Origin of the sequence: Minwuia sp. (genome assembly GCF_048007105.1) — a bacterium.
Classification (GTDB): domain Bacteria; phylum Pseudomonadota; class Alphaproteobacteria; order Minwuiales; family Minwuiaceae; genus Minwuia.
This window is the reverse complement of record NZ_CP180352.1, coordinates 446,655-677,340: the sequence shown is the minus strand read 5'-3', so window position 1 is coordinate 677,340 and position 230,686 is coordinate 446,655. Positions and strand designations below refer to the sequence as shown.

Below are 230,686 nucleotides of genomic sequence, written 5' to 3'. Positions count from 1 at the left end.
CCCATCGCCGACAAGCTGCTGGTCGTCGCCGTCATCCTGATGCTGGCGGTCACCGGCGACATTGCCGGCATCCATGTGGTTCCGGCCATCGCCATCCTCTGCCGGGAGATGTTCGTCTCGGGGCTGAGGGAGTTTCTCGCCTTCCGGCGCGTCGAACTGCCGGTGACGAAGCTCGCCAAGTGGAAGACCGCAGCGCAGATGGCGGCGCTGACGGTTCTGCTGCTGCCGTTCCCCGAGGCCGGAATGCCCGGCCTGATCCTGTTCTGGATCGCGGCGGCGCTGGCGCTGCAGACCGGCTGGGCCTATTTCGCCACGGCCATGCCGCATCTCCGCGAGGACGGGCAGTGAAGGTGCTCGGTCTGGCCGGCTGGAGCGGGTCCGGCAAGACGACCCTGATGGTGCGGCTGATCCCGGCGCTGAAGGCGCGGGGGCTGACGGTGTCCACGGTCAAGCATGCCCACCACCGCTTCGACGTGGATACGCCGGGCAAGGATTCCTTCCGTCACCGGGAAGCCGGGGCCGAAGAGGTGCTGGTCGCCTCCGCCCACCGCTTCGCCCTGATGCGGGAACTGCGCGGCGCCCCCGAGCCGGACCTGGCGGACCTGCTGGAGAAGCTCTCGCCCGTCGATCTGGTGCTGGTCGAAGGCTTCAAGCGCGAGGGCCACGCCAAGATCGAGGTCCACCGCGGCGCCAACGGCAAGCCGCCGCTCTACCCCGACGATGACCGCATCATCGCCGTCGCCACGGACATCGATCTCGACACCGGCTGCCTGCCGCGGCTGGACCTGAACGATGTCGAAGCCATATCCGGTTTTGCGGCGGACTTCGCGAGGCGGTCATGAGCCAGATCACCGACGACTGCTTCGCCTTCGGCGGCCCGCTGTTGCGGGCGGACGAGGCGCTGCGGATCATTGCCGAGCGCACCCCGGCGGTGACGGGTCAGGAATTGCGCGCCCTGGCGGAGGCGGCTGGCCACGCGCTGGCCTCCGATATCCGCGCGCGCAGTCCCTCGCCGCCGCACGACAACGCCGCCGTCGACGGCTACGCCTTCCGCGGCGAGGATCTGTCCGCTGACAGCGAGACGGTGCTGACCGTCGCCGGACGGGCCGCGGCCGGTCATCCGCATGTCGAGCCGGTCGCCGGGGGGCAGGCCGTCCGCATCTTTACCGGCGCGCCGATGCCGCGCGGGGCCGACACGGTGGTCATGCAGGAAGACATCCGTCTGGAGGGCGAACGGCTGATCGTCCCGCCGGGGCTGAAGGCCGGGGCGAACCGGCGGAAGCGCGGCGAGGACATCACGGCAGGCCGGACGCTGCTGGCCGCGGGCCGGCGCATCGGACCGGCCGAACTGGCGCTCGCGGCTGCGGGCGGACTGGACCGGCTGCCGGTGCACCGGCGTGCCTCGGTTGCGGTCGTTTCCACCGGCGACGAGATCACGGCGGCCGGATCGCCGCTGGCGCCCGGCTCCGTCTATGACGCCAACGCGCCGATGCTGATGGCGATGCTGGGCCGTCTTGGCGTCGAGGCCCGCCATCTCGGTATCGTCCGCGACGACCGCAAGGCGACGCTGGAGGCGCTCGCCGAGGCCGCCGAGGCCGACCTGGTCATCACCTCCGGCGGCGCGTCCACCGGCGATGAGGACCATGTCCGCGCCGCCGTGGCCGAGCTGGGGGCGGTGCATCTCTGGCGGCTGGCGGTGAAGCCCGGCCGGCCGCTCGCCTTCGGCCATGTCCGCGGCACGGCCTTCGTCGGGCTGCCGGGCAATCCGGTGGCCGTGATGGCCTGCTTCCTGATGTTCGTCCGCCCGCTGATCGACCGGCTGGAGGGCGCCGCGCCTGTCCCGCTCCGGCGCTGGCCGGTCCGCGCCGGCTTCAGCGCGACGTCCAAGCCGGACCGGCTGGAATGGCTGCGCGGCACGCTGTCGGTGAAGGGGGGCGAACTCGTCGCCAACCGCTATCCGAAACAGGGTTCGGGCATCGTTCACTCCCTGACCGACAGCGACGGGCTGATCGAGATCCCCGAGGAGATGACGGCCATCGCCGAGGGCGATAGGTTGGGCTTCATTTCCTTCCGGGAGGCGCTGGCTTGAAACTGCTCTACTTCGCCTGGGTCCGCGAGCGCATCGGCGTGCACGAGGAAGATTACGCCCTGCCCGACGGCGTCGGCACGGTCGCCGGGCTGATCGCGCATCTGGCGGCCCGCGGCGACGGTTACGCCCGCGCCTTCGCCGATCCGGCGCAGATCCGCGCCGCGGTGAACCAGGAGACGGCGCACATGTCGGACGCGGTCGCCGACGGCGACGAGGTGGCCTTCTTTCCGCCGATGACGGGTGGGCGCGGACATGATTGAAAAGCGAAATTCTGTCATGCCCGCTTCATGCGGGCATCCGGTCAGTCAGATACTTGCGGCGAAGCCGCACCGGACCCCCGCACAAGGCGGGGGTGACAACAGGGTGCCGGTTTCGGTCCGGCGATTGGCTCGGATCAGCCGATGACGGTTTCCGTCCAGCGCGAGGATTTCGATCCGGCCGCCGAACAGGCGGCGATGCTGGACGGCCGCGTCGACGTCGGCGGCATCGTCAGCTTCATCGGACTGGTGCGGGATTTTTCCGACGGGCGCGGGGTCGGTGCGCTGACCCTGGAGCATTATCCCGGCATGACCGAGAGGATGCTGGAGAAGATCGAGGCCGAGGCCCGGGACCGTTTCGACGTGCAGGCGACCCGAATCGTCCATCGCTATGGCCGCATGGCGCCGGGCGAGCGGATCGTGCTGGTGCTGGCCGCCTCGGCGCACCGGGGCGAGGCCTTCCGGGCCTGCGAGTTCCTGATCGACTGGCTGAAGACGAAGGCGCCGTTCTGGAAGGTCGAGGACACCGACAGCGGCGCCGAATGGGTCGAGGCGCGCGACAGCGACGACGATGCCACGGCCCGCTGGGAAAACGGGGAATTGGGATGACCGGCAGCGGAGCGAAGGTGCTCGGCCATCATCATGTGCTGGCCGTCGCGGACGTCGCCGAGTCCGCGCGCTGGTGGATCGAGGTGATGGGCTTCGAGCTCTGGATGGCGCCTGACGGCTGGAAGTTCGTCCGCCGCGGCAACTGCGCCATCATGATGGGCGAGTGTCCGGACGCCATTCCGGTGAAGGACCTCGGCGACCATCAGTATTTCGCCTATTTCGAGCTCGACGACGTCGACGCCTACCACGCCGAGATCCGCGATCGCTGCGAGGGCATCCTGTTCGGTCCGCAGGACCAGCCCTGGGGCATGCGGGAGATGCACGTCCGCAGCCCGGAAGGGCACCGCATGATCTTCGCCCACGATCTGGAACGCGCCGGCTGATCAACTGTTACTGTGGCGCCTTGGACCTGATTCAAGGGCCCATGCCTGAACGGACATGGCCGGCGGCAGCCGAAGCGCTCCGGAATGGGTCCCGGGTCAGGCCCGGGACACGGGGTAGACGAACGCCGCCGCTGTTTCTGCTTTCGGAACCCCGTTCACGCCGGGGGCGGGTCTTGATCCGAAGGCCTCCGGATCAGGACGCACACCCAAGCTGTCTTGCCCGCTTCATGCGGGCATCCGGTCAGTCGGATACTTGCGGCGAAGCCGCACCGGACCCCCGCACAAGGCGGGGGTGACAGACAGTGTTCAGAACGTCACCACGCTGCGGATCGATTCGCCGGCATGCATCAGGTCGAAGCCCTCGTTGATCTTCTCGAAGGGCAGGACATGGGTGATCAGATCGTCGATGTTGATCTTGCCGTCCATGTACCAGTCGACGATCTGCGGCACCTGGGTGCGGCCCTTGGCGCCGCCGAAGGCGGTGCCGCGCCAGAGCCGGCCGGTGACCAGCTGGAACGGGCGCGTCGAGATCTCCTGGCCCGCGCCGGCCACGCCGATGATGACGCTCTCGCCCCAGCCCTTGTGGCAGCATTCCAGCGCCTGGCGCATGACCTCGACATTGCCGATGCATTCGAAGCTGTAGTCCGCGCCGCCCTTCGTCAGTTCGACCACGGCGTCGACCACCTTGTCGCGCCCGACCTCGTCCGGGTTGACGAAATGGGTCATGCCGAAATGGCGGCCGATCTTCTCGCGTTCCGGGTTCAGGTCGATGCCGACGATGCGGTCCGCGCCGACCATGCGCAGGCCCTGGATCACGTTCAGGCCGATGCCGCCCAGGCCGAAGACGGCGCAGTTGGTGCCGGGCTCGACCTTGGCCGTGTTGATCACCGCGCCGATGCCGGTGGTGACGCCGCAGCCGATGTAGCAGACCTTCTCGAACGGCGCGTCCTCGCGGATCTTCGCCAGCGCGATCTCCGGCACCACGGTGAAGTTGGAGAAGGTCGACGTGCCCATGTAGTGGAAGATGGTGTCGCCGCCTTTCGAGAACCGGCTGGTGCCGTCGGGCATCAGGCCCTGGCCCTGGGTGACGCGGATCGCCTGGCAGAGATTGGTCTTGCCCGAGAGGCAGTATTCGCACTGGCGGCATTCGGGCGTGTAGAGCGGGATGACGTGATCGCCCTTCTTCAGCGTCGTGACGCCGGGGCCGGTGTCGACCACCACGCCCGCGCCCTCATGGCCCAGAATGGCGGGAAAGATGCCTTCCGGGTCGGCGCCCGAGAGCGTGAATTCGTCGGTGTGGCAGATGCCGGTGGCCTTGATCTCGACCAGCACCTCGCCGGCCTTCGGCCCGTCCAGATTGACCGTGGTGAGCTCCAGCGGCTTGCCCGCCTCGACTGCAACGGCTGCCTTCGTTTCCATATCCCGCTCCCCTCGTCCGGTACCTGTGCTGGGGGGATGCTATGGGCCATGGCCGGACCTGTCCATGTTGGAGGCGGCATGCGGCGTCGCTTTGACTCGGGCGTTCCGTTCTGATAGAACAAAAACAGAACAAATGGAACGAATTGGATGGAGCGGCGGACATGGTCGCGTTTCGGAGTATCGAGAAATCCAGCCTGACCCCGGCGGCGGACGGCCCTGCGGCGGCGATGCTGGACAGTCTGCGCGGCCGGGTCGCGGGGCTGGAGGCCGGCCCAGCGGACGCGGCGCTGGAGGTCATGTCCACCGGTGTCGAGGCGGTTGACCGGGCGCTGCCGTGGGGCGGGCTGCCGGTGCACGGACTGCACGAGATCGCGGGCTGGAAGGAGACGGATCTGGCGCTGGCCTTCGCCGCGCGGCTGCTGGCCCGGGAGGGCGAGACCCGGCCCTTCCTCTGGTGCCAGAGCGCCATGGGCGCGGACGAGCGCGGGCGGCTTTATGGCCCAGGCCTGGCGGCGCGCGGGCTGGACCCGTCGCGGTTCCTCTTCGTCACCGCACGGCGGGAGAAGGAGGCGCTCTGGGCGATGGAGGAGGCGCTGACTTCCGGCGCGGTGGCCGGGGTTGCCGGGGAGATCGAGGCGCTCGGCATGACCGAGACGCGCAGGCTGCAGCTGGCCGCGATGAAGGGCGGCGCGATGGCGCTGGTGCTGCGTGGCCCGGTCGGCGACCGCGCCCCGGCGGCAGCGCTGACGCGGTGGCGGGCGGAGCCTGCGGAAACCGCGCAGCGCGGTTTCCCCTTTCTCTCTCGCTCTGGCGCGTGCGGGGCGGCCTGTCCCGCCAACTGGATGGTGGAACAGGATGCAGAAACGTTTCATCTCGCTCTGGCTCCCGCTCTGGCCGACCGACCGGCTCGGGCGTGACCGGCGGGGCGATCTCCCCGCCGATCCGGCGCTGGCGCTGACCCATGCGGTGCAGGGCGGGGTGCGCATCCAGGCCGCCACCGCCGCCGCACGCCGCGCCGGGATCGAGCCGGGTATGACGCTGGCCGATGCCCGCGCGCTGCTGCCCGGGCTGATCACCGAACCCGCGGACCCGGCGGCGGACGCCGAGGCTCTCGCCACCCTGACCCGCTGGTGCTGGCCGCTACAGCCCCTGGACCGCGGTGGATGGCGCGGACGGGGTGATCGTCGAATCCAGCGGCTGCGACCATCTCTTCGGCGGCGAGGTGGCGCTGCTGGACGACATCCGCAGCCGTCTCGGCCGCGCCGGCATCACGGTCCGCGCCGGGCTGGCCGACACGCCGGCGGCGGCCTGGGCGCTGGCCCGCTTCGGCGGCGACGATCCGGCCGGCCGCATCGCCCCGCCCGGCGGCGCCATGGTGAAGCTGGCGCCGCTGCCCGTGACCGCGCTCCGCCTGGAACCGGAAACGGTGGAGGGGCTGATGCGGCTGGGCGTGAAGCGGATCGGCGAGCTCTACCGCATGCCGCGGCAGAATTTGAGCCGCCGCTTCGGCACCGAAGCGCTCAGGCGTCTCGACAAGGCGCTGGGGCGAAGCGGCGATCCGATCTCGCCCATGCTGCCCAGCCCGGAATTCCGCGTGCGGCTCGATTTCGGCGAACCCATCGGCAAGCCCGAAGATATCGCGCTGGCCGCCGGACGGCTGATCGAGCGGCTGGCCCGCTGGCTGGCGCAGGAACGGCGCGGCGCCGACCGGCTCGACCTCGCCGCCTATCTGGCCGATGGCGGGGTCTCGGTGCTCAGCGTCCGCTGCGCCCGTGCGATGCGCGACGCCGCCCACTGGGAACGCCTGTTCGCGGAGAAGCTGGAGGGGCTGGACCCCGGCTTCGGCATCGACGCCCTGATCCTGGCCGCGCCGCGCACCGCGCCGCTGGCCGCCGTCGAACCCCGCCTGGACCGCCAGCGCGTCAGCCCCGACCAGATCACGCGGCTGGTGGACCGGCTGCGCAACCGTCTCGGCCCGGACAGCGTGGCGGTGCTGAAACCCGCCGACAGCCACATCCCCGAACGCGCCGAGACCCGCGCCCTGCCCGATGCGGCGCTCAGGGTGGAAAGCTGGCCCCGGATCGCGCTGCGGCCGCCGCGGCTGCTGGCCCGGCCCGAACCGGTGGAGGCGGTGGCCGAGACCCCGGACCACCCGCCCCGGCAGTTCCGCTGGCGGCGCATGACACACCGCGTCGCCGCCGCCGAGGGACCGGAGCGGATCGCGCCGGAATGGTGGCGGGAGATGGCTGCACCCGAACGCGAGGCGGCGGCGACCCGCGACTATTTCCGCGTCGAATGCGCCGAGGGGCGCGGCTTCTGGCTCTACCGGGAAGGGCTCTACGGCGCCGATGGCGCGGCCCCCCGCTGGTTCATGCACGGACTGTTTTAGAGCGAAACCCCGTTTGATCGAAGCACGATCAAACGGGGTTTCGCAGCTCGCGCAGGCTTCTGCGTTTCTTGGAACAGCAGTTGATCATTCGATCAAATGCTGTTCCGCCCCAAAAGCGAAGGAGAGAGACGATGGCGACGGTGACGATCCGCAGGCTGGACGATCAGGTAATGGCGCAGCTCAAGCGCCGGGCGCGGCTGCAGGGCCGCTCGCTGGAGGCGGAACTGCGCGAGATCCTGATGGCCGCCGCGGCGCAGGACATGACCCCCGCCGACAAGTGGGCGCTCTTCGAACGCCTCGCCGACGGCCGCGCGGCGGCGTGAACAGCCCTTGCCGCTGACTTGGAAGGCCCTCCCCCTCGGAGGGGGAGGGTTGGGTGGGGGTGGGAGCGGTTCGGAAACCGCCCGCCTGGGTGCGTTGCCCGATACCGGAGCAATGCGGGCTGGGTCGGCCAGGCGGGCGGCTCAGCCCTTGCCGGATATGCCGCAGCCGCGATGCGTGCCGGCCGGACCCGTGATCCCGGGGTGTCCCGGGATCACACCACGCAGCGCGGTTTCGGTTACGCCCCCAGCAGCTTCTCCGCAGTCCAGGCGTGGAAGTCGCGGGTGGTGGCCTCCAGCACCGGGGTGAGCACGCCGCCGTCGAAGGCGGGCGAATGCCGCCCGGCCTGCATGCGCTGGACCGGGTCGATGTCTTCCTCGAAGACGCCGCGCCAGAGCCGCGTGTTGGCCTCGCGCAGGCCGGCGAAGGACGCGCCCGCTGCCGCCTCCTCGGTGAAGTAGCCGATCCGCACCCGCTCCAGCGTCCGTTCCTGCCCCTGCGGGATCAGCAGGATGCCGTACCAGTGGTCGGCATGGATGGCGTAGAGCAGGTTGGGGTAGACGGCGATGTATTCGGCCCGGGTCCGCCAGTAGTCGGACAGCCCCTCCACCTTGGGGAAGCCGCGGTTCTCCGGGTCCAGCGCCGGACTGTAGACCAGGCTGATCTGGCCGGCATGGCCCGCGCCGCCATGAATCAGTTCGTGATCCTCGATCCGCGAATAGCTGTTCAGGCCCGGATGGATCGACGGCAGGTGATAGCTCTCCAGATAGTTCTCGACCGCCAGCTTCCAGTTGCAGTTCACCGTCAGCTCGAAGGTGCTGTCGCCGCCGCCGCCCAGAAAGGCTGCGCCGCCGAAATCGCGCCAGCGCGCCGACATCTCCGCAAAGGCGTCGCCGATCTCGGGCGCCGCGCCGCTCAGATCGGCGAAGACCACGCCGAACCAGACCGCCGAGCGGATCTCGACCAGACCCAGATCGTCGTTCACGACGGCCTCGTGGCGGTCGATGCCGACGCCGCCGGCGTGGGGCGTGCGGTCCAGCGCGCCATCCAGCCTGTAGCACCAGGCGTGATAGGGGCAGCGGATCACCGAACCGGTACGTCCGGGCCTGTCGACGAGTTTCAGCCCACGATGACGGCAGACATTGTGAAAGACCCGCAGCCCGCCCGCCCTGTCGCGGACCATCAGCAGCGGGAGTCCGGCAACGTCGACCGGCATCATCGACCCCTTGCGCGGCACATCGGCCTCGAAGCCGATGGCGATCCAGCCGCCGCGCCAGATGGCGTCGCGCTCGGCGCGGTCGAATCCCGGGTCGACATAGGCCGCGTTGGGCAGCGCCGCGGTCAGGTTGCGCCGTTCGGCGACCCGCCTGAGCTGGCCCGTCAGTTCGTCGGAAAGCACTGCATTCGGAAAACCACTGTCCATGATAGCCACCCCATGAACCCCAGAATGCACCGAGATTAGGGCCGTGGCCCGGCAATCGGTGCGCCGGAAACCGGCAGGGCTTGTTTCACCCGCGACCAGCGATACGCTCGGACCGGAACAGCGACAGGAGGCTGGCATGGCCGAAGGACACAATCTCACCATCAATGGCGACCGGCTCTGGGACAGCCTGATGGAGATGGCGAAGATCGGCGCGACCGAAAAGGGCGGCAATTGCCGGCTGGCGCTGACCGATCTGGACCGGGAGGGCCGCGACCTGTTCGTCCGCTGGTGCGAGGAGGCCGGCTGCTCGATCCGCATCGACCGGATGGGCAACATCTTCGCCCGCCGCCCGGGCCGCGACGACAGCCTCGCCCCGGTGATGACCGGCAGCCATCTCGACACCCAGCCGACCGGCGGACGCTTCGACGGCGTCTACGGGGTGCTGGCCGGGCTGGAAGTGGTGCGCAGCCTCAACGACATGAACATCGAGACCGAACGCCCGGTCGAGGTCGCGGTCTGGACCAACGAGGAAGGCAGCCGTTTCGCGCCGTCGATGATCGCCTCGGCCGTCTTCGCCGGGGTCTACGATCTCGACTTCGGCCTGGCCTGCGCCGACGAGGACGGCAAGACCATCGGCGAGGAACTGGAACGCATCGGCTATGCCGGCGACAGCGACTGCGGCGGGCAGGAAATCCACGCCTTCTTCGAGACCCATATCGAACAGGGCCCGATCCTGGAGGACGAAGGCATCACAATCGGCGTCGTCACCGGCGCGCAGGGCCAGAAATGGTACGAGCTAGAGATCGAGGGACAGGAGAGCCATGCCGGCCCGACGCCGATGCCGGTGCGCCGCGACGCGCTGCTGGGGGCCTCGCGGGTGGTCGAACTGGTCAATCAGATCGGGCTGGCCCATGCGCCGGGCGCCTGCGCCACAGTCGGCATGCTGAACGTCCATCCCAACAGCCGCAACGTGATCCCGGGCCGGGTCTTCATGACCATCGACTTCCGCCATCCGGACCCGACCGCGCTGGCGACCATGGACCAGACCATGCGCGCCGGCGTCGCCGAGATTGCCGAGCGGTCCCGCGTCGAGATCGGCGTGAAGCAGATCATGGATCTGGAGCCGCTGCCCTTCGACGAGGCCTGCGTGGCCTCGGTGCAGAAGGGCGCCGACGACATCGGCTATTCTTCGCGGCGCATCGTCTCCGGCGCGGGGCACGACGCCTGCAACATCGCCCGCGTGGCGCCGACCTCGATGATCTTCATCCCCTGCATCGACGGCATCAGCCACAACGAGGTCGAGGACGCGAAGCCCGAATGGATTCACGCCGGCGGCAACGTTCTGCTCAGGGCGATGCTCGAGAGGGCCGGCTGACGCCTCAGCCGTGCTCGGCCTCGGCCAGTTCAACCGGCACGCCGGGCTGATACTTGGACTGGCGGATACCCAGCGACGTCTTCACGTGGCTGACGTTGGGCGCGGCGGTCAGCTGGGTTGTCAGGAAGTGCTGGTAGGCTTCCCAGTCCTTCGCGACGACCTTCAGGATGAAGTCGATCTCGCCCGCCAGCATGGTGCACTCGCGCACCAGCGGCCAGTTCCGCACCCGCTCCTCGAAGGCCTTCAGGTCGCCCTCGGCCTGATTCTCCAGACCGACCATGGCGAAGACGGTGACACCGAAACCAAGAAGTTCGGGCGCCAGATCGGCGTGATAGCCGCGGATGTAGCCGGCGTCTTCCAGCGCCCGGACCCGGCGCAGGCAGGGCGGCGCAGAGATGCCGACGCGCCGCGCCAGTTCGACATTGGTCATCCGCCCGTCCGTCTGGAGGTCGTCGAGGATGCGCCGGTCGATGTCGTCGAGTTTTACGCGCTGCATGTTATGGAAAGCCCCACCCGTGTCCGGCGCAACATTATTGCGCAGACCGCCAGAGAGCAACCGGGTTTTGTGCAGTGCATCAGCGCGGGTAGCGGAGCCAGTTCCACACCCGCCCCAGCGCCGGCCCCAGCGACCGGCCCCAGTTCCCGACGGTCTCGCCCGCGGCCTTCAGGCGCCGCCGGTCCAGCTTCAGGATCGGCACGTAGAGCGCGGCGGCGAGGCCGACATTGATCAGCCCGGCATAGATCACGTCGAAGAAGTAGTGCGAGCCGTTGAGCATGCGGAGCGAGCCCACGGCGACGCCGAACCAGAGCGCCGCGCGAATCAGCTTCCGGCGTCGCCGGCCGCTGGCGAAAGCGATGGGCAATGCGACCATGGCAAATCCGGCGGCGGCGTCGCCCGACACGAAGGAGCAGTTCCGCTCGCAGCCCTTCGCCGGCAGGATCGGCGGCTGGTAGGCCTTCGTCCCGCCATACTCGACCGTGTGCAGCGGCCGGGGCCGGTCGAACTGGTCCTTCAGGATCAGGTTGGTCACGAGACCCAGGCCGATGCCGAGCACGGCGGCGACATAGATCACCCGCCGGACAGTCAGCCGCACATGCGCCTTCATGCGGGCCGACCGGAACGCCAGCAGCAGCACCAGGGCGATCAGCACCCAGTAGAAGGCGGGCCGCAGCACGTCGTGAAAGGCGTCGCCGACCCAGCTCTCGGTCAGCCAGAAGCTGCCGCCGCCCTCGTAGAACAGGCCCGCGACCCAGGCGTCCAGGGGAAAGAAGATCGCGATCGGCGCCAGCGCCAGCGCCGCCGTGATGCAGATGTCGCGCATCCGCGTCAGACCGTTCACGGGACCGCTCATGCCGGATACGGGCCGACGGCCGCATCGCGGCGGGCGAGATAGCCCTTCAGCCACCAGGCTGTGAAGGCGCCCAGGGCTGCGCCTGCGATGACATCGGAAAGGAAATGCGCGCCCCAGGCCACGCGCCCGATCGCCCCGGCGATGGCCAGGCCGAAGAAGACGAGGCGGAAGCGCGGGAACAGCACCGACAGCGCGAAGGCCGCCGCGAACAGCGTCGTCGCGTGGCCGGACGGATAGGACTGCATGCCCCAGTCGGACTGGAACATCCGCCAGTCGGCGCTCAGCCCTTCGTCGAGATGGGCCGGGCGCGCCCTGCCGAACAACCACTTGAACAGGTTCGAGATGATCCCCGAAACGGCGACCGAGGCGATCAGGTAGGCCTGCCCGCGGACCAGCCAGCGCAGTTTCAGACGGACATCCGGCGAGGCGGCCAGACGCAGCCCCATCAGGCAGGCCAGCATCCAGCAGCTCGCCGTGACCAGGAACCACTTGCTGTCGCCCATGTCCTCGAAGACGCGGAAGAAACCGACCAGCGCACTGCCGGACTGCACCATGGTCTCGGACAGCCAGAGATCGAACCAGGCCGAGCCGACGACCGCCGAGATCAGGATCGCCTCGTAGGCGGCGATCTGCCAGCGCGTCAGGTAGCGGTCCCCGGTCTCCTGAAGCCGCCGCTGCGCCGCCTCCGCAAGGGGATTGCGGCTCATGGCTCCGGCCTGGCGATGTAGAGCGTGATCAGCACCCGCTTGCCTCTGGCATAGTTGAATCCCTCGACCGCTCCCACGGCCAGCACCTTCTGGCCGCTTGCCGCCACCCGGTCAAGGAAGGCCTGAAGCTGGCGCTGCTCCACCGCGGCCACGCCGCAATCGGGGTGTGCGGCCAGATGCTGCGCCGCGCCCGCCCCGCCGGTGAGTTCGGTGCGGGTCTCGGTCAGGAAGACAAGGCTCGGCTCGCTGAACCCGGCGCTGGCCAGGAAGGGGCGCTCGCAGCCGGGCCGCTCGGGCAGGAACTCGGCGATCCGCGGCGAGACGAAGACCGGCGTCAGGCCCGGCAGGAACCGCCCGAAGACGATGCCCGAGAAGATGCCAGCGCACAGCAGGATCGCCACCAGCTGCCATGCGGCGGCGCGGCGGGCCAGCGCCAGCCTCGCGCCGGCGAAAATCGCGGGCAGCAGGATCACGCCGGAGAACCACCAGGGATCGAACAGGTGCTGCCCCAGCCCGATGACCAGCACCGGCATGGCGGCTGCCAGCGCCAGCGTCACCAGCCCCCAGAGCGTGAAGGCGATCCAGCGCCACCAGCGCGCGCCGCCGGGATCGACGTCGTTCAGCGCCGCCACGGCCAGAATCGCCAGCGCCGGATAGGCCGGCAGGACGTAGTGGGCCAGCTTGGTCGGCGTCAGCGCGAAGACGATCCAGGTCAGCAGCGCCCAGCCGAGCAGAAGCAGGACCCGTCCGTCGGCGCGGCTGCGCCAGATCCAGGGCAGGGCGATCAGGCCGAGCAGCGAGAACGGCCAGAAGGTCAGCGTGGCCAGCGCCAGGTAGAGGCCCGGCGGCGCGCCATGGCTTTCCTGCCCGCTGGCGACCTTGGCGACCATGTCCTTGCCGACGGATTCGGCGAAGAAGCCGCCGTCGGAGACGATGGTGATGGCGATGAACCAGGGCGCGGCGACGGCGATGAAGACCAGCACGCCGGTCAGCGGCTTCAGCGCCGCCAGCCAGCCCAGGCTCCGCCGCCGCCAGCTCTCGGCGATGCCCAGCCCGGCGACGGGCAGGAATGGGATCGGTCCCTTGATCAGGAAGCCGAAGCCCAGCGCGGCCCAGAAGCCCCAGGCGTTGGCGCGGCCGTGCCGGCGGTCCTGGATCACCCGCAGCATCAGCGCCAGCGCCGCCAGCGTCGCCGCGAGCAGCATGGCATCGGTCTTCGCGGTCCGCGCCTCGACGTTCAGCAGCACTGACGACGCCATGATCACGCCCGCGCCGAACCCGACGCCCGGATGGAACAGCATGCCGCCGATGGCCGCCGTCAGCAGCACGGCGGCGATGGCGCCAATCAGCGACGGGATGCGGTAGGCCCAGATCGCGTCGACCGCGCCGGTGACGTGGACGGAGACCGCCTGCAGCCAGTAGATGCCCGCAGGCTTCTTGTGCCGCGGCGCGTCCTGCATGCGGATATCGACATAGTCGCCCGACTGGACCATCTGCTTGGTCGCCTGGGCGAAGCGGCTTTCGTCGCGGTCCACGGGCGGGATCGAGGTAAAGCCCGGCAGGAACAGCAGCAGCGCGATGACCGTCAGCAGGCCGTAGCGGAGGGCCGCCGGCCAGGCGCCGATCCGGTCGATGAAGGCGGCGGGCGTCATGGGCGTTCGGATATCCTCAGCCCGCCCGGCGCACAAGCCCGAAGGGATGCGAATGCTTCATTCGGGTCGGATGGTTCGGGTGCGCTTGTCTCACACTTGCTGTCCGCGGGCACGACCCGCGGACCTCAGGGTGAAACCGGGCCGGACGCCAGCGGGTTGCGATCAGAGGCCCCCGGGTCAGGCCCGGGGGCGGCAGATGAGCTACGCGTCGGCTTCGCGCTTGCGGTTGAAGTCGAAGAAGTCGTTGCCCTTGTCGTCGATGACAACGAAGGCCGGGAAGTTCTGCACCTCGATCTTCCAGACCGCTTCCATGCCCAGATGCTCGAAGTCCATGACCTCGACATTGGTGATCTCGTCCTGGCCGACGCGGGCAGCCGCACCGCCGATGGAGCCCAGATAGAAGCCGCCATTGGCCTTGCAGCTTTCGACCACCTGCTTGGAGCGGTTGCCCTTGGCGATCGAGACCATGGAGCCGCCGACGGCCTGGAATTCGGGCACGTAGGGGTCCATACGGGCGGCCGTGGTCGGGCCGAAGGAGCCCGAGGCGCGGCCTTCCGGCGTCTTGGCCGGGCCGGCGTAGTAGATCGGGTGGTTCTTGAAGTAGTCGGGCAGCGGCTGGCCGCTGGCGAGCCGCTTCGACAGCTCGGCATGCACGATGTCGCGCGCCACGACCATGGTGCCCGACAGCAGCACCGGGGTTTCCACCGGCAGCTTCGTCAGGATGTTGCGGATCTCCTGCATCGGCAGGTTCAGGTCGATATTCACCGCGTCGCCGGCGCTGACCTCGGTCTCCGGCAGGTAGACGGACGGGTCGCGGACCAGTTCTTCCATGAAGACGCCGTCGCCGGTGATCTTGGCCTTGGCCTGCCGGTCGGCCGAGCAGGAGACGCCGATGCCGATGGGCAGGGACGCGCCGTGGCGCGGCAGACGGACGACGCGGACGTCATGGCAGAAATACTTGCCGCCGAACTGCGCGCCGATACCCAGACTCTGGGTCAGCTTGTGGATCTCCTGCTCCAGCGCGATGTCGCGGAAGGCGTGGCCGCTCTCGGAGCCCGAGGTCGGCAGGTCGTCGTAATACTTGGTCGACGCCATCTTCACGGTCTTCAGATTCTGCTCCGCCGACATGCCGCCGATGACCACGGCGAGGTGGTAGGGCGGGCAGGCCGCGGTGCCCAGCTTCGGCAACTCGTCGCGGAAGAAGACCATCAGCCGCTCCGGATCCAGCACCCGGCGGGTCTGCTGGAACAGGAAGGTCTTGTTGGCCGAACCGCCGCCCTTGGCGATGAACAGGAACTTGTAGGCGTCGCCGCCCACGGCCTCGATGTCGATCTGCGCCGGCAGGTTGGTGCCGGTGTTCTTCTCCTCGAACATCGAGATCGGGGCCATCTGGCTGTAGCGCAGGTTGCGGCTGGTCCAGGTGCGCTGCACGCCCTCGGACAGCGCCGCGCCGTCATCGCCCTCGACCAGCACGTACTGGCCCTTCTTGCCGGAGACGATGGCGGTGCCGGTGTCCTGGCAGGACGGATATTCCATCGCCGCCGAGATGTTGGCGTTCTTCAGCAGCTCCAGCGCCACGAACTTGTCGTTCGCCGAGGCGTCCGGATCGTCGAGGATCGAGCGGAGTTGCTCCAGATGCGCCTTGCGGAAAAGGTGACTGATATCGCTGAAGGCGGTTTCCGCCAGGTCGGCAATGGCGTCCGGCTGCACGACGGTGAAGTCGCGCCCGCCCAGCTTCTCGCGCTTGACGCCGCCGACGTCGAGCTTGCGGTAGGTGGTCTTGTCTTCGCCGAGCGGAAACAGCGGCTGATAATTGGCCATGATGAAATCCCCCAATTCCCCGTGACACCCCCGCCACTTCGGTCCGCGGCGGCCCTGATCTGGCCATAGCAGACCACATCCGCCGGCGTTTCGCAGCAACCGATTCCGGATCGGCGTCACACGCCGCCGGTTTCCACGCGCGCCGAATTGCACTATTTGTCCGCCGCGGCGGAATGGTCCGCCCGAATGGAGTGAGGACGATGGACGAGACGGTGGAGAAGAAGATCAGGGTCGGCATTCTGGGCGCCAGCGGTTACACCGGCGGCGATCTGGTTCGACTGCTGGTCCGACATCCCTGCACCGAAATCGCGTTCATGACCGCCGACCGCCACTCGGGCAAGCAGATGGACGAGGTCTTCCCGCATCTGTTCGGCCTGGAACTGCCGCCGCTGATCTCGGTCGAGGAGATCGCCTGGAGCGCGGTCGAGGTCGACGTCGTCTTCTGCTGCCTGCCGCACGGCACCACGCAGAACATCGTCAAGCAGATCCTGACCGAGAACGACACCATCCGGGTGGTGGACCTCTCGGCCGATTTCCGGCTGGACGACGTCGACACCTACGCCGAATGGTACGGCCACGAGCACTATGCGACCGACATCCAGCCGATGGCGGTCTACGGCCTGCCGGAATACTACCGCGACCGCGTGGTGAACACGCGGCTGGTGGCCAATCCCGGCTGCTATCCGACGGCGGCGCTGCTCGGCCTGCTGCCGCTGGTCGAGGCCGGTCAGATCGACATCACCGATATCATCGTCGATGCCAAGTCGGGCGTGTCCGGCGCGGGCCGCGGCCTGAAGGAGAACCTGCTGTTCTGTGAGGCCGGCGAGGGCATCGCGCCCTATTCGGTCGCCACGCACCGGCACGCGCCGGAGATCGAACAGGAGGTCTCCAAGCACGCCGGCGGGGCCGAGGCCTATGTGAACTTCACCCCGCACCTGATGCCGATGAACCGGGGCGAGCTCTGCACCTGCTATGTCCGCATGACCGGCGGCGCGACGATCTCCGACCTGCGCAACACCTTCGAGGCGCGGTTCGCGCAGGAGCCCTTCGTCAGCCTGGTGCCGGAAGGCGTGCATCCGGCGACGCGGCATGTGCGCGGCTCGAACTACTGCCTGGTCGGGCTTTTCCGGGACCGTATCCCGGGCCGCGCCATCGTGGTCGCGGTGATCGACAACCTGGTGAAGGGCTCGTCGGGCGAGGCGATCCAGAACATGAACCTCATGTTCGGCCTCTCCGAGATCACGGGCCTGGAGCAGGCGCCGCTCTTCCCCTGATCGTCAGGGCCTGAGCAGTTCGGGCCGGTCGCCGACGTCGCCCATGGCGTGGCGCATGAAGAACTTCTTCAGCGGCTTCACCCGGTTGACGGCGCCGAGCCCGAGGTCGCGCGCGATCTTCACCGGCACGGCGTCATTGGAGAACAGCCGGTTGAGGCCGTCGGTCACCGCCGACAGCACCAGCGAGTCCGTCCGCCGCCACTGCTCGTAGCGCTCCAGCACGGCGTCCGTGCCGGGATCGAGGCCCAGCGGTGCGGCCTCGCCCAGCACCTCGGCCAGCGCGGCCACATCGCGGAGGCCCAGGTTGAAGCCCTGGCCCGCGATGGGATGGATGCCGTGCGCCGCGTCGCCGACCAGCACCATGCGGCGCGCGCGGAAACTCTTCGCCAGCACCAGCGTCAGCGGGTAGCGGAAGCGCGGTCCGACGACCTCGAGCCCGCCCAGAAAACCGCCGACACGGCGCTGGATCTCGGCAACGAAGTCGGCGTCGCCGAGTTCCATGAAGGCCGGCGCCAGATCGCTGCGCTCGGTCCAGACCAGCGACGAGCGGTTGCCGGTCAGGGGCAGGATGGCGAAGGGGCCCGCGGGCAGGAAACGCTCATGGGCTATGGCGTCATGCGGCAGTTCGTGGGCGATGGTGCAGACGATGCCGTCCTGTCCGTAGCGGTGCTCGACCGTATCGATGCCGGCCTCGGCGCGCAGCCGTGACTGGCGTCCGTCGGCCGCGGCGCAGAGTTCGGCGCGGATCACCGTGCCGTCGCTCAGGCTGGCCTCCACCCCCGCCTCGCCGCGCCGGACGCGGCCGACGCTGGCCGGCGCGACCAGCCGCACCAGCGGGTTCGCCGCGATGGCGTCCAGCAGGGCGGTGCGCGTGTAGCGGTTCTCCACCATCTGGCCGAGCGGCTCGTCGCCCAGATCGCGGTGGTCGTAATGCAGGAACAGCGGCGATGCGCCGTCGGAGACGCGGATGTCCTCGATCGGCTGCACATCGCGGATATGCTCGGCCACACCGAGACGCTGCAGCATCCGCCAACTGGCCGCGGCGATGGCCGAGGCGCGCCCGTCGAAAGGCGGCTCCACCATGATCTCCGGGCTTTCCCGGTCGACCACGACGCTGTCGATGCCGTAATGGGCCAGCGCAAGCCCGAGGCTCTGGCCGACCATGCCGCCACCGACGATGAGGACGCGCGTCCGGATTTCTTCCATGCCGCTTTGTCCCGTCCGGCCCGCCGCCGGTCAAGCCCATTGCCTGCGGCATGCGGCAGCGTCCAGAATCGGCGCGGGGAGGAGCGCCGCATGAACATGGCCGAACATCTGTACCGGTCCGCGAAGCTGCATGGCGATCTGCCGGCGGTCGCCGTGGGCGAAAACGTGACCGCCAGCTACCGCGATCTGGCCGGCGGCGCGTCGCGGCTGGCCCGCGGTCTGCGGGATGCGCTCGGCCTCGCGCCCGGTGACCGCGTGGCGCTGATCCAGAAGAACGGGCCGGACTACCTGGAAGGCCTCTACGGTGTCTGGTGGGCCGGGCTGACGGCGGTGCCGGTGAACGCCAAGCTGCACCCGCGCGAGTTCGAATACATCCTCGCCAACTCGAAGGCCCGCGCCGCGCTGGTCTCGCCCGATCTGGCCGAGGCGGTGGCCGATGCCTGCGCCGGACTGGAGAGCCCGCCGGCGGTCATCGTCTGCGGCAGCGCCGATCACCGCCGCCTGCGCGGTGGCGAGGGGATGGCGGCGCCGATTCCGGACGACGGATCGGGACTGGGCTGGATCTTCTACACCTCCGGCACGACGGGTCAGCCCAAGGGCGCGATGCTGAGCCACCGCAACCTGCTGCTGATGACGCTCAACTATTTCGCCGACGTCGATGCGCTGGGCACGGGTGAGGCGCTGATCCATGCCGCGCCGATGTCCCATGGCTCGGGGCTCTACGCCCTGCCGCATGTCGCCCGGGCGTCGGTGAACGTGACGCCCGAATCGGGCGGCTTCGATCCGGCGGAAACGCTCCGGCTGATCGCGCGCTGGCGCGACGCCAGCTTCTTCTTCGCGCCGACCATGGTGCACCGGCTGATCAACGACCCGCGCACCGGCGACGCCGATACCTCGAACCTGAAGACCATCGTCTATGGCGGCGGGCCGATGTATGTCGCCGACATCTCCCGCGCGATGGAGCTGATGGGCCAGAAGTTCGTGCAGATCTACGGCCAGGGCGAGGCGCCGATGACCATCACCGGATTGAGCCGGGAGATGCACCGGATGACGGATCATCCGCGCTATGCCGAGCGGCTGGGCTCGGTCGGCGTCGCCCGCACCGATGTCGAGGTCCGCGTGGTCGACGAGACGGACAATCCCCTGCCGGCCGGCGAGATCGGAGAGGTGGCGGTGCGCGGCCCCGTGGTCATGCAGGGCTATCTCGACCGCCCCGACGCCACCGCCGAGACGCTGAAGGGCGGCTGGCTGCACACCGGCGACATGGGCAGCTTCGATGAGGACGGGTTCCTGACGCTGAAGGACCGCTCCAAGGACATGATCATTTCCGGGGGCACGAACATCTATCCGCGCGAGATCGAGGAAGTGCTGCTGCGTCATCCGCTGGTCGCCGAGGCCTCGGTCGTCGGCCGCCCGCACCCGGACTGGGGCGAGGAGGTCGTGGCCTTCATCGTGGCGGCGGACGCGTCGCCGGAGCCGGGCGAACTCGACCGGCTCTGCCTCGACAACATCGCGCGCTTCAAGCGGCCGAAGGACTACCGCTTCGTCGAGGCGCTGCCGAAGAACAATTACGGGAAGGTGCTGAAGACCGAGCTCAGGAAACTCGTCTGACCCGGATCAGAACTGGATGCGGGTGCCGACGAAGATGAGCGCGTCGCGGGACTGCTCGTCCAGATCCGACAGGTTCTGCTGGTCCCAGAACTGCACGCCGCCGACCAGGTCGATCGAGCGGTTCAGGTTGTAGACGCCGCCGAATTCAAGCGCGTCGGCCACACCCAGAAGGCTCTCCTCGCGGGACTGCAGCGAGCGCATGTACTGCATGCCGACGCGCCAGTTTTGGCCGCCATAGGACAGGTCGAGGCGATAGTCGCGGTATTCGGCCTGGTCGCGCAGACGGCTTTCCCGCCCGAAATCCGCGCCCACGGAGAAACCTCCATAGCCGAGCCGGCCGCCGATCTGCAGAAGGCCGCCATCGTCGCCCGCGGCGTCCGACAGCGAGAGATCGTCGTTCAGAGAGATGCCGCGGCCCAGGCCGCGCGATCCGAGGCCGGAAATGCCGGTGCGGTCCGTGTCGCCGCCGATATTCGTGAACAGCCGGTACTCGACGCCGAAGGCCTCGTCGTCATAGCCCAGCCGCACCTGCGGCAGGTCGCGGCCCGACGGCCCGACATTGTCGGTATCGATGTTCAGGCTCTTGGAGCGCGGGGTGACCGATAGCAGTTCATCGACGGTCAGACCGCCCTGCCGGCCATCCAGAGTCGCCGCCGGCGCCTGCTCGAAGTTCAGACGCAGCTTTCCTTCATCCGCCTGTACTGGCGAAAGGAAAGCCGTTAGAGCCATCAAGGCGGCAGGGATATGCCAGCGAACGTTCATCGTCCCCCAAAGCTTCACGCGCAGACACTACCAAAGCGTTATTAAGTGCGTGTCGCTCGTCAGATCAATGGGAGAATCGAGCCGGTTACGCGGTTGTGTGCACCGGGTCGAAGGGATAGAAACGGGCGCGTCACACCATGTGAGGACCGTTGGATTGACACTTTCTCTTCGATCGCTGGCCGGGCTTCTGACCATATTCCTGTCGCTCTCGGCGCTGGGCGGGTGCAGCTCGCTCAATCCCTTTTCGGATGACGAAGGGGAAACGTCTGCGAATCAATCGGTTACGCCTCCGGCGACGACAGCCGGCCAGGTCGCGGCTCAGTCCGGCGCGCCGGCCAACCCGTTCATGTGGCAGGCGACGCTGGAACATGTCGGCTTCATGCCCTTCCAGAAAGTTGATGATCAGGAGGGCGTCATCGTCACCGACTGGTACATTCCGCCGGGCGCGCCGCTGGAGAGATTCCGGCTCGACGTGGCATTTTCATCACGAGCCCTCCGGGCCGAGGCGATCAGCATCGATGTCTTCCGCCAGGAGCTCAACAGCGCCGGTCAGTGGTTCGATGCGCCGTCGTCGCCCGAGGTCAGCCGCAACATGATCGATTCCATCATCGCCCGGGCGCTCGTGCTACGTCAGGACTCCGGCGCGCTCTGACGCCGGCCCTTCCGCCTGATCCCGCACACCCCCTACCGACCGCAGCTGCCATGACCGATCTGAACGAACGCTACAACCCCGCCGAGGCCGAGCCGAAATGGCAGAAGGCCTGGGACGAGGCCGACTGTTTCCGGGCCGAAACCGATCCGGGCCGGGAGAAATACTACGTCCTGGAGATGTTCCCCTACCCGTCGGGGCGCATCCACATGGGCCATGTCCGCAACTACACGCTGGGCGACGTTGTGGCGCGCTACAAGCGGGCCCGCGGCTTCAACGTGCTGCACCCGATGGGCTGGGACGCCTTCGGTCTGCCGGCCGAGAACGCGGCGCGCGACAAGAAGGTGCATCCGGCCGACTGGACCTACCAGAACATCGCCAACATGAAGGCCGAGCTGAAGTCGATGGGCCTCAGCCTCGACTGGTCCCGAGAGTTCGCGACCTGCGACGCCGGCTACTACCGCCATCAACAGAAGCTGTTCCTCGACTTCCTGGCGAAGGACCTGGTGTACCGCCGGGAGAGCTGGGTCAACTGGGACCCGGTGGACCATACCGTGCTGGCCAACGAGCAGGTGATCGACGGCAAGGGCTGGCGCTCGGGCGCGACGGTCGAGAAGCGCAAGCTGACCCAGTGGTTCTTCCGCATCACCGCCTATGCCGAGGACCTGCTCGCCGAGCTGTCGAAGCCGTCGATGGAGCGCTGGCCGGACCGCGTGCGGGCCATGCAGACCCAGTGGATCGGCCGCTCGACCGGTCTGCGCATGACCTTCGATTTCGCGGGCGAGGGGCCGGCCGAAGGGCTCACCGTCTACACCACGCGGCCCGACACCATCTTCGGCGCCAGCTTCATGGCCGTCTCGGCCGAGCATCCGCTGGCCCAGGCCGTGGCCGAGGGCAATCCGGAAGCCACCGCCTTCATCGAGGAATGCCGCCGCATGGGCACCTCGGAGGAGGAGCTGGAGCGTGCCGAAAAGCGCGGCTACGACACGGGCCTCTCGGTGAAGCACCCCTTTATCGAGGGCAAGACCCTGCCGGTCTACATCGCCAACTTCATCCTGATGGATTACGGCACCGGCGCGATCTTCGGCTGCCCGGCGCACGACCAGCGCGACCTGGACTTCGCCCGCAAGTACGGCCTGCCGGTGACCCCGGTGGTCTGCCCCCGGGACGTCGATCCGGCATCCTTCGAGGTCGGCGCCGAGGCCTATGTCGGCGACGGCCGCATCGTGAATTCTGACTTCCTCGACGGCCTCGGGATCGAGGAAGCCAAGACCGCCATCGCGGAGCGCATGGAAACGGCGGACAAGGGCGCGCGGACGGTCAATTTCCGCCTCCGCGACTGGGGGCTCAGCCGCCAGCGCTACTGGGGCTGCCCGATCCCGGTGATCCACTGCCCGTCCTGCGGCGTGGTGCCGGTGCCCGAGAGCCAGCTGCCCGTCGAACTGCCGATGGACGTCACCTTCGACAAGCCGGGCAACGCGCTGGACCATCACCCGACCTGGAAGAAGGTCGCGTGCCCGTCCTGCGGCGCGGATGCCGAGCGCGAGACGGACACGATGGACACCTTCGTCGATTCGTCCTGGTACTTCGCCCGCTTCGCCAGCGCCGACGCCGGTGACGAGCCGGTGCGCGACCGAGATTTCGACTACTGGCTGCCGGTCGACCAGTATATCGGCGGCATCGAGCACGCGATCCTGCACCTGCTCTATTCGCGCTTCTTCACCCGCGCCATGCGGGCGACCGGCCATGGCGACCTGAACGAGCCCTTCGCGGGCATGTTCACCCAGGGCATGGTGATCCACCGGACTTACCGGCTGGAGAGCGGCGAGTGGCTCTATCCGGTCGATGTGGAGAAGGGGCCCGACGGCAACTGGCGGCAGATCGAGAGCGGCAAGCGCGTGATCGAGGGCAGCCTGGAGAAGATGTCGAAGTCGAAGAACAACACTGTCGATCCGGGCTTCATCATCGACAAGTACGGCGCGGACACCGCGCGATGGTTCATGCTCTCCGACAGCCCGCCGGACCGCGATCTGGAATGGTCCGACGAGGGCGCGAACGGAGCCTGGCGCTTCCTGCAGCGCGCCTGGCGCCTGGTGCGGCAGGCGGCGAACGATCCTGCCGGCGCGCCCGCCGGCGACGGCGAACTGGTGCGGACGGCGCACCGCGCCATCGACGGCTTCACCGGCGATCTGGAGAAGTTCCACTTCAACCGCGGCGTTGCCCGTGTGCATGAACTGGCCAACGCCATCGAGAAGTCGGGCGCGGCGGATCCGGCGGCGCGGCGCTTCGCGGTGGAGGCGATGGTGCGGCTGATGACGCCGATGACGCCCCATTTTGCCGAAGAGGCGTGGGCCATGCTGGGCAAGGACGGCATGGCCGTCGACGCGCCCTGGCCCGAGGCCGATCCGGCGCTGGTGACCGAGGACAGCGTCGACATCGCCATCCAGGTGATGGGCAAGAAGCGGGCGGTCATCAACCTGCCCCGCGACACCGACAAGGCCGAGGTCGAGGCCCGCGCGCTGGCCGAGCCGAACGTGCAGCGCGCCATGGACGGCAAGCCGCCGAAGAAGGTGGTGGTCGTGCCGAACAGGATCGTCAATGTCGTGGTCTAGGCCCTTTGCCGCGCTCGGGCTGGCGCTGGCGCTGCTGGCCGCCGGCTGCGGCTTCGAGCCAGTGCACAAGCCGTCCGGCGGGTTGGCCGAGCGGCTGCAGAACGTCTACGTCGTGCCGATCAAGTCCCACACCGGCCAGGCCGTGCGCAATGCGCTGCTGGACGAGCTGGGCGCGCCGGACCGCAATGCCGATGCCGACTACATCCTGACGCTGTCCGTGAGCGAAGTGCGTGAGAGCCTTGGCATCCAGGCCGACGAGACCGTCTCCCGGATCAACGTCATCATCACCGCCAGTTACGTGCTGACGCTCAACGATATCGAGCGCACGGTGATCGGCCGGGGCAGCGTGACGCGCAGCGCGCCGTTCAACGTCGTCGATGACGAATTTTCGACCCAGACCGCGAGCCGCGACGCCCAGCGTCTGGCCGGCAGGCAGGTCGGGGAGGCCATCCGCCGCCGGGTGTCTGTCCAGCTCAGGCAATGATCCGGCGCGATGGAACCGAAACCCTGGGAAGTCGACGCCTATCTGAGAAAACCTGATCCCGGACACCGCGTCTTCGTCATCCACGGACCCGATACCGGGCTGGTGAAGGAACGCGCCGACCGTCTGGCCGCGCATCATCTGGGCAGGGATTTCGATCCCTTCCAGCTGGTGCGGCTGACGCCGGAGATGCTGGCCGAGGATCCCGCGCGGCTGATGGACGAGACCACCCAGATCGGCATGTTCGGCGGCGAGCGCGTGATCCGCGTGACCGATGCCGGGCATGCCGCGGTCGGCCGTGCCGCGGCAGCGCTGCTGGACGACGCCGAACCGGCCGCTGTGGTCATCTTCGAAGCCGCCGACATGAAACCGGCGAACCCGATCCGCAAATGGGCGGCGAAATCGGACCGGGCGGCGGTGCTGGCCTGCTTCGCCGACAATGAGCAGGACCTCGACCGGCTGGCGGGCGATGCCCTGCGCGAGGCCGGGCTGCAGGCCGACCGCGACGCGCGTTCCATGATCGTCGAGCGCATGGGTCCGGACCGGCAGGCCAACCGGCGCATGCTGGAGACCCTGGTCACCTACAAGCTGGGCACAGACGGCCAGGTGACGGCCGACGATGTCGAGTCCGTTCTGGGCGATCAGTCGGCGGTCGGCTACGACGCGATCGCCTTCGCGGCCTTCGACGGCAACACATCCGATGCGCTGGCGCTTTACGACAAGAGCGTGGCCGAAAACACCGACCCCAACGCCATCGTCGCCTCGCTTCTGCGCCACCTCGACCGCTTCGACGTGGCCGAGGAGAATTTCGCCGCCACCGGCCTAAGGCAGAAGAAGATGCAGGCCGCCTTCCGGGCACAGATGGGCCGCTGGCCCGCGGCGCGGCTCTCGGCCGCCCGGCGGCTCACCGTCGAGGCGCAGATCGACATGCGCGGCCAGCACTACCAGATCGCCGATCTCGTCTGCCGCCACCTGATTCTCAGATTGTCGGCAGCGGCGGGACGGCGCTAGGCGCGCAGCGCCGCCGTCGCCGCGGCATCCACGGACCGGCCGTCCGCGGCGATGGCGACACGGTAGACGTCGCGGGCGGCCTCGGCGCTGACCACGCCGTCGCGGACGTCACGCAGCACTGCGGCAGGATCGCGCCGGGCCGGATCGCCAATGCCGCCGCCACCCGGCGAATGCGCTTCCAGCCGCGCCGGCGGCAGGTCGCGGACACCGTATTGCGGTGCGTCGAAAGTGCCGCCGCCTTCAGGGTAGAGCTCCATGGCTCCGGCCTCACCGGCGCCGCCGCCCGAGATCCCGAATCCGGACGGCGGGCCGATGCCCTCGCCGCGGAAGGAGTAGGTGGCGGGCACCAGCGTCTCAACCTCGTAGTCGATGCCGGTGCCGCCCCGGAACTCGCCGGCGCCGCCGCCGTCGGTGCGGAATTCCTGGCGCAGGATGCGGGCGGGATAGATGCGCTCATAGCCCTCGGCATTGGGCAGGTGCAGCCCACCCAGGCTGATCAGCAGCCCGATCTGGTTCAGCCCGTCCCGGCCCTGCACAGCGCCGCCGCCGGCATTGGCGGCCCAGTTGTACATGACGAAGGGCTCGCTGGCCCCGGCCGAACGGCCGGAGGTGATGTTGTGGATGGTCTTGCCCCAGCCGGCGCAGGCCCGGCCCGGCACCGCCTCGCCCAGCGCGCGCCAGATGGCGTGGACGATCTCGTGGGCGATGAAGACGGTGCACATGGTCATCGGCGCGGGCGGGCGCGGGTTCACCACCGTGCCCTCGGGCGCGACGATCGCGACGGAGCGGAAGGCGCCCTCGTTGCGTGGCATGTCCGGGTCGAAGAAGCTCGCCAGCGCCATGTAGACCGCGGAGTGGGTGTTGGCGATGGACGAGTTCTTGAAGCCCCGCATCTGCGGGTCGGAGCCGGTGAAATCGACGGTCAGGCCGTCGGCCGACTTCTCGATGGCGACGCGGATATGGATGTCGCGCTTCTCGAAGCAGTCATTGTCGGTGATCTCGACCGCCTCGTAGCGGCCGTCCGGGATCTCCCGGCAGGCTTCCCGGAAGCGGCCGTCGGCATAGGCCAGCAAGGCGTCGAAATAGCCCGCGCCAGCCTCCCGTCCCAGGTCGAGCAGCAGCTCTTCCAGACGCTCGGCGCCGATATTCGTCGAGCCGATCATCGCGCGAAGATCGCCGTCCAGCAGTTCCGGCGTACGGCTGTTGAGCAGCAGCAGTTGCCAGAGATCGTCGCGGACCTCGCCCTTCTCGAACAGCTTCAGAACCGGCAGGCGGATCCCCTCGTGGAAGATCTCGGTGGCTTCGGGGTTGTAGGTGCCCGCCGCGCCGCCGCCGATGTCGGACTGGTGGGCGCGGTTGCAGGTCCAGCCGGCCAGCTCTCCCTCGACGAACACGGGCCTTGAGATCACCCAGTCGGGCAGGTGGTTGCCGCCCGCCGCGTAGGGGTCGTTGGAAATGAAGATGTCGCCCGGCTCTATCCGGCCCTTGAAGGCCTTCAGCACGGCCCGCACAGTGAAACCGCCGCCGCCGGTGTGGATCGGGATTCCGTCCGCCTGGCTGATCAGCGTGCCGCCCGCCTCGGCGATGAAGCAGGAGAAGTCGTGGCTCTGGTTGAAGATCGGGCTGCGCGCGGTCCGGGTCATCACGAACCCCATCTGCCGCGAGATGTGGTCCAGCCGGTTCTGCACCAGCGCCAGGGTCACGGGGTCGATGTTCATCGTTCCACCTCCTCTGCCGTGTCCCGGGCTTGACCCGGGACCCATTCCGGAGCGGTTTCGGGAAGAGCGGCGGGGCCATGATCGCTCAGGAATGGGGCCCGGCTCGGGGGCCGGGGCGCGTTCACGCTCATGCCGCACCTCCGATCTCGATCATGTAGTGGCCGTGCCGGTCGACGGTCAGCCGGTCGCCCGCGCCGGCCAGCACGGTGGTGGTCGGCGCCTCGACGATCAGCGGGCCGCCCAGCGTCATGCCGGGGCTCAGATCGGCCGAGCGGTAGACCGGGGTCTCCGCCCAGCCGGACGTGGCATCGATGAAGCAGCGGCGATGCCCGACGGGCGCAGGTGTGCCGGTTGCACGGGCGTCCGGCGCCGCTGGCGGATCGCGGTCGATCAGGCCGGTCGCCACGACGCGGACCGCGGTGATCAGGATGGTGCCGCCGGGCTGGATGTGGCCGAAGCGGCGCTGGTGATCGGCCTCGAAGGCGGCGCGGATGGCGGCACGGTCAAGCCCCGAGACATCCGTCCGGAGCGACCATTGCTGGCCCTTGTAGCGCAGGTCCAGAACCCGCTGCAGATGCTGCTTCTCCGATGCGAAGCCCTCGGCTTCCAGGGCGCGGCGGCCCTCGGTGAGCAGCGGTGCGAAGCCGGCCTCCAGCTCCGCATCGGCAATCGCGTCCAGATCGCCGTCCAGGACCTTCAGCAGATCCAGCCGTACGTCCGACCAGAGCATACCCAGGGCGCAGAAGGCGCCGGCCTCGACCGGCGCGAAGACCCGCGCGCAGCCCAGCGCGCGCGCCACCGCAGCGCCGTGCATCGGCCCCGCGCCGCCGGCGGCGACCAGGGTTAAGCGTTTGGGGTCGTAGCCGCGCTCGACCGACAGCCGCTCGACGGCATGCAGCAGGTTCTGCTCCAGCAGCCGGAGTATGCCGGCCGCCGCGTCCTCGACGGAAATGCCGAGCGGCTTCGCCACATGGGTCTCGATCGCTGCCCGTGCCTTGTCCGCATCCAGCGATACCGCCCCGCCGGCCATCGGGCCGGGCCGGAGCCTGCCCAGAACCAGATGCGCGTCCGTGGCGGTGGGGCGGTCGTTGCCCCGGCCATAGGCGGCGGGGCCGGGATCGGCGCCCGCACCTTCGGGGCCGACGCGCAGCATGCCGCCGCCATCGACGCCGGCCAGCGTGCCGCCGCCCGCGCCAACGGTGTGGATATCGATTGCCGGGGTCGCGAGGTGATAGCCGTCGATCTCCAGCGCGTCCGAGACCGGTGTCTCGCCGTCCGCCATCAGGGTCACGTCGCAGCTGGTGCCGCCGATCTCCATGGCGACCAGATCGTCGAGCCCCGTCAGTTCGCGGTAGAGTTTCAGCGCGCCGACGCCCGCGGCGGGGCCGGACAGCGTCAGATTCACCGGACGTGCTGCAGCCTCGGCCACCGAGACCGCGCCGCCGTTCGACTGCACCAGCAGGATCGAGCCCGGCAGGCCTTCGGCGCGCAGGGCCTCGTCGAGACGGGTCAGGTAGCCGACCACCTTCGGCGCGACATAGGCGTTCATCACCGTGGTCGAGCCGCGCTCGTATTCGCCGACGACAGGGTTCACCTCCGACGACTGCGAGATCCAGCTGCCGCCCCAGGCTTCTTTCAGAACAGCGGCGGCCTGTTCCTCCTGCGCCGGGCCGGCATAGGCGTTGTGCAGGCAGATCGCGACCGACTCGACGCCTTCCCTGTCGAACACCGCCGCGGCGCGGCGGACGCCGTCCACATCCAGCGGCTCGATCTCGTTCCCGTCCTTGTCCAGCCGTCCCTTCACGGGCAGGCGCAGGTAGCGCGGTGCGAGCACCGGCGGATTCGGCGCACGGTGATCCCACTGGTCGGCGCGGAAACCGCGGCGGATTTCCAGCGAATCGCGGAAGCCGTCGGTGACGATCATCCCGGTCACGGCGCCCTTGCGCTCCAGAATGGTGTTGGTGGCGATGGTGGAGCCGTGCACGAACAGCCGGCACTGGCGCAGCAGATCGCCCGGCGTCATGCCCAGTTCGCCGGCCGCCAGGCGGAGCACGTTCAGCACGCCCTCGCTGGGGTCCGAGGGAACCGACGGCGTCTTGAACACGCTCAGCGCGCCGGCCGCGTCAGCGAGCGCCATGTCGGTGAAGGTGCCGCCGACATCGACGCCGATGCGCCAGGGCGGTTCAGGTCTGGTCATGTGTGTCGTTCTCCCCGGCGCGCAGTCTTGCGCAAGCCGTCGGGCGTTGTCATCCCCGGCCGGCGGCGCAGCAGTGCAGAGCGCCCGGATTGGCTCACGCCCGTATTGCTGCCAGACTTGCCGTCGCCACAACGGGGAGAGCCATCGTCATGTTTCCGGATCCTAAATCGCGGTCGGCCAAGCTGACTCAGCGCGCCATGCAGGTGCTGCCCGATGGTGGCAGCCGTTCGACCATCCGCATGACCCCGCATGCGATCTACGTGAAGGAAGGCCATGGCGGGCGGGTGACCGACGTCGACGGCAACACGCTGCTGGACTTCAACAACAACTTCACGTCGCTGATCCACGGCCACGCCCATCCCCGCGTCGTCGAGGCGATCCAGAAGCAGGCGCCGCTGGGAACAGCCTTCTCCTTCGCGACCGAGGCCGAGATCGAACTGGCCGAGATGCTGACGGCGCGGGTCGAGGGCTTCGACATGATCCGCTTCTGCAATTCCGGCTCCGAAGCGGTGATGAACGCGATCAAGGCGGCCCGCGCCTTCACCGGTCGGCCGCGCATCGCCAAGTGCGAGGGCGCCTATCACGGCTCCTACGATTTCGCCGAGGTCAGCCTGGGCAGTGGACCGGATCACTGGGGCGACGAGACCCGGCCCGAAAGCGTGCCCTACAGCCACGGCACGCCCGGCGGCGTGCTGTCGGACGTGATCGTCATCCCGTTCAACGACGTCGCCCGGGCCGAAGCCATCCTGGACGCCCATGCCGACGAACTCGCCGGCGTGGTGTTCGATCCGGTCTCGACCCAGATCGGGCTGCTGCCGCCGTCGCCGGAGTTCCTGGACATGCTGGTGCGGTTCCGGGAGCGGAGCGGCGCGCTGCTGATCTTCGACGAGGTCATCGCCTTCCGGCAGGGCCATGGCGGGTCGCAGACCCTGCTCGGCGTGACGCCGGACCTGACCGCGCTGGGCAAGATCATCGGCGGGGGCCTTCCGGTCGGCGCGGTGGCCGGTTCGCGGGAGGTGATGAGCGTCTTCGAGGTGAGCGGCGCCAAGGCCCGGCTGCCACATGGCGGCACCTTCAACGCCAACCCGCTGACCATCGTCGCGGGCCGGGCGGCCATGACCGACTGGACGCCGGAGGCAGTCGACAACCTGAACGCGAAAGGGGAGCAGTGCCGCGAGGCGTTGCGCGAGGCGATCCGCATCGCCAACGTCCCCGGTCAGGTCACCGGTTCGGGCTCGCTGTTCCGCATTCACGTGCATGGCCGGCAGATGACGACATACCGGGATACCTATCCGACGGCGGCCGAAGCCGAACGCACCCATGCGCTGGCCCATGGCCTGATCGGCGAGGGCGTCTTCACCTCCACCTACGGTCTCGGTTGTCTCTCGACCTCCACGTCCGACGCGGATGTCGCGCGGCTGGCCGACGCCACGGTCACGGTCTACCGCGCCATGCGGGAGAAGGGCCTGTATGACGCGGATTGATCATTACGCTTCGTATTCGGGCCGTACCTGCTAGTATGATCCTCTACCTTGCGCTGTTAACGGGCAGCAGACCCGGCGGTGCAGGGGGACGGCGGGAGGAGGCCGTCTGAGTAGGGGAGAACAAGATGCGATCCGCGATGCGGGAAGAAATCGCGCAACTCAAGCGCGAGCGGATTCTGGAAGAGGCACGGCAACTCTTTTTCGAGAAGGGCTACCAGGGCACCACGCTGGACGCTGTCGCGCGGCAGCTGGAGGTCACCAAGCCCTTCATCTATTCGCATTTCGACAACAAGGCCGCGCTGCTCGGCGAGATTTCCGAGCGCGGCACGCTGAAGTCGCTGGAGGCGATCACCCACGCCCATGAGGCGGATGGCGATCCGGCCCAGCGTCTGGCGCAGGGCATCCGCGAATTCTGCCAGGTGGTCATCGATCATCAGGCCAACATCGCGACCTATTTCCGCGAGGAACAGTATGTGCCGGAGGCTTCCGCCGCGCGCATCAACGCCTGGCGGGCCGAGATCGACCGGAAGATGGCGGCGCTGGTGCGGGAGGGCGTGGAGGCCGGGGACTTCAAGGTGCCCGACATCAACATCGCCACGCTGGCTATCGGCGGCATGGTCTCATGGATGTTCACCTGGTACCGCAGCGGCGGCCGTCTGAGCGACGAGCAGCTCTGCGACTACATGGTCCAGCTCGCCCTCAGCATGCTGGGCGCCGCACCGCCGGCATGACCGTCGCGCCCGCCTATGACTGGATCCGCCATCATGCGGCGTACACGCCGGATGCGCTGGCCGTGGTCGATCTGCACTCGGGCCGCCGCATGGACTACCGCGCCTTCGACCGGCGGGTGGACGCCTGCGCGAACTTCCTGCGCGAGGGGCTGGGCGTCGGTGTCGGCGACCGCGTCGCCATCCTCGCCCACAATTCCTCCGACCACTTCGAGCTGAAATTCGCCTGCCGCCGCATCGGTGCGATCTTCCTGCCGTTGAACTGGCGGCTGGCCCTGCCGGAGCTGGAGTTCATCGCCGGGGATGCCGAGCCGCGCGTGCTGATTGCGGGTGACGGCTTCATGGAGGTGGCGCGCGCCATCCAGAAGTCCGTCGGCACGCCGCATCTGCTCGACTGTTGCGACGGCGCGGACAGCCGCTATGAGCGCGGACTGGCGAAGTCGGTCGGCCGCGCGGCGGTGGAGCCGCAGACCCATGACGACACCTGGGCGCTGGTCTACACCTCGGGCACCACGGGCCGGCCCAAGGGCGCGCGGCTGACCCATGGCCAGGCCGTCTATCATGCCGTGAACTCGTCCATGGCGGTCGAGATCACCCGCAACACGGTGAACCTTGCCGTCCTGCCGCTGTTCCATGTCGGCGGGCTGCATCTGTTCAGCTGCTGCGTCTTCCATTTCGGCGGCGCGGTTCTGGTCATGCGCACCTTCGATCCCGGCGACTTCCTGGGCTATCTCGCCGACGAGGATCTCGGCATCACCCACGCCTTCGGCGTGCCCACGAATTTCCTCTTCGCCAGCCAGCACGAGGACTTCGCGAAGACCGATCTCAGCCGCCTGGTCTGCGTCGGCGTCGGTGGCGCGTCGCCGCCATTGACCCTGCTGGAGACCTATGCCGAGCGCGGCGTGATCGTTCAGAACGGCTGGGGCATGACCGAGACCTGCACGCTCGGCACGATCATCTCGAAGGACCGGGCGCTGGAGAAGATCGGCTCGTCGGGCCAGGCGGTGATGCACACCTCGCTCCGCATCGTCGACCCGGAGGGCAGGGATGTCGGCACCGACGAGACCGGCGAACTGTGGATCAAGGGGCCGACCATTACGCCGGGTTACTGGAACCGGCCCGACGCCAATGAAAGCTCCTTCACCGACGGCTGGTTCCACACCGGCGACGCGGCGCGCATGGACGAGGAAGGCTTCGTCACCATCGTCGACCGCTACAAGGACATGTTCATCTCAGGCGGCGAGAACGTCTATCCGGTCGAGGTCGAGAACGTGATCTATCAGCTCGACGGGATCGCCGAGACCGCGGTCATCGGCGTCGGCGACGACCGCTGGGGCGAGGTCGGGCGCGCCTTCGTGGTGACGAAGGACGGCTCAAACCTGACCGAGGAGGCCATCGTCGGCCACTGCCGGCAGAACCTCGCGGGCTTCAAGGTGCCGAAGTCCGTCCGCTTCCTCGACGAACTCCCCCACAACGCCACCGGCAAGATCCTGAAGCACCAGTTGCCGCGGGATTGAGGACAGGTTTCATTCGATGGCCCGCAGCGGGTGGCTTTCTCCCGCGCATGGGACATGGATGCCGGCAGCCGTCTCCTTTGCAAACCAGTGACGGCTGTTCAGACGAAATCCGTCTTGACGCCGGCCGTCGTATCTATATATCTAGCGATATGGATAATCTGACCGCATCGGACGCCTTCGCCGCGCTGGGGCATGAAAGCCGCCTCGCCATCCTCCGCTTCCTCGTGGAATGCGGCACGGAAGGCGCGGACGCTTCCACCCTGTCGGCGGAACTCGGCATTCCCTGGACCACGCTCAGCCATCATCTGGACCACCTGAAACGGTCCGGCCTGGTGAACGCCGAGAAGCAGGGCCGCCGGGTGGTCCACACGGCCAGCTTCGAATCCGTGAAATCGCTTTCCACCTTCCTGCTGCAGAACTGCTGCATCAGGCAAACCCGGGAGTCCGCCGCATGAGCCGCCGCCTTCACGTCCATGTTTCCGTCGACGACCTGTCGAAGAACGTTGCCTTCTACTCCACCCTGTTCGCGCAGCAGCCGACCGTCCTGAAGGACGATTACGCCAAGTGGATGCTCGACGATCCGTCGGTGAACTTCGCCATCTCCAACCGCTCGGGCAAGGTCGGCATCGACCATCTCGGCTTCCAGGTCGATACCGATGCCGAAGTCGAGGAGATCGAGGCCCGGCTGCACGAGGCCGAGCAGGTCGTCGCCCCGCAGCGGGACGCCAACTGCTGCTACGCCTATGGCAACAAGTCGTGGTCGCAGGATCCGGCCGGGGTGCCGTGGGAGATCTTCCACACGCTGAAGGACATCCCGATCTTCGGCTCCGACCACCAGCCGCTGGACGAGGTCGCCGGCAAGGAGACGCAGAGCGCCGGCGCCTGTTGCGGCTGAGCCGCCGCCGCGCCACATTTGGCGCATGGAGAGCTTCGCCACCATCCGCGCCCGCGCCGCCGAACGCAAGGGCGGCGAGGACGTCATCGAAGGGCTGATGCCGGACACGCTTCCCGATGCGGAGCTGGCCGGCATCCCCGACGACCGCTGGCTGGCCGGGATGACCCGGGCGGTCTTCAATTCCGGTTTCAACTGGAAGGTGATCGAGGCCAAGTGGGACGGCTTCGAGGCCGCCTTTCACGGCTTCGATCCCGGGCGCGTCGCCTTCATGGACGACGACCGGATCGATGCGCTGACGAAGAACCCCGACATCGTCCGCCATGCGGGCAAGATCACGGCGACGCGGGAGAACGCCGTCTTCGTCACCGGCCTGATCCGCGAGCACGGCTCCGCCGGCGCCTTCTTCGCCAACTGGCCGGCAACCGATCAGGTCGGGCTGATGGAGGTGCTGAAGAAGCGCGGCAGCCGCCTGGGCGGCAACACCGGGCAGTATTTCCTGCGCTTCGCCCGCAAGGACAGCTTCGTGCTCGGCGGCGACGTGGTGAAGGCGCTGATCAAGTGGGGTGCGGTGGAGAAGAACCCGACCTCGAAGCGCGACCTCGCCGCCGTGCAGGCCGCCTTCAACACCTGGCAGGCCGAGAGCGGCCGGACGATGGCCCATATCAGCCGCACCCTCGCCATGTCCGTGGGCGAGGAAGACTAGTGCGATGGCACGTGATCTGGACAAATCCTCCGGTCGATCCGAGATCGACGCCTTCCTGAAGAAGGTCGAGGCGGCGCCGAAGCGCGGCTCGGGCGTGCGCGGGCGGCTGATCTTCGCCATGGACGCCACCGCCAGCCGTCAGGCGCAGTGGGACCGGGCGCTGCATATCCAGGCCGAGATGTTCCAGGCGGCGGAGGAACTCGGCGGGCTCGATATCCAGCTGATCTACTATCGCGGCTTCGGCGAATGCCGGGCCAGCAAATGGTACGCGGACCCGGCCGAACTGCGCCGCGCCATGCTGACCGTGCAGTGCCTGGGCGGCCGGCACCCAGATCGGCAAGGTCCTCTCCCGCGCGATGAAGGAAACGAAGGACAAGCCCGTGCAGGCGGTCGTCTTCGTCGGCGACTGCATGGAGGAAGAGGCGGATCTGCTCTGCGACAAGGCCGGACAGCTTGGCCTGCTGAAGACGCCGCTGTTCATGTTCCACGAAGGCGGCGAACCGCTGGCCGCGGGCACCTTCCGCCAGATGGCCAAGCTCTCCGGCGGCGCCTACTGCCCCTTCAACGCCGCCAGCGCCGAAGCGCTGAAGGAACTCCTCCGCGCCGTCGCCGTCTTCGCCGCCGGCGGGCGCAAGGCCCTCGCCGACCGCTCGAAGGGCAGCCGCCAGGTCGCCGGGCTGCTGCAGCAGCTGAAATAGGCAACGCCGCTCTGGGCAGCGGGATCGGGCCTGTGCCGGACCCCGATCCGGTATCCCGCTGCGCGTGAGAGGGCCCCGAGAAACACCGACCCGTCCCGGGACTTGATCCCGGGACTCGGTCACGGTGGTGCAGGACCTTGATCCTCCCTATCCTTGCTCCGGGGATACAAGGGGAGGACCATGATGGCCAGACCGCCGCTGCGTGTGGGCGTCGCTTACGATTTCCGCAATCCGCCGGATTCGGGCATCGCCAACACCGATCTCTATGCCGCCGTGATGGAGCAGGTCGCCTGGCTGGACGGGCTGGGCGTCGATCTCGTCTGGTTCACCGAGCATCACTTTCTGGAAGACGGCTACCTGCCGTCCTGGATTCCGGTCGCCGGCGCGATGGCGGCGCGGACGAAGCATATCCGCATCTCGTCGGACATCTGCCTGATGCCGTTCCAGAACCCGGTCCGGCTGGCCGAGGACCTCGCCGTGCTCGACAACATCTCCAACGGCCGCATGGAGATCGGCATCGGCATGGGCTACGCGCCGCACGAGTTCCGCGGCTTCGGCATCCCGCTTAAACAGCGGCTCTCGCGCACCGAGGAAGGCATCGAGGTGCTGCAGCGCTGCTTCACCGGCGAGACATTCAGCTTCCACGGCAAGCGCTACACCTTCGAGGACGTGAAGATCACGCCGGGCTATGTGCAGCCGGGCGGCCCGCCGATCTGGATCGCCGCCATGTCGGAAGCCGGCGCCCGCCGGGCGGCGCGCTTCGGCGCCAACCTGCTGCCGCAGGGGCCGCGCGATCAGGTGCTGGACCCGTGGCGCGCCGACATGCAGGCCGCCGGGCGCAACCCGGACGAACGGCGGGTCGGCATCATCCGCTCCTGCCTGGTGACCGACGATCCCGCCCGCGACTGGCCCGCCATCAAACAGGCCGAGCGCTACCGGATGGAGGTCTATCTCCGCTTCAACCGCGAATCCGGCGACGGTCTGTCTTCGACGCGCGACGACGAACGCATCCCCCAGACCTGGGTGGTGGGCGACGCCGACCACTGTGTCGCCGAACTGGCCGCCTATGTCCGCGAGCACGGCATCACCGACATCGTCACCTGGGGCGTGCCGCCGGGCATGACCACGGACCAGATGAACCCGCACCTGGAACGCTTCGCCACCGAAGTCGCCCCGCGGTTGAAGGCGGCGGTCGCCTGAGATCGCCGATCCCCTTGCCGCCCCCGCGGGCCGCTGCTACGTAGCGGCTTTCTCAGACCAACAGCGGAAACGGCATGTCACTGGACAGGGAAACGGTCAGGCGCGTGGCCAAGCTCGCGCGGATCCGGGTGGACGAGCATCGTCTCGACGAACTGGCTCCGGAGCTGAACCAGATCATCGGCTTCGTGGAGCAGCTGGACGAGGTACAGACCGAGGGCGTCGAGCCCATGACCTCGGTCGCGAAGCAGAAGCTGCGCTGGCGCGCCGACGAGATCACCGATGGCGGCAGGGCCGCCGAAGTGACCGGCAACGCCCCGGCCTCCGACATGAACTTCTTCGCCGTGCCGAAGGTGGTGGAATGAGCGATCTGACCGAACTGACGCTGGCCGAGGCCCGCGACGGGCTGGCGAAGGGCGACTTCACCTCGGTCGAGCTGACCGAGGCCTACAACGCCGCCGTCGCCGCGGCGCGTCCGCTGAACGCCTTCATCACCGAGACGCCGGAGATGGCCGTCGAGATGGCGAAGGCCTCTGACGCGCGGCGCGCGAAGGGCGAGGCCGGCGCGATGGAAGGCCTGCCGATCGGCATGAAGGACCTGTTCTGCACGAAGGGCGTCCTGACCACAGCCGCGAGCCACATCCTGGACGGCTTCCACCCGCCCTATGAAAGCACGGTCAGCCAGAACCTCTGGGACGCCGGCGCGGTCATGCTGGGCAAGCTGAACCTCGACGAGTTCGCCATGGGCTCGTCCAACGAGACCAGCTACTACGGCACCGCCGTGAACCCCTGGGCGCCGGACGGCGACAACCGCAAATACGTGCCCGGCGGCTCGTCGGGCGGCTCGGCGGCGTCCGTGTCCTCGCATTGCGCCATCGCGGCGACCGGCACCGACACCGGCGGCTCGATCCGCCAGCCCGCCGCCTTCACCGGCATAGTGGGCGTGAAGCCGACCTATGGCCGCTGCTCCCGCTTCGGCATCGTCGCCTTCGCCTCCTCGCTGGACCAGGCCGGGCCGATGACGCGGACCGTGCGCGACGCGGCCATCATGCTGGGCGCGATGGCCGGGTTCGATGCGAAGGATTCGACGTCGGTCGACATGCCGGTGCCGGATTTTGAGGCAGCGCTGACCGGCGACATCCGCGGCCTGAAGATCGGTATTCCCGCCGAGTACCGCATGGACGGCATGCCCGAGGAGATCGAGGCGCTCTGGCACAAGGGCGAGGCGATGCTGAAGGACGCCGGCGCGGAGATCGTGCCGATCAGCCTGCCGCACACCAAATACGCGCTGCCCTGCTACTACATCGTCGCCCCGGCCGAGGCCTCGTCGAACCTGGCCCGCTATGACGGCATGCGCTACGGCCTGCGCATCGACGGCAGCGACCTGACCGACACCTACGAGAAGACCCGCGCCGAGGGCTTCGGCGACGAGGTACAGCGCCGCGTCCTGATCGGCACCTACGTGCTGTCGGCGGGCTATTACGACGCCTATTACCTGAAGGCGCAGAAGGTCAGGACGCTGATCCTGCGCGACTTCGAGCAGGCCTTCGAGAAGGTCGATGCCATCCTGACGCCGACCACGCCCTCGGCCTCCTTCGCGCAGGGCGAGAAGTCGGGCGATCCGATCGCGATGTATCTGAACGACATCTTCACGGTGCCGGCTTCCATGGCCGGCCTGCCCGGCGCGTCGGTGCCGGTGGGGCTCTCGAAGGAAGGCATGCCGCTGGGGCTGCAGATCCTCAGCCCGGCCTTCGACGAGGCGACGCTGTTCCGTGTCGCCGGGGTGCTGGAGAGCGCCGCCGGGTTCGACGCGAAGCCGAAGAAGTGGTGGGTGAAATGAGCACGATCCAGGGCGCCACGGGCGAGTGGGAATACGTCATCGGGCTGGAGATCCACGCCCAGGTGACCTCGAACGCCAAGCTGTTCTCCGGCGCGCCGACCGCCTTCGGCGCCGAGCCCAACAGCCAGGTCAGCTTCGTCGATGCCGGCCTGCCGGGCATGCTGCCGACCATCAACGCCCACTGCGTCGAGCAGGCGGTGAGGACCGGCATGGGGCTGAACGCCGAGATCAACCTGCATTCGGTGTTCGACCGGAAGAACTATTTCTACCCGGACCTGCCGCAGGGCTATCAGATCAGTCAGTTCAAGCAGCCGGTCGTCGGCCGCGGCAAGATCACCATCGAGCTCGGCGACGGCGAGACCAAGGACGTGGGCATCGAGCGGCTGCATCTGGAACAGGACGCCGGCAAGTCGGTGCACGACCAGCATCCGTCCATGTCCTATGTCGACCTGAACCGCTCCGGCGTCGCGCTGATGGAAATCGTCTCCGATCCCGACATGCGCTCGCCGGAAGAGGCCTCGGCCTATGTCGAGAAGATTCGCCAGATCGTGGTCTATCTCGGCACATGCGACGGCGTCATGGCCGAGGGCTCGCTGCGCGCCGACGTGAACGTCTCCGTTCGCAAGCCGGGCGACGGATACGGCACGCGCTGCGAGATCAAGAACGTGAACTCCATGCGCTTCATCCGCCAGGCCATCGAATACGAGGCGCGGCGCCAGATCGACATTCTGGAAGACGGCGGCTCGATCGATCAGGAAACCCGCCTGTTCGATCCGAACAAGGGCGTCACCCGGTCCATGCGGTCCAAGGAAGAGGCGCATGACTACCGCTACTTCCCGGATCCCGACCTGCTGCCGCTGGAACTGGATCCGGAGTGGGTGGAGCGTGTCCGCGCGGCCCTGCCAGAATTGCCGGACGCCAAGAAGGTGCGGTTCATGTCGGAGTACGGCCTGTCGGAATACGACGCGCGGACGCTGACGTCCGAGCGCCCGTCGGCCGACTATTACGAGGCAGTGGCGAAGGGCCGTGACGCAAAGCTGGCGTCGAACTGGGTGACGACGGACCTGTTCGGCTTCCTCAACAGGACCGGCCATGACATCACGGACAGCCCGATCAAGGCCGCGCAGCTGGGTCAGCTGATCGACCGCATCTCCGACAAGACCATCTCCGGCCGCATCGCCAAGGAGGTCTTCGAGATCATGTGCGAGACCGGGCAGGACCCGGACGCCATCATCGAGGAGAAGGGCCTGAAACAGGTCACCGATACCGGCGCCATCGAGGCGGTCGTCGATCAGGTGATCGCCGAGAACCCGGACAAGGTGGCCCAGGTCCAGGGCGGCAAGGAGAAGCTGCTCGGCTGGTTCACCGGCCAGGTGATGAAGGCCTCCGGTGGCAAGGCCAATCCCCAGGCCGTCAACGAGATCCTGAAGGCGAAGATCCTGGGCTGACGCCTGGCCCGTTTTCGCTGCCGTCCCCGGGCCAGATCCGGGGACCTGAGGGCTGAACCGCCGCGGCGTTCGCGGCAAGCCAACCACCTTGCGGAACAGCACCCCCCGGACCCCCGCGTGTCGCTGCGCGCCAGCGGGGGTGACCACTCAGGGTGTCATCCCCGATCGAGCGTCAGCGAGACTCGGGGATCCGGTCAGACCATCCGTCCTGCGCGAAGGCGGCCCCAAACTTGCCGTCCCCGGGCTCGACCCGGGGACCTGTCCTTGCCACAGCCGAGGCGGTTGAATCCTGCAGCCCCCGGGTCAGGCCCGGGGGCTGCAGGTGTTGGACGCTGCCCAACCCTCCCCCTCGGCAGGGGAGGCTCGAGCGGAAGGGTTATGCGCTAGGCTGCGCGGACCTTGCCGAGGAAGTCGTCGACCACACGGCGCAGGTCGGTGGACGAGCTGTTCAGCACATCCGTGCCCTGCAGCACGCCCGACGAGGCGACGCCGGTCTGTTTCGACGCCTGCGACAGCTCGACGATCCGCTGCGAGACCGCCAGGACCGCTTCGGCGGCATCGCGGCTGGAGCCGGAGATGTCACTGATCGCGGCCACCTGCTCCTCGACCGCCGCGGCCACCATGACGTTGGTGGTGTGCAGCTGCTCGATGCGCTGGCGGATCATCTGGATCGCCTCGGCCGAATGGCTGCTGGCGCTGCGGATGCCTTCCACCTGGGCGCGGATCTCGCCGGTCGCCGCGGTGGTCTGGTCGGCCAGTTCCTTGACCTCGGTGGCGACGACCGCGAAGCCCTTGCCCGCCTCGCCGGCGCGCGCGGCCTCGATGGTCGCGTTGAGCGCCAGCAGGTTGGTCTGGGCGGCAATGTCGCTGATCAGGTCGACCACGCTGCCGATTTTCTCGGCGGCCGAGGACAGCGACGTCATGGCCTCGTCGGTCTTGCCGGCCTCCTGCACCGCCTGATCGGCGGCGGTGGCGGCTTCGATGACCTTCTGGCCGACTTCCTGGACGGCGGACGCCAGTTCGGTGGCGGTCGCCGAGACGGCCTGGACGTTCTCGGTGGCGCGCTTGGCGGCTTCGGAGACGTTCTCGGCCTCGACGCTGGCCGATTCGGCCAGGCCCGACATGTCGCCGGCGGTCGAACGCATCGACTGCGCGGCGCTGGCGACGCTCTCGACGACGCCCAGGACACCGGATTCGAATCCGTCGGCCATGTTGTGCATGGCCAGGCGCTTCTCTTCCGCAGCCTGGCGGGCGTCCTCGATCCGCTGCTGCTCCATGCGCCGCATCTCGACGGCGTTGGCGCGGAAGACACGGACGGCGTCGGCCATCCGGCCCAGCTCGTCGCGGTTGCGGTACTTCGGCAGCCGGGCCTCGAGGTCGCCATCGGTCAGCCGGCCCATGACCTGTTCCAGCGCCTTCAGCTGGCGCACGACGCCGTTGCGGACAAGCAGCCAGCCGAGCAGCACCGCCATCAGCAGGGAACCGCCGGCCACGATGCTGAGCACGATGACGTTCAGATCCAGCGTCTGCTGCACGTCGGCGGCGGTGGCGTCGCCGGCGGCGGTCGCGCGGGTCACCATCTGCTCCATCGCACCGGTCAGGAAATTGGCGATGGTCGCCGTCTGAAGCATGGCGGTTTCGGCCTCGTTGACGGCCGACAGTTCGGCAATCCGCAGCGCGGGCACACCGGTGTCGCCCTTGCCGTAGGCGAACAGCTTGCCGGCGGCCTGCACGATCTCGCTGTCCTCGCCGAGGCGGGCCGCGCGGGCGCCTTCCATGACGCCCTCTGCGGCGGCTTCCACATCCTTCAGCGAATACTCGACGCTCGCGGCACTGTCGGCGGATGCAATCTTGAGCATCAGGCCTTCATAGAGGTTGGCCTGCGCGACCATTGTCAGCAGCCCCCGGATGCGGTTGACGTCGTTGATCACCAGATCGGAGACCGTTTCGGAGGTCTTGTAGGCGATGTTGTCGCCGCCGACTTCCAGATCGAAAGTCGCGTCGTCGACGATCTCGGCGGTCGTCGCGATCAACTGTCCGGAGACGGCGTTCATGTCCTGATCGAGCTGCGCGCGCTTCTCGCGGGTGTCCTGCCGGACGGCGAATGAGAAATCGAGCTCCTTGTTGCGGACGTCGAACACGCCGCCCTCGCGGCCGCCGATCTCGACCATGGCCATGGCGGCCTGGCGAAGCTCGTCATTCTGGCCGCCCTCGGGCAGCGAGGCCAGCGCCTTCTTCAGCTCCGCGGCGGCGGCGCCGAAGCGTTCGCGCAGCGGCGGCAGGCCGTCCAGTTCGTCAACCTGCAGCGTCTGGGCGGCGATCAGGCGGAGCTCCGCCGACAGCGCCCGGACCTTCAGGCTGGCAGACACGGTCTGCACCTCGTTGTCCATAAGGCCGCGCACGCCTTCGCGGTTGGCCTCGGTCGCCTTCTCGATGGCGTTGATCATCTCGGTGCGAGCGGCATCGACGGCCGGGTTCAGCAGGTCGATCAGATCGAGATAGGCATAATAGGCATCCGCCATCGCGTTCTTGCGGGCGTCGTAGGCTTTCAGCCGGACCTGAACCTGCCGGTCCAGGATGTCGATCTTGCCTGCCAGATCGTCGGTCAGGCCGGCAGCGTCATCCGCGCCTTCGACGCCGCGTCCGGAAATGAGTGTCACATGCTTCTTGAGCCGGTCGAATTCCTCGTCGATCGCGCTGCGGATGCCCTTGCGCTCGGCGTCGGTCTTCACGACGGCGAGACGAGGGGCGTTGGCGACGATCAGCGCGCCAGACTGCGAGGACAGCAGGGATTCGACCACGACCGGTATCGATTCGCCGGTCAGCCGGGTCAGGGCATTGCCCGCGTCGCGGAACGACAGCACGGCGATGCCGCCGGCCACCAGGGTTGCTGCAGCGATGGCGCCGAACGCCACATAGAGCTTCGGGCCGACGCCGACGCTCCGGAGAAATCCGAAAGCGCCGCCGCGGCTGTTGTTGCCGCCGGCCTCGTCGTCATTGGCTGCCTTGTCACGCTTCTGGTCATCGCCGCGCTTGATGATGCGGCCGATCGCATTGCCCATTCTGCTACTGTCCTGTTCGCTGCGCCGCCGGTCCGAAACCGGCTTTCGACTGTTTCCCCGTTTCCGGGCGGCCGTTCAGGTGGCCGTCCGGTGCCGTCTCCTTCACCGCTTCGTCAGGTTCCGGCGCCGGCAGCGTGCCGGACCGAATCCCGTCAACCTGCGGTTGGGCGAGGCGGGGATTTTTGCGCGAAGGCCTTAAGAAACTGCGAACGGTTGGCAACCGGAACGATTGTGCTGATCCAGTGCGAAAATCGTCAGAGGTAGCAGGGGCTTACAGCTTGACGGTCATTCCGCCGTCGACATAGAGCATGTGCCCGGTCACGTAGGACGCCGCCTCGGAGGCCAGAAAGATGGCCGCGCCGGCGATTTCCTCGGGCCGCGCCCAGCGGCCGACCGGCGTCCGGCTCTCGACCATGGCGGTGAATTCCGCGTCGGCCATCAGCGGCGCGTTGAACTCGGTCCCGAAGTAGCCCGGACCGATGCCGTTGACGTTGATGCCCATCGGCGCGAGTTCCACGGCCAGCGACTTGGTCAGGCCGGCGACCGCATGCTTGGTCGCCGCATAGGAGGAGATGTTGGGCCGGGCGATGGTGCTCATCACCGAGCCGATATTGATGATCCGGCCGTAGCCGCGCTCGGACATGTGCCGCGCGGCCTCTCGGGCCAGCACGTAGAGCGAGATCAGGTTGGTCTCGACCACATGGCGGTAGTCGTCGGTGTTGCTCTCGAGCAGCGGCGCGCGGTGGATGGCGCCGGCATTGTTGACCAGAATGTCCAGACGCCGGCGGTCCCTGATCACCGAATTCACGACCTCGATGCAGGCGGCCTCGTCGGTGACGTCCAGCAGGCGGTAGTCGGCCTTGCCGCCCTTGGCCTCGATCTCGGTGACGAGTTCCTGCAGCGGCTCTTCCGTGCGCGCGGCGACGAAGACGGTCGCGCCGGCGGAGGCCAGCCCCAGCGCCATGGCGCGGCCGAGCCCCTTGCTGCCGCCGGTGACGAGCGCGATGCGGTTATCGAGTCTCAGCTGTCCGAACATGATCCCCTCCCGGAACGAAGGAGAGTCTTATTGCCGCCAGCGGCCGTTCCTGTCCAGAAACCATGTGCCCTGCGGCGAGGTTCCGCGGATCTGTTCGGCATAGACCTGGCCGACCTGTTCCACGCCGACGCCCTGTTCCTTCGCGCGCTGGCGGTAGATGTCCAGCCGCTGCTGGTTGACCTGGTCGACGAAGCCGGCGGCGGCGGGATCCCGCGCGACGGCGAGGCCGTCATAGCGCTCCCCGACCGAGCCGTTGGCGCGCAGCGCATCGAGCGACTGCGCCGAGGCAGCGCCGGCCAGCCCCAGCACCAGGGCCAGGGCAAGAATGATCGTGCGGAACATCAGAAAATCCCCGGATTCTTCGCCACGTCCGTCTTCGCCTTTTCTTCAAGCCGCACGCGCACATCGGCGTCAAGCTTGATGTTCAGGTTGACGGTAATCGGTTCCTGCGGCGCCTGCACCGCGACCGTCGGTGTGCAGGCCGACAGGGCGGCTGCCAGCGCCACGGCCAGGCCGAGTGCCCTTGTTGTTGTTCTTGTTTCTGCCAGCTCGTTCATCTCGATCCATCCGTCTGGGGCGGCGGCCGCCCGGGTCTACGCCTATATGGGGCTTCCTGCTCGCCGCCAGAATGCGTTGCGTTACTGAACCGCATCTGAACCGCCGAAGCCGTGCCTCAGAGCACCAGACGGGCGAAGTCGCGGATGTCGTCGGCCAGCAGGTCCGGCTCCTCCATCGCCGCGAAGTGCCCGCCCTTCGGCATGTCCGTCCAGTGCACGACATTGGCCATGCGCTCGACCCATTGCCGCGGCGGCACGGCGAAGATGTCGCCCGGAAACCGGGCCACGCCGACCGGCGTCTCGATTCGCTGGCCCTCGTCGGGGCCGAAATTCCTGCCCAGCGGGATCGAGCAGTACATCCAGGTCGAGCTGTTGATCGTGCCAGTGAACCAGTAGAGCGCGATGTTGGCCAGCAGCCGGTCCTTCGGGAATCGGCTCTCGATATCGCCATGGGTGTCGCCCCAGGTGCGGAACTTCTCGGCGATCCAGCCGGCAAGGCCCGCGGGCGAATCGGTGAGGCCGTAGGCCAGGGTCTGCGGCTTGGTGCCCTGGATCGCCTGATAGGCGGTTTCGGTGGCCATGGCTGCCTTGCGGCTCTCGATCCAGGCCAGTTCCTCCGCGTCCGGCGCCCGTTCGCCGCTGACATTCGCCGGCCGCATGATCCACATGTTGTGATGCGCGCCGATGCAGACATCGCCGTGATCGGCCGCCAGCCATGACGTGACCAGCGAGCCCCAGTCGCCGCCCTGGGCGATGAAGCGTTCGTGGCCCAGCACGTCGACCATCAGCGTCCGCCACATGCGGGCGACGTCGCGGCAGTCGATCGGCTGCTTCGGTGCGCCGGAAAAGCCGTAGCCCGGCAGGCTCGGCGCGATCACGGTGAAGCCCTCTTCCGGATCGCCGCCGAAGCGGCCGGGATGGGCCAGCTTCTCGATGATCTCCAGGAACTCGACGACCGATCCGGGCCAGCCATGGGTCAGCAGCAACGGGACCGGATTTGCGCCCGAGCCCTTCTCCACCATGAAGTGGATATCGACGCCCTCGATCTCGGTGGTGAAGTTGTCGAAGCGGTTGATCTGCCGTTCCACGGCGCGCCAGTCGAACGCCGTCTCCCAGTACGCGCAGAGTTCCTTCACATAGGCCATGTCGGCGCCATAGGCCCAGCGGTCGGCGGCCGGCTCCTCACGCGGCCAGCGCGTGGCGGCCAGCCGGGCCTTCAGGTCTGCGATTTCGTCGTCGCTGACATGGATTTCGAACGCTTTCATCGCCCTCCCCCCTGGGCCATCATCGACGCAACCATCAGGGGAGGATGATATGGGTTTCTCGGAAATTCTCTACGAAAAGGACGGCCCGGTACTGACCATCAGCCTGAACCGGCCGGAGCAGCTCAACGCCTGGACGCGGGTCATGGAGCGCGAGGTCCACGAGGCCATGACCGAGGCGACGAAGGATGACAGCGTGCGCGCCATCATCCTGACCGGCGCGGGACGCGGCTTCTGCGCCGGGGCGGACATGAACCTGCTCGGGGGCCTGCAGGACGAGGCGGAGAAGGCGAAGAGCCGGATCCAGACCGTCATGCCGGTGAACAATTCCATTCCCGGCGGGCTGCAGCTCAGCCGCGACTACGGCATGCGCTACACCTATTTCCCGACCGTGCCGAAGCCGATCCTTGGCGCGATCAACGGCCCCTGCGCAGGCCTCGGCATGGTCATGGCGCTCTATTGCGACATGCGCTTTGCATCGGATTCGGCGGTCTTCACCACCGCCTTCTCGCGCCGCGGCCTGATCGCCGAGCATGGCATTTCCTGGATGCTTCCGGCGCTGGTGGGCCACGCCAATGCGCTGGACCTGCTGATGTCGGCCCGCAAGGTCCGCGCGGACGAGGCGAAGGAAATGGGTCTGGTCGGCCGCATCATTGAAACTGAAAAGTTCATGGACGAATGCCGCGCCTATGCCGAGGAATTGGCGACCATGGTCTCGCCCCGATCGATGCGGGTGATGAAGGCGCAGGTCTACACCGCCCTGCACCAGAACCTGGAAAGCGCCATCCTGACCGCGAATTCGGAGATGCCCGGCAGCTTCGAATCAGACGACTTCAGGGAGGGCGTCGCCCACTTCGTCGAGAAACGCGCGCCGGCGTTCAGCGGGACATAGCTTCTCCTCCTGCCGTCCCCGGGCCTGACCCGGGGACCTGGGACGGCAACGCCGCGGCGGTTGAACCCCGAGGCCCCCGGGTCAGGCCCGGGGGCTTCAGAGTCTTGCAGTGTGCCCCTGGCTGATGCCATGCAACTGCCGCTGTCCCGGATCCCGGCTCAGGGCCGGGATGACGCCGAGGCGAATCAGTTCGCGGCCAGCTGGCCGACCTTCTTCGCGGGGATCGGGCATTGTGCGCCGGCAGCCACCGGGCCGAGCGGCGTGACGACGGCGCCGTCGCCGGTGATCTCGACCGCGTTGTTGCCGGCCAGCACGCGGAATCCGCCGCCCTCGAGGGGTTCCGGTTCGCCGAACTCGGCGCCGGTGCAACCGAGATCGACGGCGACGAGGAACTGCGCCTCGGTGGACTTCTCGGTCGTCGCCAGCGTCACGTGCCACTGGTTCTTCCAGTCCGGCACGAAGAAGGGATCCGGGTCCTCGGGGAAGGCGTCGGTCTGGCTGGTGGTGAAGTCCGGCGCCGCGAGCACGCGGAAACAGGCCTGGCCCTCGCCCTTTGTGATCTTCAGCCGGCCCGGGGCCTCCTCGATGATCGCTTCCCAGGCATGCAGGTTCCACTCCCAGGTGCGTGGCTCGTCCGAGGCGAGATCGTCATGGATCAGCGCCATGCCGGGCCGGATATGCGCGATGGTGCGCTTCGCCTTCGTCAGCGCGCCCATATAGGCCGCGGTCGCGTCGCCGGTGGCCATGTCATGTCCGCTGCAGCGGGCGAAGTTGGTGATCTTCCCCTGCGCCGCGCGCTCCTGCTCCGGCTGACCCTGCCCGCCGTCGAAGGTGATGGCGTTGTGCGCCTTCGTCTGCATGGTCCAGGCGAGATGGTGCTTCGATTTCCATGTGTCGTAGTAGCCGCTGTCGATGGCGAGCGATTCCCGGCGGCCGTTGATGATGAAGCTGTTCTGGTCGGCGTGGCTGTGGCTGAAGCTGCCATAGGGGCTGGACTTGAACAGGATCGAATAGCGTTCCGGATCGTCCAGCTCCGAATGCATCACCACCCAGCCGATGGACGGGAAGATCGCCGTGTCCGGCAGGTCCGGATGCGAGGCGGCAAGGAAGGGGCGTTCCGGCTGCTCGTAGAGCGGGCCGTAGAGATGCAGGTAGAACTCCTGCCGCTCCGGCTCCCACTGGCTGGCGAAGCGCCGGCTGATCGGTGTGTCGATCCGCTGGCGGTACATCATCGCCACAAGGGCCCAGATGTCGGGAAAGTGGTTCTCGCCGCCGTCGCCGAAGGCGGAGTTCGGCGTGCCCGGCGGCACCAGATAGCTGAAGAAGACGCCGGCCTGCTTCGGCCAGCCCATCTGGGCTGGATCGACGCCGATGGCGTTCCGGATGATGTCCCAGTAGTGCATGTTGTTGACGGCGTCCCAGATGCCGTAGTTCACGCCGTTGCCGAAGCCGCCGTCCTCGCCGCCCCAGGGATTGTTGACGGCCAGATAGATCGGATAGGTGCGGAAGAACCAGTTGCGCGCTCGGGGTGTGTCCTTCGCCATCAGCGAGGCGATGGCGGTCACCGCGCCGGCCTGCCGGAAGCCGTGGCTGTTGTAGGGCTTGAACTCCAGCGCGCGGCGCGGATTCACGACATATTCGTCGAAGGCCGCCTGGGTGCGGTACTCGATCATACGCCGCAGCTCGGCCTCGGTCGCCTCGTCCATGTGCTTGTGGGTGATGTCGTAGACCAGCGCCAGCGCCAGCGCGATCCGGAGGTTCGACAGATCCGAGGAGCGCACGCCGGTCGAATGGTCGGGATCCCACGACGCCAGCACCATCGCCCGGCGCCAGGCTTCCTTCATCTGCGCCTCATCGCGGGTCAGGTGATAGGTGTAGACCGTGGTCCCGAGCTGAACGGTGGCCTTGTTCACGACCTGGGCGATGAACTTCGCGACGCGGATGCGCTCGTAGAAGTCCTCGACCTCGAAGGTGGCGGTCGGCGGTTCCGGGTCCAGTTCGCCATTGATGAAGTTCTCGCCGACGTTCTTCAGCACATCAGCGAAGATCGGCTTCCGCTCGCCCTGGCGCAGGTCGCGGCGAAGCTCGTTGAAGCCCTCCTTGCCGGGGAAGCTGCGGGGGTGCCGCGCCGCCGTCGCGCGCTCCCAGGCCTCCTGCACCGATGGCGCGACGAAGACATGCGCCTTCTCGTGGATCCGGAAGTTGCGCCAGCCGCTCCAGCCCTCCGCGCCGCTGCGGTCGTGCCAGCGGCGGGCGCGCCAGCGCCACGGCCCCTGCGCCAGCGGCGCGTTGAGCTGCAGGTGATTGTATTCGGTGATCCGGTGCACGGTCTCCGTCTGACCGTCCAGCGCTTCGATCTCGACTTCGTAGTTAAGGTCCTCGCCGCCGTAGCGCCAGCGGAAGACCGGCGGGTTCTGGACCACCACGGCTTCGTTGAACGGGTAGACGGGCATCTCCAGCGCCGTCTCGGGCGACAGCCAGTCGCTGACCTCGTTCGTCTCCGGCAGGGTCTCGATATAGTAGAGCCACGGGTCGGGGCGGTCCTCGGCATGTCCCGTCCAGAATGCGGCGCTCATGCAAAACAGGAACAGGCCGAGCGTGATACGTCGCATCATGGGAACTCCGGTTACGTGACGGGGCGCACCATGCAAGAACGGGGCAGGCGGGTCAGCCCTTGCGGACGGCGATCAACGATTTCGTGAAGCCGCCCGAGCGCTCTTCGAGGATCGAGGCATCGGGAAACAGATCCTGCATCCCGCGCCGGGTCAGCAGGCGGAAATCCGGCCGCGTGCCCTTGGGCCAGAACCGGTTGGTGAAGCGGATCGTCGGCACCATCATCCAGCGCGGCATCATGACGATGAACACCGGCAGCCAGGAATGGCTCTCGACGGGGAAGTACTTGTAGGGCGTCTGAACGAAATAGCCCTTCGAGACCCGCCGCAACTCCGACGCGAACTGTCCCTGAAAGCGGTCAGCCATGTCGTTGAAGCGCCTGTCGTCGGTCATCCAGCGCATCTCTTCCTTCGGTCCGGTGACATGTTCGATCACCGAGGAACAGAAGACGATGTCGAAGGCGCCATCGTCGAAGGGCAGGACGTCCTCGTCGCCGGTCAACTGGACGGTGCGGAAGCCCCGCTTCGCCGCCTCGGCCAGATCGCTTTCGGAGATGTCGGCGACGGTCACCGCCGCGGGACCGCCGAGCACCGATGCGATATGCCCGCCGGTGCCGCCGCCCAGATCCAGGATGGTGGTCTCCGGTCCGATCGGGAAACTGTCGCGGAACATCTGGGCCCGCTTCGCGCGCGAACGGCCGGAGAATTTCCTGAACAGTTTCCACAGCATGCGCCGGCCCCGATTGACTTTGTGTCGAACCCGGCTCTAGACCGGCAGACAACTTGCATCCGCCGCCCTGTATATCTTGTGTTGCGGCTTGTGCCTATCGGGGCATCCGGTGCCGGAGGGGAGTACGGTCCAGTTGGGTGACGCGGGCAGAAAGCCTCGGGTGCTGATGGTCGGTCCGTTTCCGCCGACCCGCGGCGGCGTCACCACCTTCATGCTCAACGTCATCGGATCCGGGCTGTCGGACCGCTTCGACTTCGTGCCCCACACCACATCGCGGCCCGCGAAGAAGAACGTCGTCGACAATTACGGTTACGCGGCGATGTTCAAGGGCGGTATCGGGCGGCTGCTGAAGGCCGGCTGGGTGACGCTCTGGCATCTGGTCACCTTCCCCTTCGTTCTGGTCTTCCGCCGTATCGATCTGGTGCAGATCCAGTCCTCGGACTTCCAGACCTTCTGGGAAAGCTGCCTCTACCTGATGATGGCGAAGCTGTTCCGGCGGCCGACCATGCTCCGGCTCGGCGGCGTCTTCGACAAGTTCTACGAAGGCTCGTCGCCCCGGGTGCAGGCGCTGATCCGCCGCGGCGTCGCAGCCCCTGATATCCTGATCGTGCAGTCGGAAAGCTGGCGCAGCTATCTGGCCGGCGTCGGCCGGTCCGGCGATGTGATCGTCCTCTACAATTCCATCCCCGAAGCGACCATCGTGCCGGTCGATGCGCCGCGCAACACGCCGCCGCGGGTCGTCTTCTTCGCCGGATCGGAGTCGGTCCGAAAAGGTGCGCAGGTCGTGATTGCGGCTCTGAAGCACGAAAAAATCGCTGATCTGGCTGTTTCGCTCCGGTTTGTGGCGGTGATCGACCCACTCAAGTCGCAGATCGAGGCCGAAGGTCTGCCGCAGGATATCGAGCTGACGGGCTTCATGGATCATGCGCAGTTCCTCGCCGAACTGCGTCAGGGCGACATCTTCCTGATGCCGTCCTTCGGCGAGGGCTTTCCCAACAGCCTGCTGGAGGCGATGGCCGCGGGCTGCGCCTGCATCGCGACCCCGGTCGGCGCAGTGCCGGAAATCGTCGAGCATGAAGTCGAGGCGCTGGTCATGCAGCCCGGCGACGATGCGGCGCTGGCTGAAATGATCCGGCGGCTGGCGGAAGACGCCGACCTGCGGCTCCGGCTGGTTGCCGCCGCGCAAGAGCGGCTCCGGCGGCAGTTCACGGCGGAACGGGTTCTGGAACGGCTGGAGGCGGGCTACGAGACCCTGCTCGGGAAGCGCGCCGCATGACCGAGGCCCGCTCCCAGGACGGTCTGACACGGCTGATCCGGCGCGTGCGCTGGTACCGAAACCGGTTGGCGGCGATGTCGTCGGGGGAAGTCGCCCACCGCTTCGGCGAGATGGCGCGCCGGCAGGCCTACAAGCTCCGCGTGCCTGGTTCGGTGCGCAACTACGACCCCGGTTCCATGACGCTGCCGGTCTGGCCGGGACTGGCCGAGGGCGCCGGACGGCTGGCCGCCGATCCGGCGCTTATGGAGCGCTGGGCGCGGCACCGGGAGGCGGTCGAGGCCTGTCGCTTCGAGTTTCTCGGCATCGTCTGGCCCGCGCCGCCGGACGGGCGCGGCCTGCCGGACTGGCACATGGACCCGGTGACCGGCGACCGCTGGCCGGCCAGCGCCTACTGCTTCGACATCCCCTACCGCCACGCCGAAGCCTTCGGCGACGTCAAGAATGTCTGGGAGATTTCCCGGCTGCAGTATCTCCAGCCGCTCGCCGCCTACGCGCTGATTGCGGAGGACGCCGCCGCGGCGCGGCTCTGCCTCGATCACCTGCTCGACTGGATCGAGGAGAACCCGCCCTATTGCGGCGTCAACTGGCCGTCGATGATCGAGGCCGCGCTGCGCATCGTCTCCATCCTGGTCGTCTGCAGCCTGCTGGCGGACCATATCGGCGACGCGGAACGGCGCAGGATCCTGCGCTCGCTCTACCAGCATGGCTGGTGGATCGAGCGTTTCCCGTCGCGCTACTCCTCCGCCAACAATCATCTGGTCGCGGAAGCGGCGGCGCTGTTCCTGCTCGGCAGCCTGGCGCCGGATCTGCCGGGCGCGGGACGCTGGCGGAACTACGGCCGCCGGACGCTGGAGCAGCTGGCCGAGGCGCAGATCGCGCCGGACGGCGTGGGCCGCGAACAGTCGCCGGCCTATGCGGCTCTGACGCTGGAATGGCTGCTGCTCTCAGGCGATCTGGGACAACGGCTGGAGAAGCCCTTCGCCAAGGGCTACTGGCAGCGGATTGCGCGGGCCGGCGAGTTCCTGAAGTGGATCACCGACAGCGCCGGCAACCAGCCGCGCATCGGCGACGATGACGACAGCCACGTCCTCGGCAACGGCATGGGTGTCGAGGACACGGTGAACTCGGTGATGAGCTGCATTGCCAGCGCCACGGGCGAGGCTGCCATGGCGCCCCCCGTGCCGGTACCGCATTTCCGCAATGCGCTGTTCCCGGCGCCCCGTCCCGATCCGGCGTGGCCATCCGGGGTCCGGCATTTCACCGACGGCGGCTACACGGTCGACCGCCGGCCGGCGCGCGGCGGCGTGCCCGATCACCTGCTGGTCTTCGATCATGGCGATCTGGGCTATCTGTCGATCGCGGCGCACGGCCATGCCGACACGCTGGCGGTCTGGCTGCATGTCGGGGGGCAGCCGGTGCTGATCGACGCCGGCACCTATCTCTATCATGCCGGCCATGAGTGGCGGGACCACTTCCGCGGCACCGTCGCCCACAACACGCTGACGCTGTCCGGCGAGAACAGTTCGGAAATCTCGGGGCCGTTCAACTGGGCCCGCAAGGCCGCGGCCCGGATCGATGCCCAGTCGGGCGATGCCGACGCCTGGGCGCTGACGGCCAGCCATGACGGCTATCTGGAGGCCCATGGCGTCCGCCACCAGCGCCGGGTGGAACGGATTTCGCCCAACACGTTCCGCATCGCCGACCGGCTGACCGGCGCGCGCGGCGTGCACCGGGTCGAAATCGGGTTTCTGGTATCGCCCCGCTTCGAGGTCGAGGCTGTGGGCACCGGCTTTGCCGTTCGCGGTGACGAGGGTGTGGTGCTGGCGATCCTGCACGAAGGCGGGCTGCCGGGCTGGGTCGAGACCGGCCGCACGCGGCCGGAGCGCGGCTGGCATTCGCCGTCCTTCGGCGTGCGCGAACCGGCACCGCGGATCGTCTTTTCCGGGCAGGTCGCGACCGATCAGGACTGCGTCTTCCGTCTGGTTGTGGGCGGCACGGAATCTGTCACAGGATAGCGCGGCGCCGGCAGGCGCCCTTTAACGAGGGGAAAAATTCATGCGTCTCAGCGTCTTCGGCATGGGCTATGTCGGCAATGTGTCCGCGGCCTGCTTCGCCTCGGACGGCCACATCGTCATCGGCGTGGACCCGAACCAGACCAAGGTTGATCTGATCAACCAGGCCAAGTCGCCGATCGTGGAGCCGGGCCTGGCCGAACTGATGGAGGAGGCGGTCGCGTCGAAGCGGCTGTCGGCGACCACCGACGCGCGGGAAGCCGTCGAGCGGACGCAGCTCTCTCTGGTCTGCGTCGGGACGCCCAGCCAGCAGAATGGCAATCTGGACCTGAAATACCTCGAGAAGGTCTGCGAGGAGATCGGCGCGGTCCTGAAAAACAAGGCCGAGTTCCACATTGTCGTCATCCGCTCGACCATGCTGCCGGGCACCATCCGCGGCACCGTGATCCCGATCCTGGAGAAGGCCTCGGGCAAGAGAGCCGGGGTAGATTTCGGCGTCTGCAACAATCCGGAGTTCCTGCGCGAGGGCTCGGCGGTGCGCGACTTCCGCGAACCGCCCAAGACGGTGATCGGCGAGAGCGACCCGAAATCCGGCGACGCGCTGGCGAGCCTGTACGGCCATCTCGACGCGCCGCTGATCCGCACCGAGATCGAGGTCGCGGAGATGGTGAAATATGCCGACAACGCCTGGCACGCGGTGAAGGTGACCTTCGGCAACGAGATCGGCCTGATCTCCAAGAAGCTGGGCATCGACAGCCACAAGGTCATGGATATCTTCTGCCAGGATACGAAGCTGAACATCTCGCCCTATTACCTGCGCCCCGGCTTCGCCTTCGGCGGCTCCTGCCTGCCCAAGGACCTGCGCGCGATCACCTACAAGGCGCGCGAGCTCGACCTGCCGGTGCACATGCTGAACGCGGTGCTGCCGTCCAATGTCTGGCAGGTGCAGGCCGGCGTCGACATGGTGCTGGCCAAGGGCAAGCGGAAGGTCGGCGTATTGGGTTTCTCCTTCAAGGCGAACACCGACGACCTGCGCGAAAGCCCGCTGGTGGAGGTGATCGAGCGGCTGCTGGGCAAGGGCGTCGACCTGAAGCTCTACGACAAGAACGTCAGCCTCGCCCGGCTGACCGGCGCCAACCGCGACTACATCATGAAGACCATCCCGCACATCTCGAACCTGATGGTCGATTCGGTGCAGGAGGTCATCGATCACGCCGAGGTGCTGGTGATCGGCAATGGCGATCCCGCCTTCCGCCGTGTCCCGGAAATGATGCGCGAGGGCCAGATCCTCGTCGATTTCGTCCGCGTGATGAACGAGAAGAGCGAGAAGGGCCGCTACGACGGCGTCGCGTGGTAGGCAGGCCGCCCGTGCTCATCTAGTCTCCCGCCGGGGAGGACCGAGAGCATGCAGTTCGGATTTACCGAGGAACAGGAAGCGTTTCGCGACACCGCGCACCGCTTCGCCGCCGACAAGCTGAAGCCGCGCTATCAGCAGCGCGAAAAGGACGGCAGGGTCGAGGACGGCCTGCTGAAGGAGATGGGTTCGCTCGGGCTGGTCGGCGCCGACCTGCCGGAGGAGTTCGGCGGGTCCGGGATCGACGGCGTGACGTCGGGCATGCTGATCGAGGAGATCGGCTGGGGCGACCTTTCCGTCTCCTACTATCCGCTGCTGACCTCCCTGCTGGGCGATATCGTCGCCAAGCACGCGACGCCGGAAATGAAGAATGCCTGCGTGCCGCGGCTGACCTCGGGCGACGACATCATCGCGCTGGGCCTGACCGAACCGCGGGGCGGCTCCGATGCGGCCAACCTGGTCACGAAGGCCGAGCGCACCAATGCCGGCTACGTCCTGAACGGCGAGAAGACCTCGATCTCCTGTGCCGCGCAGGCGGACTGGATCATCGCCGTCGCCCGCACCGGGACCGAGGCCGACGGCGCCCGGGGCGTCACCGCCTTCCTGGTGCCGATGAACGCCGAGGGCGTCAGCACATCGACCTTCGACGATGTCGGCTCGACCGCGGTCGGCCGCGGTTCGGTCTTCTTCGATAATGTCCGGGTCTCCGACGACCAGCGCCTCGGCGCCGAGGGCTCGGGCTTCCGCGAGGTGATGGCCGGTTTCGACTATTCCAGGGCGCTGATCGGACTGCAGGTGCTGGGCTGCGCCAAGGCCTCGCTGGAAGAGACCTGGGAGTGGGTGCAGGAACGCCACGCCTTCGGCAACCCGATCGCCAAGTATCAGGGCGTGACCGAGCCTCTGGCGGTCGCCGAGACCAAGATCCGGGCGGCGGAACTGCTCTGCTTCCAGACTCTCTGGCTGCGCGATCAGGGCATGAAGCACACGGCCGAGGCCGCGATGTGCAAGTGGTTCGCCCCGCAGACCGCCTTCGAGACGGTGCACCAGTGCCTGCTGCTGCATGGCCACATGGGCTACGACAAGGGCACCCCGCACCAGCAGCGCCTGCGCGACATCATGGGGCTGCAGATCGGCGACGGCACGGCCCAGATCCAGAAGATGATCATCGCCCGGGAGAAGATCGGCAAGGTCGCCGTGCCCTACGCCTGACGACGATCCGGTGGCAACGGGCCTGATCATACAAAGCCTCCCCCTGGCAGGGGGAGGCCGGCGCGCAGCGACGGGTGGGGGTCGGCCGCGCTGATGGAAGAATGACAGACGCCTGAGCTGCTCCCACCCCCACCCAACCCTCCCCCTCGGAGGGGGAGGGCCTACTGTGAAACGACCATGATCGGGCGCCCGTACGCCCCGGATCCAGCATTTCCCCAGGGTCAAGCCCGAGGACAGAAAAGCGACAACCCCGCGCCTATTTCGTCTCGTGGTCGGCGCGGTTGTAGGGGTCGTCGAGGCGGACGATGTCGTCCTCGCCCAGATAGGTGCCGGACTGGATCTCGATCACTTCCAGATCGACCTTGCCGGGATTTGCCAGGCGATGCGGCGTGCCGATGGGAATGAAGGTCGACTCGTTCTCCGACAGCAACCGGGTCTCGTTGCCGTTGGTGACCTCGGCGGTGCCGGTGACGACCACCCAGTGCTCGGCCCGGTGGTGGTGCAGCTGGAAGGAGAGCTTCGCGCCCGGCTTCACCATCAGCCGCTTCACCTGGAAGCGCGGGCCGCCGTCCAGCGGCTCGTAATAGCCCCAGGGCCGGTAGTGGCGGACATGGCTCTCGTGTTCCTGGCGGCCCGAACTCTTCAGCACCTCCACCACGTCCTTGACGTCCTGCGCCCGGTCGCGATGCGCGATCAGCACGGCGTCGGAGGTCTCGACCACCGTCAGGTCGGAGACACCGATGGCCGCGACGACCGTCTTCTCGGTGTGGATGTAGCTGTTCTTCACGTCCTTCAGGATGACGTCGCCCGCCGTGGCGTTGCCGTCGGCGTCCTTGTCCGCGATTTCCCAGAGCGCGTTCCACGAGCCGATATCGGACCAGCCGAAAGCGCACGGGATGACCGCGGCACGGTCGGTCCGCTCCATCACCGCGAAGTCGATGGACTGCGCCGGGCAGGCGGCGAAGGCTTCCTCGTCAAGCCGGAGGAAGTCGAGATCCGGCTCGGCCCTGTCCAGCGCGGCGGTGACCGACTCGACGATGTCCGGGCGGAAGGCGGCCATCTCGTCCAGCAGCACGCCGGCGCGGGCGACGAACATGCCCGAGTTCCAGCTGTAGCCGCCCGCCGCGATGTAGCCGGTCGCGGTTGCCGCGTCGGGTTTCTCGGTGAACTGGTCGATGTGGAAGGCTTCCGGCTCGATCTCGGCGCCCTGCAGGATGTAGCCGTAGCCGGTATGCGGTTCGGTCGGCTGGATGCCGAAGGTGACGATGTGGCCCTTGTCGGCCAGCGCGATGGCCTGGTCCAGCCGGCGGCGGAATTCGGGTACGTCGCGGATGACGTGATCGGCCGGCAGCAGCACGATGACTGCGTCCTCGCGCTGGCGGCGGCAGAACAGCGCCGCCGCGGCGGCAGCCGGCGCAGTGTTGCGGCCCACGGGTTCCAGCATGATCGACAGCGCGTCCCGGCCGATGGCGCGAAGCTGCTCGGCGATGATGAAGCGGTGGTCGTTGTTGCAGATCACCAGCGGCGGCGCGAAGGCGGTATCGGCGGGCATGCGCAGCGCGGTCGCCTGCAGCATGGTCTCCTCGCCCGACAGCGGCAGCAGCTGCTTGGGGTAGAGGCTGCGCGAGAGCGGCCAGAGCCGCGTGCCCGAGCCGCCCGACAACAGCACCGGAAAGACCCGGGCCTCCGTCTCCGTCATGTCACGACCTCACCGCCGGTTTCGCCTGCCGACCCCCGCCCAAGGTAACCAGTGCGACGCCGACGGTCACCAGCGCCATGCCGGCCACGGCCAGCGGCCCGAAGGTCTCCCCGAACAGCGGCCAGGCGATCAGGGCGGCGACGGCGGGGACGAGGAAGAACAGGCTGGAGACCTGCGAGGCCGCGCCCCTCCGGATCAGCAGCAGCAGCAGCGTCGTCGCGCCGAAGGAGAGCACCACCACCAGCCAGCCGATGGCGAAGATGAACTCGCCCGTCCAGTCGACCTCGCGGGTCTCGAAGGCGAAGGCCAGGACGGTCAGCATCAGGCCGGCCGCGGTGAACTGGATGACATTGCCGGTCCGGATATCGAGCGTGCCGCAATAGCGCTTCTGGTAGAGCGTGCCGATGGTGATGCCGATCAGCGCGATGACCGAGAAGCCCATGCCGAGCGGCGTGCCCAGCCCGAGCTCCAGCTTGCGCCAGACCACCAGCGTCACGCCGGCGATGCCGAGCGCCAGTCCCAGCCACTGCCGGGCGGTCACCTTCTCGTTCAGCACCGGCGCGGCCAGCAGCGCCACCAGCAGGGGCTGGATGGCGACGATCAGGGCGGAGGTGCCGGCCTCGACGCCCAGGCTGATCGAGGTGAAGACGCCGCCCAGATAGACGCCGTGCAGCAGCACGCCGACCACGGCGATGTGCATCCAGTCGATGGCCCGTTTCGGCCAGGGCGCGCGGACGATCAGGCTGAAGGCCAGGAACCCTGCGACCACCATCCAGAAGCGCATGGACAGGAAGGTCAGCGGCTCGACATAGGGCAGGCCGAACTTGGCGCCGATGAAGCCGGTGGACCACAGGAAGACGAACACCACCGGCATGATGATGCCGTAGACGGGGTCGCGTGCGGTGGTGTCGGTCGCGGTGGCCATGGCGCGGGTTTAGCCGGTATTGCCGGGTGGCGGAAGTGCAGTCGCGGCATGACTCACGCCCTTGCGCCGGATGCTACACTCCGCCCGTCGCAACAAGGGGAGGACATGGCGATGGCTTGGGATTTCGAGACCGATCCCGAATTTCAGGACGCGCTGGACTGGATGGACGACTTCGTGAAACGCGAGGTCGAGCCGCTGGATCACGTGCTCGGCAGCGCCTACGACATCGCCGATCCGAAGTTCGTCAAGCTGGTCCTGGCCGCTGCAGGTGCAGGTGCGGGAACGCGGGCTCTGGGCCTGCCATCTCGGTCCCGATCTCGGCGGCCCCGGCTACGGCCAGGTCAAGCTCGCCCTGATGAACGAGATCCTGGGCCGCACCCGCTTCGGCCCGATCACCTTCGGATGTCAGGCCCCGGATACCGGCAATTCCGAGATCCTCGCCCATTTCGGCACGCCCGAGCAGAAGAAGCGCTGGCTGGAGCCGCTGCTGGCCAACGAGATCGTCTCCTGCTTTTCGATGACCGAACCGCAGGGCGGCGCCGATCCGGGCGTCTTCGTCACACGGGCCGAACCGGACGGGGACGACTGGGTGATCAACGGGGAGAAGTGGTTCTCCTCCAACGCGCGCTGGTCCAGCTTCCTGATCGTCATGGCGGTCACCGACCCCGAGAAACCGACGGTCTCGCGCATGTCGATGTTCATCGTGCCGACCGACACGCCGGGCGTGGAGATCGTGCGCAATGTCGGCTTCGCCACCGAGAAGGAAGGCAGCCACGCCTATGTCCGCTACACCGACGTGCGGGTGCCCAAGGATCATCTGCTCGGCCGGCGCGGCGAGGCCTTCAAGGTGGCGCAGGTGCGGCTCGGCGGCGGGCGCATCCACCACGCCATGCGCACGCTGGGCCGCGTGCGGATGATCTTCGACATGATGTGCGAACGCGCCCTCAGCCGCGAGACCAAGGGCGAGAAACTGGCCGACAAGCAGATGACGCAGGAGAAGATCGCCGACGCCTGGATCATGATGGAGCAGTTCCGCCTGTTCGTGCTGCGCACCGCCTGGCGGATCGACCATTATCAGGACTACATGAAGGTCCGGAAGGACATCGCCGCGGTGAAGGCGCAGATGCCGAAGGTGCTGCACGACATCGCCTCCGCGGCGCTCTACCTGCACGGCTCCATCGGAATCTCGTCGGAGATGCCCTTCGCCGATCAGGTGCTGCAGAGCTTCCACATGGGCCTCGCCGACGGACCGTCGGAGGTGCACAAGATCACCGTCGCCCGGCAGTTGCTTCGCGACTACGCGCCGACCAACGAGGTCTTCCCGAGCTATCACCTGCCCCGGCTGAAGGCCGAGGCAGAGGAGAAATTTGCGGATGCGCTGGCCGAACTCGCCGAGGGAGCCTGATTGATGATCCGATCAACAGCGATAGCCGCTCTGATGGCGCTTGCAGTCACAGGCGGCGCGATGGCTCAGGACTCGGTCCCGCTCGATACCGTGGACAAGCGATACAGCTACATGATCGGCCTGCGGCTGGCCGATCAGCTGAAGCAGCAGGGCTTCAGCGACAAGCTCGACATCGAGGCGTTCACGCAGGCGATGAGGGATACATTTGCAGGCCGGCAACCGCGTCTGAGCAGCGAGGAGATGCAGACGACGATCGCGGCGGTCCAGGCACGAATGGCCGATGAGAAGAGCCGTGCAGGCGAGGAGGCGCGGGCCCGGGGGCAGGCCTTCCTGGAACAGAACCGCGGCCAGCCCGGCGTGACCACAAAGGCGTCGGGCCTCCAGTATCTGGTGACCACGAATGGCAGCGGGCCGGTCCCCGGAGGCATCGACACGGTTCGGGTGCACTACGAGGGACGGTTGCTCGACGGCACCGTCTTCGACAGTTCCTACCAGCGCGGCGAGCCGGCCGTGTTCCGGGTGGGCCAGGTCATTCCCGGCTGGCAGGAAGCCCTGCAGATGATGCCCGCGGGCAGCAAGTGGGAGGTCTGGATCCCGTCGGATCTGGCCTATGGCGCGCAGGGCGCCGGTGACGTGATCGGACCCAACGAGGTGCTGAACTTCACCATCGAACTGATCGAGATCGTCCGGAACTAGCCACGGACGATGGCGGTGCGCGAGAGGCCGGCCCTTCCCGGGAGGAAGCGGCCGGCCGCCCGTGTCTCGGGACTACGCGCCGAGGGCGGACTTCACTGCGGCGCGGCCGTCCTTGCCGTCCCAGGTCTTCACGCCCTTCAGCCACTTGTCGAGCATCTCCGGATGCCCCTTCAGCCAGGTCTTCGCGGCGTCGTCGGCTTCCTCGCCGTCGTTCAGGATCGCGCCCATGATCTCGTTCTCCATGGGCAGCGTGAAGGTCAGGTTCTTCAGAAACGCGCCGAGGTTCTTGCACTCGTCGAGATAGCCCGCGCGGACATTGGTGTAGACGGTCGCGCCGCCATAGTCGGGGCCGAACCAGTCGTCGCCGCCCGAGAGATATTCCATCTCGTAATTGGCATTCATCGGATGCGGCGCCCAGCCGAGGAAGACGACGTGCTCGTCGCGTTTCACCGCGCGGCCGACCTGCGCCAGCATGCCCTGCTCGGAGCTCTCGACCACGTCGAAGCCCTTCAGGCCGAAGGCGTCCTTCTCGATCATCTCCAGGATCAGGCGGTTGCCGTCATTGCCCGGCTCGATGCCGTAGATCTTGCCGTCCAGCTGATCGCGGAACTTGGCGATGTCGGCGAAGCTCTTCAGGCCGGCGGCGTATGTGTATTTCGGCACCGCCAGCGTGTATTTCGCGCCTTCCAGATTGACGCCGACGGTCTCGACCGAACCGTCCTCGCGGTAGGGCGCGATGTCGGCCTCCATGGTCGGCATCCAGTTGCCGAGGAAGACGTCGATGTCGCCGTTCTTGAGCGAGGCGTAGGTCACCGGCACGGACAGCACCTTGATGTCGGTCTCGTAGCCCAGCGCCTGCAGCACCGCACTTGTGGCTGCGGTGGTGGCGGTGATGTCGGTCCAGCCGACGTCGGAGAAGGTGACTTCCTTGCACTGGATCGGCTCTTCGTCCGCCCGGCTGCCCGAGGCGAAACCGCCCGCCAGCGCCAGGATGGCCGCGCCAATGGTGGCGCGCATGAAGATGTTGCGCATGTCGCTCTCCCTTGTCGTTCGTTGTTGGCGGCCACGATCCGTGGTGGGGCGGGGAAGGTCAAGCATCCTTGCGCAGCCGTGGCGGGGCGATATATCAGCCGCTCATGAGCATCGATCTGGACATTCCGGGAGAGCGCAGCGCGGCGCGCGTCGTCGTCGCCATGTCGGGCGGCGTGGACTCGTCAGTCACCGCCGCGCTCTGCAAGGAAGCCGGCTACGACGTCGTCGGGATCACGCTGCAGCTCTACGACCATGGTGCGGCCGTCGAGCGCAAGGGCGCCTGCTGTGCGGGGCAGGACATTCTCGACGCCCGCAACGTCGCCGACCGGATCGGCATCCCCCATTACGTGCTCGACTATGAAAGCCGCTTCCGGGACTCGGTCGTCGACGATTTCGCCGACGCCTATCTGCGGGGTGAGACGCCGGTGCCCTGCATCCGCTGCAACCAGACGGTCAAGTTCCGCGACCTGCTGACGACGGCGAGGGATCTGAGCGCCGTGGCGCTGGCGACCGGGCACTATGTGAAGCGCGCGGCAGGTCCGGACGGTGCGGAACTGCACGCCGCCGCCGATGACAGCCGCGACCAGAGCTATTTCCTGTTCGCCACCACGCGCGAGCAGCTCGATTTCCTGCGCTTCCCCCTCGGCGATCTGCCGAAGTCGGAAGTGCGGGCGCATGCCGAGCGGCTCGGCCTGCCGGTGGCGGCCAAGCCCGACAGCCAGGACATCTGCTTCGTGCCCAACGGCGACTACCGCCGCGTGATCGAGAAGCTGCGCCCCGACGCCCGCATCCCCGGCGAGATCGTCGACATGGACGGCCGCGTGCTCGGGATCCATGACGGCGTGCTCGGCTTCACCATCGGCCAGCGCAAGGGCCTCGGCCTGGGCGGTGGGATCGATGGCCGGGGCGAGGACACGCAGCCGCGCTTCGTCGTGCGGCTGGAGCCGGACAGGGCCCGCGTCGTCGTCGGCCCGCGCGAGGCGCTGGCCGTCTCCAGCCTGACGGTGAAAGAACTGAACTGGCTCGGATCCGGCGCGATCCCTGCCGACGGGCTGAGCGTCACGGCGAAGATCCGAAATAACGCCCCCGCGGCTCCGGCAACGCTCTACCCGGCGGCCTCCGGCTTCGCCCACGTACAGTTCGACGCGCCCGAATACGGCGTCTCGGCCGGCCAGGCCTGCGTCTTCTACGACGGCGGCCGTGTGCTCGGCGGCGGCTGGATCGCCGAGGCGCAGAGCGCGGCGGCGTAGGGGAACCTCCCACCCGTCCCGGGACTTGATCCCGGGACCCAGACCGGCGCGGCCACGGCTCTACATCCGCTCGGAACTGGGCAGCGGGATCAAGTCCCGCTGCGGGTGGAAACACTTCTGATATGTCTGAGCCGCGCTGCGTGCCGACCGGGCGGGGATAGGCTCCTGGCACGCATCACCGGCCAGCTTTTGAGGTCCTCGGGCTTGACCCGAGGACCTTGTCCATCCGCTTGCGCCGAGGCCTTCGGATCAAGTCCGAAGGCGGAAAACTGGCTGCCTACACGATCGTCAGTTCCACCGCGCCCAGGGGGCCGAAATCGGCCTTCAGCACGTCGCCGGCCTTCGCCGGATAGACGTCGATGGTGGTGCCGGTGGAGATGTAGTCGCCCGCCTTCAGCCCCTCGCGCGCATAGACCGCGCGGACATTGGCGAGCCAGGTCAGGGGGTTGATCGGGTTGCCCATCACCGCGAAGCCGTTGCCCTCGCGCACCGTCTCGCCATTGCAGGTCAGCAGCACCTCGATCTCGGAGAGGTCGTGGTCGCGCCAGTCCGCGACCGGGGCGCCGTGGACCCAGGCGCCATGGCTGCCATTGTCGGCGATGATGTGCGGCGCGCCGATGGTGGTCCAGTCGTCATAGCGGCTGTCGACGATCTCGATGCAGGGCATGGCGTAGTCGATGGCGTCGGCGACCGAGTCCGGATCGTAGGGCGCGGCCGCGGCCGGCAGGTCGTCCTTCAGGCGGAAACCGATCTCGGCCTCGATCACGGTCATGAACAGGCCGGACGCGGCGAACGTCGCGGGCGAGGCCTGGGCCATCTTCTCGAAGACGCCGCCATAGAAGGGCTCGTCGATGCCGATATGGGCCTGCGCCGTCGGGTTGGTGCAGCCGATCTTCCAGCCGATCTGGCGGCCCAGCTTCTCGCCCAGCAGCTTGCGGTGCACCTTCTGGATGGCGTAGCCGCCCTCCGGGTCCGCCGGGGCCAGCCCCTCGGGCAGCCTCGGAATGCGCGCGGCGTTGCTCCGCGCCTCCATCAGGGCGCGTGCCGCGCCTTCCGCATTGTCCATACACGCATCGCCTTCTCGACTGCTGCATCTTGTGCTAACAAACTCAACGGATGCTCATATATCAAGTCATCCGACCGGCACTAGTAGTAACACTGAATGACGATGGTTTTCATGCAGTTCTCTCCTGCTGGCGCAGTCTTGGCCACTCTCACGACTTTCTCCATAGTCGCAGCGATTTTTTTCGTCGGATGGAAGGCGAGAAGTTTCTCATGGACGTACGTCGGCTATTTTGAAGCAGGTGGAAGGCTTTCATCTGATACGACAGAAAATGCGTTTTGGGGAACTAGTTTTTCATTTGCAAACGGAATAGCATATTTTGCTGTACTTGGTTATTATTTTGGACTGAGTGTGGTTTGGTTTCAAATTCCTTGGGTGCTTTCAATTTTATTATTAGCTTCGTATTTGCCGAAATTAGCTAGAGCTGCAAAAGGGCGCACGCTTCACGGTTACTTGGGGTTTGTATTCGGAAAGAATGTCCGGATATTGACTTCAATGGTCTCAATTTTGGGAATGATACTTATATTTGGCTATGAAATATCGATATCTCTTCAAATAATAGTTTCTGCTATCGGGCAACAAGACGTTTGGTGGCCGTTGGTTGTGCTTTCAGCATTATTGGTGGCGGTCTATTGTGATATTGGGGGGCTGGCTGCGGCAGCTAAGACTGACCGCATACAGAACCGACTGGCGTCACTTGCTCTTTTGTTGATTCTGTTTGGAATGCTAATTCTTAGCAACTCGCACTTGGAGGCAGGAGGGCGAGGAGATGTATTATGGGCGTTCCCAAATTTCGATGAATGGACGAGTTCGTTATTAAGTGTTGGAGATCTTCCGACACCCTTGATAATTGGTGTTGTGACATTTGCCTTGCTCTTTAATTTGGTAGATATGTCAAATTGGCAAGTCATATCGGGCAATAGCGCACTAAATTCCGAAGAATTGAAGAGCGCTCAGTGGGGCATGCGTCGGGCTGCGATGTGGGTGCTAATTTTGCCGGGCTTCATAGGCGCATCTATTGGTTTTATTTGGAGTGGAGTGCCAGTTGAAGATCCAAATATAATCATTGGGCAAGCCATATCGGAGATTTTTCAGCATGTTGGCGCAGTAGCGGGAATTTTCTTAGGATTGATAATAGGAGGATTAATATGCGCAATGTTGTCCACGGCAGATAGCGCGCTTACAGCAGTGGGATATACACTAGCGCTTGATGTGATCGACGTTCCTAATTCCAGGCCGAAGGACGAAAGCGCCCAGCAAAAGGAGGATCGTGAGCGTAGTGTTTTGTCTAGCATTCGAAGGTGTCAGTATGCGTTTGCGATATTTGGAGTGGCAATCTACGTGATAGCTATTTTGTATCTTCCCAATACGGTTCAAACCTTGTTTGTGTTTCAGTTTGTGATCGCTGCCATCGCGTTGGCGATGGCGCCACCGCTCATTTGGGCCATTTTGACAGGAAAAGGACTTTCGGAAGATGACAATACGCCTGAATCAATAAATAGACTAAAGGAAGTAGCATTTTGGGCAGTACTTGGTGGTGTGTTTGCGGGACTCCTTTTATTTATCTACCAGATAACGTCAGGCCCTGATGTTGAGGTATATGGGTGGACCCCGGTTGTTTCCGTGGCGACTTCAGGTGTTATCCTTGGTGTCGGCCTGCTAAAAAAAGCGGTAGAAACTTAAGCTTGGGGAGGGTGAGAATGCGAAACCATCTGTTAATGATTTTGGGGATATTCGCTTCGATTGCAACGCCAGCAGTCGCTGGGATCATAATGGCGGAATTTAATGAAGGCGCTGAGGCAAAGGTGGCTGCTGCCGTTCTTTCAGCAATTATCTTTATTTATTTGCTGTCGTATTTTTTCGAAAAGATTGTCGAAGTTGATGAGTTGGAGCATCTTGTTGACCGCCTAAAAACCAAAATACTTGTTATGTACGGCATGACCGTTGACGCGGGGGCGGTTAAGGAGAGCGGTGTACGGGCTGCGGAGGAGGGGCAAGTCGCGCAGCCCTGCGGTATACGAGTATCAGCTGGAGTGGTATCCAAGGAGCCCTTGGTTAAGACCTTGGTGATTGCCAACGATTGCAAGGCCTTATCAAAAGATAAGATTGAAGGTATGCAAAATACGATGCTCAAAATGTTTGCTAGTGCTTTAGTGTTTGGATGTTTGTATTTTATTTACCGCGACGACAACGCCGAGACACTTGGCCAGGTGGCTGGAAATGGGGGAACCTGGAGTCTAGTCTCAGCGTTCTTTTCTATTTGTGCGTTGGTACTCGGATTGGTTTGGTATCCGCTGTTTGAAATGCGAAAGCGACATCGTAGTTTGCGCGAAGCTGCTAAGGAGTGAAGGATTACAAGATGCTAGATAACTCACGTTTTGAGGCGACATTAATTCGGGCGCATTTGCGTTGTAATCCCGAGCTCAGCGATAGACTTTCAAGCATGATAAAGGACTTCGTAAAGCAGAATAATTTGCCTATATCTGTATCTGCGGTTGAGCGGCTTACGATTGCATCGATCGGCGAATTAAGTGATGACCGTCTTCATGTAATTCACGAAGGCAAATTTGACTGATATGAAAGCTGTTTGCCCAGGGATTTGGTATTTCGATGAATTATTGAGTCTAAACGAGTGTGATCATATATTGAGCGAAGTGGGTCAGTCTGAAAATTGGCAGAAGTCAGAGGCAGGAAGATACCACAACAATAGTTTAATGGAGGCAGAACCAGCCAGTTACAAGGAAGATATTTTTATTTCGCGTTCGTATTCACTGGAAGATTTTGGAATTTTGAATAAATTTCAGAGCATGCTTTCTAGTATCGCAGAAAATACCGGAATTCGAAACTTATTTTGGTCAAATTGCGCGATTTCAAAATATGAAAGCGGGGCTATTCTGCCAAAGCACAAAGATTCAAATATGTATGATACAAGGCGGATATTCACTGCTGTAGTGTTCTTGAACGATAATTTTGATGGGGGAGAGCTACGATTTGAGGGATTAGACGCTCCTTTTGTGCCTCGAGTTGGTGGTGTCGTGGTATTTATTTCTGAAAACTTTCATTCCGTGGAAATGGTTCGGGAAGGCACTCGTTACAGTCTGGTAGTTTTTGCTGAGCATTCTAGGTAGTGTCAGCCTATTCCGCGGCGGCCATCTCGATTGCCTGGTCCGCGGCGCGGCCGGTCAGTTCCTGCAGCCGTTCGAAGGCGAAGGTGAAGGTGCCGACGCCCTGCGTCAACGAGCGGAGCTCGACGATCAGGTCGCCGGCTTCCGACTGCGGCAGGTGGGCGGAGACCTGGTCCCAGCCCGGCCAGCCCGCGCGGGCGTCGAAGCCCAGGATCTGGCCGCGCCGGCCGCTGATCAGATTGTTGATCGAGGCGGTGTATTCGCTGGGCGCCATGATCCGGACGTCCAGGATCGGCTCCAGCAGCACCGGATCGCATTGCGGCAGACCCTCGGCCATGGCCATGCGGCCCGCCGTCTTGAAGGCCTGCTCCGAGCTGTCGACATTGTGGTACTTGCCGTCGGTGAGGACGACCGCGAGGTCGACCACGGGGAAGCCGAGCGGTCCCTTGTCGAGGAACTCCTTCACGCCCGACTCGACTGCCGGGATGTAGTTCTTCGGCACGACGCCGCCGGTGATGGTGTCGGAGAACTGGAAGCCCGATCCGCGCGGCAACGGCTTGATCTCGATGGTCACGTCGCCGAACTGGCCGTGGCCGCCGGACTGCTTCTTGTGACGCGCATGCTGGGTGACGCCCTTGCGGATCGCCTCCTTGTAGGGCACGCGCGGCTTCTCCAGCGTGACCTCGACGCCGTATTTCGACTTCAACCGCGCCGCCGCGATCTTCAGATGCTGGTCGCCCTGTCCCCAGAGCAGCATCTGGTGGGTGACGGGGTCGTGCTCGACGGTGACCGACGGGTCTTCCTCGCGCAGCTTGGCCAGCGCGCCGGACAGCTTCACCTCGTCATTGCGGTTGGGCACGTTGACGGCCTGCGCGAAGACCGGCGGGAAGACGGGCGTCTTGCGCAACTCGACCGCAGTGCCGGACGACAGGACGTCGCCGGTGTTCACGCCTTCCATGCGGCCGAAGACGGCGATCTGGCCGGCCGATGCGCTGGCCGTCTTCTTCGTGTCGTGGCCGTGCATGCGCGAGAGCGAGCCGACGCGCTCGCCGTTCAGCACGTCGCCCTCCTTCACCGAGCCGGACCAGATCCGGGACAGCGAGAGCTTGCCGCCATGCTGGGTGTGGTAGGTCTTCAGCACCTGCGCGACCGTGTCGCCGGAGCCTGCATCCGCGCCGGCCCGTTCGGCGGCTGCGTCATGTCCGGGCGTCTCGTGGCGCAGCGCCTTCAACAGCCGCTGCACGCCGTTGTCGCGTTCCGCCGCGCCCATCAGCACCGAGACGATGTTGCCGGACTGCAGGTTCTCGGTCAGGTCCTTGAAGATCTCCTCGCGGTCGGGCTCGACCTCCTCCAGCAATTCTTCCATCAGGTGATCGTCGAAATCGGCAAGCTGCTCCAGCATGGCGAAGCGGGCCTCGCCCAGCGCGTCGGCGACATCGCCGTCGGCCTCGATCCGTTCCGACGGCCCGGTTTCCCGGTAGACGTAGCTCCGGCCCTGGGCCAGATCGACATAGCCGGTGATGATCTCGTCCTTGACGATGGGCAACTGGCGCAGGATCAGCGGCGTCGTGGAGACCGCCTGCAGGGCGTCGATCACGGCCTGCACCTCGCCGGCGGCGCGGTCGACCTTGTTGACGAAGATGAAGCGCGGCAGGTCGAAATCGTCCAGCAGCTTCAGCCAGGGCTGCAGCGCTGTCGCCTTGGCCGGATCGGCCTCGGCCACCACCACCGCGGCGTCCACGCCGGCCAGCGCATTGGCGGTCTCCTGGATCAGCTCGATGGAGCCGGGGCAGTCGAGAAAGGTGAACTCGTCGCCCAGAAACTCGGTCGTCGCCGCGTTGATCTCGGTCGACATCTGCCGCTCGCGCGCCTCGGCGCTGCTGTCGCCGACCGTGTTGCCCTGGGTAACGCTGCCCTTGCGGTCGATCGCGCCGGTCGCGAACAGGATGCTTTCCAGCAGCGTCGTCTTGCCGCTGAGATAGGGTCCGACCAGCGCGATGTTTCTGGGGCCGTCGGCCTTGCCGTTTGCCATGGTTCCGCTCCTCCCCTGCTTATCGTTTCTCTTCCGGATGCGGTTCCGGGAGAAAATCGTTTCAAGCCTTGCGGCGTTCCGCAAGCCCCGGATCGCCGATGCGTCATGATTTTGTCACTCAGCGACACTTTCCGGCCCCGTGGAATCGGTCTAAGCTTCGGGCGTCCGAAAGACGTCAGTGGGAGAGACCGGCACCCGACACGCCGGCGCCGAAGGAGCAACCGCCCCGGAAACTCTCAGGCAGAAGGACCGCTGACGGACGGACCTCTGGAAAGCAGGCCGGCGGGAAACCGCCGCCTCACCGAAGGGGTAAGGCCGCGGATCCGCATGGCGGGCCGGGCGTAATCTCTCAGGTCCCGCGACAGAGGGGGCGCGAACGTATCCCGTTCCGGGCTGCGGGCGCCCTTCTTGACTGTCGCCGACGCCCGAGGACCAGAGAGCCCGATGACCGGATCCAGCCTGACCACCCCCTTGAACGCGCTGCACCGGGAACTCGGCGCGCGCATGGTCGATTTCGCCGGCTACGACATGCCCGTCCAGTTCGAGGGCATCATGGCCGAGCACACCCACACGCGGACGAAGGCCGGCTTGTTCGACGTGTCCCACATGGGCCAGGCGGTGCTTGAAGGTGACGGGGCGGACGAGGCGCTGGAAGCGCTGGTGCCGTCCAACATGCGGGAACTGAAGCCCGGAAGGCAGCGCTACACCATGCTGCTGAACGCCGATGGCGGCATCATCGACGACCTGATGGTGACCCGGCGCGAGAACGACCTGCTGCTGGTGGTCAACGCCGCCTGCAAGGAAGGCGACATTGCCCACATCCGCGCGAACCTGCCGGCCGGCGTCAGGCTGACGACCCTCGACGACCGCGCGCTGCTGGCCCTGCAGGGGCCGGAGGCCGAGACAGCGTTGGCCGCCCTCGTGCCGGGGGTCGCCGGGATGAAATTCATGGACGCCGCCGGCTTCGACTGGGACGGCACGGACCTCTGGGTCTCCCGCTCGGGCTATACCGGTGAGGACGGCTTCGAGATCTCCGTGCCCACGGACCGGGCCGAGGCCCTCGCGCGAAAGCTGCTTGCCGACGAGCGGGTCAAACCAATCGGTCTGGGTGCGCGCGACTCGCTCCGGCTGGAGGCCGGGCTCTGTCTCTACGGCCATGACATCGACACCACGACATCGCCGGTCGAGGCCGGTCTCGTCTGGGCGATGCAGAAGCGCCGCCGCGAGAATGGCGGCTTTCCCGGCGCGGAACGCATTCTGAAGGAACTGTCGGACGGACCGTCGCGGTACCGCGTCGGCCTGATGCCCGAGGGCCGGGCGCCGGTGCGCGAGGGCGCCGAGCTTGCCGATGCCGACGGCAATCCGATCGGCGTCGTCACCTCCGGCGGCTTCGGCCCCACGGCGGGCCATCCGGTCGCCATGGGCTATGTCGCCGACGGCTTCCAGACCCCTGGCACCGCCATCCAGGCGATGCAGCGCGGCAAGGCGCTGCCCATGACCGTCGCCGAGCTTCCCTTCGTCCAACAGACCTACAAGCGCTGAACCGCAGGAGACCCTGAGAATGGCCGATATCAAGTTCACCAAGGACCACGAATGGATCGTCATGGACGGCGACGAGGCGACCGTGGGCATCAGCAATTATGCCCAGGACCAGTTGGGCGACGTCGTCTATGTCGAGCTTCCCGATCCCGGCGCGAAGCTGACCAGGGGCAAGGAAGCCGCGGTGGTCGAAAGCGTGAAGGCGGCCAGCGAGGTCTACGCCCCGGCCAGTGGCGAGGTCACCGCGCGCAATGACGAGCTGGACGCCAATCCGGCGCTGGTGAACGAGAGCGCAGAGGGTGACGGCTGGTTCTACCGCATGAAGCTGGACGACCGCGCCGAGCTGGACGGTCTGATGGACCGCGAGGCCTATGAGCACTTCGTGGAGGCGCTCGACCAATGAGGTATCTGCCCCAGACACCCGAAAACCGGGCGGCGATGCTGAAGACGATCGGCGTCGGCTCTGTGGACGAGCTGTTCGACGACGTACCGGCCGCGGTGCTGAACGGGCCCGTCGAGGGCCTGCCCGACCACATGAGCGAGATCGCGGTCGAGCGGCACTTCCAGAAGATGGCGCGCGAGAACCTGTCGCCGTCGACGGCCCCGTGCTTTGTCGGCGCCGGCGCCTACCGGCACCACATTCCGGCGACGGTCGACCATCTGATCCAGCGCTCCGAGTTCCTGACCAGCTACACGCCCTATCAGCCCGAGATCAGCCAGGGCACGCTGCAGTATCTCTTCGAGTTCCAGACCCAGGTGGCGCTGCTGACCGGCATGGAGGTCGCCAACGCCTCCATGTATGACGGCGCGACCGCCTGCGCCGAGGCCGTGCTGATGGCGCATCGCGTCACCCGGCGGCCGAAGGCGATCCTGTCGGGCCGCCTGCACCCGCACTACCGCGACGCGACGCTGAACCTGACGCGCTTCACCGACTTCGAGACCGAGGTCCGCGACCCGGCTGTCGGCGGTCACGGCAATCTGGCCGACGCCATCGACGACCGGACCGCCGCGGTCGTGGTTCAGAATCCGGACGTCTTCGGTGAGCTGAAGGATCTGTCCGAACTGGCCGAAGCGGCGCATGCCAAGGGCGCGCTGCTGATCGTCGTCGTCACCGAGATCGTGAGCCTGGGCGCGGTGACCCCGCCTGGCGAGATGGGCGCCGACATCGTCGTGGCCGAGGGCCAGAGCCTGGGCGTGCCACTCAGCTTCGGCGGGCCGCATGTCGGCCTGTTCGCCTGCCGTCAGAAATTCGTGCGCCAGATGCCCGGCCGCCTGGCCGGCGAGACCGTCGACGCCGACGGCCGCCGCTCCTACGTGCTGACGCTCAGCCCGCGCGAGCAGCATATCCGGCGCGAGAAGGCGACCTCGAACATCTGCACCAATGCCGGGCTCTGCGCGCTGGCCTTCTGCATCCACCTGACCCTGCTGGGCGAGGAAGGCATGACCGGGCTGGCCGATCTTAACCACCGGACGGCGGTGCATGCCGCCGGGCGGCTGACCCAGCTGGACGGCGTGGAGCTGATGACCGGGACCTTCTTCAACGAGTTTGCGCTGAAGCTGCCGAAACCGGCGGAGCCCGTCGTCGAGAAGCTGGCGCAGATGGGCATCCTGGGCGGTGTGCCGGCCAGCCGTCTGTTCCCGGGCGAGGCGGCGCTGGAGAACGTGCTGATGATTGCCGCAACCGAAACCGTGACCGAAGAGGATGTCGAGGCGCTGGCCATCGGCCTCCGGGAGGCGCTGGCATGAGCGAGAAGCAGACGATTTCCGGTGCCAGGGGCCTCGACAAGGACGAGCCGCTGATCTTCGAGCAGAACTCCGACGGCCGCAGCGGTGTCGATCTGCCGGAAGGCCCGCAGGCGGAAAGCCGCCTGGGCGGGCTGGCGCGGCGCGGCGCCATCGGCCTGCCGGGTCTGTCGGAGCCGCAGGTGATGCGCCACTTCGTGCGCCTCAGCCGGATGAACTACGCCATCGACTACGGCCTCTATCCGCTGGGTTCGTGCACCATGAAGCACAATCCGCGGCTGAACGAGAAGGTCGCGCGGCTGGCCGGTCTGGGCGATCTGCATCCGATGCAGCCGGTCTCGACGGTGCAGGGCGCGTTGCGGCTGATGTTCGAGCTGTCGGACTGGCTGATGAAGCTGACCAACATGCCCGCCGTGGCGCTGACGCCGGGCGCCGGCGCGCATGGCGAGCTTTGCGGCATGATGGCGATCCGTGCGGCCCTCGACGCCCGCGGCGAAACGCGGCGCCGGGTTCTGGTGCCGGAATCGGCGCACGGGACCAACCCGGCGACTGCGGCCATGTGCGGCTACACCGTCGACCCGATCCCGGCCGACGAGACAGGCCGCGTCGACCTGAAGGCCTTCGAAGCGAAGCTGGGCGACGATGTCGCCGGGCTGATGCTGACCAACCCCAACACCTGCGGCCTGTTCGAGAGCGATATCGTCGAGATCGCCGAGAAGCTGCATGCGGCGGGCGGGTTCTTCTACTGCGATGGCGCGAACTTCAACGCCATCGTCGGCAAGGTGCGCCCCGGCGACCTCGGCATCGACGCCATGCACATCAACCTGCACAAGACCTTCTCCACGCCGCATGGCGGCGGCGGCCCGGGCTCCGGCCCGGTGGTCCTGTCGGAGGCGCTGGCGCCCTATGCGCCTCTGCCGACGGTGGTGAAGACCGATGACGGCTTCGACCTGATCGAGAATGACGGGCCGGAACGTGTCGGGCGGATGAAGGGCTTCCACGGCCAGTTCGGCATGTTCGTCCGCGCGCTCGCCTACATGATGAGCCATGGCAAGGACGGGCTGAAGCAGGTGGCCGAGGATTCGGTGCTGAACGCCAACTACGTGCTGGCGGGGCTGAAGGACGTGCTGCCCCCGGCCTTCGACGGCCACTGCATGCACGAGGCGCTGTTCTCCGACAAGGGGCTGGACGGCACCGGCGTCGACACGATGGGGCTGGCCAAGGCGATGATCGACGAGGGCTATCACCCGATGACGGTCTATTTCCCGCTGGTCGTTCACGGCGCGATGCTGATCGAGCCGACGGAGACCGAGACCAAGGGCACGCTGGACCAGTTCGTCGAGGTCATGCGCGGTCTGGTGGCGAAGGCGAAGGCCGGCGAGACGGCGATGTTCGACGAGGCCCCGGTGCTCACGCCCAGGCGGCGGCTGGACGAGACCCGCGCCGCCCGGAACCCGATCCTGCGCTGGACGCCGCCGGAGGAAACCGCCGAGGCGGCCGACTGGGGAACCGCTCGAAGACCTGCTGTCTGCGGGCCTGACCCGCGGAACTCAGGGCGGAACCCGGCGAGGCCGAGAAAACATGAACCTCAGGCCCCCGGGTCAGGCCCGGGGGCGTCAGGTAGGAGGTAGCCTGACAATAGCTACCCGTCCCGGGACTTGATCCCGGGACCCAGTCGGACGCTGTCATGTATCGCTGCAACGCTGAACTGGGCAGCGGGCCAAGGCCTGTGCCGGACCACGATCCGGTATCCCGCTGCGGGCTGCGTGTCCTGAGCGACGACTGAAGGTTTCATCCGGCGCGCACCTGACCTAAATGTGCGAAACTGACGTAAACAAGACCAACGGAAACGCCCGCTAACGAGGCCTGCAATCATGTCCGACTACACCGCACCCGTGCGCGACATGCGCTTTGTCCTGAACCATGTCTGCGACCTGAAGGCGCTCAGCGAACTGCCCGGCTACGACCATGCCGAACCGGATCTGGTCGACGCCATCCTTGAAGAGGGCGCGAAGTTCGCCGGCGGCGTGCTGGCCCCGCTGAACTGGACCGGCGATCAGGAGGGCGCGAAGCTGGAGAACGGCGTCGTGCGGACCGCGTCGGGCTTCGCCGAGGCCTACAGGCAGTTCGCCGAGGGCGGCTGGAACGGCGTGCCCTTCGAGATGGAGAAGGGTGGCGGCGGCCTGCCCTGGGCCGTGACCATTCCGCTGACCGAGATGTGGAACGCGGCGAACCTCGCCTTCTCGCTTTGCCCGCTGCTGACCCAAGGCGCGATCGACGCGCTGGAGGCGCACGGCTCCGACGAGCTGAAGGACAAGTATCTGGAGCGGCTGATCACCGGCGAGTGGACCGCGACCATGAACCTGACCGAGCCGCAGGCCGGCTCGGATGTCGGGGCGCTGCGCACCAAGGCGGAGCCGCGCGGGGATGGAACCTGGCTGATCAAGGGCCAGAAGATATTCATCACCTTCGGCGAACACGACATGACCGACAACATCATCCATCTGGTGCTGGCCCGCACCCCGGATGCGCCGGCGGGCACAAAGGGCATCAGCCTGTTCCTGGTGCCGAAGTTCTTCGTCAATGACGACGGTTCGCTCGGCGAGCGCAACGATCTCCGCTGCGCCTCGCTGGAGGAGAAGATCGGCATCCATGGCAGCCCGACCTGCGTCATGTCCTATGGCGACAATGACGAATGCGTCGGCTGGATGGTCGGCGAGGAGATGAAGGGCATGCGCGCCATGTTCACGATGATGAACAATGCGCGCCTCTCGGTCGGCACCCAGGGCGTCGCCGTCGCCGACCGCGCCTTCCAGCGCGCCGTCCGCTTCGCCAGGGACCGCGTGCAGGGCAAGCCGATGAAGGCTGGCGGTTCGGGCGCGATCATCGACCATGCCGATGTCCGCCGCATGCTGATGACCATGAAGGCCTGCACCGAGGCGGCCCGGGCCATCTGCATCTACAACGCCGAATGCCTCGACTTCGCGCGGCGGCACCCCGACGAGGAAGTCCGCCGCGTGCGGCAGGGGCTGGCCGAGCTGCTGACCCCGATCTCCAAGGGCTTCGGCACCGATATCGGTGTCGAGATGTCCTCGGTCGGCGTGCAGGTGCATGGCGGCATGGGCTTCGTCGAGGAGACCGGCGCCGGCCAGCACTACCGCGACAGCCGTATCCTGCCGATCTACGAGGGCACCAACGGCATCCAGGCCATGGACCTCGTCGGCCGCAAGCTGTCGATGAATGGCGGGGAGCCGGTCCGCACCCTGCTGACCGACGCCTCCGCCGTGGCCGAGAAGGCCGCAGCCTCCGGCGACGCGTCTGTGAAGGCCATGGCCGCGCCGCTGAAGTCGGCACTGGCCGCGGCGGAAGACGCCGCGAAGACGCTGGGCGGTATGCTGGCGAGCGACATGAACGCCGTCGGCGCAGGCGCGGCTCCGTTCCTGCGGCTGATGGGCCTGACCGCCGGCGGCTACCTGCTGGTCAAGGGCGCGCTCGCCGCGGCCGCGCTGCTGGCGGACGGCGCCGACGACGCGCCCTTCCTGAAGGCCAAGATCGCCACGACGCATTTCTTCGCCACCCAGATCATGCCCCAGGCCGCCTCGCTGGCCGCTGCGGCGACCGCCGGCGCCGAGCCGCTGTATGCGATCGAGGACGATCTGCTGGTGGCCTAGGGAAACCGCGCGTCCGGGGACGAATTGGTCTGCCAGACGCGCGGCACTGCGGTTTCAGAAATGTCCCTGCCGCCCACGGGGACGACAATTGGCTGCAACCGCTCGAGGGTAGCCTCCCCCTGGCAGGGGGAGGCCGGCGCGCAGCGACGGGTGGGGGTCGGCTGCGATGATGGACCAATGGCAGACAACTGCACTACTCCCACCCCCACCCAACCCTCCCCCTCGGAGGGGGAGGGCAGGTCCTTGCGGTTTCGCCTGTCTGCCGTCACCCCGGCTCCCCGCGCAAGTCGGGGACAAGCACCGAGCCTGGGTCTGGTTGCGGCGCTTCCTTCCGGCGAATGAAACTGCGACGAGCCGCCGTCCCGGATCCCGGCTCAAGGCCGGGATGACGCCGGAACCGGTTGGCTGCGGTTGTTCCGATCTGTCGCAGGGCGGTTGGGGATCGGCGGTTCGCGCCCACCTCTTGTTGGTCGAAAACAACAAGGGGAAAGTCCCGATGTATATTTCCGAAGGCATGATCCAGGGCATCGTCGCGCTCGCCGGCGGCATCGCCATCCTGCTGGTCCCGCGCTTGCTCAACTACATCGTCGCGGCCTATCTGATCATCGTCGGCATCACGACGCTGGTGAATTTCACCTGAGGCATTTTTCCGCCTTTGGACCTGACCCGAAGGCTTTGGCGCAAGCGGTGTGACAGGGTCCTGGGGTCAAGCCCGGGGACGGCAGAGCAGGACGCCGATTCAGAGCCTCCCCCCTGGCAGGGGGAGGCCGGCGCGCAGCGACGGGTGGGGGTCGGCGGCGTTGATGGATGAATGGCGGGCGCCTGTGCCGCTCCCACCCCCACCCAACCCTCCCCCTCGCAGGGGGAGGGCAGGCAAGCGCGAACTCCGATCAGTGAACCCGGCTCAGGGCCGGGATGACGGTGTGGCTTTCGGAAGGCCTCAGGCCCTTGCGGGCTGGGCCTTGCCGTCCTTGCTGTCGATGCCGAGCGCCGACAGCGCCGTGGTGACGATCTGCGGGGCGTTGAGGCCGGCGATGTCGTACATCTTCTCCGGCTTGTCCTGGTCGATGAAGATGTCGGGCAGGATCATCGGCCGGACCTTCAGACCCTCGGTCAGGTCGTTCTCGGCCAGGAACTGCAGCACGTGGCTGCCGAAACCGCCGATGGCGCCTTCCTCGATGGTGATCAGCAGCGGGTGTTCGCGGGCCAGCCGGGCGATCAGGTCGGTGTCCAGCGGCTTGGCGAAGCGCGCGTCGGCGACGGTGGCGCTGAGACCCATGCTGGCCAGATCGTCGGCCGCCTTCATCACCTCGGCCATGCGGCCGCCGAAATTCAGGATCGCCAGCGCATTGCCCTCGCGGACGATGCGGCCCTTGCCGATCTCCAGCGGCACACCCTCCTCGGGCATCTCGGTGCCGATGCCCTCGCCGCGCGGATAGCGGAAGGCCGAGGGCCGGTCGTCGATGGCCGCCGCCGTGGCGACCATGTGGACCAGTTCGGCCTCGTCGGAGCAGGCCATGACCACGAAACCCGGCAGGGTCGCCAGATAGGTCACGTCGAAGGAGCCCGCGTGGGTGGGGCCGTCGGCGCCGACAAGGCCGGCGCGGTCGATGGCGAAGCGCACGGGCAGGCGCTGGATGGCGACATCGTGCACCACCTGGTCGTAGCCGCGCTGCAGGAAGGTCGAGTAGATCGTCGCGAAGGGCTTCAGCCCGCCCGCGGCCATGCCGGCGCAGAAGGTCACGGCGTGCTGTTCGGCGATGCCGGTGTCGAAGGTGCGGCTCGGGAAGGCCTTGCCGAAGACGTCGAGGCCAGTGCCCGACGGCATGGCGGCGGTGACGGCGACGATGCGGTCGTCCTTCTCGGCTTCCTTCACCAGCGCGTTGGCGAAGACCTTGGTATAGGCCGGCGCGTTCGGCTTGCCCTTCTGCTGGGTGCCGGTGACAACATCGAACTTGGCGACGCCGTGATACTTGTCCGCCGACTGCTCGGCCGGCAGGTAGCCCTTGCCCTTCTCGGTGACGACATGGACCAGGATCGGGCCGCTCTCGGCGTCGCGGACATTCTCCAGCACCGGCAGCAGGTGCTCGATGTTGTGGCCGTCGACCGGGCCGACGTAATAGAAGCCGAGCTCCTCGAACATGGTGCCGCCGGTGAGCATGCCGCGGGCGAACTCCTCGGCGCGCTGCGCCATCTTGGAGAGCTGCCTCGGGAAGCGCTCGGCCAGCTTCTTGCCGACCTCCCGGATCGAGAGATAGGGCTTGCCCGAGATCAGCCGCGAGAGATAGGCGCTCATCGCGCCGACCGGCGGGGCGATCGACATCTCGTTGTCGTTCAGGATGACGATCATCCGGCTCTTCATGGAGCCGGCATTGTTCATCGCCTCATAGGCCATGCCGGCCGACATGGAGCCGTCGCCGATGACCGAGATCACGCGGTGCGGCTGGCCCAGCATCCGGTGGGCGACGTCGAAGCCGAGGCCGGCGGAAATCGAGGTCGACGAATGCGCCGCACCGAACGGGTCGTAGCGGCTCTCGGCGCGCTTGGTGAAGCCCGACAGGCCACCGCCCTGGCGCAGCGTGCGGATGCGGTCGCGGCGCTCGGTCAGGATCTTGTGCGGATAGCACTGGTGGCCGACGTCGAAGATCAGCTTGTCGTCGGGCGTGTTGAAGACGTAGTGCAGCACCGCCGTCAGCTCGACCACGCCCAGCCCGGCGCCCAGATGGCCGCCGGTCTCGGAGACCGCGGCAATGGTTTCGGTGCGGAGTTCGTCCGCCAGCTGACGCAGCTGGTCGGGCTGCAGCCCGCGCAGCTCGGCGGGGCTGTTGATCGTGTCCAGCAGGGGTGTGTTGGAAGTCTCGGCCACAGCCGGCAACCTCATGTCCGTTCAGAATTCTGCGCCGCGGGTCACGCTACGAGCGGCGATCGATGACGTAGGCCGCTACATCCTTCAATAGAAAGGCCCTTTGGCCGAACAAATCAAGCCGTGCGACGGCGCTGTCTACCAGTTCCCGGGCCCTTTTGCGCGCGCCATCGAGTCCCATCAGCGTGATGAAGGTCTCCTTGCCTGCATCCGCGTCCTTGGCGGTGGCCTTGCCCATCTCTTCGGGGCTGCCCTCGACATCCAGGATGTCGTCGGCGATCTGGAAGGCAAGTCCGACTTCCAGCCCGTAGCCGCGCAGGGCTGCGCGCTCGGTGTCCGTGGCGTGGCCCAGGATGGCCCCGGCCTCACAGGACCAGGCGATCAGCGCGCCGGTCTTCATGTTCTGCAGACGCGTGATCTGATCCAGGCCGTAGGAGGTGGTCTCGGCCTGCAGGTCGATCATCTGACCGCCGACCATGCCCTCCGCGCCGGCGGCGTCGGCCAGCGTGCGCGCCAGTTCCAGGCGGATCAGCGGGTCCCGGTCCGTGGCCGGGTCCAGCAGTGTCTGGAAGGCCTTGGGCTGCAGCGCGTCGCCGGCCAGCACGGCCGTGGCCTCGTCGAACTGCCGGTGATTGGTCGGCTTGCCACGGCGCAGGTCGTCGTCGTCCATGCAGGGCAGGTCGTCATGGATCAGCGAGTAGGTGTGGATCATCTCGATCGCGGCGGCCGCGCGGACCGAATTCTCCCGCGGCACGTGGAACAGGTCGCCCGACGCCATCACCAGGAACGGCCGCAGCCGCTTGCCGCCGGCGAACAGCGAATAGCGCATCGAATTGTAGACGCGGGCCTCCAGAGACTGCGGCAGGGGGACCAGCGCATCCATCGCCGCCTCGACCTCGGCCGACGACCGGGTCAGCGCGTCCTTCAGTTCCGGGGTCATCAGCTGTCGCCGTCGCCGAACGGTTCGGAGCCACGGGGCGCGCCGTCGGGACCGATCACCAGCTTCTCCACCCGGGCCTCGGCCGCCTTCAGCTTCGCCTCGCAATGCTGTTTCAGCTGGGCGCCGCGGGCGTACATGTCGATGGACTTCTCGAGATCGACATCGCCCGATTCCAGCTTGCCCACGATCTGTTCGAGTTCGGCCAGAGCCGCCTCGAAACTCATTTCCCGGATATCCTCGGGGATGTCGCTCATTGCCGCTGAAGCTCCCTGACATGCGCCGCGCTCGCCGTTTGCAGCGCGTCGAGGTCATAACCGCCTTCGAGCACGGATACCACCCTGCCGGCGCAGCATTCATCGGCGATCTTCATCAGCTCGCGCGTGATCCAGGCGTAGTCGTCGTCGGTCAGGTTCAGATGCGCCAGCGGATCGCGCTCATGGGCGTCGAAACCGGCGGAAATGATCAGCAGTTCCGGCTTGAAGGCCGCCAGCGCCGGCAGCAGCGACTCCTCCATGCCGAAGCGGAACTCCTTCGAGCCGGCATCGGGCAGCAGCGGGACGTTGCAGATATTGTTCCGCACCCCGCGTTCGCTGCGCTCCCCGGTGCCGGGATAAAGCGGCCACTGGTGGGTCGAGCCGTAGAACAGATCGCCGTCCTGGCGGAACATGGCCTCGGTGCCGTTGCCGTGGTGGACGTCGAAGTCGATCACCGCAACCCGGCTGATGCCGTGCTTCGCCCGCGCGTGATGCGCGCCGACGGCGACATTGTTGAACAGGCAGAAGCCCATGGGCTGGGTCGGTTCGGCATGGTGTCCGGGCGGTCGCACGGCGCAGAAGGCATTGTCGGCCGCCCCGGCGAAGACCGCATCGATGGCCGCGATCACGGCGCCCGCGGCGCGGCGCGCGGCGTCGCCCGAGCCGGGAGAGACAATTGTGTCGCCGTCCAGCTGCCGCCGGCCTTCGGCGGGCATGGCCTCGAACATGGCGGCGACATGGTCGGCCGGATGGGCCCGGGCGATTTCCTCGTCGCTCGCCAGCGGCGCTTCCGCGCGGATCAGGTCGGGAAAATCCGTCTCGTTGAGCGCGTGGCGCACCGCGCGAAGACGGTCCGGCCGCTCGGGATGGGACGACCCTGTGTCGTGCCACAGGCAGTCCATATGTGTGATCAGCATCGTCGCCAAGGCGGAAAACCCCTGTCCGGCAATCAATTGTTGGCGCGACGGAAAGATGTCTGTTTGCCGAAAGGACAGCAGACGCTACCTTTCCGCGCTGCGCGCCGGTGCTTCAGCATATAAGCCATGATGGGCGCAGCAAGGGAGAGCGGCAGGCACGTGCGTATTCTCATCCAGATCCTGGTCGTCGCCATCCTGGCCGTGGCGGGCATCTTCGCCTTTCAGAACCGGGCGGAACTGCCGCTGATCGGCAAGTACTTCGCGCCGCCGGCCCAGGCGCAGCGCGGCGGCGGTTTCCCGACACCGGTCGACGCCGTGATCTTGCAGCCGGGTGTGCTGGTCGACAGCGTCCGCGTGGTCGGCACCGCGCGGTCCAACCAGTCGGTTGCCATCACCAGCGAGATCGCCGGCCGCATCGCCGACATGAACATCTCCGAGGGCCAGCAGGTCCAGAAGGGCGACGTGCTGGTGCGCTTTGGTTCGGCCGAGATCGCGGCGGACCTGGCCGGCGCGCGTTCGGCGCTGAAGCTGGCGCAGCAGATCTACGAGCGCGGCGAGGCGACCCGGCGCAAGGGCCTGACCACCGAGGCGCGCACCGAGGAACTGGCCCAGGCGGTCGCCACCGCCGAGGCCGAGGTGCGGCAGCTGGAAGTCCGGATCGGCAAGTTCACGCTGCAGGCGCCTTTTTCGGGCCGTCTCGGCTTCAAGCAGGCGAGCCTCGGCGCGCTGGTGCAGCCGGGCGATCCCATCGTCACCCTGGACGACATCTCGGTCATCAAGCTCGATTTCGATGTCCCGGAAACCGCGCTGGCGGCGCTGCATCCGGGCCAGACCGTGCTGGCGCGCTCTTCGGCCTATCCCGACACCCCGATCGAGGGCGTCGTCTCGACCATCGACACCCGCGTCGATCCGGATACCCGCTCGGTCACCGTCCGGGCCGAGATCGACAACGCCGAGGGGCTGCTCCGGCCCGGCATGTATCTGACGGTCGAACTGGTCTACGGGCGAACCGAGAACGCGCTGCTGGCGCCGGAGGAATTGGTGCTGGTGGTCGATGGCGGCGCCTTCGTCTTCGCCGTCGAGGACGGCAAGGCCGTGCGCTCGCCGGTCACGCTCGGCCGCCGGCGGCCGGGACAGGTCGAGATCCTGGACGGTCTGGAGGCCGGTCAGACCGTCATCACCGCGGGCGTGCAGAAGGTCCGGCCCGGCGCCGCCGTGCAGGTCCGCAACGCCCCGAAGGGCGCGGAGAGCTAGACCATGGTCCTGTCCGACACCGCCATCAAGCGGCCCGTCTTCGCGGTGGTCATGTCGCTGGTGCTGATGATCTTCGGCTTCTTCTCCTATGACAGGATGACGGTCCGGGAGTACCCGGACATCGACCCGCCCATCGTCTCGGTCAACACCACATGGCGCGGCGCCAGCGCGGGAATCGTCGAGACCCAGATCACCCAGGTGCTGGAGGACGAACTCGCCGGCATCGGCGGCGTGAAGCGGATCACCTCGACCAGCCGCGAGGGCTCGTCCTCGATCTCGGTGGAGTTCAATCTGACCCGCGATATCGACGCGGCCGCCAATGACGTCCGCGACCGGGTCAGCCGCGCCATCAACAGATTACCGTCGGAAGCCGAGACGCCGACCGTCGCCAAGACCGAATCCGACGCCCGGCCGATGATGTGGATGGTGCTGTCGTCAGACCGTCTGAACGCGCTGCAGCTTTCCGACTACGCCGAACGGCAGATCGTCGACCGTTTCGGCGTCGTGGATGGCGTCAGCCGCGTCCGGCTGGGCGGCGAACGGCGCTACGCGATGCGCGTCTGGCTCAAGAAGAACGAGCTTGCCGCCCGCGATCTGACGGTCAATGACGTCGAGACGGCGATCCGCGCGCAGAACATCGAGGTGCCATCGGGCCGCATCGAATCGAGCATGCGGGAGCTGTCGGTCCGCACCCAGACATCGCTGTCGTCGGTCGACGAGTTCCGCAACATCGTCGTGGCGGAATCGGGCGGATACGCCGTCCGCCTGGGCGAGGTGGCCGATGTCGAACTGGGCGCCGAGGACGAACGGACCGAACTCCGCTCCGACGGCAAGCCCGCCGTGGGCATCGGCGTCATCCGGCAATCCAAGGCCAACACGCTGGAAGTCGCCCGCGGGGTGAAGGCCGAACTCGAACAGGTTCGGGCGGGACTACCGGAAGGCATGACCCTGGAACTGGCCTATGACCAGTCCGTCTTCGTCGAGGTCTCCATCAAGGAAGTCTACACCGCGCTGGCGATCGCGCTGGCGCTGGTGGTTCTGGTGATCTTCATCTTCCTCCGGTCGATCCGCGCGACCGTCATTCCGGCGCTGGCGATTCCGGTTTCCATCCTGGCCGCCTTCATCGTGCTGGGGGCGCTCGACTACTCGGTCAACGTGCTCACCCTGCTGGCGCTGGTGCTCGCCATCGGCCTGGTGGTCGACGACGCCATCGTGGTGCTTGAGAACATCCACCGCCGCATCGAGGAGGGCGAGCCGCCGCTGCTGGCCGCGGTCAACGGCGCGCGCCAGATCGCCTTCGCCGTCATCTCGACGACAATCGTGCTGATCGCGGTCTTCGTGCCGATCTCCTTCCTGGAAGGCAATGTCGGCCGCCTGTTCCGCGAATTCGGCATCGCCGTCGCCACGGCCGTGATGTTCTCCAGCTTCGTCGCCCTGACCCTGACGCCGATGCTGTGCTCGAAGATCCTGAAACCGGCCAGCGAGTCCGGGCCGCTCAACCGCTGGACCGGCAGGCTGCTCGACATGCTGGCCGCAGGCTATCGCTGGGTGCTGGAGAAGACGCTGGCCATCTGGATCGTCATGCTGGCCATCGCCGGCGTGCTGGTGGGTCTGGCCTATGTCTTCTACACCGCACTGCCGGAGGAACTCGCGCCGACCGAGGATCGTGGCGTGATCTTCGTCAGCGCCACGGCGCCCGAGGGCGCGAGCCTCGAGTTCACCGACCGCTATGTCACGGAGGTCGAGCAGCGGCTGATACCGATCGTCGAGCGTGGCGACGGCTCCCGGGTGCTGGTCATTCTCGCCCCGGGCTTCGGCCGGCCGGGCGACGTCAACCGCGCCTTCGGCATCCTGCGCCTGAAGGACTGGTCGGAGCGCGAGGTCAGCCAGCACCAGGTGATCGGCGAACTGTTCCCGCAGATCTACTCGGTGCCGGGCCTGCAGGCCTTCGCCTTCGGCCTGCCGCCGCTCGGCATCCGCAATTTCGACAAGCCCGTGCAGTTCGTCATCGGCGGGCCGGACTACGACACGCTCGAGCGCTGGGCCGAACTTGTGCTCGCGAAGGCCCGGGAGAATCCCGGTCTGCTCAGCCCCGAGATGGACTACGACCAGACGCTGCCGGAACTGCGCGTCTTCATCGACCGCGACCGCGCCGCCGATCTGGGCCTGCGGGTCAGCGACATCGGCCAGACGCTGGAGACGCTGCTCGGCGAACGCCGCGTGACCACCTACGAACAGGGCGGCAAGCAGTACGAGGTCATTCTCAGGGCGCAGAAATCCGACCGCGCCACGCCGCAGGATCTGCGCAACATCTACGTCCGCTCCCAGGATGGCGGTCGGCTGATCCCGCTGGAGAGCGTCGTCAGTCTGACCGAGGGCGCGACGGCCCGCGAACTGGCCCGGACCGACCGGCTGCGGTCGATCACGGTGAAGGCGTCGCTGGCGCCGGGCTACACCCAGGGCGAGGCGCTGGCCTTCCTGGACCAGGTGGCCGCGGAGGAACTGCCGAGCGCCGCCCGCATCACCTATTCCGGCGAGTCGCAGGAGTTCAAGTCCTCCACCGGCGCGCTCTACTTCACCTTCGCGCTGGCGCTGGCCATCGTCTTCCTGGCGCTGGCGGCACAGTTCGAAAGCTTCATCCATCCGGTGACCATCATCGCCGGCGTGCCGCTGGCGGTGACCGGCGCGCTGGCCACCATGCTGGTCTTCGGCATCTCGATGAACGTCTACAGCCAGATCGCCCTGATCATGCTGATCGGGCTGACGGCGAAGAACGCGATCCTGATTGTCGAATTCGCCAACCAGTTGCGCGACGAGGGCCGGGAGATCCGGGCCGCGGTGCTGGAGGCGGCGCAGATCCGCCTGCGTCCGATCCTGATGACGACGATCTCGACCGCGCTCGGCGCGCTGCCGCTGGCCATGGCGACCGGCGCCGGGGCCGAGACGCGCTCGACCCTGGGCATCGTCATCATCGGCGGCATCGCCTTCTCGACCGTCATGTCGCTGTTCATCGTGCCGCTGCTCTATCTGGGCCTGGCGCGTTTCACCAAGCCCATCGGCTTCGTCGAGCGCCGTCTGCAGGCGCAGCGCGAGGAAGTGAAGCGCGACCGTCAGGCCGCCGAAACGGACGAGCCGCCGCAGCCCGTATCCGCCGCCGAATAGACGATCCGGAGTTCCCCGATGCCGACCATCTATCTTGTCCGCCACGGCAAGGCCGCCGCAGCGTTCGATGAGGATCTCGATCCGCCGCTGAACAAGGACGGCACGAAGCAGGCCCTGGAGATGGCCGACACGCTGGGGCCGCTCGGGCCGCTGCCGCTGATCGCCAGCCCGATGCGGCGCTGCCGCGAGACCGCGAGCGCGCTGGAGAATGTCTGGGGCGCGCCGGCCAAGGTCGATCCGCGCGTCTCCGAAGTGCCGTCGCCGACCGATGACCTGAAGGTGCGCCGCGAATGGCTGCGGGGGTTCATGCGCGGCACCTGGTCGGATCCGGCCGCCGGCGACCTGAAGGGCTGGCGCGCCGACCTGATCGCCGCCATCGAGGAGATCGACGAGGACACGGTCATCTCGTCCCACTTCGTCGCCATCAATACTGTCGTCGGCGCCCTGAACGGCGACGAGCGGGTCACCAGCTTCCAGCCGGACAACTGCTCGATCACGCGGCTGGAGAAGAGCGGCGGCGTCTGGAAAGTGGCGGCGCTGGGCCGCGAGGTGGAAACCGACGTCCTCTAGAACGGCCCCGTATCCGGTCAGGATCAGCTCCAGCAACAGCGTCATGCCCGCCCTGCGCGGGCATCCGGGCGATTGTCAGCCTTGCGGCGAAGCCGCTCCGGACCCCCGAGTGGCCCGATGGGCCATCGGGGGTGACCGTGGAGTTCAGACGCTCGGATCGGCCAGCAAGTTGACCTAGTCCGCCGCTTCGGCGTCGGCGTCCTCGATTTCCTTGAGTTTCCGGTAGAGCGTTGAGCGGCCGATATCCAGCCGCCGCGCGACCTCGGACATCTGGCCGTCATAGCGGTCGATGGCGTGCCTGATAACGTCCAGCTCGACGTCGGCCAGCGGGCGAACCTGCCCCTGATCGTCAAGCAGCGGCAGCATGCCCGGACCCATCGTGCCGACGCCGGCCGGCTGTGCGGTCTCTGCCGAGACGGGAGCGGGTGCGGCGCCGGTGATCTGCGGGAAGTCGTTGACTGTCAGCATGTCGCCTTCGGCCAGCACGATGGCGCGGAAGATGGTGTTTTCCAGCTGTCGGACATTGCCCGGCCAGCCATAGCTGTTGAGCAGCGCCATCGCGTCGGGCGTCAGGCCCCGGATCGGCTTGTTTTCGCTGGCGGCGAAGGCGCGGGTGAAATGCTCGATCAGCAGCGGCACATCCTCCCGCCGCTCCCTGAGCGAGGGGATCAGGATCGGATAGACGTTGAGCCGGTAATAGAGATCCTCGCGGAAGGCGCCTTCGCGTACCATGTCGGCCAGATCGCGGTTGGTCGCCGAGATCAGGCGGATATCGACCTTCACCGGCCGGGTCGCGCCGACCGGATCGACCTCGCCCTCCTGCAGCGCCCGGAGCAGCTTCACCTGCATGTCCAGCCGCAGCTCGCCGATCTCGTCGAGGAAGAGCGTGCCGCCGGAGGCTTCCTGGAACTTGCCGGCATTGCGCTGGGTGGCGCCGGTAAAGGCGCCCTTCTCGTGGCCGAACAGGACGCTCTCGACCAGATTTTCAGGGATCGCGCCGCAGTTCACGGTGACGAAGGGCCGGCCGGCGCGCTCGCTGCTGCCCTGGATGGCGCGGGCGACCAGCTCCTTGCCGACGCCGCTCTCGCCCTCGATCAGGATCGGGATGCTGGAGACCGCGGCGCGTTTCGAGAGATCGACCACCGAGGCCATGGCCGGGCTTTCGCCGATCAGGTCGTCGAAGCCGAGTTCGCCGGAAATCTTCCGGGTCAGGCGGGAGATCTCGCCGGTCAGCGTCGAGAGCTTGAGCGAGTTCTCCAGCGTGACGCGGATACGTTCGGGCGAGGCCGGCTTGACCATGAAGTCCGTGGCGCCGGCCCGCATCGCCTTGACCACGGTATCGACGCCGCCATGGGCGGTCAGAACGACAATCGGCAGATCGGGATGCTGCGGGCGCACCCGCTCCAGCACCTGCAGGCCGTCGACCTCCGGCATCACCAGGTCAAGCAGCACCACATCGACGCCGCCGCGGCGCGCGCCGTTGATCTTCTCGATCGCTTCCTCGCCGCCGCCGGCCTTGTCGACACGGAAATCGGCCCTGGAGACGACAGTCTCGAGCAGGCGCAGCTGCGTCGGGTCGTCATCGACGATGAGTACGGTCTTTGCCATGCATTCCCTTGTGCGCGGCGGCCGGTCACTGCCCGCGGTTGTGTCAAGATGAAACATTTCTGTGCGCTGCACAAGGCCTGCGTCACAGCGCCGGAGGATATGCACGCGGACGTGCGGCCAACCGTCTGGCGGGCCGGGCCGCAATGTGTTTCATAGGGCCACCGACAAGATCACCATAGGGTTCGGAATGAGCATCCTTGTCACCGGCGCCGCCGGTTTCATCGGCTATCACGTCGCGCGCCGCCTGCTGGACCGCGGCGAGCAGGTGATCGGTATCGACAGCCTGAACGACTATTACAGCGTACAGCTCAAGAAGGACCGGCTGGCCGAGCTGGAAGGCCGCAACGGATTCACCTTCCGGCAGGTCGATATCGCCGACTTCGAGGCGCTGAAGACGGTGGTCGCGGAGACCGGACCGGTCCGCGGGATCGTGCACCTGGCGGCCCAGGCCGGCGTCCGCTACTCGCTGACCAACCCGCACGCCTATCTGCACGCCAACCTGGCCGGGCATCTGAACATGCTGGAGATCGCCCGCCACGCGGACGGTCTGGAGAACATGGTCTACGCCTCCTCCAGCTCGGTCTATGGCGGCAACACCAAGTTGCCGTTCTCGGTCGAGGACCGGGTGGACAACCCGGTCTCGCTCTACGCGGCGACCAAGAAGTCCGACGAGCTGATGAGCCACGCCTATGCGCATCTGTTCCGGGTGCCGCTCACCGGCCTGCGCTTCTTCACCGTCTACGGTCCGTGGGGCCGGCCGGACATGGCGTTGTGGATCTTCACCGAGCAGATCCTGAAGGGCGAGCCGATCAGCGTCTTCAACCACGGCGACATGAGCCGCGACTTCACCTTCGTCGACGACATCGTCACCGGCGTCGTCGCCTCGCTGGATCATCCGGCGCAGGACGACGGGACGGCGGCCCCCTACAAGGTCTACAATATCGGCAATCACCGGGCCGAACCGCTGCTGCGCATGATCGAGGTGCTCGAGGATGCGCTGGGCATGAAGGCCGAGAAGAAGATGGAACCGATGCAGCCGGGCGACGTTCACGCCACCTATGCCGATATCGAGGCGATCCGCCGGGATGTGGGCTTCGAGCCGACCACACCGATCGATGTCGGCATTCCCCGTTTCGTGGACTGGTACAGGAACTATCATGGCGTCTGACATCGAGGAGCTTGCCAGGCGCGACCCGTCGGAACTCAGCTGGTACGACAAGATCCGGCTGATGGGCAGCACGGCAGAAGGTCAGTTCCGGGCGCTCGGCCTGTCCGTGGAAAGCGCCGGCGATGAGGGCGTGCTGCTGCGGCTGCCCTGGCAGGAGAAGCTGGTCGGCGATCCGGTGCAGCGCATCCTGCATGGCGGCTGCATCACCACGCTGATCGACAGCGCCTGCGGCTATGCGCTGATGGCCTACAGCGGCCAGCTGCCGGACATCGCCACGCTGGACCTGCGTATCGACTATCTGAAGCCGGCCCAGCCGGATATCGACGTGATGGCCTTCGGACAGGTCTACCGGACCACGACGTCCATCGCCTTCCTGAGGGCGCAGGCCTATCAGACCGAAGGCGATCCGATCGCCAACGCCGTCGGCACCTTCATGCTGGGCGCCAACGCACCCAAATACGCCGCGAGGGGGATCACGCAGCGATGAACATCACCGAAGCCGTCGCACAGGCGCGGACAGACGGGGACTACCAGGGCGTCATCGACAGCATCCCCTACATGAAGTTCCTCGGTCTGACCGTGTCGTCGGACGAGAACGGGCCGCTGGTCATGATGCCTGGCAGCGACCACATCATCGGCAATCCGGTGTTGCCGGCGATCCATGGCGGCGTGGTCGGCGCCTTCCTGGAATCGGCGGCCATCGTGCATCTGATCTGGGCGCATGAAAGCCGCTCGGTGCCGAAGATCATCAACCTGACAGTGGAGTATCTGCGTTCGGCGCGTGTGGTGGACACCTACGCCCAGGCGACCATCACCAAGCACGGACGGCGCATCGCCAACATGCGCATCGAGGCCTGGCAGGCCGACCGCGCCAAGCCGGTCGCTGCCGCGCATGCGCACTTCCTGCTGCCCGGCGAGGAGAGCTGAGCCGATGCGGCTGACCGTCAAGCCGCGCCCCGAATGGACGCAGTTTCCCGCTGTCGATCTGGACGCGCTGCAGCGCCTCGAGGATTCGATACCCCATATCCATGCGCTCGGCATCGAGCTGATCGAGGTCGATGGACCCGTCGCGATCTCGCGACTGCCCTATGCCGAACATCTGGTCGGCGATCCGGCGACCGGCATCCTGCATGGCGGCGCGATCACCACCCAGATCGACAATCTGAGCGCCGTCGCCATGCATTCGGGCATCGGCCACGCCGTGCCCTGCGCCACCATCGATCTGCGCGTGGAGTATCTGAAGCCGGCGACGCCGAAGCGCGACGTCTTCGCCCGCTCCGAGCTCCGCCGCATCACCCGGCAGGTCGCCTTCATCACCTCCCGGGCCTACCACGACCCCGACGACCCCATCGCGCTGGCCACCTGTACCTACATGCTGCTGCCGGAAAGGCAGAGTACGCTCAAAGAGGAAACGCCCAGTCATGAATGACATGAGTCAGTTGCCTGCATGGGATCTGACCGACCTCTACAAGGGGACGTCGGACCCGAAGATCGAGGCCGATTTCAAGAGCTGCGACGCTGAGGCCGACACGCTGCGGACGGCGCTGAAGGACCGGGTCGCCGATGCGGACGGCGACGCGCTGGCGCAGGGCATCGCCGACTACGAGACGATCCAGGACCGGATCTACCGGCTGATGGCCTTCTCCTTCCTCAACTACGCCACCGACATGTCGGATGGCGAGCGGACGCGCTTCTTCCAGAAGGTGCAGGAGCGGGTGAACAGGATCACCGCCAAGCTGCTGTTCTTCACTCTGGAGATCAATCACCTGGAAGAGGCGGCGTTGCAGGCGAAGCTGAAAGGCTCGGCGAAGCTGCGCCACTACGGCCCCTGGCTGCGCGAGCTGCGCACCATGAAGGACCATGTCCTCTCGGACGAGCTGGAGCGGCTGTTCCACGAGAAGTCGATCACCGGCGCCAGCGCCTGGACCCGGCTGTTCGACCAGACGATTTCCGGGCTGGTCTTCACCGTCGACGGCAAGGAGATGCCGAGCCAGGACGCGCTGAACCTGCTGCAGCACCGCGACCGCGCCACTCGCGAAACGGCGGCGAAGGAAATCAGCCGCGTGCTGGGCGACAACATCAAGCTGTTCTCGCTGATCATGAACACGCTGATCCGCGACAAGCAGACCGAGGACGAGTGGCGCAAGATCGAGAAGCCCGAATACGGCCGTCACCTGCTGAACCAGGTCGAGCCCGAGGTGGTCAACGCCCTGCGCGACGCCGTCTTCGACAGCTTCCCGCGCCTCTCCCACCGTTACTACAAGATGAAGGCGAAGTGGCTCGGGCTGGAGAAGATGCAGCACCACGACCGCAACGCCCCGCTGCCCGACAATGACGACGCCCAGATCCCCTGGGACACCGCCGTCGACACGGTCCTGAACGCCTATGGCAGCTTCTCCGGCGAGTTGCAGACCGTGGCGAAGAACTTCTTCGACAAGCCCTGGATCGATGCCGCGCCGAAGGCCGGCAAGTCGCCCGGCGCCTTCGCCCACCCGGTCACGCCCTCGGCGCATCCGTATCTGCTGATGAACTATCAGGGCAAGGTCCGGGACGTGATGACCCTGGCGCACGAACTGGGGCACGGCTGCCACCAGATGCTGGCGGCGAAGCAGGGCGCGCTGATGAGTTCGACACCGCTGACCCTGGCCGAGACGGCGAGCGTGTTCGGCGAGATGCTGACCTTCCAGTCCATGCTGGCCAGCGCGGAGAATCCGAACCGGCGGCGGATCATGCTGGCCTCGAAAGTCGAGGACATGATCAACACCGTCGTCCGCCAGACCGCCTTCTACGAGTTCGAGCTGCGCCTGCACCGCAAGCGGCGCGACGGCGAACTCGCGCCGGAGGAGATCGGCCAGATCTGGCTGGACGTGCAGCGCGAGAGCCTGGGTCCGGCCTTCGAGTTCGGCGACGACTACGGCTGCTACTGGTCCTACATCAATCACTTCGTCCACGTGCCGTTCTACGTCTATGCCTACGCCTTCGGCGATTGCCTGGTGAACGCGCTCTACCAGACCTATCAGGAGCAGCCGGACGGCTTCGCGGAGAAGTATCTGGAGATGCTGGCGGCCGGTGGCACGCTGCACCATTCGGAACTGCTCAAGCCCTTCGGCCTTAACGCGGCCGACCCGGCCTTCTGGCAGCGCGGCCTGACGCTGATCGAGGGCTTCATCGACGAGCTTGAGGCCATGTGAGCAGGCGGGCCGGGATGACTGGCTCGGCCAGCCCGTGGTCCTCGCCTGACGCCACACCGGATGCCGGATCGCGGTCCGGCATGACGAAGGAGTTCACATTCTCGGGGAGGGGAATTTGACAGACGCCAATGACGAGCAGCCGGTCCTGACGGAAAAGCGCGGGCAGGTCTTCTGGATCACGATCAACCGGCCGGCGCGGAACAACGCCATCAACGACCACGTCACCGGCGGGATCGCGGCGGGGCTGAAGGCGGCCCAGGCCGATGGGGACATCCGTGCCGTGGTGCTGACCGGGGCGGGGGAGAAGACCTTCTGCGCCGGCGGCGATCTCTCGCCGCAGCCGGACGGCAGCCCGTTCAGGACCGAACCCTCGCGGCCGCAACTGAAGCTGACCGACATGTTCGAGGCCTTCGAGGCCTGCACCCTGCCGATCGTGGCGCGGGTGAACGGCCACGCGCTGGGCGGCGGCTTCGGACTGGTCTGCGCCACCGACCTCGCCGTCGGTGTGAAGGGCGCGCGGCTGGGCACGCCCGAGGTCGGCGTCGGACTCTTCCCCATGACCATACTGCCCTACATGCTGCGGGTGCTGCCGCGCCGGAAGGTGCTGGAGCTCTGCATGCGCGGGACGCCCTGGAGCGCGGAGCGCGCCTTCGAGGAGGGCCTGCTGAACGCCGTCGCCGACGATCACGCCGGCCTCGACGCGGTGCTGGATGAACTGCTGGCGGACATCGTCAAGCGCTCGCCGACCGCGATCCGTCTCGGCAAGACCGCCTTCCACGCTATCCAGGACATGACCATCAAGGAAGCCCAGCAGTACACCCAACTGATGCTGCCGATCATGGCCGGCACCGAGGATGGCAAGGAGGGCTTCGCCGCTTTCCAGCAGAAGCGCAGCCCGGACTGGCCCAACAGATAGCTGCCATGTGATTTGCGAATAATTCGCATTTTCGCTTGGCAAGGGTGAATTCGGAGCGCATGGTGCGATTGATAACCAGTCGCAACAATTGCCGCCCGAACGCCCATGCCGCCCGACAGCCTCGACATGCCCGGTCCCGCCGAGTGCCGCACGGTGCTCTGGAGCATCCGCCGCGCGCTCAGGGCGCAGCCCGGCGACGGGTCGCTGGCCGCCGAGACCGCGGCCGCGTTTCCGGGGCTTCTGGCCGGTGAGGCCGCAAGGTCGGTGCGGCAGGTGGCGGACGCCTTCGGCCGCTACGGCCAGGACTTCCGCAGCCCCGGCGCGCCGGGCCGTTCGCATCTGGAAGACATCGTCCTCGGCGCCTACGCGTCGATGCGACTCGGCGACCGTCAGGAAGCGGCAGAGATCGTCGGCGACCTGACCGGCGGCGACCGGGAACGGCGGTTCCGTCTGGACACTGGCCTTCAGCGGCTCGCCGCCCTGTTCGCCGACGAGAACCGTCGGGAGGCCGGCCGCCATGTGCGCGAATTCGGCGGCCGTCTCGCCGATGCCGGGGAGGGCGTCTCGCTGTCGCCGGCGCTGGACACGGCCTTGCTGTTCGGCTCGCGGGTCTGGGTCGCCGCGCACCGCAGCGGTCATGACGAATGCCGCAGCATGCGCAATGCCCTCGGCGGGCTGGCGGGTCCGGTGCGCTGGGACGCGCTGGATGCGCTGCTGCGTCAGACCACCGAAGGCGCGCGCCGGCCGGTCGAGGTGAACTGCCTCTGCTGCGGCGACATCGGCGCGGATGAACGGCGCCTGCTCGACGGTCTGGCCGCCGCCCGCGCGGGCGAGGCCAGTCCCGGTTCGGCCCTGCTCTGGGACTGGCAGCAGCCGGCCTCGGCGCGGCTCTCGCTCGATCCGTTCACGCAGCTGGCCGCCTCGCTCGGCGGCGCGTCACCGCCGGCCTTCTGCACGCCGCCGCGCGCCAGTCTGCACTGACCGGTTTCAGCCGTCCTCGGTGACGCACCCCGCGATCGGCGCGATGTCGCCCATCCGGCGCAGCAGCACCGGCACCCTGTTGCCCGCATAGCCCTGGCCGGGCGACCAGCCCCGCGGATTGGGCAGGATCGCAGCGATCGCGGCGGCCTCCCGCCGGGACAGCGCCGCCGCCCCCTTGCCGTAATAGCGCTGAGCCGCGGCCTCGAAGCCGAATGTGCCGATGCCGGTCTCGGCGACGTTCAGATAGATCTCCATGATCCGCCGCTTGCCGAGGAACAGCTCGACCGCCGGGGTCCAGACCGCCTCCAGCCCCTTGCGCGCGAAACCGCCGCCCGGCCAGAGGAACAGGTTGCGGGTGAGCTGCATCGAGACCGTGCTGGCCCCGCGCAGGCCCTTGCCGGCCTGCGCATCGTCGATGGCGTCGCCGATGGCGTCCCAGTCGAAGCCGCCATGCTCGCAGAAGCGGTTGTCCTCGGCGGCGAGCACCGACAGCGGCACGTGATCCGGAACCTCGTCGATGGACACCCAGTCCCGGGTCAGCCCGTCGCCCTCGATCCAGCGGATGACCATCAACGGCGTCCCGGGCGGCGGCACGACGGCGTAGACCGCGCTCAGGACCACCGGCAACAGCAACAACGCCACGAGCGTGAACGCCAGGCGGCGGAGCCATGTCGGAAGCACGGTCCGCTTTCGCGGCAATGAAGGTGGGCGGGCCATGGGAACTCTGGATGGCGGCGTTGTCCACTTCCAGATAGGCGAGAGTGGGGGGCTTGTCGAACGGTGGCGCCCTCCGCCTTACGTCTCGGTGATCAGCCGTCGGTAGAGATGCCAGCTTGCATGGCCGAGGACGGGGAAGACCACGATCACGCCGATGAAAGCCGGGGCGATGGCGATCAGCGAGAGTGCGCCGATCAGGGCGCCCCAGCAGAGCATCACCGCGGGGCTCTTCAGCACGGTCTTCACGCTGTTGATCATGGCCGTGACGATGTCGATCTCCTTGTCCAGCAGCAGAGGCATGGAGATCACGGTGATCGAGAACAGGACCGTCGAGATCACCGCCCCGATGACCGTGCCGATCAGCAGGAAGGTGACGCCGGAGCCGGTGGTGAACAGCGCCTCCAGGAACTGCTCCAGCGAGCCGTAGCGGCTGTAGTGCATGGTCACCGCCAGCACGATGCGGACCTGATAGGCCCACATCCAGAAGACGAACAGCACGACGAAGGACATCCAGCCGAACTGCCGGCGCTGCTGGTTGAAGATCACGCCGAAGACGTCGGCGGCGCGGAAGCTCTCGCCGCGCTCCATGCGCCGCGACATGTCGTAGAGACCGGCGGCGAGAAACGGCGCGACCAGCGGAAAGCCGACCGCCACGGCGATCACCATCCAGACCTGATCGAAGACGGTCAGCCCCGCGATCAGGCCGGCGCCGAACAGCGCGTAGACCAGACCGAAAAACAGGCTGAGCATCGGCCGGTTGAGCATGTCGCGCAGCCCCGCACCGAAGGCGGCCCTGACATCGGCGAATGTGGCCGTCGCCACCTCCAGCCGGACCGGTTGTGAATTCTCGACGTGACTGTGTTCCGCTTGCATGGCGCGACGTCCCTGCTGCAGCCGGCGGCCGGCGTTTCCCCAGATTCTTGTGTTGAATGAGTTTACGCCGCGTCCGCGCGGCTGACCAGTTCCCTTGCAGGCACCCGGCCGCCGGTCCGTCAGCCCGACTTCATCTCGATCTGGGTGTTGTAGGCCAGGATGTGCTTTTCCATCCGACGCCGGGCCAGGGCAGCGTCCCCGTCGGCGATCGCGTCGAGGACCCGGCGTTCCGCATTCACGGTGTTCTGCCGGATCTGCTTGTTGGCGAAGCCTTCCGGCCTGGGCGTCAGCAGGTCCGGTCCGATCACCTGATAGATCGAGGCGAGCACGGGATTGTGGCCGGCGCGGGCGAGGGCGAGGTGCCACTGGATGTTGCCGCGCACGAAACGCGGCGAATCGGAGATGCGCTCCAGCCGGTCGAGCAGGTCCCGCATCTCGGCGATGTCCTCGTCGGTGCGGTGCCGCGCGGCCAGGTCGGCCAGGGCCGGCGCGAAGACCTCGATCGTCTCCGCCAGCACCGACGCCGGCACCTGCTGGCCGCGGATGAAGAGATCCAGCGAACGCTTCAGCACGTCCCCGTCCAGCTGAAGCGCGATCCTGCCGCCATTGCGGCCGCGCCGTGTCGACATCAGCCCCTCGGTCTCGAGGACGCGGAAGGCCTCCCGCACCGAACCGCGGCTGAGGCCCGACTTCTCCACGATCTCGCGTTCGTTCAGCACCTGTCCCGGCGGGATCCGGCCGTCGAGGATCTGTTCGCGCAGTTCCTCGGCCAGGGTCTCGAACCCCTTCTTCGCCTGTATCCGTCCGATATCCGCCAAGGCTTTCTCTTCGTTCCGGTTCCGTCTGCATGCCCGCCGCGGGACGGCGATTCCTAGATGTCGCCCAGTTGCCTGCTGAACCGCAAGCCCCGGGTATCCCGTCCGGGCCAAAAGCTACTAAATCTTACTAATATTAAATCATTGGATATTTTATCGCGCCAGCATAAGATTGTCCCGCTGCGTTTGGCATGGGGAGGATGCGATGTCAGCGAGATGCGGGAAATGCGCTCCGGAACCGGCCGGCAGAACAGCGACGGCCCGGGGAAATCGATGACGCGATGGTCGGGACGATGCCTTCGTCACCTGACGTCGGGGCTGGCCATTGCCGCCGAGATCTTCGTGGCGTTGATGATGCTGCACATCGCCTTCGAGGTGACGATGCGGTACGTCTTCGGCATCTCGGTTCCGGGCACGCTGACCTTCGTGTCGAAGTACTATCTGCCCGCGGTCGTCTTCCTGCCGCTCGCCATTGCGGAGCGCCGGAACAACCACATCAGCGTCGAGGTGCTGACCCAGTACATGCCGCGCCCGGCGCAGAAGGGGCTGGAAATCTTCGCCTGGCTGCTGGCGGCCGTCGTCTTCGCCGTTCTCGCCTACCAGACCCTGCTGGACGCCCTGAAGAAGACGCGCTTCGGCGCCTTCGAGCTGGACTTCGGCTACCAGTTCATCACCTGGCCGTCCTATTACATCCTGCCCATCGGGTTCACCGCCGTGGCCCTTGTGTTGCTCTACCGGGCCCTGATCACCGTGCTTCGTGCACCGGACGATCTGGGGTTCGAACAGTCCGACGAGCCGGCGGAGACCGCCGTGCCGAAGAACCGATAGGCTGGCGGATCAATGTCCGGAACGGAAATCGGCCTTGGCGGCATCGCGGTCCTGCTGGCGCTCATCCTGCTCAGGGTGCCGATCGGCATCTCGCTGATCACGGTCTCGTTCGGCGGCATCTGGATGCTGCTCGGGGCGCGTCCGGCATGGGGCATCGTGACCGCCATTCCCTACGACTTCGCCTCCAGCTGGGCGCTGACATCGGTGCCGATGTTCCTGCTGATGGGCTTCTTCTGCTACCAGGCGGGCCTCACCACCGGGCTTTTCGACGCCGCGCGGAAATGGCTGTCGGTGCTGCCTGGCGGGCTGGCCATCGCCTCGATCTTCGGCTCTGCGGGCTTTGCGGCAGTGACCGGCTCGTCCGTGGCCTGCGCGGCGGCCATGGGCAAGATCGCCGTGCCGGAGATGCTGCGCTACAAGTACGACCCGCGGCTTGCCACCGGCACGGTCGCGGCAGCCGGCACGATCGGCGCGCTGATACCGCCGTCGATCATCATGATCATCTACGGCATCTTCGCGCAGGTGCCGATCACCCAGCTCTTTCTCGGCGGCATCGTCGCCGGGTTGCTGACCGCGGTCGGCTATGTGGCCGTGGTGACGTTGGTGTCGCTGATGCGCCCGGAGCTGGCGCCGCCGGTGGAGGAGCGCGTCAGCCTGCCGGAGCGCATTGCCGCGCTGGCCGATGTCTGGCCGGTGCTGCTGCTGATCGCGGGCGTCTTCGGCGGCCTGTTCAGCGGCGTCTTCACCCCGACCGAGGCGGGCGCGGCGGGCGCGCTGCTTTCGGTCATCATCGCCGCCTTCAAGCGGACGCTGACCTGGACCGCCTTCCGCGAGGCGCTCGGCGAGACCGCGCGCACCACGGCGGCGATCTTCGTGATCGCCATCGGCGCCAGCCTTCTGACCCGTTTCCTGACGCTGTCAGGCGCCTCCAAGTTCCTGTCCGCCTACGTGATCTCGCTGGGCGCGGACCCGCTGATGCTCATGCTCGGCATCGCCCTGATGTATCTGGTCCTCGGCATGTTCCTGGAGCCGATCGGCGCCATGCTGCTGACCATTCCTGTGCTGCTGCCGGTCATGGATTTCGACCGGGCTCAGCCTCGTCTGGTTCGGCGTCGTGCTCACCAAGTTCCTGGAGATCGGCATGATCACGCCGCCGATCGGCCTGAACGTCTTCGTCATCAAGGGCGTGGTGGGCGACCTCGTCAGTACCACCAAGATATTCCACGGCGTTCTCTGGTTCCTGCTGGCCGACCTGATCGTGGTCGCGCTGCTGATGGGCTTTCCGGAGATCGTCCTCTACCTGCCCAGCCTCATCGAATAATGCGAAGCCGAACAATCGGACGAACCCTTCAACTTCAACCATCCCGGGAGGAAACGGTATGAAACTCGGACGCATCCTGGCCTCGGCGGCACTGACCGCAGGCCTGGCCGCTGGAACGGCCAACGCCATGGAACTCAAGGTCTCCAGTATCCTCGCGCCGCAGGGCGCGGGCGCTGAGGGCTACAACTACTTCGCCGAGAACGTGGAAAAGGAGACCAACGGCGAGGTCACCGTGCAGGTGCTGCATGGCGGCGTCCTGCTGACGCCGCTGCAGATGCTGTCGGGCCTGCCCGACGGTGTCGGCGATGTCGGCTTCCTGCTGCCGCCCTATTTCCCGGCGGAGTTCCCCGAATTCAACCTGGTCGCCAACATGGCCATCGTCGGCGACGACGCCCTGGCGATGACCGGCGCCATCCATGAATACATCACCAGCTGCGAGCCCTGCCTGACCGAGCATGCGCGTCACGGACATGTCTATCTCGGTTCCTATTCGGCCACGGCCTATTACGGGCAGGGCCGGAAGGCCTACCGCACCGTCGATGACCTGAAGGGCACCAAGATCCGCACCGCCACCGCGGCGCAGGGCCGCTGGGCCGAGCATTTCGGCGCTGTGCGCGTCGCGATCTCGGGCACCGAGGCCTTCGAGGCGATCTCCACCGGCACCATCGACGTGACGCTGGCGGCGCTGGCCGAGTTCTTCAACCTCAACCTCGCCGAGGTGAACACCCATGTGAACATGCTGCCGGTTGGCGTGTTCAACGGCAATTCGCCGTTCAGCTTCGGTGCGCCGCAGTGGTCCGAACTGACCGACAGCCAGCGGGCGGCCGTCCTCAGGGTCGCGCCCTACGGCGTCGCCACCATCGTCACCGGCTATGTCCGTGACGAGGACCGCGCCAAGGAAGTCGCAAAGGAGCGGGGCATCGAACTGGTCGAGCCGTCGGCCGAGCTGAAGGCCGCTTCGGATGCCTACATCGCCACAGACGTCAAACTGGGTCTCGAAGAGGCCGAGCGGACGACCGGTATCGATGACGGCCAGGCCAAGGTCGACCGCTATCTCGCACTGATCGAGAAGTGGAAGAAGCTGACCGCCAATATCGACCGGACCAGTCCGCAGGCGTTCGGCGACCTTCTCTGGAACGAGATCTGGAGCAAGATCGACCCGAAATCCTACGGGTTGTGAGTTCCGGGCCGGGCCGCCCCTTCCCCAACATCCCTGTAGGGGGCGGCCCGGATACCCTTTCAAGCGTTGTTGCGTAACGGGAGGATCGCCTTGAAGCTGGATATTCCGTATCCGAAGACCCGCGAAGACACGGTTCTGCCGGTTCTGCTCGCCCGCCGGGCGGCCGAACATCCGGACCGGACCTTCGCCATTTTCGAGGACGGCAGCGTCTGGACCTATGCCGATGTCCACGCCAAGGCGATCCACGCAGCGCGCGGCCTCGCGGCGCAGGGCGTCAAGCAGGGCGATCATGTCGTCTCGTGGCAACCCACGGGCGGCGACGCCATCCGCACCTGGCTCGGCGTCAACTATCTCGGCGCGGTCTACGTGCCCTTCAACACGGCCTATCGCGGCGGGCTACTGGAACACGTGGTCTGGCTGTCCGACGCACGGTTGGCGGTGGTGCATGCCGACCTTCTGGACCGGCTCGGCGAAGTGGATCGCCATGAACTGCGCACCGTGATCGCCATGGGCGGGCCCGCCCGTCCGGTCGACGGGCTGGAGGTGCTGGACAGCAGCGCCCTGACACCCGGCGACGAGCCCGGACCCGGCGCCGACATGCCGGCGACCGGCAAGCCCATCGAACTCTGGGACCCGCAGAGCCTGATCTTCACATCGGGCACCACGGGGCCATCCAAGGGCGTGCTGTCGTCCTACCGGCAGCTCGCGATCAGTTCTGCGGTCCTCTACTACTGGCTGGACAGCTCGGACCGGATCCTGCTGAACCTGCCGATGTTCCACATCTCCGGCACGTCGCTGACCACCCGCGCCATTCAGGCCGGCGGTTCCATCGCCGTCGTCGAGTCCTTCCGGACCGAGGAATTCTGGGCCCTGGTGAACCGTCTGGGCGTCACCTACTCGCTGCTCATGGGCTCCATCGCGACATTTCTGGCCAAGCGGCCGGTCACCGACGAGGAGCGGGAAACGACCCTGAAATCGGTTCTGATCGCGCCGCTGACCACCGAGGCCATGGCCTTCGCGAAGCGGGTCGGGCTCGACTGGTACACCGTCTTCAACATGTCGGAGATCGCGACGCCGCTCATCTCGGAGCGCAATCCCGAGAAGGTCGGCACCTGCGGCCGCCTGCGCGAAGGCGCCGAGATCCGCATCGTCGACGAACATGACCAGCCGCTGCCGGACGGCACCGTCGGCGAACTGATCGTGCGCGACGAGCATCCATGGGCGCTCAACTCGGGCTATCACAAGAATGCGGAAGCGACGGCGAAGGCCTGGCAGAACGGCTGGTTCCATTCGGGCGACGCGGTCATGCGCGATGCCGACGGCGACTATTTCTATATCGACCGGGTGAAGGATTCGATCCGCCGCCGCGGCGAGAACATCTCTTCCTACGAGGTCGAAACCGAAGTCAGCGCGCATCCGGACGTCGCGGAGACGGCGGCCATTGCCGTGCCCTCCGAGCATGGCGAGGACGAGGTCATGGTTGTCGTCATCCCCGTAGAAGGGCGCAGCCTGGACGCCGCCGAACTGGTGACGTTCCTCGTGCCCCGGATGGCGCACTTCATGGTGCCCCGCTATGTCCGCATCGTCGACGAACTGCCGCGGACCCCGACCATGAAGGTGCAGAAGGCGAAGCTCCGCGATCAGGGGATCACGTCAGACACTTTCGACCGCGAGACCGCCGGCATCAAGGTCCGGCGCCACAGGTTCGCTTCGGCCGAGAACGCAGGCGCCGGAGATGACTGAACAGTCCAGGGAGATTTGGGGTTGAAACGACTTGAGGGCCGGGTCGCTGTGGTCACCGGCGGCGCCAGCGGTATCGGATTCGCGTCGGTCGAGCGGCTGGCCGCCGAAGGCGCCCGCGTCGTCATCACCGATCTGAACGAAGCCACGGGCAAGGCAGCCGTGCAGCGAATGGCCGATGCCGGTCACGCCGAGGCGGTCGATCTGGTCTGCGGCGACGTCGCCGACGAGGCGCATGTCGCCGACGCGATGGACCGCGCCATCGACAGATGGGGCCGGCTCGACATCGCCTTTCTGAACGCGGGCGTCGGCGGCGCGTTCGGCTCCCTGCTTGAGACGGCGGTCGAGGACTGGGACCAGACCTTTGCCTATCTCACGCGCTCGGTCTTCCTCGGCATCAAGCACGCAGGGAAACGCATGGGTGAGGGCGGCAGCATCATCGCGACGGCGTCGATCGCCGGGCTTGGCGGCGGAGCCGGCAGCCATGGCTACAGCGCGGCGAAGGCAGCGGTCATCAGCCTGACGCGCACCGCCGCGATGGAACTCGGCCCGCGGCGTATCCGCGTGAACGCGATCGCCCCCGGGGTCATCTCGACGCCCCTGGCTCACCGGGGCAAGGAAAGCAACCTGGAAGCCCTTTGCGCCCGTCAGCCTTGGCCCGACACGGGTCAACCGGCCGATATCGCCGCTGCGCTGGCCTTTCTCGCCTCGGACGACGCGCGCTTCGTCACCGGCGAGACTGTGACGGTCGACGGGGGATTGAGGGCCCGGAGCTCGGATGTCCTGGGCGACAACAGCATGCTGCTCGCCGGCCGGACCGGCATGAACCGCGGCTCGACGGGACTCAAGTCCGGCTTCCGCAACACCGACCGCTAGCGCAGCGCAGAACGAACGTATCAGGAGGTAGTGACATGTCATCGACGGCGAAAACGGGAACGGACGAACGGGGCCTGTTCGAGGAGGCGGTCGAGGTCGCCAATATTCCGACGCTTCTGATGGTGCTGGTGCAGCTCACCGGCGATCTGGGCTGGCTGGAGCCGCGATATCGCCCCTCGCGCGGTCAGGGCCTGGACGACAATGACAGCGGCGGTCTGCCCGAGGAACTTCAGAAGGAGGTCCGCGACGCCTCGCTGAAGGCGATCCTGGACTGGCGTGCGGGCAAGCCGATCGCGATTCCCGACCCGGAGCCGGATCTGCTGGTGAAGATGCTGTCGATCTCCATGGGCGAGCCGGTGCCGGAGGAATACGGCGAGATGACGAAGGCGCAGCTCGGTCTGCGTCCGGTCGAGGAAGAGCCTGTCGACGTGCCCGAGGGCTTCCGCGCGCTGGTCATCGGCGCCGGCGCATCTGGCATGTGCATGGCGGTCCACCTGAAGGCCGCCGGCATCCCCTTCGAGATGATCGAGCGCAATGCCGAGGTCGGGGGCGTCTGGCTGGAGAACCGTTATCCGGGGGCCGGCGTCGACACGCCGAACCACCTCTATTCCTTCTCCTTCGTGATGTGGGACTGGTCGAAGTTCTTTGCGCTGCGCGACGAGCTGAAGGCCTACATGAACCATGTCGCCGACCATTTCGGCCTGCGCGATCACATCCGCTTCCAGACCGAGGTCGTCTCCACCGAGTGGCAGGAGGACCGTCAGCTCTGGAAGGTGACGACGCGCGATCCGTCGGGCCGCGAGTTGGTCGAGTACGCCAATGTCGTGGTCAGCGCCGCCGGCATCTTCAATCCGCCGGTCTATCCTGACATTCCGGGCATCGACGATTTCGAGGGCACCTCGTTCCACACCTCCCGCTGGCCCGAGGATCTCGATCTGAAGGGCAAGCGCGTGGCGATCATCGGCAACGGCGCCAGCGCCATGCAGATCTGCCCGGAGATCCAGAACACCGTCGAATCGCTGACCATCTACCAGCGCTCGTTGCACTGGGCCGCGCCCTTCCCGCATTTCCGGAAGCCGGTGCCGGACGCGCTGCGCTTCCTGATCCAGGAAGTGCCGCTCTATCAGGCCTGGTACCGCTGCCGGCTGGGCTGGACCTTCAACGACCGGGTGCACACCGCGCTGCAGAAGGACCCCGACTGGCCGGACAAGGAGCGCTCGCTCAATGCCATCAATGACGGCCACCGGAAGTACTTCACCAAGTACATCCGCGACCAGCTGGGCGACCGTCAGGACCTGTTCGAGAAGGTCGTGCCGCCCTATCCGCCCTTCGGCAAGCGCATGCTGATGGACAATGGCTGGTACCGGATGCTGCGCAACCCGAAGGTCGAACTGGTCACCGAGCGGATCGAGAAGGTCGAGGGCAGCAGCCTGGTCACCGAGGACGGCGAGCGGCGCGACGCCGACGTGCTGATCATCGGCACGGGTTTCGACGTGCTGCGCTTCATCAACACCTACGAGGCGCGCGGACGCGACGGCAAGTCCCTGCGCCAGGTCTGGGACGATGACGACGCCCGGGCCTACATGGGCACGCTGGTGCCCGGCTTCCCGAACTACTTCATCCTCTACGGCCCGAACACGCAGCCCGGCCATGGTGGCAGCCTGCTGTTCGTGATCGAGATGCAGATCAACTACATCATGGATCTGCTGCGGAAGATGAACCGGAAGGGGATCGGTGCGGCGGAGGTCCGCAAGGACGTCCACGACGCCTACAACGCCGATGTCGAGAAGGCCCACGAGAACATGGTCTGGACCCATCCGGGCATGCAGACCTACTACCGAAACTCCAAGGGGCGCGTGACCGTCAACTTCCCCTACCGGAACGTGGACCTGTTCGGCATGACCCGCGAGGCGAAGCTCGACGAGTTCGTCACGGAAGACCGCAAGGCCGGATAACCGGGCGCGCGGCGCCGGCTGCCCGGGCTCAGAGCAGGCCGGGCAGGAAGGTCGCGATCGACGGGATCAGGTAGATGATGATCATCGCGATCAGGAAGATCGCGACGATGGGCAGGCTCGCGCCGAATATGACCCGCAGATCGACGTCCGGGACGACTCCCTTGAAAGCGAACATCGCGTAGCCGAACGGAGGGGTGATGCCGCCGATCACGACGTTGAGCAGCATCAGCAGCCAGAACCACATCGGGTCGAACTGCAGCGCCTCCACGACCGGCAGGTAGATGGGGATGATCACCAGCATCAGCGCCACCTGGTCGATGAACATGCAGAACACGAACACGACGACCATCATCATGAGCAGGATCAGGCCCGGCGCCATGTCGGATTCCAGCACGATCGAGGCCAGCTGACGGGTGGCGCCGCTGAAGGCGAGCAGCTGGCTGAACATCGTGGAGGTCGCCATGATCACAAGGATCATGCTGGCGATTATCGCCGCCTGCCCCAGGCTCTCCCAGATCATGCGCAGCGACAGGCGGCGGAAGATGGCTGCGGTGACCAGCGCGCCGACCACGCCGGTCGCCGCCGATTCGGATGGTGTCGCGACGCCGGTGAGGATGAAGCCCATCACCGACGCGATGATCGTCAGGAAGGGCGTGCACTTCAGCACCTGCCGCAGCGCGGATTCGGACGGGATCCCGTTACCGGTGTCGGCTGCCACGCTCGGCGCCAGTGCCGGGTTCATGGTGCACCGGATCAGCGCGTAGCCCAGACACAGGACCGAGATGAGCAGCCCGGGCAGGATCCCGGCCACCAGCAGCCCCGCGACCGATGCGTTCGCGAGCGTGGCGATGATGATCGCCAGCACGCTGGGCGGGATGATCGGGGCCAGGCTGGCGCCGGCCAGGATGACGCCGATGGACAGCCTGGAATCGTAGCCCCGGTCGCGCATGACCGGATAGACCGTCCGCCCCATCATCGCCGCGACGGCCATGTTCGATCCCGACAGCGCACCGAACACCGTGGCGAGCGACATGGCCAGCACATACTGGCGGCCACGGACACGGCCGATCAGGCTGTCAATCGCGTCGAACAGGACGTTGGTGGAACCGGACCGGAACAGGATCTCGCCCATCAGCACGAACAGCGGGATGGCCGTCAGCGTCGCCGTGGTCGTCGTGTCGAATACCGAGTTCACCACCATGCCGAAGGCGTTGGGTCCCAGGAACACGACCACGCCGCCGACATTGATGAGAAGGAAAGCCAGGAAGATCGGGATTCCCGAAAAGAACAGGCCGAGCAGGAGCCCGCCTGCGATCAGCAATGTCACCCACCATTCCACCGGTCAGCCTCCGGCCGGTGTGGCGTCGCCGGGCCGGTCCGGGCTGCCGCCGCCCGTGACTGCAAGCCTGAGGAACTCGAGCGCCGAGAGCGCGAAGCCGATGCCGATCCAGATCGAGATCCACCACTTCGGAACCGGGTTGGTGGCCAGAATCTGGATGTCGCGGAGTATCTGCCGGGTCGTCTCGCCGAAGGCGAAGTAGCCCATTGCCGCGCAGGCGAGGAAGCCGAGGATGTGGATCACGCGCATGAGGATCTCGCGCCGCCGCTCGGAAAGGGCATCGACGATGACGGTGACCGCCACCTGGGACCCCGAGGCGGTGACCTGTGGCATCATGGTGAAGACCAGAACGCAGAGCAGGTAGGAAACCAGATCGGCCGACCAGGATGTCGGCGCGTCGAAGAGGTAGCGGCAGACGACCTCGAGACTGTATGTCGCCGCGATGGCCGCCAGGGCCAGCCTGGCCAGAACGAATCCGGCGGTGCGCAGGCCCCAGAGAAGCCCGAGCACCGCCGATCCGAATGGCCGAAGCGGGCCCGTCACCGGAACCGGCCGTCGGCGTGTTGAACGACCGTCACAGATGCATCCCCTACTGCGTCAGCCCGGCCTTCAGCGCGATGCCGCGCAACTCCGCGGCCGCCTCGCCGCAACACCCGGTGCCAAGCTCCCAGATGCTCTCGATGAAGGCGGTCTGGACCTTCGCCGCGACATCTGCGGGAAGCTGCTGCACCTCGACGCCCAGTTCGTCCAGCCTGGTGTCCTCTTCGGCCTGGATCTGGTTGCCGATCCAGGGCATCTCGAGTTCGGTCAGCTTGCCGGCCTCCAGTAGCACCGACTTCTCGGCGTTGGTGAGGCCGTTCCAGCTGTCGAGGTTGATGAAGACCGGCTGCGTCGCCGCGCCGAAGGTCGGCCGCAGACGGTAGTTCGCGACCTCGTAGTGCTTCATCGAAACCATGCCGGCAGCCGGCCAGCCCGCGCCATCGACAATGCCCTTCTGCAGCGCCGAGTAGATTTCCGAGCCCGGCAGGACGACGGGTTCGGCGCCGAGGGCGCGGATGACGCCGTGATAGGTGGGGGTGCCGCGCACCTTGCGGCCGGCCAGATCGCCCGCATCCGAGAGTGGCTCCTTGGTGAACAGATGATAGCCGTACATGCTCACCGACATCATGGCGACCATCTTAAGACCATGCTTCTGCTGGTAGAAGTTGTCGACATAGTCCCAGACGCCCGAGGCGCGCCGGGCAATCGGATCGACGGCGATGGCATCGACGGTCAGGGCGAGGCCGCCCTCGCCGGCATGGAATACCGGATGGGTGTAGAGCGCGTCGAAGACGCCGGACGATACCGGCTGCAGCTGTTCGAAGATCGGCACCACCTCGGGCCCGCTGACGACGAAGGTCACGGTGTCGCCGCCGATCTTGCCGACATTCTCGATGTAGCGTTCGAGCACCGCAAAGGTCGGCTTCTGGGTGGAATTGAAGCTGGACAGGATCTTGAGTTCGGCCGCGTCCGCGACAGCCGGCTGGGCGAAGGCCGCGAGGCCTGCCACGGCTGCGGCGGCCAGCGTGCCGACGACCCTTGATTTTCCGCGCCGGATGGCTGCTGCTGTGCTGGTATGAAAGGTGTTGATCATTGCGTTCTCCTCGTCTCCCTGCGCGCTCAATTTTTGGGCGCTGATCTGACCGTGTGGGCGTTTCCTGAGCAGAGATCGGTCGACAGGAGCGCCTGGGTGGCCAACTAGTAAGTAACTTTTTACTTACTGCGATATGCGTGCCAGTTTCCGGGGCCGGCAGGAGGCGCGGCAGTGGCGCCGGAATGAAGGGGTGAGGCGGTATGGCAGACCGGGCGGAACGGTTCACGATCGACGACCATCTTGCGGCCCGCGCGCTTTGGGAGCCGCGGCTGGACGCCTGGGCGCATCTGGAGGGGCCGAACGTCCTCAGGGCCCCCGGGGCGGTCGCGGACGGGCCGCTGGGCGGCGTGCCCTTCGGGGTCAAGGACATCATCGACGTGCGCGGACAGCCGACGCGGTTCGGCAGCGCGGCCTTCGCCGACGCGCCACCCGCGGAATCGGATTCCGACGTCGTCGCGGCGTTGCGGGGCGCCGGGGCCGTGCCGGTCGGCAAGACCCGGACGACGGAATTCGCCTTCGTCGACCCGACCACGACGGTCAATCCCTACAACCCGGCGCACAGTCCCGGCGGTTCGAGCAGCGGTTCGGGCGCCGCCGTCGGCGCCGGCGAAGTGCCGTTCGCGCTGGGCACCCAGACCGCCGGTTCGCTGTGCCGGCCCGCGGCCTATTGCGGCGCTTATGCCTACAAGCCCGGTCTGGGCGTCCTGCCGAGGACCGGCGTGGCGCCGCTGTCCCCCAGCTTCGATGCGGTCGGTGTGATAGCGAAGACGGCTGCATGGCTGACGCGGGTCTTCTCGGTGCTGGCGCAGGCGTTCGAGATTCCGTCCGCCGCCGGGCCTTCGCCGGGGGCATCCCTGCGGATCGGCGTGTTGCTGCCGCCCGAACAATCGCCCGAGCCTGCGATGCTGGCGGCGCTGGAGACTGTCCGGCATGTCTTCTCGGGGCGCGGTCACGAGGTTCGCGACATCGGAACACCGGTTTCCTTCGGCAGGCTGATCCGCGAGCACCGCGCCGTCATGGTCCACGAAATGAACGAGCATCTGGCGCCGCGGCTGCGCGGCAGGGAAGAGCGGCTGCAGCCCCGCTTCAGGGCGGGGCTGTCCGAAGGCGCGGCGCAGGCGCCGGAGCGGGCGCAGGAGGCGGCAGGCTGGCTGGCCGAAGCCCGCACCCGGTTCTGGGCGGACGTTGGGGATGTCGACCTGATCCTCGCCTGTCCGGTACCGGGCGCGGCGCCTGCCGGCTTCGCCACGACCGGGGACCAGTCCTATCTGACCCCGTGGACTGCGCTTGGCGGCCCGCTCGTCTCCTTCCCGGCAACGCTCGATGGCGCCGGCATGCCGCTGGCGCTGCTGCTGGCCGCTGCGCCCGGCCGCGACAGGTATCTGGTGCGGGAGGCCACGGGTCTGTCGGCCCATGTGCCGCGCATTCCGGACCCGGAGCCGCCTTCGCGGTAACCTCCGGACGCCCGCGCGCACAGGCCTGCCCTTGGTCGCAGGAAATCGCTACCCGCCGGACAGCGACGAGACCACCTCTGCGAACCATTGAGGATCGGTTATCCTGATCGGCGTCAGGATGCTGTTGAACGGTCCCAGAGCGCCCTGAACCGAAATCGTCATCGTCCCGTCCGCTTGCAGCCGCCCGGTCCAGGGGCCGAGCAGGGCGAGGTCCTGCCCGGCAAGCTGGCCCGGACCGGTCTGCGTCACGTCCCGGACCACCACGTCATACGCTTCGACGGGGAAGATCAGGAGGTGCATGTACTCGGCCATGGCGAAGATCCGCCCGGCTTCGATCTGGTAGGGGATGTTGTTCGCGGCCAGAAGCCACAGCCCGTCCATGGCCGTGCGCCGGGTCGGCGGTACCTGCGAGAGATGCGGCAGGCTGCCCTTCTTGCTGGCGGGTGGCGCCACAACGGTGACAGGTGGCGAAGCCGGGCGGGTCTGCCCGCTTGCGGCAGACGCGACGCCGCTCGGGGTTGCTCCGGAACCCTGCGGCGCTGTAGCCGTAGCCGAGCCGCCGCGGAAGGAGAACTCGCCGATCAGGGACGACGATGACCACGGGATCTGCCGTTCTTCGGACAGGCCCGCGACCTCCCGCCGGACCGTCTTGAAGACGCGCTCGATGCTCAGGCCGGGCCGCTGCATGGCGTTGGCCAGCGAGAGCGTGAACGGGCTGTTGGGGCCGTCCCCGTCCATCGCCAGCTGACCCGGCGCCGTCGAATAGGCGATGTAGCTGCCCGTCGGCGCCTCCATCCGCGCCAGCCCCCGGCTCGCCGAGCGGAAGCCCTGCTGGAACGGGTTGTTCCGGCAGGCGTCGAGGATGACGATGTTCACGCCGGTGTTCGCGTGCTCCATCTGCTCGAGGATGCTGTCGGCGGCGACGGATTCGATGTCGACGTCGCCCTCGGCCAGGATCTGCGCCTCGACCGGCAGCAGGTAGTTCCGGCCCGCGACCTGAACGCCGTGTCCGGCATAGTAGAACAGCGCCACGCCCTCGGGGCCGGCGCGACGCAACCAGCGGCCGAAATCGCGCACGCTGCGCTTCATCTCCTGCTGGTCGGCGTCGATCAGTTCGATCACGCGGAAGCCGACGTCGCGCAGCGTCTGGGCCATCAGCCGCGCATCGTTGACCGGGTTCTTCAGCCGCCCCATCGCGCCGTAGTCGGCATTGCCGATCACCAGCGCCACGCGCGTCTCCGCAGCCGCCGCGCCGCCGAGGAGCAGGGCGAGCGCGAAGACGATGGAAGCCACGAGACGCCGGAAGCCGTCCCCGTCCACAGGGCGGCATGCGCCGCCAACACTCGCGATGTTCCGGTCGGACAAGCGCCCTCCAGGAAACGTCAGGTCAAACGGGGTCCTGTCCGCCATGCTAGCAGCGGCGTTTCCGGCCTGTCAGGTCAATTCGCCGAACCCTGCGCGGTCTGTCTCCGCCGAAGCCTGGTTCGGGCATGGGATCTTGGGAGGCCGGATGGTGGTGTCCGCAGTCTCCCGAGAAACCGTCTCTTGCATCGCGCTCCCTGATTTACAGGGAATCTACAGGGAAATCCGAACGTTTCGGGCGCCATCCGGGCGTCGGGGCAGCGCACCGTGCCCGTAATACTACGGTGTCCGGGGTTAGATTCCCTGCCTGTGGGAACAGGGAATTTTCCGGCGCGGATCAGGGAAAGAAAAATGAAGTGCAGCGAACCGGTAAGCGTTCAGGGAACACACACTTTCCGGGTGGTGGCCGCGCGGTCTGTTCTCATTCGTTTGATCGGATGAGCAGAGATCGAGATGGCCGATGATCGAGCGCCACGGCGGCGTCATGGCGAGGCGTTCTGGCGGGCGCATCACGAGGCGTGGAAGCGTAGCGACCTAAATCAGCGGGAATTTTGCGAAGCGCATCGGATCCCGCTCAAGGCGCTCCGGAACTGGCGGGCGAAGTTCAATGCCGAGCCGGAGGCGCAAGGACCTCGCCTGCTTTACCGCCATGGCGGGATAAGTCATTCCCATGCTCACGGGACTTATCCCCCCTCGGCGTTGCTGCCGAAGCTCGTCGAGCCGCCGCCGCGGGCGGGCCACCGCCGCCGGTTCGGCGAGGCCGACCGGCACCGGATCCTGGCCGAGGCGTCGATGCCGGGTGCCATCGTGTCCGAGATCGCCCGGCGCTACGGTATCGCCCGGCGGGTGATGTGCCGCTGGCGGCAGGACTGGTGACGGCCGGGCCGGGCTACGTCGACGTCTCGATCGTCGATGCGCCCGCCAATGACAAGGAGGTGGCGACATGGCGCTGCTGTCGGCCGATGTGAAGGTGCACCTGGCCGACATGCGCAAGGGTGTGGATGGCCTCGCCGTCATGGTGCAGGAGGTGCTGCAAAAGGACCCGTTTTCGGGTGACCTCTTCGTCTTCGGGGGACGCAAGGCCAAAATCATCAGGATCGTGTTCTAGGATGGCACCTGGCTTTGCCTGTTGACCAAGCGGCTCGAGCACGGTGTCTTTCTCTGGACGTCGAGCATCGAGCAGGGACAGACCCTGTCGCTGACGTCGGCGGAGCTCACGGCCCTGATCGATGCATCGACTAGCGGGCGCCAGACCGACGCCGTCGACCAGCCGCGGCAGGCTGACTGGGCCCTGCGCCCGATTGACTCAGGGCGACGATTGCGCCCGGCGGGACAGGCCGACAGCCTAAGGCTCCCGTCATGTCCATCGATCTCGCCGCCTTGCCTGATGGCGTCGACGCGCTGTGGCTGATGATCGGCGATCTGATGGCGGCACGCGAGAGCGAGCGTGCCGAAACGCAGGCCGAAATCGAGCGGCTGCGCCGGATCCTGGTGAGCTTGCAGCGCAACCACGTCGGCCGCCGCTCCGAACAACTCGATGATGATGATCAACTGCGGCTCGGTCTCGAGGACCTTGATGCCGATTGAGCTTCCGGGTGCTGCGCATCCGCCGGTCGCGCTATGGCTGCCGCGCCTGCGGTACGACTCACCAGGCGCCGACGCCCGAACGGCAGATCGCGAAGGGCCTGGCAAACCTGGGCCTGTTGGCGCCCGTCCAGCACAGTGCACGTCCGCCGCTCGCTCACACAGTGCTCCGCACGCAGATGAGCAACGGCCGCTCGCCGAGAGGCGAGCGTCACAAATTTTTTTATGCCACGTCCGTCAGCATCGCGTTGTCGAGCAACGTGTCAGCCAGTAGCTTCTTCAGTCGGACGTTCCCGCATTCCAACGCCCTGAGCCGCTTCGCATCGGAGACATAAAGGCCCGCGTACCGGGCCTCCCACTTGTGGAAGGTCGCCGGGTTGACTCCATGACGGCGGCACACACCCGCCGCCCTCTGGCCAGCCTCCTGCTCCTTCAGGATCCCGATGATCTGCTCTTCGGTGAACCGACTGCGCTTCCTAAATCCGTCTCCTCTGTGGTGACGGCCTCTGCCCAAATCTGGAGGACAAATCGGATCTCAGGTCAGTTCGCGTCCACCCCCGCTGCCATCCACATTCATTTCAACCTCGACCGCCATCCAGCTCGTCGAACCAAGTTCAAACAGCAACGCGATAAAGCACTCGCCGATAGGTGCCAAGCGGCGGCCTGAAGTATCCCAATTTGACCTATGGCGCGCCAAGTTCAAATTGGTCGGATAAGACAACGTTGGCGAGTGCCGTCCGTGCCTGTAGTTTCGTGCGAACAGTTCTGATTCGGGAGAATGTCGTGGAAGACGAAACTCAGGAAGTTGTACGGCTGACGGTAGACGTTGTTTCAGCCTATGTCGCAAACAACGTTGTTCCTTCCGACGAGCTTCCCGACCTGATCGCCAAAGTCAGCCAGGCTTTTGTTGGGGCGGCATCTGGGTCTGAAGAGCCTGAGTCAGAGCCCCTTGTCCCGGCCGTTTCCATCCGCAGTTCTATCAAGCCGGATCATCTGGTTTGCCTGGAAGACGGGAAAAAGATGACGATGCTGAAGCGTCATCTCAGAACAGACCACGACATGACCCCGGAAGAGTACCGCGCGAAGTGGAATCTGCCAGCGGACTATCCAATGGCCAGCCCCAACTACGTCGCGAAGAGGGCTGAGATGGCGAAGTCGATCGGCCTCGGGCGGAAGGGGCGCGGCGGCAAGTCCTGATGGTCTGGTCCGGGCGGCCGGACTTGAACCGGCACGGGCTGCTGCCCCTCAGATTTTAAGTCTAGTGCGTCTACCAGTTCCGCCACGCCCGGTCTGAGTAGATTGGCGAAGGGCCTGTCTCACACGCGGATGGCCAGGGTCAATTCACCTGGTCATCTGAAGTCCGTTCCGTTCGCTGCAATTCCTCCACCGCCTCCAATATCCGCCGCCAGACTGCTGCGCCATCCAGATCACCAGCATCCATCAGCTTGTCGGCTCTCGCGGCGGTCACGAACCCGGCCTCGTCGCCATAGCGCTCAACCATGAGCCACGCAGCGCGCCTTATATCGGGGTCTTCCATCATCGCCCGATTCTGCCATCACGCTGGATGCCTCTACCATACCGGGGGTGTGAGGCAGGGCCGTGTGAACATCAGCCCGGTCGGGTTGCTTGCGTCAGAAGGTAGCATTCAAACCGGGCGAGAACTCCCAATGTCTCTTCCCGTTGCTCAAAAACAACCTCCCTGAAGGAGAAGTACAATGAAGATTGCAACTGGTATCCTCACGTCCGCCTTCCTGATGATCGGTGCCTCTCAGGCCCTCGCCGGTGCCGACAAGACCATTGTTGGCGGTGGCTGGATCGCATCGACCGGCACTGTTGTCGCAGAGACCGACGAGAGCCTCACCATGGTCCCGAAGGACCGCCCGCATACGGCCCTGACCGTCGACCGATTCGGCGTCGAAGTCCCCCAGGACGTTGCTGTCGGCGATGAAGTGACCGTCGTCGGCGAGCTGAACGGCGCCGGCGAGGGTGCCGATGTCGAAGGCGTTCTGATTTCTCACACCGGCCCGAGCCAGTAACGGCGAATACGAGCCAGCCTGTCGTGCCGGTATTGCGGTACGACAGGCTAGCTCGACCCATGGTGGCGGCCATCCCATACTGCCGGCGTTGCCGGCGATCTGAACACCTGCATTCTACCAGATGGAACTGGAGGCTGGCTGGTTTCGCTCCGGACCCAAGTTCCTCAAGAATGTCCGGGTTGCATGCTGATCCCAGAAGGCTTTCGCGCGCAATCACCGGTACGATCAATATGGGAACCTAGGGCGCCGTGTTGAACATCAGGACCTGTTCTTGTTCCCCTACTTCCCGGCCAAGGGAGTCCGTTGTCATCAGGAGTCTCAGGCCTGCCCGTGCGGGCGGCCACCTCACCAGTACGTGCTCCAATTCCATATCACAGTTTGTACACTTGCGAGGCGCGGTGGAATAGATCACGGATGCTCGCGTTGGCCAAATGATTGGAAGAACGTTGAAGCACAGTCTATTGATAGGAACGCTCTTGGCGCTTGCGCTGTTTGCACCTTTACAGAAGTCAGCTGCGGGCGTCCAGGACGGCGCGGCCGCCTTAGAACGCGGCGAATATGCGAAGGCGTTCGAGATCTGGCAACCATTGGCGGAAGAAGGCGACCCACTGGCTCAATACAACCTGGCTCAACTCTTGCGGACAGGTCATGGCGTATCGAGAGATTTTGTGCTTGCGGCCTACTGGTATCGCCAAGCTGCGGAACAGGGTTTCGCTCGCGCCCAGTACAATCTGGGTCTCATGAACCTGAATGGCGATGGACTGGCCAAGGACCCATCTATGGCAGCCCATTGGTTTCTCAAATCTGCAGAGAACCGGCACGTTGATGCCCAAATTCAGCTTGGCCTGTTGCATTTGAAGGGCTTCCATCCAGAGGCCGACGTCGGCCGGGGCGCCATGTGGATCGAGATTGCGGCCTACAATGGATCAGCGACGGCTTTGAAGCTGCTCGAGGAGGTTCTCGAATCAATGACCCCGGCACAGGCTGAGAGGTCGACCGATCTTGTCCGTCAGTGTATCTCTCGGCAATTCAGGGATTGTTGAGCTTTTTGGGACCACTATGACCACCCCTAACGCGAGGAATTCTCTGGTATTCGCTCGAAGGGCTCATTGCTCAGCACAAGTGCGAGAATGAAAGAAAATCTCATTAGACATATAAGATGGGGGAACTCCACCAACGGGGCGGAGCGTCATTCGGCTGATGTGTCAGTTTTCACGCACCAGCGAACTGAGTTGTTTGGGCAATCGAATGAGATAGTCTGGCGCGCCGGATGAGGATGGCCCAACGATATGATCGAAGACTATCACAGGAGTTCGCAACGGGCCGCCATTCGGCCGCAACTCGCGAATGGCTGGGGGATGCAATGGGCAACTCTGAAGTCATTCCAGATCCACGTGAGAAAGATCTGCCCGCCGGCCAAATCCGTCTTCTGTATGAACACTGGTCCAGGCTCTTTCAGATCGAGGGAGTCGCTGACGCGAAGAGCGTCCACATTCCGGATCTCGGCGCGGTCGCAGGATTGGTCTCGCTCGCCGAGTTCGTTAGTACTGGATTTCGCATCAAGTTTGCGCACTTGAATCCAGCGCTCGCCGCAATGTCAGGGTTGACGGTGACAGACCAATATCTGGACAACCTGCCGGAAGGATCCCACCTCTCCAGATTTCTCCATGCTCTCTATCACGCAAGCCTCCTGTATCGAGTTCCGACGTTTAGCACTCTACCTGCATCTGAACCCGATTGCGGCTCAACATGGCAACAGCTTGCGCTTCCAATCGGTGAACAAGGCCGTGCGTCGAAGTTGCTGATAGGCGTGTGGCGAAGCAGTGTCTGAACGTTCCGAAGTGTGCCGATGGAATTCAGTGAACTAGGAAATAAGGCACCTTGAACCTAACGTGATCATTGCAGTTGCATGCACGTCTGCGTCGCCAGCGGCTTCAGCGGACAGAATCAGCGGCACGACTTACATCATCGACGCGGACGCCATCGAAACCCACGAGTAGCGGGATCCGTCTAAACGAGGGCAATGCCTCGAAGAACCAGCAACTCTGTCACCCCGAGAACGGCAGTTTGGGATGCGGGAAACAGAGGTCCATTGCCCTGGCTGACTAGATTGGTCGTACGCCTGTCTCATGCGAAGTCCCAAGCTCAGAGCGTTGTTGGCGACTGACCATCTTGGGCTTCCGGGGCTCGGAGTATCTGAACGCCCGGCTGGTCCGAAACCGCTGGGCTTTGGCATACCGCTGGAACTCGACCAATTGTTCGAATGTCGAGGAAGCCGGGTGTCGCAGCCGTTTGGGTATCTGGCGGGGTTGGTTCTTGGGGCGCGCTCTAGGGTGCCTGGCTGGGGAAACGCTGATATTTTTCTAATCTTGGCCTCAACTGTAGCTAGCGTTCGTTACATCGTGGAATCTTGACGGCATTAACCCCTTATTCAATAGGCGTTGCCTAGGTTGCTCGCTCGGTAGGTTGTGCCACCATTAGCGTATCAACTCCGCGGAGTCGCGTCACCAACGCTGCGGCTTCCAAATTTCAGGTAGCGGCGAGCCGTCCTTCTGTTCTGCGGAAGGGCGGTTTGTCGTTTCAGGGCGTTGTAGACCCTAGTGCCAGTCGCCTCTTGAGCCGATGAAGGGGCCGTCCCGCCCAAACTGCGGGGTAAGGGCGAGACGGCGAGCGGGCCGAACGCATCCAGCCCAAAACAAGCCTGTGCGAGTTCAAGAGAGATGTCTAGCGATTGCACGGATCACGCAGACCAAATTCGTCTCGCCTGAGACGCCGCCCCGCCCGAAAACCGGAGGGCCAGGCGGAGCGGCGCAGGGGTCGGTTGGTTCTTGTGAGCCATCCGAGGCGCGATCGTGCGGGCGCCGATACCATATGTCCAGAAGTTCTAGAAACGTGACACTGACAAGCTTTCGTTACCGCGAAATCGTTCACTGAGGTGGTTCAGCGTTTGGTCTCAGCGCAAAGAGGCGGAAAACTCCACAATCCGGCGGTCCAGCGTTGGGGCTCAGCGCATCAACCATCGGACTCTGCCTATGGTCACAGGAAGGATTGGTCGCAGGCCACCGTCAGAGTTGTGGAGTTGGCCTTGGCGCATGCCATCCGCAACAAGGTTGAGAGCGCCTATCAGCGCGGCGATCTGTTTGAGAAGCGCAAAAGTTTGATGAATCTTGTGCGAGGTTCAGCGAATCGCCTCCGAAACGGGATGAAGAAGCCCCAAGCGTGATCTCGATAAACCGAATACCCCCCTAGACTGGGCTAAAGATGCCCGGAAGTCCTAATGCTTCATTATCTCCAAATCGTATGAAGCAGCCGCTGGAGCATTTGTCGAACTGTAAATTGCTTTCTGTATTCGGACCTGTCGAAGCGGATCTTCGACTTCTTTGATCGGTCAGCCCTCGATATTTGGTTGTCGAGCCATTCTTGTATCGTTCTTTCCATTTCAAAAACCTGAGCCTCGATGGTTCGGATGCTACTATCATTTGAGACTGTGGATAGAAGTTTAGATGCTGCATATAAATACGCTATCGCCGGCGGTGAATTGCAAAAATCCAAGAATATGGTTCGTTTGGTTTCAGCTCCAATCTCAAAAAGATCGCTAAATGGGATCTCTGCAACAAGCGTGCGCGTGTTACGATGGGCGCGGAACTCATTGATACGTTCTCGGCTCTTCGTTGACCATGGCGGCACTCTGGTAAAAAGGATCAGGGGATCGGCCGCGTGCGATCGCTCCGCATTGCGCAGTCGGCGCACGGTCTCTTCCAGTCGCTCGAATCCATCCATGGCAAATCGCTCTGGCGGCAAGGGCGCCAGAATGAAATCTGCGACGACCAACGCATTAACGCTGAGGATGCCGAGCGACGGCGGGCAATCGAAAACAATCCAATCAAAGCCGTCGGCAAGCTGACCGATGTTGGCTCCCAGACGAAGCAGGTTGGGTTCGTCGGCGTCGATTTCCAATTTCACGCCGGCCAGCTCAATCGAAGAAGGCAAGACGAAGAGATTGGGGAAAACTGTCGGTAGGCAGGAGTGCTCCGTGATCGGAGTGTCGCCCGTCGCGGCCTCATAAGAGCGAGGATAGTTGTTTTCGGCGCCTTCCAGGCCAAGAGCATTGGTTGCATTGCCCTGGGCGTCCAGATCAACCAGAAGAACCCGCCTAGAAGCTGCCGCGAACGCAACGGACAAATGCACCGCGGTCGTCGTCTTCCCGACGCCACCTTTCTGATTGGAGATCGCTAGGAATGTTGGCATCGGAGATTTCGACTACACAAGCAACACTTGAATTTCTAGGGCCTCCAAAGGGATACAGCTACGCAGCATGTCGCCAGCGCCTCAATGCAAACAGCATCGAGCGCCGACCGGTGATGTTGATAGGCCCGACTCGACTTCTTTGGTGCCACAGGAACCGTTAACGCAGCATGATCAGCTTACTCAAGGCTGTTGAACACCAGCGTGTTGCTGCAAAGAACTGCCGGACTTTCTCATCGCGTCAACTGCCGGAGGTTGTCGTAGATGAGTAGTGCTGCATGAGCATCGCTCAACGCCCGATGATCCGGTTCAACCTCAACGCCCAAATGCTTCGCTACATCGGCCAGCTTGTACGACCGGAGCGAAAGGGTCTCACGCGCGAGCGCGAGGATGTCCTGATATTCGTTGTTTCCCCTTATCCCAAGCCGCAGCCACTCGGCGGAAAGGAACTTGGCGTCAAAGGGCGCATTGTAGGCGATCAGCGGCAGATCGCCGATGAACCGATACAGGTCCTCGAAAGCATGCTCGGGCGGCAGGTCATGCCGTCTGATCTGCGCCGTTGTGATGCCCGTGATCTCGGTAATCTTTTTTGGCACCTCTACGCCCGGATTGACGAGTGTTTGGAAGGTCGTCTGAAGCTCCTTGGACGGGTTGAACCGTATTGCACCGATTTCGATCACGCGCGACTCGCTCGGCTTCAAGCCGGTTGTCTCGAAATCGATACAGACGAACTGATCGCCGGGGCCCGGCCACGGAACGTTGCTGAGCGGCGATTGGTGTCCGCCAAACAGCCGGCCAAACCATCCAGCCATCAATTCCTCCGCATACCTGAAGTAAACTTAACGGCAAGCGACCACACGCACCCATATCATTGGTTGCGTCGTTTGTCCCAGTGTCGCTCGGCGCGTTTGACGGCTGCGATCCAAGACCGATACACAAGTACCAAAATAGCCTGAGAAATCAGCGTGCGCTCCAACCCCTCCGACGCGAAGGACCTTCAGACGGCTCAATATTTCAATCGGTCGTGCTCAAGTAACAGCCAGTTCAGGCCGGCTGACGCTGTACTATGGAGGATCGCTTTAGGGTTTGAGCCAAGATGGCCTCCCGGTTGAATTGTCCGGAACCCACTCATTCTCCTCTGCGAATGGGTTAGTGGTATGGAACGAATCGATCTGACAGATGACGAGTGGGATTTTTCTTGGGTTTTGGGTCCAGGCGCAGCAGTGTGGCGCGATGATCGGCAGGTGCTGAACGGGATTTTGCATCCTGCGAACAGGTCCCGCGAAGCGTGATTTTCCCGAATGGATTGGACCGTGAACATCGGTCTGTAGTCGGTACCTACGATGGGGAGAACGGGGCGGCTGGCGTGGCTTTTTTTTTAAGCATTGGCCCGGCAGCAGGCGGATGCTCTTGTCTTCGTCGACAGTTCCATCGTCAGAGCCCATTGCGCAGCAGCCAGCTCAAAAAGAGAGGGGGGAAGTGGCGGGGGGGGGGGGAACCGCTCGCGCCATGCTCACTGGACGGTCTTATTCACCCGCTGGGCGACGCGGACTGCACAATCTGGAATCACGCAGCTGTCGAAGCAGCCGGACGGCCGCTGAGGCCATCGTCTCTGCCGGCCAGGTACCGAAAGCCGGATGATGCCGGCACTTCGGCAATGGGAGAATGCACCGATCGCCATTGTTGCGGACAATGCGTATGCCAGCGATCGAACCGGGCAGGCCATTGGCGACGAAGGTGCACTGCCGGTAATTCACGCCAAGCGCGGATACACAATCCGCTACCGCTCGGCGCTCGCCCATGTGCACAAAGGAACATCCTTTAACGCTTCTGTTGCGGCAGGAAAGACATGCGCCGCAAAGCAACCCGCTACGAAAAGCTCAACCGAAACTTCTTCTCGATGCTCCACAACTTCGCCATCAGATGTTGGGCTGCGGGAGCCCACACTCTAGTTCAGATATTTCGGAGACAATTTTTCTGCGCGTCGCGGGCCGGCCTTGAACTGGGCTTCAGTCATGTCCTGAGCCAACTTGTCCCGCTTCGTGGCGGCATCAACATGCCCCTTGCGTGCGGCGATATCCAGAAGTGCCCATGCCTGAATCTTATCTTCCGGGACGCTACGGCCATCAACGAACAGCTCCGCCAATGATGTCAGCGCGGCCATATGACCGGCGCGCGCAGCAACTTGGTACCAGTCGGCTGCTTTCTCCAATCGCGGCTCAGGTGTGCCTTCGCCGCGCTCGAACATCTGAGCGGCCCGAAAGCTCGCCTCAACGTTTCCGTCTCCTCCGGCACTTACAAACTCTTACAATGCGGCCGTATGATCGCCGGCAGCGTACATTTTCTCTGCTTCTTCGAAACCGGCAGCAGATGGTTGAAATAACCCCGCCAGGAACAGGACGGTGCCAGCTGCCAACAGGGAATTCCTCAACATCAATCAGCTCCTTTTCGACCATGTGACCGATGACATATGCAAGACCTGATTGCAAGAGGGTCGGATTGCGCAATCAGCGCTAGCGCCAAATCGCTTTGAGATGTGGAGCAGGATGTCGGCGTCGAGCAGGCCATAGCGTACGCCCTCGTGGGATCTTCTGACACACGTCATTCGATATCGCTCAGGACCGCGGGCAACAGGTCAGGTCCGAGCGAAAGAGTTCAGCGTGGCGCGGCAGCAAGTGTGTCAACGTCTGGCCGCTATAAGGCTTGGGCGGTGTGACGGACATCGATTGTCAGCGCTGCCCCTAAACCTTACATCATCCACGCGAACCAAATCGATGAGAGGTGAGTGTCAAAGATGTCTCTTCGGAAGGGTCACCAGCTGTTCGGGAAAACCAAGATCGCCCGCCGTGACCGCAAATGCGATCTCTGCGGCGAGCGGTTCCAGTCTGGAATGGTATCGATTGAGCGCGGTTTCATTGTCAGTGCTGCTTGCACGGATTGCTCCAAACGAGCGGCGCTTAGGGGGGTCACGATTGACGATGCAAGGACGCCTGCCCTGCTGACCCCGACACCTAAAGAGCCACTACCTCAGGAATGAGGCCCGGTGCTCTTCGCTGAGTATCGCGATAGGCGCCTTCTGCGCATCACGATAATTGACCGCCTTCTCAATTTTTCGACCGTGCACCGAGTGCGCCCATGAGCTGGTCGCATGGGCACTGACCAGCCCCCAAGTGTTGGCCCGGACGGAATATTGGGGCGATGACGATTTTCCCGCGGCGCTGGCCGACTGGCGAATCAGCGCGGAGCCTGACGGCATAATGACACCTGGAGCCCGCGGAGGGTTTCCGAGACGGCTGTGCGGCTGTCTCGCGTTGTAGGGACAATACCATTGTTCGTTGACCTCTTGCGCCTCTTTCAAAGTGTAGAAGGTTTCCTCGTCGAGCAACTCAACGCGGAGCCCGTCATTGAAGCTCTCTCTTTTCGCGCATGCGACGCATACGCTTCCAGGCAGTAGCTGAAGCCGTTCTTCCCGGGTGACCCCGGCTCGATGGGGCCGTTCTGTCGCCCACCGTTGATATCCAGCGCTGCATGGCCTCTACGATGAACTCTGGACCATCTTCGGAACGAAGCGGGGTGACGGGGCCGCGTAGAATGAACAGGCCCGTTAGACCCGCTCCGGTCAGCTGGTGAATAGCCTCAAGTCCTGGCTGGAGACGTGACTAACCCTGGTCCCTTCGCGCTGCGGCATGGCGAAGGAGATCCTCAGTGCGCTCCTCCGTAGTTCGGCACTCTGTCTCTTCTTTGACGCCGACTGGTTCGAACTCGACAACATTGCAGCCAGACGCGCCATTCGGCCGGTTGCCCCGGCAGGCAGAGGCACCTATCGGCCGGGTTTCACGGCGGCGTCGACCGACGGGCAATCGTGACTTCGTTGATCGCGACAGGGAGACTCAAGAATATTAAACCATTAGCATAATTGAAAGACGCGTTTGGACATACGATGAACAGTCATACGGTGAGGCGTATCAATGGCTTTCGCGTTGGAAATGATGAGTCCTAGTATACTTTCAATTGACCAAGGTGCGAAAAATCTGCGCGTACCACTGATCTATCTTCGACACTCCGAGATTCTCTAGTTTTTCAAGAACGGCCAGTTCGGCCGCGGTCATGGTAGCTGAAATCGGCTCCTGTTCGTCCTTGTTCGGTCAGTCCTCGAATTCAATTGCGAAGAGCCGAGCTGGGCTGATTGGTGCCGGATTGCAATCAGATGAACTCGCCTGGTTCCGTGGCCATAAAGAGTAAATAAAACAATCGGTTGCACTGAATGCGGGCGGCAATATTCTCTTATTGTAGATCCTAACCTCAAATGACTTGCGCCAAATGACCAGTTTGTAGGAGTATCAAGCCAGCGGTCTTTGATTCGCCGCATCGGGTGAAGCTATGTTTTCACCCTGAATCGCAGCATCCGTCAGCCGGCACTTCAGCCGACTGAGTTCCGGAAGCAGTCGAACCACGACCACCGCGGGAACCGCGGCGGGAAAGGTGCGACTGTTTCGGTCTGCATGCTTCCAGCCGCCTCCTGCACAACAAGAGGAGGCAGCAATGCCGCGTTCGAATGCTAATAACCTAGACTTGGCTCGCGGGTCCAACCTTACCCCGTTCCTTGCTCGCCACGTTGCGATGCGGCCGATCGACGATGTGAAGTCTTATGCCGGGACTGCACGGCGGCATCCTCCGGAGCAGGTTGCAAAGCTCGAGAAGGCACTCCGCAGCTTCGGTTTCGTGGTCCCGCTGCTGGTCGATACAGAAGGTACCTTGCTCGACGGCCACGCGGTTCTGACTGCAGCACAGAAGATCGGACTGTGTGAAGTACCGGTCATTCAGATCGCGCACCTGACCCCGAAGGAAGTTAAAGCCCTTCGATTGTTTCTCAATCGGGTGCCAGAAGACACCCGGTGGGAACCCGATGCCCTTCGCCTCGAGTTTGAAACCGTCTTCGGTGGCGAGATCACCTTCGATCCGGACCTGACCGGGTTCACCATGAGCGAAATCGATGCCTCGCTCGGTGCTGCTCAACTCGCCGCCTCCGGCGCTTCGGATGCCGATGACGCGGTGCTCGAGTGTCCTGAGGCCGAGGACTGCGCCGTTCGCCCCGGCGACATCTGGATACTTGGTCCGCACCGCCTGCTGTGCGCCAACGCGCTGCTCGACGAAAGCTGGGCAAGACTGATGTGGAGCGAACGCGCTGCCGCGGTGATCACTGACCCGCCCTACAATGTTCGTATTCGCGGCCATGTCACGACAAGGCGGGACGGCGCTGCCCACCGGGAGTTCGCGTTCGCTTCCGGCGAGATGACGCCAGCCAAATACACGAATTTCCTGAAGACCATCTTCGCGCACATGCGGCGCATCATTCAGGGCAACGGGTTGCACTACGTCTTCATGGACTGGCGTCATCTCGGAGAGTTGGGCGAGGCCGGAAGGATCCTCGGCCGGCAGGTCAACCTTTGCGTCTGGAACAAGACCAATGCCGGGATGGGGTCGCTGTATCGTTCCAAGCACGAGTTGATCGGCGTATTCATCACCGGCGACGGTTCGCCGATCAACAACGTTCAACTTGGTAAGCACGGTCGCTACCGCACCAATGTATGGGACTACGCAGGTGCTAACACCTTTCGGCGCGGCCGGGCGGAGGATCTCGAAGATCATCCGACCGTCAAACCAGTCGCCCTGCTCGCCGATGCTCTTCTCGACTGTACGCACCGCGGCGACATCGTCGCGGACCCCTTCGCTGGAAGTGGTTCGCTGATCCTTGCCGCCGACAGAACCGGACGACGCGCCCGGGCGATGGAAATCGATCCAGCCTATGTCGAGGTTGCGATCCGGCGCTGGCAGGATCGAACCGGCGGGACTGCCCACCACGCGCAATCCGACCTCTCCTTCAATGAAGTCGCAGCCCTCCGAAAAACCGGTGTGGAACCGGTCAGGCACCGCTCTCGCCGTTCATCGAAGGGAGACAACTCGAAATGACTGATCGGGGTCGCAAAGATGACGTCGGCTACGGCAAACCTCCGAGACACACCCGCTTTCAAAAGGGACAGTCGGGCAATCCGAAAGGACGCCCGAAGGGATCGCGCAACATTTCCACACTTGTCGAGCGCGCGCTCCGTAAGCCCATCACAATCACCGAGGCGGGCGAACGCCGAACTATGTCTCGCGCCGAGGCGATCGCCACACGTCTGATCAGTGACGCATTGTCGGGAAAACACCCTGCGCAGAAGCTTGTCATCGAGATGGATCGAGAGCTCGAACTCCGCCAGCAACGCAAGGAGGAGATCAAAGCAGCAGGAACAGAGGCGAGGAACGATACAGACAGGCGACTGATCGAGACGTATCTGCGCAGCAACGGACTGAACACGTCCTTCGTCAGAGACGGACCGCCGAACGATCGATCAGAAGCGACAGTCGAACCATTGGAAGACGGTGCGGTCGCCACGGATCCTTCAACGTCAGGTGGAGGGGATGTAGAGGCCCCCCGGTCCAGTACTGCCGTCAGTGAGCAATCGGCTACTCCCGAACGCTTTTCCGATGATGCTGAAGACGGGACTTCGCCCGGGGCCAGGTCACGCACGCGAACACGGAACCGGCACCGTCCGGAGCGGGAGGTCAAGCAATGAGCGAACGAGAAATCGTACACGCGATGTTGCGCCAGGACTTCCTACCGTTCCTGCTCTGGGCATTTGATGTCACTCATCAAGACGGCCAGATGGTGGAAGCTCCCTATGTCGACGCGATCTGTCACTGGCTGGTTTCGAATTTGTCGAGGGAAGCCGCGCGGCTCCTGATCGCGCTGCCACCCCGCCATCTCAAATCCTTCATCGTATCAGTTGCTTATCCGGCCTGGTGCCTGGGGCGGGACCCGACGCTGAAGATGATGATTGTCTCCTATGGCGAGGATCTCGCCCGTGAGCACAGTGTCATCTTCCGGCGCCTGCTGGCTCACCCCCGGTTCGGCGAAATCTTTCCAGATTTCCGCATTGATCGAGACACTGACCTTGAACTGCGTACAAGGGCAGGAGGATATCGACGCGCTGTCTCCCGCGCAGGCTCGATCACGGGACATGGAGCCGACCTGATCATCGCAGATGACCTGATGAAGGCCGACGAGGTGCATTCCCCGCAGGTTCGAGAAACCGTCCGGCGACAGTTCAGCGAGACAATCTCGACCCGTCTCAACAATCCGAGCGCCGGCGCAATTATCGTTGTACAGCAACGCCTGCACGTAGATGATCTTGCTGCTCATCTTCTCGATGTCGGCTACGACAGCATGATCTTGCCTGCAATCGCAGAGCGGGACACCGAGTTCGAGCTGGGAGGTGGCCGGACCTGGTCCCGCAGGCAGGGAGATCTGCTCATTCCGGAACGGTTCTCCCAAGAAGAGCTCAATCGACTTCGAAGACAGCTCAGCGACGCCGCCTTCGAGGCGCAATACCAGCAGAACCCAGTGCCGCGCGGCGGGGCACGGGTAGACATGTCCCGGGTCCGGCGTCACGAAGGTTCACTCGATCCAGACGCCTACCCACTGAAGTTCCAGAGTTGGGACACGGCCTCAGGCCTGGGCCCTCGCAATGACTATTCAGTCTGCACGACCTGGGGCTGGTCGGATAATAGCAGGTACTGGGTTCTCATCGACCTCTGGCGTGGCCAGATCGACTATGTTGACCTGAAGGAGATGGTGCTTCACCGGCAACGTTCCTGCGACGCGATGCGTGTTTACGTCGAAGCTGCTGACGTGGGCCGTTCCGTGGTAAATGAATGCCTCCGCGCCGGCCACCAATGGATCTGGAAGACCATGCCGCGCGAACCGAAAGAGGTCCGGTTCGAAACAAACATAGGACGGCTCTACGATGGTTCCGCTGCGCTCCCGGCCGAGGCACCGTGGCTTGAGGAACTGGAGCGCGAACTCCGAGCGTTTCCGGACGGAGATCATGACGATCAGGTCGACAGCGTCGTACAGGCACTTCGGATGATCGGTAGCAACCACGGTGAGATCATGAGAAACACCGACCCGACCACGGGCCGTCCGCGAAGGTCCCGCCGGAGAAGATGACCTGAGATCCCAATCTCGTCTGGCTCTTGGTAGATCCCGACGGTTGATTGATGGTGGTATGACAAGCCTGCGCCGGTGGTGCCCCGGACGGGCTTGTGCGGCGATCTCGGCTGGTGTCCGGCCAACCGGCTCGAATCTTGCCTGACAGTGTCGTAGCCCTCAACTCAGGCACTCAGGACCGCCACGACATCTCTACGCTGCATTTGAGCCTAGGTTACTGCCTGCTAGCCGCGATCGCCGGCGACCTTGGCCCCGGCATACCGCAGTCAGGCTTGCCTTCCTGGCAGACATGAGCGATCAATTGGCGCTTGGGCTCACCGAGCCCAGAAGGAACGCAGCGCCTTGGCGATCTCGAGCCAGTCGATCCGCAAATCTTATATCCGCCGGAGAGCTTCATCGCCGATCTGCCGCAAGCCACTGTGACGCGTTTCGGCGACTATCAGGTCTACGAGTTCGATGACGGCTGACGACGCACAGGACAGGGTCCCGCCATGTGCGGCATAGCCGGATTCCTGGGCCGCCCCGGCTCCGCCGAGGCACTGGAGCGGACCGCCCGGGCGATGGCCGACGCGATGACCCGACGCGGGCCGGACGACGCCGGAAGCTGGGCCGACGCTGAGGCCGGCGCCGCGTTCGGGCACCGCAGGCTTTCGATCATCGACCTGTCCCGGAGCGGGCATCAGCCGATGGCGTCGGCGAACGGCCGCTTCGTCATCTGCTACAACGGCGAGGTCTACAACGCACCGGAGATGCGGAGCGAACTGGAAGCCGCCGGTTCCGTCTTCCGGGGGCATTCGGACACCGAGGTCCTGCTGGAGAGCATCGCCCTCCACGGCCTCGACGCCACGCTGCCGAAGCTGATCGGCATGTTCGCCTTCGCGCTCTGGGACCGGGAGCGGCGGGAACTGACGCTGGTCCGCGACCGCCTGGGCATCAAGCCGCTCTACTGGGCTCTCTTTGGCAGCTCGTTCCTGTTCGGCTCGGAGCTTTCGGCGTTGGAGCAGCATCCGGATTTCACCGGCGAGATCGATCGCGCAGCGCTGACGAGCTTCCTCCGCTTCAACTACGTCCCCGCGCCACAATGCATATATCGCGGCGTTCAGAAGCTAATGCCGGGATACAGATTGACGATCTCAGCCGGCGGGGCGCCGCGGATCGAAGCGTGGTGGTCGCTCGCCAATGTCCGCGACCGCGGGCTGGCTCATCCCTTCGAGGGCAGCGACGAGACGGCGACCGATGCCCTGGACGAGATCCTTGGCGACGCGGTCGGCAAACGCATGATCGCCGACGTGCCGCTCGGGGCGTTTCTGTCCGGCGGCGTGGATTCCTCGACCGTCGCGGCGCTGATGCAGGCGCGGTCCTCAACGCCGGTCCGCACCTTCACCATCGGCTTCGACGAGCCCGGCTACAACGAGGCCGAGCACGCCAAAGCCGTGGCGGCCCATCTCGGCACCGACCATACGGAGTTCTACGTCACGGCTGCCGAGGCGCAGGCTGTCATCCCCGATCTGCCGTCGATCTACGACGAACCCTTTGCCGACGCCTCGCAGATCCCGACCTTTCTCGTCTCCCGCATGACCCGCGAACACGTCACCGTGGCGCTCTCCGGCGACGGCGGTGACGAACTGTTCGGCGGCTACAACCGCTATTTCCAGGCCCCGTCGATCCTGTCCCGGACGCGCCGGCTGCCGGGGCCTGCGCTGCGCGCCGGGGCCGGGCTGATCCGGTCGGTCCCGCCCGCGCGGCTGTCGCGCCTGCTCGCCGGCGTGCCGCGGATCGGCGGCATTCCGATGCTGGGCGAAAAGCTGCACAAGATCGCCGACATTCTGGGCCGGTCGCCGGAAGACGCCTTCCGCGCCCTGGTAAGCCAGTGGCAGGACCCTGACCGGCTGGTCATCGGCGGCCGGGAGACCGTCGATCCGGTATGGAAAGAGGCCGCCGGCGACCTCGAAGGCTTTGCGGCGCGCATGCAGTTCGTCGATACGCTGACCTATCTGCCCGACGACATCCTGACCAAGGTCGACCGCGCCTCCATGGCTGTCTCACTGGAGGCGCGTGTGCCCATGATCGACCACCGGGTGGTCGAATTCGCGTGGTCGCTGCCACAGCACCTCAAGATCCGTGGCGGCGAAGGCAAGTGGATCCTGCGGCAACTGCTCTGTCGCCATGTGCCGCGCGACCTGATCGAGCGGCCGAAGATGGGCTTCGGCATTCCCATCGAGAGCTGGCTGCGCGGTCCGTTGCGCGACTGGGCCGAGGACCTGCTGTCGGAAGAGAGGCTGCGCCGCGATGGCTGGTTCGATCCCGCGCCGATCAGGGCGTGCTGGGAGGAACACCTGTCGGGCCGGCGCAACTGGCAGTACCGGCTGTGGGGCGTTATGATGTTCAACGCTTGGGCCGACCGGCGCTAGAGACCGAGCGCGTCCAGAACCGCCTGATTGATCGAACCGGGTTTCGGCGAGTTCCCGCCCTCGCTGGCCATGGGACTCGCGAAGCGCCGGATCTTCGACATAGCGCGCCATCGCAAGGAAAAAGCTGCAGGTCCGAGGCATTGACCTCGTTTCGGCGCGATCATGTTCCGGCTGCTCTTTCCAAATTTTACAGCCGAGGTGTGCGGGGCGCTTCAATTTGGCTGAAATAAGGAGGATAAGTCCGTTGGCAGATCAATCTAGAATTGGGAGAAAGAAAATGGGTGTCGAGACGCTGACGGTAGCCTATGACGTGGATTTAGACTTGTTTACCCTAGCGTCTGATCGCGGGAAGACGCCGATCTCTCCCGAGACAGCAAGTGCTATTGTCCAGATGCAGGCTGCGGATAATCTTCAGCGCTTGATGGCAACAGTCGAGCGGCTGGGATTTTCGCTAGATTGAATGTTGCTGCACCAAGCAAGGGTGGCTTAACCAGAAACGTTGCAACCAATATAAGAGCTTGAATTTGCTCTTGAACGTGTTTGGAAGTCACCCTGTCGCGCGGTGATTGCTGCGCGACAGGGTGCACGGATTTTAAGGCTACTGGCTCGGGCCGGTGTGAGAAATCAGAACGCCTTCCACATCGGCACCCTCGCCGGCGCCGTTCAGCTCGCCGACAACGGTCACTTCATCGCCGACAGCAACGTCCTGGGGGACTTCGACGCCGAAGCGGTCAACGGTCAGGGCCGTATGCAGGCGGTCCTTAGGGACCATGGTGAGGCTCTCGTCGGTCTCTGCGACGACAGTGCCGGTCGTCGCGATCCAGCCACCGCCAACGATGGTCTTGTCGGCATCGGCGAAGGCCTGAGAGGCACCGATCATCAGGAGGGCGGACGTAAGTATACCAGTTGCAATCTTCATTGTACTTCTCCTTCAGGGAGGTTGTTTTTGAGCAACGGGAAGAGACATTGGGAGTTCTCGCCCGGTTTGAATGCTACCTTCTGACGCAAGCAACCCGACCGGGCTGATGTTCAAACGGCCCTGCCTCACACCCCCGGCATGGTGCAGGCATCCAGTGTCATGGCAAAACCGGGCGATGATGGAAGACCCTGAAATAAGGCGCGCTGCGTGGCTCATGGTTGAGCGCTATGGCGACGAGGCCGGGTTCGTGACCGCCGCGAGAGCCGACAAGCTGATGGATGCTGGTGATCTGGATGGCGCAGCAGTCTGGCGGCGGATATTGGAGGCGGTGGAGGAATTGCAGCGAACGGAACGGACTTCAGATGACCAGGTGAATTGATCGGTCGGTTGGTGCAACATCGAAGAATGATTCCAGATTTTGATTCAAGGCGCATCGCGTGGCAAATGCTTGAGACGTTCGATGATGGCGCTGTCTACGAAGTGTCCGCTCGGGCTATCGAGTTGATCGGTCATGGCGACAGCGACGGAGCTGCACACTGGTGGCGGGTGCTCGCTTCTCTGGTCGAGCTGCAGACGTCGGAGGCTGATGTACACGCTGCAATCAACTAGGTGTCTGAACCAGCCCATCAGGATGAGGGAGCTGTAGAATGACGGGCCGTTATTGCCAATGATCGTGGCTGACGCAGATGTTTTGGCGACCGCGCTTGACATGCACCATCGTTACGGTGGCATGGCAAGTCACGAGGCGTGCATGCTTCAGTTCGAGTATTGGGATTTGCCGGACTTGGAACAGGCTGAATTCTGGCAGTCGGTCTACAAAGTGCTTGTGCTGTTAGAGCAATCGGCCGCGGTGACGGGTTCTGTCGTTCACTAACACCCAGTCACCGGCGGTCCAGACAATGGGCTCAGTGCAAGTCAACCCTTGGACCCTGCCAATGGCCGGCGGAAGGTTGGGTCAGGGTCACGTTCGATAATAATTTCACCTCGGATGGTGAAGTGCGAAACGGGTTGATGTCTCTTTTTTAGGTATGTATTGGATCCTCTATGACGCCTGAACAATGCAGAATGGCGCGCGCAGGATTGGATATCACCACACGTGCCTTGGCGGCTGCCACAGGCGTTGGAGTGAACACAATCAATCGATTCGAGCGCGGCAACGATGTCAGACTTTCTTCCGCGAACAGGTTGCGCGATGCCCTAGTGGCCGCCGGCGCCGAGTTCTTGCCGGAGAACGGCGGCGGACCCGGCGTGAGGCTGCGGAAGAAATGATCCGCCTGCCCATTGCGGCAATCCTGACCTTTTGCCTGGCTTTGACCGCAAGGGCAGAGACACTTTCAAGGTCCCTAGACGCTGCCCAATTGGATTTGGCAGGCACGATCTCGCCGACCGACCAGTTCGTGCGCTGTGCGGGTCTTCTGCGAGCTTTGGTTGGCCTCAGAGAGTCATCCGGCGATCAGGCTGATCGTTTGGACGATGTTCGAAATCTGATAAGCGCGGCGCACTTTGTCAGTTCCGGCATCTTCAACGATCCGAAGGGGCTCTCGGAGGCCGAGGCAGATCTGGCCGCGGATGCGTTGGCCGAAGAGTATGAGTTCCGTATTCTAAGTCTTCGCGCCATGACGGGCGACCAGGAAGCGACCCCAGAAGTCGTTCGTGACGATGAATGGGCTTGTCGGTCGCGCGTGGCTGCATCAAGGCGGATCGTTGAACGAGCTGCCGAACTGAGAAAGTAGCGCGCCCGAAAGTTACCGGTCTCTCAACAAGTTGCCCCTCGGAAACAACGAGCCTCGGACGCTGATCTGCTGTGCTTGTTGACCAAACAGCGCTACGGTCTCCGGTTTGGAGCTGCGCAACCGGCAACAGCGCTACCGTGGTGGCTGAGTTTTAGGACAAACCAGTCGTCAGATATCAGGGCAATCTGTCCGCAAGCGGCACTGGAAGTGGACCTATTGCGTGCCTTGAGGCTTCGATGACTTGCGCCCGAGACCGATCGATTTCGCCATTTCGGCGCGTTTCCTAGCATAGTTGGGCGCGATCATGGGGTAATCAGCGGGCAGATTCCACTTCGCGCGGTACGTCTCGGGCGTCAGGTCGAAATGAGTTCGTAGATAGCGCTTCAGCATCTTCAGTTTCCTGCCGTCCTCGAGGCAGATCAGATAGTCCGGTGTGATCGAGCGCTTGATGCTGACAGCCGGCTCCTGTGACTCGTCGACGACGGCGTCACCGGGAGAGGTGGCTTGTTGCAACGCGTTGTGCACCCGGCGTATCAGGTCCGGCAGGTCCTTCACAGGGAGCGCGTTGTGTCCGACATAAGCCGCGACGATCTCTGATGTCAGCATTCTAAGATCCAGAGGCCCTGCTGCAAATTTGGGGGCGCCGTTCTCGTCCATTGGGGCTCATTCTCTCTAAGGGCGCGATGCGAATCGCATTGTCACCGGGCATCGGCGGTTGTCATGTCACCTCGCGATCCGGCTGTCGATAGCGACTCTATGCATGACACCCCTTCCCGCTAACGCCGCCTCACATCATTTCGGTCAAGAGGCCAACACCTGCCCTGCTGCCGGGGCTACGACCGGAACCCTGGAAGTGTGGTCTCGGCCTCGCCCGCCTTGTTCCAGGCCAATGCTTCGTTCACCGACCAGAAGGTGCAATTCGCGATACGGGGGTGCGGACAGAATGGGCGCGCCGCGACCGCTCTTGCCCCGGATGGTGGCGATGGCGCTCCTGTTTTCGACTGCTCCCTTGCCTTATGCCAATGCATGGCCCCTCGATTCCTTGAGGTCGAACCGAGTTCAAGCTTTCGACCGAAATTGAAGTTTCGTTGAGGTCCGCACTTTTCTATACGTCATCCAAAAAATTTGTAATAGCGTACGGATTTTTTTAAATAACGACTCAATTTTTCCAAATTCAGAAATCTATTTATTCAGAAGCGAATGGGACACATTGAAGTGCGCCAGAGACATCTTGGCCAGATGCGCGATATTCTTCGATGATCTCGGCGCGAAGTTCGGCGCAGCCTTGGAGAGTTTCGGCCCGCAGCCCCGTATCCCAGATGGTGTTTGCATTCAGAAACACCACAATGAGCGCCCAATTCAACCACATCTCCCATGTCCTTGCCCGCATGGCACGAGAGCCATCAGGCTTGAGCCACGGAATGAGGAGTCAATGCGTTCGCCTCGATCCGGACACCGCGCCGCCCGGGTTGCTGGAGGGCATGGGCGGCGCGGTGCTTTGGCTGGACAGATCGAAAATCCATCGTCGATGGCTAGAGTGCGAGAGAACGGATTCAATGTCCAGTGGTGCATTTCACGCGGGTCCATGTCGGGGCCAGACGCGCACCTGACAGCGGGCTGCGGTTGATTGCTGTTCACTTTGAGCGGGATAGCTCTGCCCGTTCGTTCCGGTTCGCCGATTATTGATGAAACCAGATGCAACCTTGTGTAGACAGGGCTGATCGTGCGAGCGACGGTTGCCGCAAGCGATTGTCGGAGCGGCTCGTCGATCTTTTTCGCCAATTCGTGGCGTCATCTGGATGAGCAATACACGCCTCAATGCCGGGAAAGGTGTCGCCGGCCGATCGCTCTCAGAACTGCGGTCCGCACGAAGATGGGTCCGCACCTGGAACGTAGTCGTTCGTCCCGGCGGACCCGGGACGTTTCAGGTAGCCGATACGCATTGGCGACTGATACCGGGCCGCCGTTGGCGAGGCGGTGGTTTGACCAAGGCGCCTGTTCTCGTCCGGCTTGATTTGATGTTCTAGGCTGATCGGACGATGGGGCAACGCGGAATGGCCGGCATCAATCCGTTCAGGCCACGTCGAGAACACATCGCCTCCGGGGCTTTGCGAACTGTCGGGACACAGCTTCTGCCGCAAACCTGTCAATCGCCCTGCAAAGGTCAAACTCACGCGCGCGGCGGCCGAGGCCGGAGGCGACAAATCAGGGTCTCTATGGCCGGTTCCCATGAAATATCGTTCGGCCGCCATGTTGTTCTGCGCCTGAACCACCCGGGACCGCCGTCTTCCTAGATCTTCGGGCGCGACTTTTCGATATCCGCCGACAGTTCATCCAACAGGCTGTGGACCTCATCGTCTTCCAGAATGCCCTTGGCGTGGAGCAGCAGCGCCATGTTGCCAAGAAATCGAACCATGACGGCATCTTTTTCTGACGACAGTGATATCCATTCTTTGATGATGGCATCCAGTTCATTCTTGGTAATGTACTCGCTCAAGGTGTTCTCCGATCATTTGCCGGCAATGGAGTGTGAATTCTAGGTCTCATAGATCAAGTCAAAATACGACAACAAGGCTTTCTCCCAGGCGCGTCTCTTTTCCAGCTCCCAATTGTCACCCGCCGGGATCTTGGAAATCAGGACAGCAATTCCAGCATCACGGCCATGACTCTGAAAGACCTCAATGGTCGCCTTCTCAAAGGAGAGATCTGGTGGCGTCTCGATGTTCTGAACCTCGATGTTCTGAACCAAGGGGGCGGCTGCTGTTTTTGGGATGTGAACGTAACCGCCACGTGGAACGAAGATGTTGGCGATCTGTGCCGAGCGAATTAAAGCGATTCGCGCCTTATGCGCCGATTTTTCACTCAACCCGAGGCGTGTGAATAATTCGTTCTGCTCGGGAATCGTATTGGGGTAGGCTTGCTTTGAGCATATCTGTACAAACTTGCAATAGAGTTCGACGTTAAAGAAAGCTTTTCTTTTCAATTCGATATTATCCATGTCCTCATGGATGGCTTCGCCCAGGTCGGTACGATTGAAGATCCCGTTGTCACTGTCGACCAGGCCAAACAGTTTGGCACTCGCAATCTTGAGCTTCAGGGTGCCATCGACTTTGCGATGACCGCTCATGATTGCGAATTGCTCGAGCGAAATACCCACTCTATCTGGTGGCGGCGCGGCCCTGCATATATTGATGGCCATGCGAAGGTCGTGATACGGGAATTTCACAGCATGTTCCTCGGAATTTGTCGTTTCTGTCCACAATATTGATGTAAAAACAAGAATGCAGCGCGTCGATTCCGGGTTCGTGTGCCTGATTGATCGTTTTATTCGCTGCAGGTCCGCCGTGGTGGCCACTTGAAGGTCTGACAAAAATGAACCAATCGATGATCCGGCGCTGCGCGTGTGAAAGATCGGGCGCTCAGAGATGAAAGGCCTGCCTGTCGACTTTGCAGCACGCTGCTAGAACGATGAAGCAAGGCGCGTGCGTAAGTAGGCCGATTTCGGCAGCGTCATTTCCAACAAGCGTCCCGTCTGCCCAACATCGAATCCCGCCAGCCTCAGCGGCCAGTTGATTGTCGATCTGCCCACCAGGCTGCAACTCCCAAAAAAATCGCGCAATGACGCTTCCAGCGCCCAATCCGGGCCGACCTGGCGCGTCGTTCAACCTCATGTCCAACGCGTCCGGCGCGCAAGGGTGCGGCTCGACGATACACGATCTGCCGGGAGGGCGCATGCCGTCCCGCGGCATACCTGATTTCCGCCACCGGAGACCGCGCGGCCGGCTGGCTCTGCCGTGAGCGCTCAAACGAGGCTAGGACAAGCATGGTTGCGCGTCGGAGCGGATCGTCGGTTTGGCCAGGGGAACCGGCCACCTCTGCGCTCAGAGGTCGACAAATGAGGCGATGGTGCCGCCAGCGGCTGGCGTGGATCAGCAAACTGAGCGTGTCTGCGCGTTCCATGGACCTTTGCCGCCCACAAGCGAGTGCCGGGCAGCCGTCGCCATGCCATTGCGCTCCGAACGGGCGATCGCCGAGGCATTATGCCCGGCTCGCAAGCCCTTCGATATCGCCTTTCATGCTGTCCGGATCTGCGGGATCGCATGGAGCATCATGGCGACCGGCGGCGCGCCCGTCACATCCGTTCACGTATCGGGATTCCAATCGCTGTGCGGGCTCGGTAGAAGGATAACGGTTCAGGCAGGCGGGCCCGGGTGATTCAATGCATGTGATGATGACGGTCAATGCGGCCTGGAACATCTGGAATTTTCGCCGACCGCTGATTATCCAGCTTCTGGCAGATGGCCATCAAGTGACCGTCGCCGCACCACGGGACGATAGTGTTGCGGAACTCAAGGCTCTCGGTTGTACGTTCATTCCCTTCGACATGAAACCGGCCGGGCTCAACCCCCTCGACGGCATAGGTCTGGCGATACGATACAGGCGTCTTTTTCGAACGCAGCGTCCCGATATCATTCTGAGCTATACCATCAAGAGCAACATCTTCGGCGCGATGGCAGCGCGCATCTCCCGGATTCCGTTCCTTCCCAATGTAACCGGGTTGGGCACGGCGTTCCTGGCGGGCGGCCTGGTTCAATCCATCGCCGAACGGCTCTATCGCGTCGCCTTCAGGAATCTGCCCATCATCTTCTTCCAGAACGTCGATGATCGAGCGCTCTTTCTCGCGCGGGGTCTCGTCGCCGAGGGCCAGGGCAGGCTGTTGCCCGGTTCGGGTATCAATCTCGCGCGGTTTTCCGACGACCACTATCCGGAGGCCGATGATGGGATCGTCTTCCTGATGATCGCGCGCCTGCTGAAGGACAAGGGAGTCATTGAGTTCGTTGAGGCGGCGCGGATGGTCGGCGCGCGTCACCGTGACGTTCGGTTTCAATTACTGGGGGCGGTGGGATCGGACAATCGGACGGCGATTGGCCGCGAGACGGTATCGGCATGGGTCGCCGAGGGGGTGGTCGAGTATCTGGGCACGACAGCGGATGTTCGCCCCTGCATTGCCAGGGCGCATTGTATCGTACTCCCCTCATACCGCGAGGGGGCGCCCCGGACACTGATTGAGGCGGCGGCCATGTCGCGGCCGCTGATTGCGACGGATGTTCCGGGATGCCGCGCGGTGGTCGATCATGGCGAATTGGGCCTGCTTTGCCCGGCACGCGATGTTGCCGGTCTGGCGGCAGCCTTTGCGACTTTCATGGCCCTGCCTCATGAGGCGCGGCGCGCGATGGGCAAGGCCGGGCGGGCGAAAATGGTAGCCGAGTTCGACGAGGCCGTCGTGGTGTCTGCCTACCAGGAGGCGATCGCCGAATTGACAGCTTCATAGGGGCTCCAAATGGAATCGGTTCTTCGTCTGCTGTCGGACCTGGTCGGGGTGTTGATCCGGATCGATACCTTTATTGTTCTGCTGCAACTCAGCCTGGTCGTGGCGCTGCTGAGGGATTGGCATCGGATGACCCGGGCCCTGGCCATAATGTCCCTTGCAACCTTGCTGGCACTTTCTTTTGTCCCTGTCGGCGAGTTCCTGCTTCGGCCCCTGGAGAGGGCGTATCCGCCGGCACCGCATCTCGATCGGTTGGACGGCATTATTGTCCTCGGCGGCGGGGAAGATATCGACGCCTCATCCTATTGGAATCAGCCGCAACTGAATGCGGGCGGCGAGCGCATCCTGGCCGCGCTCGCCCTCGCAAGGGAGTTTCCCCGGGCACAAATTCTTCTGACCGGCGGCGGGCAGGGCGCTGACACCGATGGCCGGGCCCGGCTGACGGAATCCGATGTGTCGGCCCGGATCCTCCTCGCCAATGGCATCGAGGCGGGGCGGATCCTCCAGGACCGTCAGGCGCACAACACGTCCGAGAACGCGCGGTTCAGCAAGCACGTGGGAGGCCCCGGTTCCGAAGAGGTCTGGGTGCTTGTCACCAGCGCCTTCCATATGTCGCGGGCGATGCAGAGTTTCGAGGCCGCGGGGTGGAGCGGGCTGATCCCATTTCCGGTCGATTTCCGTTCACGCGCCCTTGCCGATGCGATCCGTTGGGACCCCGCGGGCCATATCCAGACACTCAACACGGCGGTGAAGGCATGGGTCGGGCTGGCCGCCTACCGTCTGTTGGGACGATAGGATCACACCGTGCGAAGCTTGTCCGCATCGACGGTCATGCGTGTCCTCCGCCCCATCAGATCCAAAAGGACGAAGACGCGATTGTCCGGCGCCAGTCTCTCGACCGTACCGACGAACTCGGCGAACGGTCCCCTGGCGATTTTCACCGAATCGCCCGGGCTCCAGGGCGCGGCCGGACGGAAGGTGCCGTCCGCGGTGCAGCGGGCGCGCAACCCGTCCACGAGCGCGTTCGGTACCGGCGCGGGGCTCTTGCCGAAGCTGACCAGCCGGGCGATACCGAGCGTCGAATTCACTTTCCGCCAAAGGCCATGCTCGGGATCAAAGGCGATAAAGATATAGCCGGGAAACAACGGGCGCAGGGCGTTGACGAATCGACCTCGCCGGCGGCGCGTGGCTTCTTCCATCGGGAGAAACGACGGAAAACCCTGCCGGCTGAGGTTGCGCTCGGCAATATGGTGACCGTTGGGCTTCACCTGGGCCAGAAACCAGAGCGCGCCGTCTTCGAGCTCGATCATGTCGCTGTCCTCGCATCAATGATCCCGGCCCCGATGCCGGATGTCATACACGGCGTGCGGGCGTCGTGGAACCAAATTGTTCAAAATTGAACGGAATGCCGCGTCGAAAGGCCCGGATGTTCGGCGGGGGCGCCGCTTTGCGGAGAGGGCAGGCCCGATCCAGTGTTCCTCGCCGTGACGTTGTTCCGACGCGTTCCAGGCCTTGCCCGAATCGATGCATGTCGTTAATGTTCAAAGTTGAACATGCCGTTCATGACAATCATCGCGACAATATCTCTTCCTCGGAGGTGGGTCAAAGTCACCTCCGGTGCGGTAGCTTGCCCGAATTCTGCGGCCCGGGCCTGACGGAAAAAACGCATTGCCCGGACGCCAGGAGGAGCTTCAGGAGGATGTCCGGTTCAGGATCCTTCGCCTGCTGGAAGACAATCCGGAACTCAGCCAGCGCGAACTGGCGGACGCCCTTAACGTCAGCCTGGGCGGCGTCAATTATTGCCTAAAGGCGTTGCTCGACAAGGGCCTGGTCAAGCTTGGCAATTTTTCCGCCTCGCGCGACAAGCGTCGCTACGCCTATGTCCTGACACGCAAGGGCATCGCCGAGAAGGCGGCTCTGACCGGACGGTTCCTGAAGCGGAAGATGGCCGAATACGAGGCACTCAAGACGGAGATCGAAGCGCTCCAGGCGGAAATGGCCGGCCGGGACGAGACGCCAATGCCGCGGGTGAAACGGTCATGAGTGAAGCGCTTGCGGTGGCGCCGCGCGGTGTGTGTTCGGGACCTGCGCGCCATTCGATGACGGGGCGTGGCTTGTGGGCAGATGACGGGATTGAAGCCATGCACGCCCCCATGTCCGATTTGTGGCGTTATCGGGCATTCAGCCGACATGACGAAACTGCTGAAGCACCTGAACGACACCAGCATCGCCGGTTCGTCTGAGATAGCCGCTGATTGTTGATGCTCTCTCGTCGAGTTTCGATGGACGACCGTGAAGTGGTATGATTTCAAGGACTTGCTCGACAGGTCGATCGGCTTTCCGACAGATGTGCTTCATGCGCCTGTCGGCCTCCTCCTCTACCTGGCCACGGCGCTTTTCCTGCGACGGTTTCGGTGGGGGCCCGCCTGGGCGCTCCTGCCGCTCTTCCTTCTGCAGGCGCTCAATGAGGTACTCGATGCGCGGGACTGGTGGCGGTGGACCGGCACGGTCTCCTGGGTGGAGGCGGCGGGCGATACACTTGCGACGATGGTTCTGCCGATCGCGATCGCGGCCTTTTGGATGCATCGGCGTCGGGGGCGTCAGCTGATCGACCTGGCGACATGGAAAAAGGCATGGGCGCTCCTCGACGCGCGAGAGCGGCGCAATGCCTGGATTGTGCTGGGTATCGTGATTCTGGCGGCGCTCTCTTCCGCGGCGATGGTGGGGTCGGTCCTCCCCTTCCTCTCTGTGCTGGCGGATCCGGAGCGGATACGGTCGATGCCGGCGCTCGGGTGGGCATACGAGACCGGTGGATTCTCCAGTGATTATGGCTTTCTTGTCGCGCTGGGATTGGCCTCGCTCGCGGTGATCGTCCTGGCGAATGTCCTGCAGATGTTCCGGACCTGGGCCGTCGCGCGGTTCACGCTCATGCGGATCTATACGCTCAGCCACCGGTTGCTTGCCGCCTATCTGAGGCAGCCCTACGAGTATTTCCTGAACCATCACACCGGCGAGATGAGCACACAGATCCTCTCGGAAAGCCAGGAAGCCGTGAACCAGTTCTTTCGGCCAGCCGGCGAAGTGATGGCGTCGATGCTGACGATCCTGGCGGTCGTCACACTGCTCCTCTGGATCAATCCGGTCGTCGCCATTCTGGCTTTCGTCATTCTGGGGGGGCTCTATGGCGGCACATTCCTCCTGAGCCGCCGTCTCATCGCACGCATGGGCAAGGACCGCGCGGCCGCCAACAGGGAGCGTTTTCGGCTCGCCAATGAAGCGCTCGCCGGGGTCAAGGACATCAAGCTTCTCGGTCGCGAGGTCGCCTATATCGATCGCTACCGGGCGCCGGCTCACCACATGGCGCGCTCAATCGTCTCGGTCCAGGTCCTCGGCGAGATGCCGCAATATGTCATGCAGGCCGTCGGCTTCGGCGGCGTCATCCTGCTATGCCTCCTCCTGCTTGACCCGCAGGCGCTTTCGTCAGGCGCTGCCCTGGGCGGTATCCTGCCACTCATCGGTGTGTTCGCTTTTGCCGGCCAGCGCCTCCTTCCCGAGCTTTCCCGACTGTACAGGGGGCTCACGCTTCTCAATGCCGGCGGCGCGGCTGTCGATGCTGTCCATCGCGATCTGACGGGCATGTCCTCCGGTCAGGCACTGCTCCGCGATCCCCCGGCGCCCCTCGGCTTGAAGCGGGAACTTCGGCTGGATCATTTGAGCTATCGCTACCCCGATGCCGAACGCGCCGGCCTCCGCGACGTATCGCTGATGATCCGGGCCGGTGAGAGGATCGGTGTCGTCGGCACCACCGGCGCCGGAAAAACAACACTCGCAGACATCATCCTCGGCCTGCTTCGTCCGGGGGAGGGGCATCTGATTGCGGATGGTATCGAGATCACGGATGAAAATCTCCGCGCCTGGCAGCAGACCGTCGGCTACGTGCCGCAGGACATCTACCTGACCGATTCAAGCATTGCCGAGAATATTGCCCTCGGTCTGAAGCGCGACGAGATCGATGAGGCGCGCTTGCGACGCGCCGCGCAAATGGCACGGATCGACCAGTTCGTCACGACTGACCTCCCGGCCGGATACGATACCGTTGTTGGAGAGAGAGGTGTCCGCCTTTCCGGGGGGCAGCGGCAGCGGATCGGCATTGCGCGGGCCCTCTATCACGATGCGGAGCTCATTGTCTTCGACGAGGCGACGAGCGCGCTCGACAATATGACCGAGCGGGAGGTCATGGCGGCAATCGAGGCACTGCAGGGCGATACGACAATCCTCCTGATTGCCCACCGGCTGAGCACAGTCAGGTACGCTGACAGGCTGATCTATCTTCAGAATGGCCGGTGCGCCGGATTTGGAAGCTGGGACGAACTCGTATGTTCAAATCATGCCTTCAGACATATGGTCGAAAATGCAAGCAGTAGCGGCCAATCGACTTCGCTGGCCTTGGCCCCGGACATATGACAGAAGGTCTTCGTCTTTCGTGAAGTTCGATCTCTTATTATTCAGGATTAAGCGATCCGGGGGGCGCACATTTGTTTCGAGAACAAGAAGGCGCAGAGTATGACGTTTATTGAGAAGCTTACGGATCCGGCGCGCCCCGTTATCGTTGGCGAAGTCTCCCAGAACCACGATGGTTCCCTGGGCATGGCCCATGCCTATGTCGATGCGCTCGCGGATGTCGGCGCGGATGCGATCAAGTTCCAGACGCATATCGCCAATGAAGAGTTGACGCTGGACGATCAGTTCCGCGTGAAGTTTTCCTACCAGGACAGTACGCGCTACGACTATTGGCGGCGCATGGAGTTTACGGAAGAGCAGTGGCTTGAGCTGAAGCGCCATGCGGATGAACGCGGCATCGGCTTTCTCAGCACGCCGTTTTCCGTCGCCGCGGTCGAATTGCTGTCCAGGATTGGCGTTGATGCCTGGAAGATCGGTTCGGGTGATACGCTGTTTCGGGAAATGTCAGATGCCATTCTCGCCACCGGAAAACCGTTGATAGTCAGCAGCGGGATGAGCGACTGGCAGGAACTTGATGGTGTGGTCTCGCGCGTGCACGAGGCGGGCACGTCGTTGTCGCTGCTGCAGTGCACGACGCAGTATCCAACACGGCTCGAGGATGTCGGCCTGAACAATCTTGAGCTGATGAAGGAGCGCTATGGAGTTCGGGTTGGCCTGTCGGACCATTCGGGATCAACGTCACCGTCGATGGTCGCCATTGCCCGCGGGTTCCCCTTGATCGAGGTTCACGTGACATTCGACCGGCGGATGTTCGGTCCAGACGTGCCGGCGTCACTGACTGTGGATGAGATCGGTACCCTGGCCCGGTTCGCATCGGATGTCGCGCTCATGGACGCTTCACCGGTCGACAAGGACGAAATGGCAGCACGCCTGGGTAATCTCAAGGCCCTCTTCAATCGTAGCGTCGCGCCGTCGCGCGATCTCCCGGCCGGCCATGTTCTGGCAGAATCTGACCTCGTCGCAAAGAAGCCCGGCGGGGGCATCTCATGGGCCGAGCACGGCCAGTTCGTCGGCTCAAGATTGCGCCGTGAGGTTTCCCGGAATCGTCTCCTCAAACTGGAAGACCTCGAACAGTGAGAAAAGTGTGCGTCGTCGTTCACAGCCGCGCGAACTATGGCCGGATCAAGACGGTCATGCGGGCAATTCGGGACCATGAGGAACTCGAGCTTGTTCTCCTCGTCGGATCTTCCGCGCTGCTGTATCGTTTCGGCTCGGTTATCGACGTCATTCGGGGGGACGGTTTCGAGGAAACGGCCGTCGTGCATTCGATCCTCGAGGGCGAGACGCCGACAACCATGGCCAAATCGACGGGTCTCGCGATCATCGAGCTGGCTACGCATTTTGAGAACCTGAAACCCGATGTGGTTCTGACGGTTGCCGACCGATTCGAGACTCTGGCGACGGCGGTTGCGGCAAGTTACATGAACATTCCGCTGGCTCACACCCAGGGGGGCGAGGTGACAGGCTCGATCGACGAGTCAGTTCGTCACGCCATCACAAAACTTGCCCATGTTCATTTTCCCGCAACGACACGTGCGAAAGACTTTCTGATCCGGATGGGCGAGGAGCCTGAAGCCGTGTTCCTTACGGGATGTCCCGCGATCGATCTCCTTGCCGAATCCGATCTGACCCTGCCGGCCGATCTTTTCGAGCGTTACAAGGGGGTCGGTGACCACCTGACTACCGATCGTGACTATATTCTCGTGCTGCAACATCCGGTCACAACGGAATTCGGCAGTGGCCTGCAACAGATCCGTGAGACGCTCAACGCCGTCCATGAATTTGCGAAGGAGGGAATGCAGGTCGTCTGGCTCTGGCCTAATGTCGACGCGGGATCCGATGATGTCGCAAAAGGCATCCGCTCTTTTCGGGAGCACAATGCGACAGAGAACATGCACTTTTACCGGAACTTCGGCCCCGAGGACTATGCGCGCCTGCTTGCCAACGCGCGTTGCATCATAGGCAACTCCTCCTCGGGGCTTCGGGAGGGGGCCTTTCTGGGTACGCCCTGCGTTAACATCGGAACGCGCCAGTCGGGACGGGAACGCGCCGAGAATGTCATCGATGTACCCTATCGCGCTGCGCAGATCGCGGAGGCGATCCGGACACAGCTGGCGCATGGCCGGTATCGTCAATCCAAGCTCTGTGGTGACGGCACCGCCGGCATCCAGATCGCCAATATCCTGGCGACGTTCCAGTTCAAGTTGCAGAAGCAACTCTCCTACGTGTCGTGATCCGCTGTCATAGATCAAGGCAATGAAGCGGCGCGGGATATGCCGAATCTCTGTGTGATACCGGTGCGCGGCGGAAGCAAGGGCCTGCCGCGCAAGAATGCGGCGGAACTGGTCGATGGCATGTCCCTGCTGGAGTGGACGGTCCGTCAGGCCCAGGCCAGCTGTCTCGCAGATACGACCGTCGTCTCGACCGAGGACGATGTGCTTATGCAAATCGCCTCGGCCTGTGGGGCTCGCGTTGTGCCGCGGCCCGCGCACCTGGCCAGCGACGAGAGTACGACGGGTAGTGTCGTCGAGGATCTCCTCGACAGGATTGATGCTCTTTCGAAATACTACACCGCCATCACGATATTGCAGGTCACCTCTCCCTTGCGGTGCGTTGAAGACATTAATGGTGCCGTAGAGCTTTTTGAAACCGGATCATACGATTCCGTGGTAAGCGCCTGTGAATATGCCGGCGTTCACCCGGCGAAGCTCTATTTCCTGACGGAAGAGGGGGCGCAATCGGCTGCGCCGGACTACGAGGCGCGCCGGCGACAGGAGCTTCCTCCGGTTTATCGGCGCAATGGGGCAATTTTCATGGTGACGCGACGATACTTTGAAGACACCGGCCGTCTTTGGGGCGGACGAACGGGGCTTTTGCAGATGCCCGCGTCTCGATCACTCGATATCGATACGATGGAAGACCTCGAAGCCGCGCGTCGTCACCTGCGCGCGCATCCGCGCAACCACGCAAAGATGCCGGACCTGTAGGACATGACAACAATCAGCCATCAGGCGACCCTATCCGCGTTCAAGGAGGCTCTGGAGCCCGGCGACGACGTATTTGTGCACGCATCGCTTGGAAGGATTGGCCACTTCGAGGCCGGTCCCGATGGTGTTATTGAGGCGTTGTGCAGTGCTGTAGGGGCTTCCGGAACCGTGATCATGATGACGGACACGCGTTCATTCGCCGAAACCGGGCGCTTCTCGATGGCGCAGCCAAGCGAAACAGGCCTCCTGACCGAGCGTTTCAGGTTGACGCCAGGGGTGAAGCGTTCCTGTGTCCCGATGGTGTCCTATTGCGCCAAGGGCCCCAAGGCCGAATTCTATACCGAACCCTACAACAGCCACCTCGATGAGACGGCGACGCTTACGCGTCTGCTTGCCGAGGACGGGAAGATCATGTTGCTCGGGATCGGCTATGGCAAATGCACCCTCTATCACCTCGCCGAAGAACGACATTGCTCCCCGACAAATTTTTACAAGGAATTCCGCGGCGTACTTGCAGAGGAGGGAAAGCCGGAACGGCCGATCTCGCAACGATACTTTGTACGCAAGGATTTGAATACTCGAAAAGACCCCTCTGTGGCGGGCAGAATGCTGGAAGAAAGAGCGTTGGCGACAGTCTTGCCGTTGGGAAACGATGCTGTTCGCGTGTTCCGTGCGCGCGACTTTGACGCCTGTTGCATGGAGGCGCTTAATACGGACCCGAATGCCTTTCTTGTGTCTTCAACCGCGAAGTAATTGATTCAGGGGACGCTGCAGTGAAGACAGTCATTCTTGCCGGCGGCTTGGGAACGCGGATCTCAGAAGAGACCCATCTGAAGCCCAAGCCGATGATTGAGATCGGCGGGAAGCCGATCTTGTGGCACATCATGAAATTATATTCGGTTTTTGGACTGAATGATTTCATCATCTGCTGCGGGTATCGGGGGTATATAATCAAGGAGTATTTTGCGAATTATTTTTTGCATATGTCTGATGTCACATTCGACATGACCGAGAACCATATGGAGGTGCACAACCGCAAGGCAGAGCCATGGCGGGTTACGCTCGTGGATACCGGCGAGTTGACCATGACCGGCGGCCGGCTTAAACGCGTTCGTGACTATATCGAAGATGAAGACAGCTTTTGTTTTACCTATGGGGACGGGTTGAGCGATCTGGACATTGGCGCCTTGATCCGCTTCCACCAGTCGCACGGGAAATGGGGCACCGTGACAGCGGTCAGTCCGCCGGGGCGGTATGGCGCACTCAAGCTTGATGGAATCGACGTGAAAGGTTTCGCCGAGAAGCCACGCGGGGACGGGGGAAAGATCAATGGCGGCTTTTTTGTTCTATCGCCTGATTGCCTTGATCTGATTGCCGGCGATGACATGCCCTGGGAAACGGAGCCGATGAACAAGCTCGCTGAAATGGGGCAACTGGCCGCTTTCGATCACTCTGGATTCTGGCAGCCCATGGATACCCTTCGGGAAAAAAACCTTCTGGAAAAACTTTGGAATGAAGGGCGGGCGCCCTGGAAACTCTGGTAGTGTCAGCCTTCCCTACATTTCAGCGTCCAGATCCTGAGTTCTGGCATGGAAAGAGGGTGCTGATAACGGGGCATACGGGCTTCAAAGGTGGTTGGCTGACCCTGTGGCTCGCCAGGCTCGGCGCGGAAGTGACAGGCATAGGGCTTGTCCCGAACAGCAACCCGAACCTTTTTGAACTGGCCAATATCGAGGGTTTAACCAAAGATAGCCATATCCAGGACATACGTGATGCCGCGAAGGTGCGAGGCTTGGTGGCTGAAGCACGGCCGGAGATTGTAATGCATCTCGCCGCTCAGCCGCTGGTCTTGCCGAGCTATGAGAACCCACTTTGCACCTTCATGACCAATATACAGGGTACGGCAAACCTGCTCGACGCCCTGCGGATCCCGGAACCGCCACGCCTTGCTGTCATGATCACAACGGACAAGGTCTACGAGAACCACGAAATTGGATATCCCTTTAGGGAAACTGATCGTCTGGGCGGACGGGACCCGTACAGCGCAAGCAAGGCAGCTTCCGAGATCGTTATTGCAAGTTATCGGGATAGCTTCCTTCGCGAAGAAGGCGTCACTGTCGCCTCCGCTCGCGCCGGCAATGTGATTGGCGGTGGTGATTGGTCAATGCACCGACTCATTCCAGATGCCGTCCGCGCTTGGGAAGCCGGAGAGCCCCTTTTGGTTCGCCGGCCGCAAGCAAGGCGACCGTGGCAGCACGTGCTTGAGCCGCTATGCGGTTATCTGTGCCTTGCTGAAAGACTCTGGACCGATCCGACTTTGGCCGGAGCGTTCAACTTCGGCCCCGAATCACATGACGCCGCCCCTGTCCACGAGGTGATTGACCGCTCTCGAGAGGCTTATGGCGGGGGAGAGGTCCAGTGGGGCGATAGCAAAGGCGCGCTTGAGGAGGCCGGTTGGCTTTCATTGGAAGTAAGTAAAGCGCGACAAATTCTTGGGGTCGTGCCGCGATGGGGACTGGAGACCGCTGTTTTCCGCACCATGGACTGGTACCGTCGTCTGTCCCACGGTGCTGATGCAAAGATTCTCTGCTCTGAGGATATCTTGGCCTTCGAAGCGGCCACACCCGCGGCGGGAAAATTCTCTTGATCTTCCGAACGACACCTCTTGATGGGGCGTACACGATCGAGCTGGAGCGACGGCAAGACGCGCGCGGATATTTTGCCAGAGCCTTCTGTGCGCGTGAATTCGCCGATCGCGGGCTGGAAACGGAGTTTGTTCAGGCAAATCTGAGCGTGAATGCGCAGGCCGGATTGGTCAGGGGAATGCATTTTCAGGCCGGTGACGATGCGGAGGTGAAGCTGGTGCGTTGCGTACGCGGTGCGATCTTTGATGCGATTGTCGATATCCGCGCCGGGTCCCCCACACACCTGCAGTGGTTTGGAGCGGAACTTTCAGAAGATAACGGGCTGATGATGTACGTGCCACGAGGCTTTGCCCACGGCTATCAGTCGATTGCCGAAGGAACGATGGTCCATTATATGGTGTCCGCGTTCTACGCCCCCGATGCCGAGCGTGGCCTAAGGCATGATGACCCCATGATCGGAATAGATTGGCCGCGCCCAGTCACTGATCTATCGGAAAAGGATCGGGCCTGGCCCCTTCTGGAGCGACGAGAATGAACGGGGCGGGTGTTCACGTCACCGGTGCGTCGGGCTTCATCGGAAGTGCCGTGGTGCGCAATCTCCTCGCCGCCGGAAAGCCGGTTACGGCATCCGCACGACGATCGACGGAATTGCTGACGGAAGTACTGGGAACTCGGGTCTTGCCTCTTGATATCACGGGAGACCTTCAGGCTCAGGGCGCCGCCTTCGACGGTATCGACACGCTGGTCCATTGTGCGACCCCCAATGATATCCAGTCGCGCGCCGAGGACGGCGGCATGACCCTGGCGGTGACAGGCACGTTTCGCCTGATCGAGGAGGCTGTACGCCGGGGTATTACCAAGGTGATTTACCTCTCGACGCTTCAGGTATACGGGACTGAACTTCAGGGCGCGGTGGACGAGAACACGCCGGTTCGCTGCGAAAGCCCATACGGTCTCAACCACTACCTCGGTGAGGAGGTCTGCCATTTTGCCGCGCGTCGCCACGGGATCGATGCCGTCGCGTTGCGTCCGTCGAATGTCTATGGGCTGCCTTCGGTTCCGACCGTGGAACGCTCCACGCTGGTGCCAATGTGTTTTGTCAATGACGCGCTCGCCACCGGCGCCGTTGAACTTCAATCATCCGGCCGACAGCGGCGCAATTTCATATCTACGGGCGAGGTTGCCGATGTCATTCATACACTCGTTAACGACTTCCCAAGCGGATTCAGCCGCGTCAACGCGATATCTCATTGGCACGCCAGTATCGCCGAAATAGCGCTTATGCTTGAAGAAGTGTGGCAAGAAGTTCGGGGCGAGAAGCTCGACATCCATATCCGTTCAAACACACCTCCATACGCCAACGAATTCAACGTGACCTCAAATGTTATCGCGCCGCGTCTCACGAGAGAGCAGTCGCAAGCGCGTATGCGTGACGTGCTTCGTGGTCTGATTGAAAACTTCCAATCCAAGCGAGAGGCAGAAGATGAGTGAGGATCCCATAAGGGCTTTTTTTGAGGAACGTCAGGCCGATATCGATAGAATGGGGTTGGATGATGAATTACGCCAAAAGTCGCTTGATTGGATGCTTCATGCTGATAAATATAAATACACATATAATTATACTTGGATGGGGCGGCCTATTATAAAATTTCCGAATGATATGGTCATTCAGCAAGAGTTGATGTGGGAGTTGAGGCCTGATTTGGTGATTGAAACGGGCATTGCCCACGGGGGCTCAATTATTTTCACTGCATCAATGATGCAAATGATGGGAATCGACGGTGAAGTTGTCGGTATTGATGTAGATATACGTCCGCACAACCGCGCTGAATTAGAGGCGCATCCAATGATAGAGCGGGTTACGATGTACGAGGGCAATTCTGTTGCCGAAGAGATTGTTGAAAAAGTCAAGAAACATGCCACTGGTAAGTCGTGTGTGATGGTTATTCTAGATTCTTTACACAGTCATAAGCATGTCTATCAAGAACTAATTGCCTATGCGCCAATGACAACGCGCGGAAGCTATTGCATTCTACCCGATACGTTTATTGAATTTTTCCCTAAGGGATACTATTCGAAAAGTCGACCATGGGACGTTGGTGATAATCCGCACACGGCCATGATGGAATACTTGGAGGAGACCGATATGTTCGAGATCGATAAAGCCCGTACTAGTAAAGCGATGATTACAGAAACTATTGACGGATATCTCAAGCGGGTGAAGTGATTCTATGATTAGTATCTCGAAATCAGCGCAGGTTTCGCGTCTTGCTGATATTGAAGATTCGAAATTTGGTACTTCGATCCTCATAGAGGATCGAGTTTATATCGATTCCTTTGTTCGCATTCGTCCAGTAGGTGGTCGCGGTGATGTGCGAATCGGAAAGGACAGTTTTATCAATGCCGGTACTGTGATCTTCTCGGGCAATGGGGTTGATATCGGGCAATGGGTGCTGATTGCGCCCAACTGCACATTGGCTCCGACCAACCACGCCTATGCCTCGCGCGAGAGGACCATCCGTCATCAGGGGTTTCTGCCCTCGAAAGGTGGCATTGTCATTGAGGACGACTGTTGGATCGGTGCGAACTGCACGGTTCTTGATGGATCATTGCTGCGCAAAGGTTGTGTGATCGGCGCAGGCTCCTTGGTTAGAGGCGAAGTGGAGGCCTACTCGGTCAATTCGGGCAATCCGCTGCGAAAGACCGGGATGCGCGGTGACTGAAGGCACGGTATTCGGAAGTGCGGATTCTGGCGAAATCGAAGAATTCATCGCTGCATTCAACAATTATGAGGTCCAGGCCGGCTTGTTCGACCTCCACGACTCTATGGGGTGTCCGTGGTGGGATTTGGTGCGCTACCGCGTACAATTTGCACTTTGTGTAGAGCGCGGGATTTACGGTTATCAGAGCGTTCCACCGTTGCGCAGGTCAGATCGTGCCCGAAATCTCTTTCGACAGGGCAGACGACTTCTTCGGGATATCGGTAAGATCAGCGTACTGGGTAACAGAAATGTCGGGAGCATTTTGGTTTCAACCCGTCATTCTGCCCATCTAACAGAGGTACTTTGTTCCGAAGAGAGCAGGGGGCGTGTGGCACTGGTCGTCAATCATTCGGGAGAGGTGCCTGCCCCCCATCTGGCCATCGCCAAACGAAGCGTGGATTTCTACGTCAGAGTGGCGGCTTACGGCGAACGGCTTCCGTCGGAGGTGGCCAGCGAGGCCTGTCAGTTGGCCGAGCGTCTGCGAGACCGCTTCGAGAGTGAAACTGACCTCTTTGATCTTATTGCTAGAAAGTACCGCGAACATCTCGCCGCGCGTAGGGCCTGGTCCTTTGTCCTGGATCGCGCCAGGGCGCTCGACCGCGTTATCTATATCAACGACGATACGCTCAAGACTCTCGTGTTTCTGGCACGCCGTAGGCGCATCGCGACTGAGGAACTCCAGCATGGCTACATGGGCCGATCTCACGTGGCTTTCAGCTATCCACGACTGGCAAATTTGCCTGAGACCTTGCCTGACAAGGTTATAATAAGCCGCGATACAGGTGACATCGTCTACCCGGTGGAGCAGGTCGTGATGGCGAAGACAGTTACGGTTTCAGCGAATGGCGGTCGCCGCGATATCGACGTGCTGATCGGCGCGAGTCCGACTTTGTGGAAGGAGACTGTGGGCATCGTCAGCGCGCTCGTTAAGCAGGGATTGAGCCTGGCTGTAAAACTGCATCCGGCGCAGACCGCGGATAGGTCTGGTCTTCGCCAGCAATTTTCCGTGGACGAGATCGCAATCCACGAAGGGCACGAGGATTTCTGCACCCTCGCACGTCGCGCGAGGATCTATGTACCGGCCAATCCGACATCCACCACCACCTTCGAGGCGGTGGAAAACGGCGCACGATTGATTGTGGTCGATTTTGGAGGCGTCAGGAAAACCACGATCAATGACGGCATGACTTCCGCGCGCGTCAGTTCTCTGCAGGACCTACCGGACGCGGTTTTCTCCCAGCTGACCCACGGGGCTTCGGCGACAGGCCTGCACAAGGAAGGTTGCGATGAATTCTGATTGGAGCAGAAGCGCCGATCTTCGGGGTCAGAAGGTCGTTCTGCACGAGAGGGTCGGTGATGCGAGGCCTCGCGTGACGATCGGCATGCCGACCTACCAGCGTGCCCATACCATCCGCCGGGCGCTGGCCTCAATTGCTAGGCAAAACTACCGTCAGTTCGTATTGATTGTCTCCGACAACGCCGGGGAGGATCCTGAAACGATCGGGGCAGTGCGGGACATAGCTTCAGATTTGCCGGAGGTGATCCTGGTCGCACAGGAGAAGAACCTGGGGGCGCTATCCAATCTCAATTTTCTCCTCGCTGTCGCCGAGACCGAGTATTTCATGTGGCTAGCTGACGATGACGAGATCACACAAGAGTATCTCTCAGAGTTGGTGAGGCTTCTCGACAGTGATCCCGCATCGGTAACCGCAATGGGCCAATGGCTGCACATGTCCAGTCCGAGCAATTGGAAAATCATGCCCCAACTACGCCCGGAATCGCACAACCGAATGCATCGCCTCGCCCATTTTGTTGCGGGTAGAGCTGACGACAGTGCGTTCTACGGGTTACATCGAACTGATTGCCTTCGTCGATGCCAATTCGGTGGCTACTTCCCTCCAAACAGGGGGGTCTTAACAAACTGGTGTTTTGTCTTTCTGTATGATTTGCTTCTCCAGGGTCACATTTTATATACAAAGAACGCCACCTGGATCTGCCACAATCATGGCGAAAAAAGTTACGAGCGCGCGCTCGCCCGTGGTGTCGGCGACAGATTGAAGACACTGATTAGGAGGATCAACGTATACGCGATCTTTATCGGCAAGACCGCCCAAAAGGCGCCTCTTCTGACCCCTATCATTCTAGGCGCATCACTCATCGGATTGACCCGGGATATCGCCGCCGCCGGGTGGCGGCTCTCGGGCTACGTCCTGAAACGTCATGCAAAAGTTCACCCGGGGGCAGAAGGTTAATACCCAATAAACACCTTGGATGATACCTCCACAGAGGAGTGCGATCGCCTGCCACCCTACTCGCGTAATTCCCTTGCAAGCTAACCACAAGACCGGCGAGATCACGAATACGTCGGATGAAACACGAAGGCGGAATTCGGACAATCAATCCTGTTGAAATGCCTGACCATCGACGTTCTCGATTCTCAATCATAAATGCGGAGAATGTATATATTGAGAAAATGATTTCCATTTTATTTCGCAAAAGTCGGTGAGTTTGCTAAGCGAAGTTCATAGGTGCCCAGTTCCGGAAATTCTTGCTCAACACAGAGTCCCTTGCCAAAACGATTTCGTGTTCTCGGAAAGGACTAGGATCGAGAAAAATTGGGAGTGGTTATCCATGCTAAGAGCAGGCAGTGCACAGCCAAACCAAGCAAACAACCCGCTTGACGCCTTCACGAATTTGAGAAGAATACTTCGCACTCCTCTACACCAAAGAAAAAACTGCGTCAAATACAGGAATATATTGAAGATATGATTTACTATTTTACCTATGCAGCATTACTTTCTGCGACATTAATCGGAAGGTCGTCGAAAGATTTCAGAAACGCAGCCTATTGGGCAAGTTTATTTTCCCTTTTATTATTTGTTGGATTTAGATATAATGTCGGCTGTGACTGGAGTGGCTATTTTAAAAACTATTACATTGCAGATATAACAACATATGGAGATGCACTAAGAACACTGGATCCGGGGTATTGGGCGCTCGTTGTAACGCTTCGAAGAATCGGAGCGCCGTATGAGTATCTGAATGTGGCAACTGCAACAATCTTTTTTATCGGCCTGCATGTTCTTGCCAGGCGACAACCCGATCCAATGGCCTTTCTCGCTCTCTGTTTTCCCATTCTTATTATCAACATGCCGATGTCGGGCATCCGGCAAGGGGCTGCGATCGGCTTCATGTGTCTTGCCTTCGCCGCTTTTATGGATAGAAAGCTCATTTCCTACCTGTCATGGATCATTCTCGGTTCAACCTTCCATTCAAGTATATTGGTCTTTCTTTTTCTGGCACCCTTTGTCGCCGGACGTCTTCGTAGTCTAAATATCCTTGCTGCTGTTGTAATCTCGCTACCAGGTCTGTACTTTTTGATGCAAACAGACGCGGCCGCCTTGGCGGAAGAGCGTTATATCGATTCCGATCTGGTCGCGGCCGGCGCTGCGTTCAGGCTCGCATTGTTGACTGCCAGCGGAATTTTCTTTCTTCGCTTCCTTTCGCCCGCTTGGCGGGAGGAGTTTGCCGAGGATCACAAGCTGGCGTCGATTGGCTCCTGGATGATGATCGTGACCATTGCTCTTATTTCCGTCTCCACCGTTATTGGGGACCGATTCGGCTATTACCTGATCCCGGTGCAGGCCATGATCTTTGCGCGCATCCCTTTCCTGCCTCTCGGCGAGAACCGGAGGTTTTATTCTTTACTACCTTACGCCGCCCTGACGCTCGTATTTGTCATTTGGACAATATTTTCGTGGCACTTCAATGAATGCTACGTGCCCTATCAATATAATTTTGGTTGAGGTTACGGACCTGCACTAGCCAGGAAAGATCGTTCAAGCCATAAAGCTGAATTACATTTTCGGCGGGTCGTCCGAATCCGTCTATGCAGCGTAGCTGCTCTCGGATGTGTTCCGGCGGAGGCGAGGTTGTGACACCCTGGCAACCTCACCATGACAGGGGTCGTAGAGCGGAGATTGGTACGGGAAGTTGGTGCTGGTCGACCATAAAAACACGTTGTCATCGGCCGGGGCCCGCGTTGGAACATCACAACGCGTTAGCAAGCGCCGTTGGGCGCGCCGTGCCGCCTTGTCCAACGGTTAGCCTTTTCCAAATTTGTCGCCCGCAAATCATCCGGATCAAATGGCTTGACGCAAAGGAGCACAGAGCGGAGTGGGGTTTGAAATTTTCGATGCGCATAAGCGCTGGTGTGTTATCAGATCAGAATGGCAGAGAGAAGAATCGTAAGCTCTATGTCTTCGACGGTACCGAGAATATCCTACAGAGACCTGATCGCAATAGCCGATCGACTAAGTTGAAAATCTGGGTGCGTTAACTGAGTTTTAGGGGAAATGATCGTTCTAATATTACCTCTAGAAATCGACAATCTTGCGAGTTGCTAAGGAAACAATGCGATGTATGCCGTCCTTGAGGAAAAAGCCTCACAAAACGTTGAGGTCTATATCCGCGTAGTTAAATGGTTTGTCAAGAGTAGTTCAAACAACATCAGTTTGACCCTAAGGCAATTCGATATTCGGGAGTGACATTCGGTCAGGAGTTGCGAAGTTTGATTCGCTGGTTAGAATGATACAATGTGTTGGAGAAAGCTTTGCTTATCATCGGTATAAATGAAGGCATCAACGCTTCTGTTGTAATTATGAATGGCAGCAAGCCATTATTTGCCATTCAGGAGGAGCGCATTGTTAAGGAAAAGGAATTTATTGGCTTTCCGAAAGAATCGATAAGATTTGCATTGGACTACCTAGGCTTGAATCCAGGAGATTTTCAAATTGTTTGTCTGTCTAACGAGCGGAGCCCCAATTTTAGCTATAAGGATTTTATAAGATCTTATCTTAATAAAGAAAAAACAATAGTGCAGGCGCTGGGAAGCGGCGAAATTAAGGATGCAATTCGTCGAGTATATCACTACTCTGGCTGCCTTCGGAGAATGCGCATACAATCTGCGTCAGTAGTTTCGAATAATCTCGTTGAGAGTAAGGTCAAAGAGATTGGTTTCGGCCAGGCACGCGTTGTCCGTTCACACCACCACCTCAATCACGCCGCCTCAGCTTACTTTGGATTGCGGGAGAATGATGAACCTCATTTGGTTCTCACCCTTGACGGCGGTGGTGATGGTGATTGCTCCCACGTTTATATCGGCGAGAAGGGGCGGCTAAGACGAATTGCGCGCACCGAAGGCGGTCATTCGTTGGGAAACATCTACTCTCGAATAACCTACTTGTTGGGTATGAAGCCTCATGAGCATGAATATAAACTCATGGGGATGGCACCCTATGCGGATCAGAATTATGCCCAACCGGTGGTTGACGTTCTCGGAACATATCTGGGGTTCCATCCTCGTGAGCCCATGCGTTTTCGGAGAAAGATTTCGGAATCAACGGACTATATATACGCTCGTATGGAGCGGGATTTGCGCCGTGTGCGTTTTGATTCAATTGCCGGTGGCGTTCAGATCTTCACAGAGAACATGTTGTTGGAATGGATTCGAAATTGTGTTCAATCAACCGGCATTCGCCGTATACTGTGTGCCGGCGGCGTTTTCATGAATGTCAAGGCGAATAAATTACTCTCCCAACTTGATTGCGTCGATAGCTTTGATGTTTTCCCATCCTGCGGCGATGAGACTTTGCCCTTTGGCGCGGCTTGGTTGGCTGGAAATGAAATTGAAGATGTGCCTCCGCTCGCACTTGAAACGTTGTATTTAGGCCCTGACCCAGATTGTGCTGCCGACGGGGAGCGCGTGGTAACGCGAGAGGATATCCACTGTGAGACAATATCCAATCCGGTGGAGCGGACAATTCAATTAATCAGCCAGGGCGAAATCGTGGCCAGGTGCTCTGGAAACATGGAATTCGGGGCGCGAGCATTGGGAAATCGTTCCCTGCTCGCCGATCCAATGCAGCCGAATATTATATCGACTATCAACAAGATGATTAAGAAGAGGGATTTCTGGATGCCGTTTGCGCCGATCGTTCTTGACGAAGACGCAAATAAGTATCTTTACATTCCTCATAGCCTTAAGCGAGATCGGATTTCGCCTTATATGATGCACAGTTTTGATACAACCAATGCTGCCCATGAAATGGCGGCTGCCGTGCATCCTTACGATCTCAGCGCGCGCGCTCAGATCGTGACGAGCCATAATAATGCAGAACTTCACCAAATTCTTAAAGGCTTTCGGTCAAATACTGGACGGTCTGTACTTTTAAACACATCGTTTAACCTCCATGGTCTCCCCATTGTTATGGGGGAACGAGACGCCATTTACGTGATGGAGAATTCCGACATTAAACATCTGATCGTTAATTCGAGGTATTATTTTAAAAAGTAGACGTAATTTTGTGTGATTAGATTGCGGCAATCATTGATTGCATCGTAGGGTGATAGGTTTTTGGATAAACGTTTTTGCGGCGTCTGCCGGGTAGGTGCTGTCTTCGATCTGTCGGACAAGTCTTAATGCTCGGCCGAGGATTGTGGTCGCTTGGCATCCGCAGGAAGGCCGGATGCTGCATCGCAGCGCGTGCACTTTCTAGCCGGCTTGACCCGAGGGCGGTCGCGGGGGACCGAGGGGTTCGGATTGATCCCGTCGGGTTTGTCTGGACGATCCAGGCCGGCATGTGGGGAGTGCTGGTGCCACCAGTGCGCAACGTGTGACAGGTAGCCCGGACGCCATGCCTTTTTGCTTCGTGACTATCCGGACCGGGTTGCTTGATTTCATTATTGCTTGGAAGACCTTGAAGGCGTGCGCGTCCGTCAGCGCCGCCTTGATGGCTTCGTACTAGGGCTCGATCGCAGCTCGTTGGGCAGTTCGTCGACGGCATGGTATATGGGGTTGTCGCTGTGTGTTTAGCATTCGAAATGCACTTTGACCTACTTTCTCCGCAGGCGAAAAGACGGGATTAACTTAGATTGACTGACAGTATCCGCAACAATGATTACATCCATATTGTGGGTGCCCGGCCTAATTTTATGAAAATGGCACCTGTATACCGCGCTTTGGAGGGCAGAGCAGCGCAAAGTATTGTTCATACTGGTCAACATTATGATGCGCAGATGTCGGAAAATTTTTTCCAAGTGCTCGATATTCCCGATCCGATGTTAAACCTTGCTGTAGGGGCGGGGAGCCATGCTGAACAAACCGGGCGTATCCTGATCGAGTTGGGCGCGATATTTGAGAGTTCGTCCCCTCGAGCTGTTATCGTTTATGGCGACGTTAACTCGACGTTAGCGGCAGCCTTGGCAGCCAGCAAGATCGGTATTCCAGTAATACATGTGGAATCCGGCCTGCGTTCATACGACAACACAATGCCGGAGGAGATTAATCGTATAGTCGTGGATCGGCTTTCAGCTCTGTTGTTGACTTATTCACGGGATGCTGGCGAAAATTTACGACTTGAAGGTGTATCCGAGACGAAGATCAATTTTGTGGGCAACACAATGATTGACACCCTCAGCCGGATGCTTCCCCAAGCTCGAGTACAAGATCTGTCCGGGTTGGGGATTCCGGATGGGCCGTTCGGGCTGGTGACGCTACACCGCCCATCCAACGTGGATGAAGCAAAACGTATCAGTTCGATAGCAGACGCTTTGGTTGAGACGGCTAAGCGGCTCCCCTTGGTCTTTCCCGTGCACCCCCGTACTCGTGCAAGGTTGTCGGACCTTAAGCTCACGTTGCCAGGGGTTCAGCTTTTAGAGCCACAGGGCTACACGTCTTTCATAGCACTCCAAGATCGAGCCACTGTCGTAGTGACCGACTCCGGGGGTGTTCAGGAGGAAGCCACTTGGCTGAATACTCCTTGTCTAACACTTAGACCCAACACCGAGAGGCCGGTGACTATTTCGCACGGAACCAACACGCTGCTCGGGGAAGACCCGCGTGAGATTTTGCCCCATGTTTGTGAGATATTGGACGGTCGATACAAGGAGGCGCGTGCACCCGAGGGTTGGGACGGGGAGGCTGGGCTTCGTGCTGCATCTTCCATCATCAAAAGATTTGGAGCCTGATGCACTCAGTTTGCGTCTTGTGAAGTTGGTTTAGGGCAGTGGTATGTCAGGCAATGGTGGTCCAGCGCGACCGGACAACTCTGAGAGGATTCGTTTGCGAATTGCACATCTCTCAGTCGTGCGCCGGTTGACCGATGGTCAAACAGCCCAGCTTGAAGCCGAGCGTGCGGCCGCGGGAATAATTCCAGGGGTAATTTGGTCGACTATTGCCCTGCAGGATGCCGAGCCGCACGTTCCTTTCGCCAAACGGGTCGTGCGCCCATTGCGAGGAAGCCCTTTACGGAACCTACAGGGCTGGCTGGAAATCTTGCGCCTTTCGCGGCGTTTTGACTACGTCTTGGTTCGCCAAATGCCGGTAGACATTTTCGCGCCCATATTTGCACCTTTTGTGCGAAACCGCGTTGCCGTTCATCATGCCAAGGAGGTTGAGGAACACACCCTGATTTCCGATGGACCCATCCGTCGACTGGCGGCATGGCTCGATCGCAGGCTAATGAGGGTCTCGGTGCGGAATGCGGTCGCATCGCTGGCGGTGACTTGGGATATGGCCGAATATGAACGGGACACATATGATCCTCAGCAGCCAATTTCGGTCTATCCAAACTTGGTAGGCGATGACGCCATTCGCGCCCTGCCCGACCGGCGCGATCCGGCACAAATTTCAGCGGTGTTTATGTGTACTACCTTCACTGATTGGAATGGGCTAGACAGGCTCGTAGACGCGGTTCGGAAGGACCCGGATCACGCTTCACGATTGCAAGTTCATCTCGTCGGCAGACTATCAGAAGCGCAAAAGACGGAGATTGCCGAGGACCCCCTTCTTGCCCAGGTTTTTAAGATCCACGGCTATCTGGAGCGTGACATCTATCGCGTACTTCTCGAGCAGGTTCATGTCGGCATTGGCTCACTTGCGCTCGATCGACAGAACATGGTGGAAGGCTCTAGCCTGAAGACGGCCGAGTTGTTGGGCAATGGAATTCCGGTCTATGCGACTCACCGTTATCCAACCGTGCCGGACGACTTCCCTTTTTTTCGCAACGCGCCGCATGTGGAGATCGCAGATCTGATCGATTACGCCTTGGATACTGGCCGAATTTCGCGACAAGATATCGTTGCAGCGTCCGCTCCCTACATCCGAAAGTGCAATGGAATGCTCTCGGCTGCCGACTTTCTACGCAGCTTGTCGCATCGCAATTAGCCTAGATAGTCTTCACCTCGTTTGAAGCTTGAGCCCTCGTGCGCTACTTCAGCCGCTGTGTGGTGGAGGCGCGCAGCCTCCGAACTACATCTTTGCCCGACACCTGATTGGCCTCTTGCAATATTCAGGTACTAGTCAGGCAAACAAATCTCCTGCGCCAACATCAGGAATACCGAGAAGTATAACTGATGCTCCACTATCGAAGAAAATTACACTATCAACAGTCAAGCCGTCACCATCCCGATCAATAGTTTCTATTTTCGAGAGTCTGAGGCCGCTAAGAGATAACGAGTTTATGCCTAGTTGGAAATCTGAGATGATGTCCGCACTCGTTAACCCATCCTGGTGGTCGAACCGGAACTGATCAGCGCCAAGACCACCTACTAGGTAGTCTGCTCCTCCGAATCCTTGAAGTACATCATTTCCGCTGCCCCCATAGATCCAATCGTCCCCAGCATGGGCATAGAGCGTATCGTTGCCCTCTCCGCCAAACAGAGAATCGGATGCGGAATCCGTTCCCCGGTCGTCGACGAAGTCATTCCCGTCGCCGCCGTAGAGCGCGTCAGTACCGTCGCCGCCATAAAGCAGGTCGTCGCCATTGGAGCCGTCGAGCGTATCGGCGCCCGAATCCCCGATAAGCGAATCTGCGCCCTCATAGCCACGCACAAGGTCATCGCCGTTGCCGCCATAGACAATATCGTCCCCGGCACGGGCATAGAGGGTATCGCGGCCATTGCCGCCCATCAGGGTGTCCGCGCCGAGATCCGTCCCGCGGTCGTCGACAAGATCGTCGCCGTCGCCACCGTAGAGCGCGTCACTCCCGTCACCGCCGTAAAGCCGGTCGTTGCCAACGGCCCCGTCGAGCGTATCGGCGCCTGAATCGCCGAAAAGAGCATCTGCACCCTCATAGCCACGCACCAGGTCATCGCCGTTGCCGCCATAGACAATATCGTCCCCGGCACGGGCATAGAGGGTATCGCGGCCATTGCCGCCCATCAGGGTGTCCGCGCCGAGATCCGTCCCGCGGTCGTCAACAAGATCGTCGCCGTCGCCGCCATAAAGCGCGTCGCTCCCGTCACCGCCATAAAGAGAATCGGCGCCAAGACCCCCAACAAGCGTATCGGCACCCGCATCACCTTCGAGCGTATCTTGACCCTCTCCGCCAAATAACAAGTCGGATCCGGAATCCAATCCCCGGTCGTCGATAAAGTCATTGCCGTCGCCGCCATAGAGCGCGTCGCTGCCGTTGCCGCCATAAAGCAGGTCGTCGCCATTGGCGCCGTCGAGCGTATCGGCGCCCGAATCCCCGATAAGCGAATCTGCGCCCTCATAGCCACGCACAAGGTCATCGCCGTTGCCGCCATAGACAATATCGTCCCCGGCACGGGCATAGAGGGTATCGCGGCCATTGCCGCCCATCAGGGTGTCCGCGCCGAGATCCGTCCCGCGGTCGTCGACGAAGTCATTCCCGTCGCCGCCGTAGAGCGCGTCAGTACCGTCGCCGCCATAAAGCAGGTCGTCGCCATTGGAGCCGTCGAGCGTATCGGCGCCCGAATCCCCGATAAGCGAATCTGCGCCCTCATAGCCACGCACAAGGTCATCGCCGTTGCCGCCATAGACAATATCGTCCCCGGCACGGGCATAGAGGGTATCGCGGCCATTGCCGCCCATCAGGGTGTCCGCGCCGAGATCCGTCCCGCGGTCGTCGACAAGATCGTCGCCGTCGCCACCGTAGAGCGCGTCACTCCCGTCACCGCCGTAAAGCCGGTCGTTGCCAACGGCCCCGTCGAGCGTATCGGCGCCTGAATCGCCGAAAAGAGCATCTGCACCCTCATAGCCACGCACCAGGTCATCGCCGTTGCCGCCATAGACAATATCGTCCCCGGCACGGGCATAGAGGGTATCGCGGCCATTGCCGCCCATCAGGGTGTCCGCGCCGAGATCCGTCCCGCGGTCGTCAACAAGATCGTCGCCGTCGCCGCCATAAAGCGCGTCGCTCCCGTCACCGCCATAAAGAGAATCGGCGCCAAGACCCCCAACAAGCGTATCGCTCACATGTGTTCCGAACAGCTGAAACGCCAAAAATACCCACGCGGTACCAACGATGGCCATAGTCCCGTCGCTGACGGTGTAGGTGATGGTGTCGCTGCCGTTGAAGTCGGCGTCGGGCGTGTAGGCGAGGCTGCCGTCGGCGGCGATCGAGACCGTGCCGTTGAGGGCGGAGGCCGCGGCCACCGCCAGGCCGTCGCCGTCCGGGTCGCTGTCATTGGCCAGCACGTCGATGACGACCGAACTGTCCTCCAGCACCGAGGCCGTGTCGGCTGACGCCAGCGGCGCATCGTTCACGGCCGTCACCGTGACGGAGACGGTGCCCTCGTCAGTGAATACCCCGTCGCTGACGGTGTAGGTGATGGTGTCACTGCCGTTGAAGTCGGCGTCGGGCGTGTAGGCGAGGCTGCCGTCGGCGGCGATCGAGACCGTGCCGTTGAGGGCGGAGGCCGCGGCCACCGCCAGGCCGTCGCCGTCCGGGTCGCTGTCATTGGCCAGCACGTCGATGACGACCGAACTGTCCTCCAGCACCGAGGCCGTGTCGGCTGACGCCAGCGGCGCATCGTTCACGGCCGTCACCGTGACGGAGACGGTGCCCTCGTCAGTGAATACCCCGTCGCTGACGGTGTAGGTGATGGTGTCACTGCCGTTGAAGTCGGCGTCGGGCGTGTAGGCGAGGCTGCCGTCGGCGGCGATCGAGACCGTGCCGTTGAGGGCGGAGGCCGCGGCCACCGCCAGGCCGTCGCCGTCCGGGTCGCTGTCATTGGCCAGCACGTCGATGACGACCGAACTGTCCTCCAGCACCGAGGCCGTGTCGGCTGACGCCAGCGGCGCATCGTTCACGGCCGTCACCGTGACGGAGACGGTGCCCTCGTCAGTGAATACCCCGTCGCTGACGGTGTAGGTGATGGTGTCACTGCCGTTGAAGTCGGCGTCGGGCGTGTAGGCGAGGCTGCCGTCGGCGGCGATCGAGACCGTGCCGTTGAGGGCGGAGGCCGCGGCCACCGCCAGGCCGTCGCCGTCCGGGTCGCTGTCATTGGCCAGCACGTCGATGACGACCGAACTGTCCTCCAGCACCGAGGCCGTGTCGGCTGACGCCAGCGGCGCATCGTTCACGGCCGTCACCGTGACGGAGACGGTGCCCTCGTCAGTGAATACCCCGTCGCTGACGGTGTAGGTGATGGTGTCACTGCCGTTGAAGTCGGCGTCGGGCGTGTAGGCGAGGCTGCCGTCGGCGGCGATCGAGACCGTGCCGTTGAGGGCGGAGGCCGCGGCCACCGCCAGGCCGTCGCCGTCCGGGTCGCTGTCATTGGCCAGCACGTCGATGACGACCGAACTGTCCTCCAGCACCGAGGCCGTGTCGGCTGACGCCAGCGGCGCATCGTTCACGGCCGTCACCGTGACGGAGACGGTGCCCTCGTCAGTGAATACCCCGTCGCTGACGGTGTAGGTGATGGTGTCACTGCCGTTGAAGTCGGCGTCGGGCGTGTAGGCGAGGCTGCCGTCGGCGGCGATCGAGACCGTGCCGTTGAGGGCGGAGGCCGCGGCCACCGCCAGGCCGTCGCCGTCCGGGTCGCTGTCATTGGCCAGCACGTCGATGACGACCGAACTGTCCTCCAGCACCGAGGCCGTGTCGGCTGACGCCAGCGGCGCCTGATTCTCCTCCGGTGCATTCACGAAGCTGATCGAGAGGTCGGTGAGTTCGGACGCAAAAACATCTAGGAAACTGAGGATGGCACCGTCGTCCAGAATGACTTCGAAACCCTGGGCACCGTCCACGCCGGCAAAGACGAAATCTGCTGCGCTGCGGATGGCAGCGGAGCCGTTGAGTTCCAGCGCGTCTTGGGAAACATCGAAATCTGCGATGACGTCGCTGCCGTCGCCGATCAAGATGCGGAAGGTGTCGGCGCCCGCGCCGCCGGTCAGCGTGTCGTCGCCCGCGCCGCCGTCCAGCAGGTCGTCGCCGCGCGCGCCGGTCAGGTCGTTGGCGGCCAGGTTGCCGATCAGCGTGTCATTGCCGTCGCCGCCGAAGGCGTCCTCGATCAGCGTGCCCTCGGCAACGGTGAAACTCTCGCCCGCGATCGAACCGGTCTGACCGGCATTGAGGTCGATCAGCGCGCCGGCGGTCAGCGCAGCGGCATTGATCCGGTCGATGCCGCCGGCATCGCTCAGCGTGCGGCGCGACGCGTCCTGCGCGGCGAAGACCCCGTACTCGTCGGTGTAGACGTAGTCGTCATCGGCCGTGAGCGCGTCGCCGTAGAGGCTCAGGCTCCAGGTCAGCAGCGTGCCGTCGTCTTCCTGGTAGTGATCCTCGATCGCCAGCGTCCAGACGCCGGTGCCGTCCTCGCCCCAGTGCCGGGCGCTGGTCAGCACGAAGTTGATATCGTCCTGGTCCGTGCCCCACTGGCTGCTGGCGGAGACGCCGGGGCGGTTGACCAGCGTCGAGACCGTGCCGTCGGGCGAGGTCAGGGTGATCACCAGATCGCCGATCCAGCTGTGGTCGATCAGGATATCGACCTCGACCCATTGCAGGTCGATCGGGTCGGTGATCGTGATCTGGTCGGTCACCGTGGCATTGTCGATGATGGTGAGGACAGGGGTCCTCGAGGCGGTGACGACCTGTTCGTTGGCGAAGGTCGATTGCGTCGTCCAGCTCTCGGCGAGCCGCACCGCGGCGTGGGCGTCGATCAGGCCGTAGCCGAAATCGTGACTGACGTGCAGGCCGCCGCCGTTCCAGTCGCCGGCCGCGTTGACGGCCCAGCCACTGTCCGCCGCGTCGATCTGGCGGGAGCTGTAGGCCAGGATCTCCTGGACGTCGCGATAGCCGAGGTCCGGGTTGGCCTCGAGGATCAGCGCCGTTACGCCGGAGACCATGGGCGTCGCCGCCGAGGTGCCGTTGAAGCCCGACGTGAAGTCGCCGCCGGCATAGCCGGCCGAACCGGTCCGGTCCGTCGAGATCACGCCCCCCAGGCCGCCGCCCGCCGCGACCGGGGCCGTAGTGATCAGCGCCGCGCCGGGCGTGGAGTAGAAGGTGACGTCGCCATCGTCTTCCGCCGCGGCCACGGCGATGGTGTACCGGGAGTTCTGAAAGTTGTGATAGTTGACGTCGTCGCCCGAGGTGCGGCTGTTGCCGGCGGCGAAGACCCAGACGGTGCCCAGGCCCTCGCGGCCGAACTCGACCGTGTCCTCCAGCGCATTGGCGTGCGGGCGGAAGATGCTGGACTTGAAGTTGTCCCCGAAAAATCCGCCGAAGCCCCAGCTGTTGTTGGAGACGTCGACATTGACCTGCAGCGCGATGTTCTCGGTGATCTGCTGCAGCGTGCCGTTGGCGCCGAAGCCCATGCGGAAACCGGCGATCGTGGCGTCCGGCGCGACGCCGCTGCCGCCCAGCGCATTGTCGTCGGCGGCGATGATGCCGGCCACTGCCGTGCCGTGGCGGTCGTCGCCGACGGCCATGGCGTCCGCATCGCCGTCGCGGGAATCATTGTCGATCGTGGTGTCGTAGTTGGCGATCAGATCCGGGTGGGTATGCTCCACGCCGTCGTCGATGATGCCGACGGTAACGCCTTCGCCGCGATAGTCTTCCCAGACCGGAAAGACGTTGATGTCGATCCCGGCGATCCCGCCGGTCTGGCCGGTGTTGTTGAGGTTGAACTGGCTGCCGAGCAGGGGGTCTGAAGGCAAAGCGAAACTGAGCGGAACCAGCGGTTCCGTCGCCGTCGTCTCCGACCCTGTTCTGCCGCTACCCAATCTGCCACCGCTTTCGGCTGCCGATCCCTGATCCTATCCGTAGATATGTGAACGGGCACTGAACACCCAATCCGAAACCATCCGCGCGACGACTGCAAAAGCTGTAGCACGTGACGCGTGTCACTTATAATTGTTAGCGGCATTATATTTATCGGAGCGGAAAGGCGATCGAAGGACGTTCCCATTTATCCAAAACACTATCGCCAGACGTTATGATTGGCGTTTTCGAGATATCGCGCCAGGACATCGACCGATTTCCAGCCACCGGCGCGCATAATGGCTGCCGTATCGAGACCTTTTGCCAGCAGGTCCTGGGCGGCGCCAACGCGCATCGAATGTCCGCTAAAGGCGTCAATGTCCGCCGGATCGAGACCGACTCGCCGGGCCGCGTTCTTGACGAGCCGCTTGACCGTAGTGGTGCCGAGATCACGGTTCACGGCCTTGCCCCGGTAGATCGGACAGAAGAGCCACCCGATCTCCGGACCACGCCAGTCCAGCCAGTGTCGCACCAGTTGCGCCGTCTGCTCGGAAGTGAATGCAAGTCGACCCTGGCCAAAGGGATCAGATTTGCTCCGCCGGATAAGGACCCGGAGTGTGCCGTCCGTGCGGGGTTCAAGATCGTCTGATCGTAGCGCGACCAGCTCCGAACGGCGGGCCAGGAGTTCATAGCCGAGTGAGAGCATGGCGCGGTTGCGCCATCCCCAGGGCGTGTCGGGCTCCGTTTCGAGAAAGCGATCGAGATAGTCGCGCGTTAGTCCCTTCGCCTGTTTTGGGCGAACGGCCTTGCGACGACGAATACGCCTGAACGCAAGGTTGATCTCCTCATCGTGCGTCGGATCGGCCAATCCGAGCAGCAGATACGCTTTGCGGATGGCATAGAGCCGACGGCGGACCGTCGCCGGCGCTCTTGTTTCAGCCTGGTCCTCCAAGAACCTGCAGATGGCCTCGACGCTGGATGGAAATGGTTCGGCAATTCCACTCGCGTGGCACCAGGTCTCGAAGGCCTCGACATCGGCGTAATAGCCCCGCTTCGACGTATCGGAACGACGGGCGTGTCACGTGGTCGGCCAGCACCGCTCGACGCAGCGTCGGCATCCTGCCGTGCGCGCCGATGAGAATGCCCTGACCGCAGCGATCATTGAGCTGGCGTCCGAGTATGGCCGTTATGGTTATCGTCGGATCGCGGCGCTGCTGCGTGCCCAGGGATGGCACGTCAACGTCAAGCGCGTGTGGCGGATCTGGCGGCGTGAGGGGCTGAAGGTACCGAGCAAGCAGCCAAAACGCGGACGGCTGTGGCTCAACGACGGCTCATGCATCCGCCTGCGACCAAGCTGGCCGAACCATGTCTGGGCCTATGACTTCGTGCAGGACCGTACGCATGACGGCCGCGCCATCCGCATGCTGACGGTGATCGACGAGTTTACCCGCGAGTGCCTGGCGATCGAGGTCGCCCGCCGCCTGCGCCACGACGACGTGTTGGGCGTGCTGGCCGAGCTGTTCACACGACATGGACCACCGGACCACATCCGCTCTGACAATGGTGCCGAGTTCACCGCCATCGCCGTCAGAGAATGGCTGCCGCGGCTCGGCGTGAAGACGCTCTATATCGAACCCGGATCGCCCTGGGAGAACGGCTACAACGAGAGCTTCAACGGCAAGCTGCGCGACGAACTGCTCAACGGCGAGATCTTCTACACGCTACAGGAGGCAAAGGTGCTCATCGAACGATGGCGACAGCACTACAACACCATCAGGCCGCACAGCTCACTGGGCTATCGACCGCCAGCACCTGCCACGATCTTGCCGCCAGCGATCAGATCAACGTACCCTCAAACCGTCCGGACTCTCTCATAGAGGCTGGACCACTGATCCGGGGCAGGCCAGCCTCGCGGTCGAGCCGTTGACGTACGGAATAGACTGCATACTTGGCCGGGCTGCGGTGAGCGAACCGGATGCGCTTTCGGTCTGATCTGACAATGCCATTGTGGGCGCGACATGTGTCTGTCACCATCATCCTGCCCGTTGGACACTAAGATCAGGATGCAACGATGCGGTCTATGGCTTTTTTGACGATTGGCTTGGCATCATTAGTTTCAGTGATCGCTTCGAGCTCTCTTGCCGAAGTGAAGATCGGCGGCAAGGTCAAGCAATCAGTTGATCACGGTGTCGTCCGAACCGAAGCTCGTAACGGTGCCGTTGCGATCACCTGCATCAGCATCAACGAGGATGCGAAAGGCCAAACTGGCGGTAAAGGGCCCCGAAACGTGGGCGGCAGGACGCGGTCCGATGACGAAAACTGTGACCAAGTTGAGGGACTGGATGGACTCCGGAAGGAAGATTAGTACAATCTGTGATAGTCAGGCTTGAGGGGCACGCCTTGTTGGGTGTGTAGGCTTGACGGAGGGAATGCTTAATCCGAGAGGTGGGCGTGATATGAAAGCGATACTTGTGGGTGCTTTTTTGGTTGTGGCAGCAGTTTCCACAGCTGCGACTGCGCAGCAGCAAGGCGGCGTGGTTGTCGGTGGTGATGTTGAGCAGCGCGTTCGAACGGGGGATGTGACCAACTCGGTAACTGGTCAGGACGCCCGTGGCGAGGTTAATGTGGGCTCGATTTCTGGTGATGTTACTGTTGGCGGTGACGTGAAGCAGGATGTCGAAACAGGCAACGTCACCAACGTTGTCGATGGCAAGGGTGCCTGCGGCAATACCAATGTCGGTTCTATCACCTCTGCATCATGTAACTAATTCCGCTAGTTCTTGAAGACGGGGTCGATTGGCCGCGTTGATTGCAGACTAACCGTCTGAACCAAATGGGAGTTTGGTGGATGGTAGTTAAAAAAAGTGCTCTTGTCGTTTCGGTGGTATTCGCGGTTCTGTTTGTTCTGGAGGCGACTTCGATCCAGAATGCGGACGCTCAGAACATCACCACTCGCGAGACCGTGCCGGCAGGTTCTGCCGCAAAGCGTGACAAGCTGATCGGCAAGGCGCGTCTTGAGGGACGTAGGCAGGGCGGTGACGGTCTGTTACCTAGTGCCAAACGCCAACCTTGCGCAGGGGAGATTGGTACTTCCAGAACGCCCGACCCGCTTTCGCAGGCGCGCAGCAGGGTCAATCGGAACAGTCGTGCAGGACAGGAGCAAAACACTGTCATCACCGGCGATGTCGTGATTGATTGCCGGTAGAAAGTGGCTGGAGGCTGAGAGGTCTCGGGCACTTCGGCCTAAATGATGCAGGAGGGCGTGGTGAAAGCGTGGGCTGTTTGGGCTGTATCGCTTGGGTTGTTGGCCGCGGGCTGTGTATCGAACCCTGAGACGGCTGTCGTTGTCGCGCAGCCAAAGACGCCTATTTCGAAGACACTGACGAGCTTTTCACAAGCGAAAGCCTGCATGGATCGCCTTCTTGCCCAATATGGCAAGCGTGATATTCGTTTGACGAGCGATGGCGTTCCGGATCGGACCGGTACGGTGGCAGCGGGCACGCGAGACATGATGATTGCGGCTCTCGGCGAGATGTCTGAGCGAAGCGGCGCCTTTACCTTTGTTGATATTGATCTCCAGAGCACCGTTCATTGGATCGCGACCAATACACCAGGCTCCGGTTTTGTGCCGCCTCGTTACTACATTCGCGGCTCGATTAGTCAGGTGGACAGGAACGTCACGGCAGATTCCAATTCAGCTTCGATCAGCCTTCCCTTTCTCTCCGTTGGTGTTGCGGAAGACCAGGTTACTTCTGTCGTAACTGTTGATCTCCAGGTGGGTGACCTGACAACAAGACAGGTTTTGCGCGGTGTCACCACAACAAACACTATCACAGTTGTGAGTCGAGGCGATGGGGCCAGCGCTGATGGTTTGATCAATCAGGGCGCAATCTCCATTAACCTCGATTCCACGACGACAGAGGGCACGCATCAGGCGCTCAGGACGCTGATTGACTATTCGTTGATTGAATTGATGGGCAAGTTCACCAAAGTCCCATACAGCCGTTGTCTGGAGCTGCGGTCTACACGTCCGACAGCAATGGCAGAAAACCGTGCCGCATTTGATCGTCTAACAGAAGCGCAGCAGATTCTGCTCATTCAGAGAGCGCTGATAGCCTCAGGTGAGTACAGGGGTGAAGCGACAGGCGTATTGAGCCGGACATTTCGGGACCGCTTGAACTATGCGAAGTCGGTGCGCAACCTGATCCCGAATGGTCGGATCGATTTCGAGCTGTTCAACATTCTGGCCAATCAAGGTTATGTTGATATTTCGGCTCCGCCGCCCGTGGTTCCAAATATTGATGTGGCGGCCCCGAAAATTGAACCGACTCCAATTGATGCCGATGGTGGTCGTGACCCAATTGGTTTGGAATTGTTGCATCCCAAGGGGGCGCTCAGGCCCGGCGATAAGGTGGTATTTGATGTCATTTCGCGTCAGCCGGCTCAGCTTTATTGCTACTACGAGTTTCAGGAGAGCGGGCGCAAGCAAGTGGTTCGGGTCCTGCCGAACCGGTTCCGGGATGAGAGCAAGATCTCATTCAGCAATCCTGTAAAATTTCCGTCTTCAGAGGATGGCTTCGACATCGTCTTGGGCCATGCAGGTTCTGAAGAAGCGGTCGGCTGCATCGCAGTTCAAGGCGAATACCCGGAAAACAAGAGGCCGCGAGTTCTTAAAGAGCCGGATTTGACACCGCTGGCGAGTGCAAGTGGGTTGGCGGAAGTTGTCGATCAACACCTTTTGGCAGATCAGCTCCGATCTTCGGTGAAAGTGCTCCGCTATGTCGTGCAATGAATCTGACGGATTTCTGCCGAACGTGATACGAACCGGTTCAAATCTCCGGCGTGTCGCGCTCGCTCTGTCCGGATCGTTTCTTGTAGCTGGAGCGCTTCCAGTATCAAAGGCAATTGCACAGAGCCAGGGCGGCGAGGGCAAGGTGATCTGTGACGGCGATGCGGGATGTCCAACAGGTATCGTGCCTCGGTCGGGTGGGACGGCAGGGCCATCAGCAACAGTGCCTCTGCACGATCGTCCCGGTCCTTCTGCCCAACGTGCCATCAACCAAGCTGCTTCAAAACGTAGATCAGAGGCGATCATCGATGCCGGAGTGGGGAGCACTGCACGGATTGTTGTGGGGAGTTCGACAGCCGCTGATGGCGGCAATCAGGGGATAAATCGTGCGGATGAGGCGCGGCTCCGCGAGAGTTCCATCGAAGCAGTTGGTAAAGGTCAGGCAACAATAATTGTCGGCGGGCAGACAAATATTCAACCGGCTCAGCAAGTGGGAACGTCCTCAAATTCAGCGGACCGCAAGAGATTGCTTGAGGCTCAGATTGATACAGCCGAGAGCGGGGTGTTTGTTCTGAACAGTGTTGTGGCCTTCACGGGCTCGCCGGCATTTCAGGAACGGCGGAGAATGAGGGGGCGTGAGGCGATCGACCGGGCGTTCGCGAAGCGAGCCAATGAAGCACTTATCCGGGCGCTCGACCGTGGTGACCGGACAATTGTTGTAGTGTCGGGCGGTGGTGATGAGCACACTAGCGCGGATCTTGTACGCCTAAGAGAGACGGCATTGAGAGCCGTGGATCGGGCGCATTTCGTCCCAAATGTACTGATATTTCGGTGAGTGCTGCTGTGATCGCCTTTTTTCAAGTCATGGCCAAACATCGAGCTCATGTCGCAATGGCTGTTTGGCTCTTTATTCAGGGTCTGGCTGTCGCCATTCCAATTGGTATTGGGACAACGACTGTGGTGGCTGCACAGACGGGGGAGGAGAGCAGCGGGGCCTCGGCCCTTTCCCCGGAGGGCCTTGCACAAATGCTGGTTGAGTTGGAGCCAGAGGGTCGGGTCGTAACTGTGGCTTCTATGATGCAAGCCGTGGGGCGTAGCGATTCGGAGCGGATTTCTGACCTGTTTGGCGCGGACAATAGCGTGTGGCCCAACAATATTTCCGGTGAAGGTCCCGAATTGGATGTAGCGATCTGGCAATCCTTTTTTGAGACGGCGGTTATTGTGCCGGGAAATATTGAAAGCCGTCGTCCGGTTGTTGGGTTCTATAGCCCGTTATTGGATATCTGGCTTCTGACCCAATGGGACAAGACAGCACGGGTGCCGCAGATCACAGCGGTGGACGTCACATTCTCCCAAATTTTGGAATCCGGACAGACAGGTCTTTCGGAGATTGATCCACACCCGCGTTGGGTATCGAGTTGGCAATCGCTGGGTTTGGTCGAATCCATACAGTCCCAAAGCCGAGCAGCTGTCGCTAAGTTCGAGAGCCGGTTTCTGAAGAACCCAGGGCAGGATCAGGCCTTGTCGCCTTCTCGGGTCAGGCAGCGCGTTGCGTTTCGACTGTTGCATGTGCGCACTGCCCTGATGGCGTCGTCCTTGGCAGAAGCCGCCATTGAGCCAGAACGGGCTCAATTGGTTGATACGCTTCTGGCAAGGATCGCAGACGGTAAGTCTGATATCCTTGCAGGTTTGCCAGTTGGAAAAGACGCGTTGCTTCTTGCGCAGGAGACTATCGCACTACCCGAGTTGACACGCGTCTCGCTACTGCCGGCAGCTGCTTTAATCTCAGATCAGGGATTCGCTGTAATTGCCACCTCTGTCGCGACGCCGCGAATTTTTGTTGTGATCGAGGCAAAGAATGGAGGCGGCACGCAGGAGCTTCAGCTTCTGGCACCGTTTGACGCCATCGATGAGTAGGATCTACAAAAACCGATCGGCATTATTTTTACGCAGCGTTGGCGTATTTTGTCTGTTCATCGCTTCGATAGTGTCCGCAAACTCGACCGCACTTGCCCAGTCGAAGGCTGAGCGGCCGGATGTTGTGGTGGAATGGTCGAAAGATGCAACGAAGGTACTTTCTGAACTTAACAAGGTCGCTAAGGCCGCAGTGGAAGGCGGTAAGCTCGCCAATTATCAATTCTATCTCGAAGAAATGCAAAAGGGAGCACGGGCAGGGGCAAAGTTCCGGCTAGTCGAAAGCGCTGGTCAATTGCAGCAGGCAAGCAAGTTGCTTGGTAAGGCTGGTAACGTCCTGACAGTCTTGAATGGTGGGCTTGCAATCAGGGAAGGTTTCGAGAGAAGCGGCAAGACTGGCGCTGCAGTCGAGGCGACCGCGGCCGCCTCGAAGTTCGTCGTGGGAAAGTACGCATGTGCACCAATTGCGGCCAAGAGCGGGTTTGCAGCGGGCGCTTTGACGACTCCAATAGGGGGGGGCGCAACGTTTTTTGTGGTATATCTCGCCTGCAGTTACGGGGCGTCGAAGGGAATCGATCGACTATCGAATTGGGTCGAAGGGAAACTCACTGGCGGGCAACCACGTCCAACAATCCAAACCATAGGCAAAAGCGGTCCGGCAGGTCCCGGAGCTGGCAATGGTGTTCGGGTTGGCAATGTACGGATCCAGGCATCGACGGATGATGTGAATAACATTGCCCGGGGAAACAATGCTTCAGCACAGACGGATATCGGAACGGCTAGAGGAAACGATGGTGGGGATGTAACAATCACCGTACGAACCAACAACGTCTCCACGATCGCGAGAGGTTCAAATGCCTCTGCAACAACCGAAGCCGGGGTGGCTGACGGTGCGGGACGTGTCGATGCGTCTGTGGGCGGTAACATCGTAACAACAGCGCGTTCAGGCGAGTCGGCATCGACGACAGTCGGAAAGGTCTCCGGTGGCGGAAGAGCTTCTGCCTATGTTCGGGGTGATGTTGTGACGCAAGGTGATGCCAACACTGAAGTCGGCGTGAGTAATGGTGGGAATACGAGCGCCTATGTGGGCGGAAACGTAATCACCAGCGCGCGTCAAGGGGGCAGCGCCGAGACCAAGGTGGGATCAGACAGCAACGCCTTTGTTGGTGGTGACGTGATTAATCCTCGGGGTAGCCTTAGGGTCGGTGCGGAAGGGTGTGTCGGGCACCGCGATGGCAAGTGTTGCATCATGTTTCATCGTGGCTGGTGTACGCAGAATGTTGTCCCGAGTGACAAAGGGCGTTGTCCTCCGAGATACGATCTATGGGGCGCAATGTGTTATCTATACACAGATAAGCGCCATCGGGTGGACTAGCTAAAATTCGAGGGGAAATACGAGAAAGGGCGGTGTTATGAATAGATTTTGGCTTGTGTGCGCGGCAATGCTGCTAACCGTTGTGATCTTTCAGAATGAGGCGCATGCGGAAGAGAGGCTCTACGTATTTTTTGATCGCGCGCCCAGCGTCGATGAGATCGAAACTGTCTTGATGGGGAAGCCGGTTGAGCCGAAGATGCTGACGAGGGGAATTCGGCCCAGAAACGTCGTCGAAAAAGAAACACCAGATAGTTTGGCTAACTCTGGCTCTAGTGGCCTCGCCATGAATATTGAGTTCTCGCTGAACAGCGCGCAGGTAGAGCCAAAGTACGAGCAGCACCTTGATAACCTGGGGCTGGCGCTCCAGAGAAATCCGGAACTAGGAATCAAGATCGTTGGGCATGCCGATGCCTCAGGAAATGCTGAATACAACCAGCGTCTATCGGTGAGCCGCGCCATCAGTGTTCGAAACTACCTAATCTACGTCCACTCGATCGCGGAGGATCGTGTGTCGGCGACCGGTCTGGGGGAGACGCGACCGGCGTTTACGCCTGGCACAGACAGTCGAAACAGGCGTGTCGAGTTCTATCCGCAGTAGTGATGTCCAAGTTGCGCCGTCGATGTCGCGGATCACCGGGTGCGGCGTATTCATCCTGAGCGTTCAGTCTCGGGTGTCGAAAGGATTCTCGCATTTCCACTGCGAGCGGGAAGGGTGGGCTGTCTGTTGGTGACCACACCATCTTCACAATGCAGTTTGTCGATCGATGGGCAAAATAAAAGACAGCCGCGACATCAACGGGTTGATGATTTCGAGTTTGAACTGCTGCTGAAGGGCAAACATCATGTTTGATATTCAGCTATTCAAGAAGACCCTGTGATATGAGGTTCATGTGCGTATTGATAATATGCACGATGTGTTTGGGCTTAGGCAACGCATATGCGCAGGCTAGGCTTGCGGCGCTGGTAATTGGTATTGATGATTATCCACATGTTGGAAATCTCGAAAATGCAGGTCGTGACGCAGACGACGTCGCTGCGAAACTGGAAACATTAGGTTTCCAAGTAACAAAAATTATAGATCCAGATTTGCGTGATTTTGGTCGGGCAATAACCGATTTTTCAATTAAGGCCGCAGCATTTGACACAGTTCTCGTATTTTTTGCCGGCCATGGTGTCAGTGTGGGTGGCCGGAATTGGTTCATACCGTCGGACGCGCGCTTGGAGTTCGCAGATGACTTACCATATGAAGCAATATCGCAGAATCATTTGATGAAAAAGGTCATATCTTCGGGCGCTGATTTAAATATCTTTATCTTTGATGCTTGCCGTGACAACCCACTGCAGTCGAGGAGTCGAAATATTGGCCGAGGGCTCAATACGGAAGAGGTTATTGACGGTGACAAAGGGATGGTGGTGATGTATTCGGCCGGCCCGGGTCAGGTGGCTTTGGATGGGGAAAGAGGGCGGAACGGAATTTTTACGGGTGCGTTGCTGGACGCACTCGACACCGATAGCGTCAGCATTGAAGGCACATTTACCCAAGTGGCGCGGAATGTAAATGATTCTACAAATGGTAAGCAGAATCCCTGGTTTTCGTCGAATTTTAAGGTCGATTTTGCCTTTCAAACTCAAAAACCGTCGCTGCCACAGTCAGAAAAAGGTAGTCGTGGGGCAGGCGTCAGTGTCAATGAAATCGAACTTGTTTTTTGGAAGTCAATTGAGAGCGGTGGAAGCATTGTTGACTATGAACTCTATCTAAAGAAGTTTCCGAACGGATGGTTCGAAGATATTGCGAGGCTGCGGATTTCTCAATTGCAAAACAACGTCGAAAGTCGGAATAGCAACGCTTCGGGATTTGGGGAGCGTATACAGGCGGAAGCTGATGCGGAAATTCGGGCTGAGCTAGAGGAGCGACGGCAGGCGGAAGCAGAAGCCCGGCGCCAGGCGGAAGCAGAAGCCCGGCGCCAGGCGGAAGCAGAAGCCCGGCGCCAGGCGGAAGCAGAAGCCCGGCGCCAGGCGGAAGCAGAAGCCCGGCGCCAGGCGGAAGCAGAGGAGCGGCGGCAGGCGGAAGCAGAAGCCCGGCGCCAGGCGGAAGCAGAAGCCCGGCGCCAGGCGGAAGCAGAGGAGCGGCGGCAGGCGGAAGCAGAAGCCCGGCGGCAGGCGGAAGCAGAGGAGCGGCGGCAGGCGGAAGCAGAAGCCCGGCGCCAGGCGGAAGCAGAGGAGCGGCGGCAGGCGGAAGCAGAAGCCCGGCGCCAGGCGGAAGCAGAGGAGCGGCGGCAGGCGGAAGCAGAAGCCCGGCGGCAGGCGGAAGCAGAGGAGCGGCGGCAGGCGGAAGCAGAAGCCCGGCGGCAGGCGGAAGCAGAGGAGCGGCGGCAGGCGGAAGCAGAAGCCCGGCGGCAGGCGGAAGCAGAGGAGCGGCGGCAGGCGGAAGCAGAAGCCCGGCGGCAGGCGGAAGCAGAGGAGCGGCGGCAGGCGGAAGCAGAAGCCCGGCGGCAGGCGGAAGCAGAGGAGCGGCGGCAGGCGGAAGCAGAGGAGCGACGGCAGGCGGAAGCAGAGGAGCGACGGCAGGCGGAAGCAAAAGCAGAAGCCGATAGTGAAACAGGGGCCCTTGAGAAGCTCGCGTTCCTTTCCAGGCCGCCGAGTGCGCCCAAACCGAAGGCAGGGCCAGATCCGTCGGTTGTGATCGAGAGGGCGACCCAGCTTTTTGGCCCGTTTGTTCGCCTTGCGGGGGGGACGTCCTATTAGGGAAATATGAAGTCTCTTTGAGGATTTGGCGAATGTGCATTGATGCCGGTGAGTGTCGTAGACTCCACCCATCACATTCCTCTTTGACTTCGGATCATCCAGTCTCCTTTGTAAAAACTAGAGATTTAGTTGGTTTTCTGATTTGGGCAAATCGTGCGCTCGGCTTTGGGCAGGGCCAGGACTATTTGAGGCTGCCGACGAAGGCCGAATGGATTTCTGCATCGACCTATTCGCGTCCCAGTATCAAAGCATATTGGGAGAGATCAGAAGAACTATGTGATTTCGAGAACCTTCATGATGATACGGCTTTTTGGAAGTATCGAATTTCAGCGGCGCTTGAATGTGATGACGGCTTTCTTGAAACGGCGCCTGTCGGCTCATTTGAGTCCAATGACATCGGCATGCACGACCTGATCGGAAATGTTGCTGAGGTTACCTCGACATGCGAAGGTCAGAATGGTGTTAAAGATGTTTCTGTTGCCGAGATGGCGAATTGTAAAAAATTGGTATTGGTTGGTGCGTCTTGGCGCAGGATCGTAAATAAAGAAGTCGATCTTTTTGGCGCTTATCGTGCGTTTTCGGAGACGGACGACATAGGGTTTCGGCTGGCGCTATCGACTAGATAGGCTCGGCATCGACATCGGAACGGGCTGCAAGATTGCTTGTGCGAAGTTGACGTGACCCCCATATTTTCCTCCAATCTTGATGACATAAGATCCAACTTTCCTCCGGCTATTGGTAGCGTTGACCTGCACCCGGAGAACCGGTCCAGGCTGATTGAGAGAGTCCGGCTAACCTGAACCTCGAGAAGGAGGAGAAGATGAGCCGGAAGCGATACACACCAGAACAGATTATCGGGATGCTGCGCGAAGCCGAGGTTCGGCTGTCGCAGGGCGAGACGGTTGGCACGATCTGCCGTGGCTTGGGCATCTCGGAGCAGAGCTACTACCGCTGGCGTCGTGAGTATGGCGGGCTGCGGGTCGACCAGGCGAAACGCCTGAAGGAGCTGGAGAAGGAGAATGCCCGGCTCAGGCGTGCAGTATCGGACCTGACGCTCGACAAGCTGATTCTCAAGGAAGTTGCCGAGGGAAACTGCTAAGCCCCGCACGCCGCCGGGATGCGGTCGATCACGTACAGGCCCGCTTCGACGTATCGGAACGACGGGCGTGTCACGTGGTCGGCCAGCACCGCTCGACGCAGCGTCGGCATTCTGCCGTGCGCGACGATGAGAATGCCCTGACCGCAGCGATCATTGAGCTGGCGTCCGAGTATGGCCGTTATGGCTATCGTCGGATCGCGGCGCTGCTGCGTGCCCAGGGATGGCACGTCAACGTCAAGCGCGTGTGGCGGATCTGGCGGCGTGAGGGGCTGAAGGTACCGAGCAAGCAGCCAAAACGCGGACGGCTGTGGCTCAACGACGGCTCATGCATCCGCCTGCGACCAAGCTGGCCGAACCATGTCTGGGCCTATGACTTCGTGCAGGACCGTACGCATGACGGCCGCGCCATCCGCATGCTGACGGTGATCGACGAGTTTACCCGCGAGTGCCTGGCGATCGAGGTCGCCCGCCGCCTGCGCCACGACGACGTGTTGGGCGTGCTGGCCGAGCTGTTCACACGACATGGACCACCGGACCACATCCGCTCTGACAATGGTGCCGAGTTCACCGCCATCGCCGTCAGAGAATGGCTGCCGCGGCTCGGCGTGAAGACGCTCTATATCGAACCCGGATCGCCCTGGGAGAACGGCTACAACGAGAGCTTCAACGGCAAGCTGCGCGACGAACTGCTCAACGGCGAGATCTTCTACACGCTACAGGAGGCAAAGGTGCTCATCGAACGATGGCGACAGCACTACAACACCATCAGGCCGCACAGCTCACTGGGCTATCGACCGCCAGCACCTGCCACGATCTTGCCGCCAGCGATCAGATCAACGTACCCTCAAACCGTCCGGACTCTCTCAATCAGCCTGGACCGGTTTTCCGGGGCAGGCCACGGCGATAGCCGTAACGGCCATACTGACGGGCCAGCTCGATTATGTCCGCGACCAGCAGGTCCTCGTCATCACGTCCGCGCGGGACATGACGCTGCGTGGAGCGGTGTTGGCCGAGGGTCTGACAGGCTCGGCGCTCCGAGACCCGAAGACGCTTGCGGACATGATCGATGCAACGCCGGCGGCGAGAGGGGCTCAGAAGTTTCCCCTGACCGCCTCCGACAGGATTTGCTTGTCCAGGGTCAGGTCGGACACCGCCCGGCGCAACCGCTCGAGCTCCTTCAGCCGCCGCAGCTGATCGCCGCTCATGCCGCCATATTCCTTGCGCCAGCGGTAGAAGGTGACCTCGCTGATCCCCAGCTGCCGGATCGCATCCGCCATTGGCATGCCCTGGCTGTGTAGGACGTCCGCCCGACGAAGCTTGCCCACGATCTCCTCCGGCTTGTGACGCTTACTCGCCATCTCTGATCCTTCTTGTTCCAAAACATCAGGATGGACAAATTCATTGGGGGAAGCTCAGGGTGAGTTCCGACGCCATCAGGGTGCGCAAGGTTAACAACGCGCAAAAGAGCACGGGTCCGAGAACCGCAGCCGGCGAGGCGGTCGTGGCGGGTAACGCCCGCCGCCATGGGGCGACGGCTCGTCCCGATCCAGAAGCTGTTGACACCTGGCTCGCTCTCATCCTGGACAAGCCTGACATTTCCGCCAGTGACTTGTTGCCCGGCGATGAGGTGGACTTTCGAGCGTTGGCGCTCGCGGAGGCGGAAGTGCGCGTGGCCCGCTGCGAGCAGGCCCTAGTCGATTTCGAGGCGGGGCGCCCGGAAATTGGCGACGATGTCCAAAATGTCATCAATGCGGGCTTCAAAATCCGCGAGGAGATCGAGATCCACGGTTCGTCGCCGAAAGAACTGCGCTCGGCCAACGTCCTCCTTCGACGGATCGAGCGGATGACTGCCAAGGACCTGTTGCCGGGTGGCCGCCAGCACCGGCTTCTGATTCGGTATCTTCGTGAGGCGCGGGCGCGCCACCGCCGCGCCTTCGCCGCATTTTGCGCGTAGATCGCCGCGGAGAAAGTGAGCCAAGCCGCCTGAAACCCTGATTTACCGAAACAAAGCCAGGGTCCGAATTCGCAACACGGCCGCCTCAATCGCACCGTCGCGGTCCCGCCATGTCCCGATTCATCCCGCCCAGTCCCGGATCGGCATTTCGTTGATGCCGGTTTCCGACCCCGGACAAATGCCCGTTGATGGATGTTGACGGAATTGCAACACCTGTGGGTATATTTCCGACGCGGCAGGCGCTCGATTGACCGGTCGGACGAGCGCTGATAAGAGAACGAAGCAACGTGCCAAGAGGAAGTCGTATGTTCAATCCGCTACGCAGTTTTTGCATCGCCGCATCCGTTGCAGCCGTGCTCAATGTTTCAAGCGCGCAGGCCCAAACCGTGGGCGATCTGAACTCGTTCACCGGGGATCAGGCTGGTGCGGTGGCGCTGGCTGTTCAGGTGGTGCAGGCAGATCCCGAATCCTTCGCCGCTGCGGTGGCGGCAGTGATCGCGCAGTTCCCGGATGCGGCTGTGGCCCTGACAACCCAGATGGTCACCGCCTTCCCCGACAGCGCGGCGCAGGTCGCGCGGACCATCGCGTCCCAGTCTCCGGAAAATGCAGCACAGGTTGCCGGCGCGGCGGCTGCCGTAGTGCCGGCGGAAGCCAGTAACATTGCTGTCGCGGTGGCTCAGGATAATCCGGATGCGGCCGCCGAGATCGTGGCGGCCGTCTCGACTGCGGCCCAGGTTGAGGTCGCGGCCATTGCACCGGCGGTGGCGACCGCGATCGGTGTGGACGAGACCGAGCTGACAGAAGCTGCCGAGGCGGAGCAGCAGCTCGCTGACGAAGACACGACCGACGAGAGCGATTCGGATTTGGCGAGCGGCGGCTGAGCCTGGCATTCGGCGCGCAAAGCTTGCGCACGGTTGCGAGCTATGGATTTTGGACCGCACAACGGTTTTATGTTGAGCGGAACGTTAGAGGTGGGAAATGAAGACTCCTTGGGCAGTTTTGACGGCGGCCGGTCTGGCCATGGTCTCCGCAAATCCGGCTTGGTCGCAGTCATCCGGGCGTGATGACGGTATTCTGGCAGGCTCGTTCCTGCTGAAGCCCAGCCTTGAAGTTGGGGCGCGTTACGATGACAACATCGCGCAGGAAGATCGGGGCCAGGAAGAGACGGACATCATCATGTCTGTCGCGCCGACACTGAAAGCGGAATCGACCTGGCGCCGTCATAGCCTCAAGATCGATTCCGGTATCACGGCGGATCGTTACCTGGACAATACCGCGGACAACTCCCTGGACGCCCGCTTCGTGACCAATGGCCGTATCGATGTCACCCGAGCGACCAAAATCGACACCATCGTCAGCTATCGGCGGGGGCACGACAATCGCGGAGACGACAATACCGGCGTGCAGGCGGAGCCCACCAAGTTCGATCGGTACCGTGGCGAAGTTATCGTCAGGAGCCGGCCGAACAGGCTGTCGGTGAGTGGCGGTGGCGGTGTCCTCTATGCCAATTTCCATGATGCGGATGCCGTCAACAATGATGATGACCGCGACGTGATCAACTACCATGGCCGTGCTCGCGTCGCCTATGGCGTGCAGCGACACATCGATGCCTTCGTTACGGGGCGCGTGGACCGGTTCGATTACGTCGATGCGGTCGATGATGCTGGATTTGACCGCGACTCGACCGGGTATGCTGTCCGCGCCGGCCTGGCTTATTTTCCATCGGCGCAGTTGCGGGTCAGCGCCGCGGCCGGTTACCTGATGCGCACGTTTGACGACCCGGGCCTGGGTGATGTCGACGGCATCGACTTCAGCGGATCCGTCAACTGGGAGCTTCCCAACCGTCTCACCAATATCAACCTGACCGCGGGGCGGAGCGTGAGCGAGTCACAGGACGCGGACGCCTCCGCACGCCTTGTGACCTCGTTCTCTGCAAAGGTGACGCATGATCTGGCGCGGACCTGGGAACTCGAAGGCCGTGCGCGTTACGCAAACCTTCAGGATGAGGGTGGCGCCGGTGCTACCGATGACGACGACTATTCCGCGGGCGCCAGCATCGACTACGTGTTTCATCCGCGGGTCAAACTCGGCGCCACCTATGACTACAAGCACCGGAGTTCGTCAGATGCGGGCGAAGACTACTCTCAGAATGTTTTCGGCGTCCGTCTTCGCATAGGCTTCCTGGACTGAGTTTCCCTTCAATAAGGTGTAACCTTGCCGCGTATTCTGGTCGCTACCCTTGTAACCATCTCACTGTGGCTGGGCGTGGTAAGTGTCTCACTGGCTCAAGGTGATCAGACATACCGATTGGGCGCCGGTGACCGGCTGAAGATCACGGTCTATCAGGAAGAAGACCTGTCCGGCGAATTCGAGGTCTCCGACACTGGCGAAGTGTCGATGCCCCTCATTGGCGGCGTCGATGCGGCCGGAAGGTCCATCCAGGAGTTGCAGGATTCAATCGAGGCGGCATTCCTTGATGGCTACCTGAGAAATCCTCGCGTCAGTGTCGAAGTGATGAACTATCGGCCCTTCTACGTGATTGGCGAAGTCAACGAACCTGGTAGCTACCCTTACAGAAGTGGACTCGACGTGCTAACCGCTGTCGCCATGGGCGGTGGTTTCACGTTCCGAGCGGACGAAGACGACATCATTATCAAACGTGCAAGCGACCCGGAAAATGAAATCCGCGCCAGAAGCACGACAAAAGTGCTACCGGGCGACGTTATCCGGGTAGATGAGCGCCTCTTCTGAGAATGCCGGCAACCGAAGAGGCCGTCGTCGTAACGGAAATTCTTTGGCTGGCTATCGGAATAATGGCGTCCACGGCCTGTTTTCCAACGCCAGGAGCCAGCCCTCTTACGCAGCCGCGTCGCAGAATCAGAATTTATTCAAGACAATCATGTCGTTAATCACAGTGCTGGCTTGCTCTCAGAGCCACTTCGAACGATCCCATTGACTCAACGTGGAAAGCTGAACCCCGACAGCCGGAGCCTCATCTATGGTGTTGCTTTTGGTGTGTTCCACAGAGTGCGCACCTATGGGGTCACTGTTACTATGAAAGCGACACCAGCAGATCGGACGCCGTTCGGGGTGCCCCGCGGCATCGCCGACTTAGATTCATCGGTACCGACACGGCCAGCCAGGGCATTCATGGGTACACCGGAAACCGCCATCGGATTGACCAGCGCGACATCAGGGTCGAAGTTATGCCCGTCATGATCGATCGGCCAGTGGCGACACCGGTCCGCGGGTCCTGAGGCAAGCGATGGTGGAACGCTTGTTTGCCCTCGTGGCGTGTCTCTTGGCTGCGGCTGGCGCAAGTCTGTGGTTTGGCGCATACACGTTATCGGAAAGTCTTCAGCTTGAGCTAAATAGACCCGAAACTTGGTCAAGTCGATTTCCCGAAGCTGACATCGTGCAGCGAGCGATCCGACGTGATGTCGCCCTCGGTACCTCTTGTGAGGTCCAGGCTACCGACACTGCCGAATCAATCCCTCAGCCTATCGCCGACTATTATTCCCTGATGCCAAATCACCCGATCATACTCCTGGAATTGGCGACGCTGGCTCAAGAATGCGGTCGAAGCAGTCTGATCGTTCCGCTGGTCCGGCGCGCCCTTGCGCTCGGTCGGTCAGATGTCAGCATTGTCGCCAGAAGTTACAGGTTTCGGCGATTCCTCGGGTTCAGAAGTCCCGACCTCGCGGCAACGCTGGATCAGAAATTCGTTCAATTTTGGTCCGCGAGTCCGCCAGCTCGCGCCGAACTTGCTCAGACGATAAAGAGCTGTTGGTCTTGCCAGGCGTCCCTGAAGAAGGCGGCGCCGGAAATATATGACGCAGTACGTGCATTTGGAGATTAACGAGAGCCCGAATTTTCCGCCAGTCTCAGTAAGGGTCCTGCACTTACAGAAGGGCGGACGAGATCCGGAGAACGAGATTTTTGAAAAGACAGATCATCGGCGAGTTGAACGCGGCGAAGACATACGGAAAGGGCGCCGTTCTGGCCGGTTGGCAAGAGGCACCAAAAGGCAGGATCTATTTTCGGAAGTCGAAGCTGATGTGCTGTATGTCTCGGACGCGCGGCGCATGAGGGTAATCGAGAGCGCTAAAGCCAAGCTCAAAGGGCTCCTCGCTGATGTGGACTTCGACCACGTCAAGCTGAAGGGCCCACTTGAACGAAAGTTCGAAAGCCCGTTACCAGGTAGAAAGGCTGTGACCCATCTCCGAGCCTGCCAGGGGTTGTCTGAACCGCCGGTGTCCGGTGTCGTCAGCGCCAATCGCAAGAGAGTTAGTTCTCACTTTACATGGGATGATGTTATCAAACTCGATCAGAGGTTGTGCGAGCCGGCGCACGTATGTTGGCACACCGGCTATCGCTGTCTGTATGCCCGGCTGCGTCGGGAAGGTGTCATGATCAATCACAAGTCTCGCAATTCTATCGTGAGGATGGCATGGCGCCAAGGCGACAACACAACCGCACGCGAACTGTCGGCACCCGGGCGCATGCTTGGGTGTGACTACAACCGAACCTGCAGTGGAGGTTCAAATCCGTGAACAATCAGATACCTTCTGGCGGGGGTCTGACGCCACTCAAAGTGGTCTGCCCGCCAGACCCATCGCATTCAGGCCGCAGTGTTGCGCGCGAGCTGACCGAGCAGATCTCCAATGCCGTACTGCCATGGGGTGGTTGGATCAGCGTTGAGTAGCAGGGCATCGCGTCGCATAGGTCGATGCAGCGAGGCGATGCAAAAAGCTTCAAGGGAAGGAATTGTTGAACCAAAGGTTATTGCTCTGCCTCGCCCATACACGTGTCGTGATCAGAGATTGGGTCGAGGATGACAACCGCTTGACGGCGGGCTCAAACTCTGGCTACGCCACAGGGCAGATGCATTCGCCGCCGAACGGGATATGCAAAGGCTTACTTGGGCAATCCCTGCATGCTCCGCTCCGCTTCGCCTGCCGGCCAGCGTGGCGGGAAAGCCACCCGAGTATTACCATTCCAACCGGTCCAATCGCTGGGGGCCGGTCCCAGGAGAAAGCAGGGAAAAGGTCAATGACAGGCGCGACATCGCCATCCGGAAATGCGTTTTCAAACCAAGCTTGCGCCACTAATCTCCGGCCCGAAAACGTACAAATCTCAAATGCAATCAGGGTATCCACATGAGTATGAGGCCATTCATTTATAGTGTAATCATTATCATCGCCCTCGTGCTGATTTTCCTAGGCTTCCGTGCGCAGACTGCGCTTACCGATGTCGAGGAAGACGACGGTGCAAGGAAGCTGATAGTTTCATTTTTTGCGCTAAAAGCGGGTGACACTAACATTTCGCTTACGCCAGGCCGATCATCAAGTGAGTACTTCTTCCAAGTGGCCACACTAGATGAAAATGCGCAGGTACTGCATTATGGGTGGATACGTCCGATTGACTGCAACACTAGCAAGAGAGATGGGTGCATCAATGTCCTGAGTAGTCCCAACCCGATAGACGCTCAAAGGGAATTGGCAGATCCTCCTCTGGACAACCACAATGAAAGCTTGGGGGACGAAGGCGCTAGCCGGCGCCTCCGGACCGGCGTCAACTCAAGTGAAGAACGACCTCAGTCGGCGACCTCGTTCGAGGTCAATGAAAGCACAGGGACGGTGGCAGAAGGCCGGCCGGAAGAACCGGCAGCCACGAATGAGCCAAGGGACGTCGCGGCGCCGAACCAAGACTCTTCGCAAGCGCGCGACGTTGAGACCTTTCAGGTTACGGCGCCCAGCGTAAACTTGAGGTCCGGGCCAGGGACCGAATATGGGATCGTAGATGTGATATCACCATCTGTGACACTCGTAATCATTGAGCAATCCGACAACTGGTTAAAAGTAACGACCACTGACCAAAATCAGCCGCTGGAAGGCTGGATCTGGAGCGAGCTTGTCGCTCCCCAGGATCGTTAGGCTTACTACTTTGCTGGCGTCCCTATCAGCCTTACTTCTCGCAAGCGGATTTATCATTTTGGGCTTGGCACGGCCCTTTTATGCGGCAACTTTTTTTATTGTTATTATTTTTCTAGCATTGGCTGCATTGATGTATCGCTCAGAGGATAGACGCCCTTCCTCAAACATGATAACTAATGGCATCCATTTGCGAACCATAAAAATACGTAATCTCGCATTTATTTGTTATCTTTCATTTTGCATGTTGTTGTTTTTTCAAATTTATCTTTTCGCCAACAATTTTCCAGGACAAACTTCCATTAATATAGGTAGGTTTGCAATCTTTAATTTGAACCTTGATATTTTTGCCGCAATCTCAAACTTAATTCTAATTTATTGCGGTTATAAGATATTGCATAGCAGAGCATCGTTAAATACGTTCTTTAAGTACTATTTTAATTTTCTTACTATAGTATGGCTGGCGGCATATCTAATTTGGACTTTTAATCCGAACTCCGCACTATTTTATTACAGTGAATGGGCTCGTTCGATTTTTTCGGGACCGCTTATCAACGCTAATCATTCTGGCGTAATTACGCTTCTCGGATTTGCATATTATTCCTTTTTATGTTGGCAGCATCTCTATGATTTCAAAAACCATAGAAAATCAGGTGTAAGTGTAAGCCTTTTCATTCGTCATCTTATTCAGGCGGGACTATTTTTGTATTTTAGTTTGATTGCGGACTCGTTAATGATATATCTAACTCTATTAATAGTATTTGCAACATCGTGTTTATTAATGATCTTTAGGCGATCAAAAGGGGTGGCCTTCGCAATCTCTGCCGCTCTTATAGTATCTGTATTCATTTCTTATATCTCGATGATAATTTTCGTCGATCACACAGCAGTGCCGTTATCAGGGCTATTTTATCGAAAAATCATAGGCTACGAAGCCATATACCTCATGGCCGATAGCCCGATTTTCGGTTTTGGGACTGGTAGTGTCTATCTTCTTCTACAGGGTCGATCGATAACGGCGGTTCCAGACCTTGTATTTTTAAGTTCACACAGCTACTATATTGATTTCATAATACAGTATGGAATTATCGGATTCGTGATCGCGTTTGTGGGTGTATTTATTCTACCGATTTATTTATTCTTTCGCTCACGTATATACGGTAACGAGCGGCCGTCAATTGAATTGCTAATTTGGTTTATTTGGCTAATTTTTCTGCTCACAGCATTGACCGATTTTGCCTTATCTATTCCATCGATATCAATGTTTCTCTGTTTTCTCACAGGAGGAGCCTATCGATTGTTCGCCACTGTACAGAGCCAAGTTACGGCTAGTAGACATTTTCATCGCCGTACGAGTTGAAGTCTGGTTTTCGCGGATCGGTTATCGTTCAGTTGGCCGATCGACGGTGTTCATTTGAGTGATCCGGAGAAGTTGAACGAGACTAGTGATAGCGTACTTCCCCAATGGAATTGGCTCATTCTGATATTTTGGTAAGACGAGGATCAGAAATCGTGACGTGCTCCCCGCAGGTTCCCGCAGTTGATATGAAAGTCCGTCATCAGGAGACGGACCATGAAGAAGAGCAGGTTTACCGAGGAGCAGATCATCGGCGTTCTGCGCGAGCAGGAGGCGGGTCGGGCGACGGCTGAGGTGTGTCGTCGTCACGGGATCAGCGAACAGAGATTTTATCGCTGGAAGTCGAAGTTCGGCGGGATGGGTCCGTCGGACGCCGCGCGATTGAAGAGCCTGGAAGACGAGAACCGACGGCTGAAGAAGCTGCTGGCGGAGTCCGTACTGGATAACGCGGCGCTCAAGGACCTTCTGTCAAAAAACTGAGAACGACTGCTGCGCGGCGGGAAGCAGCGCTCCGTCTGATGGCGGTACACGGCTTCTCCCAGCGTCGCGCCTGCAGGCTGATCGAGATCGATCCGAAGACAGTCAGACGGAAGGTGACGGCGGATGCGCCAGAGATACGGCAACGGCTGCGGGATCTGGCGGCGGTCCGCCGTCGCTTCGGCTATTGACGTCTGGGCATCCTGCTGGAGCGGGAGGGCATAATCATGAACCACAAGAAGCTTCTGCGACTGTATCGCGAGGAAGGGCTTGCGGTTCGTCGTCGGCGCGGCAGCAAGCGGGCGACGGGCACGCGGTCGCCGATGACGGTTCCGCAAGGGCCGAACCAGCGCTGGTCGCTCGACTTCGTCGCCGATGCCCTCAACTGGGGCCGGCGGTTCCGGGTGCTGGCGGTGGTCGACGACTTCACACGCGAGGCACTGGCGCTCGTCGTCGACACCTCGATCGGCGGCGCCCGCGTGGTGCGCGAGCTGGATACGCTGATCGCCCGCCGGGGACGGCCCCTGATGATCGTGAGCGACAACGGGACCGAGCTAACCTCGCGGGCGGTGCTCGAATGGACCAACCAGGCTGGCATCGAGTGGCGTTACATCGCCCACGGCAAGCCTACCCAGAACGCGTTCGTGGAGTCCTTCAACGGTCGCTTCCGCGACGAACGCCTGAACGAAGAGGTGTTCGCGACCCTCGCCGAGGCCCGCAGCGTCATCGAGCGCTGGCGGCAGGACTACAACCAGGTGCGGCCTCACTCGGCCCACGGCGGCTTCACGCCAGAGGCCGTGGCACGCCGGTCCGCGGGCGACCGGCTGCGCAACCCCGACCCGCTTCGCCGGACGCCCGCTACGATCGAGCCGGCAAAACAGGCAGTATCAGCAACCGTGGACTCTCATTATCCCTGAGGGACCAAAGGGGAGCACGTCATTCAGGGTCCCGATACTGCGCCTATGGCGCCATGGGAATACGGCTTCCGGGGAACATTCGCTGACTCGCTGATCGACGATTTGATGAACAGTGAGCCCCAGAACCCATGAAGGAAGCAGGAATTGTGATCGACGATTTGGGGCCCCAAGCCAACACCGCCAGGCCGCATAGTTCGATGGGTTTCGACCGCCGGCGAAGGAAGCTGTGGCCTTGCCACTGCCGCTCTTCCGTTCCAATCCGCTCCACGTCCATTGAGCCAAAACGCAAGACATGACAATGTGCTAACAATCAGCACGGACCGCCTGGACGGGGTCGCCCATCCAGGCCAAATAGGCTGAAATTCAACAATCTCCACGAATGACGCATTGGCTTGCCTTAGGCGGCCGCCCGGTGTACGAGACGCCTTGATCCTGACAGGTGGAATGTGACTGATCTCATGACAGATACGCCGCGCCCCGAAGCTTCGACCCGCGAAGTTACTTTGGTGGATTTTATCCATTATATAAAGAGAAATTATCTTAGTATAGCAGTCGCCATTGTTTTATCCTTTAGCGTAGTCTACTTTATTATGAGTTTTAGGATCCCAATTTACGCGGCGCAAACATCATTATTGTACCGACCAAATCAAACTGATTTCGCAAACGTTAATCTTTTGGCTTCCGGCGTGGATGTGAGTCAGGCAACTATCAACAACGAGATTGAGATAATTCGGTCAACCGCCCTTCTTTCCCGTGTTGTAGAACGTGCGGGATTGGATCAGGATCCCGAGTTCATAACTCCAGCAAAATCATTCGACTTCAATTTGCTCAGCACGGTAGTTGACAGTCAGTTCCGCACAGGTGTGCTTGGTTGGGTTGCGGCCGCTCTTGGTTGGAACGTGGCGCAAGACACCGATGAGAGTTCGCAACATCGTCTACCTCGCGTTGATCGCTCTGATGTTGCTGCGACCTTAAGGGGGCGCATCGAAGCTGAGAGTGAGCGCTTTTCTTACGCGTTCACACTACAAGCAAAATCTAATGTCCCGGAAAAAGCCGCGCTTCTAGCCAATACGGTGGCAGATGCATATATTGATGACCAATTAGAAGCTAAATTCTCAGAAACGCGTCGGGCTACTAAGTGGCTGTCGGATCGAATTGCAGAGTTGGAGGGGCGTGTTCGTGAATCTGAAACTGCCGCGGCCCAGAAGCGTGCTGAGTTTGCCGAAGTTACTGGTCGAGATGCATCAACTATTTCACAACAGATCGCGCAAGTTAGCGCACAATTAGTCACAGCGCAATCCAATTTGACGGCGGCGAGGTCGCGCTATGAAATAGCTAACTCTCGTCGTAACCAAGGTGAAGCGATAAATTCTGCTGGTATTCAAAACTCAGATGCGACGGATCGATTGCTTCAACTGCGGACTGAACTCCGTCGTCGAGAGGCTGAACTGTCTGCCCGCTATCTTGAAAAGCATCCGAAGCTGATTGCGGTCAGAGAAGACCTTCGTGAAACAGAACGGCGCCTAGGACAGGCTGTTGATAGCGCGGTCGGTGATGCGCGGGCTGAATTGAGGGCGGCCGAAATCACTGTCCAGAATCTCTCAAACGAACTGAGGCGGTTGGAGAGGCAGTTCCAAGCTTACCGTCAGGCAGACGTGGAAATTCGACAGTTGGACAGAGAGGCGGAGGCTGACCGTAATCTCTACGAAACGTACTTAGCGCGTCTACGCGAATCGACCGCTAAGGAGGATGTCCAGACAGCCGACGTCCGCATACTAAGGCGCGCGACGGTATCTACAAACCCTGTCGGTATTCCTGCCCTCTATATAGCTGTTGCCGGTGGTCTTGGTGGGGGTGCACTATGGCTTTGTCTCGGATTTGCGGTTGGGCTTCTGCGCCAAGGTTTCAATCACCGCGACGAGATCGAAGACACGCTCGGTGAAACCGTACTGGCAGTGGTTCCCGAAGTTAAATCGAGAAAACTTGAACGTGGAGTAGTTGAGTATCTTCAAAACGAACCGGAGACCGGGTTCGCAGAGTCTTTCCGCGCTGCGAAGTCGGTGCTTGCTCTGAGAAGTGTAGCCTCGAGAAACTCCGTCGTGTGTATAACTTCGTCGATACCGGGCGAGGGCAAGACGACATTTGCTAGTGGACTCGCGCACGAAATTTCGAAAACTAGTCGTTGTCTCCTGATTGAAGGTGACTTGCGCAGGCCATCTTTTTCGAATCAAGTGGTGATCGGGAACGGATCAGTTGGCGTGATAGACGTGCTTGCGGGCAAGGTATCGCTCAGTGACGCAGTGGTTAATGTGCCAGGGGCCGAGCTTTCAATTCTTTATGCATCGACTACGACTGGCGACTCTCTGAAGTTGCTGGAGTTCTGAAGCTTTTGGTCGTCTCGTTGAGGAGGCCAGACAAGCATATGACATGATAATCATAGATGCACCGCCGATCCTGGCAACGTCAGATGCGTTCGCGATCGGAAAGGTGTGCGACGCATTTATTTATGCGGTGGCTTGGCGCAGAACCGAGAAAGGTGCGGTGCGCTCTGGAATCAAGAATTTGAGAAGCACTGGATGCCGAGTCGCTGGCGTCGTTATGACCCGATTTGATATGGCGAGGGGCGGTGATGTACCTGGCTACTATCATGAAAATTATCGACGTTACGATAAATACTATAGGAATTAGGACGTGTTCAATCTGAGGGGTTCATATACGACGGCATGGAAGTCGTTGTGCCCGCCCAGCGTGATGGCCACGATGCAGTCGCAATTGGTGTCTCACGGTTCGTTGATGATTTGTGTGCCCACCTTGCGCGGACCTGCTTGAAGGCGTCACAAACGCTGCACCGTTTTGCGCGGAAAGTTTGTCCATGATAACGACGTCGCCAAGCCGAGGCTCCCGGGTGATCCCCTGCTCGACATAGATGCGGAAGGCGTCACCGTACATCGGGTCCTCGAACAGAACTGACCTGAGACCCGATTTCTCCTCCAGATTTGGATAGAGCCCGTCACTGCATGCGCTGAGCCCATTGTTTGGACCGCCGGAGGTTAGATTTTTCCGGCCTGATCACGATGACGGGCTGGTTGCGTCACCGGGATTATGTACGGCGATCAGGACGTTGTATCCGATCGCGCTGTGAGGCCGAACCTCATTGTAGTCTCTACGCCAAGTCTCCAGCTTTTCGCGGGCATCGGCAAGCGTCATGAACCAGTGCGCGTTCAGGCATTCCGTCCGGAACTTGCTGTTGAACGCTTCTATGAACCCATTGTCCGTCGGCTTGCCTGGGCGAGAGAAGTCCAGTGTCACGCCGTTCGCATAGGCCCAGAGATCCACATCTCGGGAGATGAACTCGCTGCCATTGTCGACACGGATTGTCTTCGGATACCCGACCTGTCCACACACTTGTTCAAGCGTCTGGACGACATCCTCGCCGCGATAGGAGAAGCGCGGATCAGTGGCGGGGCAGAAGCGTGAATGCGTATCGACGATGGTCAGGATGCGCAGTTTCCTGCCAGTAGCCAGCTGATCATGAACGAAGTCCATTGCCTGCCAGGCGGCAGGCGAATGCAAGCATTCGCCGAGAGCCCAGACTTCGTTCGGTCCAGCCGCCTCCTGGCGATCGTCACGCAGCTTCGCCTTCACACGGCGTTTGGGATGCTTGTTTCTCAGCTGCAGCCCTAACTCGCTGTAAATCCTCCGAGTCTTCTTCATATTTATCATCCAGCCCTCTCGGCGCAGCAGAATGTGCACGCGCCGATATCCGTAGCGGACACGCGTCTCAGCAATCTCCTTGATCCGACGCTCAAGTCCGGCCTGATCGGTTCGGCGGGATTTGTAGTGGTACGTCGATGTATCGAAGCGGAGAGCCCGGCAGGCCCTTCGGATCGACACGCCCCAATCGACCAACATCCCATCGACCAGCTGTCGCTTCCGAGCAGGCCTCAGAGCTTTCGGCGGATAACGTCCTGCAGCATCTCACGATCAAGACTCAGATCAGCAACCAGCTTCTTCAACCGGCTGTTCTCGTCCTCCAGCTGCTTCAGCCGGCGCATCTCGTCCGGCAAAAGCCCTGCGTACTTCTTCTTCCAGTTGAAATACGTCGCCTGACTGATTCCAGCCTTCCGGCATATCTCAGCAACCGGCAAGCCCGCTTCGCCCTGCCTCAAGATATACGCCTTCTGGGCGTCCGAAAATTTCGATGCTTTCATGCTCATCCGCTCCTTCTCCCCAGCCAGGGTTCAGGCGGAAAACTCTAACTTAAAACGATCCAGTTTTCGGGGGGCAGAGCATGCAGAGGAGACGGATTTATGAAGCGCAGTCGGTTCACGGAAGCGCAGATCATTGGGATCCTGAAGGAGCGCCAGGCCGGACTGTCGGCTGCGGATCTGTGCCGCAAGCACGGAATCAGCGACGCGACGTTCTACAACTGGCGATGGAAGTATGGCGGGATGGAGGTCGCTGACGCGAAGCGTCTCGAGGCACTTGAGGTGGAGAACGCGAAGCTGAAGAAGATGCTGGCTTAGCAGATGATGGACGTCGCGACGCTGAAAGAGATGCTCGGAAAAAACTTCTGAGGCCCGGTTCGAGGAGGAAAGCGGTGGACTGGGCCATGAAAGAGAAGAGCTACTCGCAGCGGCGGGCTTGTGCGCTGGCCGGGATCGATCCGCGAGTGTACCGGCGCCGCTCGAAGCGCCCGGAGGACACCGAACTGCGTATGCGTCTCAAGGAACTGTCGTCCGAGAGGCGGCGGTTCGGCTGCCGGCGCCTGCATATCCTGCTGAAGCGAGAGGGCTGGGAGGTCAACTGGAAGAAGCTCTATCGCATTTACCGGGAAGAGGGGCTCACGGTGCGCAGGCGTGGCGGCCGGAAGCGCGCGATCGGAACCAGGGCGGCCATGACAATCCCGCAGGGACCGAACCAGCGCTGGTCGCTCGACTTCGTGTCGGATGCCCTGTCAGACGGCCGGCGGTTCCGCGTGCTCTGCGTCATTGATGACTTCAGTCGTGAATGCCTGGCGACTGTGGTGGACACGTCGATCTCGGGCATCCGTGTCGCCCGGGAACTGGACCGGATCGCCGAGATGCGCGGCTATCCCTGCATGGTGGTCAGCGACAACAGCTTGCCCCGGACTTGATCCGGGGGCACCGAGCTCACCTCGAACGCCATCCTGAAATGGCAGGAGGAGCGCCATGTCGAATGGCACTACATCGCCCCGGGCAAGCCGATGCAGAATGGCCTCGTGGAGAGCTTCAATGGTCGGCTGCAGGACGAGTGCCTCAACGAGCATCTGTTCCCGACCCTGTTCAATGCGCGCCATCTGATCGCCGCCTGGCGCGACGATTACAATCATCACCGCCCGCACTCGAGCCTCGATGGGCTCACCCCGCGGGAGTATCATCAACGATCGAGAGAAGACCAGAACCTGAACAGCCCTAACCTATAAACGCGGACTCAAAGGGGAGCAGGTCAGAGTCAACCTTGAAGCGCGGTGTCGGTATGATGGGTTGCTTGTTGCCTTGGGGCATTAGGCGCCAGGCAGTTGAGATTGGCTCAATACCCATCGTCGACATGGTATTGAAGCGCTCAAGCTTCGGGTGTACTCCTGCCGCTACGCTGAGTGGGGCGGCAGCTTGCATTCGCTGTTTGGATCAAGTTCGTGTCGGATTTCATCAAGATTGTCGATGCTGTTGTGCAGAACTTTAGAAGTATCTGAATTTGGAACAGTAAAAATATGACATTTCCTGAAACCAGAACAATTCGTCACCTTTTTTGGGCTGCCATTTTTGTCCTCACTTCCACATTTATCCCGACTTTTTTTAGGTGGGGATGGGATGTCTTCACTCATCTAACAGTGGGTCAATTCAACAGTCTAGTTGCGACGTTTGTCTGCTCAACAGTAGTTATGTGGATGGTCATTCAGACGCGGTCAACTATAATAAGCAACTCACTTACAATATCATTGATTTATAGTATATTTGTTTTTTTCTCCTGCTATCTACTTTTTTTGTTTGCTAGGATTGAATTTGTCATTTATATAATGATATTGTCTTTCATATTTACAGCAGTTTGTGCGTATATATTATCAAAAATGCGTCGATCTACTCGCAATCAATATTATCTATTGCCGTACGGTGACTGTGTTGTGGAGGTCAAGGCGGGAAATGACTTATGGCGTGTGCTATCGGAGCCGAAAATTCGCGATCAAAGACGTGCGGTTATTGTTGCTGACTTACGAAGTGATATACCTGATCAGTGGGAACGCTTTCTGGCTCGATGCGTCCTCCATAACATCCCAGTGATCGATTATTGGTCGACATTAGAAATGAGATCAAATCGTGTAAAGATAGAAAATCTATACGAGCATTTTATGCATTCTTTGAATCCATCACCGATATATTTGGTTGTTAAAGGGCTTATTGACCGTGTCCTTTCGGCTTTATTGTTGGTTTTGCTTTTCCCAATTTTCATTGTAATTGGTCTAATTATCAAGATAGATACGAGCGGCCCTGTATTTTTCAATCAAATACGCATCGGATACCGAGGGCGTCCGTTTGTCATGTTTAAATTTAGAACGATGGTTCATGTTCGCGATCCTGGTTGGAAAACTAGCACCGACGAAGCCGATCCAAGGATTACACGAGCAGGGCGATTTCTGCGACGCCATAGATTAGACGAGCTTCCGCAGCTTATGAATGTCTTATTGGGGCACATGAGTCTAGTTGGCCCTCGGCCTGAGGCTGTAAAGCTGGCGCGATACTATGCGCATAGAATTTCATTTTTTAAATTCAGATACGTTGTAAAGCCAGGTATCACAGGCTGGGCTCAAGTCGAGCAAGGATTTGCTGCAGAAATTGAGACAATGGAACAGAAGTTATCTTATGATTTTTTCTACATAAAATACTTTTCGCCAACTCTGGATGCGCTTATTTTTGTAAAGACGATAGCTGTAGTTTTGTTGGGCAAGGGATATCGATAACATATCCTATCGACCAGTATCGCTCAGCAGCTCTTTGTCCTTGAGGCCAATCCGTGGATTGGTTTTTCAGCATTTACACAACCGGGAAAGCTCTTAGGTGGGGGATGGATGGCGCAATAGCGCGACAGTGGGCTGTGTTGTGAAATGCAAATGACCACTTGAAGCTTGACCGCTGACCGCACCATCAGAATTATGTTGGTCGTTTTCGTTATTATTGGGGCTGCAAACTCTTAGTACCGGACGCAATAGTCTGGACTCAGTGTTGCAATCAGCACCCAAATAGATCAGTGTTTCAGTGGTCATTGGGTGAAAACCCGCTCCCACCCAAGGCGCTCCGTCGCGAGCCGATCTTTAATTTGAACAGGTGTGTTAGCTTTATTATTGAGCAAATAGACCTGCCTCGAGAACTGGCCTGCCGAGTGAAATCAGCTGGACTTCGCCCTGTAAGGAAGCATGCATGCCGTTGGGGCCGGCGACGCGGGTAGGCGCGCAGGCGGTCCCGGCCCGGCCGCCACATCGCGGCCTGGGCTTCTCCTGGTGACAGCGCCGGCGTTGGGCCGGTGTCGACCGAAGCCACGGAGATCAACCATGATGAAGCTCAACGAGAAGCAGATTTCGATCCTTGCTAACGCCGCAAGCCGTGCCGACGACAACGTGCTGCCGGTGCCCGAGCACCTTCAGCTGAAGGGCGGTGCGCTTAATTCTGTGCTGCGGGCCCTGGAGCGCCGCCGCCTTGTCCGGCGCTCGGTGGACGATGAATTTGTCATTACCGAAGCAGGACGCAACGCAGTCACGGGAACCGGCGCCAGCGGCGCCTCTGACACTGGGAATACGGCTCCGGCGACACTGACCCCGCCCGCACAGACGTCAATCAAAGAAACGACCCGTGCCGACGTTGAGCAGCCGACGTTGCTCCGGCCAGGGCACGCGACAGGCGCAACTCTTCGACCTGCTGCAGCGGGACGATGGGGCCGACATCGACGAGATGGTCCAACTGACTGGCTGGCAACCGCACAGCGTCCGGGCGGTGCTGACAGGATTCCGCAAGCGGGGCATCGAGGTGACGCGGACCAAGAAGGTCAACGGCGTCAGCGTCTACCACGCGGTGGCACCCGCCACCGCGGACGTCGCAACCCGCTAACGGCGCAGGCCCGATGCGAAGGGAGAAGGCATCCCGTGCAGGCGACGACGGCGACGTCGCCGCCTGCGAGCTGGTTCCAGCGCCGGCCGTTGCCGATGTCGGGACCGGACCGGTCTCATCGCCGGACGCGGAACCGACCCCAGGAACCATCGACGCCCGAGTCCGGGCCATGCCTCGGGCAGAACTCGCCGTACTCTGGCAACGCCGCTGGCGGCGACCACCACCGAAGGGCCTGAGCCGAAGACTGCTGGAAGGGAATGCAGCGTGGCTGCTGCAAGCCGAAGCATCCGGCGGGCTGACAGCCGCCACCCGCCGCCTCCTCGATGCGCTGGCGCGGTCGCGCGAGAGCGAAAGTGGCGGAGCAGTGAATGGCGGGTCGTCGAATACAGCGGTCCCGCCTGCCGGCCGTCGCAAGCTCCGGCCGGGCAGCCGGCTGGTCCGGCAGTGGCAGGGCCGCAGCCATGTGGTCGAGGTGATCGAGGGCGGATTCGTCTACGAGGGTCAAAGGCACACCTCGCTTACATCGATTGCCCGCACGATCACCGGAACCCACTGGTCCGGCCCGCGCTTCTTCGGTCTCAACGCGTCGTCAACAGGCACCGGTCGGAGCATGCATGGTCAGAACCGGCATCAGGACGGTCAACAGTCCGAGATCGCTATGGCGCGCGAGGACCACGGTGATGTCTGAGCACAACCGGCAAGCCGACGATCGGGCGGGTGCGGGTCGTCACAGAGGGCAAGGTACGACGCGCGCCCCTGTCGGCAATCGTCCTGTTCACTGTGCCATCTACACAAGGAAGTCGACCGAGGAAGGGCTGGAACAGGCCTTCAACTCCCTCGATGCCCAGCGGGAGGCCTGCGCCGCCTATATCCGGAGCCAGCAGCACGAGGGCTGGAAGGAACTTGTCGAGCGCTACGACGACGGTGGCTTCTCCGGGGGTTCGATGGAGCGGCCGGCCCTGATCTCACTGATGAACGACATCCGGGCCGGGCGCATCGACACGGTTGTCGTCTACAAGGTTGACCGGCTGACCCGCTCGCTCGCCGACTTCGCCAGGATCGTCGAGTTGTTCGAAGGCCAGGGCGTCTCCTTCGTCTCGGTGACCCAGCAGTTCAACACCACCACCTCCATGGGCCGATTGACGCTTAACGTGCTGCTCTCCTTCGCCCAGTTCGAGCGGGAGGTCACTGCCGAGCGCATCCGCGACAAGATCGCCGCTTCCAAGAAGAAAGGCATGTGGATGGGCGGGGCTGTGCCGATCGGCTACCGGGTCGAGGACCGCAAGCTGGTGGTCGAGCCAGACGGTGCGGCGAGCGTACAGCGCATCTTTCAACTCTATCTCGAGCTCGGCTCGGTGAGAGAGGTCAGGGCGGCCTGCGACGCGCTAGGCATCGTTACTTCCCTCCGGACCAGCCGTTCGGGCCGATCTTCGGGCGGCAAGCCATTCAGCCGCGGCCATCTATACTGGCTGCTGCGCAACCCGATCTACATCGGACGTGTGAAGCACATCGGCCAGACCTACGGCGGCGAGCATGAGGCGATCATCGACATGGCCACATGGGAGGCCGTCCAGGCGATGCTCGACGGCCATGCGAAGCACCGGCAGGCGCCGATCAGTCTCTCCTCGCCCTCTCACCTGCTGAAAGGCCGGCTGTTCGACGAGGCCGGCGAGCCGCTCTATGCCACCCAGGCCAGCAAGCAAAGGCAGCGCTACTTCTATTATACCTCCAAACATCTCGTGATGCGCAAAGCAGAGAGCAGCAACGGCTGGCGGCTCCCCGCGCCGACGCTGGACAAGCTCATCGTCGATCAGCTCGCGGCGCTGCTGCGCGACCCGCTCCAAGCTATGGACCTATTGATGCATGACAAGAACGACAGCAACGACGTGACGGAAACAGTCGATGCGGCCAACCGCGCAGCCGATGTCTTGGTCGGCGCGAAAGGTAATGAGCGTCAGCGGATGCTCGATGCCCTGCTCGAACGCGTCGAACTCCGGGAGAGCAGCATCGCCGTCGGCATTCGACCTTCCGCCGTCGATTTCGTGTCTGGCCCTGATGGTCCGAGAACCGAGGTCTCGGGCGATGACGAACGGACCCAAACCGTGACCGTCGAGTTGCCGGTTCAGCTATCGCGACGCGCCAACGGCCGCCGCATCGTCCTAGCCGACCACGAACAGGAAAACGGCGCGCCTGACCCGAAGCTCGTTCAACTGATCGCGGACGCGCATCGCTGGAACCGGATGCTGGCCGAGGGCGAAGTCGCCTCGCTCCGCGAACTGTCCAATCGGGAACAGCTCGACCGAAGCGACATCGGACGGACCCTGAACCTCGCCTTCCTGGCGCCGGACATCGTCGAAGCCATTCTGGATGGACGGCAGCCTGCGGCGCTAACGGCCTATGGTCTCAGCCGCATGTCATCGCTTCCGCAAAACTGGTCCGAGCAACGCCGGGTACTCGGCTTCGAGGCCTGAGCAGTCCGCCCTGATCCGCGAATGATGGTGGGGAGGTCGAATTCGGCCACAAGAGACGCTCCCGTTTTCGGCGCGGCTTCGTCTCCCCTTCAGCGTCTCCCGGGACGCTGTTCAGCGGCTCAACACCCGCAAAGCCGCACAAACCGCGGGTCTGCTCCGGGGCGTGGTGTGGACATTGGTTCGCGGGAGACCGGATGGTGGGCGATACTGGACTTGAACCAGTGACCCCTGCGATGTGAACACAGTGCTCTACCAGCTGAGCTAATCGCCCCAACCTTCAGGCCGCGCGATATAGGTCGGCGCGACGGCCAAAGTCAAGCGCGACAACGCCCGTTTTCCGCCGAATAGGTGTTGCGCCTCCGGGCAGTGGGGCCTTATGTGAAACCGGTCCGGCGCGAAGACCGGGCAGAGCACAACGACGCAACGGGGTGGAACATGGCGCGTGCCTTCATCTTTCCGGGACAGGGATCGCAGGCGGTCGGCATGGGCGGCGAACTGGCCGAGGCCTTTCCCGCCGCGCGCCAGGTCTTCGAGGAGATCGACGACGCGCTGGAGCAGCGCCTGTTCCGCCTGATGCAGGACGGCCCGGAGAGCGATCTGGTGCTGACCGAGAACGCCCAGCCGGCGCTGATGGCCGTCTCCATGGCGGTGATGCGGGTGCTGGAAGCGGAAGGCAATGTCGATCTGAAGAAGTCGGCGAAGTTCGTGGCGGGGCATTCGCTGGGCGAGTATTCGGCGCTGGCCGCCGCCGGCGCCATCGGGCTGGCTGACACCGCGCGCCTGCTGAAGCGGCGCGGCAAGGCGATGCAGCGGGCCGTCCCGGTCGGCGAGGGCGCCATGGCGGCCCTGCTGGGCCTCAGCCTGGAAGAAGCGAGCGCCGTGGCCGAGGAAGCCGCCCAGGGCGAGGTCTGCGCCGCCGCCAACGATAACGCCACCGGACAGGTCGTGGTTTCCGGCTCGTCGGCCGCCATCGACCGTGCGGTCGAGATCGCCAAGGAGAAGGGCGCCAAGAAATCGATGCGCCTGAACGTGTCCGCCCCGTTCCACTGCGCCCTGATGCAGCCTGCCGCCGACGAGATGCGCGACGCCCTGGAAGGCGTGACCATCAAGGCCCCGGTGGTGCCGGTGGTCGCGAACGTGACCGCCGGTGCGGTCTCCGATCCCGAACGCATCCGCGAGCTGCTGGTCATGCAGGTGACCGCGATGGTGCGCTGGCGCGAGAGCGTGCTCTACATGAAGGATCAGGGCGTCGGATCGCTGCACGAGATCGGCTCGGGCAAGGTCCTGGCCACCATGACCCGCCGCATCGACCGCGAGATCGAGGCGAGCGCGGTCAACACCCCCGAAGACATCGAGAAGCTGCTGGCGTCCCTCTGACGCCCCGGCAACAGCTGGCGGAGGATCATCCATGTTCGACCTGACGGGAAAGACCGCGCTGGTGACCGGCGCTTCCGGCGGCATCGGCCGCGCCGTCGCCGAGACGCTGCACGCGGCCGGCGCGACGGTGGGGCTGCACGGCACGCGCGAGGCGGTGCTTCAGGAGGTTGCGGCATCGCTGGGCGACCGTACCCATGTGCTGCCCGCCAATCTGGGCGAGCCCGGCGCGGCGGCCGAACTGGCCAAGGCCGCCGAGGCGGCGATGGGGCAGGTGGACATCCTGGTCAACAATGCCGGCATCACCCGCGACAACCTCGCCATGCGGCTGAAGGACGAGGACTGGGATGCCGTCATCAACGTCAATCTGAATGCCGGTTTCCAGCTGGCGAAGGCATTGCTCAGGGGCATGATGAAGCGCCGCCATGGCCGCATCGTCTCCATCACCTCGATCGTCGGCACGACGGGCAATCCCGGCCAGACCAACTACGCCGCCGCGAAGGCAGGCACGGTCGGCTGGACCAAGTCGCTCGCCGCCGAGGTGGCTAGCCGCGGAATCACGGTCAACTGCCTGGCGCCGGGCTTCATCGCGACGGCGATGACGGATGCCCTGGGCGACGACCAGAAGGCGAAACTGAATGAGGCGATTCCCGCAGGGCGTATGGGCACCGGCGGCGACATCGCCGCGGGCGTGCTGTATCTGGCGTCCGACGAGGCGGCCTATGTCACCGGACAGACGCTGCACATCAATGGCGGGATGGCGATGATCTGAGCGGAAATGCGCGGAAATCGGCGGGTCCGCGCGCGCTTTCCCTGTTCTGGAAAGTGTGTTAATCACCGCCGGATTTCGCGTTCCGGAGCCGATTCGACGCTGAAAATCGGCGGAAATCCGGGCTTTCGGGACGCAGGTTACGGAATTTCTGGCGGGGCGCGCCCCGCCGAGCATCAACCTTTGGGAACCAGGGAAACAGACCATGAGCGACACTGCAGACCGCGTTAAGAAGATCGTCGTCGAGCATCTCGGCGTGGAGGAGGACAAGGTGAAGGATCAGGCCCACTTCATCGACGATCTGGGCGCGGACAGCCTGGACACCGTCGAGCTGGTCATGGCCTTCGAGGAAGAGTTCGGCATCGAGATTCCGGACGACGCGGCTGAGAAGATCCAGACCGTCAAGGACGCGATCGACTACATCTCGTCCAACACCTGACCGCCGGAGGCACGCTCCATTGGAAATGCGCCGCGTCGTCGTCACCGGACTGGGGGCCGTCACGCCCCTTGCCTGCGGGGCCGAGGAGACCTGGTCCCGTCTGTTGAAGGGCGAGTCCGGGGCCGCCACCCTGGCAAAGTTCGACACCTCGGATCTGGCCACCAATTACGGCTGCGAGATCAAGCCGAAGACCGATGACCGTCCCGACGGTTTCGATCCCGACGACTGGGTCGACCCGAAGGAACAGCGCCGGATCGACGATTTCATCGTCTATGGCCTGGCCGCGGCGAAGCAGGCGCTGGCGGATTCGGGCTATGCGGCCGAGACCGAGGAACAGCAGTTCCGCAGCGGCGTGCTGGTCGGCTCCGGCATCGGTGGCCTGTCCGGCATCGCCGAGGGGGCGCTGACGCTGGAGAACCGGGGGCCGCGCCGTCTGTCGCCCTTCTTCATTCCGGGACGCCTGATCAACCTGCTCTCGGGGCACATTTCCATCAACAACGGCTTCAAGGGCCCGAACCATGCGGTCGTGACCGCGTGTTCGACCGGTGCGCATGCGATCGGCGACGCCGCCCGCATCATCGCGCTGGACGACGCCGACGTCATGGTCGCCGGCGGGGCCGAGGCCGCGATGGGCCGTCTGGGCATTGCCGGCTTCGCGGCCGCCAAGGCGCTGTCCACCGGCTTCAAGGATGCGCCCGAGAAGGCGAGCAGGCCCTGGGACCGGGGCCGCGACGGCTTCGTCATGGGCGAGGGCGCCGGCATCGTCGTGCTGGAAGAGCTGGAGCATGCGAAGGCCCGCGGCGCGAAGATCTACGCTGAAGTGGTGGGCTACGGCATGTCCGGCGACGCCTATCACATCACCGCGCCGTCCGAGGACGGTTCGGGCGCCTACCGCTGCATGCAGGCCGCCGTGAAGCGGGCCGGCATCTCGGCGCAGGACATCGACTACATCAATGCGCACGGCACCTCGACGCCCCGTGGCGACGAGATCGAACTGCGCGCCATCCGCAGGCTGATGGGCAACGAGGACGTCCGCGCGACCATGTCGTCGACCAAGTCCTCGATCGGCCATCTGCTCGGCGCCGCCGGCAGCGTGGAAGCCATCTTCTGCCTGCTCGCGATGCGCGACCAGATCGTGCCGCCCACGCTGAACCTGGAAGATCCCGACGACGGAGCCGCCGGTCTGGACCTTGCGCCGCTCAAGGCGAAGGAGCGCAAGATCGACATCGCGCTCTCGAACTCCTTCGGCTTTGGCGGCACCAACGCCAGCCTGATCTTCCGCCGCCTCGATTAGGGGCGCCGGATGAAGGCGATCCTGCGCCTTCTTCTGGTGCTCATCGTGCTTGGCGGCGCCGGCGCGGGCTACGCCGTCTGGCGGGGGCTGGAGGTCTACCGCGAGGAAGGGCCGCTCGGGAAGCCGGCCCTCGTTGTCGTCGAGCCGGGCGAGGGGCCGCGCACCATCGCCGCCCTGCTGGTCGCCGAGAAGGTCATCTCCAACAGGTTCGTCTTTCTGGCGGCGCTCAGACTGACCGAGGACGGCAGCCGGCTGAAGGCCGGCGAGTACCGCTTCGAGCCCGGCATTTCCATGGAACAGGCGATCGCGAAGCTGGTTGCCGGCGAAACGGTGGTGCGGCGCCTGACGGTGCCCGAAGGCATGACCTCGGCCGCGGTTCTGGAACTGATCGAGCAGACACCGACGCTCACTGGCGATGTGCAGGAAGCTGGCGAAGGCGAACTGCTGCCGGAGACCTATCACTTCAGTCTGGGTGACAAGCGCCCGGAGGTAATCCGGCGGATGCGCCAGGCCATGCGCGCCACTGTTCGGGAACTCTGGTCTGGCCGCGCCGGGAACCTGCCGATCTCGACGCCCGAGGAAGCGGTGATTCTCGCCTCGATCGTGGAGAAGGAAACCGGGGTGGCCAGCGAACGGCCGCGGGTTGCGTCGGTGTTTCTCAACCGGCTGCGCAAGGGCATGCGGCTGCAGTCGGATCCGACCGTCATCTACGCACTGACAGAGGGCAAATCGGAACTGAGGCGGCGGCTGACGCGGACCGATCTGGCGACGGATTCGCCCTACAACACCTACAAGGTCGGCGGACTGCCGCCCGGCCCCATCGCCAATCCGGGCCGCGCGGCCATCGAAGCCGTTCTTAATCCGATGCAAACCAATGATCTCTACTTTGTCGCCGACGGGTCCGGGGGCCATGCGTTTGCCGAGACGCTGGACGAGCACAACAGGAACGTAAGGCGCTGGCGCAGGTTGCAAAAAGATCGGGGGGGATGAACGCCGACCGGCCCGTCGATGGCGGGCGGGGCGTCGACCCTGCGCTGCTGGACGCCCTCGACGGCCTCAACCAGGCCGCGGTCGTCTTCGGTCCCGACGGACGCCTGTCCGAATGCAACCGCAGCTATGTCGAGACCTGGCCGCAGCTTCACGACATGATCCGGACCGGCGTGACGGCGCAGGAACTGTTCGAGGCCGCGTGGGAACGGAATGTCTTCGCCCGGGCCGGCAATCGGCGGGACGTCTGGATCGAGGCTTCGATGAAGCGCTATGCGGCGCTTGACGGCTCCGAGGAGATCGAGCTTTCCGATGGCCGCTGGCTGAACTTCGTCAACAGGGCGCTGTCCGACGGATCGACGCTGACCGTCGTCCGCGACGTGACCGCCGAGAAGCAGCGCCAGCTCGACGCCGCCCGCGAAGCCGACGCCTTCCGCGATCTGGCCCTCAGCTTTGCCGACTGGTTCTGGCAGACCGATTCGGAGCACCGTTTCGTCACGCCCACATCGGCCTCGCTGCCCTATGCCAACCAGTTGCCCTACTTCTTCGGAAAGACCCGCTGGGAGGCCGTCGGCGCCGACATCGAGGCTGATCCCGATTGGCGGGCGCATGTCCGGTCCATGGAGGCGCACCGTCCGTTCCGGGATTTCCGCTACAGCTATGTCGGCTCGGACGGGAAATGGCGCAGTTCCCGGATCAGCGGCGTCCCCATCTTCGACGACAAGGGCCGCTTCACCGGCTACCGCGGTACCGGGATCGACGAGACTGCACTCTCCGAGGCCGACCGCCGCGCCGGCCGCGCCGAGACGGTGCTCAGGGATGCGATCGACAGTCTCGGCGACGGCGTTCTGCTCTTCGATTCCGATGACAGGCTTGTGCTCTGGAACAAGGCGCAACAGGCGGTCTACGAACCGGTCGGCATCATCTTCGAAGCCGGCATGACCTTCGAATCCTTCGTCGTCGCGGTTGCGCACAGCGGGCTGGTCGAAGAAGCGACGGACGATCCGGACCAGTGGATTGCCCGCCGGCTGAACCTGCCGAGACCGTCTCCCGCTCCCATCGAACGCAGGATCGGTGGCGAATGGTACGAGATCCGCGAGGCGCCCACTTCCGATGGCGGCTATATCCAGCTGCTGTCGAACGTGTCGCGGCTCAAGGACCAGCACGCGGAACTGATGGCTATCAAGGCCTCGCTGGAGATGCGGGTCGAGGAGCGGACCCGTTCACTGGCCGAAGCGGTGGTCCGCGCGAAGGCGGAGGCCGGCCAGCGCGCCACGGCCGAGCGTCAGTTGCGGGCGAGCGAAGAGAAGTTCCGGGCTATCGCGGAAGGAATCAGCTCGGGCCTCTATGTTCATGACGGTCAGGACGCCCTGTTCGTCAACCGCGCCCTGATCGAGATGCTCGGCTTTGACGACGAGGCCGACCTGAAGGCCGCCGGCTCCATCGAAACGCACTACCATCCTGACGAACTGCCCAGGTTGCGGCAGTTGGCGAAGGACCGGCGGGAAGGGCTCGACGTGCCCGACCGCTATGAAGTCCGGATGCGCCGGAAGGACGGCTCGATCTTCTGGTCGGAGCAGTTCGTCGCGCTGATCGCCTGGGAGGACCGGCAGGCTTTTCTCTGCGCCGCCGTCGACGTCGACAGCCGCCGGCGCATGACCGAGGAGCTTCGCCACGCGACAGAAGCGGCTGAACGCGCCAATGACGCCAAGTCGCAGTTCCTGGCCAAGATGAGCCACGAGCTTCGGACGCCGCTCAACGCCATCATCGGATTTTCCGAGATGATCTCGAACGAGGTGCTCGGCCCCGTCGGTTCGCCGAAATATGCCTCCTACTCCCAGGATATCGTCCACAGCGGCCGGCATCTGCTGGAGCTGATCAACGATCTGCTGGACCTGTCGAAGATCGAGGCCGGCGCGGTGAAGCTGGACCGCTCGGACATTCATCTGCAACGCATGATCGAGGAATGCTTCGATCTGATGTCGCCGCTGGCGGAAGGCCGTCAGGTGCGGCTGGCGGCGGTCATGCCCGAGGACCGTCTCGTGATGCGGGCGGACCGGCGCAGCATGAAGCAGGTGCTGATCAACCTGATGTCCAACGCCATCAAGTTCAATCGACGGGGCGGTACCGTGGAAGTCGCCGCGGAACGGATTTCGGGCGGCTGCCGGATCACCGTGCGTGACGACGGGATCGGTATCGCCGACGCGGATCTCGACGTCCTGTTCCGGCCCTTCGGACAGATCGACAACCAGATGGTCGCCGAACAGAAGGGCACGGGGCTGGGCCTCTCCATCGTTCGCGGTCTGGTCGAACTGCATGACGGCGAAGTCTCGGTCCACAGCCGGCCCGGTGAAGGCACCGCCGTCTCGTTGACCCTGCCCGACGCTTGATCGCCCGGCGCGCGCCGGTAGGCTCGGTACTCCTTCCCACGAAGATTCGCACGGACCGCCCATGAGTCTCTCGAGCATGACCGGATTTGCCAGGCGCGACGGCGCTGCAGAGGGATGGCGCTGGGTCTGGGAACTCCGCAGCGTCAATGGCAAGGGCCTGGATGTGCGCCTCAGGCTGCCCTCCGGCGCCGACGCCCTCGAACAACCCGCGCGCAGCCTCTGCCAGAAGCGGCTGGGCCGCGGCAATGTCTCGGTCTCGCTGCAGCTGGAATTCGCCGACACGGCGGCGGGCTATGCCATCAACCGCGACTGGCTCGCCACGCTGATCGAGGCGGCCCGCGACGCCAGCGGCGACGGGGCTGTCGATGTCGCCGCGCTGATGCAGGTCCGTGGCGTCATCGATTCCGGTCAGGCCGCCGAAGATCCGGAAACCCTGGCGGCGCGCGACGCAGCGATCGGCGAGAGCCTGTCCGAGGCGGTGGAAGCGCTGGCGGCGGCGCGGGCCGAAGAGGGCGCGCGGCTGCAGGAGATCCTGTCGGGCGTGGTTTCCGATATCGAGGCGCTGATCGCGGCGGCGGCGGATGCCGAGGCGGCCCGTCCGGCAGCCAGGCGGCAACGTCTTCAGACGCTGCTGAAGGACCTTCTGGAACAGGATCCGCCGCTGACCGAGGACCGTCTGGCGCAGGAACTGGCGCTCCAGATGACGCGCGGCGATGTTACCGAAGAGCTGGATCGCCTGCGCGCCCATGTGCAGCAGGCCCGGGAACTGCTTGCCTCGAAGGAGCCCGTCGGCCGCCGGCTCGATTTCCTGGCGCAGGAGTTCAACCGGGAGGCCAACACGCTTTGCTCGAAGTCATCGGATGTGCAGCTCACACGCATCGGCATGGACATGAAGGTGGCCATCGACCGCCTGCGCGAGCAGGTGCAGAACATTGAGTAGCCCGGCTGGCGCGGTCCGCCGGCGCGGTCTGATGCTGGTGCTGTCCTCGCCCTCGGGTGCGGGAAAGACCACGATTTCCCGGCGGCTGCTGGCCGAGGAAACCGACCTGCAGATGTCCGTTTCGGTGACCACACGGCCGCAGCGCAAGGGTGAGGAAGAGGGCGTCGATTACTATTTTGTCGACCGCGCCCGGTTCGACGAGATGGTGGCGCATGGCGAGCTGCTGGAGCACGCAACCGTCTTCGACAACAGCTACGGGACCCCTGCCGGACCGGTCGAGAAGGCGCTGACCGCAGGCCGTGACGTGCTGTTCGACGTCGACTGGCAGGGCGCGCAGCAGATGCGCGGGAAGATGGAGACCGACATCGTCAGCGTCTTCATCCTGCCCCCCAGCATGGCGGAACTGGAGCGGCGGCTCCGCACACGCGGCCGCGACCCGGAGGACGTCATCGCGCGGCGCATGTCCAAGGCCGCCGGGGAGATCAGCCATTATGACGGCTACGACTATGTCGTGATCAATCACGAGGTCGAGGCCTGCCTGGACGAGGTCCGCAACATCCTCCATGCGGAACGGAACCGGCGGAAGCGCATGCCGTGGCTGGTCGAGTTCGTCGCCGGACTGGTCGATCCCTACCGCAACGCCTGAAAGGCCCGCGCCAGGGCGCAGAATTCCTTGATCGACAGCGTCTCGGCCCGGCGGGTCGGGTCTATACCGGCTGCATCCAGCAAGGCGGATGCGTCGGCGCCGAGTCCCTTCAGGCTCTGACGCAGCATCTTGCGCCGCTGGTTGAAGGCCTGCGCCACCACGCGCGACAGCGCGTCCCCGTCCGCCGGGGCGAGCGGCTCAGGCCGGGGCACCAGATGCACCACGGCGGAAGCGACCTTCGGCGGCGGTGTGAAGGCGCGGGCTGGCAACTCGAACAGCTTCGTGCTCTGCCAGCGCCAGTTCGACATCACCGCCAGCCGTCCGTACTGGCCGCTGCCCGGGGCCGCCACGATCCGGTCGGCGACCTCCTTCTGGAACATCAACGTCATCGAGCCGACATGCTCCGGCTGGGCCAGCCACTTGAACAGCAACGGCGTACCGACATTGTAGGGCAGATTGGCGACAACGGCCGCGCCGGGCCGCACCAGCGCCGTCTCGTCGGCCTCCAGCGCATCACCCTCGACGATTTCCAGGCGACCCGGAAAGGCGGCCTTCACGTCCTGAAGCGCGGCGACGCAGCGGGCGTCACGCTCGACCGCCACCACGCGGTCGGCATCTGATTCCAGCAGCGGCCGCGTCAGTCCGCCGGGGCCGGGGCCGACTTCCAGCACATCCCGGCCGGACAGGTCGCCGGCGGCGCGGACGATCTTGGCGGTCAGGTTGAGATCCAGCAGGAAGTGCTGGCCGAGCCCCTTGCGGGCGTCGAGGCCGTAGGTGCGGATGACCTCGCGCAGCGGCGGCAGATCGCTCAACGCGCACGGTTCCCGGCGATGGCCCCGGCCAGGCGGATTGCCTCGATCAGGCTGTCCGGACGGGCGAGGCCCTTGCCGGCAATGTCGAAGGCGGTGCCGTGGTCCGGCGACGTCCGCACGACGTTCAGGCCCAGCGTCACGTTGACGGTCCGTTCGAAATCCAGCGTCTTCACCGGGATCAGCGCCTGGTCGTGATACATGCAGATGGCTGCGTCATACGCGGCGCGCGCCGTGTCATGGAACATGCTGTCGGCCGGTATGGGACCGGCGACGCTGAGTTCCTCGGCCCGCAGCGCCTCGATGGCGGGGGAGATGATGTCTATTTCCTCGCGCCCGATGGCGCCGCTCTCGCCGGCATGCGGGTTGAGGCCGGAAAAGGCTAGGCGCGGCGTCTCCAGTCCGAAATCGTGCTTGAGCGCCATGGCGGTCAGGCGTCCGACGGCGATCAGTTCCGGCGTCGAAAGGCCCCGGATGGCCTCGGCGAGCGGCACGTGGATGGTCGCCGGCACCACCCTGAGGCGCGGGCCCGCGAGCATCATGATCTGGCGTTCGGCGCCGCACAGCGCGCCGATGAACTCGGTATGGCCCGGATGGCTGAACCCGGCGCCGTAGAGCAGGTGTTTGTTGATCGGATTGGTGACCAGGCCCGCGGCCGCGCCGTCCAGGCAGAGCGCCACCGCCCGTTCGATGGCGGCGATGACCAGGGGAGCGTCAGCGGCATCAGGGGTTCCGGGCGTCCCGGCGATGGCGCCGTCCACGGGCAACACAGGCAGCGCCCGTGCGAAAACGCCCGCGCAGGCTGACGGATCGGAAATCGGCTCCACCGGTGTGTCGATGCCCAGGGTCCTGGCGAGGCGCCGGAGCCGGTGCGGATCGTCGATGGCGAAGAAGGGCGGCAGCGCCTCGGTTTCCCGCGCAGCCCAGGCGGCCAGGGTGATATCCCCGCCGATGCCCGCCGGTTCGCCCATGGTGACGGCGAGCGGTTTCAACGGCCCGGCCCGCCTACCTGTAGTCGACGATGGTGTCGCGCCGCAGGTCGCGGAGATAGCTCAGGGCCCGCTGGTTCAGCTTGCGGCCGACGATCTCGTTCTCGATCCGCGCCCGGTCCAGCGCCGCTTCCTGCGGATCGTCGCGTTCGCAGACGACCAGCAGGTGCATACCCGCAGCGGTCCGGATCGGCGGGCTGACCTCGCCGACCTTCAGCGCGCCCACGGCGTTGCGGAAGCTCTGAGGCAGGTCGCCGATACGAAGCTGCCCCAGATCGGCGGCCTCCACGATCGACAGGCGCTCGGCCAGCGGCTTGACGTCGTCGCAGCTGCTGATCAGGCCGCGCATGTCGGCGGCGACGCTGCCCGCGCGGTTCACGTCGTCCTGTGCTGCGTCGCGTCCCAGCGGGATCAGCAACTGGGACAGGCGCACGGTCACGGCGCCCAGGCTTTCCTCCCCCTGAACGCGGGTCTCCCGGAGACCGATGATCGTGTAGCCGGTCGCCGTGCGGATCGGTTCCGAGACCGAGCCGGAGCGCATCTCCGGCAGCACGGACTCGATCTCCGGTCCCAGGGCATCGGCGCGGACCCAGCCGACATCGCCGCCCTGCGCCGCGGTGGCGCCGGAGGAGAACTGGCGCGCCAGCGCGTCGAAACGGGCGCCCGCGCGGATCTGGCGGACCAGCCGCTCGGCAGCATCGTTTACCGTGCGCTCCGCCGACGGATCGTCGACGGTCAGCAGGATCTCGCTGACGAGATAGACCTTCTCGCCCTGGGCTTCCCGGCGGCGGCGGATGGCCTCGTCGACCTCTTCGTCCGTGACCTGCACGGTCCGGAGAAGCCGGGCAGCCATGAAGCGCTGCCAGGCGAGGCCCGCGAGCACCTGCTGCCGCAGCGCATGTTCGTCCACACCGGCGCGCTTCAACTCGCTCAGCAGCTGCGCGCCGGACAGGCCGTTGCGCTCGGCGATGGAATCGATCTCGTCGTCGATGTCGCTGTTCAGGACCTTCACGCCTGCGTCGCGCGCGGCGATCTTCTGCAATTCCTCGTCGACCAGCTGGCGCAACACCTGGGGCCGGAGGCGTCGCCGCGTTTCGTCGGTGGCCGGAAGCCGGGCGCTGGCGATGACCAGATCCAGCCGCTCCTCCAGATCGTAGGCCGAGATCACCTCGTCATCGACGACGGCCGCAATGCCGAGGACCTGCTGCGCCGAAGCCGCGCCGGCCATGACCAGCGCCAACGCCAACACTGCCAGTAGATGTCTCATCACGCCCTTTGCGAGCCTCCGTAACATTACCGCGCGTGCTCTAGCGCATCGGCCCGGCGGTTCCAACCGGATAGATGCCGCAGGCCGGGGGATTACGCGGACTTGAGCGCCGCGATGCCTGCCGTCAAGCCGTCCTGGATGATCATGGAATCGAACGACCACGATATCATCCGGTATCCGCGGCGCATCAGGTCCCGGCCCCAGTCCAGGCTGCCGGCGACCGTGGCGGCGGTCCGTCCGTGCTTCGCCGCTGCGGCCGCGATGGCGTCGATGCCGGCCTGCAGGTCGGGATTGGACATGTCGCCCGGGCGTCCGAGCGAGATCGAGAGGTCGAGATGGCCGATGTGCAGGATGTCCACGCCTTCCACCGCGGCGATGGCGTCCACGTTCTCCAGACCCTTCGCGGTCTCGATCAGCATGATGTTGAGCGTCCGCGCCTCGGCGGCGGCGATGCCCGCCGCCACATCCAACGTCCGGTAGCTGTCATGGGCGCCGCCGAACAACGCGCCGCGCTCGCCGCGCGGCGGGTAGCGGCTCCAGCTGACCAGTTCCTCGGCCTCCTCGGCGCTTTCCACCATCTGGTACATCAGGCCCATCGCACCGCAGTCGAGCAGGCGTGCGGCGAACTGGTACTGCTTGGCCGGCGGGCGGACCAGCGGCACGACGCCGGCGCCGTGGCAGAGCGCGATCTGCGTCTTCATCTGCACGAAATCGAAGCCGGAATGCTCCATGTCGTAGAACAGGAAGTCGGCGCCGGCGTTCCTCGCGATCTGCGGCAGGCCGGGCGACAGGAATTCGAACATCATGGTGCCGAATGCCGTCTCGCCGCCGGCGAGCCGCGGCTTCAGCGGGTTGGACTGTACGGGCATGCGTATCTCCTCCGTCCGGAAGCCCGCGCCTCAACAATTGCCAAGTCAACTGTCGCTGTGGCTTACTTCCCCCAAAGGGAAGGGAACGTCCGGCTGCTCGGGCCGAACGTGACACAAAGGGAGTCGGTCATGAAGCATTTCGGGACAATCGCGGCAGCGGCGGCGCTGTCGGCCGCGGCCATTTTCGGCGCGCAGGCGGAGGAGCCCAAACAGGGCGGGACGCTGACGCTGCTGACCAGCCAGGTGCCCCGGCACTTCAACCCGGCGGTGCAGTCGGGTACCGCGACCGGCCGTCCCGGAACGCAGATCTTCGCGACGCTGCTCCGCTATGACGAAGGCTGGGAGCCGCAGCCCTATCTGGCCGAAAGCTGGTCCTGGTCCGAAGACGGGCTCGTCATGACGGTCAAGCTGCGCGCCGGCGCGAAGTTCCATGACGGCGAACCCATCACCTCTGAGGATGTGAAGTTCTCCATCCAGACGGTGAAGGAGAACCACCCTTTCAAGACCATGTTCGGCGCCGTCGAGACGGTCGAGACGCCCGACGAGCTGACCGCGGTGATCAAGCTGACCCAGCCGCATCCGGCGCTGGAGCTGGCCATGTCGTCGGCCCTGCTGCCGATCATCCCCGAGCATGTCTATTCGAAGCTGGGCGAGGGTGAGACCGCCAAGAACCATCCGATGAACGCCACCCCGGTGGGCTCCGGACCGTTCAAGTTCAAGGAGTACAAGCAGGGCGAGTACATCATCCTGGAGAAGAACGAGGACTACTTCCTGCCCGGCAAGCCCTATCTGGACCGCATCGTCTACAAGATTGTGCGAGATTCCAGCCAGCGCGTGATCACGATGGAGCAGGGCGAGGCCGACTTCTACACCGAGGTGGAATCGATCAACATCCGACGCCTGGAAGAGGCCGAGAACCTTGTCGTGACCGACACGGGCGGCGAGGCCATCGGCCCGATCACCTGGCTTGCCTTCAACACCAAGAAGGCGCCTTTCGACAATGTGAAGGTCCGGCAGGCCATCGCCTATGCCGTCGACCGCAACTTCATCATCAAGGCGCTGCAGCGCGGCGTCTCGAAGCCGGCGACGGGGCCGATCGCGCCCTCCAGCCCGTTCTATTCCGAGAATGTCGAGACCTACGACGTCGATCTGGACAAGGCCAACGCGCTGCTGGACGAAGCCGGCCTCGCGGCAGGCGACGGCGGCATCCGTTTCGCCGCGACGATCGACTACCTGCCGGCCCTGCCCGAGCAGCAGAAGAACATTGCCGAATATCTGAAGCCGCAGCTGAAGAAGATCGGCATCGACCTCACCGTCCGGAACGCGCCCGATTTCCCGACCTGGGCCAAGCGCGTCTCCTCCTGGGACTTCGACATGACGATGGATCTCGTCTTCAACTGGGGCGACCCGGTGATCGGCGTGCACCGCACCTATATCTGCGACAACATCGTGCAGGGTGTAATCTGGTCGAACACGCAGCAGTTCTGCGACGAACGGGTCGATTCCCTGCTCTCCCGCGCGGCGCGCGAGATCGATCTGGATGCGCGCAAGAAGCTCTATGCCGACTTCCAGCGCGTGGTGGCCGAGGAACTGCCGATCTACTGGCTGAACGTGGTGCCCTACACCAATGTCTACTCGAAGAAGCTGGTGAACCCGCCGCTGGGCATCTGGAGCGACATGCACCCGCTGGACAATGTCGGCTTCAGGGAGTGACGCGCCGGCGCGCCTGCCAACCGACACAGCCCCGGCGCATGACCGGGCGATCTGACCGGAACGTAACCGGGATGCCCTGCGGGCGTCCCGGTCCCGGCCTGCTTCACAAGTGAGTCCATGCAGCTTGCCTCGATCCTGATACGGCGCATCCTGAACGCGGTCGGTCTGCTGGCGGCGGTCCTGATCCTCTGCTTCACGCTGATCCACATCGCGCCGGGCGACCCGGCCGAAGTGATTGCGGGCGAGATGGGCGGCGCCACCGAGGAGATGATGGCCGAGATCCGCCGTCTCTACGGTCTCGACCAGCCCTTCCATATCCAGTTGATCGACTATCTGGGCAACGTGCTGCAGGGCAATCTCGGTCACTCCTTCTATTTCGACCGGCCGGTCACGGACCTGATCCTGGAGAAGCTCGGCGCGTCGCTGCTGCTGGTGATCTCGGCGCTGCTGCTGGCCATCTTCGTCGGCACGTTCCTGGGCGTCGTGGCCGCCCGGAAGCCGAATGGCATCCTCAGCCATTGCGTCACCGTGATCGCGCTGATCGGCTATGCGGCGCCCGTGTTCTGGACCGCGATCATCCTGCTGATCGTCTTCGCCAGCGTGATACCGATCTTCCCGGCCTCGGGCGGGATGTACGACATCACCGGCCCCGACGACACGCTCAGCCGCGTGCTGGACATCGCCCATCACATGGTGCTGCCGGTGGTGACGCTGTCGACGATCTATCTCGCCTTCTACAGCCGTCTCGCCCGGGCGAGCATGCTGGACGTGCTGGGTTCCGACTACATCCGGACCGCCCGCGCCAAGGGCCTCGCCGAGGTGGTCGTGGTCTACAAGCACGCGCTGCGCAACGCGGTGCTGCCGGTGGTGACCTTCGCCGGGTTGCAGTTCGCGCAGCTGATGTCCGGCGCGGTGCTGGTGGAGGCCGTCTACAGCTGGCCGGGTCTGGGCACGCTGGCCTTCGAGAGCCTGCTCCGCCGCGATACGCCGACCCTGCTCGGCATTCTCTTCTTCTCGGCGCTGGTGGTCATCATCGCCAACCTGCTGACCGATCTGGCCTATCGTCTGATCGATCCGCGCATCCGGTCCGGAGGCGGCTGATGAGCGTCGAGCAGGACGACATCATCAAGGTGGAGAGCCCGGCCCGCGAGGCCTGGCGGATGTTCATCGGCAACAATTCCGCCATCGCCGGGCTGGTCATCTTCGGACTGGTGATCCTGACCACCTTCATCGGTCCGCTGGTCTACACCGTCGATCCGTTCGAGCTGGTCTGGGCGCCGCTGACGGCGCCGGGCGAAGAGGGATTCCTGCTGGGCACCGACTATCTAGGCCGCGATCTGCTGGCCGGGCTGCTGATCGGCGGGCAAGCGACGCTGGCGGTTGGCGCAGCCGCCGCGGCGCTGACCATCACTATCGGCATCACGGTGGGTGCGCTGGCCGGCTACTACCGCGGCTGGGTCGACGAGGCCCTGATGCGGATCACCGAGTTCTTCCAGGTACTCCCGCCGCTGCTGCTGGCCATGGTGCTGGTGATGTTGTTCCAGCCGTCGCTGACGACCATCGCCTTCGCCATCGGCATCGTCTCCTGGACCAGCGCCGCGCGGCTGACCCGGGCCGAGTTCCTGCGCATCCGGGAGCTGGAATACGTCAAGGCCGCGCGCTCTATCAGCGCCTCGAACGCGCGCATCATCTGGCGGGTGATCCTGCCCAATGCCGCGCCGCCGTTGATCGTCTCTGCGGCGCTGTCTGTCGGTACCGCGATCTTGTTCGAGGCCGGGCTGTCCTTCCTCGGTCTGTCGGACGCCAACGTGATGAGCTGGGGCAAGCTGATCGGCGACAACCGCCCCGTCATCCTGGCGGCGTGGTGGCCGGTGACCTTCCCCGGCATTGCCATCTTCCTGACGGTGCTGGCTGTCAGCCTGATCGGCGACGGCCTGAACGACGCGCTCAATCCGAAGCTCAGGCGGCGGTGATGAACGGCGGGATACTCGATATCTGGATCAACTGCCCGGACCGGGAAACGGCCGGCGCCATCGCCGAAGGGCTGATCGCGCGGCGTCTGGCCGCCTGCGCCAACATCCTGGGTCCTATCGAAAGCGTCTACTACTGGAAGGGCGCAGTCGAGCGGGAGGGCGAGGTGCCGCTGGTCGTGAAAACCCGGGAGAGCCTGTTCGACGCCGCCGCGGCCGAGATCGCGCGGCTGCACCCCTATGAGACGCCGTCGATCATCGGCCTGCCCGTCGCACGGGTGAATTGCGACTACCGCGACTGGGTCATCGCCGAGACCGAAGCGGCGGAGACCGGCTCATGAGCGAGACCCTGCTGTCGGTCGAGAACCTGCGCGTGGAGTTCGACACACGCGACGGCATCGCGCCGGTGATCCAGAACCTGTCCTTCGAGCTGAAGGCCGGCGAGACGCTGGGGATCGTCGGCGAGTCCGGCTGCGGCAAGTCGATGACCGCACTGGCCGTCATGGGGCTGGTGCCGGGGCCGATGGGCCGCATCGCCGGCGGCGCCATCCGGCTGGCCGGGGAAGATCTGGTGAAGGCCGGCGAGCGGCGCATGCGCCAGGTCCGCGGCAACGACATCTCGATGATCTTCCAGGAGCCGATGACCTCGCTGAACCCGGTGTTCACCGTCGGCGACCAGATCGGCGAGACCGTGCGGGTGCATCAGGGGCTGAGCAAGCGCGAGGCGTTCGGACGGGCCATCGAGATGCTGCGCGCCGTCGGCATTCCGGCGCCCGAGCGCCGCGCCGGTGAATATCCTCACCAGCTCTCCGGCGGCATGCGCCAGCGGGTGATGATCGCGATGGCGCTGGCCTGCCGGCCGCGCGTACTGATCGCCGACGAGCCGACCACGGCGCTGGACGTGACGGTTCAGGCGCAGATCTTCGACCTGCTGCAGGACCTGCAGCGGGAAACCGGCACCGCCATCATTCTGATCACCCACGACATGGGTGCGATCGCCGAGATGGCCGAGCGGGTGATCGTCATGTATGCGGGCCGCAAGGTCGAGGATGGGCCGGTCGGCGAGATCCTCAGCCGGCCGCTGCATCCCTACACACGGGGCCTGATCAGCTGCGTCCCGCATCTGGCCGCCGAACCGTCGGCCGAACGCCACGACCTGGTGGAAATCCCGGGCGTGGTGCCGGGCCTGACGCAGCTGGGCCGCGACGGCTGCCCGTTCGCGCCCCGCTGCGCCGAGCGCCTCGACGCCTGCACGGACATGCCCGCCGAAAGCGGGGGCGCGGAGCATCGCGTCTCCTGCTGGGCCGCGCCGGGAGCCGCCGCATGAGCGAGCTTCTGCTGCAGGTCCGTGATCTGAAGGTTCATTTCCGTGGCCGCCGGCAGGGCATGTTCGGCGAGCACTCGACCGTGCACGCCGTCGACGGCGTCTCCTTCGACGTGAAGCGCGGCACCACCTTCGGACTGGTCGGCGAGAGCGGTTCGGGCAAGACCACGACGGCGCTGGCCGTGATGCGGCTTGTCGAGGCGACCGGCGGGACCATCGCGCTGGGCGATGACGAGGTGCTGAGCATGCAGGGCGAGGCGTTGCGGAAACTGCGCCGGCGCATGCAGATCATCTTCCAGGACCCGTATTCGTCGCTGAACCCGAGGGTCCGGGCCGGGGCCATCGTGCGCGAACCGCTGGATCTGCTGGAAGTCGGCGAGCCGGGCGATCGCGACCGCCGGGAGGCCGAGCTGTTCCGCCTCGTCGGCCTCAGGCCCGAGCAGCGGGCACTGTTCCCGCACCAGTTCTCCGGCGGACAGCGCCAGCGCATCGGCATCGCGCGGGCGCTGGCGACCCAGCCCGATCTGGTGGTCTGCGACGAACCGGTTTCGGCACTGGACGTCGCCATCCAGGCGCAGATCCTGAACCTGCTGCGGCGGCTGCAGGCCGAGTTCGGCCTCACCTACCTGTTCATCAGCCACGACCTCGGAGTCGTGCAGCACATGTGCGACGAGATCGCGGTGATGTATCTGGGCCAGATCGTCGAGCTGGCCGACCGGGTCTCGCTGTTCAGGACCCCGCTGCACCCCTACTCCTGGGCGCTGCTTTCGGCGGTGCCGTCGGCCGATCCGGCCATCGCCCGGGGCAAGAAGCGGGTCCGGCTGCAGGGCGACCCGCCCAGCCCGATCGACCCGCCGAAAGGTTGCCGCTTCGCCGGCCGCTGCCCCTTCGCCGAACCGCGCTGCAGCGAGAGCGACCCCGTGCTGCGCGAGATCCGTCCCGGCCACCGCGTCGCCTGTCACCTCGTCGGCGAGGACGGCTCCGCCCCGCACCTCACCGCACCGCAGGCGGCGGAATGAGAAATGCGCCGGCCTCACTTCCCTCCCCCTTGAGGGGGGAGGGTCAGGGTGGGGGTGAGAACCGCCTGCGCCGAAGGTCTTCGGATCAGGTCCGAAGGTGGAAGAGTGTGGCTGCGTCTGCCCTGGCCTTGCTCCTCATGATCTTTTTGCCCCTCACCGCGCAGGCCGGCTGGCGCTTTGCGGAATGGGGCATGTCGAAGGACGAACTGATCGCCGCCTCGAACGGCGAGGCCGGTCCGCACTACGAGCAGAACCGGGAAAGCTGGGGCGAGTATCCGGCGGCAAAGAGCGAGGCCCACGAGATGGGCCACAAGTTCGAGGCCTGGTACTACATCGATCCCTATGACGGGCTCTACGCCATCCGGCTGGTGCCGCAGGGCCTCTACTGGTGCATCGATATCCGCGACCGGGCGATGCAGCGCTGGGGCTACCGGGACCTGCGCCACGAGGACGGCGATCCGGTCTGGAAGATGCCCGAGACCAACAACCGGGTGTCCATCATCGGCTTCCGGGGCTGTACGGTGAAGCTGGAGCCGCTGGACCCCGAAAAGATCGCCCGCGGGACCCGCTAGGCCCGCCAGTCCAGAACCGGTTCGATCTCGTGGCTGTAGCCGCTCAGCCAGGCGCTGCCGTCCAGCGTGTCGAGGCCGGCCATGATGATGTTCACAGGCCCGCCCGGCGGCGCGAAGGGCAGGAAGACGTGCTCGGCGACCATCCAGTCGCGGTCGACGAAGTGCACCGTCCCCAGCGTCGCGAGCGGTTCCGCGGATTCCGCGCAACGCCGGTAGTGCCAGGTCATGGCTTCCAGCCGGTCGCCATAAAGGTCCTCGTCGAGCATCCGGCCGGTGGCGTCCCGTCCGGCGATCCCGGTGACGAAGGTGCCGATCAGCCGGAACCGGAAGCGCAGCGGGTCGGGCAGGCACTCGACCACGATCAGGTGCGGCAGCAGCTTGCGCACGTCAGCTGGGCTGAAGCTGCGCCATTCCGGCAATCCACCGTCGGGTTTCAGCGACAGCCAGTGATCGCACAGGTGACGGTTCACGTCGCTGCGCATCGGCATGTCGGATTCCGGGTGGGTGAGATGAATCATCGATACCGGCTGCCCTGTTCCTCCGGTCCTGCGAAGGATCATGCCGTCCGGCAGGTTCCCGCGCCAATTTCGGATCATTCTACGTCAGTCCTTAAAGTCCGGTTTAGCCGGTGACCCGACCGGCGGGTGTCATCTTGCCGTCATCGTCCTGAAGCCGCATTGTCACATCGGACACCTAAGTCTGCCGCGCGCTGCGAACGCGCAGCAGAAAGCAGGAGATTACGATGAAGAAACTCATTTTCGCCGCCATCGCTGCGGCCGGTCTGGCCACGGCGGCCCAGGCCCAGGACGTGTCCGGCAAGCTGGTGCTCTACACCTCCCAGCCGAACCAGGACGCCCAGCAGACCGTCGACGCCTTCAAGGCGAAGTACCCGTCTGTCGAGGTCGAATGGGTCCGCGACGGCACCACCAAGATCATGGCCAAGCTCCGCGCGGAGTTCGAGGCCGGCGCGCCGCAGCCTGACGTGCTGCTGATCGCCGATACGGTGACCATGGAGGACCTGAAGCAGGAAGGCCGGCTGATGGCGCATTCCGGCGCCGACGTCTCGGCCTACGATCCGTCCCTGATGGATCCCGGCAAGCACTACTTCTCCACCAAGCTGATCACCACCGGCATCGTCTACAACACCGCCGCCCCGATGAAGCCGACATCCTACAAGGATCTGCTGAAGCCGGAAGCGAAGGACAAGATCGCCATGCCATCGCCGCTGACGTCGGGCGCGGCGACCATCCACATGGCCGCGCTGACCGCGAACCCGGATCTCGGCTGGGAATTCTACCAGGGCCTGGCCGATCAGGGCGCCAACCCCAAGGGCGGCAATGGCGGCACTTACAAAGCCGTCGCCGGCGGCGAGAAGCTCTATGGCTTCGTCGTCGACTTCCTGCCGATCCGCAACAAGCTGGAAGGTGCGCCGGTCGAGTTCGTGTTCCCGGCCGAGGGCGTCTCCGCCGTGACCGAGCCGGTGGCGATCCTGTCCACCGCGCAGAACCCGGCTGCCGCCAAGGCATTTGTCGACTTCCTGCTGTCTCCGGAAGGCCAGACGCTCGCCGCATCCCAGGGCTATCTCGCCGCCCATCCGGACATCGCGCCGCCGGCCGGCTTCCCCGCCCGCAGCGAGATCAAGCTGATGGCCTTCGATCCGGCGAAGGCGCTGAAGGATGACACCGCGAACAAGATGAAGTTCGAGGAGATCTTCGGCGGTTGACGCCAGCGTCGCTCAGACTGAAAGGGAACGGCGAAGGGCTCACCTTCGCCGTTCTTTTTTGCGCCGCGCTGGCGCTGCTCGGCCTGCCGCTCGGCCTGCTCGCCCTGGTGGGCGTCGCGCCGGAGGGTGCGCTTTCGCTCGGGCCGCTGATCGAAGCCCTGGAGAGCCGGTCGGTCCAGCGGGCGCTGATCAACAGCCTCGATTCCAGTTTCTTTTCCGCGCTGTTCGCGACGGTCGCCGGCGCCGGGCTGGCGGTGCTGGTCGGGCTGACCGACGTCCGGGCCAAAGGGCCCTACGTCTTTCTGATCCTGCTGCCGATGATGATCCCGCCTCATGTCACGGCGATCGCCTGGATCCAGGCGCTGGGTCCGGCGAGCCCCCTGCTGCAGTGGATGGGGCTGGCGCCGGAGATCGGGACCACGCATCCGCTCTATTCGCGCGAGGGCGTGATCGGGCTGCTGGCGTTGCAGCACGCGCCCATCGCCTTCCTTGTGATGCGCGCGGCGCTGAGAAACCTGCCCGGCGAACTGAGCGACGCCGCGCGGGTCTTCGGTGCGCGTCCGCTGCGGATGCTGGCAAGGGTGGTGCTGCCGCTGATGCTGCCCAACCTCATCGCCGCCTTTGCGCTCGCCTTCGTGTCGGCCATGGGGAATTTCGGCATCCCGGCGCTGCTGGGCATTCCGGCCCGCTACACGACCATGCCGGTGCTGATCTGGCGTCGTCTGGCCAGCTACGGGCCGGAGATCCTGACCAACGTCGCGATCATCGCCGTGATCATCGGCGCTGTCGCCGTGCTGGCCGTCGCCATCCAGACCGTTCTACAGCGCCGCGCCGATACTGCCCTGATCGGCCTGCCGCAGCGGCCGCTCGCCCTGCGCCTCGGCAGGGCGCGGCCCGCCGTCGAGGCGGTGATGTGGCTGGTGATCGCGGCGGTGCTCGTGCTGCCGGCGCTGTCGCTGCTGGCGACGGCGCTGTCGCCGACCTACGGTGTCCGGCTCTCAGCGGAGACGGTGACGTTGAAGAACTTCTCCGAGATCCTCATCAACCAGACGGTCACCCTGCGCGCCTTCGCCAACTCGACCCTGACGGCCGGGGCGGCGGCGCTGGCCCTCGCCGCGCTCTCCGTCGGCCTGGGCTATTTCATGGCGCGCGGACGGCGGTATCAGGCCCGGGGCGCACGGCTGATCGGCGGGCTGGCCGATATTTCCTACGCCGTGCCCGGGCTGGTGATCTCCATCGCCTGCATCCTCGCCTTCATCCGGCCGCTGCCGCTGCTCGGCGTCAGCCTCTACAACACGCTCTGGATCATCCTGTTCGCCTATCTGGTCGCCTTCATGTCCATCGCCCTGAAGCCGGTGCAGGCAGCGTTCCGGCAGATGGACGCCAGCCTGGACGATGCCGCGCGGGTCAGCGGGGCGCGGTTCGGGCGGCGGATGCTGAGGATCTTCGTGCCGCTGTCCGCGCCGGCCGCGGCCTCGGGCGCGATCCTGGTGTTCCTGACCGCCTACAACGAGGTGACGGTCTCGGCGCTGCTCTGGTCGACGGGTAGCGAGACTATCGGCACCACCATCTTCAACTATGAGGACGGGGGCTACACGACGCTGGCCGCGGCGATGGCGGCGGTCACCGTGGTCGCGACCGTAGGACTGATGCTGCTGCTCGATTTCGCCGGCCGGCGCGCGCCGGCAGGCGTCGTGCCCTGGCGGGACTAGCGGGGCAGCACCCAGCCCTGTCCGGGGTGGAGCTTCAGGATCTCGCCCTCCGAGACGGGCCGCCCCGAGCGGTAGATCCAGGCACCCGACCCGGATGGCAAGGATGACTGGCACTCCCAGACGCCTCCGCGATAGCTCACGGCCGTCACGGTGCACTCGATACCCCGATCAGGGTCTTCAGAAAGCCATTCGGGCCGGATCAGCACCTGAACCGGGCCGGAAGTAACGTCATCAATGCAATCGAGGTCCAGCTCCAGCCCGGCGATCCGGGCACTGGCGCGGCCGTCTCCGGCAGCGGTCACCTCGCCCTGCACGATTCCGCCCGAGCCGATGAAGCCCGCGACGAAGGCGCTGGCGGGGCGGGCATAGACCTCGTGCGGGGCAGCCACCTGTTCGAAGCGGCCGTCGCGCATGACTGCGATCCGGTCGGCCAGCGCCATCGCCTCGCGCTGGTCGTGAGTGATGTAGAGCGTGGTGGCCCCCGACTGGCGGTGAAAGGATTTCAGTTCGTGCTCCATCGCGCCGCGCAGATGCGGGTCCAGATTGGCCAGCGGTTCGTCCATCAGGATCGTGCGCGCGCCGCTGGCAAGGCAACGCGCCAGCGCCACACGCTGCCGCTGTCCGCCTGACAGTTCAGCCGGCCGCCGCGCGGCATAGGCCGTGAGCTCGACCGTTCCCAGATGCTCCAGCGCGTCGCGTTCAGCCTCGCGGCGGCCGCTGGCCGATTCGATCGGGAAGGCGACGTTCCGGGTCACCGTCATGTGCGGCCAGAGGGCGTAGGACTGGAAGACGACGCCGACCTGCCGGTCTTCCGGCGCCAGGTGCAGGTCCGGACCGGCGACCGCGTGGCCGTCCAGGGCGACGCTGCCGTTGTCCAGCGTCTCCAGCCCCGCAATCAGGCGCAGCAGCGTGGACTTGCCGCAGCCCGAAGGCCCCAGAACCACGAAGAACTCGCCGCGCGCAACCTCGGCGGAGAGGCCGTCCACAGCGGTTTCCGCGCCGAAGGACTTGGAGACATCGGTCAGGCTGATGGACATGGGCGGAACCTGTCCCGGAAATATGACAGTCGCGTTGCAGCCCTGAAGCGCAATCGTTCTGCCCGAAGATCGGGCATAATGGCCCAGTCTGATGAATTTGTGTGCAGCATTTGGCGTCCATTTTTCCGTGGCCGGCGCAACGGCTTGAAATACAGCCATTTTCGGTCTCAAGGCGACAGGCATTTGCTGGCACAGGGGTTGCGACCATGGCTGCAATGGGCGGCTAGGGTTCCGGCCGGAACGACATCCGGCGCTGGTCCGAGAGCCGCCATCCCGGCCCATGACAGGCCGGGACACACGGCGGGACAAAATCCCGGGAGGTCTCAAACGACGGCGTGCATGCCGGACGAAAGAGCCTCTGTCTCATTCTCCGGCGGGCCGAGGGGCGTAACAGGAGAGAGACATGAAACGTATCGCAACCATGATCGCCGCGGCGGGTATCGCCGCCATCGGGCTGACCGGCCCGGCGCTGGCGGAAAAGAAGGACAGCTTCAAGGTCGCCTGGTCGATCTATGTCGGCTGGATGCCGTGGGGCTACATGTCCGACAGCGGCATCATGAAGAAATGGGCCGACAAGTACGGCATCTCGGTCGAGATCGTGCAGATCAACGACTACATCGAGAGCATCAACCAGTACACGGCCGGCGGCTTCGACGGCGTCTCGGCCACCAACATGGACACGCTGTCCATCCCGGCGGGCGGCGGCATCGACACCACGGCCCTGATCGTCGGCGACTTCTCCAACGGCAATGACGCAGTGCTGGTGAAGGGCGACAAGTCCTTCGCCGACCTGAAGGGCACGCCGATCAATCTGGTCGAGCTGTCGGTCTCCCATTACCTCCTCGCGCGCGGGCTGGAGAATGCCGGCATGGCCGAGGCGGACATCTCGGTGGTCAACACCTCCGACGCCGACATGGTCGCGGCCTTCGCCTCGCCCGACGTCACCGCGGCGGTGACCTGGAACCCGCTGGTCTTCACGATCATGGAAATGCCGGACGTGAAGAAGATCTACGACAGCAGCGATATTCCCGGCGAGATCATCGACCTGATGGTCGTGAACACCGAGACGCTGGCCGACAATCCCGACTTCGGCAAGGCGCTGGTCGGCGCCTGGTACGAGACCATGACCCTGATGGCTGGCAACACCGAAGAGGCCAAGGCCGCACGGTCAGCGATGGCGGCGGCTTCGGGCACGGACCTCGCCGGCTACGACGCGCAGCTGGCGACGACCAAGATGTTCTACGACCCGGCCGACGCCGTGGCCTTCACCAAGGACGCGCAGCTGATCCAGACCATGGATTTCGTCCGCAAGTTCCTGTTCGACCACGGTATTCTGGGCGAAGGCGCGCAGAGTGTGGACGACATCGGCATGGCCTTCCCGGGTGGGAAGACGCTGGGCGACACGGGCAACATCAAGTTCCGCTTCGATCCCGGCTACATGGAAATGGCTGCCGAAGGGAAGCTTTGAGGCCATAGAAACCGGCGCGGCGCCGACCTGCCCGGCGCCGCGCCGAGTTTCCCCGAACCGAGTCTGCCAGACCCATGCGCCTGATCAATCTCCGCCCCTCGCGCAGCACGCTCGTCCTTCTGGCGATGCTGCCCTTCGTCCTGACGGTTCTGGCCTATGTCGTCGGGTCCGATATCCGCCGTGCGGATAACCCCAGGGACAAGCTGCTGCCTGCGCCCGCCGCCGTGGTCGAGCGGGCGGCGGAAATGGCGACCGAGCCTGACCGGCGCAGCCAGACGATCCTGCTCTGGGCGGACACCTGGGCTAGCCTGCAGCGTCTGGCCATCGGCGTTGGCGCGGCCGCCGCGCTCGCTCTCGTGCTCGGCCTGGTCATCGGATTGCTGCCGATCGCGCGGGCGGGACTGGCGTCCTATGTCGCCTTCCTGTCGCTCATACCACCATTGGCGTTGTTGCCCATTCTCTTCATTGTCTTCGGGCTCGGCGAGACGTCGAAGATCGTCCTCATAGCCATTGGAATCACACCGTTTCTGGTCCGCGACCTGTCGCAACGCGTGCTGGAGATCCCGCAGGAGCAGCTGGTGAAGGCGCAGACACTGGGGGCCAGCACCTGGCAGATCGCGATCCGCGTGGCGCTGCCGCAGATCGCGCCCCGGCTGGTGCAGGCGGTGCGGCTGTCGCTCGGCCCGGCCTGGCTGTTCCTGATCGCCGCCGAGGCCATCGCGGCGCAGGAAGGGCTCGGCTACCGCATCTTCCTGGTCCGCCGGTACCTCGCCATGGATGTGATTCTCCCCTATGTCTGCTGGATCACGCTGCTGGCCTTCGCGATTGACTGGAGCCTGAAGCGCCTGTCGGAACGCGCTTTCGCCTGGGCCCATGCGGAAGGGGAAAGCCTGTGAGCCAGGTTGAGATCATCAATGTTTTCAAGGACTACGACCGAAATCCTGTGCTGGAGCATGTGGAGGCGGACATCCCGTCGGGTGAGTTCTGCGCCATCGTCGGCGCGTCCGGCTGCGGGAAATCCACCTTTCTGCGCATGCTCTTGGCGCAGGAACTTCCCACGCAGGGTGAGATCCGGATCGGCGGCAAGGCGCCCGCGCGGGAGCCGGGGCCCGACCGTGGCGTCGTTTTCCAGCGCTATTCTGTCTTTCCGCACATGACGGTACGGGACAATCTTATGTTCCCGGGTGAGCTTCAGGGCTCGAAGTTCTTCGGCCGTCTGTTCGGTCCGGCGAAGAAGAAACTGGCCGACGAGGCCGACCGGGTGCTGGAACGAATCGGATTGTCGCACATGGCCGATGCCTGGCCCAGCCAGCTCTCCGGCGGCATGCAGCAGCGGCTCGCCATCGGCCAGGCGCTGGCGCGGCGGCCCGAGGTGTTGCTGCTGGACGAGCCGTTCGGCGCGCTCGATCCGGGCACGCGCAAGTCCATGCACGCCTTCCTGCTGGATCTTTGGCGGGAGACCGGCATGACCATCTTCATGGTCAGCCACGACCTCTCGGAGGCCTTCGAACTCGCAACGCGGGTTCTGGTCTTCGACAAGCGCCGCTGGGACCCCCAGGACCCGGCACGCTACGGCGCGACCATCACCTACGATTTCAAGCTCACCGAAAAGAAATGGAAGGCTCCCGATGTCCCTGCCTACGGACCGCCAAACCAGGAACCACCGGCCCTCGCGCCGGACAGCCCCGACGGAAAGCCGGCGCCAGCACCATCCTGACCTGACCAAGCTGCTCGGCTGGAAGGCCATGCGCGCCGAGGCGGACATCCCCGGCGCGGAGTGGGACAAGGAACGGCGCTGGGCGCTGCGCATGGGCCTGACCGCCGCCGATTCCATCGAGGACCGCTCGATCCCCACCTTCGCCCGCGGCGAGCTGCCCCACTATGCCGGCATCAACACCTTCCTGAAGGCCCCGTATTCCGAGGATGTTACCGAGTGCGGCCTTTACGACGCGACGGTGCTCGGCGCGCCCTTCGACGGCGGCACCACCTACCGGCCCGGCACCCGTTTCGGACCCCAGGGCATCCGCAAGATCTCGGCGCTCTACACGCCCTACAACTACGAACTTTCGGTCGACCTGCGCGAGCAGATGAGCCTCTGCGACGCCGGCGACATCTTCACCATCCCGGGCAATATCGAGAAAACCTTCGACCAGATCAGCCGCGCCTGCGCCCATGTCTTCTCGTCGGGTTCGATGCCGATCATCCTGGGCGGCGACCATTCGATCGGTTTTCCGACGGTGCGCGGAATGGCCGAATGCACCTCGAAGACGATCGGCATCGTCCATTTCGACCGCCACGCCGACATCCAGGAAAAGGACCTGGACGAGCGGATGCACACGACGCCGTGGTTCCACGCCACCAACTTGCCGAACGTGCCCGCCAAGAACCTGGTCCAGATCGGCATCGGCGGCTGGCAGGTGCCGCGCGAGGCGGTCGCCGTCGCCCGCGAGCGGGAGACCAACATCATCACCATGTCGGATGTCGAGAAGTTCGGTCTCGACAAGGTCGCCGAGATGGCGCTGGAGATGGCCTGGGACGGCGCGGACATGGTCTACATGTCCTTCGACATCGACTGCATCGACTGCGGCTTCGTGCCCGGCACCGGCTGGCCGGAGCCCGGCGGCTTCCTGCCCCGCGAGGCGCTGTCGCTGGTCTCCAAGATCGCCGCGGAGGGCCTCTGCGGCATGGAGATCGTCGAGGTCTCGCCGCCCTACGACACCTCCGACATCACCGCGCTGATGGCGACCCGCGTGATCGTGGATGCGCTGGGCTCCATGGTCGCGGCAGGCAAGATGGGCGCTCACAGGGAGCTGGTCGACAAGCCGGTCACCTTCGAGAAGGGCGACTATGACGAGGCCCGGGACGGCCGGCGCTGGAGCACCAGCGCCGTCGCAAAGGACTAGTCGGAGGTCTCGATCGAGAGCCTCCCCCTGGCAGGGGGAGGCCGGCGCGCAGCGACGGGTGGGGGTTGGCTGCGCCGGTGGAAGAATGGCAGGCGCCTGCTCTGCTCCCACCCCCCACCCAACCCTCCCCCCTCGGAGGGGGAGGGCATACTCAGACCGGATCAGACGCCGGGAGGACGAAAGAAAAATGCCGCACGATCATCACGGCCACTCGCATTCGCATGACCATCATCACCACAGCCATGACGACCACACGCACGGTCCCGGCCACAACCACGACCATGCCGCGCCGATGCATCTGCATTCGCACATGGACCCGGAAGACCGCGCGGCCGAACTCGCGGCGCTGACCGAGCAGTTCATCGAGGGCTTCAAGGCGGCGTCCGACAAGGCGAGCTATCTCCGGCTGTCCGGCGTGCCGCTGGAATGGCCGAGCCCCAGCGGGGGGAAGCCTTTGAAGCTGGTCGATCTCAGCATCGAATCGGCCTGGCAGCTGGCGGCGGCCTCGCCGGGCTTCGGCGGCGGCGAACTCAACCACATGATGTTCCCGGGCAGCATGATCGACGAACGGATCAACTGCCGGCTGACCTATGTCTCGCTGACCGAGCGTGAGGATGTCGATCTGCGCGAGCTTCTGGCGGCGCGTCTGTCGGACTGACGGGCGTCCGGTTTCTGCCGGACATGTCACGAATCAGAAACACGCACTATGTATTGCCTCGCCAAAGGGGCAGTTCAGAGGTGAGTCATGAGTGCGACGGGCAACGTAAACTGCCGCACGGTCTTCATTTCCGACATCCATCTCGGAACCCGCGGTTGCCAGGCCGAGTTGTTGCTGACCTTCATCAAGAGTTTCGAAGCCGAGAAGATCTACCTGGTCGGCGATATCGTCGATTGCTGGGCCCTGAAGCGGGGCTGGTACTGGCCGCAGAGCCACAATGACGTGGTCCAGAAGCTGCTGCGCCAGGCGCGCAAGGGCGTGAAGATCATCTATATCCCCGGCAATCACGACGAGGCCTTCCGCGACTATGTCGGCACCCATTTCGGCGGCGTCCAGGTGAAGCTCGACGACGTCCACGTGACCGCGAACGGCAAGCGCTTCCTCGTCACCCACGGCGACGCCTTCGACGGCGTCGTGCTGTATGCGAAGTGGCTCGCGCTGCTGGGCGACTGGTCCTACAACATGGCCATCCGCCTCAACACGGTCATCGCCCGCATCCGGGCGCGGCTCGGCATGCCCTACTGGTCGCTGTCGGCCTATCTGAAGGCCAAGGTGAAGAACGCGGTCCAGTTCATCGACAATTACGAGAAGACGGTCGCTGACGAGGCGCGCCGCCGCAAGGTCGATGGCGTGATCTGCGGCCATATCCATCACGCCGAGATCCGCGACATCGACGGCATCACCTATGTGAATGACGGCGACTGGGTGGAAAGCTGCACCGCGGTGATCGAGCGCCACGACGGCGAACTGGAAATCGTCCGCTGGACCGACCGCATTGCCGAATCCTTCGCCGAGAAGCGCCGCGCCGCCAAGGCCAAGGCGCCGCACGCGGCCTGACTATCTCGCACATACCGGCGGGTCGCGTCCCGGGCTTGACCCGAGACCCATTCCGGGGTCTTTCCGCCAGCGATGGCGCAACCGGTATCGCTCAGGCATGGGCCCCGGATCAGGTCCGGGGCAACGGCGCGGAAATGTGGGCGATGAAGATCGCTCTCGTCACCGACGCCTGGCTGCCGCAGGTCAACGGCGTCGTGCGCACCTGGGGACGGGTGGTCGAGGAGTGCGAGCGGCTGGGCCATGAGGTGCTTGTCATCGCGCCGCGCGACTTCCGCACCGTGCCGCTGCCGACCTATTCGGAAATCCGGATCGCCGTCGGCGCGGGCCGCAAGGTGCGCCGGATGCTGGACGAATTCGCGCCCGACGCCGTGCATGTCGCGACCGAGGGTCCGCTGGGGCTGGCCGCCCGCAGGCATTGCCTGAAGCTCGGCTGGCCGTTCACCACCAGTTATCACACCAAGTTCCCCGAATATGTCTCGGCCCGGTTCCCGGTGCCGCTCAGCTGGGGCTATGCCGCCGTCCGCCGCTTCCACAGGCCGTCCAGCGCCGTGCTGGTCGCGACCCCGACGATCCGTCGCGAACTGGAGGCGGAAGGCTTCGCCAACATCGCCGACTGGACCCGTGGCGTGGACACCGATCTGTTCCGCCCCGACGGCCCGAAGGCATGGGAAGGCGAGGGGCCGCTTTTCCTCTATGTCGGCCGCGTCGCAGTGGAGAAGAACATCGGCCAGTTCCTCGATCTCGATCTGCCGGGGACAAAGGCCGTCGTCGGCGGCGGCCCGCAGCTGGACGAACTGAGACGCGACCACCCGGACGTCCTGTTCCCCGGTCCGAAGTTCGGCGAGGAACTGGCAAGCTGGTATCGCAGCGCTTCCGTCTTCGTCTTCCCCAGCCGGACCGACACCTTCGGCCTGGTGCTGCTGGAATCGCTCGCCAGCGGCGTGCCGGTCGCGGCGCTGCCCGTCCCCGGACCGCTGGATGTGGTGGGGCGCGACGGGCCGGGCGTGCTGGATGAAGACCTTGGCAAGGCGGCGCTGGAAGCGTTGACCATCGATCCCGCTGTCTGCCGGAAACACGCCATGCGCTTTTCGTGGGAGGCGACGGCGGCTATCTTCCTGCAGAACCTTGCCCGGATCGAAAGGACGCCGCCATGGACGAAGCCCTGAGAGAACAGCGCATCGATCTCGCCTGCGCCTTCCGCTGGGCGGTGAGGCTGAACCTGCATGAAGGCGTCTGCAATCATTTCTCGCTGGCCGTGCCGGACGAGGACGGCGTCATGCGCGGCAACCGCTTCCTGATCAATCCCTATGGCCGGCACTGGTCGGAGATGACCGCGTCGTCGCTGCTGCTGGTCGATGCCGACGGCGATGTCCTGGAAGGCGAGGAGGAAGTGGAGACCTCGGCCTTCACCATCCATCGCGGTGTGCATCTGGCGGCGCCCCAGGCCGTCTGTGTGATGCATACCCACATGCCGCATACCACGGCGCTGACCCTGCTGAAGGACAGCGAGCTGAAGATGTGCGAGCAGAACGCGCTGATGTTCCATGACCGCATCGCCTATGACGAGGAATACAACGGCCTCTCGACGGACAATGCCGAAGGAGAACGCATCGCCTCGAAGCTGGGCAACCGCGCGGTGCTGATGATGGCGAGCCACGGCGTTACCGTGACCGGCGCCAATGTCCGCGAGACCTTCACCGACCTTTACTATCTGGAGCGGGCCGCGACCTTCCAGGTCCTGGCGCGATCGACCGGCGGCGAGCTGCGTGAGCTTTCCGGCGACGTCGTCTCGAAGACCTCGGCGCAGATGACCGAGGAACGGCCGATCCTCGCCGAACGCCATTTCGCCGCGCTCCGCCGCATCCTCGAGCGCGAGGAGCCGGCGTTCCTGAACTAGCCGCGATGATTGTCATGGACCGGCCGCGCCGGCTGCCGGATGGCCGGCTGACGGCGCATCTGCTTTCCGACCGGCCGGGCGAGGACGGCTACCGGGAGCTGCTGCCGGTGGCGCTGGCGCTCGGCTGCCACCCGGTCTTCCTGCAGTGTCTCGGCACCTACAAGGAACATTTCGACCTGATGGGACCGCTCCGTGTGAATGCGGCGCTGGCGCATCCGGAAATCGAGACCGTCAGCTGGCGGCGCATGGCGGACATCCTGAAGTCGAAAAAGGGCGGCTGACTGCGCCGAAGACGGTCGACCGGGTGGTCACCCCCGATGGCCCGATGGGCCACTCGGGGGTCCGGAGCGGCTTCGCCGCCTGTCCCATGACTCGACCGGATGCCCGCGCAAGGCGGGCATGACCTTTGGCGGAGGCCGGTTTCCCGATCTGACCGGGCGGAGGCTAGTCCTTCTTCTTCGCGCCGATCTTCGATTCCTCGCCCTTCACCAGCCGCTGGATGTTTTCGCGGTGGCGCAGCCAGACGATGGCGGCCAGCAGGACCGCCATCTCCATGTAGAGGTGACCGTAGAAGTACCAGGCGTAGACCGGCGTCGCTGCGGTCGCGATCAATGCGGCGAGCGAGGAGTAGCGGGTCAGCACCGCGACCAGCAGCCAGGTGGCGCAGGCCGCCAGCCCGGCGAAGAAGTTCACCGCGAGTGCGATGCCCAGAAAGGTCGCGACGCCCTTGCCGCCCCTGAATCCAAGATAGACCGGAAACAGATGGCCCAGGAACGCGCCGATGGCGGCGAGCACCTCGGCGCTGGGGCCATAGAGATGCCAGGCGATGGCCGCGGCCGCGGCGCCCTTGCCGCCGTCCAGGATCAGCGTTGCCAGCGCGATGTCCTTGCGGCCGGTGCGCAGCACGTTGGTCGCGCCGATATTGCCCGAACCGATCTTGCGCACATCGCCGAGGCCGACCGCCTTCGTCAGCAGCAGCCCGAACGGGATCGAGCCGAGCAGGTAGCCGACCACGAGGCAGCCGAGCAGCTGGGGGACGCCAAAGGCTTCCTGGATGACGATGAAGAGGTCCGAATACATGGGCTCAGACTGCCGACAGGCGAAGTCGATGTCGATATAGCATCGTCATGCTCCCACCCGCAGCGGGACTTGATCCCGCTGCCCAGTCCTGAAGTGATGGGCGCGCCGGGATGCCCGACTGGGTCCCGGGATCAAGTCCCGGGACGGACGGGTTGTTCAGCTCTCGACGCGGCGGACGAAGACGGTGTGGCCGTCGACGACGGTGCGGACGGCGTGGCCCTGCAGCGGGCGCTCGTCGAAGGGCGAGTTCTTCGACTTGGAGCGGAACTTCTTGGAATCGACGATCCACGGCGCCGCCGGATCGAACACCACCAGATCCGCCGGCCGTCCGGGCTCCAGCGCGCCGCTTTCCAGACCCAGCAGGCGGGCCGGATTGCAGGTCATGCAGGCGAGCACGGTCAGCAGCGGCACGCCCTCGCTCATGTGCAGCTGCAGGCCCAGCGCCAACATGGTCTCCAGGCCGACCACGCCATGGGCGGCGCGCTCGAAGGTCTGGCGCTTGGCTTCCGGGTCTTCCGGTGTGTGCTGGGACGAGATCACGTCGATGGTGCCGTCGCGGATCGCCTCGACCACGGCCCGGCGGTCGTCCTCGGAGCGAAGCGGCGGCGAGACCTTGGCGAAGGTCCGGTAGCCGTTCA

At 63.4% G+C, this 230,686-nt stretch carries 197 protein-coding genes, 2 tRNA genes, 9 pseudogenes and 2 riboswitches (2 of these 210 only partly in view); of the genes and pseudogenes, 147 read left to right on the top strand and 61 right to left on the bottom strand.

Annotated features, from left to right (window positions below):
- The 6 genes from pgsA to ACMVY4_RS03165 form a co-directional block, all read left to right on the top strand.
- Nucleotides 1–348, top strand: the 3' portion of a protein-coding gene (pgsA, locus tag ACMVY4_RS03190; protein WP_416898752.1) for a CDP-diacylglycerol--glycerol-3-phosphate 3-phosphatidyltransferase. 228 nt of this gene lie to the left of the window's left edge; the window shows 348 of its 576 coding nt (coding positions 229–576); the start codon falls outside the window, past its left edge; it ends in the stop codon at nucleotides 346–348.
- Nucleotides 345–842 (top strand): molybdopterin-guanine dinucleotide biosynthesis protein B, encoded by a 498-nt coding sequence (mobB, locus tag ACMVY4_RS03185; protein ID WP_416898751.1) that lies wholly within the window; start codon nucleotides 345–347, stop codon nucleotides 840–842. The genes pgsA and mobB overlap by 4 nt, the downstream gene beginning before the upstream one ends.
- Nucleotides 839–2,089 carry a gephyrin-like molybdotransferase Glp gene (gene glp / locus ACMVY4_RS03180; protein WP_416898750.1) on the top strand — a complete coding sequence of 417 codons (1,251 nt, stop codon included), beginning with the start codon at nucleotides 839–841 and terminating at the stop codon, nucleotides 2,087–2,089. The genes mobB and glp overlap by 4 nt, the downstream gene beginning before the upstream one ends.
- Complete coding sequence (gene moaD / locus ACMVY4_RS03175; RefSeq protein WP_416898749.1) at nucleotides 2,086–2,349, top strand: molybdopterin converting factor subunit 1; 264 nt, start codon at nucleotides 2,086–2,088, stop codon at nucleotides 2,347–2,349. The genes glp and moaD overlap by 4 nt, the downstream gene beginning before the upstream one ends.
- Nucleotides 2,350–2,490: 141 nt before the next feature.
- Nucleotides 2,491–2,955, top strand: coding sequence for a molybdenum cofactor biosynthesis protein MoaE (locus ACMVY4_RS03170; protein WP_416898748.1), 465 nt, complete (start codon nucleotides 2,491–2,493; stop codon nucleotides 2,953–2,955).
- Entirely contained in the window at nucleotides 2,952–3,338 is a 387-nt protein-coding gene (locus tag ACMVY4_RS03165) for a VOC family protein (protein ID WP_416898747.1), read from the top strand. Before ACMVY4_RS03170 ends, ACMVY4_RS03165 begins: the two co-directional genes overlap by 4 nt.
- A 306-nt stretch (nucleotides 3,339–3,644) precedes the next feature.
- Here the strand turns inward: ACMVY4_RS03165 and ACMVY4_RS03160 are convergent, their stop codons facing one another.
- Complete coding sequence (locus ACMVY4_RS03160; protein ID WP_416898746.1) at nucleotides 3,645–4,757, bottom strand: S-(hydroxymethyl)glutathione dehydrogenase/class III alcohol dehydrogenase; 1,113 nt, start codon at nucleotides 4,755–4,757, stop codon at nucleotides 3,645–3,647.
- A 161-nt stretch (nucleotides 4,758–4,918) separates the two neighbouring features.
- Between ACMVY4_RS03160 and ACMVY4_RS03155 the strand changes: the two genes are divergently transcribed.
- The 3 genes from ACMVY4_RS03155 (at nucleotide 4,919) to ACMVY4_RS03145 (ending at nucleotide 7,469) form a co-directional block, all read left to right on the top strand.
- A complete protein-coding gene (locus ACMVY4_RS03155; RefSeq protein WP_416898745.1) occupies nucleotides 4,919–5,674 on the top strand; it encodes an ImuA family protein in 756 nt (251 codons plus the stop codon).
- 260 nt (nucleotides 5,675–5,934) lie between these two features.
- Nucleotides 5,935–7,146 carry a DUF6504 family protein gene (locus ACMVY4_RS03150; RefSeq protein ID WP_416898744.1) on the top strand — a complete coding sequence of 404 codons (1,212 nt, stop codon included), beginning with the start codon at nucleotides 5,935–5,937 and terminating at the stop codon, nucleotides 7,144–7,146.
- A gap of 131 nt (nucleotides 7,147–7,277) precedes the next feature.
- The gene (locus tag ACMVY4_RS03145) at nucleotides 7,278–7,469 is read left to right on the top strand and encodes a FitA-like ribbon-helix-helix domain-containing protein (protein WP_416898743.1); all 192 of its coding nucleotides are present in this window, start codon (nucleotides 7,278–7,280) and stop codon (nucleotides 7,467–7,469) included.
- A 236-nt stretch (nucleotides 7,470–7,705) separates the two neighbouring features.
- Here ACMVY4_RS03145 and ACMVY4_RS03140 read toward each other — a convergent pair whose 3' ends face one another.
- Nucleotides 7,706–8,890 carry an aromatic ring-hydroxylating oxygenase subunit alpha gene (locus tag ACMVY4_RS03140; protein ID WP_416898742.1) on the bottom strand — a complete coding sequence of 395 codons (1,185 nt, stop codon included), beginning with the start codon at nucleotides 8,888–8,890 and terminating at the stop codon, nucleotides 7,706–7,708.
- A 136-nt stretch (nucleotides 8,891–9,026) separates the two neighbouring features.
- Between ACMVY4_RS03140 and ACMVY4_RS03135 the strand changes: the two genes are divergently transcribed.
- Entirely contained in the window at nucleotides 9,027–10,265 is a 1,239-nt protein-coding gene (locus ACMVY4_RS03135; RefSeq protein WP_416898741.1) for a Zn-dependent hydrolase, read from the top strand.
- A gap of 4 nt (nucleotides 10,266–10,269) precedes the next feature.
- On the opposite strand, the gene ACMVY4_RS03130 is transcribed toward ACMVY4_RS03135, so the two are convergent.
- From ACMVY4_RS03130 to ACMVY4_RS03110, 5 genes are all read right to left on the bottom strand, one after another.
- Complete coding sequence (locus ACMVY4_RS03130) at nucleotides 10,270–10,761, bottom strand: Lrp/AsnC family transcriptional regulator (RefSeq protein ID WP_416898740.1); 492 nt, start codon at nucleotides 10,759–10,761, stop codon at nucleotides 10,270–10,272.
- A gap of 79 nt (nucleotides 10,762–10,840) precedes the next feature.
- The gene (locus tag ACMVY4_RS03125; RefSeq protein WP_416898739.1) at nucleotides 10,841–11,605 is read right to left on the bottom strand and encodes a phosphatase PAP2 family protein; all 765 of its coding nucleotides are present in this window, start codon (nucleotides 11,603–11,605) and stop codon (nucleotides 10,841–10,843) included.
- 8 nt (nucleotides 11,606–11,613) lie between these two features.
- Nucleotides 11,614–12,324, bottom strand: coding sequence for a phosphatase PAP2 family protein (locus tag ACMVY4_RS03120; protein WP_416898738.1), 711 nt, complete (start codon nucleotides 12,322–12,324; stop codon nucleotides 11,614–11,616).
- Nucleotides 12,321–13,976: an ArnT family glycosyltransferase gene (locus ACMVY4_RS03115; protein ID WP_416898737.1), complete on the bottom strand. Its 1,656-nt coding sequence runs from the start codon at nucleotides 13,974–13,976 to the stop codon at nucleotides 12,321–12,323. The genes ACMVY4_RS03120 and ACMVY4_RS03115 overlap by 4 nt, the downstream gene beginning before the upstream one ends.
- Before the next feature lie 201 nt (nucleotides 13,977–14,177).
- Entirely contained in the window at nucleotides 14,178–15,797 is a 1,620-nt protein-coding gene (locus ACMVY4_RS03110) for a FumA C-terminus/TtdB family hydratase beta subunit (protein WP_416898736.1), read from the bottom strand.
- 200 nt (nucleotides 15,798–15,997) lie between these two features.
- On the opposite strand from ACMVY4_RS03110, the gene argC reads away from it, so the two are divergent.
- Nucleotides 15,998–17,071 (top strand): N-acetyl-gamma-glutamyl-phosphate reductase, encoded by a 1,074-nt coding sequence (gene argC / locus ACMVY4_RS03105; protein ID WP_416898735.1) that lies wholly within the window; start codon nucleotides 15,998–16,000, stop codon nucleotides 17,069–17,071.
- A 3-nt stretch (nucleotides 17,072–17,074) separates the two neighbouring features.
- Here argC and ACMVY4_RS03100 read toward each other — a convergent pair whose 3' ends face one another.
- Nucleotides 17,075–18,277: a UbiH/UbiF/VisC/COQ6 family ubiquinone biosynthesis hydroxylase gene (locus ACMVY4_RS03100; RefSeq protein WP_416898734.1), complete on the bottom strand. Its 1,203-nt coding sequence runs from the start codon at nucleotides 18,275–18,277 to the stop codon at nucleotides 17,075–17,077.
- Nucleotides 18,278–18,367: 90 nt separating this feature from the next.
- Between ACMVY4_RS03100 and ACMVY4_RS03095 the strand changes: the two genes are divergently transcribed.
- Nucleotides 18,368–19,888, top strand: coding sequence for an AMP-binding protein (locus tag ACMVY4_RS03095; RefSeq protein ID WP_416898733.1), 1,521 nt, complete (start codon nucleotides 18,368–18,370; stop codon nucleotides 19,886–19,888).
- Nucleotides 19,889–19,894: 6 nt separating this feature from the next.
- On the opposite strand, the gene ACMVY4_RS03090 is transcribed toward ACMVY4_RS03095, so the two are convergent.
- Entirely contained in the window at nucleotides 19,895–20,617 is a 723-nt protein-coding gene (locus tag ACMVY4_RS03090; RefSeq protein ID WP_416898732.1) for a hypothetical protein, read from the bottom strand.
- 172 nt (nucleotides 20,618–20,789) lie between these two features.
- Here ACMVY4_RS03090 and ACMVY4_RS03085 point away from each other — a divergent pair, with 172 nt between their 5' ends.
- The 4 genes from ACMVY4_RS03085 to holA are packed head-to-tail and all read left to right on the top strand — an operon-like array spanning nucleotide 20,790 to nucleotide 25,403.
- Nucleotides 20,790–21,302 carry a DUF3576 domain-containing protein gene (locus ACMVY4_RS03085; RefSeq protein WP_416898731.1) on the top strand — a complete coding sequence of 171 codons (513 nt, stop codon included), beginning with the start codon at nucleotides 20,790–20,792 and terminating at the stop codon, nucleotides 21,300–21,302.
- A 50-nt stretch (nucleotides 21,303–21,352) separates the two neighbouring features.
- Entirely contained in the window at nucleotides 21,353–23,911 is a 2,559-nt protein-coding gene (gene leuS / locus ACMVY4_RS03080; protein WP_416898730.1) for a leucine--tRNA ligase, read from the top strand.
- Nucleotides 23,898–24,395, top strand: a complete 498-nt coding sequence (lptE, locus tag ACMVY4_RS03075) for an LPS assembly lipoprotein LptE (protein ID WP_416898729.1) — start codon at nucleotides 23,898–23,900, stop codon at nucleotides 24,393–24,395. The genes leuS and lptE overlap by 14 nt, the downstream gene beginning before the upstream one ends.
- 9 nt (nucleotides 24,396–24,404) lie before the next feature.
- Nucleotides 24,405–25,403 (top strand): DNA polymerase III subunit delta, encoded by a 999-nt coding sequence (gene holA / locus ACMVY4_RS03070; RefSeq protein ID WP_416898728.1) that lies wholly within the window; start codon nucleotides 24,405–24,407, stop codon nucleotides 25,401–25,403.
- Here the strand turns inward: holA and ACMVY4_RS03065 are convergent.
- Both ACMVY4_RS03065 and ACMVY4_RS03060 read right to left on the bottom strand, forming a co-directional pair.
- Nucleotides 25,400–27,121 (bottom strand): hydantoinase B/oxoprolinase family protein, encoded by a 1,722-nt coding sequence (locus ACMVY4_RS03065; protein ID WP_416898727.1) that lies wholly within the window; start codon nucleotides 27,119–27,121, stop codon nucleotides 25,400–25,402. The two genes, holA and ACMVY4_RS03065, sit on opposite strands and share 4 nt — an antisense overlap.
- 127 nt (nucleotides 27,122–27,248) lie before the next feature.
- Nucleotides 27,249–29,318 carry a hydantoinase/oxoprolinase family protein gene (locus tag ACMVY4_RS03060; RefSeq protein WP_416898726.1) on the bottom strand — a complete coding sequence of 690 codons (2,070 nt, stop codon included), beginning with the start codon at nucleotides 29,316–29,318 and terminating at the stop codon, nucleotides 27,249–27,251.
- A 149-nt stretch (nucleotides 29,319–29,467) separates the two neighbouring features.
- On the opposite strand from ACMVY4_RS03060, the gene ACMVY4_RS03055 reads away from it, so the two are divergent.
- From ACMVY4_RS03055 to ACMVY4_RS03030, 6 genes are all read left to right on the top strand, one after another.
- On the top strand, nucleotides 29,468–30,802 hold the full coding sequence (locus ACMVY4_RS03055) for an aspartate aminotransferase family protein (RefSeq protein WP_416898725.1): 1,335 nt from the start codon (nucleotides 29,468–29,470) through the stop codon (nucleotides 30,800–30,802).
- A gap of 125 nt (nucleotides 30,803–30,927) precedes the next feature.
- Entirely contained in the window at nucleotides 30,928–31,533 is a 606-nt protein-coding gene (locus tag ACMVY4_RS03050) for a TetR/AcrR family transcriptional regulator (protein ID WP_416898724.1), read from the top strand.
- Nucleotides 31,530–33,047 (top strand): acyl-CoA synthetase, encoded by a 1,518-nt coding sequence (locus tag ACMVY4_RS03045; RefSeq protein ID WP_416898723.1) that lies wholly within the window; start codon nucleotides 31,530–31,532, stop codon nucleotides 33,045–33,047. Before ACMVY4_RS03050 ends, ACMVY4_RS03045 begins: the two co-directional genes overlap by 4 nt.
- A 149-nt stretch (nucleotides 33,048–33,196) precedes the next feature.
- The gene (locus ACMVY4_RS03040) at nucleotides 33,197–33,502 is read left to right on the top strand and encodes an ArsR/SmtB family transcription factor (RefSeq protein ID WP_416898722.1); all 306 of its coding nucleotides are present in this window, start codon (nucleotides 33,197–33,199) and stop codon (nucleotides 33,500–33,502) included.
- Nucleotides 33,499–33,942, top strand: a complete 444-nt coding sequence (locus tag ACMVY4_RS03035; RefSeq protein WP_416898721.1) for an ArsI/CadI family heavy metal resistance metalloenzyme — start codon at nucleotides 33,499–33,501, stop codon at nucleotides 33,940–33,942. Before ACMVY4_RS03040 ends, ACMVY4_RS03035 begins: the two co-directional genes overlap by 4 nt.
- 25 nt (nucleotides 33,943–33,967) lie before the next feature.
- Nucleotides 33,968–34,645, top strand: a complete 678-nt coding sequence (locus tag ACMVY4_RS03030; protein WP_416898720.1) for a DNA-3-methyladenine glycosylase I — start codon at nucleotides 33,968–33,970, stop codon at nucleotides 34,643–34,645.
- Here ACMVY4_RS03030 and ACMVY4_RS03025 read toward each other — a convergent pair.
- Nucleotides 34,605–34,985, bottom strand: a complete 381-nt coding sequence (locus ACMVY4_RS03025; protein WP_416898719.1) for a hypothetical protein — start codon at nucleotides 34,983–34,985, stop codon at nucleotides 34,605–34,607. The two genes, ACMVY4_RS03030 and ACMVY4_RS03025, sit on opposite strands and share 41 nt — an antisense overlap.
- A 16-nt stretch (nucleotides 34,986–35,001) precedes the next feature.
- Here ACMVY4_RS03025 and ACMVY4_RS03020 point away from each other — a divergent pair, with 16 nt between their 5' ends.
- The 5 genes from ACMVY4_RS03020 (at nucleotide 35,002) to gatB (ending at nucleotide 39,828) form a co-directional block, all read left to right on the top strand.
- Nucleotides 35,002–35,343, top strand: a complete 342-nt coding sequence (locus ACMVY4_RS03020; RefSeq protein WP_416898718.1) for a hypothetical protein — start codon at nucleotides 35,002–35,004, stop codon at nucleotides 35,341–35,343.
- Nucleotides 35,344–35,526: 183 nt separating this feature from the next.
- The gene (locus ACMVY4_RS03015) at nucleotides 35,527–36,543 is read left to right on the top strand and encodes an LLM class flavin-dependent oxidoreductase (protein ID WP_416898717.1); all 1,017 of its coding nucleotides are present in this window, start codon (nucleotides 35,527–35,529) and stop codon (nucleotides 36,541–36,543) included.
- Nucleotides 36,544–36,617: 74 nt separating this feature from the next.
- A complete protein-coding gene (gatC, locus tag ACMVY4_RS03010; RefSeq protein ID WP_416898716.1) occupies nucleotides 36,618–36,905 on the top strand; it encodes an Asp-tRNA(Asn)/Glu-tRNA(Gln) amidotransferase subunit GatC in 288 nt (95 codons plus the stop codon).
- Nucleotides 36,902–38,380 carry an Asp-tRNA(Asn)/Glu-tRNA(Gln) amidotransferase subunit GatA gene (gene gatA, locus ACMVY4_RS03005; protein WP_416898715.1) on the top strand — a complete coding sequence of 493 codons (1,479 nt, stop codon included), beginning with the start codon at nucleotides 36,902–36,904 and terminating at the stop codon, nucleotides 38,378–38,380. The genes gatC and gatA overlap by 4 nt, the downstream gene beginning before the upstream one ends.
- Nucleotides 38,377–39,828 carry an Asp-tRNA(Asn)/Glu-tRNA(Gln) amidotransferase subunit GatB gene (gatB, locus tag ACMVY4_RS03000; protein ID WP_416898714.1) on the top strand — a complete coding sequence of 484 codons (1,452 nt, stop codon included), beginning with the start codon at nucleotides 38,377–38,379 and terminating at the stop codon, nucleotides 39,826–39,828. The genes gatA and gatB overlap by 4 nt, the downstream gene beginning before the upstream one ends.
- A 383-nt stretch (nucleotides 39,829–40,211) precedes the next feature.
- On the opposite strand, the gene ACMVY4_RS02995 is transcribed toward gatB, so the two are convergent.
- From ACMVY4_RS02995 to ACMVY4_RS02975, 5 genes are all read right to left on the bottom strand, one after another.
- The gene (locus ACMVY4_RS02995; protein ID WP_416898713.1) at nucleotides 40,212–42,890 is read right to left on the bottom strand and encodes a methyl-accepting chemotaxis protein; all 2,679 of its coding nucleotides are present in this window, start codon (nucleotides 42,888–42,890) and stop codon (nucleotides 40,212–40,214) included.
- A 271-nt stretch (nucleotides 42,891–43,161) separates the two neighbouring features.
- A complete protein-coding gene (locus tag ACMVY4_RS02990; RefSeq protein ID WP_416898712.1) occupies nucleotides 43,162–43,926 on the bottom strand; it encodes a glucose 1-dehydrogenase in 765 nt (254 codons plus the stop codon).
- A gap of 27 nt (nucleotides 43,927–43,953) precedes the next feature.
- On the bottom strand, nucleotides 43,954–44,268 hold the full coding sequence (locus ACMVY4_RS02985) for a DUF1318 domain-containing protein (RefSeq protein WP_416898711.1): 315 nt from the start codon (nucleotides 44,266–44,268) through the stop codon (nucleotides 43,954–43,956).
- Nucleotides 44,268–44,483 carry a YnbE family lipoprotein gene (locus tag ACMVY4_RS02980; RefSeq protein ID WP_416898710.1) on the bottom strand — a complete coding sequence of 72 codons (216 nt, stop codon included), beginning with the start codon at nucleotides 44,481–44,483 and terminating at the stop codon, nucleotides 44,268–44,270. The genes ACMVY4_RS02985 and ACMVY4_RS02980 overlap by 1 nt, the downstream gene beginning before the upstream one ends.
- Before the next feature lie 116 nt (nucleotides 44,484–44,599).
- On the bottom strand, nucleotides 44,600–45,748 hold the full coding sequence (locus ACMVY4_RS02975; RefSeq protein ID WP_416898709.1) for an epoxide hydrolase family protein: 1,149 nt from the start codon (nucleotides 45,746–45,748) through the stop codon (nucleotides 44,600–44,602).
- Nucleotides 45,749–45,797: 49 nt separating this feature from the next.
- Between ACMVY4_RS02975 and ACMVY4_RS02970 the strand changes: the two genes are divergently transcribed.
- Nucleotides 45,798–46,637, top strand: coding sequence for an enoyl-CoA hydratase (locus ACMVY4_RS02970; protein ID WP_416898708.1), 840 nt, complete (start codon nucleotides 45,798–45,800; stop codon nucleotides 46,635–46,637).
- A gap of 185 nt (nucleotides 46,638–46,822) precedes the next feature.
- On the opposite strand, the gene ACMVY4_RS02965 is transcribed toward ACMVY4_RS02970, so the two are convergent.
- Together ACMVY4_RS02965 and ACMVY4_RS02960 are read right to left on the bottom strand one after the other, a co-directional pair.
- Entirely contained in the window at nucleotides 46,823–49,252 is a 2,430-nt protein-coding gene (locus ACMVY4_RS02965) for a DUF4962 domain-containing protein (RefSeq protein ID WP_416898707.1), read from the bottom strand.
- A 52-nt stretch (nucleotides 49,253–49,304) separates the two neighbouring features.
- Nucleotides 49,305–49,979 carry a methyltransferase domain-containing protein gene (locus ACMVY4_RS02960; RefSeq protein WP_416898706.1) on the bottom strand — a complete coding sequence of 225 codons (675 nt, stop codon included), beginning with the start codon at nucleotides 49,977–49,979 and terminating at the stop codon, nucleotides 49,305–49,307.
- 133 nt (nucleotides 49,980–50,112) lie between these two features.
- Here ACMVY4_RS02960 and ACMVY4_RS02955 point away from each other — a divergent pair, with 133 nt between their 5' ends.
- Genes ACMVY4_RS02955 through ACMVY4_RS02940 form a run of 4 tightly spaced genes read left to right on the top strand, consistent with a single transcriptional unit; the run spans nucleotide 50,113 to nucleotide 55,830 of the window.
- On the top strand, nucleotides 50,113–51,255 hold the full coding sequence (locus tag ACMVY4_RS02955; RefSeq protein WP_416898705.1) for a glycosyltransferase family 4 protein: 1,143 nt from the start codon (nucleotides 50,113–50,115) through the stop codon (nucleotides 51,253–51,255).
- Nucleotides 51,252–53,270, top strand: a complete 2,019-nt coding sequence (locus tag ACMVY4_RS02950) for a heparinase II/III domain-containing protein (RefSeq protein WP_416898704.1) — start codon at nucleotides 51,252–51,254, stop codon at nucleotides 53,268–53,270. The genes ACMVY4_RS02955 and ACMVY4_RS02950 overlap by 4 nt, the downstream gene beginning before the upstream one ends.
- A gap of 40 nt (nucleotides 53,271–53,310) precedes the next feature.
- Complete coding sequence (locus tag ACMVY4_RS02945) at nucleotides 53,311–54,624, top strand: nucleotide sugar dehydrogenase (RefSeq protein WP_416898703.1); 1,314 nt, start codon at nucleotides 53,311–53,313, stop codon at nucleotides 54,622–54,624.
- 48 nt (nucleotides 54,625–54,672) lie between these two features.
- On the top strand, nucleotides 54,673–55,830 hold the full coding sequence (locus ACMVY4_RS02940) for an acyl-CoA dehydrogenase family protein (protein ID WP_416898702.1): 1,158 nt from the start codon (nucleotides 54,673–54,675) through the stop codon (nucleotides 55,828–55,830).
- A 256-nt stretch (nucleotides 55,831–56,086) separates the two neighbouring features.
- Here ACMVY4_RS02940 and ACMVY4_RS02935 read toward each other — a convergent pair whose 3' ends face one another.
- Nucleotides 56,087–57,529: a mannose-1-phosphate guanylyltransferase/mannose-6-phosphate isomerase gene (locus ACMVY4_RS02935; RefSeq protein WP_416898701.1), complete on the bottom strand. Its 1,443-nt coding sequence runs from the start codon at nucleotides 57,527–57,529 to the stop codon at nucleotides 56,087–56,089.
- A gap of 1 nt (nucleotide 57,530) precedes the next feature.
- Complete coding sequence (locus ACMVY4_RS02930; RefSeq protein WP_416898700.1) at nucleotides 57,531–58,454, bottom strand: DMT family transporter; 924 nt, start codon at nucleotides 58,452–58,454, stop codon at nucleotides 57,531–57,533.
- A gap of 111 nt (nucleotides 58,455–58,565) precedes the next feature.
- Here ACMVY4_RS02930 and ACMVY4_RS02925 point away from each other — a divergent pair.
- Both ACMVY4_RS02925 and ACMVY4_RS02920 read left to right on the top strand, forming a co-directional pair.
- A pseudogene (locus ACMVY4_RS02925) lies at nucleotides 58,566–59,859 on the top strand (acyl-CoA dehydrogenase family protein).
- Nucleotides 59,860–59,862: 3 nt separating this feature from the next.
- Nucleotides 59,863–60,555 (top strand): FKBP-type peptidyl-prolyl cis-trans isomerase, encoded by a 693-nt coding sequence (locus tag ACMVY4_RS02920; protein WP_416898699.1) that lies wholly within the window; start codon nucleotides 59,863–59,865, stop codon nucleotides 60,553–60,555.
- 72 nt (nucleotides 60,556–60,627) lie between these two features.
- On the opposite strand, the gene ACMVY4_RS02915 is transcribed toward ACMVY4_RS02920, so the two are convergent.
- Entirely contained in the window at nucleotides 60,628–61,587 is a 960-nt protein-coding gene (locus ACMVY4_RS02915; RefSeq protein ID WP_416898698.1) for a choline ABC transporter substrate-binding protein, read from the bottom strand.
- 104 nt (nucleotides 61,588–61,691) lie between these two features.
- Between ACMVY4_RS02915 and mnmA the strand changes: the two genes are divergently transcribed.
- A complete protein-coding gene (mnmA, locus tag ACMVY4_RS02910) occupies nucleotides 61,692–62,837 on the top strand; it encodes a tRNA 2-thiouridine(34) synthase MnmA (protein WP_416898697.1) in 1,146 nt (381 codons plus the stop codon).
- A gap of 277 nt (nucleotides 62,838–63,114) precedes the next feature.
- On the opposite strand, the gene ACMVY4_RS02905 is transcribed toward mnmA, so the two are convergent.
- Complete coding sequence (locus ACMVY4_RS02905) at nucleotides 63,115–63,903, bottom strand: 2-keto-4-pentenoate hydratase (protein WP_416898696.1); 789 nt, start codon at nucleotides 63,901–63,903, stop codon at nucleotides 63,115–63,117.
- Nucleotides 63,904–63,999: 96 nt separating this feature from the next.
- Here ACMVY4_RS02905 and ACMVY4_RS02900 point away from each other — a divergent pair, with 96 nt between their 5' ends.
- From ACMVY4_RS02900 to ACMVY4_RS02890, 3 genes are all read left to right on the top strand, one after another.
- Entirely contained in the window at nucleotides 64,000–65,583 is a 1,584-nt protein-coding gene (locus tag ACMVY4_RS02900) for a hypothetical protein (RefSeq protein ID WP_416898695.1), read from the top strand.
- Between the two features lie 17 nt (nucleotides 65,584–65,600).
- A complete protein-coding gene (locus ACMVY4_RS02895) occupies nucleotides 65,601–66,248 on the top strand; it encodes a hypothetical protein (RefSeq protein WP_416898694.1) in 648 nt (215 codons plus the stop codon).
- A 228-nt stretch (nucleotides 66,249–66,476) separates the two neighbouring features.
- Nucleotides 66,477–67,028 carry a 2OG-Fe(II) oxygenase gene (locus ACMVY4_RS02890; RefSeq protein ID WP_416900244.1) on the top strand — a complete coding sequence of 184 codons (552 nt, stop codon included), beginning with the start codon at nucleotides 66,477–66,479 and terminating at the stop codon, nucleotides 67,026–67,028.
- A 7-nt stretch (nucleotides 67,029–67,035) separates the two neighbouring features.
- Here ACMVY4_RS02890 and ACMVY4_RS02885 read toward each other — a convergent pair whose 3' ends face one another.
- The gene (locus ACMVY4_RS02885) at nucleotides 67,036–69,057 is read right to left on the bottom strand and encodes an elongation factor G (RefSeq protein ID WP_416898693.1); all 2,022 of its coding nucleotides are present in this window, start codon (nucleotides 69,055–69,057) and stop codon (nucleotides 67,036–67,038) included.
- Between the two features lie 169 nt (nucleotides 69,058–69,226).
- Nucleotides 69,227–69,319: riboswitch (glycine riboswitch) on the top strand.
- Nucleotides 69,320–69,501: 182 nt separating this feature from the next.
- Between ACMVY4_RS02885 and gcvT the strand changes: the two genes are divergently transcribed.
- The 6 genes from gcvT to ACMVY4_RS02855 all read left to right on the top strand — a co-directional run bounded on the left by gcvT (nucleotide 69,502) and on the right by ACMVY4_RS02855 (nucleotide 76,650).
- Nucleotides 69,502–70,599: a glycine cleavage system aminomethyltransferase GcvT gene (gene gcvT / locus ACMVY4_RS02880; RefSeq protein ID WP_416898692.1), complete on the top strand. Its 1,098-nt coding sequence runs from the start codon at nucleotides 69,502–69,504 to the stop codon at nucleotides 70,597–70,599.
- A gap of 19 nt (nucleotides 70,600–70,618) precedes the next feature.
- Entirely contained in the window at nucleotides 70,619–70,999 is a 381-nt protein-coding gene (gene gcvH, locus ACMVY4_RS02875; RefSeq protein ID WP_416898691.1) for a glycine cleavage system protein GcvH, read from the top strand.
- On the top strand, nucleotides 70,996–72,342 hold the full coding sequence (gene gcvPA / locus ACMVY4_RS02870; protein ID WP_416898690.1) for an aminomethyl-transferring glycine dehydrogenase subunit GcvPA: 1,347 nt from the start codon (nucleotides 70,996–70,998) through the stop codon (nucleotides 72,340–72,342). The genes gcvH and gcvPA overlap by 4 nt, the downstream gene beginning before the upstream one ends.
- Nucleotides 72,339–73,970 carry an aminomethyl-transferring glycine dehydrogenase subunit GcvPB gene (gcvPB, locus tag ACMVY4_RS02865; protein ID WP_416898689.1) on the top strand — a complete coding sequence of 544 codons (1,632 nt, stop codon included), beginning with the start codon at nucleotides 72,339–72,341 and terminating at the stop codon, nucleotides 73,968–73,970. The genes gcvPA and gcvPB overlap by 4 nt, the downstream gene beginning before the upstream one ends.
- 243 nt (nucleotides 73,971–74,213) lie before the next feature.
- Complete coding sequence (locus tag ACMVY4_RS02860) at nucleotides 74,214–76,010, top strand: acyl-CoA dehydrogenase (protein WP_416898688.1); 1,797 nt, start codon at nucleotides 74,214–74,216, stop codon at nucleotides 76,008–76,010.
- A gap of 496 nt (nucleotides 76,011–76,506) precedes the next feature.
- Nucleotides 76,507–76,650, top strand: coding sequence for a DUF3096 domain-containing protein (locus ACMVY4_RS02855; RefSeq protein WP_416898687.1), 144 nt, complete (start codon nucleotides 76,507–76,509; stop codon nucleotides 76,648–76,650).
- A gap of 300 nt (nucleotides 76,651–76,950) precedes the next feature.
- Here ACMVY4_RS02855 and dxs read toward each other — a convergent pair whose 3' ends face one another.
- The 4 genes from dxs to ACMVY4_RS02835 are packed head-to-tail and all read right to left on the bottom strand — an operon-like array spanning nucleotide 76,951 to nucleotide 80,993.
- Nucleotides 76,951–78,876: a 1-deoxy-D-xylulose-5-phosphate synthase gene (dxs, locus tag ACMVY4_RS02850; RefSeq protein ID WP_416898686.1), complete on the bottom strand. Its 1,926-nt coding sequence runs from the start codon at nucleotides 78,874–78,876 to the stop codon at nucleotides 76,951–76,953.
- 46 nt (nucleotides 78,877–78,922) lie between these two features.
- Entirely contained in the window at nucleotides 78,923–79,813 is an 891-nt protein-coding gene (locus ACMVY4_RS02845; protein ID WP_416898685.1) for a polyprenyl synthetase family protein, read from the bottom strand.
- Complete coding sequence (locus ACMVY4_RS02840) at nucleotides 79,813–80,067, bottom strand: exodeoxyribonuclease VII small subunit (RefSeq protein ID WP_416898684.1); 255 nt, start codon at nucleotides 80,065–80,067, stop codon at nucleotides 79,813–79,815. Before ACMVY4_RS02840 ends, ACMVY4_RS02845 begins: the two co-directional genes overlap by 1 nt.
- Nucleotides 80,064–80,993 (bottom strand): histone deacetylase family protein, encoded by a 930-nt coding sequence (locus ACMVY4_RS02835; protein ID WP_416898683.1) that lies wholly within the window; start codon nucleotides 80,991–80,993, stop codon nucleotides 80,064–80,066. The genes ACMVY4_RS02840 and ACMVY4_RS02835 overlap by 4 nt, the downstream gene beginning before the upstream one ends.
- Before the next feature lie 150 nt (nucleotides 80,994–81,143).
- Here ACMVY4_RS02835 and ACMVY4_RS02830 point away from each other — a divergent pair, with 150 nt between their 5' ends.
- Genes ACMVY4_RS02830 through ACMVY4_RS02820 form a run of 3 tightly spaced genes read left to right on the top strand, consistent with a single transcriptional unit; the run spans nucleotide 81,144 to nucleotide 85,970 of the window.
- On the top strand, nucleotides 81,144–82,238 hold the full coding sequence (locus ACMVY4_RS02830; RefSeq protein WP_416898682.1) for an efflux RND transporter periplasmic adaptor subunit: 1,095 nt from the start codon (nucleotides 81,144–81,146) through the stop codon (nucleotides 82,236–82,238).
- A 3-nt stretch (nucleotides 82,239–82,241) separates the two neighbouring features.
- Nucleotides 82,242–85,400, top strand: coding sequence for an efflux RND transporter permease subunit (locus tag ACMVY4_RS02825; RefSeq protein WP_416898681.1), 3,159 nt, complete (start codon nucleotides 82,242–82,244; stop codon nucleotides 85,398–85,400).
- 18 nt (nucleotides 85,401–85,418) lie between these two features.
- Nucleotides 85,419–85,970: a histidine phosphatase family protein gene (locus ACMVY4_RS02820; protein ID WP_416898680.1), complete on the top strand. Its 552-nt coding sequence runs from the start codon at nucleotides 85,419–85,421 to the stop codon at nucleotides 85,968–85,970.
- A 174-nt stretch (nucleotides 85,971–86,144) separates the two neighbouring features.
- Here the strand turns inward: ACMVY4_RS02820 and ACMVY4_RS02815 are convergent, their stop codons facing one another.
- Nucleotides 86,145–87,578: a sigma-54-dependent transcriptional regulator gene (locus ACMVY4_RS02815; protein WP_416898679.1), complete on the bottom strand. Its 1,434-nt coding sequence runs from the start codon at nucleotides 87,576–87,578 to the stop codon at nucleotides 86,145–86,147.
- A 187-nt stretch (nucleotides 87,579–87,765) separates the two neighbouring features.
- Here ACMVY4_RS02815 and ACMVY4_RS02810 point away from each other — a divergent pair, with 187 nt between their 5' ends.
- From ACMVY4_RS02810 to ACMVY4_RS02780, 7 genes are all read left to right on the top strand, one after another.
- A complete protein-coding gene (locus tag ACMVY4_RS02810) occupies nucleotides 87,766–88,746 on the top strand; it encodes an SDR family NAD(P)-dependent oxidoreductase (protein WP_416898678.1) in 981 nt (326 codons plus the stop codon).
- On the top strand, nucleotides 88,736–89,233 hold the full coding sequence (locus tag ACMVY4_RS02805) for a PaaI family thioesterase (protein ID WP_416898677.1): 498 nt from the start codon (nucleotides 88,736–88,738) through the stop codon (nucleotides 89,231–89,233). The genes ACMVY4_RS02810 and ACMVY4_RS02805 overlap by 11 nt, the downstream gene beginning before the upstream one ends.
- Nucleotides 89,230–89,673: a PaaI family thioesterase gene (locus ACMVY4_RS02800; RefSeq protein WP_416898676.1), complete on the top strand. Its 444-nt coding sequence runs from the start codon at nucleotides 89,230–89,232 to the stop codon at nucleotides 89,671–89,673. The genes ACMVY4_RS02805 and ACMVY4_RS02800 overlap by 4 nt, the downstream gene beginning before the upstream one ends.
- A gap of 4 nt (nucleotides 89,674–89,677) precedes the next feature.
- On the top strand, nucleotides 89,678–90,175 hold the full coding sequence (locus tag ACMVY4_RS02795; RefSeq protein WP_416898675.1) for a PaaI family thioesterase: 498 nt from the start codon (nucleotides 89,678–89,680) through the stop codon (nucleotides 90,173–90,175).
- A complete protein-coding gene (locus ACMVY4_RS02790) occupies nucleotides 90,168–91,937 on the top strand; it encodes a M3 family oligoendopeptidase (RefSeq protein WP_416898674.1) in 1,770 nt (589 codons plus the stop codon). Before ACMVY4_RS02795 ends, ACMVY4_RS02790 begins: the two co-directional genes overlap by 8 nt.
- Before the next feature lie 115 nt (nucleotides 91,938–92,052).
- Nucleotides 92,053–92,853 (top strand): enoyl-CoA hydratase-related protein, encoded by an 801-nt coding sequence (locus tag ACMVY4_RS02785; RefSeq protein WP_416898673.1) that lies wholly within the window; start codon nucleotides 92,053–92,055, stop codon nucleotides 92,851–92,853.
- A gap of 105 nt (nucleotides 92,854–92,958) precedes the next feature.
- Nucleotides 92,959–93,834, top strand: a complete 876-nt coding sequence (locus ACMVY4_RS02780; RefSeq protein ID WP_416898672.1) for a hypothetical protein — start codon at nucleotides 92,959–92,961, stop codon at nucleotides 93,832–93,834.
- A 6-nt stretch (nucleotides 93,835–93,840) separates the two neighbouring features.
- Here ACMVY4_RS02780 and mtgA read toward each other — a convergent pair whose 3' ends face one another.
- From mtgA to ACMVY4_RS02765, 3 genes are all read right to left on the bottom strand, one after another.
- The gene (gene mtgA / locus ACMVY4_RS02775; protein ID WP_416898671.1) at nucleotides 93,841–94,515 is read right to left on the bottom strand and encodes a monofunctional biosynthetic peptidoglycan transglycosylase; all 675 of its coding nucleotides are present in this window, start codon (nucleotides 94,513–94,515) and stop codon (nucleotides 93,841–93,843) included.
- 114 nt (nucleotides 94,516–94,629) lie between these two features.
- Nucleotides 94,630–95,424, bottom strand: a complete 795-nt coding sequence (locus ACMVY4_RS02770) for a DUF2189 domain-containing protein (protein ID WP_416898670.1) — start codon at nucleotides 95,422–95,424, stop codon at nucleotides 94,630–94,632.
- A gap of 119 nt (nucleotides 95,425–95,543) precedes the next feature.
- The gene (locus ACMVY4_RS02765) at nucleotides 95,544–96,242 is read right to left on the bottom strand and encodes a FadR/GntR family transcriptional regulator (RefSeq protein WP_416898669.1); all 699 of its coding nucleotides are present in this window, start codon (nucleotides 96,240–96,242) and stop codon (nucleotides 95,544–95,546) included.
- A gap of 270 nt (nucleotides 96,243–96,512) precedes the next feature.
- Between ACMVY4_RS02765 and ACMVY4_RS02760 the strand changes: the two genes are divergently transcribed.
- The 6 genes and pseudogenes from ACMVY4_RS02760 (at nucleotide 96,513) to ACMVY4_RS02735 (ending at nucleotide 104,139) form a co-directional block, all read left to right on the top strand.
- Nucleotides 96,513–97,067 carry a TRAP transporter small permease gene (locus tag ACMVY4_RS02760; RefSeq protein WP_416898668.1) on the top strand — a complete coding sequence of 185 codons (555 nt, stop codon included), beginning with the start codon at nucleotides 96,513–96,515 and terminating at the stop codon, nucleotides 97,065–97,067.
- Between the two features lie 12 nt (nucleotides 97,068–97,079).
- Nucleotides 97,080–98,388 (top strand): annotated as a pseudogene (locus ACMVY4_RS02755) (TRAP transporter large permease).
- A 58-nt stretch (nucleotides 98,389–98,446) separates the two neighbouring features.
- Nucleotides 98,447–99,568, top strand: a complete 1,122-nt coding sequence (locus ACMVY4_RS02750; protein WP_416898667.1) for a C4-dicarboxylate TRAP transporter substrate-binding protein — start codon at nucleotides 98,447–98,449, stop codon at nucleotides 99,566–99,568.
- 90 nt (nucleotides 99,569–99,658) lie between these two features.
- The gene (locus tag ACMVY4_RS02745; RefSeq protein WP_416898666.1) at nucleotides 99,659–101,311 is read left to right on the top strand and encodes an AMP-binding protein; all 1,653 of its coding nucleotides are present in this window, start codon (nucleotides 99,659–99,661) and stop codon (nucleotides 101,309–101,311) included.
- A gap of 21 nt (nucleotides 101,312–101,332) precedes the next feature.
- Complete coding sequence (locus tag ACMVY4_RS02740) at nucleotides 101,333–102,184, top strand: SDR family NAD(P)-dependent oxidoreductase (RefSeq protein ID WP_416898665.1); 852 nt, start codon at nucleotides 101,333–101,335, stop codon at nucleotides 102,182–102,184.
- A gap of 35 nt (nucleotides 102,185–102,219) precedes the next feature.
- The gene (locus ACMVY4_RS02735) at nucleotides 102,220–104,139 is read left to right on the top strand and encodes a flavin-containing monooxygenase (RefSeq protein ID WP_416898664.1); all 1,920 of its coding nucleotides are present in this window, start codon (nucleotides 102,220–102,222) and stop codon (nucleotides 104,137–104,139) included.
- A gap of 28 nt (nucleotides 104,140–104,167) precedes the next feature.
- On the opposite strand, the gene ACMVY4_RS02730 is transcribed toward ACMVY4_RS02735, so the two are convergent.
- The 3 genes from ACMVY4_RS02730 to dctP form a co-directional block, all read right to left on the bottom strand.
- Nucleotides 104,168–105,478, bottom strand: coding sequence for a TRAP transporter large permease (locus ACMVY4_RS02730; RefSeq protein ID WP_416898663.1), 1,311 nt, complete (start codon nucleotides 105,476–105,478; stop codon nucleotides 104,168–104,170).
- 3 nt (nucleotides 105,479–105,481) lie between these two features.
- Nucleotides 105,482–105,988, bottom strand: coding sequence for a TRAP transporter small permease (locus tag ACMVY4_RS02725; protein ID WP_416898662.1), 507 nt, complete (start codon nucleotides 105,986–105,988; stop codon nucleotides 105,482–105,484).
- Between the two features lie 79 nt (nucleotides 105,989–106,067).
- On the bottom strand, nucleotides 106,068–107,111 hold the full coding sequence (gene dctP / locus ACMVY4_RS02720) for a TRAP transporter substrate-binding protein DctP (RefSeq protein ID WP_416898661.1): 1,044 nt from the start codon (nucleotides 107,109–107,111) through the stop codon (nucleotides 106,068–106,070).
- 200 nt (nucleotides 107,112–107,311) lie between these two features.
- On the opposite strand from dctP, the gene ACMVY4_RS02715 reads away from it, so the two are divergent.
- Nucleotides 107,312–108,565, top strand: coding sequence for an amidase family protein (locus ACMVY4_RS02715; RefSeq protein WP_416898660.1), 1,254 nt, complete (start codon nucleotides 107,312–107,314; stop codon nucleotides 108,563–108,565).
- A gap of 48 nt (nucleotides 108,566–108,613) precedes the next feature.
- On the opposite strand, the gene ACMVY4_RS02710 is transcribed toward ACMVY4_RS02715, so the two are convergent.
- Nucleotides 108,614–109,930 (bottom strand): caspase family protein, encoded by a 1,317-nt coding sequence (locus tag ACMVY4_RS02710; RefSeq protein WP_416898659.1) that lies wholly within the window; start codon nucleotides 109,928–109,930, stop codon nucleotides 108,614–108,616.
- Between the two features lie 450 nt (nucleotides 109,931–110,380).
- Between ACMVY4_RS02710 and tnpA the strand changes: the two genes are divergently transcribed.
- The 3 genes from tnpA to ACMVY4_RS02695 all read left to right on the top strand — a co-directional run bounded on the left by tnpA (nucleotide 110,381) and on the right by ACMVY4_RS02695 (nucleotide 111,514).
- On the top strand, nucleotides 110,381–110,803 hold the full coding sequence (tnpA, locus tag ACMVY4_RS02705; protein WP_416898658.1) for an IS66 family insertion sequence element accessory protein TnpA: 423 nt from the start codon (nucleotides 110,381–110,383) through the stop codon (nucleotides 110,801–110,803).
- Between the two features lie 67 nt (nucleotides 110,804–110,870).
- Nucleotides 110,871–111,035: an IS66 family insertion sequence element accessory protein TnpB gene (tnpB, locus tag ACMVY4_RS02700; protein WP_416898657.1), complete on the top strand. Its 165-nt coding sequence runs from the start codon at nucleotides 110,871–110,873 to the stop codon at nucleotides 111,033–111,035.
- A gap of 251 nt (nucleotides 111,036–111,286) precedes the next feature.
- Nucleotides 111,287–111,514 carry a hypothetical protein gene (locus ACMVY4_RS02695; protein ID WP_416898656.1) on the top strand — a complete coding sequence of 76 codons (228 nt, stop codon included), beginning with the start codon at nucleotides 111,287–111,289 and terminating at the stop codon, nucleotides 111,512–111,514.
- 220 nt (nucleotides 111,515–111,734) lie between these two features.
- Here ACMVY4_RS02695 and ACMVY4_RS02690 read toward each other — a convergent pair whose 3' ends face one another.
- A complete protein-coding gene (locus tag ACMVY4_RS02690; RefSeq protein WP_416898655.1) occupies nucleotides 111,735–112,025 on the bottom strand; it encodes a transposase in 291 nt (96 codons plus the stop codon).
- A 269-nt stretch (nucleotides 112,026–112,294) separates the two neighbouring features.
- Between ACMVY4_RS02690 and ACMVY4_RS02685 the strand changes: the two genes are divergently transcribed.
- A complete protein-coding gene (locus ACMVY4_RS02685; protein ID WP_416898654.1) occupies nucleotides 112,295–112,708 on the top strand; it encodes a MucR family transcriptional regulator in 414 nt (137 codons plus the stop codon).
- Between the two features lie 5 nt (nucleotides 112,709–112,713).
- Here the strand turns inward: ACMVY4_RS02685 and ACMVY4_RS02680 are convergent.
- Nucleotides 112,714–112,800: transfer RNA gene (locus ACMVY4_RS02680), tRNA-Leu, on the bottom strand.
- A 47-nt stretch (nucleotides 112,801–112,847) separates the two neighbouring features.
- A complete protein-coding gene (locus ACMVY4_RS02675) occupies nucleotides 112,848–113,051 on the bottom strand; it encodes a hypothetical protein (protein ID WP_416898653.1) in 204 nt (67 codons plus the stop codon).
- Between the two features lie 175 nt (nucleotides 113,052–113,226).
- On the opposite strand from ACMVY4_RS02675, the gene ACMVY4_RS02670 reads away from it, so the two are divergent.
- The 3 genes from ACMVY4_RS02670 to ACMVY4_RS02660 all read left to right on the top strand — a co-directional run bounded on the left by ACMVY4_RS02670 (nucleotide 113,227) and on the right by ACMVY4_RS02660 (nucleotide 115,378).
- The gene (locus tag ACMVY4_RS02670) at nucleotides 113,227–113,547 is read left to right on the top strand and encodes a hypothetical protein (protein WP_416898652.1); all 321 of its coding nucleotides are present in this window, start codon (nucleotides 113,227–113,229) and stop codon (nucleotides 113,545–113,547) included.
- Between the two features lie 476 nt (nucleotides 113,548–114,023).
- Nucleotides 114,024–114,590, top strand: coding sequence for a tetratricopeptide repeat protein (locus ACMVY4_RS02665; RefSeq protein ID WP_416898651.1), 567 nt, complete (start codon nucleotides 114,024–114,026; stop codon nucleotides 114,588–114,590).
- A 320-nt stretch (nucleotides 114,591–114,910) separates the two neighbouring features.
- Nucleotides 114,911–115,378 carry a hypothetical protein gene (locus ACMVY4_RS02660; RefSeq protein ID WP_416898650.1) on the top strand — a complete coding sequence of 156 codons (468 nt, stop codon included), beginning with the start codon at nucleotides 114,911–114,913 and terminating at the stop codon, nucleotides 115,376–115,378.
- Between the two features lie 1,454 nt (nucleotides 115,379–116,832).
- On the opposite strand, the gene ACMVY4_RS02655 is transcribed toward ACMVY4_RS02660, so the two are convergent.
- The 4 genes and pseudogenes from ACMVY4_RS02655 to ACMVY4_RS02640 form a co-directional block, all read right to left on the bottom strand.
- A complete protein-coding gene (locus tag ACMVY4_RS02655; RefSeq protein ID WP_416898649.1) occupies nucleotides 116,833–117,795 on the bottom strand; it encodes a ParA family protein in 963 nt (320 codons plus the stop codon).
- Between the two features lie 230 nt (nucleotides 117,796–118,025).
- Nucleotides 118,026–118,604: a PolC-type DNA polymerase III gene (locus ACMVY4_RS02650; RefSeq protein WP_416898648.1), complete on the bottom strand. Its 579-nt coding sequence runs from the start codon at nucleotides 118,602–118,604 to the stop codon at nucleotides 118,026–118,028.
- Between the two features lie 1,136 nt (nucleotides 118,605–119,740).
- Nucleotides 119,741–120,052: pseudogene (locus ACMVY4_RS02645) on the bottom strand (hypothetical protein); the annotation flags it as partial.
- Between the two features lie 762 nt (nucleotides 120,053–120,814).
- The gene (locus ACMVY4_RS02640; protein ID WP_416900243.1) at nucleotides 120,815–121,243 is read right to left on the bottom strand and encodes an integrase core domain-containing protein; all 429 of its coding nucleotides are present in this window, start codon (nucleotides 121,241–121,243) and stop codon (nucleotides 120,815–120,817) included.
- Nucleotides 121,244–122,334: 1,091 nt separating this feature from the next.
- Here ACMVY4_RS02640 and ACMVY4_RS02635 point away from each other — a divergent pair.
- The 6 genes from ACMVY4_RS02635 to ACMVY4_RS02610 all read left to right on the top strand — a co-directional run bounded on the left by ACMVY4_RS02635 (nucleotide 122,335) and on the right by ACMVY4_RS02610 (nucleotide 128,713).
- Complete coding sequence (locus ACMVY4_RS02635) at nucleotides 122,335–123,762, top strand: site-specific DNA-methyltransferase (protein ID WP_416898647.1); 1,428 nt, start codon at nucleotides 122,335–122,337, stop codon at nucleotides 123,760–123,762.
- Nucleotides 123,759–124,409, top strand: coding sequence for a DUF5681 domain-containing protein (locus ACMVY4_RS02630; protein ID WP_416898646.1), 651 nt, complete (start codon nucleotides 123,759–123,761; stop codon nucleotides 124,407–124,409). Before ACMVY4_RS02635 ends, ACMVY4_RS02630 begins: the two co-directional genes overlap by 4 nt.
- The gene (terL, locus tag ACMVY4_RS02625) at nucleotides 124,406–125,842 is read left to right on the top strand and encodes a phage terminase large subunit (RefSeq protein WP_416898645.1); all 1,437 of its coding nucleotides are present in this window, start codon (nucleotides 124,406–124,408) and stop codon (nucleotides 125,840–125,842) included. Before ACMVY4_RS02630 ends, terL begins: the two co-directional genes overlap by 4 nt.
- Before the next feature lie 308 nt (nucleotides 125,843–126,150).
- Nucleotides 126,151–126,309 carry a hypothetical protein gene (locus tag ACMVY4_RS02620; protein WP_416898644.1) on the top strand — a complete coding sequence of 53 codons (159 nt, stop codon included), beginning with the start codon at nucleotides 126,151–126,153 and terminating at the stop codon, nucleotides 126,307–126,309.
- A 24-nt stretch (nucleotides 126,310–126,333) separates the two neighbouring features.
- Nucleotides 126,334–128,253: an asparagine synthase (glutamine-hydrolyzing) gene (gene asnB, locus ACMVY4_RS02615; protein WP_416898643.1), complete on the top strand. Its 1,920-nt coding sequence runs from the start codon at nucleotides 126,334–126,336 to the stop codon at nucleotides 128,251–128,253.
- A gap of 277 nt (nucleotides 128,254–128,530) precedes the next feature.
- Nucleotides 128,531–128,713: a hypothetical protein gene (locus tag ACMVY4_RS02610; RefSeq protein ID WP_416898642.1), complete on the top strand. Its 183-nt coding sequence runs from the start codon at nucleotides 128,531–128,533 to the stop codon at nucleotides 128,711–128,713.
- Nucleotides 128,714–128,851: 138 nt separating this feature from the next.
- On the opposite strand, the gene ACMVY4_RS02605 is transcribed toward ACMVY4_RS02610, so the two are convergent.
- Nucleotides 128,852–129,172, bottom strand: coding sequence for a hypothetical protein (locus tag ACMVY4_RS02605; RefSeq protein WP_416898641.1), 321 nt, complete (start codon nucleotides 129,170–129,172; stop codon nucleotides 128,852–128,854).
- A gap of 175 nt (nucleotides 129,173–129,347) precedes the next feature.
- Between ACMVY4_RS02605 and ACMVY4_RS02600 the strand changes: the two genes are divergently transcribed.
- Nucleotides 129,348–129,551 carry a hypothetical protein gene (locus ACMVY4_RS02600; RefSeq protein ID WP_416898640.1) on the top strand — a complete coding sequence of 68 codons (204 nt, stop codon included), beginning with the start codon at nucleotides 129,348–129,350 and terminating at the stop codon, nucleotides 129,549–129,551.
- An 886-nt stretch (nucleotides 129,552–130,437) separates the two neighbouring features.
- Complete coding sequence (locus ACMVY4_RS02595) at nucleotides 130,438–130,905, top strand: hypothetical protein (protein WP_416898639.1); 468 nt, start codon at nucleotides 130,438–130,440, stop codon at nucleotides 130,903–130,905.
- Between the two features lie 213 nt (nucleotides 130,906–131,118).
- Here the strand turns inward: ACMVY4_RS02595 and ACMVY4_RS02590 are convergent, their stop codons facing one another.
- The 3 genes from ACMVY4_RS02590 to ACMVY4_RS02580 all read right to left on the bottom strand — a co-directional run bounded on the left by ACMVY4_RS02590 (nucleotide 131,119) and on the right by ACMVY4_RS02580 (nucleotide 134,260).
- Nucleotides 131,119–131,562, bottom strand: coding sequence for a MucR family transcriptional regulator (locus tag ACMVY4_RS02590; RefSeq protein WP_416898638.1), 444 nt, complete (start codon nucleotides 131,560–131,562; stop codon nucleotides 131,119–131,121).
- A 1,633-nt stretch (nucleotides 131,563–133,195) separates the two neighbouring features.
- Entirely contained in the window at nucleotides 133,196–133,402 is a 207-nt protein-coding gene (locus ACMVY4_RS02585) for a hypothetical protein (protein ID WP_416898637.1), read from the bottom strand.
- Nucleotides 133,403–133,441: 39 nt separating this feature from the next.
- Complete coding sequence (locus ACMVY4_RS02580; RefSeq protein WP_416898636.1) at nucleotides 133,442–134,260, bottom strand: hypothetical protein; 819 nt, start codon at nucleotides 134,258–134,260, stop codon at nucleotides 133,442–133,444.
- Between the two features lie 864 nt (nucleotides 134,261–135,124).
- Between ACMVY4_RS02580 and ACMVY4_RS02575 the strand changes: the two genes are divergently transcribed.
- Nucleotides 135,125–136,237, top strand: a complete 1,113-nt coding sequence (locus ACMVY4_RS02575) for a glycosyltransferase family 4 protein (protein WP_416898635.1) — start codon at nucleotides 135,125–135,127, stop codon at nucleotides 136,235–136,237.
- Between the two features lie 9 nt (nucleotides 136,238–136,246).
- Nucleotides 136,247–137,029 carry a YdcF family protein gene (locus ACMVY4_RS02570; protein ID WP_416898634.1) on the top strand — a complete coding sequence of 261 codons (783 nt, stop codon included), beginning with the start codon at nucleotides 136,247–136,249 and terminating at the stop codon, nucleotides 137,027–137,029.
- Nucleotides 137,030–137,031: 2 nt separating this feature from the next.
- On the opposite strand, the gene nusG is transcribed toward ACMVY4_RS02570, so the two are convergent.
- Entirely contained in the window at nucleotides 137,032–137,544 is a 513-nt protein-coding gene (nusG, locus tag ACMVY4_RS02565; RefSeq protein ID WP_416898633.1) for a transcription termination/antitermination protein NusG, read from the bottom strand.
- A gap of 358 nt (nucleotides 137,545–137,902) precedes the next feature.
- Between nusG and ACMVY4_RS02560 the strand changes: the two genes are divergently transcribed.
- From ACMVY4_RS02560 to ACMVY4_RS02475, 18 genes are all read left to right on the top strand, one after another.
- A complete protein-coding gene (locus ACMVY4_RS02560) occupies nucleotides 137,903–138,277 on the top strand; it encodes a MarR family EPS-associated transcriptional regulator (RefSeq protein WP_416898632.1) in 375 nt (124 codons plus the stop codon).
- Between the two features lie 249 nt (nucleotides 138,278–138,526).
- Complete coding sequence (locus ACMVY4_RS02555; RefSeq protein WP_416898631.1) at nucleotides 138,527–140,698, top strand: ABC transporter ATP-binding protein; 2,172 nt, start codon at nucleotides 138,527–138,529, stop codon at nucleotides 140,696–140,698.
- A 99-nt stretch (nucleotides 140,699–140,797) separates the two neighbouring features.
- Nucleotides 140,798–141,832, top strand: a complete 1,035-nt coding sequence (locus ACMVY4_RS02550) for an N-acetylneuraminate synthase family protein (RefSeq protein WP_416898630.1) — start codon at nucleotides 140,798–140,800, stop codon at nucleotides 141,830–141,832.
- A 5-nt stretch (nucleotides 141,833–141,837) separates the two neighbouring features.
- Nucleotides 141,838–142,989, top strand: a complete 1,152-nt coding sequence (gene neuC / locus ACMVY4_RS02545) for a UDP-N-acetylglucosamine 2-epimerase (RefSeq protein ID WP_416898629.1) — start codon at nucleotides 141,838–141,840, stop codon at nucleotides 142,987–142,989.
- Between the two features lie 39 nt (nucleotides 142,990–143,028).
- Nucleotides 143,029–143,742, top strand: a complete 714-nt coding sequence (locus tag ACMVY4_RS02540; protein WP_416898628.1) for a cytidylyltransferase domain-containing protein — start codon at nucleotides 143,029–143,031, stop codon at nucleotides 143,740–143,742.
- A 3-nt stretch (nucleotides 143,743–143,745) separates the two neighbouring features.
- Nucleotides 143,746–144,495: an AAC(3) family N-acetyltransferase gene (locus ACMVY4_RS02535; protein ID WP_416898627.1), complete on the top strand. Its 750-nt coding sequence runs from the start codon at nucleotides 143,746–143,748 to the stop codon at nucleotides 144,493–144,495.
- Nucleotides 144,496–144,515: 20 nt separating this feature from the next.
- Nucleotides 144,516–145,286, top strand: coding sequence for a glucose-1-phosphate cytidylyltransferase (gene rfbF / locus ACMVY4_RS02530; protein WP_416898626.1), 771 nt, complete (start codon nucleotides 144,516–144,518; stop codon nucleotides 145,284–145,286).
- Nucleotides 145,271–146,389 (top strand): CDP-glucose 4,6-dehydratase, encoded by a 1,119-nt coding sequence (gene rfbG / locus ACMVY4_RS02525; protein ID WP_416900242.1) that lies wholly within the window; start codon nucleotides 145,271–145,273, stop codon nucleotides 146,387–146,389. The genes rfbF and rfbG overlap by 16 nt, the downstream gene beginning before the upstream one ends.
- Nucleotides 146,386–146,922: a dTDP-4-dehydrorhamnose 3,5-epimerase gene (rfbC, locus tag ACMVY4_RS02520; RefSeq protein ID WP_416898625.1), complete on the top strand. Its 537-nt coding sequence runs from the start codon at nucleotides 146,386–146,388 to the stop codon at nucleotides 146,920–146,922. The genes rfbG and rfbC overlap by 4 nt, the downstream gene beginning before the upstream one ends.
- A complete protein-coding gene (locus ACMVY4_RS02515; protein WP_416898624.1) occupies nucleotides 146,919–147,878 on the top strand; it encodes an NAD-dependent epimerase/dehydratase family protein in 960 nt (319 codons plus the stop codon). Before rfbC ends, ACMVY4_RS02515 begins: the two co-directional genes overlap by 4 nt.
- A complete protein-coding gene (locus ACMVY4_RS02510; RefSeq protein WP_416898623.1) occupies nucleotides 147,871–148,614 on the top strand; it encodes a cephalosporin hydroxylase family protein in 744 nt (247 codons plus the stop codon). Before ACMVY4_RS02515 ends, ACMVY4_RS02510 begins: the two co-directional genes overlap by 8 nt.
- A 4-nt stretch (nucleotides 148,615–148,618) precedes the next feature.
- On the top strand, nucleotides 148,619–149,110 hold the full coding sequence (locus ACMVY4_RS02505) for an acyltransferase (protein WP_416898622.1): 492 nt from the start codon (nucleotides 148,619–148,621) through the stop codon (nucleotides 149,108–149,110).
- Nucleotides 149,103–150,446, top strand: coding sequence for a hypothetical protein (locus tag ACMVY4_RS02500; RefSeq protein WP_416898621.1), 1,344 nt, complete (start codon nucleotides 149,103–149,105; stop codon nucleotides 150,444–150,446). The genes ACMVY4_RS02505 and ACMVY4_RS02500 overlap by 8 nt, the downstream gene beginning before the upstream one ends.
- A gap of 73 nt (nucleotides 150,447–150,519) precedes the next feature.
- Entirely contained in the window at nucleotides 150,520–151,401 is an 882-nt protein-coding gene (locus ACMVY4_RS02495; RefSeq protein WP_416898620.1) for a glycosyltransferase family 2 protein, read from the top strand.
- Nucleotides 151,402–151,914: 513 nt separating this feature from the next.
- A complete protein-coding gene (locus tag ACMVY4_RS02490) occupies nucleotides 151,915–152,955 on the top strand; it encodes an EpsG family protein (protein WP_416898619.1) in 1,041 nt (346 codons plus the stop codon).
- A gap of 806 nt (nucleotides 152,956–153,761) precedes the next feature.
- Complete coding sequence (locus ACMVY4_RS02485; RefSeq protein ID WP_416898618.1) at nucleotides 153,762–155,504, top strand: carbamoyltransferase C-terminal domain-containing protein; 1,743 nt, start codon at nucleotides 153,762–153,764, stop codon at nucleotides 155,502–155,504.
- Between the two features lie 578 nt (nucleotides 155,505–156,082).
- Entirely contained in the window at nucleotides 156,083–157,177 is a 1,095-nt protein-coding gene (wecB, locus tag ACMVY4_RS02480; protein WP_416898617.1) for a non-hydrolyzing UDP-N-acetylglucosamine 2-epimerase, read from the top strand.
- Nucleotides 157,178–157,304: 127 nt separating this feature from the next.
- Nucleotides 157,305–158,375 (top strand): hypothetical protein, encoded by a 1,071-nt coding sequence (locus ACMVY4_RS02475; RefSeq protein WP_416898616.1) that lies wholly within the window; start codon nucleotides 157,305–157,307, stop codon nucleotides 158,373–158,375.
- A 135-nt stretch (nucleotides 158,376–158,510) separates the two neighbouring features.
- Here ACMVY4_RS02475 and ACMVY4_RS02470 read toward each other — a convergent pair whose 3' ends face one another.
- Together ACMVY4_RS02470 and ACMVY4_RS02465 are read right to left on the bottom strand one after the other, a co-directional pair.
- A complete protein-coding gene (locus ACMVY4_RS02470) occupies nucleotides 158,511–164,108 on the bottom strand; it encodes an Ig-like domain-containing protein (protein WP_416898615.1) in 5,598 nt (1,865 codons plus the stop codon).
- Nucleotides 164,109–164,371: 263 nt separating this feature from the next.
- The gene (locus tag ACMVY4_RS02465) at nucleotides 164,372–165,103 is read right to left on the bottom strand and encodes a tyrosine-type recombinase/integrase (protein ID WP_416898614.1); all 732 of its coding nucleotides are present in this window, start codon (nucleotides 165,101–165,103) and stop codon (nucleotides 164,372–164,374) included.
- A 106-nt stretch (nucleotides 165,104–165,209) separates the two neighbouring features.
- On the opposite strand from ACMVY4_RS02465, the pseudogene ACMVY4_RS02460 reads away from it, so the two are divergent.
- The 12 genes and pseudogenes from ACMVY4_RS02460 to ACMVY4_RS02405 form a co-directional block, all read left to right on the top strand.
- Nucleotides 165,210–166,028 (top strand): annotated as a pseudogene (locus ACMVY4_RS02460) (IS3 family transposase); the annotation flags it as partial.
- Between the two features lie 203 nt (nucleotides 166,029–166,231).
- Nucleotides 166,232–166,516, top strand: coding sequence for a hypothetical protein (locus ACMVY4_RS02455; RefSeq protein WP_416898613.1), 285 nt, complete (start codon nucleotides 166,232–166,234; stop codon nucleotides 166,514–166,516).
- A gap of 91 nt (nucleotides 166,517–166,607) precedes the next feature.
- Nucleotides 166,608–166,919: a hypothetical protein gene (locus ACMVY4_RS02450; RefSeq protein WP_416898612.1), complete on the top strand. Its 312-nt coding sequence runs from the start codon at nucleotides 166,608–166,610 to the stop codon at nucleotides 166,917–166,919.
- A gap of 80 nt (nucleotides 166,920–166,999) precedes the next feature.
- A complete protein-coding gene (locus ACMVY4_RS02445; protein ID WP_416898611.1) occupies nucleotides 167,000–167,356 on the top strand; it encodes a hypothetical protein in 357 nt (118 codons plus the stop codon).
- 60 nt (nucleotides 167,357–167,416) lie between these two features.
- Nucleotides 167,417–168,943 carry a DUF4384 domain-containing protein gene (locus tag ACMVY4_RS02440; RefSeq protein ID WP_416898610.1) on the top strand — a complete coding sequence of 509 codons (1,527 nt, stop codon included), beginning with the start codon at nucleotides 167,417–167,419 and terminating at the stop codon, nucleotides 168,941–168,943.
- A 220-nt stretch (nucleotides 168,944–169,163) separates the two neighbouring features.
- On the top strand, nucleotides 169,164–169,775 hold the full coding sequence (locus ACMVY4_RS02435; protein WP_416898609.1) for a hypothetical protein: 612 nt from the start codon (nucleotides 169,164–169,166) through the stop codon (nucleotides 169,773–169,775).
- 8 nt (nucleotides 169,776–169,783) lie between these two features.
- Nucleotides 169,784–170,857 carry a hypothetical protein gene (locus tag ACMVY4_RS02430; RefSeq protein ID WP_416898608.1) on the top strand — a complete coding sequence of 358 codons (1,074 nt, stop codon included), beginning with the start codon at nucleotides 169,784–169,786 and terminating at the stop codon, nucleotides 170,855–170,857.
- On the top strand, nucleotides 170,850–172,229 hold the full coding sequence (locus ACMVY4_RS02425; protein ID WP_416898607.1) for a hypothetical protein: 1,380 nt from the start codon (nucleotides 170,850–170,852) through the stop codon (nucleotides 172,227–172,229). The genes ACMVY4_RS02430 and ACMVY4_RS02425 overlap by 8 nt, the downstream gene beginning before the upstream one ends.
- Before the next feature lie 67 nt (nucleotides 172,230–172,296).
- A complete protein-coding gene (locus tag ACMVY4_RS02420; RefSeq protein WP_416898606.1) occupies nucleotides 172,297–172,827 on the top strand; it encodes an OmpA family protein in 531 nt (176 codons plus the stop codon).
- A 290-nt stretch (nucleotides 172,828–173,117) separates the two neighbouring features.
- Complete coding sequence (locus tag ACMVY4_RS02415) at nucleotides 173,118–174,974, top strand: caspase family protein (protein WP_416898605.1); 1,857 nt, start codon at nucleotides 173,118–173,120, stop codon at nucleotides 174,972–174,974.
- An 11-nt stretch (nucleotides 174,975–174,985) separates the two neighbouring features.
- Nucleotides 174,986–175,600: pseudogene (locus ACMVY4_RS02410) on the top strand (SUMF1/EgtB/PvdO family nonheme iron enzyme); the annotation flags it as partial.
- 194 nt (nucleotides 175,601–175,794) lie between these two features.
- Nucleotides 175,795–176,897, top strand: a pseudogene (locus ACMVY4_RS02405) (IS3 family transposase); the annotation flags it as partial.
- A 73-nt stretch (nucleotides 176,898–176,970) separates the two neighbouring features.
- Here the strand turns inward: ACMVY4_RS02405 and ACMVY4_RS02400 are convergent.
- Nucleotides 176,971–177,431 (bottom strand): annotated as a pseudogene (locus ACMVY4_RS02400) (transposase); the annotation flags it as partial.
- Nucleotides 177,432–177,490: 59 nt separating this feature from the next.
- On the opposite strand from ACMVY4_RS02400, the gene ACMVY4_RS02395 reads away from it, so the two are divergent.
- The 8 genes and pseudogenes from ACMVY4_RS02395 to ACMVY4_RS02360 all read left to right on the top strand — a co-directional run bounded on the left by ACMVY4_RS02395 (nucleotide 177,491) and on the right by ACMVY4_RS02360 (nucleotide 189,095).
- Nucleotides 177,491–178,027: a hypothetical protein gene (locus ACMVY4_RS02395; RefSeq protein WP_416898604.1), complete on the top strand. Its 537-nt coding sequence runs from the start codon at nucleotides 177,491–177,493 to the stop codon at nucleotides 178,025–178,027.
- A gap of 305 nt (nucleotides 178,028–178,332) precedes the next feature.
- Complete coding sequence (locus ACMVY4_RS02390) at nucleotides 178,333–178,908, top strand: hypothetical protein (RefSeq protein ID WP_416898603.1); 576 nt, start codon at nucleotides 178,333–178,335, stop codon at nucleotides 178,906–178,908.
- Nucleotides 178,909–179,005: 97 nt separating this feature from the next.
- Nucleotides 179,006–180,217: an outer membrane beta-barrel protein gene (locus ACMVY4_RS02385; protein ID WP_416898602.1), complete on the top strand. Its 1,212-nt coding sequence runs from the start codon at nucleotides 179,006–179,008 to the stop codon at nucleotides 180,215–180,217.
- Between the two features lie 24 nt (nucleotides 180,218–180,241).
- Complete coding sequence (locus tag ACMVY4_RS02380; protein ID WP_416898601.1) at nucleotides 180,242–180,778, top strand: polysaccharide biosynthesis/export family protein; 537 nt, start codon at nucleotides 180,242–180,244, stop codon at nucleotides 180,776–180,778.
- A gap of 1,079 nt (nucleotides 180,779–181,857) precedes the next feature.
- Nucleotides 181,858–182,580, top strand: a complete 723-nt coding sequence (locus tag ACMVY4_RS02375; protein WP_416898600.1) for a hypothetical protein — start codon at nucleotides 181,858–181,860, stop codon at nucleotides 182,578–182,580.
- Nucleotides 182,581–183,186: 606 nt separating this feature from the next.
- The gene (locus ACMVY4_RS02370) at nucleotides 183,187–183,963 is read left to right on the top strand and encodes an SH3 domain-containing protein (protein ID WP_416898599.1); all 777 of its coding nucleotides are present in this window, start codon (nucleotides 183,187–183,189) and stop codon (nucleotides 183,961–183,963) included.
- A gap of 1,570 nt (nucleotides 183,964–185,533) precedes the next feature.
- Nucleotides 185,534–186,711: pseudogene (locus ACMVY4_RS02365) on the top strand (IS3 family transposase).
- Nucleotides 186,712–187,169: 458 nt separating this feature from the next.
- A complete protein-coding gene (locus tag ACMVY4_RS02360) occupies nucleotides 187,170–189,095 on the top strand; it encodes a GumC family protein (protein ID WP_416898598.1) in 1,926 nt (641 codons plus the stop codon).
- Nucleotides 189,096–189,780: 685 nt separating this feature from the next.
- Here the strand turns inward: ACMVY4_RS02360 and ACMVY4_RS02355 are convergent.
- Nucleotides 189,781–190,922, bottom strand: a protein-coding gene (locus ACMVY4_RS02355; protein WP_416900241.1) for an IS3 family transposase whose coding sequence is annotated in 2 segments (ribosomal slippage) — nucleotides 189,781–190,661 and nucleotides 190,661–190,922 — 1,143 coding nt in all. Because the reading frame shifts where the segments join, the coding sequence is not laid out codon by codon here.
- A 99-nt stretch (nucleotides 190,923–191,021) separates the two neighbouring features.
- Between ACMVY4_RS02355 and ACMVY4_RS02350 the strand changes: the two are divergent.
- The 5 genes and pseudogenes from ACMVY4_RS02350 to ACMVY4_RS02330 all read left to right on the top strand — a co-directional run bounded on the left by ACMVY4_RS02350 (nucleotide 191,022) and on the right by ACMVY4_RS02330 (nucleotide 197,302).
- Nucleotides 191,022–192,157 (top strand): annotated as a pseudogene (locus tag ACMVY4_RS02350) (IS3 family transposase).
- Nucleotides 192,158–192,856: 699 nt separating this feature from the next.
- Nucleotides 192,857–193,690 (top strand): sugar transferase, encoded by an 834-nt coding sequence (locus ACMVY4_RS02345; protein WP_416898597.1) that lies wholly within the window; start codon nucleotides 192,857–192,859, stop codon nucleotides 193,688–193,690.
- Nucleotides 193,691–194,585: 895 nt separating this feature from the next.
- Nucleotides 194,586–194,831 (top strand): DUF3489 domain-containing protein, encoded by a 246-nt coding sequence (locus ACMVY4_RS02340; protein ID WP_416898596.1) that lies wholly within the window; start codon nucleotides 194,586–194,588, stop codon nucleotides 194,829–194,831.
- A gap of 169 nt (nucleotides 194,832–195,000) precedes the next feature.
- Nucleotides 195,001–195,519 carry a DUF2924 domain-containing protein gene (locus ACMVY4_RS02335; protein WP_416898595.1) on the top strand — a complete coding sequence of 173 codons (519 nt, stop codon included), beginning with the start codon at nucleotides 195,001–195,003 and terminating at the stop codon, nucleotides 195,517–195,519.
- On the top strand, nucleotides 195,512–197,302 hold the full coding sequence (locus tag ACMVY4_RS02330; RefSeq protein WP_416898594.1) for a recombinase family protein: 1,791 nt from the start codon (nucleotides 195,512–195,514) through the stop codon (nucleotides 197,300–197,302). Before ACMVY4_RS02335 ends, ACMVY4_RS02330 begins: the two co-directional genes overlap by 8 nt.
- A 195-nt stretch (nucleotides 197,303–197,497) precedes the next feature.
- Here the strand turns inward: ACMVY4_RS02330 and ACMVY4_RS02325 are convergent.
- A tRNA-Val gene (locus tag ACMVY4_RS02325) sits at nucleotides 197,498–197,573 on the bottom strand.
- 164 nt (nucleotides 197,574–197,737) lie between these two features.
- Here ACMVY4_RS02325 and fabD point away from each other — a divergent pair.
- From fabD to gmk, 8 genes are all read left to right on the top strand, one after another.
- Complete coding sequence (fabD, locus tag ACMVY4_RS02320) at nucleotides 197,738–198,679, top strand: ACP S-malonyltransferase (RefSeq protein ID WP_416898593.1); 942 nt, start codon at nucleotides 197,738–197,740, stop codon at nucleotides 198,677–198,679.
- A gap of 31 nt (nucleotides 198,680–198,710) precedes the next feature.
- Complete coding sequence (fabG, locus tag ACMVY4_RS02315) at nucleotides 198,711–199,448, top strand: 3-oxoacyl-[acyl-carrier-protein] reductase (RefSeq protein ID WP_416898592.1); 738 nt, start codon at nucleotides 198,711–198,713, stop codon at nucleotides 199,446–199,448.
- A 202-nt stretch (nucleotides 199,449–199,650) separates the two neighbouring features.
- Nucleotides 199,651–199,884, top strand: a complete 234-nt coding sequence (locus ACMVY4_RS02310; RefSeq protein ID WP_416898591.1) for an acyl carrier protein — start codon at nucleotides 199,651–199,653, stop codon at nucleotides 199,882–199,884.
- A 25-nt stretch (nucleotides 199,885–199,909) separates the two neighbouring features.
- Nucleotides 199,910–201,178 carry a beta-ketoacyl-ACP synthase II gene (fabF, locus tag ACMVY4_RS02305; protein ID WP_416900240.1) on the top strand — a complete coding sequence of 423 codons (1,269 nt, stop codon included), beginning with the start codon at nucleotides 199,910–199,912 and terminating at the stop codon, nucleotides 201,176–201,178.
- A gap of 9 nt (nucleotides 201,179–201,187) precedes the next feature.
- On the top strand, nucleotides 201,188–202,168 hold the full coding sequence (mltG, locus tag ACMVY4_RS02300) for an endolytic transglycosylase MltG (RefSeq protein ID WP_416898590.1): 981 nt from the start codon (nucleotides 201,188–201,190) through the stop codon (nucleotides 202,166–202,168).
- On the top strand, nucleotides 202,165–204,555 hold the full coding sequence (locus ACMVY4_RS02295; RefSeq protein WP_416898589.1) for an ATP-binding protein: 2,391 nt from the start codon (nucleotides 202,165–202,167) through the stop codon (nucleotides 204,553–204,555). Before mltG ends, ACMVY4_RS02295 begins: the two co-directional genes overlap by 4 nt.
- A gap of 76 nt (nucleotides 204,556–204,631) precedes the next feature.
- Entirely contained in the window at nucleotides 204,632–205,495 is an 864-nt protein-coding gene (locus tag ACMVY4_RS02290) for a YicC/YloC family endoribonuclease (protein WP_416898588.1), read from the top strand.
- A gap of 31 nt (nucleotides 205,496–205,526) precedes the next feature.
- Nucleotides 205,527–206,141 carry a guanylate kinase gene (gmk, locus tag ACMVY4_RS02285; protein ID WP_416900239.1) on the top strand — a complete coding sequence of 205 codons (615 nt, stop codon included), beginning with the start codon at nucleotides 205,527–205,529 and terminating at the stop codon, nucleotides 206,139–206,141.
- On the opposite strand, the gene rsmA is transcribed toward gmk, so the two are convergent.
- From rsmA to ACMVY4_RS02265, 4 genes are all read right to left on the bottom strand, one after another.
- The gene (gene rsmA, locus ACMVY4_RS02280; RefSeq protein WP_416898587.1) at nucleotides 206,126–206,953 is read right to left on the bottom strand and encodes a 16S rRNA (adenine(1518)-N(6)/adenine(1519)-N(6))-dimethyltransferase RsmA; all 828 of its coding nucleotides are present in this window, start codon (nucleotides 206,951–206,953) and stop codon (nucleotides 206,126–206,128) included. The genes gmk and rsmA overlap by 16 nt on opposite strands.
- The gene (pdxA, locus tag ACMVY4_RS02275) at nucleotides 206,950–207,942 is read right to left on the bottom strand and encodes a 4-hydroxythreonine-4-phosphate dehydrogenase PdxA (protein ID WP_416898586.1); all 993 of its coding nucleotides are present in this window, start codon (nucleotides 207,940–207,942) and stop codon (nucleotides 206,950–206,952) included. Before pdxA ends, rsmA begins: the two co-directional genes overlap by 4 nt.
- A 13-nt stretch (nucleotides 207,943–207,955) precedes the next feature.
- Nucleotides 207,956–209,233 (bottom strand): peptidylprolyl isomerase, encoded by a 1,278-nt coding sequence (locus ACMVY4_RS02270; protein WP_416898585.1) that lies wholly within the window; start codon nucleotides 209,231–209,233, stop codon nucleotides 207,956–207,958.
- 65 nt (nucleotides 209,234–209,298) lie between these two features.
- Entirely contained in the window at nucleotides 209,299–210,075 is a 777-nt protein-coding gene (locus tag ACMVY4_RS02265) for an HpcH/HpaI aldolase family protein (protein WP_416898584.1), read from the bottom strand.
- 129 nt (nucleotides 210,076–210,204) lie between these two features.
- Here ACMVY4_RS02265 and ACMVY4_RS02260 point away from each other — a divergent pair, with 129 nt between their 5' ends.
- From ACMVY4_RS02260 to ACMVY4_RS02230, 7 genes are all read left to right on the top strand, one after another.
- Complete coding sequence (locus ACMVY4_RS02260; protein WP_416898583.1) at nucleotides 210,205–211,788, top strand: ABC transporter substrate-binding protein; 1,584 nt, start codon at nucleotides 210,205–210,207, stop codon at nucleotides 211,786–211,788.
- A 117-nt stretch (nucleotides 211,789–211,905) separates the two neighbouring features.
- Nucleotides 211,906–212,889 carry an ABC transporter permease gene (locus ACMVY4_RS02255; RefSeq protein WP_416898582.1) on the top strand — a complete coding sequence of 328 codons (984 nt, stop codon included), beginning with the start codon at nucleotides 211,906–211,908 and terminating at the stop codon, nucleotides 212,887–212,889.
- Nucleotides 212,889–213,761: an ABC transporter permease gene (locus ACMVY4_RS02250; protein WP_416898581.1), complete on the top strand. Its 873-nt coding sequence runs from the start codon at nucleotides 212,889–212,891 to the stop codon at nucleotides 213,759–213,761. The genes ACMVY4_RS02255 and ACMVY4_RS02250 overlap by 1 nt, the downstream gene beginning before the upstream one ends.
- The gene (gene cutA / locus ACMVY4_RS02245; protein ID WP_416898580.1) at nucleotides 213,761–214,099 is read left to right on the top strand and encodes a divalent-cation tolerance protein CutA; all 339 of its coding nucleotides are present in this window, start codon (nucleotides 213,761–213,763) and stop codon (nucleotides 214,097–214,099) included. The genes ACMVY4_RS02250 and cutA overlap by 1 nt, the downstream gene beginning before the upstream one ends.
- Nucleotides 214,096–215,085, top strand: a complete 990-nt coding sequence (locus ACMVY4_RS02240) for an ABC transporter ATP-binding protein (protein ID WP_416898579.1) — start codon at nucleotides 214,096–214,098, stop codon at nucleotides 215,083–215,085. The genes cutA and ACMVY4_RS02240 overlap by 4 nt, the downstream gene beginning before the upstream one ends.
- Nucleotides 215,082–216,101 (top strand): ABC transporter ATP-binding protein, encoded by a 1,020-nt coding sequence (locus ACMVY4_RS02235; RefSeq protein WP_416898578.1) that lies wholly within the window; start codon nucleotides 215,082–215,084, stop codon nucleotides 216,099–216,101. The genes ACMVY4_RS02240 and ACMVY4_RS02235 overlap by 4 nt, the downstream gene beginning before the upstream one ends.
- 137 nt (nucleotides 216,102–216,238) lie before the next feature.
- Nucleotides 216,239–216,673 carry a hypothetical protein gene (locus ACMVY4_RS02230; protein ID WP_416898577.1) on the top strand — a complete coding sequence of 145 codons (435 nt, stop codon included), beginning with the start codon at nucleotides 216,239–216,241 and terminating at the stop codon, nucleotides 216,671–216,673.
- On the opposite strand, the gene ACMVY4_RS02225 is transcribed toward ACMVY4_RS02230, so the two are convergent.
- Nucleotides 216,670–217,191, bottom strand: coding sequence for a PAS domain-containing protein (locus ACMVY4_RS02225; RefSeq protein ID WP_416898576.1), 522 nt, complete (start codon nucleotides 217,189–217,191; stop codon nucleotides 216,670–216,672). The genes ACMVY4_RS02230 and ACMVY4_RS02225 overlap by 4 nt on opposite strands.
- 224 nt (nucleotides 217,192–217,415) lie before the next feature.
- On the opposite strand from ACMVY4_RS02225, the gene ACMVY4_RS02220 reads away from it, so the two are divergent.
- On the top strand, nucleotides 217,416–218,396 hold the full coding sequence (locus ACMVY4_RS02220) for an ABC transporter substrate-binding protein (RefSeq protein WP_416898575.1): 981 nt from the start codon (nucleotides 217,416–217,418) through the stop codon (nucleotides 218,394–218,396).
- On the top strand, nucleotides 218,393–220,108 hold the full coding sequence (locus ACMVY4_RS02215) for an ABC transporter permease (RefSeq protein ID WP_416898574.1): 1,716 nt from the start codon (nucleotides 218,393–218,395) through the stop codon (nucleotides 220,106–220,108). Before ACMVY4_RS02220 ends, ACMVY4_RS02215 begins: the two co-directional genes overlap by 4 nt.
- Here ACMVY4_RS02215 and ACMVY4_RS02210 read toward each other — a convergent pair.
- Nucleotides 220,105–221,145: an ABC transporter ATP-binding protein gene (locus tag ACMVY4_RS02210; protein ID WP_416898573.1), complete on the bottom strand. Its 1,041-nt coding sequence runs from the start codon at nucleotides 221,143–221,145 to the stop codon at nucleotides 220,105–220,107. The genes ACMVY4_RS02215 and ACMVY4_RS02210 overlap by 4 nt on opposite strands.
- A 212-nt stretch (nucleotides 221,146–221,357) precedes the next feature.
- Nucleotides 221,358–221,467: riboswitch (guanidine-I (ykkC/yxkD leader) on the top strand.
- A gap of 81 nt (nucleotides 221,468–221,548) precedes the next feature.
- Here ACMVY4_RS02210 and ACMVY4_RS02205 point away from each other — a divergent pair.
- From ACMVY4_RS02205 to ACMVY4_RS02165, 9 genes are all read left to right on the top strand, one after another.
- Nucleotides 221,549–222,613 (top strand): putative urea ABC transporter substrate-binding protein, encoded by a 1,065-nt coding sequence (locus tag ACMVY4_RS02205; protein ID WP_416898572.1) that lies wholly within the window; start codon nucleotides 221,549–221,551, stop codon nucleotides 222,611–222,613.
- Nucleotides 222,614–222,687: 74 nt separating this feature from the next.
- Complete coding sequence (locus ACMVY4_RS02200) at nucleotides 222,688–223,509, top strand: ABC transporter permease (RefSeq protein WP_416898571.1); 822 nt, start codon at nucleotides 222,688–222,690, stop codon at nucleotides 223,507–223,509.
- Complete coding sequence (locus tag ACMVY4_RS02195) at nucleotides 223,506–224,330, top strand: ABC transporter ATP-binding protein (RefSeq protein WP_416898570.1); 825 nt, start codon at nucleotides 223,506–223,508, stop codon at nucleotides 224,328–224,330. The genes ACMVY4_RS02200 and ACMVY4_RS02195 overlap by 4 nt, the downstream gene beginning before the upstream one ends.
- Nucleotides 224,242–225,516 (top strand): agmatinase family protein, encoded by a 1,275-nt coding sequence (locus ACMVY4_RS02190; protein WP_416898569.1) that lies wholly within the window; start codon nucleotides 224,242–224,244, stop codon nucleotides 225,514–225,516. The genes ACMVY4_RS02195 and ACMVY4_RS02190 overlap by 89 nt, the downstream gene beginning before the upstream one ends.
- 187 nt (nucleotides 225,517–225,703) lie before the next feature.
- The gene (locus tag ACMVY4_RS02185; protein WP_416898568.1) at nucleotides 225,704–226,174 is read left to right on the top strand and encodes a hypothetical protein; all 471 of its coding nucleotides are present in this window, start codon (nucleotides 225,704–225,706) and stop codon (nucleotides 226,172–226,174) included.
- 87 nt (nucleotides 226,175–226,261) lie between these two features.
- A complete protein-coding gene (locus ACMVY4_RS02180; RefSeq protein WP_416898567.1) occupies nucleotides 226,262–227,071 on the top strand; it encodes a UDP-2,3-diacylglucosamine diphosphatase in 810 nt (269 codons plus the stop codon).
- Between the two features lie 143 nt (nucleotides 227,072–227,214).
- The gene (locus ACMVY4_RS02175) at nucleotides 227,215–228,237 is read left to right on the top strand and encodes a glycosyltransferase family 4 protein (RefSeq protein WP_416898566.1); all 1,023 of its coding nucleotides are present in this window, start codon (nucleotides 227,215–227,217) and stop codon (nucleotides 228,235–228,237) included.
- Nucleotides 228,222–228,968: an aldolase gene (locus ACMVY4_RS02170; RefSeq protein ID WP_416898565.1), complete on the top strand. Its 747-nt coding sequence runs from the start codon at nucleotides 228,222–228,224 to the stop codon at nucleotides 228,966–228,968. The genes ACMVY4_RS02175 and ACMVY4_RS02170 overlap by 16 nt, the downstream gene beginning before the upstream one ends.
- A gap of 14 nt (nucleotides 228,969–228,982) precedes the next feature.
- Complete coding sequence (locus ACMVY4_RS02165; protein ID WP_416898564.1) at nucleotides 228,983–229,249, top strand: hypothetical protein; 267 nt, start codon at nucleotides 228,983–228,985, stop codon at nucleotides 229,247–229,249.
- Between the two features lie 163 nt (nucleotides 229,250–229,412).
- Here the strand turns inward: ACMVY4_RS02165 and plsY are convergent, their stop codons facing one another.
- Nucleotides 229,413–230,048: a glycerol-3-phosphate 1-O-acyltransferase PlsY gene (gene plsY, locus ACMVY4_RS02160; protein ID WP_416898563.1), complete on the bottom strand. Its 636-nt coding sequence runs from the start codon at nucleotides 230,046–230,048 to the stop codon at nucleotides 229,413–229,415.
- Nucleotides 230,049–230,204: 156 nt separating this feature from the next.
- Nucleotides 230,205–230,686, bottom strand: partial view of a dihydroorotase gene (pyrC, locus tag ACMVY4_RS02155; protein WP_416898562.1) — the end only. Its footprint extends 574 nt past the window's final position; 482 of the gene's 1,056 nt are visible here — the last part of the coding sequence; the start codon falls outside the window, past its right edge; it ends in the stop codon at nucleotides 230,205–230,207.

Coding starts and splice junctions, on each gene's coding strand:
- glp (WP_416898750.1), top strand. CDS start 839: ATGAGCCAGATCACCGACGACTGCTTCGCCTTCGGCGGCCCGCTGTTG.
- ACMVY4_RS03170 (WP_416898748.1), top strand. CDS start 2,491: ATGACGGTTTCCGTCCAGCGCGAGGATTTCGATCCGGCCGCCGAACAG.
- ACMVY4_RS03165 (WP_416898747.1), top strand. CDS start 2,952: ATGACCGGCAGCGGAGCGAAGGTGCTCGGCCATCATCATGTGCTGGCC.
- ACMVY4_RS03160 (WP_416898746.1), bottom strand. CDS start 4,757: ATGGAAACGAAGGCAGCCGTTGCAGTCGAGGCGGGCAAGCCGCTGGAG.
- ACMVY4_RS03155 (WP_416898745.1), top strand. CDS start 4,919: ATGGTCGCGTTTCGGAGTATCGAGAAATCCAGCCTGACCCCGGCGGCG.
- ACMVY4_RS03145 (WP_416898743.1), top strand. CDS start 7,278: ATGGCGACGGTGACGATCCGCAGGCTGGACGATCAGGTAATGGCGCAG.
- ACMVY4_RS03140 (WP_416898742.1), bottom strand. CDS start 8,890: ATGGACAGTGGTTTTCCGAATGCAGTGCTTTCCGACGAACTGACGGGC.
- ACMVY4_RS03135 (WP_416898741.1), top strand. CDS start 9,027: ATGGCCGAAGGACACAATCTCACCATCAATGGCGACCGGCTCTGGGAC.
- ACMVY4_RS03130 (WP_416898740.1), bottom strand. CDS start 10,761: ATGCAGCGCGTAAAACTCGACGACATCGACCGGCGCATCCTCGACGAC.
- ACMVY4_RS03120 (WP_416898738.1), bottom strand. CDS start 12,324: ATGAGCCGCAATCCCCTTGCGGAGGCGGCGCAGCGGCGGCTTCAGGAG.
- ACMVY4_RS03115 (WP_416898737.1), bottom strand. CDS start 13,976: ATGACGCCCGCCGCCTTCATCGACCGGATCGGCGCCTGGCCGGCGGCC.
- ACMVY4_RS03110 (WP_416898736.1), bottom strand. CDS start 15,797: ATGGCCAATTATCAGCCGCTGTTTCCGCTCGGCGAAGACAAGACCACC.
- argC (WP_416898735.1), top strand. CDS start 15,998: ATGGACGAGACGGTGGAGAAGAAGATCAGGGTCGGCATTCTGGGCGCC.
- ACMVY4_RS03100 (WP_416898734.1), bottom strand. CDS start 18,277: ATGGAAGAAATCCGGACGCGCGTCCTCATCGTCGGTGGCGGCATGGTC.
- ACMVY4_RS03095 (WP_416898733.1), top strand. CDS start 18,368: ATGAACATGGCCGAACATCTGTACCGGTCCGCGAAGCTGCATGGCGAT.
- ACMVY4_RS03090 (WP_416898732.1), bottom strand. CDS start 20,617: ATGGCTCTAACGGCTTTCCTTTCGCCAGTACAGGCGGATGAAGGAAAG.
- leuS (WP_416898730.1), top strand. CDS start 21,353: ATGACCGATCTGAACGAACGCTACAACCCCGCCGAGGCCGAGCCGAAA.
- lptE (WP_416898729.1), top strand. CDS start 23,898: ATGTCGTGGTCTAGGCCCTTTGCCGCGCTCGGGCTGGCGCTGGCGCTG.
- holA (WP_416898728.1), top strand. CDS start 24,405: ATGGAACCGAAACCCTGGGAAGTCGACGCCTATCTGAGAAAACCTGAT.
- ACMVY4_RS03065 (WP_416898727.1), bottom strand. CDS start 27,121: ATGAACATCGACCCCGTGACCCTGGCGCTGGTGCAGAACCGGCTGGAC.
- ACMVY4_RS03060 (WP_416898726.1), bottom strand. CDS start 29,318: ATGACCAGACCTGAACCGCCCTGGCGCATCGGCGTCGATGTCGGCGGC.
- ACMVY4_RS03055 (WP_416898725.1), top strand. CDS start 29,468: ATGTTTCCGGATCCTAAATCGCGGTCGGCCAAGCTGACTCAGCGCGCC.
- ACMVY4_RS03050 (WP_416898724.1), top strand. CDS start 30,928: ATGCGATCCGCGATGCGGGAAGAAATCGCGCAACTCAAGCGCGAGCGG.
- ACMVY4_RS03045 (WP_416898723.1), top strand. CDS start 31,530: ATGACCGTCGCGCCCGCCTATGACTGGATCCGCCATCATGCGGCGTAC.
- ACMVY4_RS03040 (WP_416898722.1), top strand. CDS start 33,197: ATGGATAATCTGACCGCATCGGACGCCTTCGCCGCGCTGGGGCATGAA.
- ACMVY4_RS03035 (WP_416898721.1), top strand. CDS start 33,499: ATGAGCCGCCGCCTTCACGTCCATGTTTCCGTCGACGACCTGTCGAAG.
- ACMVY4_RS03030 (WP_416898720.1), top strand. CDS start 33,968: ATGGAGAGCTTCGCCACCATCCGCGCCCGCGCCGCCGAACGCAAGGGC.
- ACMVY4_RS03020 (WP_416898718.1), top strand. CDS start 35,002: ATGAAGGAAACGAAGGACAAGCCCGTGCAGGCGGTCGTCTTCGTCGGC.
- ACMVY4_RS03015 (WP_416898717.1), top strand. CDS start 35,527: ATGGCCAGACCGCCGCTGCGTGTGGGCGTCGCTTACGATTTCCGCAAT.
- gatC (WP_416898716.1), top strand. CDS start 36,618: ATGTCACTGGACAGGGAAACGGTCAGGCGCGTGGCCAAGCTCGCGCGG.
- gatA (WP_416898715.1), top strand. CDS start 36,902: ATGAGCGATCTGACCGAACTGACGCTGGCCGAGGCCCGCGACGGGCTG.
- gatB (WP_416898714.1), top strand. CDS start 38,377: ATGAGCACGATCCAGGGCGCCACGGGCGAGTGGGAATACGTCATCGGG.
- ACMVY4_RS02995 (WP_416898713.1), bottom strand. CDS start 42,890: ATGGGCAATGCGATCGGCCGCATCATCAAGCGCGGCGATGACCAGAAG.
- ACMVY4_RS02990 (WP_416898712.1), bottom strand. CDS start 43,926: ATGTTCGGACAGCTGAGACTCGATAACCGCATCGCGCTCGTCACCGGC.
- ACMVY4_RS02985 (WP_416898711.1), bottom strand. CDS start 44,268: ATGTTCCGCACGATCATTCTTGCCCTGGCCCTGGTGCTGGGGCTGGCC.
- ACMVY4_RS02980 (WP_416898710.1), bottom strand. CDS start 44,483: ATGAACGAGCTGGCAGAAACAAGAACAACAACAAGGGCACTCGGCCTG.
- ACMVY4_RS02975 (WP_416898709.1), bottom strand. CDS start 45,748: ATGAAAGCGTTCGAAATCCATGTCAGCGACGACGAAATCGCAGACCTG.
- ACMVY4_RS02970 (WP_416898708.1), top strand. CDS start 45,798: ATGGGTTTCTCGGAAATTCTCTACGAAAAGGACGGCCCGGTACTGACC.
- ACMVY4_RS02965 (WP_416898707.1), bottom strand. CDS start 49,252: ATGATGCGACGTATCACGCTCGGCCTGTTCCTGTTTTGCATGAGCGCC.
- ACMVY4_RS02960 (WP_416898706.1), bottom strand. CDS start 49,979: ATGCTGTGGAAACTGTTCAGGAAATTCTCCGGCCGTTCGCGCGCGAAG.
- ACMVY4_RS02950 (WP_416898704.1), top strand. CDS start 51,252: ATGACCGAGGCCCGCTCCCAGGACGGTCTGACACGGCTGATCCGGCGC.
- ACMVY4_RS02945 (WP_416898703.1), top strand. CDS start 53,311: ATGCGTCTCAGCGTCTTCGGCATGGGCTATGTCGGCAATGTGTCCGCG.
- ACMVY4_RS02940 (WP_416898702.1), top strand. CDS start 54,673: ATGCAGTTCGGATTTACCGAGGAACAGGAAGCGTTTCGCGACACCGCG.
- ACMVY4_RS02935 (WP_416898701.1), bottom strand. CDS start 57,529: ATGACGGAGACGGAGGCCCGGGTCTTTCCGGTGCTGTTGTCGGGCGGC.
- ACMVY4_RS02930 (WP_416898700.1), bottom strand. CDS start 58,454: ATGGCCACCGCGACCGACACCACCGCACGCGACCCCGTCTACGGCATC.
- ACMVY4_RS02920 (WP_416898699.1), top strand. CDS start 59,863: ATGATCCGATCAACAGCGATAGCCGCTCTGATGGCGCTTGCAGTCACA.
- ACMVY4_RS02915 (WP_416898698.1), bottom strand. CDS start 61,587: ATGCGCAACATCTTCATGCGCGCCACCATTGGCGCGGCCATCCTGGCG.
- mnmA (WP_416898697.1), top strand. CDS start 61,692: ATGAGCATCGATCTGGACATTCCGGGAGAGCGCAGCGCGGCGCGCGTC.
- ACMVY4_RS02905 (WP_416898696.1), bottom strand. CDS start 63,903: ATGGACAATGCGGAAGGCGCGGCACGCGCCCTGATGGAGGCGCGGAGC.
- ACMVY4_RS02900 (WP_416898695.1), top strand. CDS start 64,000: ATGACGATGGTTTTCATGCAGTTCTCTCCTGCTGGCGCAGTCTTGGCC.
- ACMVY4_RS02895 (WP_416898694.1), top strand. CDS start 65,601: ATGCGAAACCATCTGTTAATGATTTTGGGGATATTCGCTTCGATTGCA.
- ACMVY4_RS02890 (WP_416900244.1), top strand. CDS start 66,477: ATGAAAGCTGTTTGCCCAGGGATTTGGTATTTCGATGAATTATTGAGT.
- ACMVY4_RS02885 (WP_416898693.1), bottom strand. CDS start 69,057: ATGGCAAACGGCAAGGCCGACGGCCCCAGAAACATCGCGCTGGTCGGA.
- gcvT (WP_416898692.1), top strand. CDS start 69,502: ATGACCGGATCCAGCCTGACCACCCCCTTGAACGCGCTGCACCGGGAA.
- gcvH (WP_416898691.1), top strand. CDS start 70,619: ATGGCCGATATCAAGTTCACCAAGGACCACGAATGGATCGTCATGGAC.
- gcvPA (WP_416898690.1), top strand. CDS start 70,996: ATGAGGTATCTGCCCCAGACACCCGAAAACCGGGCGGCGATGCTGAAG.
- gcvPB (WP_416898689.1), top strand. CDS start 72,339: ATGAGCGAGAAGCAGACGATTTCCGGTGCCAGGGGCCTCGACAAGGAC.
- ACMVY4_RS02860 (WP_416898688.1), top strand. CDS start 74,214: ATGTCCGACTACACCGCACCCGTGCGCGACATGCGCTTTGTCCTGAAC.
- ACMVY4_RS02855 (WP_416898687.1), top strand. CDS start 76,507: ATGTATATTTCCGAAGGCATGATCCAGGGCATCGTCGCGCTCGCCGGC.
- ACMVY4_RS02845 (WP_416898685.1), bottom strand. CDS start 79,813: ATGACCCCGGAACTGAAGGACGCGCTGACCCGGTCGTCGGCCGAGGTC.
- ACMVY4_RS02840 (WP_416898684.1), bottom strand. CDS start 80,067: ATGAGCGACATCCCCGAGGATATCCGGGAAATGAGTTTCGAGGCGGCT.
- ACMVY4_RS02825 (WP_416898681.1), top strand. CDS start 82,242: ATGGTCCTGTCCGACACCGCCATCAAGCGGCCCGTCTTCGCGGTGGTC.
- ACMVY4_RS02820 (WP_416898680.1), top strand. CDS start 85,419: ATGCCGACCATCTATCTTGTCCGCCACGGCAAGGCCGCCGCAGCGTTC.
- ACMVY4_RS02815 (WP_416898679.1), bottom strand. CDS start 87,578: ATGGCAAAGACCGTACTCATCGTCGATGACGACCCGACGCAGCTGCGC.
- ACMVY4_RS02810 (WP_416898678.1), top strand. CDS start 87,766: ATGAGCATCCTTGTCACCGGCGCCGCCGGTTTCATCGGCTATCACGTC.
- ACMVY4_RS02805 (WP_416898677.1), top strand. CDS start 88,736: ATGGCGTCTGACATCGAGGAGCTTGCCAGGCGCGACCCGTCGGAACTC.
- ACMVY4_RS02800 (WP_416898676.1), top strand. CDS start 89,230: ATGAACATCACCGAAGCCGTCGCACAGGCGCGGACAGACGGGGACTAC.
- ACMVY4_RS02795 (WP_416898675.1), top strand. CDS start 89,678: ATGCGGCTGACCGTCAAGCCGCGCCCCGAATGGACGCAGTTTCCCGCT.
- ACMVY4_RS02790 (WP_416898674.1), top strand. CDS start 90,168: ATGAATGACATGAGTCAGTTGCCTGCATGGGATCTGACCGACCTCTAC.
- ACMVY4_RS02780 (WP_416898672.1), top strand. CDS start 92,959: ATGCCGCCCGACAGCCTCGACATGCCCGGTCCCGCCGAGTGCCGCACG.
- ACMVY4_RS02770 (WP_416898670.1), bottom strand. CDS start 95,424: ATGCAAGCGGAACACAGTCACGTCGAGAATTCACAACCGGTCCGGCTG.
- ACMVY4_RS02760 (WP_416898668.1), top strand. CDS start 96,513: ATGACGCGATGGTCGGGACGATGCCTTCGTCACCTGACGTCGGGGCTG.
- ACMVY4_RS02750 (WP_416898667.1), top strand. CDS start 98,447: ATGAAACTCGGACGCATCCTGGCCTCGGCGGCACTGACCGCAGGCCTG.
- ACMVY4_RS02735 (WP_416898664.1), top strand. CDS start 102,220: ATGTCATCGACGGCGAAAACGGGAACGGACGAACGGGGCCTGTTCGAG.
- dctP (WP_416898661.1), bottom strand. CDS start 107,111: ATGATCAACACCTTTCATACCAGCACAGCAGCAGCCATCCGGCGCGGA.
- ACMVY4_RS02715 (WP_416898660.1), top strand. CDS start 107,312: ATGGCAGACCGGGCGGAACGGTTCACGATCGACGACCATCTTGCGGCC.
- tnpA (WP_416898658.1), top strand. CDS start 110,381: ATGGCCGATGATCGAGCGCCACGGCGGCGTCATGGCGAGGCGTTCTGG.
- tnpB (WP_416898657.1), top strand. CDS start 110,871: ATGGCGCTGCTGTCGGCCGATGTGAAGGTGCACCTGGCCGACATGCGC.
- ACMVY4_RS02695 (WP_416898656.1), top strand. CDS start 111,287: ATGTCCATCGATCTCGCCGCCTTGCCTGATGGCGTCGACGCGCTGTGG.
- ACMVY4_RS02675 (WP_416898653.1), bottom strand. CDS start 113,051: ATGATGGAAGACCCCGATATAAGGCGCGCTGCGTGGCTCATGGTTGAG.
- ACMVY4_RS02670 (WP_416898652.1), top strand. CDS start 113,227: ATGAAGATTGCAACTGGTATCCTCACGTCCGCCTTCCTGATGATCGGT.
- ACMVY4_RS02660 (WP_416898650.1), top strand. CDS start 114,911: ATGGGCAACTCTGAAGTCATTCCAGATCCACGTGAGAAAGATCTGCCC.
- ACMVY4_RS02655 (WP_416898649.1), bottom strand. CDS start 117,795: ATGCCAACATTCCTAGCGATCTCCAATCAGAAAGGTGGCGTCGGGAAG.
- ACMVY4_RS02650 (WP_416898648.1), bottom strand. CDS start 118,604: ATGGCTGGATGGTTTGGCCGGCTGTTTGGCGGACACCAATCGCCGCTC.
- ACMVY4_RS02635 (WP_416898647.1), top strand. CDS start 122,335: ATGCCGCGTTCGAATGCTAATAACCTAGACTTGGCTCGCGGGTCCAAC.
- ACMVY4_RS02630 (WP_416898646.1), top strand. CDS start 123,759: ATGACTGATCGGGGTCGCAAAGATGACGTCGGCTACGGCAAACCTCCG.
- terL (WP_416898645.1), top strand. CDS start 124,406: ATGAGCGAACGAGAAATCGTACACGCGATGTTGCGCCAGGACTTCCTA.
- asnB (WP_416898643.1), top strand. CDS start 126,334: ATGTGCGGCATAGCCGGATTCCTGGGCCGCCCCGGCTCCGCCGAGGCA.
- ACMVY4_RS02610 (WP_416898642.1), top strand. CDS start 128,531: ATGGGTGTCGAGACGCTGACGGTAGCCTATGACGTGGATTTAGACTTG.
- ACMVY4_RS02605 (WP_416898641.1), bottom strand. CDS start 129,172: ATGAAGATTGCAACTGGTATACTTACGTCCGCCCTCCTGATGATCGGT.
- ACMVY4_RS02600 (WP_416898640.1), top strand. CDS start 129,348: ATGATGGAAGACCCTGAAATAAGGCGCGCTGCGTGGCTCATGGTTGAG.
- ACMVY4_RS02595 (WP_416898639.1), top strand. CDS start 130,438: ATGATCCGCCTGCCCATTGCGGCAATCCTGACCTTTTGCCTGGCTTTG.
- ACMVY4_RS02590 (WP_416898638.1), bottom strand. CDS start 131,562: ATGGACGAGAACGGCGCCCCCAAATTTGCAGCAGGGCCTCTGGATCTT.
- ACMVY4_RS02575 (WP_416898635.1), top strand. CDS start 135,125: ATGCATGTGATGATGACGGTCAATGCGGCCTGGAACATCTGGAATTTT.
- ACMVY4_RS02570 (WP_416898634.1), top strand. CDS start 136,247: ATGGAATCGGTTCTTCGTCTGCTGTCGGACCTGGTCGGGGTGTTGATC.
- nusG (WP_416898633.1), bottom strand. CDS start 137,544: ATGATCGAGCTCGAAGACGGCGCGCTCTGGTTTCTGGCCCAGGTGAAG.
- ACMVY4_RS02550 (WP_416898630.1), top strand. CDS start 140,798: ATGACGTTTATTGAGAAGCTTACGGATCCGGCGCGCCCCGTTATCGTT.
- ACMVY4_RS02540 (WP_416898628.1), top strand. CDS start 143,029: ATGCCGAATCTCTGTGTGATACCGGTGCGCGGCGGAAGCAAGGGCCTG.
- ACMVY4_RS02535 (WP_416898627.1), top strand. CDS start 143,746: ATGACAACAATCAGCCATCAGGCGACCCTATCCGCGTTCAAGGAGGCT.
- ACMVY4_RS02515 (WP_416898624.1), top strand. CDS start 146,919: ATGAACGGGGCGGGTGTTCACGTCACCGGTGCGTCGGGCTTCATCGGA.
- ACMVY4_RS02510 (WP_416898623.1), top strand. CDS start 147,871: ATGAGTGAGGATCCCATAAGGGCTTTTTTTGAGGAACGTCAGGCCGAT.
- ACMVY4_RS02505 (WP_416898622.1), top strand. CDS start 148,619: ATGATTAGTATCTCGAAATCAGCGCAGGTTTCGCGTCTTGCTGATATT.
- ACMVY4_RS02490 (WP_416898619.1), top strand. CDS start 151,915: ATGATTTACTATTTTACCTATGCAGCATTACTTTCTGCGACATTAATC.
- ACMVY4_RS02455 (WP_416898613.1), top strand. CDS start 166,232: ATGGCTTTTTTGACGATTGGCTTGGCATCATTAGTTTCAGTGATCGCT.
- ACMVY4_RS02450 (WP_416898612.1), top strand. CDS start 166,608: ATGAAAGCGATACTTGTGGGTGCTTTTTTGGTTGTGGCAGCAGTTTCC.
- ACMVY4_RS02445 (WP_416898611.1), top strand. CDS start 167,000: ATGGTAGTTAAAAAAAGTGCTCTTGTCGTTTCGGTGGTATTCGCGGTT.
- ACMVY4_RS02425 (WP_416898607.1), top strand. CDS start 170,850: ATGAGTAGGATCTACAAAAACCGATCGGCATTATTTTTACGCAGCGTT.
- ACMVY4_RS02420 (WP_416898606.1), top strand. CDS start 172,297: ATGCTGCTAACCGTTGTGATCTTTCAGAATGAGGCGCATGCGGAAGAG.
- ACMVY4_RS02415 (WP_416898605.1), top strand. CDS start 173,118: ATGTGCGTATTGATAATATGCACGATGTGTTTGGGCTTAGGCAACGCA.
- ACMVY4_RS02390 (WP_416898603.1), top strand. CDS start 178,333: ATGTTCAATCCGCTACGCAGTTTTTGCATCGCCGCATCCGTTGCAGCC.
- ACMVY4_RS02385 (WP_416898602.1), top strand. CDS start 179,006: ATGAAGACTCCTTGGGCAGTTTTGACGGCGGCCGGTCTGGCCATGGTC.
- ACMVY4_RS02375 (WP_416898600.1), top strand. CDS start 181,858: ATGACGCAGTACGTGCATTTGGAGATTAACGAGAGCCCGAATTTTCCG.
- ACMVY4_RS02370 (WP_416898599.1), top strand. CDS start 183,187: ATGAGTATGAGGCCATTCATTTATAGTGTAATCATTATCATCGCCCTC.
- ACMVY4_RS02360 (WP_416898598.1), top strand. CDS start 187,170: ATGACAGATACGCCGCGCCCCGAAGCTTCGACCCGCGAAGTTACTTTG.
- ACMVY4_RS02335 (WP_416898595.1), top strand. CDS start 195,001: ATGCCTCGGGCAGAACTCGCCGTACTCTGGCAACGCCGCTGGCGGCGA.
- ACMVY4_RS02330 (WP_416898594.1), top strand. CDS start 195,512: ATGTCTGAGCACAACCGGCAAGCCGACGATCGGGCGGGTGCGGGTCGT.
- fabD (WP_416898593.1), top strand. CDS start 197,738: ATGGCGCGTGCCTTCATCTTTCCGGGACAGGGATCGCAGGCGGTCGGC.
- fabG (WP_416898592.1), top strand. CDS start 198,711: ATGTTCGACCTGACGGGAAAGACCGCGCTGGTGACCGGCGCTTCCGGC.
- ACMVY4_RS02310 (WP_416898591.1), top strand. CDS start 199,651: ATGAGCGACACTGCAGACCGCGTTAAGAAGATCGTCGTCGAGCATCTC.
- fabF (WP_416900240.1), top strand. CDS start 199,910: ATGCGCCGCGTCGTCGTCACCGGACTGGGGGCCGTCACGCCCCTTGCC.
- mltG (WP_416898590.1), top strand. CDS start 201,188: ATGAAGGCGATCCTGCGCCTTCTTCTGGTGCTCATCGTGCTTGGCGGC.
- ACMVY4_RS02295 (WP_416898589.1), top strand. CDS start 202,165: ATGAACGCCGACCGGCCCGTCGATGGCGGGCGGGGCGTCGACCCTGCG.
- ACMVY4_RS02290 (WP_416898588.1), top strand. CDS start 204,632: ATGACCGGATTTGCCAGGCGCGACGGCGCTGCAGAGGGATGGCGCTGG.
- gmk (WP_416900239.1), top strand. CDS start 205,527: ATGCTGGTGCTGTCCTCGCCCTCGGGTGCGGGAAAGACCACGATTTCC.
- ACMVY4_RS02270 (WP_416898585.1), bottom strand. CDS start 209,233: ATGTTACGGAGGCTCGCAAAGGGCGTGATGAGACATCTACTGGCAGTG.
- ACMVY4_RS02265 (WP_416898584.1), bottom strand. CDS start 210,075: ATGCCCGTACAGTCCAACCCGCTGAAGCCGCGGCTCGCCGGCGGCGAG.
- ACMVY4_RS02260 (WP_416898583.1), top strand. CDS start 210,205: ATGAAGCATTTCGGGACAATCGCGGCAGCGGCGGCGCTGTCGGCCGCG.
- ACMVY4_RS02255 (WP_416898582.1), top strand. CDS start 211,906: ATGCAGCTTGCCTCGATCCTGATACGGCGCATCCTGAACGCGGTCGGT.
- ACMVY4_RS02250 (WP_416898581.1), top strand. CDS start 212,889: ATGAGCGTCGAGCAGGACGACATCATCAAGGTGGAGAGCCCGGCCCGC.
- cutA (WP_416898580.1), top strand. CDS start 213,761: ATGAACGGCGGGATACTCGATATCTGGATCAACTGCCCGGACCGGGAA.
- ACMVY4_RS02240 (WP_416898579.1), top strand. CDS start 214,096: ATGAGCGAGACCCTGCTGTCGGTCGAGAACCTGCGCGTGGAGTTCGAC.
- ACMVY4_RS02235 (WP_416898578.1), top strand. CDS start 215,082: ATGAGCGAGCTTCTGCTGCAGGTCCGTGATCTGAAGGTTCATTTCCGT.
- ACMVY4_RS02230 (WP_416898577.1), top strand. CDS start 216,239: ATGATCTTTTTGCCCCTCACCGCGCAGGCCGGCTGGCGCTTTGCGGAA.
- ACMVY4_RS02225 (WP_416898576.1), bottom strand. CDS start 217,191: ATGATTCATCTCACCCACCCGGAATCCGACATGCCGATGCGCAGCGAC.
- ACMVY4_RS02220 (WP_416898575.1), top strand. CDS start 217,416: ATGAAGAAACTCATTTTCGCCGCCATCGCTGCGGCCGGTCTGGCCACG.
- ACMVY4_RS02210 (WP_416898573.1), bottom strand. CDS start 221,145: ATGTCCATCAGCCTGACCGATGTCTCCAAGTCCTTCGGCGCGGAAACC.
- ACMVY4_RS02205 (WP_416898572.1), top strand. CDS start 221,549: ATGAAACGTATCGCAACCATGATCGCCGCGGCGGGTATCGCCGCCATC.
- ACMVY4_RS02200 (WP_416898571.1), top strand. CDS start 222,688: ATGCGCCTGATCAATCTCCGCCCCTCGCGCAGCACGCTCGTCCTTCTG.
- ACMVY4_RS02190 (WP_416898569.1), top strand. CDS start 224,242: ATGTCCCTGCCTACGGACCGCCAAACCAGGAACCACCGGCCCTCGCGC.
- ACMVY4_RS02185 (WP_416898568.1), top strand. CDS start 225,704: ATGCCGCACGATCATCACGGCCACTCGCATTCGCATGACCATCATCAC.
- ACMVY4_RS02180 (WP_416898567.1), top strand. CDS start 226,262: ATGAGTGCGACGGGCAACGTAAACTGCCGCACGGTCTTCATTTCCGAC.
- ACMVY4_RS02175 (WP_416898566.1), top strand. CDS start 227,215: ATGAAGATCGCTCTCGTCACCGACGCCTGGCTGCCGCAGGTCAACGGC.
- ACMVY4_RS02170 (WP_416898565.1), top strand. CDS start 228,222: ATGGACGAAGCCCTGAGAGAACAGCGCATCGATCTCGCCTGCGCCTTC.
- ACMVY4_RS02165 (WP_416898564.1), top strand. CDS start 228,983: ATGGACCGGCCGCGCCGGCTGCCGGATGGCCGGCTGACGGCGCATCTG.
- plsY (WP_416898563.1), bottom strand. CDS start 230,048: ATGTATTCGGACCTCTTCATCGTCATCCAGGAAGCCTTTGGCGTCCCC.